The following is a 230,686-nucleotide window of genomic DNA, read 5'->3' as shown; positions in this document are numbered from 1 at the left end:
CATTTCCATGTCGATGCGGCTTGGGGTGGTGCGACTTTGATGTCGAATCAGCATCGTCACCTTTTAAATGGTGTTGAATTAGCCGATTCTGTGACCATCGATGCACATAAACAGCTCTACATCCCAATGGGAGCTGGCATGGTTCTGTTCAAAGATCCTGATGCGATGCGATCTATCGAACACCACGCGCAGTATATTCTGCGTAAAGGTTCTAAAGATTTAGGCAGCCATACCTTAGAGGGATCTCGTTCTGGTATGGCCATGCTTGTGTACGCTGCAATGCACATCATTAGCCGACCAGGCTATCAGCTTTTGATTGACCAAAGTATTGCGAAAGCGCACTACTTTGCTGACTTAATTCAAAAACAAGATGATTTTGAATTGGTTTCAGAACCGGAGCTCTGCTTGCTCACCTATCGCTATCTACCGCCAAACATCCGTGAAGCACTAGAAAAAGCGCAAGGTGAACAGAAAGAGAATCTGAACGAATTGATTAACCAATTAACTCAGTTTATTCAAAAGCGTCAGCGTGAAACAGGTAAGTCCTTTGTTTCTCGCACCACGCTTAATCCAGAGCAATGGCAGCACTTGAGTACCGTTGTCTTTCGAGTGGTACTTGCCAACCCGCTGACCACTACAGATATCTTTGATGCTGTCCTCGATGAGCAGAGAGATATTGCTCAACAAGCACCTAGCTTGAATGCGAAAATTCAAGAGATGGTCACCGAGATTTTGGCATCCTGACGATAAGATCGAGTTACATTAGCTTGAAAATTTATTTCTTTTTAATGTAACTCACTAGTCAATATTGGCTGACTCAAACAACAAATCTGAATTTCCCCATTCATTTCTGTAGTTTTCAGAAAATTTTGTTTGAGGTTTGTCAAATTCTCATTAAATAGTAACCGTAATTGGTTTAGCCGAATTAAAGATCAGGTTTATACTGAATCTATGGCGCTGGTAGCTTTCGTTAACGCTCTTCACTGCCGAGAAACATTTATGTTTCTATCCGTTAACAGAGCCAGCGAGTTGTTCTCTATACCCTCGTGAACACTATGAATACATTAGAAAAAATTCAAAAAAACCTGGAGAATTTCAGTAAGTCAGAGCGCAAAGTTGCAGAAGTAATTATGGCGTCTCCGCAGACTGCAATTCATTCAAGCATTGCAACGTTAGCCAAAATGGCTGACGTAAGTGAGCCTACTGTAAACCGCTTCTGTCGCCGCCTTGATACTAAAGGCTTTCCAGATTTTAAACTTCACTTGGCTCAGAGTCTGGCGAACGGTACACCTTACGTGAACCGTAATGTGGAAGAAGACGATGGTCCCGATGCCTACACGCATAAGATCTTCGAATCTACAATGGCTTGTCTGGATGTAGCGAAAAACAGCCTGGATGCAATGCAAATTAACCGTGCTGTCGATTTGCTAACTCAGGCGAAACGTATTTCATTCTTTGGTCTTGGGGCGTCGTCTGCTGTTGCGCGAGATGCTCAGAACAAGTTTATCCGATTTAATATTCCGATCACTTGTTTTGAAGACATCGTCATGCAGCGTATGAGCTGTATTAATTGTAGCGATAATGACGTTATCGTTCTGATTTCTCATACAGGTCGTACTAAGAGCCAAGTAGAAATTGCAAACCTTGCCCGTGAAAATGGTGCAACCGTTATTGCGATTACAGCAAAAGACTCACCATTAGAAAAAGCAAGTTCATTGGCTATTACGCTTGATATCCCTGAAGATACGGACGTTTACATGCCAATGGCAAGCCGAGTTGTTCAAATGACTGTCATTGATGTGCTGGCTACGGGCTTTACACTTCGCCGTGGTACGGGTTTCCGCGAGAATCTGAAGCGAGTAAAAGACGCGCTTAAAGACAGCCGTTACGACAAACTCAACCAATACTAATCTTCTATAGGGGAGCCAGTAGTCGCTCCCCTCCTTATTTATTGCCTTTGCATCTCGGTCAGTCTTAATCACTAATACTCGACAGATCGGTTCTCGATTCTAAAACCTCTACAGAGTTGACTCTCGGGTTACTTTCAGTTTCACACTCAACGCTGCAATCACATACTTGCTTAAGTATATAAACAAGGCGCTCTTGATTGAGTGGTAGTGGATTTCCCTTAATCGCAACAGATTTAAGCGCATCTTTGGCAACCTGCTCAAAAGAAGTTTGGCACACGCCAAATTTTCCAAGTAACGGTAGCTCCAGTTTATCTAACACCATATTGACCCAAAGCACGCCGTCGTATTCATTGGCATTTGCACGAGCGGTCAAGAGTTGGGCAATCTTCCTGTAACGATTAATTACATCAACCCGACCAGCTTGCTTCGCAGCATTGATATTCTCCTGCATCACATGCGGTGCTAAACGAGCCGTTATAACACTATGCGGAGCATCAAGCTTGCCTCCTAAAGCGGATGCTAGTCCATGAGCAGCTCCTAATTTGGCGTTTGTAATCGCCATACCACCAAGTAATGCGGCAAATGATAAATCAGACCGGGCTTTATGGTTATCGTGCTTACACCCCAAGATCACTGAACGACTTAAACGACGTAGCCCTTCTTCACACACCATATCTGTTAGTGGGTTGGGCTCCCCGCACACATAGGCTTCCATCAAATGCGTAAACGCATCCATTGCACCGCGCCCAGAAGTATATTGGTCAGTACCATAAGTTAAAGTGGGGTCAACAATGGCAACATCTGCCAACATGTCCGGACTTCTAAGGCTAACTTTCACCTTTTCCTGACCAGATTTTAATACTGCATTTCGAGTGACTTCAGAACCAGTACTTGCGGTAGTAGGAATAGCAATAAAACACAGCGGTTTGGTCTTTAACGGGACATTCCTTCCCACAACTTCGACATAGTCATAGACACAGCCTTGGTTGGGAATAATGGCAGCTAGCGCTTTACCCATATCGAGAACACTGCCTCCCCCAATAGCTATGACCATGTCAGGTTGAAATTTACGGCCGATAACCGCCGTTTCTTCGACCATGGTAATGTTTGGCTCTCCACTAATCGCAACATGCTGATAACGCATATTCTGTGCTTTCAAGTAATTAAGGATTGGTATTGCTCTTTGCTTATCTTTGCCTGTAACCAGCAATACGCTGTAGCCGAACTGATTGATGACGGACAACGAAGAATGAAGTGCGCCTTCGCCAAAAATAATTCTAGTTGCAGTCATAAACTGAAACATATACTTTCTCCCCAAGCAACAACTGCTACTAGAGTGCTATGGTTTGCAAAAAAAAAAGTTGACCGATTCCACCTTGCCACCAATATCCATATAAAACATATGCTTTTATGCGTTACTTCACATCGCGAGTTGCAGAGCATTTTTTGCCCGATAGATTTTGCCTATATAACCAAGAGGAAAATGCTACTTTATTTCCGTAGTAGGATCGGGCATAGTTAGCCAGGTAAAAGAGAGCCCAATTAACCGACGCGTTTTTGTCTGCTTTCAAAAAGAATAGATTTAGGAGAATTTAAAATTATGTTCGTTGTTATCTTCGGTCGCCCAGCATGTCCTTACTGTGTTCGTGCAAAAGAGCATGCAGAAACGCTTAAAGCAAAACGTGATGACTTCAACTACCGTTACGTTGATATCCAAGCTGAAGGTATTTCAAAGGCAGATCTAGAGAAAACTGTAGGCAAGCCAGTTGAAACTGTTCCTCAAATCTTCATCGACCAACAACACATCGGTGGCTGTGATGACTTTGAAGCTTACGCAAAAGAGCACCTAGGTCTATTTGACGTAGCGTAATTAAGTACGAGTATTTTTAAAAGCCGCTTTTAAGCGGCTTTTTTGACTGTGTTTCATACAGTTATTCCCTTAACGAAACTAATGGCAAAACAATAAAAAAATCACTTATCTTTTTGCTATATTTCGTTACAATCCCCTGCTACAAATCCTTCTTGGCACACACTTTACCGAGCCACACAGTGAACATAGACGTCGTACTTCTTCTCGAGCAAAACCCTATTCTTCTAATCTTCGTCGTATTAGCCATTGGCCTTGCCTTTGGAAAAATCCGCTTTGGAAAATTACAATTAGGCAACTCTATCGGAGTTCTAATTACTTCTCTCATCATGGGCCATTTGGGCTTCTCATTTAATGCCGAAGCGCTAACTATTGGTTTCATGCTATTTATTTACTGCGTGGGTATTGAAGCTGGTCCTAACTTCTTTGGTATCTTTTTTAGAGATGGTAAGCATTATTTTGTTCTGAGCATGACCGTACTCGTTTCAGCAGTCAGCTTAACTTATGGTCTCAGCCACTACTTTGGTCTCGATTTCGGCTTATCAGCAGGTATGATGGCAGGCGCATTGACTGCAACGCCTGTCTTGGTGGGTGCACAGGACGCGCTTAATTCAGGCCTGGCATCCATACCACGTGAAATGGATTTTTCTTTGGTATTAGAAAATCTATCCGTCGGATATGCAATGGCTTATCTGATCGGTTTGATCAGCATGATCATGTTCGCCAAATTACTGCCAAAACTGCAAAAGCAGAACCTGTCTGATTCAGCACAACAAATTGCTCAGGAGCGTGGCCTTGGCAATTCTGGACAGAGAAAAGTTTACCTTCCGATAATTCGTGCCTATCGAGTAGGCCCGGAGCTAATAGACTGGACAGACGGCAAGAACTTGCGCGAATTGGGCATCTACCGTCAAACAGGTTGCTACATTGAGCGAATTCGCCGTAATGGTATCCTTGCCCACCCTGATGGTGATGCAATCTTGCAAGAAGGCGATGAGATTGCGCTGGTTGGTTTCCCTGATAGCCATGCCCGATTAGACTCTAGCTTCCGCAACGGCAAAGAAGTATTTGATCGCAACTTACTCGATTTACGCATTGTAGAAGAAGAAATCGTGGTGAAAAGTGATGCCATTGCTGGTAAGCGTTTATCCGACCTTAACTTGTCGGAGTTTGGCTGTTTCTTAAACCGAGTCGTTCGCGCCCAGATTGAAATGCCGATGGATCTGGATATCGTTCTTGCCAAGGGTGATGTGCTGCAGGTCAGTGGTGAAAAGAGTCGCGTGCAAGGCCTCGCTGAGAAAATCGGTTTTATCTCGATTCACAGTCAAATGGCGGACTTACTGGCTTTTTGTAGTTTCTTCATTCTAGGCATTATGTTTGGCCTAGTAACAATGACATTCGGCCAAGTGTCATTCAGCTTGGGTAATGCGGTAGGCTTATTACTCTCCGGCATTACCTTAGGCTTCTTACGAGCTAACCACCCTACTTTCGGTTATGTACCGCAAGGGGCTTTGAACATGGTTAAAGACCTTGGCTTGATGTTCTTTATGGTTGGAATAGGATTAAGCGCTGGTGGCAAAATGTTTGAACATTTGACGCAAGTTGGCCCTAAAGTCATCGGTTTAGCATTTATTGTAAGTGTGGTGCCTGTTGTACTTGCGTACTTAGTGGGTGCCTACATTCTTAAAATGAACCGCGCCTTGCTTTTCGGTGCCATTATTGGCGCGCGAACCTGTGCTCCCGCCATGGATGTGGTTAACGATTATGCGAAATCTACCATTCCAGCACTTGGCTATGCGGGCACCTATGCAATAGCAAACATCTTAATGACACTGGCAGGTACGATCCTGATCATATTGAGTTAACTCATTAAATTTAAAGCATTAAAAAAGGCGCTCACTGAGCGCCTTTTTACTTTCTCGAAAACAAAGCTATCTCGACAATAGAGACTAGATTTGAATGAAATCTGCTTCTACTGCTGGGTTCACGTCTGCTTCGTAATCCACACCGTCAACACCGAAACCGAATAGCTTCAAGAACTCTTCTTTGTACTCAACGTAGTCAGTCAGTTCTTTTAGATTTTCAGAAGTAATCTGTGGCCATAGGTCACGACAATGCTGTTGAATGTCGTCACGAAGTTCCCAGTCATCCAGGCGAAGACGGTTCATGTCGTCAACTTCTGCCGCAGTGCCATCTTCTTTGTAAAGACGCTGACTGAACATACGGTAGATTTGTTCCATACAACCTTCGTGTACGCCCTCTTCGCGCATCTTCTTGAACACCATTGCGATGTACAGTGGCATTACAGGAATTGCAGAGCTTGCCTGAGTCACAACAGATTTAAGAACCGCAACGTTCGCGCTGCCGCCAGTTTCTGCTAGCTTCTCGTTAAGTGCTGTTGCAGCGCGGTCTAGGTCCATTTTCGCTTTACCTAGTGCGCCATCCCAGTAGATTGGCCAAGTTAACTCAGTACCGATGTAGCTGTATGCAACTGTCTTACAACCTTCAGCAAGAACACCAGCTTCAGATAGTGCATTGATCCAAAGTTCCCAGTCTTCACCGCCCATAACGGTTACTGTATCTTTGATCTCTTCTTCTGTTGCAGGCTCAACACTTGCTTCGATGATCACATCTTTATTGGTATCAACCGCTGTAGATGTGTAAGTTTCACCGATTGGCTTTAGAGATGAACGAATCAGTTCGCCAGTCTCTGGCATTTTACGTACTGGAGAAGCCAGAGAGTAAACCACCATGTCAATCTGACCCAGGTCTTCTTTGATCAGCTCAATGGTTTTCTCTTTTGCTTCATTTGAGAAAGCATCACCGTTTAGGCTCTTAGCGTATAAACCTTCTTCACGTGCTAGCTTTTCGAATGCAGCAGCGTTGTAGAAACCAGCTGTGCCAGGCTTCTTCTCTGTGCCTTCTTTTTCAAAGAAAACACCAATAGTTGATGCACCGCCACCAAATGCCGCAGCGATACGAGAAGATAGACCGTAGCCACTTGATGCACCCACAACAAGAACGCGTTTTGGCGCGTTTTTAATTGGGCCTTGCGCTTTAGTGTAAGCAATTTGTTCTTTTACGTTAGCTTCACAACCAACAGGGTGCGTTGTAGTACAGATAAATCCACGAATTCTAGGTTTGATGATCATATTCAACTTCCTTTAAAAAACTTTGTAAGGATAAAAGTTTCGCTCCGAGTTCGCATCTAATTTCTGTAAAAATGCTTCGAAAATGCAAGTGGTTGGAGCACTCTGTTGTCAATTTTTGAACGACCTAAACAAAAAAGCACCTCCGAGAGGTGCTTTCATCTAAATGTTTATTCGATTGTTATGCCGCCGAAGTCAGATGTGACTTCTTTGGGGCATTTGTGCGAAGCTCCGAAAAGTCATGACTGAAATGATCAACCTGAATCGCTTTGTAACGTAGTTTGTCCGCTGCCTTAACCTTATCTACTTCTTCTTGCGTTAAAACGCCAGCATCTAATGCTTGCTGCAAGCGGTCATCCAGAAGACCTTTACGCGCGACTTTACCATCTTTGACTGCCTTAACAAGCTTACGCTCTAAAGGTTTGATAGCGTACATCGCCAGGAATGCATTCTCCATCAAACCCACATTGTCATCTTCTGATTTACCGATATAACAAAGGTGGGTCAGACGATCACGCTGTGCTCCAGGAGTCATGATAGCCTCAGCAATATTTGTACTCAGCTCATCACTTGGTTTATTAAAGTGGTTACCGAATGGGAACAGAAGCCCCTTCAACAAACCACCAACGTATTTCACTGGGAAGTTCGTATAAGCTTCGTTCAGAGACTTAGCTGCGTTGTACAAACAGTACTGCACTGCGTAATGAACGAAGTCTAGATCGCCTTGCTGACGGCCTTCGTCTTCGTATTTCTTAAGTGTTGCTGAAGCCATGTACAAGAAACTCAGACCATCTCCAAGGCGTGCGGAGATCATCTCTTTACGTTTCAGATCTCCACCCAATGTCAACATTGCGAAGTCTGCGCTCACAGCAAGAGCTCGGCTTAGACGTGTGATATCTTTGTAGTATTTCTTCGTTGGGCCGCTCATCTCAGCCTTAACAAAGCGAGAACCTGTTAATGCCGCACCAAACGCACCAAATGTATTACTCATCGCATGTTTGATGTGTTTGAACAGCAGCTCATCAAACTCTTTCGCGCCTTGTTCAGTATCTGGGTTCGCTGCCGCTTCCATCTCTTTCAGAACATATGGATGGCAACGAGTCGCACCTTGGCCAAAGATCATCAGGTTACGAGTCAGAATGTTTGCACCTTCTACTGTAATCGCTACTGGAATACCAAGGTAATGCTTAGCCAGATAGTTCATTGGACCATCCTGGATAGCTCGGCCTGCATGAATATCAAATGAATCATTAAGAAGCGTACGAGCAATTTCTGTCATATGGTATTTGGCAATAGCCGTTACGATACCTGGCTTCTCTTTCATATCTAAAGACGTCGTTGTCAGTGTACGTGTTGCTTCAAGCAGGTAAGTTAAACCACCAATTCGACCCATCGCTTCCGCCACACCTTCGAATTTACCGATAGACATGCCGAACTGTTTACGAACGTAAGCATACGCACCCGTCGTTCTTGTTGTCAGATGGCCGATAGCCGCACCTAGAGCTGGCAGTGAGATACCTCGACCAGCCGACAGACATTCAACCAGCATACGCCAGCCTTTACCTGCGTAATCAGCACCACCAATCAACCAATCCATTGGGATGAAGACATCTTCACCGCGCGTCGGACCGTTCATGAATGCTGAACCTAGGGCATCGTGACGCTCACCAATTTCAACGCCTTCATGATCTGCAGGAATCAGAGCACAGGTGATACCAACATCTTTCTTATCACCAAGCAGGCCGTCAGGATCTTGTAGTTTAAATGCAAGGCCAAGAACAGTCGCAACCGGAGCAAGAGTAATGTAACGTTTGTTCCAACTCAGACGGATACCAAGCACTTCTTTACCTTCGTGCATACCGTAGCAAACGACACCTTGGTCTGGAATGCCGCCAGCATCAGAGCCAGCTTCCGGGCCTGTAAGAGCGAAGCACGGAATATCAGTACCGTCAGCCAGACGAGGCAGCCAGTAATCTTTTTGCTCTTGGGTACCGTAATGAGAAAGAAGCTCACCTGGACCAAGCGAGTTTGGCACCATTACTGATACTGCCGCACTGATGCTTCGAGTCGCGATACGCGAAACAATCGTAGAGTTCGCTAACGATGAGAACTGATGACCACCGTAAGCTTTTGAAATAATCAGAGAGAAGAAACGCTTTTTACGCAAGAACTCCCATACTTCAGGGGGTAAGTCTCGATCCTCTTTTACGATCTTTTGGTCGTCAAGCATTTCGAGCAGCGTTTCAAGTTCATTATCCATAAATGCTTGCTCTTCTGCAGTTAGCCTCGGAGTCGGATAATGGTGTAGCGTTTTAAAGTTTGGTTTGCCGGAAAACAGCTCTGCATCCCACCATACACTACCCGCTTCCATTGCTTCTTTTTCCGTGCTGGATAACGGAGGTAGTACTTTTTTAAACATCTTAAATGCTGGGTCACTAATCCATTTTCTTCGTAGAGAGCTCATTGTTCAGATCCTTTTGTTCACGTTACCGTTTACGGCATAATTTTATTATTGGTTTAATTAGCAACTTACTTGAGCGGGCCAGTTACTTCGCTGACATACCTGCTGACAAGTAAGGAATTAACAAATCGACTACAGACTTTATGTCGACTTCTTTTTCGAATTTGCTTTCTGCAAGCTCAGATAAAGCCTGACTGGACGCCATCGTGAAAACGCAAGTTCCAAGCGTGAAATGTAATCGCCAGAACAATAGCTCTTCCGTTAGCTCTGGGTTGGCTTTCATGATAGAGGCAGTAAATAATTTCAATACTTCGTCGTAACGAGTCGTGATGAACCAGCGCAAATGACCTTGCACATCCGTATACCCTCGCCCAACCAACAGCATGAACAACGCAGTGCCATTTGGTCGTACATTATTAAGCGTAGCTAGAGGTAATCGCAGAGACTCGAACACCTCTTCCATTGTGTAGGTATCGCGGGTGTTCAGTTCCATCAGAGAGGTTTTGATACTTGGCATTAATGCTTCTAAATACCTGTCTAATACCGCTCTGACTAAGGTCTTTTTATCGCCAAAGTGGTAATTTACCGATGCAAGGTTTACATTCGCTTTGCCAGTAATGGTTCTCAGTGATGTATCATTGAACCCATGTTCTGCAAACAACCCTTCTGCGACATCGAGTATTTTTTCTTTTGTTGAAGTTCTCGGGGCCATTTTTATTTTAATCACTCGTATTAAACAACTGTTTGAAATATACCCCCGAACAAGAAGATTAACAAATGATTAACATCACATTTTCAAAAATTATTCTTTTACATATGCGCTCAACGTTTTAATGGGACGAAATTCAGATAATTATAGTCAGGCATCGGTAAACGATTTAAACAAGGGATAACTCACTCCTCTGCCACATGCGTGTTTGTTTTGTTTGGCTTAAAAGTTTTCTCTGTTCGATAAACAATGATTGCGATTTACCAATTAAAAACAGGAAAAATATTTTTGAAAAAATGGAACTGATTGAAAAAAGCTCGGTCTGAATAATTGTAACAACTAGGGCATTTTAAGTTTCACTGGCCGTCAAACTTTTCTATCTGATTGTTACGTTGCTGCTTTTTTCTTATTAACTCCTATGTTTGTATCCGCCCAGTCAACTTTTCGACTGGGCTTTTTTTCACCTAAAATTCACGCTTTACCTTGCAGCCAGACATAAAAAAACCTCCCTGCGCGGGAGGTTTTTTGTGTAATCAGCTTATTACGCATGTGCCTTTTTCGGCAAAGAAAGGTGCAATAATATATAGCCAAGTATTGCTGCTGTTGTTGAACCCATCAGGATGCCAAGTCTAGCGTAGGTATCGAACTCTGGACTCACATTTCCGAACGCCAGAGATGAGATAAAAATAGACATAGTAAAGCCAATACCACAAAGCACTGATACCGCGAAGATATGTTTAAAGCTTATACCTTCAGGCAACTTCGCTACACCCAATTTTACTGCCGCCCAACTGAAAGTGAAGATACCTAGAGGCTTACCAATCAACAAGCCAAGAGCAATACCTAGTGGCAGCATTGAAGTTAGGCCTGATAAAGATACACCCTGGAGCGAGATACCTGCATTTGCAAAAGCAAACAAAGGAAGAATACCAAACGCTACATATGGATGAAGTGCGTGTTCCATATGCTTAAGTGGTGAGTGCTCGCCAGACTTGCCTTGAAGTGGTATTGCAAAACCGATTACAACACCAGCCAGTGTCGCATGAACTCCGGATTTCAGCACTGCAAGCCAAAGAATTGCACCTACTATCATGTATGGTGTCAGTTTGGTCACTTTCTTGGCATTTAGCATAAACAGAATGCCTGTCATAACGAAACCAACCAATAATGCCATTGTTGACAGATCACCAGTGTAAAACAGAGCAATGATGACAACGACGCCTAAGTCATCGATGATAGCAAGAGCCAAAAGGAATACTTTTAGACTTACTGGGACGCGCTTACCCAGAAGCGCCATGATACCCAATGCGAAGGCGATGTCGGTTGCTGCTGGAATTGCCCATCCAGAAATAGCCTCTGCGTCACTCGCATTAAATGCAACATAAATAAGCGCGGGTGCCAACATACCGCCCACAGCGGCAATTGCCGGGAAGATTGCGGTTTCTTTTGACTTCAGCGCGCCTTCAAGTAACTCTCGTTTAACTTCAAGGCCAATTAGTAGGAAAAACACAGCCATCAGGCCGTCATTGATCCAGTGAGATACTGACATACCAAAAATATAAGTATGCAGAATAGATTGATAAGTTTCGCCCATAGGAGTGTTTGCAATGGTCATCGCAATCGCTGCAGCAATCACGAGAAGAATGCCTCCTGCGGATTCCATTTTGAAAAAGTCACGAATGGCATCGTTCATACATTAACCCTTATATTTATTATCTTAATAAACGATCAACAAAGAATGATTAGAGTGTATAGCCGTCGAAAACTTTAGAATAATCGCTTGTTCAGAGTATAAACTTCGTTATTTCCGATAATTCATTCGCAACACATCGTATTTTCCATCAATAACTTTATGGTTATTACGACTAATTGCATATCACTTCTTCGCTATTTATTAATAAGTATTACTCACAATTCAGCATAACATGATTAAAATACTTATGATAAACACTGGGAATCATCATATGTATATCAAGCTACAGGTACAAAAAAGCCACCTTAACGGTGGCTGGAAAAATAAAAACGCGTGGCCGCTGATTGAAAGCTAATAGCCTGTCAATTGCATAAATCCCCAAGCTTCGTTAGAGCCGTAAGCAGTCATTGGCCCTTCCCAATAAGGGATGACAAACGGAAGCCACATATTTGAGTTAGCAACACGGGTCGTCAAGTTTATGTTCTGCCCAGGGACATTAATTAGCCACTGCAACGGAAGTCGTTTTCCGTTAGATAAACGGGTCACATGTATTGGTTTAATCGTCATATCTTTATCGGTCAGGCTTATCACTTTGCCAGAACGTGTTGATAAGGTTCCAAAAATATGCGGCACTTGACCTAAATGACGATAGCGACTGACGGTCAGCGCTCTTCCGTCATCTAAATTAAAGATGAACCAATCCCAGCCTTGCTGACCTTCTCCGATTAAACCGCTACCCCACTCTTTTTGAGTCCAAGCCGAACCTGATACGGTAATGCGTTGTCCATCGATATTCAAAGTACCTTTCACATTCAGGAAAGGTGCACTAAAACTAAATGAAGCCACTGATTGCAAAGCGTGTTTGACCTGAAAGCCTCCATCCCCGTTAACAACGAAAGGCCCGCTTGTTTGTGTATTAAGGTCAAGACTGAACGTATCCGTAGCCACATTCAGTTTGCCGGGAAACGGGGTTGTTCCAAGCGATCGCCAGTTCCAATTATCAATCCAAAGGCTAAATGGGCGGTTTTGCATGCCAGCCTGACCAATGCCTCCACGTGCGACACGCTGCTCTTTCCATACATGTGAGCCATGGCTAATAACAATGTGTGATACGTACAACTGCGGATTTTGCCAACCATTCGTTTCACGTTCATCCGTCGCAACTCGGAAGTAACTCCACTGAACGTTATAGGTCTCGCCGCTCTCATCCGTTAACTTAGCGAAGTAGTTCCACCACTCATGTTGATAATTCGGATGAAACTTAAAGTCTGCTGGCAATGATACGTGTTCATTCGGCAAAACTGGCTCGAAGATAGTTTTGTTTTCTCTGGTAAGAATCGAGTTAATTTCACTTTCTTGAGTAGGTGTTTCGTCTGACCAAAACACTGAGTAAACCAACCCCATCAAACCGAAAACAACCACAAGGACCAACACCAACAATAAGAAGCGTTTTTTGGAACTCATTTTTTTCACTACAACGCATCCCTCAATGACTTCATTGGCGTACTTTTGATCATTCTTATTACAGGCAAAGCACCAGCAACCATAATGGCTAACATTGCCCAAGCAATTGTCTTAGCGTATTCCCACGGAATTATTTGCAACTCCAGCGACCAACCAAAAGATTGTCTGATAATGATATCCACAATTAAATGAGCTAACGCGAGGCCTAGCGGTACTGCAACCATTGCCGAAATGGCACCAAACGCAAACAGTTGAAGACCACCGAGCATGACTAACTCTTTCCCAGACACACCCATGCATCTTAGTAATGAGAAGTGACGCTGACGAGAAAGCTCTCCGGCTAATGTCGCAAAGAATAAACCGAAAACAGCAATGATAAGCGTGATGTTACCCAGCGTACCAGCGATGGCAAACGTATGATCAAAGACACGCATCGCCTGGTTATAAATGTTGCTGTTATCAAACACACGATCCTGAGGTAACCGGAATACATTTTCCAATCTGCTCTTTAACCCATCGCTATTCACATTATCAGCGAGCACTACACCTAACCCAACGTTGCCGGTTCCTGCAAAAGCGTACAGCCAATTTCGGTGCGACATCATGACCTGATTATATGGATTACCATAATCATAATAGACACCAGCAACTTGCCACCCTTCTCCAAGAGGTGCTTGAAGATCAATAACATCCCCTGGTCGAATATTGAGCTTTAATGCCATGGACTCACTGACCATCAGGCTTTTTACATTATGTAGTTGATACCAGTAATTAATTACGCCTAACTTCACGGTTAAAGAATCAAGTTCGCCTTCAGAAGCACCAGTACTTACAACTTGCAGAGCGCCCTTATCTGTAGAAATGTCTTTTTCCCATCGCCACCACACTGCCTCTACTTCAGGCTGCTGCTGCAACCAGTTACTCATACGCGCTGCATTGTTGTTGTTCGGATAAATATAGATATCTGCTGCCAAACGTTGGTTAAGCCACTTGTCAGTCGTGTCTCTGAAACTACCCACCATGGTTTCAACACCGATGTTTGCCGCCAGAGCAAGCATAAATGCCATGGTCGCTACTCCACGATAACTCATGCTGGCCGCAGCATCAGCAAAGAACCATCGCACACGAACCCAACGTAACGAATAGGAAAAGCTCTGAAATACATGCCACATAATAAACGGCATCAGTAGTGCGACACTTATCATCATCAGAGCAATAATAGTAAAGCCAATTTCCTGTGTTTTAGGCGCTTGATAAACAGCAATAGCGGCGACACAAAAAGCACAAGCTGCAAGTGCTTGCCAAGAGAACTCACTACCGGCAAAACGCATCAGTGACAAACGGGACGAAAGTCGAATTGGCTGCGACTTGAGCAAGCGGATTAATGGCCATAGACAAGATATCAGAGCGCCCATTGCCGACATAACTAAGCTGTATGCACTCGACTTCCACGACCACCCTATCGATAAACCGACATTTGCATCATATAAATCGCTTAAACTCGATGAAACAGTCGGAATCAACTCATTGGCTAATATAACTCCGAAGAAGTTTCCGCATGCCCATGCAACAAGGACTAGAATAGTTAGCTCAAGTAGAATGGCTTGTGCCAATTGTGTACCGCTTACACCAGCTTGACGCAAAATGCCCACTAGTCGCTGACGCTGAATGAGCGATAACGACATGGCTTGATAGAAAATAAATAAACCGACCAAAAACGACAGCATCCCCATTGCAGTCAAATTCATATGGAATGCTTTTGTCAGCGACTCTAACTCGTTGCGTGTATTGCGAGTCAGCGTCATACCGTTTGGCAATATTTTCTTTAACGCTGACAGTTTCTCTTCAGACATTTCGCCACATAAAATCGAGGATAAGCCAGAGCTGCGCTTTAACATACGCAATAGCGAAATATCAGTGATCATCCTTGTGCCTGAAAGCAGGTTATCCTGATCGACCTGAACTGGCCCCAAACGGCTACCGTCTCTCATTTCGATAAAGTCACCGTCTTGCCATCCCATGTAAGATGCCAAATCTTGGCTCATCAGAATAGGGTATGGTGGCTTCATTAATGATAGAACTGGCATCTCCCCCAACGATTTACCTTGTTGTAAGGGAATCATCGCAACAGGATCAATACCTACTAGCATCAGGTTCATGTCTGTTTTTGTGTCCAGATGAAGCACGTCAAACGGGGCACATTGATTAAAACCAGCACGACGAAGTTGAATATAGAAGCCTTGAGGTACCTTATTGGCAGAATGCTTAGTGCTGATTCGGTATGGCAAAGGGTTAGAGAAAAGTTTCTCACCAGTCGCATAGCTCTGTTTCGCATGCTGGTTAATTGAAGTAACACCAACAAGAAGGGATACGCCTAAGGTTAAACCTAACCAGACGAGAATAATTTGTAGTGGGTAACGACGGTAATGACCGAGTAGTGCCTTAACTACGGGCCATAACATGCAGCTGTCCCCCTTGAAGTCGAATTTTTCCTTCCATGTGATCTGCCACTTTCTCACTGTGCGTGACCAGAAGCAAAGTACAATTCAGTTGGCGTGCCAAAGTAGTTAGCAGACGCATCACGGCTTCCGCGTTACGTTCATCTAGACTTCCGGTAGGTTCATCAGCCAAAAGAATCTGCGGTTCCATATATAGCGCACGAGCGATCGCGGCACGTTGCTGCTGACCACCTGAGACTTCTTCAGGATAGCGACCAAGGAGTGGCATTAAATCTAGAGCGGAAAGGATTTGGCGCCACAAACCTTTATCTTCAGGCAAGCCTTTTAGCTGGCGACAAAAACGAATGTTATCGGCAATGTTCAAAGTAGGAAGGAGGTTAAATTGCTGGAAAATATTACCGATATTATTGCGACGATAGAGTGTCCTTAAATGTTCTGGAGCATCATGCATCGAAAAACCGACAAATTGAATTTCCCCAGAATCAACAGTATCGAGTCCTGCAATCAGGTTAAGCAAGGTACTCTTTCCGGAGCCACTTTCCCCCATCAAAGCGATTTGCTCACCGCGCTGTAATGTTAATTCTGCCCCTTGTAAAACAGGGTGAAACTCTCCCCCATCTACATAGCCTTTACATAGGTCTGACAGTCTTAACATTAATCTAGTCGCTCAACAGGTATTTAAAATTGGGATCAGAATCTACACTAAAATCCGACCAGTAGGAAGTATTTTGAATACTAGATCACATTATCAAACCGCTAATGCAACTCGATTCACTATCTGAATAAGTTTTTGTTGAAATTGAAAGCAATTTCCTATCGAGAATGCTTACTGTCCATCTTAGAAATGTCATCAACTTCCAATCAGGTTTTTCATCCATTTTTTACTTTTCATCCGAGGTAAAGAAATAGCCCATTTCACTACCTCTTCAGTCAAAAATAACAAATACACCCACTGCGGCTCCCAGCCAAGATGAATGGCAGCAAAAGCCGCAAGAGGGATACCAATCACCCACTGAGCAATCACGTCCTGATATAAGCAGAATTTAACATCACCACCAGCGCGCAAAACCCCAACAATGACCATCATCGGAATAGAACGCAACACGACACCGATAGCCAGAATCATCATGAATTGTTCTGACAACTGACGCGTCTCAGGCGTCAACGCACTAAACGCATTAAGAATCCATTGGTTTGAAACCAACAACAGCAAGGCAACCATCAATGCGATCACCACATTCAAAATCACCGTTGCCCACGCCTGATAATAAACTGGCTCAAAATTCTTTGCGCCTAGCTGGTTGCCCACTAAAACTGCCGCAGCATTAGATAATCCGATCATCATTGCCAAAGCTATCGACTCTACTGGCGTCATAACGGAAAGCGCCGCTAGCCCTTGAACGCCCGCCTGTCCCATAATCGCGTGGTATACAAATAGCCCGCCTGCCCATGCCAAAAAGTTAAATGTTGTCGGTAAAGACAGGCTTAGAAATCGTGTTACTTTCTCCAGCATCAGACCGGCGCGGATATCATTCCAGCCGAAAGCGAGGATGTGTTTCTTGTGCCATAAATAACCGAACAAACAGCCGACTTCGATGGCACCACTGATTACTGTCGCAATAGCTGCACCTGTAATTCCAAGCGCGGGAAAGCCTAAGTGACCGAAAATCAGCACCCAGTTTAAGAAGACGTTCGATACAATACCAATACCACTGAAGAAAGTGCTTAAACCTGGCTGATGCATCGCCCGGAGGCCGACCGCCATGCTGGCGACACAGGCAACAGCAAACATACTGGCAGACGACGCAACCAAGTAGTTGGCTCCTAAATCAATCACCTCTTGGGAATCCGTGGTTAAACTCATAATAGGCTGTGGAAAGACCACAAACAAGAAAACGGCCATCGCCGCAAACACCATTGATATCACCCACGTCAAAGATGTGCTTTCCCGTACGCCAGCTTTGTCGCCGGCTCCCCAATATTGAGCAGTTAATAGTGCGCCGCCCGTTGTAACGCCTACTAACATAATTGTCGTGACAAATGTTGCTCGTGCTGCAACACCAACCGCGGCAATTTCGGCTTCACCAAGCTGACCTAACATTAGAACATCGACCAAGCTGCGGCTTGAAAACATTATGCTTTGTAAGGTGATAGGAAGCGCTATAGCAAATAAACGGCGCAAAAATGCTTTATCTGCGTGAATTGAGAGTTGAGAGAGAAAAGTCACAAGCACTCCAACGACAACTTATTGATAGAATGGGGAAAGTGTCTCATGATTATACCCAGTGGCGATGATTCCACCAGTAATAAAAGGACAGAGAATGAAAAAGGTGTTGGTACTTGGCGCGTCTGGCTACATTGGCTCACAACTTCTCCCTTTACTTTTAGATAAAGGTTACAATGTCACGGCCGCTGCAAGACACATTGATTATCTTGAATCGCGAACCCGCCCTCACCCAAACCTGACTCTGACTTATCTTGACTTGGCTGATGCTGAAGCAACCGTATCTGTCGTTAATGATTTCGATTTAGTGTTCTTTCTGGTCCATGGTATGGCTGAAGGGCATGATTTTGTTGAATATGAGTTACACCTTGCCTTGAATTTTAAGAGTGCGTTAGAGAAAAGCCGAGTCAAGCACGTCATCTATCTGAGTGCTATCCAGCCTCAAACGGGGAATTCACGCCATTTAGAAGCTCGAAAAGCGACGGGAAAGCTCATACGTCAGTCAGGCGTGCCTGTAACGGAATTGCGTGCAGGAGTGATTATTGGTCCGGGCTCTGCTGCATTCGAAATAATGCGAGACTTTGTTTACAACCTACCAATACTAGTGACGCCGAAATGGGTCGACTCCAAGGCCAATCCAATCGCTCTGCCTAATCTCAATCACTATTTGCTCAAACTTGCTGCTGATTCGCCACCATCGGAGAGTCAAATTTATGATGTTGGTGGACCCGATACACTCAGTTATCGAGAACAATTCCAGGTTATTTGTAAGGTAGTCAACAAACCTTATCGATTGTGGTCTACCCCATTACTTACACCCCAAATGGCATCTCACTGGCTCGGGATGATTACCTCCGTACCAGCAAACATAGGCAAAGCACTACTTGCTGGTCTTGAACATGACTATATTGCGGACTCCACATCGATAGAAGAACGATTTCCTCAGCAGATGATTAGCTATGAACAGGCTGTGAACGATGCGATCGCGACAGAGGGAACCTTTGTTCGTAGCAATGTCTGGGGCTTTGAGCCAGCAGCACTACAACGTTGGCAACCCGGGTACGGTTATTTCCCCAAACAAGCTGGCGCAAAGATTAGAACTAAAGCATCGGCAGAATCGTTGTGGAAAGTTGCGCAAAAAATTGGCAGTCAGGAGAAAGGCTATTACTTCGCTAATATTTTATGGCGCACGCGCGAGTGGCTTGATATTTTTTTCGGCGGAGGGAAACCAGTCAGAGTATCACCTCCAGGTCCGGAACTTAAAGTTGGTGACTTCATTGACTCATGGAAAGTCATTCGATGTGAAGAAAACCAGTTCCTCTCACTATTTTTCGGAATGAAAGGACCTGGTCTTGGGCGTTTGGAAATTACAATCAAAGATGAAGGTGAAGAAAGAGAACTAGACATCACTGCTTGGTGGCATCCACAGGGATTTTTGGGCCTTCTCTATTGGTTCGCCATGATGCCTGCCCACCTATTTATATTCAACGGAATGGTTAAGGCGATGACAAACCAAGCAGAAAAGAACCAAACTCAGTCTGTGACCCAAACAGCGGAAAACGAAAGTGCCTCAAATTGAGAAAATTCAGTTCAACACTGCAGAAATCTCAACAGGTTCTTCTTCTGCTTTTTCCTCCGGCAACTTATGTGCAATCCCGGCATGGCAATCAATACAAGATTGCCCTCTGGAATCCATCATCTGATGTCGACGAGCGGTTGTCCGACCTTGCGCTTCGAAATCCATTCTATCGACTTGATGGCAGTACTTACACTGCTTAGATTTCTCAGCAACAAACTGCTCAGTGACTATCGCCGCCAGTCTCGGTCTGTGTTCGGACTCAAAGTTTTCCAGCGTAATGTCTCCTTTTAGCTTGTGGAAGATATCGGCAGTCGCGGTTATCTTGACCAGCATTTTAGGAATAAATTCACGTGGAACGTGACAGTCACTACAAGTCGCGGCAATCACGCCTTTTGAGTTATTGAAGTGAATAGATTCTTGATATTCTTCAACAATCGTATCCATACCTATGTGACATCCAAAACAAAAGTCGTTGGTATTTGAAAAGTTCATTACGCCATGAAAAGTACCTAGCGCAGCCACGCCCAAAATAAACGCGACCACGCCACCGAGGGGAATACCGAGCATCCATTTCTTGTTTGGTCGACTCCACCATCCCATATAGTTCGCCTCATTTTGTCAGAGATTGAGTTATTTGAAACTTGCGTAGTATTCAGACAGTGCAACTAAATCATCACCACTCAAACCTTTGATAGCCGCATCCATTTTCTTATCTACAGAACGTGTACCACTATGGAATTGCTTTAACGTCGTTAACAAGTAGCCTTTTTGCTGACCAGCCAAAATAGAAGTTTCATCCATAGGGTCACTGCCGCCTTCCACATGGCAGCTGTCACAGTTTTTCTCATGAATCATCTTCCCTTTGTCAGCAAGGGACTGATCAAAACTTTGCTTAGCACGGACAAATTCAAGCTGTGAGTAGTGGGCTGCCAGTTCCTCAACTTCTTCTTCAGAAAGTCCTTTAACAATGGTCGCCATGTCGCCACTCTTACTGGTGTCGCCGTACACATGCTTAATCGATTCTGCAGGTCTTCCTTCTCCATATTTCAGCATCTGATCAACGAAGTTAAATTCCGGAAGACCAGCGATTGTAGGAATATTCGTATTTTGGGACACACCGCCCGGGCCATGACACGCTTCACATTCTAAACGCTCAATCAGTTCCGGCGCTGAAGCTTGAACAGCTGAAACGAGAAGAAAATTTGTTGTAATCAACGCCAAAGCTTGGGTCATTTTTGTCAAAGAAGAACACATAGGCTGCAATTCCTAAATTTAAAGATCTACAAACCGAGATAAGAGGAAAGCGGTGTTACAAATCAGAAAACTACTGAGCAAAAAGGCCTTAATGTTGCTGTCATCACCCATCAATTAGCAAATAAGGGGCTACCTTTTTATGCGCATTTTCCATAACAACCAGACCAAACCAACATCTCATTCACATACAACTTACATCGTAGACCAAGCTTTTGAAATTTGCAGATATTACAAAAGGGAATATTAACCACTATCATGATAAGTCATTGTTATTTATAAAAAAACAATAAACCCATAACATTCAAAGCTTTGAGCGTTATCACAAGAGCAAAAAAACCCTTCATATAGAAGGGTGAAGCACATTTATTGTGTCTATACTCATATCAACCAGTGGTAGAGTGGGCTGTAACATTTCCTTCATATTCCCCCACTCTTTCAATTGTATAATTTACAAGAAGAATGCAAGTCGTTTTATAACCGTCCTTTATATCCAAGGACAAAACACTCAATAAGTTGTATCTAACCAGTCCCACTTTTATTTATATCTATTAGGTGAAAGCGAGAGGGAAAATGAACAATATAAAATCACTAATCATAACAACCCTTGCCATATTAATGGCTGCATGTGGTCCAAGCGGCAAAAATGATCAAAACACTCCTCCGCCAGATGTGAGTTCATTCAGCGTGGAAGTTGAAACTCCGATGCTAATGGCCTCCGAAAGTGGTACTGAAACAAAGTTGGTGGTTGACTTTAAAGTCTTAGACGGTGCCGGACGCGACTACACGTTCGACACTGATAAAGATTTTCGAATCGCCGTGTTAAAAGCAATGCCAGCTCGCAGCGACGTTGACGATACCAGCGATCCCGCGTACGCCTTCAACGGTCGTAACGGTAATACCTTCTGGAAGAGTTTCCACCACTCTAGTAACGACTCAAGCAACCGTGCTTCAATGGAAAGTGTTTGGGATGGTGATCTAGAGAAGACTGACGACGGCTATCGATATACCTTTGCTATTACTGACATTTTGAAGGTAGCCGATCCTTATCCGGCAGATTCTGCGGATAATGGAGGATACATCAGTTGGGACGAGGATAAGTTACACCGAATCGTTTTCGCTTATGGCGACCAAGAAGTCGGTTTTACGAATGTCTATGAGTGGGTACCTGGAACCAGCTCCGAGGACACCGTTTCGAGAAATGTTATTGAAGACGGGACCTGTGCAAATTGTCATATGAACGAACCACTTCATCACGGTCCGGGTTATCGTTCAATAGATAACAACATTGCAGTATGTACTTCTTGTCACAACGACAGTAACCCTGGCGCTGCACCTGGTCGTCGACCACTTGCTGCTGTCGTACACCAATACCACGGTAATGTGTTCGCACTTGGTAGTGACAGAAACGATCTTACTACCTACAAACAACCAGTTGATGAAAACGGAGCTTTGGTTACCGACATAAATGGTCTGGTTGTAGAAGGCAGTCCTTTCCCACAAGACATTCGTAACTGTACTACATGTCACTCGAGCGATACCACTAAGGCATCGGATGCAAACAACTGGTTTGAACATCCAACCCAAGTCGCTTGTGAAACATGTCACTTGTTCCGTGATCGTGGAGCCCATGCGAACCAAGTGGGTACGGCGTGGATTCGAGACGGTTCTCCTCAAAACACCTGTACTGGCTGCCATCGCCCTTATGAGCGTGACGAAAACGGTGACCCTATTATTGGTGAAGATGCAAGTAGAAGCGCCAAAACGGTTCACATGACACGTCTGGCAAATCTTTCAACCGCAAGAGACACGTTGGATATAGAAATCGTACAGGCTCGATTCGCTGATGACAGCTTCGAAATTCAAGTACGTGTCAAAAAAGACGGTACAGGCGTAAGTACCTTGGATGAAGTCACTCAATATATCAACTCACCTGGGCATATGAACCTCCTTTTAAACTGGGATGATGGCGAAGGTCCAATGCTTGCTAACAACGAGCTTGATATGAGTGAAGATGGTACGGTTGGAGATGGCTGTGTTGCTGAAGGCGATGGCCTGTTTACCTGTCAAAAAGACTTCAGTGCTTCTTCTATTAAACCAGGTTCCACATCCAAACTAACAGTTAACATTGCAGACATGCCACTTTGTGCAGACAGAAAAGAAGCAATGCTAAGTGCGTGTGTCAACTTTACTGGCATTGATTTAATCAAATACCCGTTTGTGGTCGCAGCAAATAATGCGTCTGGTGCGTTTGGTATTGGTGGCGTTGCAGTTTCACACAAACTCCCTGTCGGTGCGGACATCGATAGTTGTAACGACTGTCACAAAGAGTTGACCATACACAAACTTGGCGATCACCCACATGCTGCGACAGACTTCCAGCAATGTAAAAACTGCCACAACTCAGAGCGTTCTGCCTTCTACCCAGGCATGGCTGCAGATCTGAAATACCACGTGCACTCGTATCACGCTTTTGGCCCTGCTCGCAGTGGGGAGTCACCTTTCCCAGGTGCAATCAACAACTGTGAAGCTTGTCATACCAGCTCGCAATTCAACCTGCCGAGCCAGCAAAATACGCGTCCTTCACTTGCTAGCGGTAAGTACTTCAGTCCTACACTGGTCGCTTGTGGGGCATGCCACATCGAATCGTCATTGGCCAATGCAGACCCAGAAACGGTTGCAGGTGATGCAATACTGAGCCACATGCTGAATAACGGCGCGGTCTTTGGTGCTGACACTGCTGAAGAGGCAATGGGTTCTGAGCAATGCTCGACATGTCATGCTATCGGGCAGTCTCAAGGCGTAGATAAGGTTCACAAGGTATATGACTACCGTTGAAAACGTCATTGATCATAAGTAATTGACGATTAAGGATGAAAAAAGGAATTGTTATGAAAGCAATTATTCAGCGGTGGTTGGTGGTTTTAATACTCGGGTTGGGGGTGATTTCTTCGGTATATTCCGAAGACGTTACCGAACCCGAAGCTGAAACTGAAACAGCGACGTTAACGAGAGAAGAGATAGAAACTATTCTGGATACGAAGTTTTCTGAAGGGAAATACTCACGCCGTGGTCCAGATGGTTGTCTTCGATGCCATGATGATACGTCAGACAAACCAGCAACGGGTATCTTCGATAATATCCATGGTAAGTCTGCCAACATTCACGGACCAATGAGTGACAAACAGTGTGAGGCGTGCCACGGCCCTGCGAATAACCATGAACGTAATCCTCGCAAGGGACAAGCTCGTGAACCGATGATCACATTTGGTCCTAACTCTCCTGTTCCGGTAGAGAAGCAAAATAGTGTGTGTTTGTCTTGTCACCAAGATGCGAAACGCTCTACCTGGCACAGCAGTGAGCATGCTTTTGAAGGTCTCTCCTGCACGAGCTGTCACCAGCTGCATCAAAAAGATGACCCTATGATGGTGGCTGAGCTACAAGCGGATAAATGTACGGATTGTCACGTAAAAACTAAATCTGACATTCATAAACGCAGTAGTCATCCGGTACTTGATGGTGTGATGACCTGTTCTAATTGTCATAACCCACATCAGACATTAAATGAGTCCAGCTTAAATTGGTCGTCTATTAATGACACTTGTTTCGAGTGCCATGCTGAAAAACGCGGCCCAAATTTATGGGAACATGAACCCGTTACTGAGGATTGTACAACCTGTCACTCGCCTCATGGCTCGGTCAATAAAGCAATGCTAAATAAACGCTTACCGATGCTTTGTCAGGAGTGTCACCGCGTTCCGCACGCAAACGTTGCGATGCCTGAAAATGATTTGAAGGTTCGTGGCGGAAGCTGTCTGAACTGTCATACTCAAGTACATGGCTCTAATCACCCACGCGGCCAGACATTAAGATATTAAGGAGGGTGGCATGAAACTATCAAAAATCAGTATTGCTGTTTCCCTTGCTTTGTCGTTACAAGTTCAGGCAGATGATTACTCACTCCAACGTGCCCAGGAGGTCGATACGAGCCGTTGGAGCTGTAGCGAATGCAGCAGTGATGGCTTATGGGGTGGCGAAGTTAGCGTGGGTGTCGGTTACCTTGATAATGACGGTTCAACAAGGTTTTACAACTGGAACCCACCGATTCATGGCACAACCTCAGACAACAAACATCTGAATGGCAGCTTAAATGCAGATATTGAGCGCTATGAAGATGAAGGATTCTACAATCGTTTACTTATTGAAGATCTGGGGTTACAGCGCTTCTTGCTTCAATGGGAAATCGGAGAGTTTGACGGTTTTCGCTTAAAAACAAGTTACAGTGAAACGCCATACTACTGGAATCGCTCGTCCTTGAGTGCCTATCACGTTAGTGGTGATACACTCACTAGTGGCGATTTAACGAAATATGAGCACGAAGTGACGCGTGACACCTTCAAGTTTGAGCTCAAGTACACGCCGAAAACACCTTGGCAACCTTACGCATCCATGAAACATGAGCGTAAAGAAGGTACGACGTCACTATACTCGTCAACAATACCAGGTTACGGTAGTGGTCCCGGTTTTATTCCTAAGACAGTGGATCATGAGACACTGAATACCCAAGTGGGTGTTAGTTATATTGAAGATCTCTGGTTAGTCGATGTCGCCTATCGTGGTTCATTCTTCCGCAACGACATGTCTGCGCTCTATTATGGAGATGTTTCCAACCCTTATGCGAACCAACTTTCTTACGAGCCGGACAACGATTTCCATCAATTCGCTGTTTCGGGCAATTATCGATTGAACCAGCATACCTTTAATGGCCGGATTTTGTGGTCACAAGCTACCTCTGAGGGCGGTTTACTGCCATTTTCGTTAGCCCCTTCTAACTCGAACACATTTCACGGTGAGATGAACACTTGGCAAGTCAGCGCGGATTATCATAACAAGATATCGCGCAAAACGGCGTTAAAAGTCTCAGCTGACTACTCGGATAAGGACGATAAATCAGATAGACATGATGTCGTCGGCGCAACTCGGGAGAGCTATGACCGAACCAAAACAAAACTGGAAGCAACGGTAACGCACAACCTCAATCGCGATGTTAAAGTGAATGCCGGATACGACTACACCCACGACGAACGCGATTATGCTGATCGCAAGCGTACCGATGAGCAAAGTTTCTATGTGGGTGCTCGTTATCGTCCGGAAGCACTCTGGCAAGTGGGAGGTAAATTATCTTACTCCTTCCGCGATGGGTCATCCTGGCAGAACTCGAGCAGTGACTCTCCAAACTTACGCCAATACTACTTGGCCGATAAAGATCGTATCGAGTTAAGGGGTGACGGAAGTTACGACATATCTGATAACGTGCAACTTATCGGAGAAATCTGGTACGGCAATGATGATTATGACAAACCTGACATCGGCCTTAGCGAAGGTGAAGACTACGGATATGACCTGAGTGTTAACTTCAATCTGGCCGAGGGACTTAATGGGCATGTGTTCTACAACCAACAAATTATTCGCTCAGAGCAGCAACAAGCTAATTCAGACGTTGTTGGATGGGATCGTTACAAAACGAAACTTAAAGATGACGTAACCACTGTTGGCTTCGGGGTTAGTAAAGATGGACTTCTGGAAGATAAACTGTCACTTTCACTAGACTACAGCTATAGTCAGGCCGACAGTAAGACTTCAACCACATCTAGCGGCTATCAATATCCAGACAACGAATACAAGTCCTCACGCCTTGAAGCGGTGGCGGATTATGAAATTTCAGAGAACCAAAACGTTCAGCTCAATATTCGTTACGAGGATTACTCTGAAGACGATTACCTGTTCGATAACGAAGTTAGCAACATGGGTGATGTCCTACAAGACTATAACGGCATTTACGGCGGCGTTTATTGGAAATATCGTTTCTAGTATCCGCTGTAAATAACCTTACTTAAAAAGCATCAGACCCACATTGTGAATCTGATGCTTTTTCGTTTTTAAATCAATTTATGCTTGAAAGCTTAACGGGATCTCGGCCAATTGATTGCCTTCGTTTGCTGGGAAAATAAGGTACTCACCGTGGTATTTCACCATCGATTTGTAATCCGTCACCTTATGAACCATAAAGCCCGCTTGAGAAGCTTTTTCCACGAACTCAGCATGGTTGCCACGTACGAACCAACTCATTGGTTTAACAAGCAACTCACCATCAAAACAGCTTTCGCATTGTTCTGCGCACAGTGCTAACGAGTTTTGTCCTTCTGTAAATATTTGGACTTTTCCGCAGCCAATAAGTGGTTCAGATGTAGATACTTCCCAGCCAGCTTGCTCCATCACATCCAGAAATGCTTCGACATCAGAGTCTTTAATCACTTTCGCGTCTTCGCCTTCAGGGAAGAACTGAGCGTAATACGCTGAAATGCGTTTAAAAATAAATAGCAGGCCAGAGTCATTACCTTTCGAACGTCCCGCTTTTTGCCAGCGAGTAAGGTCATCCCCTACTACTCGGTCAAATCGTTGAGATTTCAAAGCTTTTGTTACCCAACGAACTAAATAATGGTTATTTGCAACCGGCGCATTGGCCAACTTACCAGAACGATGTTCCTGGTCTAAGTCAGCTAATGCGGAGTTAACCAGGTTTTGAATTTCTTTAGTGTAATTTGACATTACGCCTTTCTTCCTAAAGTCCAATAAAACAGTGCTGAAAGCACCGAACAAGCAAACATAACGATGATCATAGGCCATTCAACACCACTTGGCAGTGAAGCGACGAGAACACCAATCAATGACCCCATACCAAATCTGAGCGTACCAGCTAATGAAGAAGCGGTGCCTGCCATCGATGGATAGCCGCTCAGCAATAGTGCCATGGCATTACTACCGATCGTCGACAAGGTACCAATAAAGAGTACGACAAATGGTACGGTACCCCATAGGCCAAGCTCCATCAGCCAGCTGACAAATAGCCCTATCCCAGCTAATAACTGGATAGAGAGGCCAAAGCGAAGCATTGCATGCGAACCCACTTTTTTCACCACACGCCCGTTAATGCTGGTCATGATGATCATCGCCACAATATTCAATCCAAACAGGTAACCAAAGTAGTCTGGTCTTACACCATATAAATCGATATAGACAAACGACCCCGCAGTTAGGAAAGCAAACATACCTGAAAACGAGAACGCAGCGGAGAACATCAGACCCAGAGCTTTTGAGCTAGTAAATAAACGAGCGTAGTTTCTTAATGTTGTGCGTAAGTGCAGAGGCTGACGGTTTTCCGTTTTTAGCGTTTCAGGAATCTTCCAAAACACCAACATAATAACCACAGCGGCAAATATCGCTAACACCCAAAAGATGGATCGCCAGCCAAACCATATGGCCAAATGACCACCGATCATTGGGGCGACCAACGGTGCAATCGTTATAACCAGTGTGACAAATGACATCGCACGTGCAAAATCTTCCCGGTCAAACATATCGCGAACAACGGCCTGAATGATTACCGCAGCAGCAGCTCCGGCAAAGCCTTGTGCCGTACGAACATAAGTGAGGGCGTCAATACCATTTGTGGTTGCACTCACTACCGCCGCGAGACCAAAGAACAGTACCCCTAAAATGAGCACTGGTCTGCGACCAAAACTGTCTGAAAGCGGTCCGTGTATTAATTGTCCAATCGCAAAGCCCGCTGTATATGCCGTTAATGTAATTTGCACCGCACCAGGATCTACACCGAGATCTTTTGCAATCGCAGGCATCGCTGGTAGGTACATATCAATGGCAAGCGGAGTAAGTGCACCAATCGCCCCTAAAACAAGGAACAATAAAAAGGAGATATGGGATTGCGGCACACTTTGAACTTTTTCTGTCATTCTTTTACCTCTAGTTGTGGTCCTGCCATCGATATCCTGTATTGGGAAAAAGCGATGATTGATGCTTCTCGTATGTTTGAGTATAGAAACAAGGACGATTCCACATTCTCAATTTACAAGGCTCATAAGGACGAATGTATACCAAGACGCCCTAGACGAGCTCGACAAAGAAAAGTGCATAATTAGATTCATTCTCATTTACTGCCGAAGGTATTGGAACGAAAAATGGCGGAGCTTGCTCCACCAGATGTTCACTACAAACGGATGCGTTACGAGAAAAGTACGTGTCTGAGACAGACAAACCTCAGTAATTCACTGGAGGTTTACACACACTGAATTTGTCTAGGCACTAATTCGATTTGGTAGGAAACGCTATTTTGAGCCATTTCCAAGCAAAAGACTAGTTCCCAATAGGAACTAAATAATTTCCCAGAGCGATAATTAATTCCAAACTGAATCAATTTCTTCTTGAGTCAGATAGCGGTAATCACCAGGTTCTAAGGCTTCATCAAGCTCGATGGCACCAATACGCTCACGGTGTAGATACTCTACTTTGTTACCCAGAGCTGCAAACATGCGTTTTACTTGGTGATATTTGCCTTCAACGATGGTCAGCAATACTTCATTTTCCGCTTCGTTTACGATTTCTAAACGTGCCGGTAATGTCGCTTCCTGTTCGTTGCGAAGCATGATGCCTTGTTCAAACTTTTCAGCATAATCAGGCTGAATCGCGTCCACCAGCCAGACACGGTAGGTTTTCTCGCATTTATGTTTTGGCGAAGTAATACGGTGCGACCACTTACCATCGTCTGTGATTAACACCAAGCCAGTCGTATCGACATCTAAACGACCAGCAAAATGTAGATTCTCTATTTTAGGCTCATCAAGCAGTGCAAATGCGGTTTGATTGTAGCCATCTTCATGTGAACACACGAAATCAGCCGGTTTGTACAGCATGATGTAACGAGGACCCGGCGCACCAACAACACGGTCTTCCCACATTACTTCAGCACCTTCCAATACCTTGAATGCCCCACTTTTTTGAATGTCACCATCAACGGTCACTTCGCCACTTTTGATGATTTTTGTTGCCTGCTTGCGTGTCGCACCCAGAGCATCACACAAATATTTATCTAAACGCATGAATACCTCATTGAATTATACCCAAGTAACCTCTCAGTTTCGGTCTAAAGCCATGCACACAGCCTGAATCTTACGGTTTAAGGTCACTTGGGTATAAAAGTCAGGTATTATAACGTCCCTGATTGGAATAGTTGAGCAATTTCACATTTTTTCATGTACACACTTCGTCCCTATCAAGCTGACTCTGTAAAAGCAGTCATTCATTACTTTCGTAAACACTCTACACCAGCCGTTATTGTGCTGCCGACGGGTGCTGGTAAAAGCCTCGTGATTGCCGAACTCGCTCGTCTGGCTAAAGGACGAGTCTTAGTGTTGGCTCACGTGAAAGAACTGGTTGAACAAAACCACGCCAAGTACGAAGGCTATGATCTTAAAGGGTCGATTTTCTCTGCTGGCCTCGGGCGAAAAGAAACCGACCAACAGGTCGTGTTCGCGTCCGTTCAATCCGTAGTACGCAATTTAGATTCGTTTAAAAACCAGTTCTCACTTCTGGTTATCGACGAATGCCACCGAGTGCCAGACGACAAAGACAGCAGTTATCAGAAAGTAATTTCTCACTTAAGGGAGCTTAATCCGGGCATCAAAGTGCTGGGGCTGACAGCGACCCCCTACCGATTAGGCATGGGATGGATTTATCAGTACCATACTCGCGGACAGGTGCGTACAGAGGAACCTCGTTTTTTTCGAGATTGTATTTTTGAATTGCCTATCCGCTATTTGCTTGATGAAAACTTTTTGACCCCGGCACGCATGATGGATGCGCCAGTTTTGTCTTACGACTTCTCGCAACTCAAACCAGCTAATACTGGCCGATATAAAGAAGCAGAAATGGACATGGTCATCGACAAAGCCAAACGTGCCACACCACAAATCGTTGAGCAGATCATTCAATATGCCAAAGAACGGCACGGTGTGATGATTTTTGCCGCTACCGTGCGTCATGCGCAGGAAATTCACGGATTATTGCCAGAAGGCGAAACCGCAATTGTGATTGGTGATACTCCGACACCGGAGCGTGATGCAATCATCCAGGACTTTAAAAATCGCCAGATCAAATATCTGGTTAACGTATCGGTTTTAACTACAGGATTTGACGCTCCACACGTCGATCTGATTGCCATTTTGCGCCCAACAGAATCAGTAAGTCTGTATCAACAGATCGTAGGACGCGGGCTACGTCTATCTGAAGGTAAATCTGAATGTTTGGTGCTCGATTACGCGGGAAACAGTTACGACTTGTATCAACCTGAAGTCGGTGATCCTAAACCCGACTCCACCAGTGAGATTATCACCATTCCGTGCCCTGCTTGCGGTTTTAATAATAACTTCTGGGGCAAATTAGACAGTAACGGCTTTTTGCTAGAACACTTTGGTCGTCGTTGCCAAGGTTACTTCGAAGATGACGATACGGGTGAGCGTGAACACTGTGGCTACCGTTTCAGAGCAAAATATTGTGGTGAATGTGGGGCTGATAACGACATCGCTGCGCGTATCTGTCACGAATGTGACGCCACTTTAGTTGACCCAGACAAGAAGTTAAAAGAAGCGCTGAATCTGAAAGATGCATTGATATTCGAATGTACTGAAATGGATCTCTCGGTGTTTAAAAGCAACGATGGCAAATCTCAGCTAAAGGTCACCTACTCTGGCGAGCCATACCAAGGTGAAGGCCATGCTTTAGTGCATGAGTTTTGGTCACTCAACACCAAAAAGCAAAAGCAGAACTTCAAAGATCAATTTGTTCGTCCTCACCTCGCGGATAAGCATCGACCGTTTGAAGAAGCCTCTCCCACACGTGTTGTCGCCAATCAGCACCGCTTTCGTTTGCCGCAATTTGTGATTGCCAGAAAGTCAGGACGATTTTGGAAACTACGAGACAAAATATTTGATGATGAACTGCAGTGACATTCACTCCGTTCAACGATTCATTTGCATAAAGTGAACTTAGCACCTAAGTGACAGATTCACTTTCTGTTCATATACCGCTGACTATAATTCTGCCAATTCTTGAGAAAAGGTCTTACTATGAACAAACCAACGAGTTCTCAACATCTTGCGTTTATTTTCAGTTTGATTCCGATGCTGCTTTCAGCACCGACATTCGCACAGCAAAATGATATTGTCACATCACAAGATGGTCATGCCATCGTGCAAGATGTTGTAAAACCCGACACCCAAATCGAGTTCGATGAAGATCAGGAAGAGGTCTATCGAGCGGTACAGAATGGTTACATTAGACCGTTTTCAGAGCTCTATGCCACTGTAGAGAAAGACCTGTATGGTCGTATTATTAAAGTAGAGCTAGACGAAGATAATAATGAATGGGTTTATGAACTAAAAATCCTGTTCGACAATAGCGTACTTAAAGTCGAGTACGACGCCGCAACATTAGAAATGCTCGAAGTTAAGGGACGCAACTTTAATAAAGCGTTAAAACCACAGCAACACTAACAACATAATAAGAAACACTGCTATGAAAATACTTGTCGTCGAAGATGACCCTCGTATCGGTGAGCAAATCATTGAAACGTTGGAAAATACTGGCTGGGTACCAGAACTCTCTCAAGATGGGATAGATGCGCTCTATCGGGCTACGTCAGAAGAGTGGGATGCCATCGTTCTGGATCTGGGCCTGCCTAAGCTGGACGGTTTAACCGTGCTGCAAGGCATCCGTGACGAAAATATTAATACGCCCGTTGTCATTCTCAGTGCTCGTGACACCTTAACCGAGCGAGTTGAAGGTCTTAACGCCGGTGCCGACGACTATCTGACCAAGCCATTCGAGATGGTTGAGTTAATTGCACGTATTCGAGCTCAGTTACGAAGAGCATCTGGTAACGCTTCACCAGTCATGCAAATCGGTGATTTAAGTCTGGATACACGCACATCTAAGGTCCTATGGAAAGGTGAAGCAGTAAGTTTGACAGCGCTGGAGTATAAAGTGGTTGCCTACTTTATGCATAACCCAGAGAAGGTGATCTCCCGAACAGAACTCGTCGAGCACATTTACAAACAAGATTTCGACCGGGACTCAAACACGATTGAAGTTTTTATTGGCCGTATCCGAAAAAAGATAGCGCCGAAAATCATCAAAACCGTGCGTGGCTTAGGGTACCGATTAAATGCCGAATAGACACCGACTGCCGCTGTATACCTTGAAACGGCTTAGTATTAAAAGCCGACTCGTATTGGCAGCCGTTGTTTGGTTGACGGCAATGATTCTTGCTGCCGGCGTTAGCATCCCGACTCAGGTTTATAACTACATGGTGGACGATACTCGTTCACAATTGAGTGTCTTCATGGACGAAATCGCCGCTCAGTTAGAAGTTGACCCAAAAGGACACTTATCTCTTGCGGCGCAACTTTCCGATCCCCGATTTAGCCGACCATACAGTGGCTTGTATTGGAGTGCCTCAACAAAGACAAACCTTGAGCGTTCGCGTTCTTTGTGGGACAAAAGAATCGAATACAAAGAGCTCACTAAAGATGCTTATGGGGCGAGAGATGAAAAACTTATTACCATAGATAAAGTATTGTATCTGCCAGATTATGACGGACCAATTCACGTTGTTGTCGGTATTGATGAAGAACCAATCAAAAACACACTTCAGACCTTAATCGGACAATTATGGTTAATCTTAGGTTTACTGTTTGCTGGTGTCCTCACGGTTATTATGGTGCAAATTGCATGGTCTTTGAGTCCTCTGACTAAATTGCAGAAAGAGCTCGCCGAGTTGAAATCAGGAAACAAAAAGCGCTTAGAAGAAACCTATCCCAAAGAGATCTCACCTTTGATTGCCGACCTGAACGCCCTACTCTTTCACTATCAGGAAGTTTTAGAGCGGGCTCGTAATCATGCTGGAAATTTATCACATGCTTTAAAGACCCCGTTGTCCGTACTGAAAAACGAAGTACGGACATTAGAACCAATGGTTCAAACTCGGTTAGATGAGCCGCTTAATCAAATTCAAGATCACATTGATTACCACCTGGGCCGTGCACGAATGGCTGGTTCGATGAATATTCTGTCGGTAAAAGCGAATCCAGCCGAGCGTGTGGATGCCATCTCCATGGCTTTTGACAAGGTGTACTCGCAACGCGATATCACTCTGGTCAATGAGCTCGACTCAGAGTTAAACGTTGCCGTCGAAAAAACCGATCTCGACGAAATGATTGGTAACCTGCTTGAGAATGGATACAAGTGGGCGAAGCGCATGATTCGCGTCTACTCCACTCAGAATAAAGACAACATCCACATTATTATTGAAGACGATGGGCCCGGTATTCCTAAGGAGCAATTAGCCAAGGTTATTCAACGGGGATTCAGACTGGATGAGGCAACCCCCGGTTCAGGACTAGGGTTAAATATTGTCAGTGAAATGGCGCATAGTTACCGTGGTCAACTGACCCTTGAAGAAAGTAAAATGGGCGGTTTGAAAGCGACTCTGGTATTACAGAGAAGCCGCACTTAGTCCTTTTCCTTTAGCGACCGCTTTGCCCTGTTAGCGCCTTTTCAAATATGACAAAACGGTGAAAATAAAGGCAATTGACACATTTATTGTGCTAAATAAGTAAAACGAACCACTTAGGCAACATTTATTACGGCGTTTTTACTGATTTAGATGCGATTTGGGTTGCTGAACTTCAAGCGGAATGATAGTATCCGCGCTCGCTTGAACAGTTCCTGTTTCAAGCCTTACCACAAACAACAAGGTCGCATTGTTGTATGTGAAAATTTTATTTTACTAATTTGAGAGTAAAAAGTATGAAATTCGAAGCAGTAGTACGTACTGAACTAGGTAAAGGTGCGAGCCGCCGCCTACGTCACGCTGGCAAATTCCCTGCAGTTGTATACGGCGGTGAAGAAGCAGCAGTAGCTATCGTTCTTAACCACGACGACATCGTAAACCAAATGGACAAGCCTGAATTCTACGAAGGCATCGTTCTTGTTATCGATGGCAAAGAAGTTAGCGTTAAGCCACAAGACGTTCAACGTCACGCGTTCAAGCCAAAAGTTGAACACATGGACTTCATCCGTATCTAATTCCCTACCAAGGAATTACTCGGATTAAATCCAAACCTTTTGCATAAAAGATAATCGGACTTACCAACCGAGATATCTAAAAAAATTTCAAAACCCCGGAGACTTACCACCTCCGGGGTTTTACTATTTTAGACCCTTGAACCCACCTCAGAAATATCTAACCGCAGCCCTACCACGCATAAGTATCGCTAACTGTCTGTTTCTTGAATGAGAAAATGATAGTGAAAAATAAAATTTCACTCTTTACCTGTTCAACACCTCAAAATATGCATCCCTTCTCACTCAAATAAAGTGCACTTCTATTAACTGCATCACAAAAATGGCCCAAAGCAAACACCAGTTGATCGCTAAAAACCGTTTCTGTTTATTTGTAGACGACGCTTGCAGGCTTGCTAACTCACTGATTTAACACAAGTGTAAATAAGAGCTTGATCACTAAACTTTCACATTAATTCCGTATATTGCACGCCGTAATAATAACAAAATCACAAAGAAAGGATTACCTATGAAATTCTCCAAAACTCTATTGGTACTTTCAGTCGGCGCCGCACTTGCAGGATGTGGCTCAGACAGCGACAACACAGCCGTCAGTTGTGAGACTGCAGACTCATGTACAAAATTCACCGTTCTTCATACCAACGATAACCATGGCCGTTTCTGGAACAACAGCGATGGCGAATACGGCATGGCTGCGCGCCACACTTTAATCCAATCTATTCGCGCAGAAGTAGCAGCAAACGGTGGAGAATCTATCCTTCTTTCTGGCGGTGACATCAACACGGGTGTCCCAGAGTCAGACATGCAAAACGCGGTACCAGATTTTGTAGGCATGAACCTTCTGGGTTACGACGCAATGGCAGTAGGCAACCACGAGTTTGACAATGCTTTAGATATCTTAGATATGCAAGCCGAGCTGGCTGACTTCCCTATGCTGGCGGCAAACATCTACAAGAAAGATTCTGAAGGTAACGTGACCGATGAGCGTTATTTTGCGCCGTACAAAGTTTTCACTATCAATGGCCTAAACGTTGCCGTAGTAGGTCTAACCACTAAGGACACTGCGAAGCTAGTAAACCCAGACAATGTCGCCGACATCTACTTCGAAGATCCTCAAGTTGAAATTCAGAAAGTATTAAAAGAAATTGAAGAGAACGAAAGTGTTGATCTTGTCTTCGCGACGACTCATATGGGGCATTATCAAGACGGAAATCACGGCAGCGAAGCTCCTGGTGATGTTCTGCTAGCACGCTCACTTGAGGAAGGTCAGTTAGATGCCATCATCGGTGGTCACTCGCAAAACCCTGTATGTATGGAGCCAGGCACTAACGAGTACGCTGATTTCAAACCAGGTGATGACTGTACACCAGATCAACAGAACGGCACTTACATCATGCAAGCACATGAATGGGGCAAATATGTTGGCCGTGCGGACTTCGAATATTACGACGGTAAACTTCACCTGGCGAACTATGCACTTATTCCAGTTAACTTGCTTGATGAAAACGACGAAGTGATTGGTGAATACATCCAGCCAGATGCGACGGTGAAAGCACTCCTTCTACCTTACCAGCAACAAGGTCAGGATCTGCTGGATGTTAAAGTGTCAGAAACCGACGGTAAACTGGAAGGTGATCGTAGCGTTGTTCGTTCTCAGCAGACTAATCTGGGTCACCTACTGGGTGAAGCATACCGTACCTACAATTTAGTGAATGCTGACTTTGGCGTTATGAACTCTGGTGGCGTACGCGACTCTATTCAGGCGGGTGACATTACGTACCGTGATGTACTTACAGTGCAACCATTTGGTAACTTCGTCACTAAAGCGACCATGACAGGTCAGGAAGTACAAGACTACCTAGACGTCGTTGCAACTAAGTCCGCTGGTTCTGGTGCTTATGCTCAACTAGATAACATTACTCTGGATGTCGATTGTGATGCTGGCTCGGTATCGATCACTGACATCAATGGCAAAGGCTTTGCCTTAGACGCGACTTACACCTTCTCTGTTATCAGCTTCAGTGCAGCAGGCGGTGATGACTACCCTGTGATTAACGTTGAGTCGACTCAAATGACGGATGCATCCGTGCTACGCGAGTTCTTCGTAAATAACCCACAAATCTCTGCGGCTGATTACGAAAAGGGCTTGGGTAATATCCAATACTTTAGCAACAGTCAGTCTGTGACAGGCTGCCCAGCAACAAGTAGCTAATTATCTAATTTCATAAGGTATTAGTAAGAAACTCGCCGTTATTTGAGGCCATCGTTTCTTGTAAAAAGACCGGAGCTATTTTTGCTTCGGTTTTTTTATTTTCCGTAAATTGCTGAAAATTATCCACCTTCACAAACTGTTCAAAAATTGTTCACTTGTGTTGTTGACGCCCCTGTGCAGGGCTTCTATGTTTGATAAGGTCTTTCGAATATACAGACTCGTTAATTAACTTTTCCGAACATTTTGAACGGTGTTGAGAGCGACTGTGTGAAAGATGCGAATGGCGTCGCAAACACTGCTCTCAAACAATTTGTCTCCGGACTCCAAACTAAGGTGACTCGCCTCAACGCGCGCACCAATGAGCAGCGCTCTGTACGCCAACATTTATCAAATGCTGCCATCAAGTTCTGGAGGTCAAAAATGAAACGAGCAAGCAGTAGCTACAGACTCCAAATGATAAAAGACGTGGTTACACGTAGAGAGCGAGAAGCATGTACTGATCCTATGGCGAAGTACATCCATCAACTCATGGATGAACGCCCAACAAGAAAATTAGATGTTGAACTCAACCATCGATTTTCAGGAAACCACTTCGACGAACAAGCAGGAGGCTGGATTAGCGATACTTGGTCAATGAAATGACGCCAAACGCCTATTCTATCGGATATGAAATGGATAGGAGATTCCCGGCTCACAAGCAGTAACACAGAGCCGGGAAAAATAAAATTACTCAATTTAAAATAAGTCTTGTTGTGGTGAGTTGTCTTCTTCAGGCTGATCTGTTTTCACCTTCCCCGCTAACATTTTTCTTCTATATCTCTGCCGGCAAAGCTTAATCACGTAAAGCTGCTGCGCAGGCGTATATTTTTGCCAGTTAAATCGCTCTTCTCTGTTACGCATACATCCTTTGCAATACCCTTTTTCATCGGCGCTACATATGCCAACGCAAGGACTAGGGACTGTAAAAAACTCCAATTGCTCCATGCTAAAACCGTTCTTTAGTTAGTTTCAAAAGCGACAAGACATCATCGTGACGCAACAACGAAATTTGCGATAAACTTTGTTATGTCATAACCATACGAAACTATTACCGTATGCTGACAAAAACAGTGTTTTATTACTTATACTTATTCTCGTTTTTTATAACGGAGTCTATTCAATGAAGCTTAGTCTAAAAACGTTAGTTGCTGCAATCTCCCTACCTGTTCTCATGACTGCATGTGCAAGCAACGGTGATAATGTGAAAGAAATTACGGCTCAAGACTTACAGCACCACAATTGGGAGCTGGTCCAAATCGATGGCAAAAACATCGAGCTTACCGAACATCAACAAGCGCCTCGCCTGGAAATTGGTGAGAACCTTACCGCAAACGGCAACGCTGGCTGTAACAGTTTTTTTGGTCAAGCTGAACTAAAGGATAACCAATTACGCATTGATAAGATGGGCATGACCATGAGAATGTGTATCGGTGACCTGATGAGCATCGAAAAAGCCATGTCAGCAACACTGACTGAGTGGAGCGACATCACGCTAACGAAAGATGGGCTGGTTCTCAAAAGCGCAGAACACGAGCTGACATTCAAACTACGTGACTGGGTGAATTAATCCATTAATAAGTACGTAGATACGTTCATATTTAGAAAACTCAAAGCAGCCAGTTGGCTGCTTTTTTGTTTATTGTCGCCATTACATGCCTTGTTACAAACTATTCTGTCATTTGGTGGACAAAAATCTTACTACTCTGAAAGAATTCACCTCACCTTCCGGTCAAACCTCACTTGAAGCAATAAAACACAAATAACCAAGTTGTGTACTGCAAAACAAAACGCGCATTGATAGTAATTCTATGAATCAATTAGTAAATCCCAAAAGGTTTCACGTTGATAATAACAATAGATAGCTTACTATCCATGTAACAGATTGAATTTCATCAGCCTTATCGGCCACTCATAGATTGAGAACAAACAGACATAGCGTGGAAAACGTATGAACAAGCTACTTAGCACCATCGGTATTTTAGCCACTACTCTCGCGACCAACACTTTTGCTCAAGACTGGCAATCGATCGAACAACAAGCTGATGGAGAAACCGTCTACTTTCATGCCTGGGGAGGCAGCCAGGAAATCAACCGCTACATTCAGTGGGCAGGTCAAGAGCTTAAAACGCGCTATAACGTGACGCTCAACCACGTCAAAGTCACCGATATTTCTGAAACGACTACTCGCCTCATTGCCGAAAAAGCAGCAGGGAAAAACACCGGAGGTAGTGTCGATATGGTTTGGATCAACGGTGAAAACTTCAAATCGATGAAAGATAACCAGCTTCTGTTTGGTCCGTTTGTCGACGGTTTACCAAATTGGCAATACGTAGATAAAACGCTACCTGTTGATGTGGACTTCTCTGAACCAACTGGCGGGCTTGAAGCACCATGGGGGGTGGGGCAGCTGGTTTTCATCTATGACGAAAAGAACCTCCACAACCCACCTCACTCATTTTCAGAAATGTTTAGCTACGCTAAAGCGTTTCCAAATCGCCTGACTTACCCTCGCCCACCGGAATTTCACGGTACAAGCTTCATCAAAGCCTTATTAATTGAACTTACCGAGAATGACCCTGCCCTTAAGAAAGCGGTAACACCAGAGTCGTTTGAGCGAGTGACACAACCTCTTTGGAATTACTTAGATGAGTTCCATAAAGTCGCATGGCGCGGTGGTAAACAGTTCCCGGCAGGTACCGCAGAAACGCTACAATTGCTTGATGACGGACAAATTGATTTAGCCATAACATTTAACCCCAACGCGGTGTTCTCTGCGCAGTCGAGCGGAACCCTTGCTGAGACCACCAAAGCATACGCTATGGACGCAGGCGCTCTTTCTAATATCCACTTCCTTGCGATTCCCTGGAACGCAAACGCCAGTGCAGGAGCACAAGTTGCTATAAACTTCTTACTAAGCCCAGAGGCACAATCTCGCAAAGGTGATATCAATATCTGGGGGGACCCATCTGTGTTAAGTAGTCAATATCTGACTGGGACGGCAAAGAATACTCAACAGTTTAAGTCTATCGACGAGCCGCACCCAAGCTGGCAAAACGCTCTAGAGAAAGAGTGGTTAAAACGTTACGGGAATTAGTACAAGCAAATGTTAAGAGCGCTGTATTTAGTTACTACCGCAGTTTGTATACTGCCAACCATCCCAGGGTTACTTGGGGTGGTGCTCTCTGCGCTCGGTTATGTACCACCTGTAGGCCTCAACCAGTTCTCGTTGAACGGTTTTTATGCTGTATTGGGCTGGGAAGGGGTGTGGACCTCTATCGGATTGACCGTTTATTCTGCGATTGTTAGTAGCTACTTGGCTTGCCTGTTAACCTTCGCAATCGTGCAATCCGCTTGGCGTACCAAGTTCTGGCGTAAAATTGAAGTTTGTCTTTCCCCTTTACTTGCTATGCCTCATGTCGCCTTTGCCATCGGATTTGCTTTTTTATTTGCTCCTACCGGCATGGGCGTTCGCCTAGCCAGCCAACTTTTTGGTTATGACCCCAGCACACAAACCGTGAATGACTTGGCGCTGCTGATTAAAGACCCAAACGCACTCGGGTTAATCACTTTGCTGGCTATTAAAGAGACCCCTTTCCTACTGCTGATGAGCATTCCGATTTTACAGCAGCTCAAGGTTGGAAAAATTGAAAAGATCAGCCATTCAATGGGGTACAGTTCGGCTCAAACTTGGTGGAAAGTTATATTCCCACAATGGTTGGCGAAACTGCGTTTTCCTATGCTAGCCGTCGTGGCTTATAGCTTATCGGTTGTTGATGTCGCGCTTATCATAGGCCCGACTAACCCACCGACTTTTGCAGTATTGGTATGGCAGTGGTTTAGCGATCCTGACCTCTCGCTATTACCCAGAGCTGCTGCAGGTGCAGTGATACTATTTTTCATTGCTTCTCTATTAATTGGCTTTGCTCGCCTTGTAGAATGGGCGGTTACTAAAGGCTTTAAACGTTGGCAATACTCTGGTCGAAGCGGAATTCCTCTGCCAGGAAAAACCCTCTTCTCCATCATTACATGTCTTGCTCTTTTAATGGTGCCATTAATGGTACTGTGGAGTTTTGCGCAGCGATGGCGATTCCCAGACCTACTACCCAGCCGTTACAGTTTGCGCTTTTGGGAATACGAATGGCACAGCATACTAGGCACTATCGAGCAAAGTACGATGATCGCAATGATTAGTGCCTCCATTGCTCTAATTTTGGCTTTGGTTGCTCACGAATATCGCCTGCGCTATCGCTGGAAAATTCCGAGCTACATCATCGCTGTACCCATGCTGATCCCTCAGTTGTCGATATTATTCGGTATGCAGGTCGTGACCCTTTACCTCAACAGCAACGCATACTTGTTCTGGGTCTGCTGGGCGCACGTATTCTTTGCATTCCCATTTGTTTATTTATCGCTGGACGGTCCTTGGCGCAGCTTCGATAGCGGTTTGACGCGTGTTGCATTGAGCTTAGGAAAATCGCCACTGCAAGCTTGGCTGAAAGTAAAACTGCCGATTCTGTTACCTGCAATTGCATTTGCCTGGGCCGTTGGTATTAGTGTTAGCTTGGCTCAATACCTCCCAACACTTGTCCTTGGTGCAGGCCGTATCAGTACGATAACCACTGAAGCGGTTGCTCTCTCTAGTGGCTTCGATCGCCGCGTTACCGCAATTTACGCGATTTGCCAGGCACTACTGCCTCTCATATTTTTCTCTTTTGCGATCTTACTTAGCCGTATAAACAGCAAGTATCGCAGGCTGTCTATTAAAGGTTTACTAACCAATGAGTCTTTGTCTCAAAAACCTCGCCATCCGTAAGACAAATGGCGACACACTTTTCTCTGCGTTTAATATCAACATAGAGAACGGCGAAATTGTTACTCTCATGGGACCTAGCGGGTGCGGCAAATCGACCTTGTTAGATGCCATTGCCGGACATCTAAACGGTGAATTCAATTATTCAGGCTCCATAACACTAGATGATATAGCTCTGGATAACTTACCTGCACATAAACGTAAGGTCGGGATTCTGTTTCAAGATGATATGCTCTTCCCTCACCTGACGGTTTGGGAAAATCTTGCTTTTGCGTTACCAGATTCTGTTAAAGGTGCCGAGAGGAAAGAACGTGCAATGCTGGCATTGAAAAATATTTCGTTAACCAAAGTGGCGAACTCCTTTCCTGACCAGATTTCGGGAGGCCAGCGCGCCCGTATTGCGCTGACTCGAATGCTGCTTGCCGAGCCCAAAGCCGCACTCTTAGATGAACCCTACAGCAAATTAGATAAATACCTGCGTGTCCAATTTCGAAACTGGGTGGTAGAACAGCTTCAACGGGCAGATATCCCTACTTTAATGGTCACTCATGATAAAGATGACATTCCAGAAGGCAGTCGCTGTATAAACTGGCCGTGGGAGACGGAGCATGCTTGATCGCTTTAGTATCAAAGCCATCCGATGGCCTCTCTCTCAAAGTGCAAAATTCGCCGCGAAACTCGGAATCACAGCGAACCAAACCACATTATTTGGCTTTGTTCTTGGCTGCTGCGCTCTGCCTGCCTTAATCACCGAGCACTATTTTATTGCATTGATACTTATCGTGTTAAATAGATTTTGTGACGGATTAGATGGTGCATTGGCAAGAATTCAGGGCATTACTGATGCAGGCGGCTTCCTCGATATCAGCCTAGATTTCCTTTTTTATTCATTGATTCCATTTGGTTTTGTTCTTGCCAATCCAGAACAAAACGCCGTTGCTGGTGCTTTTTTGATTTTTTCATTTGTTGGAACAGGAAGTAGCTTTTTAGCCTTCGCCATAATGGCCAGCAAACAAGGTATTGAGAATCCCGTGTATCAACACAAATCGCTTTACTATATGAGTGGCTTAACTGAGGGTACCGAAACAATTGGAGCTTTTGTTGCGTTTTGTGTTTTTCCCCAACATTTCGCCACGATAGCTTATGTGTTTGGTGCCGCCTGTTGGTTTACCACCTTCACACGCATCTATTCCGGTTTTCATACTCTCAAAACCAAGTAGATTAGCCTTGAAAAATCAAAGCATTTCTCAGGAAAATTTCGTTAAGTCGCTGTTTTGTAGAATATCTCAGCAGAGACTAAAACGTAGTTCTATACTCTTTGGGTATCGAAACCATTTGGAGGTTATATGAAAAATTATGTCAAGCTAGGCATGTTGCTCGCATTTTCCGTAATCACACTAGGAGGGTGTACTTCTCCTAACCCATACGGCGACGCATACGGCTCCGCAGACACTCGTAAAGTTCAACAGGTTTACTACGGAACCGTGGAAAAAGTTGAGCCAGTTACGATTGATGCCTCCACTCAGGCCAACACTATCGGTACAGTCGCCGGTGCAGCTGTGGGTGGTATATTAGGCTCCAAAGTTGGTGGTGGTTCAGGCTCTACCATAGCGGCAATTGGTGGCGGTCTGTTAGGTGGATATGCGGGTAGTAAAACCGCCGAGGCAACCGCTAAACGAAATGGTGTCAACCTGACAATTCGTCTGGAAGACGGTAAGATCATCTCTATCGTTCAAGAAGCCAACCCGAATATGATTTTCCAACCAGGCCAAGCGGTTCAAATCAACATGTATGGTAGCGAAGCAAGGGTTGTTCCCCGCTAATCTGAGCAAACTTTGGATAGTCGTTTCTTTCGCCTTAACAGCGAGAATTCAAAATCTGCGCAAGTAAAAGCAATTTATCGCGTTTGCTTGCGCGTTTCTTTTGCCATCAAAATTGATCGTAGTCAATGGAACATCAATCTCCCTCCGTTTTCGATGTATAAATGACATCAGATTGCTAACATCGACGAATTCATCATGTTTCTGGGCTTGTTATGTCGCCGACCGTCGATCACGTTTTACTTAATATCGCACTAAACCTCAGCTCTAATCGTTCCCACGAACAGCAGTATCAAAGCCTCATTGACGGATTTGCACAGGTTTTTCCCTGTGATGCGACCTGCTTGTTTATCTTTGACGAAGATGGCTTCCTCACACCCGTAGCCGTGAGAGGACTATCTAACTCGGTGCTGGGGCGTCGCTACTTTCCCAAAGCTCATCCACGGCTGGATGCCATAATTCAAAGCCGGGAGCCAGTTCGATTCGATGCGCACTGTCCACTACCCGATCCTTTTGACGGCACTCTACTAACTGCAGATCAGTGTATTGATGTCCATGATTGTATGGGCTTTAGCTTATATGTCGAAGGGCAGCTTGTTGGTGCCCTAACGATGGATGCGCTCGCAGTGGGAGCGTTTGATCATATAGATCCAGTTGCTATCGAAACTTTTGCTGCACTGACGGCCGCAACGCTACGTAATATCGCTCAGCTCAAAGCACTAAAAGCGCAAAACCAAAAGCAGAAAAGCGTGACTCAAACCCTTATCCAGCAAGCTCGCTCACAACATGGTGAGATGGTTGGATTAAGCCCGCAAATCAATCAGCTACGAAACAACATCGCGACCGTCGCACAATCGGATTATGCCGTATTGATTACGGGTGAAACAGGTACAGGTAAAGAGTTAGTGGCACACGCTGTCCACGCCCAATCGCATCGCAGTGATAAACCGATGATTTACGTCAACTGTGCAGCGCTGCCAGAAGGTCTCGCAGAGAGTGAGCTATTCGGTCACGTAAAAGGCGCCTTTACTGGCGCAAACAGCCACCGCGCTGGTAAGTTTGAACTCGCAGACGGAGGCACAATTTTCCTTGATGAAGTGGGCGAACTGCCATTGATTTTGCAGGCAAAACTGCTTCGTGTTATCCAACAAGGCGAGCTACAACGCGTCGGTAGCGACCAGCATTTAATGGTTAACGTACGCATAATTGCAGCGACTAACCGACAGCTAGAAAAAGAGGTGGAGACGGGAACATTCCGCGCCGATCTCTTCCACCGTTTAAATGTATTCCCAATCCAAGTGCCACCGCTGCGAACCCGTGAGGGTGATATTCCGGTACTCGCTGGTTATTTGCTGGAGAAAGTACGTCAGCAATTCAATGCGCCCAATCTGCACGTTCACCCTAAGGTGTTGGCACAACTTGAATCGTCACCTTGGTACGGAAACGTTCGCGAACTTGAGCACACATTGACCCGCGCCGCTTTACACGCCATCCAGCAGGGGGCAAGCACCATCATGCTGAGTCACTTTGACACTTCTCTCGCCTTAGATGATGTAAAAAACACATCAAACTATCTACCAAAAGAGAGTCAGCCAATGCGTGAGCTGGTTGAAAGCTATCAACGTGATTTAATTGAACATGCACTGAGCCAAACTGGTGGAGTATGGGCAAAAGCGGCGGAGTTTTTACAAATGGATCGCGGAAATTTATATCGGATGGGTAAAAAACTCGGGATCAATAATTAATCAGCCTGAACAATATGATGTAATTAAGACATCACACTCGTTGTCTGAATTACATCATCATCATCAGCAACAAACTAAAAAACCATTTATTTTCAATAAGATAAATATTGGCACGCATTCTGCTCTAGTGGTCAACATCACGACTATTAAAACAATCACTGGAGAACCCAATATGTTCTGTATTCAATGCGAACAGACAATTCAAACCCCTGCCGTTACAGGTTGTTCTTTTTCACAAGGTATGTGTGGCAAAACATCTGAAGTATCTGACCTGCAAGACGTGTTGGTTTATACACTGCAAGGGGTTTCTTTTTGGGCATCAAAAGCACTTGATTTCAACATCATTAACGATGATATCAATCAATGGGCTCCAAAAGCTTTCTTCTCTACCCTGACTAACGTTAACTTCGACCCAGAGCGTATCCTCGAACTCACTTCTCAAGCTGCGGCCTACAAAGCGCTGCTAAAAGAACAAGTGACGACTGCAGCAACATTGTCAGACACCGATGTAACGAATATTCCTGATGTCGCAAACTTTGAGCTGCCAGAAAATGCAGAAGCGATCTTGGCTTTTGCTCCTCAAGTCGCCGTTAACCGCGGTAAAGACCAAGTACATGAAGACGTAATTGGATTGCGTCTGCTTTGTCTTTACGGCCTAAAAGGCGCTGCGGCTTACATGGAACACGCGCGCGTCCTGGAGCAAACCAACAACGACATCTATGCGGAATACCACGAAATCATGGCGTGGTTAGGTACGGATCCAGAAGATCTTGGTGAGCTGCTTGATTGTTCAATGCGCATCGGTCTGATGAACTACAAAGTCATGGAGATGCTGGACCAAGGTGAAACCTCTACATTTGGTCACCCAGAACCAACCACCGTTAACGTTAAGCCAGTAAAAGGCAAATGTATTCTGGTTTCAGGCCACGACTTACATGACCTAGAGAAAATCCTGCAACAAACCGAAGGCAAAGGCATCAACGTATACACCAATGGTGAAATGCTGCCTGCACATGGCTACCCTGAACTGAAGAAATACCCTCACCTGGTGGGCAACTACGGCAGCGCATGGCAAAACCAGCAGAAAGAATTCGCCAACTTCCCAGGCGCGATTGTGATGACATCAAACTGCCTATTGAACCCAAATGTTGGCCAATACGCAGACCGTCTATTCACACGTAGCATCGTTGGCTGGCCGGGCGTAGCTCACCTAGAAGGCGATGACTTCAGCCAAGTAATTGAATGCGCACTGGCGCAAGAAGGTTTCAAACACGATGAAATCGAGCACCACATCACAGTTGGGTTTGGTCGCAACGCATTGATGAACGCAGCACCTGCTGTCATCGACCAAGTGAAGCAAGGCAACATCAAACACTTCTTCCTCGTTGGTGGTTGTGATGGTGACAAGGCTGAGCGTAGCTACTACACCGACTTCACGGCTGAAGCACCAGAAGACACACTCATCCTGACGCTAGCTTGTGGTAAGTTCCGATTTAACAAAAACACCTTCGGCGATATCAACGGCATCCCTCGCCTTTTGGATGTGGGTCAATGTAACGATGCTTACTCTGCTATCCAGCTTGCGCTTGCACTGGCGCAGGAGTTCGACTGCGGCATCAATGAACTGCCACTGACCCTTGTGCTTTCTTGGTTCGAGCAAAAAGCAATCGTAATTTTGCTAACCCTGTTCGCTCTGGGCGTGAAAGGTATCTACACAGGCCCTACTGCGCCTGCATTCCTGACGCCAAACCTGATTGCAATCATCCAAGAAAAATTCGATATGCGCAGCATTGGCAACGTTCAGGATGACCTAAAAGCGATCCTGGCCGCTTAATTCCACGTCTCTCAATCCGCCTCCTTGCTACGGGGGCGATTTCACAATAATCCAAAGAGAATACTATGTTTTTTGAATGGCAAGGCAACCAACCTGTCACGCTCCTCTGTGTCGACAAATACTTTGAAACACCTGATACAGTGAGTCTAAAACTGGCAGATTTATCAGAGTCACTTCTATTCGAATTTAAAGCAGGTCAGTTCATTAACCTTGGTATCGAAATTGATGGAAAGGTGGAGTTTCGTGCGTATTCCCTTAGCTCATTATCAGGCGATGATTGCCTTCAACTCACCATTAAACGTGTTGATAGCGGTAAGGTTTCGAACTTCATTATCGATAAATTATTGATAGGTGATACGGTACAAGCTCTGCCGCCAACAGGTGAGTTTAACTGCATTGACTATCCGCCTGTTGAGCACCAAGGACAAAAGAAAGCGCTCCTCATCAGTGCCGGTTGCGGTATTACGCCGGTATTCGCGATGGCGAAGCATTTGCTGAATGCGGAAGAGAGTGTCGATATTGAGTTCTTGCACATAGCCCGATCTCAACAAGAAACGATCTACCTGGATTTACTGGAAACCTATCAAGCCGTTTATCCCGACTTTCACTTAAAGTTACTATTAAAACATCAAGGCGATAGCTTATATCCAGAAGGTCGTTTAAACGCCGACTGGTTAGAGAAACTCGTCCCGGATTTTAACCAACGCACAGTCTATCTTTGTGGTCCGAATCAGTTTATGCAAGATGTACGAAGCTACTTGATAGAACTTGGATTCGATTTGGCCAACTTCTATCAAGAAAGTTTTACACCTGCAGAAAATCAAACGTTGGAAGTATCTGATGAAACCACCAGCGTCTCCGTTCCAGATTTTGCTCAAACGATTGATGCCAAAAAAGGTCAGGTTTTAGCTGACGTGCTCGAAAGCGCTGGTTTGCCTCTCATAGTGGCATGTCGCAGCGGTATTTGTGGTTCTTGTAAGTGTAAGGTGCGTAAAGGCAATGTGTCGTCTAACAGCCAAGAAACTCTGACCCCTGAAGAAGTGGAACAAGGCTATGTGCTGGCATGCTCTTCCACGATCGACTCCGATCTTGAAGTGCAGATTGGTTAACAATCGTCAGCCCTGCAAATAGTAAAAAGCGCCAATTGAGGGCGCTTTTATATTTGAATCGCAGCTTCATGAAGAAGATTTTCTGCACAATCGCTCTTTCCTTTCAGAAACCTTATTCAGAGCTCAACAAGACTAGCTAAATAACAGCACTTTTAATGCAGCTTCGCTGTCCACATCCGTAAACTCTGGCGGGTTATCCAAACGTTCACGGAAAGTAAGCTCCGACGCTTCTTCTTTCATGCTTTCTATCAGAAAATCACTGGTCACTGATGGAGAGTTCACACATGCCAATACCTGACCACCGTCAGCCAACAAATCTGGTAAGCGACGCAGGATCTTTTTATAGTCTTTGGTCAGAGCAAAGCTGCCTTTCTGGAACGATGGCGGGTCAATGATGATCAAATCGTACTGACCGGACTTCTTAATCTTGCCCCAGGACTTAAAAATGTCGTGCCCCATAAAGCTCACTTGGTTCATGTTGTGTCCATTCAGCTTATGGTTTTCACGTCCTTTCGACAGTGATGCTTTCGCCATATCCACGTTAACAACTTTATCTGCACCGCCAGCAATAGCCGCAACTGAGAATCCACACGTGTAAGCAAACAAGTTAAGTACATTTTTATGCTTAGCATTTTCACGTACCCAGTCACGACCGTAGCGCATGTCCAGGAACAGCCCAAAGTTTTGATTCCGACCAATATCCAACTGGTACTTCAAGCCGCTCTCTTCCACAACCGGACGTGCGTCTAGCTCACCAATTAATACTTCTGAAGGCGCACCATCTGCGTAACGGTGCTGAAGAACCATAGTGCAACCTTGTTTGTCTAACCAACATTGTGATTCGGCCAGCGCTTTCAGACCGTTTTTTAAGTCAGCAAGGAATGCGTCATCCACTTCTTTAAATAAGTTAATGATCAACTGACCTTGTAACCAGTCACATGTGATTTGTTCCAAGCCTTCAAAACGACGACCACGGCCGTGAAACAGTCGACGAATTTCATTTGGAGCTTGTGCGAGCTCGGTTTCTAGATGCTGAAAAAACAGCGGGAGTTGTGATGCTTGCATCGAATTCTCTTATCTATTTTTTAATCTTTTATTTGATGGTTGGCCAGTTTAAATCCCAAGGGCTTAGCCAGGTATCAATACCCTGTGAAACAATTTCAGAATGCCACTTACTGCCGAGTTCTGGGTAGTCACGCGGATCGCAAACGAAACGAAACAGTTCATTTTGATAAGCAAAGCATAGGGAAAACGCGTGCAGATAACCGCGATCGGCATCATTGCCCGAATTGTAAATGGGATCGCCAACAATACCGGAACCAACTGATTTTAACGCCACTCGAATTTGGTGTGTTTTACCAGTATGCGGCTTACATAGAAACAGGCGCTCGCCCGGTTCCGCGGTAAGGGAGAAAAACTGCGTTACAGCCGGGTTTTCTTTGCTGTTAACGAGCTTCCATGAAGAACGACGTGAACGCTCCATATCACCAATGACCAAACCCTGTTTCTTTTTAGGCTTTTTTGAGCCAATAGCCAGATAGAACTTTTCAACCTGGCGATTAGCAAACGCTTGAGACAACGAACTCGCCGCTTTGGCGTTTCGTCCGAGGAGCAGAATACCAGACGTCATTTTATCAAGTCGATGAACAAGATAAAGCTGATCATCCCCACTTACTTTAGCTACTTCTTGCAGCAGCATAGTGTCGCCATCGTCTTTGTGTACAGAGACGTTGGGATGTTTATTGATGACCAAAAAATCTGGATGGGTATGTAGAATATTGAACATAAAAAAACTGGCTCCACGTTTGGAGCCAGAAGTATACCGATTCTGATTGATTAGGCGAGCTTAAACTGACCCGCCAAGGTTGTAATCGTTTATAGCTTCTTCGAGAAGATACCCGCGATCAAAATGGTTGCGATACCAATTAGCATAATCTCACCCTTGCCGCTGTCGAAACCTGATTTGATTCCCATGAAAGCAACAATAGCGATTGCAAAAGGAATAACGTATTTAATCAGGTTGTACCATAGACCAAACATTGGGAAAGACACTGTACCATCGTTGGTGATCTCTTTCTCAAGGTCAGCGCGGTTAAGGCGCCAGCCGGCAAAGATACACAGTAACATACCGCCAACAGCCATGAAGATTTTGTCCGTCAGCAGATCGAAGATATCGAATGCGCCTGTATCAAACAGTGTTGGTCCCATACCGCCTAAAGACAGAGATGCGAATACACACAGTGTTGCCATCGCAGCGCTAGAGGAAAGAACCGCCGTCGAGCGCTTCATGCCTTTTTCGTCGATCAGGTAAGAAACGACCACTTCAAGCAACGATACTGATGAAGTTAACGCTGCTGCAGTCAGACCGACAAAGAACATAAGAGCCAATGCAAAACCAACTAGGCCACCCATTTCAGCAAACAGTTGTGGAACCACAACGAATACCAATCCAGGACCTGCCGCAGGCTCCATACCAAACGCGAACATTGCAGGGAACATCGCGATACCAGCAAGGATAGCCACGCCCGTATCCATCGCGGTAATAATAGCTGTGGTTTGAACAATATTTTCTTTCTTCTTCAGGTAAGAGCCATAGGTGAGCATACAGCCCATACCTAAACTCAATGAGAAGAACGCCTGACCTAGTGCCGCAAGCACAACGCCACTATTAACCTCAGAAAAGTCTGGCATGAACAAGAACTCTAGACCTGCCATTGAGCCCGGGAGCGTCAAACCTTTAACTGAAACGATAATCAAAATAAGGAATAGCAGCGGCATTAGAATTTTACCCGCCTTCTCAATACCACCAGAAATACCCTTCATTACAATGAAGATATTTAGGAATAAGTATGCAGCCATCCAGAACAACGGCTGAATCGGGTCAGAAATGAAGCCCCCAAAGCTATCACCGATTACTTCTGGCGCACTTAACAGTCCCCCACCTACTTTAAAGATGTAGGCCAAAGCCCACCCACCGACGACCGGGTAGAAGCCCATGATCAACAGACCACTTAGCACACCCATTACGCCAGTAAATGTCCAGCGACGATCAGCTGATTTGAAAGCTCCTACCGCTGCACGACCAGTATGACGGCCGACGGCAAACTCAGTAAGCATGACGCTAAAGCCGATAAAAATAACAAAGACAAGGTAGATAGCAACGAACGCGCCACCGCCACCTTCTCCTGCCGTGTAAGGGAATTTCCATATATTACCTAAACCAACAGCGGAACCCGCTGCAGCCATTATGAAGCCCAGTTTAGACCCCCACGTATCACGTGGTGCTGTAGTAGTTGTAGCCACGCTTTTTCTCCAAAAATTAAAGTGTGTTGTGTTTGCATACAAATAGGCGCCCAAAATGTGTGTGTAAATTACGTTATACACTTATAAAATTTTTGTTAGACACTCTATATGTAGCCAGTAAACCAGTTCCTCATTAAAATTAAAACCCTCAAGAAGTATATTTATCGCACAATTTCGACAATCAAAATGTTAAATGCTGACTTTTTGTTCAAAGATTAAAGATTAACCTTGCATTTCTTACAACCATGACAGAATCACCTGTTATGAAATCCATCCCTCATATAAGATCGACCTTAATTCTTAATAGGAAAGCTATTTCCCCAACACACTTTTATGCCTAATATCCTAAATGGGCGTATTACTTTGAGCATATATGGATAAGTTCTATCACTTTCTTACTCTTGCAAGCATCGGACTGTATTGGTTTTTAGTCGCTGGTGTCACAATCCGTGTCGTTTTGCAGCGCCGAGCAGTAAGCGTGTCATTAGCCTGGCTGATGATCATTTATATTCTTCCCGTCGTTGGTGTCGCGTGCTATTTCCTCTTTGGCGAACTTAATCTGGGCAGAAAGCGAGCCGAGCGTGCTAAAGAGATGTTTACCCCCTTTGCTAACTGGTTCAGTCTGCTCAATGACTGTCATGCGCATATGCCTGAAACCATGGGCCGTCACATCTATCGCATTGATGAACTGTGTAACAATCGTCTTGGATTACCAGCGCTAAGCGGCAATACACTTTCATTACAGCAGCTACCAGATGAAATTTTGCATTCGATTATCGAAGACATCGAGAATGCACAAACCAGTATTCGCATGGTGTTCTACATTTGGCACCCGGGCGGCTTGGCAGATTCCGTAGCTTCGGCGCTTATTCGAGCATCTAAACGCGGAGTAAATGTAAAGCTCCTGCTTGACTCCGCTGGCAGCCCTCGCTTCTTCAGAAGTCCTTGGTGCAAAATGATGAAGGACGCTGGAGTCGAGGTGATACAAGCGTTAGAAGTGAAAATGTGGCGTATTTTCTTGCGCCGGTTAGATCTTCGACAACATCGAAAAATCATCGTCATTGATGATGAAATTGCCTATACCGGCTCCATGAACCTTGTCGACCCTGCTTACTTTAAGCAAAGCAGCGGTGTTGGCCAATGGATTGATATTATGGTGCGGATTACCGGACCAACGGTAAATGTATTAAGTGCTATTCACTGCTGGGACTGGGAAGTGGAGACCGGAGAACGTTACCTGCCTAAACTACCAGAATGCAAAATCGATGATGGCGCGTATCAACATCCTATACAGGTAGTTCCATCAGGGCCAGGTATGCCGGAGTACCTTATTTATCAGGTGTTGACTCTGGCTATCAATCAGGCGAATCGGTCCGTCAGAATTACTACCCCGTATTTCGTGCCAAACACTGATTTACTTGAAACATTGAAAATGACAGCTCAACGAGGCATCGACGTGGAGCTTATTATTCCACATAAAAATGACTCAATAATGGTTCAGTGGGCGTCACGTGCCTTTTATAGTGAGCTACTCAATGCTGGCGTGAAGATTTATGAATTCTATGGTGGCCTTTTGCATACCAAATCCGTTGTTATTGATGACCAATTTTGCCTGGTCGGCACGGTAAATATGGACATGCGCAGCTTGTGGCTGAACTTTGAAGTCACGCTCGCGGTTGATGATGAAGACTTCACCAAAGAAATGTCTTCTTTGCAAGATGGCTATATCAAACAGTCTTATCCTGTAGAGCAAAAAGTGTGGGAAGAGAGAAGCCTGTTTTCACGCTTCTTAGAGCGTGTTTTCTATCTGTTTAACCCACTGCTTTAGCGCACGCAGACTTAACGTTAACCACAGCTCCCGCCCCCGAAAATTGGTGCGGGATTTTCATGTATCCAATTCTCATTAAGCGTACATTTTCCAGGCAAACTTAATCTCGGCCCGTTGGGTATTCCCTACTGCTATTAGGTGTTCCAAGAGGTTATTTACCAATAGGTCAGTTTTCCCTTGCAAACACTAGGTAGTCCATGTTTTAAATAATGCAAATCGTTATGTTTAGACAGGGAATTTTTATGTCAGAGGGTAAAAAGACCAAGCTGATCACCGCAGGTCGCAATAAAAAGTGGACAAATGGTGTAGTGAACCCACCCGTTCAACGCGCTTCTACCATCGTATTTGAAACCGTAGCAGAAAAGAACAATGCGGCAATTAACCGTGCAAACAAAACGCTGTTTTACGGGCGTCGTGGTACCAATACACACTTTGCTTTTCAAGACGCCATGGTTGAGGTTGAAGGTGGCGCGGGGTGCGCTCTCTACCCTTGTGGTACCGCTGCGATTGCAAACACCATCCTGTCTTTGGTCGAGACAGGTGACCACATTCTAATGGTTGATACTTGTTACGAGCCAACTCGTGATTTCTGTGACAAAATCATGAAGAAAATGGGTGTAGAGACAACCTACTACGATCCAATTATCGGTGAAAACATCCGTGACTTGATTCAGCCAAATACCAAAGTACTTTTCCTTGAGTCACCGGGTTCTATTACCATGGAAGTGCAAGATGTTCCGACACTGGCGCGCATTGCACATGAACACGACATCATCGTAATTCTCGATAACACTTGGGGTGCAGGTGTTAACTTCTCTCCGTTTGAACACGGGGTCGATATCTCTGTCCAAGCCGCAACCAAATACATCGTGGGCCACTCAGACGTAATGTTGGGCACAGCGGTTGCTTCAGAGAAATACTGGGATCAATTACGCGAGCAAAGCTACCTAATGGGTCAGTGTGTTTCTCCTGACGATGTTTACCTTGCTCTACGCGGCCTTCGTACGTTAGATGTTCGTCTTCGCCAACATGCAGAAAGCAGCTTGAAAGTGGCAAAATGGTTAGAGACTCGACCAGAAGTCGACCATGTACGCCATCCAGCATTAGAAACTTGCCCTGGTCATGAGTTCTTCAAACGTGATTTTACTGGCGGGAATGGTCTGTTCTCTTTCGTGCTAAAAACATCATGTCCAAAAGCGACGACTGCGTTACTTGATGGAATGAAACACTTCAGCATGGGTTACTCTTGGGGTGGTTTTGAAAGTCTGATCCTTGCAAATGAGCCAAAAAGCTTTAATAGCTTGCGCACGGTCTCACATCCACATTTTGAAGGTACTCTGATTCGCCTTCACATTGGCTTGGAAGACGTGGAAGATTTAATCGCAGACTTAGAAGCTGGCTTGGCAAGATACAACGCTCTGGTTCTAGAGGAAGCAGTTTCACTGTAGAAATAGTAATACTCAATAGTTAACGATTCTATAAGTTGAAAGTGAACTATTTTCTCTCACCCGCGTCATTCCAGCGAGCCTTAGCGAGACTAGGAATCTAATATCAACGTGCTGAGAAGCTGCAGAAATTACTCTAGCTGCAATGAACTCGGATAGTAGATTCTGAATCACACTCGTCCCTCGCGGTTCAGAATGACAAGGTGGATTGAATGCGCCGCTCGTGGCGCATTCAACATATTCACTTAACAACTATGATTTAGTCAGCCAGCTCCGTTTTATAAGGACATCCTACTATGTGGTCATCCACCATACCGACCGCTTGCATAAACGCATAACAAATCGTTTCTCCTACAAACTTAAAGCCTTTCTTCTTCAAAAACTTACTCATTGCTTTAGATTGCTCAGTAGAAGCAGGTACTTCGCTCATAGCCTGCCAGTGGTTAATAACAGGTTTCCCATCGACAAACTGCCATAAGGCATCTGACAAACTTCCGTACTCATCAATTAACTGCTTAGCTGCTTTAGCATTGCTGAATACCGAATTGATTTTTCCACGATGTTTTACCACATCGTAATTCTCTACAATATATTCGGTACGTGACTCGTCTCTTTGCATCAGAGCGCCCAAATCATAGTTTTCAAACGCTTCTCTGTACCCTTCACGCTTTTTGAGTATAGTAATCCAGCTCAGCCCTGCCTGTGCACCTTCAAGTGTTAAGAATTCAAATAATATTGTGTCGTCATACACGGGGATGCCCCACTCCGCATCGTGATACTCACGCTCTAAAGGGTGGTTCATCGCCCATGCGCAACTTTTTTGTTCGGTCATTACTAATCCTTATAAAAACGCCCCTGACTCACCAGCCAGAGGCGTTAACGATTTTTGTTAATTCTATTTTGGTACAGCTACTTTGTGGAATAGACGATACAACACTGGCACCACGATCAACGTTAAGACAGTAGCAAAACCCAGACCAAACATAATAGTAACGGCCATCGGTTTGAAGAAAATATCCGGTAGTAACGGAATCAAACCAAGAATAGTAGTGATTGCCGCCATACATACGGGACGTACGCGGCTCACCGCCGCGTCGACAACAGCAACGTAGGGTTCTTTACCTGACTTCATCTCAAGTTCGATTTGATCGAGTAAAACAATACCGTTTTTCAACACCATACCCGACAAACTTAAGAAACCAAGTAATGCCATAAAACCAAATGGTGTGTTCAGTGCCAACAAACCCGTTGTAACCCCGATCAATGCCAAAGGTACGGTGAGCCAAACAATCAATGGTTCTTTAATCGAATTGAACAGGAACACCGTAATCAGGAACATAAACAGGTAGCCCATTGGCATAGTGGTAAACAACGACGCTTGTGCATCGCCGGAAGACTCATATTCACCTCCCCATTCCAACGAATAACCTGATGGCATTTCTATTGCTTCGATTTGTGGCTGCAAACGCTTTTGCAACGTTGATGCGGTTTCTTCACCCAATATATCTGGGTCAGCCATGACAGTTAGTATACGTTTGCGGTTTTTACGCACGATGATCGGGTCTTCCCAACGCATGTCGTAGCCCATTGTAACTTGTTGAAGAGGAATAAATTCGTTTTTAGCCGGGCTCCAAATCTTCATCCCCTCGATGTTGCGAATATCAATACGCTCGTCTTCAGGCAAACGTGCGACAATTGGCATCAAGGTGGTACCATCTCGATAGAGGCCTATCGTCATACCCGAAAATGACATCGATAAGAAGTCATCTACATCTGACTTAGTGATACCGTAACGACGTGCCTGGCTCTCATTAAACTGAGGCTCAAGAACCTGAGTACGTTCCCGCCAGTCATGACGAATGTTCGTCGCTCCTGGGTCTGCGTACATAATATCCATCACTTGAGCTGCTAACGTGCGCAATACGGTCGGGTCAGAGCCAATAAGACGCGCTTCAATCTTCGCACCGCCGCCCGGGCCTAACTCAATCTGTTTCAGCTTATAGTTAATTTCTGGATAATTAGCTTTTAAATGTGCTCGAAAACGTTCCATCAGCGGAGCAAGCGCTTCATAGTTATCCATGCGAGTGATTATCTCACCGTACGCTGCATAACTTTTCTCCGGAGCGTAAGTCAGCATAAAGCGTTGTAAGCCTTTACCCGCTGTCGTGGTGATATGCTCAACGTATTCTTGTTGAGACAACCAGCTCTCCAGTTCATTTAATTTATCGTTTGTTGCCCTAATATCCGTTCCTTCTGGTAACCAAACATCCAACTGGAAAATAGGCGTCGTTGAAGATGGGAAGAACGACTGTTTTACAAACGTAAACCCATAAACACTTGCCGCAAGGCCTACGATCAACACCACTACTGTGAACCATGCCCGGCGCATACAGAAATCAAGAAAATTCTTATAAACGACAAAAACGATTCCGTTATACGGGTCGCTATCTTCCCCTTCGGTTAGTTTAAGCTTTTGACCTTTAAAGAAAATGTCTGCAAAAAATGGCGTCAGTGAGATAGCCGTAAACCAACTCAGCATTAAAGAGATAAGCAGTACGGTAAATAAGGTTCCACAGTATTCCCCCGTCGAGTCTTGCGATAGACCGATTGGCGCAAAAGCCGTCACCGCGATAATAGTAGCACCCAGTAGTGGCCATTTTGTCTGCGTTACAATGTCGGTTGCAGCTTGTAACCGGGTACGTCCTTTTTGAGTCCCTATCAGTATCCCTTCCACGACAACGATAGCATTATCCACCAGCATACCTAAAGCGATGACCAACGCTCCGAGAGAGATTCGCTGTAGATCGATGGCCAGATACTTCATAAAAATAAATGTACCTAACACAGTGAGCAGCAGAATTAAGCCAATCAATAATCCAGAACGAAGCCCCATAAAGAAAAGCAATACGATGATTACGATTCCCACGGCTTGCGCGAGACTGACAACAAAGCCGCTTACTGATTTATCCACCTCTTTTGGTTGGCTATAAATTTCAGATATTTCAATGCCTACCGGTTGTTGGTATTTCAGCTCAGCGAGACGACGATCAAACACTTTTCCTACTTCAACAACATTGACACCTTGCGCAAAGGAAACCCCCAAATTCAACGCTAATCGGCCGTTAAAATTGACAATATTGGTTGGGACTTCTATATAACCACGCTTAATCTCGGCCACATCTTTTAAGAAGATGAGCCCTTGAGCACCTGACTCCGTTAACAATAAATCTCCGAGCTCATCAACATTTTGGAACTGCCCCGTTGGCTGGATTCTGATGTACTCATCACCAATTCGAATTGCACCTGCATCCGAAACAACGTTTTGTGTCGAGAGCAGGTTGAAAACCGTATCTGGCGACAGACCAAGGCTACTCAACTTTTTCATGGAAATTTCGATGAATACCTGCTCTTGTTGCTGACCAGAAACCGATACTTTGCTTACACCATTGACAAGCTCGAGCTCTCGTCTCAGGTAATCAACGTAATCCAATAACTCTTTGTAGCTGTAACCATCCCCGGTTACCGCCAATAGAATGCCGTATACATCCCCGAAGTCATCAATGACTTGTGGCGCATTGACGCCTGGTGGCAACGAGCCTTTTAAGTCATTCACTTTGCGACGAAGTTCATCCCAGATTTGAGGTAAGTCGTTCGGGCCGTAGTTATTCTTCATAGTCACGGTTATTTGAGACAGGCCACGGTTTGAAATGGAGTTGACCTCATCGACATAAGTCAGTTGTTGAATCGCTTTTTCAAGCGGATATGTCACCTCTTCTTCCACTTGCTGCGGTGTAGCACCTGGATACGAGGTAATCACCATGGCATCTTTAATGGTGAATGCAGGATCTTCCAAACGTCCCAATCCAAAAAATGCGCCAATACCACCAATCAGGAAGATCAGTGATACCATCCAGCTGATCACACGATTCTTAATGAAATACGCCGCAATGCCCGTTGTGTCATCATCACTTTGAGGCACTTTGTTTTGCTCACTCATAAACCAGCCTCCTGCTTATTAACCACGTCTACTTTCATGCCATCTCGAAGTCTTGATATCCCAGCGACGACCACTTGGTCATGGAGCTCCAGCCCCTCAAGAACTTGAATAGACGCCTTGGAAGCTTTACCTGTATGAATCTGTCTCCGAGAGACGGTGCTGTCGTCATTGAGTACCCATACAAACTTGTTCTCTCGTCCAAGATCGTCACCGTCGGCATTGAAAATAGCTTCGATAGGTACGTTGATACCGACATTCAAATCTAACCCAACCTTTGTATCTTTCGACGTAACTTCAACCGCCATACCATCAAGGATGTATTCGTCTTTTGGCATCGGTAGTGACAGAGTAACGGTAAATGTGCCTGTGGTCGGATCGGGTTCTGTCGTGAATTCTTTAACGGTTCCCGTGTACTCATTGCCACTTGGTACACGAACCACTGCCTGAATTGAGGTGAGCCTTTCGTCGGTAGGAGGCTCTTTTACATACAAACGATCAGGAAACTGGATCAGTACTTCAAAACGATCCAGACTATGAATATTCACAATATGCTGCCCAACCTGAATATTTTCGAACTGATCGACATTTACCCTTGAGATGATGCCATCGACGGGGGCTTTTAAGGTGGTAAACGACAAGCGCAACTCAGCCAATTTAAGCTCAGCTAATGCAATTTGTCGCTGTGCTGCAATTTCATCAAACTGTGATTTAGCCAGTAGGCCTTTATCAACTAATGGGCGCGAACGACGATATTGACTATCAATCACGGAAAAACGAGCGGTCGCGTTATCCACTTCCAGTTGATAATCCGTAGGGTCTAAGGTTGCAATGATGTCATCTTGTTTCACCTTATCCCCCTCTTTCACCAGTATACGACTGATTTCTCCCGCAACTCTGAAGCTAAGGTGAGAACGATCCGCCGCATTGGCCACCGCTGGAAAATAAAGATTATCGTCAACCTTCTTTCCTTCGAGCGAGATCACTCTGACACGCGGTGTTTCTACGGACTTTTCGGGTCCCTTGTCACCACAGCCAACGAGCAGTAGAGACGAGCATATGGCAGTTAAGGCTATGATTCCTTTCATACTACAATCCTCGCTCTTTAACCCAAGCTCTTACTTTTATGCCCGGTTCAATCACATTTACGCCAGAAATAACAATCTGGTCACCATCATCCAGACCTTGCAGAACTTGGTTCTTTTCATTCATTTTGATAGCGGCTTTTGAAACAATGCCTTGCTGATCCACACGCCAAACGTAGGTTTGCCCGTCTTCCTCGAACAACGCAGTGTCTGGAATAATAGTCGCGCCTCCATTCATGGATATCGCGCGAACATTACCCGACATTCCTGGCAGAATGCCTACTCCTTCGGGTCTTGCCATTACCATGGTCACTTTATAACTGCCCGTTTTAGGGTCCGCTTCGGTGTCTATTTCTTGAAAAGTCAGGTCAAAGGATTGTTCTGGAAAGGCATCGAATTTCATTTTCGCCGAAACGTTATCACCCGCGGCGTAGCGGTTGAACAGATGAGCGGGTAGCTGGAATATCACTTTCATCACTTGATTAGTTTGGATATTCATCACACCTTCTTTAGCGGCTACGAATTCATGATTTTCCGCCGGAAGATAAGAAATCGTGCCATCATAAGGTGCGACGAGCCTGGTGTAGCTTAAATTCGCTTTAGCCTGATCCCACTGCGCCTTTGCAGAGTTGTGATTGGCTTTAGCTTCATCAAAGTCTTGCTCTGACACTACCTGATCTTTACGTAGCTTTTGATAACGCTGGTATTGCACATCTGCGAGCGCAAAGTTTGCTCTCGCTTGTTGTTCGAGAAGTGAATATTCATCTGGGTTTAGCGTAGCCAATACATCGCCTTTATTCACGACCTGTCCTTCGTGGACGTCTATCGATTGTAGTAATCCGGGAACACGAAATGCTAATACGGCTTTATCGCCCGAATCCGTTGTAGCAGGGAAATTACGCTCAAACTGAGCGTTTCCAACAGAGACAGTATAGAGTTTAGCGGGTCTAGATTCTGGTTCAGGTACAGGTGGAAGTTCTTTTCCACAACCCGACAAAGCAGCTGAAATGGCTATCGGAATGAGCAGCTTTTTCATCACATTCATCCATTAGAATTTAGGAACTACATTTAAAATAGATGAACTATGGTGGAGCTGCCATATAAGAAGGGATTAATATTGATTTAAAATTATTGATTTAAAACAAAAAAGCAGGCAACTTGCCCACTTTTTTAGATTTTTTAGATTTTTTAGACTTAGTACTATCAGCCTCAGAGTTTACTGAACTCTCTGTTTACTCTGAAAGTATCGGAAGTCACATAAGCTTCCATATTGCGTATTTTGCCATCAATACGGTCGAAATCGCGCTCAAGTACACTCAAGAATTGCTCAGGACTTTGGCCCTTCTGCCACGGTTTGCTCTTTAGCGTATGATCCTGCTGAGCTTTGATGCTTTCTGAATAGGTTAGCGGTTGTTTTTCCAGCATAAATGCCAAGGCTATATAAGCCAAGAGAACCAGAAACGTCCCGCCGAGCAAGCCTGCAGAAATGACTAAGATACGAATCAACCAGACTTCCATGCCAAAGTAGTTGGCAAATCCGGCACAAACGCCGGCAAGTTTGCCATTTACAGGGTCACGATACAGCTCTCGTTTACTCATACTTGCGTCTCCAGGTTGGTGACTCCGCATCTAAGATGCGCTCCAAGGTTTCCACTCGAGACTGCATCGATTCTGCTTTTTCGGATAGTACCTGAAGGCGCTCTAAATCTTGGCTCGACAGAGAACTATCCGTTTTTCGCTTACTGCGATAGTGTAAGAAGAGCCATAGTGGAGCGACAAAGATCAGGAAGACAATTACTGGTCCAGTAAATAAAAATGTCGACATAAATGGCTCCTCTCTTATTTATCTTGCGATGACATCTGTTCTTTCAGCTTTGCCAACTCTTTTTCAATTTCATCTTGCGCTTGAAGCTCTGCAAACTCCTGCTCTAAAGACTTTGCATGTCCAGTGCTTGAATAGAGATCTGCTTCCGCTTCCAGTTCATCCACTTTACGTGAATATTGCTCAAACTTAGCCATCGCCTCATTAGTTCGGCTAGCATGCAGGTGCTTTTGCACATCACGGCGATTAGAAGCCGTTTGATTACGAATCGCTAGGGCTTGCTGTTTCGCACGCGTTTCAGCAATTTTGTTTTCCAGCTTACCAATTTCACCGGTTAGCTTATTTATGGTTTCTTCAACCAAAGTTTGCTCAGTGTGGAGGCCTTTAATAACCTTCTCTAGCTTTTGCTTCTCTATAAGTGCTGCGCGAGCTAAGTCTTCACGCTCTTTCATTAATGCAAGGCTGGCTTTTTTGCCCCATTCATTAATCTGATCTTCTAGTGCTTCAACTTTACGAGCCAACTCTTTTTTGTCTGCAATCGCTTTAGCCGAGTTAGTACGCACTTCTACAAGTGTATCTTCCATTTCTTGAATGATTAGACGGATCATTTTTTCAGGATCTTCCGCCTTATCCAACAATGCACTGATGTTTGAGTTAACGATATCTGCAAAACGAGAAAAAATACCCATGACGGAACTCCTCTTTTTTCCTATTAAAACTCGACAAGGTGGTGATTTACCTTGTGTCTCCCTAAAGACATAACAAGTAACGTGCCAACTTGTACATTCCTATTAAATCAACACCTTATGCGTTTTGTTGTTGTTATGCACCATTATGCTATGATGTTTTTCACCAACTGTTGGTGAATTTCACCAATACGTAACTTAATCCACTACTAGGCAGCTAAGTAAGAAGGAATCTATGAAGCAAAACCTTATTGGTGAATCGCCTGCTTTTCTCGCTGTATTAGATAAAGTATCACAACTAGCTCCGATTGAGCGTCCGGTTCTTATTATTGGAGAGCGCGGTACAGGTAAAGAGCTTATTGCACAACGATTACATTATTTATCAAGACGTTGGGACAAGCCACTTCTATCGTTAAATTGTGCCACATTAAGCGAAGGATTAATCGATTCTGAGCTGTTTGGCCATGAATCCGGTTCTTTCACGGGGTCAAAAGGCAAACATAAAGGCCGTTTCGAACGTGCCGAGGGCGGAACTCTGTTTTTGGATGAACTGGCAACCGCTCCACTATTAGTTCAGGAAAAGCTGCTACGTGTGATTGAGTATGGAGAATATGAACGTGTGGGTGGACACACCGCTCTGAATGCAGATGTTCGCTTAGTCTGTGCAACTAATGCCAATTTACCGCTCCTCGCCGAACAAGGGGATTTCCGAGCTGATTTACTCGACCGCCTGGCGTTCGATGTCATTATGCTACCACCTCTTCGCGAGAGAAAAGAAGACATACTCTCTTTAGCAGAATACTACGCGATAAAAATGTGTCGAGAGCTGCAGCTTGAGTATTTCGTCGGCTTTACTTCAAATGCAGAGCAAGCACTGCTGGCGTATTCTTGGCCCGGTAACGTACGTGAACTGAAGAATGTCATCGAACGTGCAATCTATCAACATGGTCTTAATGCGGAGCCTATAGAACAGTTAACATTTAATCCTTTCGAAACACTCTGGGACAATGCATTAGGTCACAAATCTGATAAGAATATGCACGATCACAACGAGAAAGAAGAAAATGCACCAATTAAGTTTCCGCTCGACTACAAACAGTGGCAAGAAGAACAGGACATTAACCTGCTCAATCGTGCGTTAGAGGAAGCGAAGTTCAACCAACGTCAGGCGGCAGAACTACTTGGACTGAGTTATCACCAACTGCGTGGAATGGTAAGAAAGTACGGTTTGGTCGGACAAAGTTAACTGAGCGATTTGGCTCACAACCATTGTTCGCAATCAGACGAACTAGCTCAACATGGGCCGTGATTTAGGTCTACAGTGATAATTAAAGTACATATTTTTGTCTAACACTCTGCGAGCAAAAGATTTTGTGTTTGGAGCGAATTCACAAAGGTGTTAAATTAGCGGGATCATGTTCGCTTGTTAACTCGGGATGAGTAACTTCAAATGAAACAAGCACGATCCAATGAACATTTCATATTATGAATGCTTTTATAAGATTATCACTGAGCCTTATCGGGATTAGCTTACTGACCGCCTGTGGCGAAGAGATCGACCATAACGATATTCGCCAAACCGGATTTGTATTTTGTGGTCAAGGTAAGCCAAGCACGTTTAACCCACAGTTGATCGACAGTGGTATTACTGCTGAAGCGCTGAGCCCTCAGTTGTACGACACACTGCTTACACTCGATTCTACATCGCATCAACCTGTAGCCAGTCTCGCAGAGAGTTGGTCTGTCAATGATGATGGAACAGAGTACACATTCAAGCTAAAACAAGGCGTGCAGTTTCAGACAACGCAATGGTTTACTCCCAGCCGCACAATGAATGCCAAAGATGTGGTGTTTAGCTTCAAACGAATCATCGATGACAATCACCCTTTCCATCAAGTTGGTGGTGGTTTGTATCCATGGTTTGCTGGTCTGGATTTCAAGAACCTACTACAAGATGTCGTCGCCTTAGACGATGACACCGTTATGTTTAAGCTTTCAAAACCGAACTTTGCTTTCTTAGCGAACATTGCAACCAGTCATGCGGTCATTCTGTCGGCAGAATACGGACAACTACTTGCAGCTAAAGATCACAAAGAACAGATTGATCAGCTTCCTGTTGGTACCGGGCCATTCCAGTTAAAAGAGTTTCAGGTTAATGATTTAATTCGCTTAGAACGACACGCGAAATACTGGAATTTTCCTGCAAAGATGGAACAAGTGGTCTTTGATATCTCTCACCGAGGTACAGGTACCCTAGCGAAATTGCTGCGTAATGAGTGTGATGTGTTATCGTCACCGATTTCTAGTCAGATTCCAGTCATTCAGAAAAACGAAAATCTTGAGTTAACCGCAACACCAGCAAACAACGTCTCATTCATCGCTATCAACACGGCAAACCAAGCGCTTAGCGACCCTCGAGTACGTCAAGCTCTGAACCTTGCTATTAACCGTCAGAACATTCTGGATTCTGTGTATTACGGCACAGGTACGCAAGCCTACACGTTACTCCCGCCTAACTCTTGGGCATATCAGAAAGACAGCGTTAAAATTCGGTACGACAGAAATTACGCCCTCGCCCTGCTTCGTGAAGCTGGTTATGCAAATAACTTAGAGTTAACCATGTGGGTACCGTTGGAACCGCGTGCTTTCAACCCAAGCCCGAGAAAAACAGCAGAACTGATTCAGGCAAACTTTGCAGATATCGGGGTTAAGTTGAGATTATTGACCGATGATCGATTCGAACGTGTTGATTTAGATAATATTGCCAATCTGGATTTGCTGTTAACTGGCTGGATTGGTGATACAGGCGATCCTGATAACTTTTTCCGACCTCTTTTATCGTGTGAATCTGACCGGGTAGGCCTTAACGTTTCAATGTGGTGTAACGATGACTTCGACTTCTTGCTCGATCTCGCTTTAGAGACACAAGAACAGAGATATCGTCTGAACTTGTACCGTCAGGCACAAAATATATTGAATGAAGAGTTTCCAGTTATTCCATTGGCGCATGGTGTGCAATTCCGTGTTCACGATAAATCGCTGACAGGCTTCAAATCAAGCCCTTTCAACGCACAACCATTTGATAGAGTTGAGAGAATACACTGATGTTTTTGTATACCATTCGACGATTTAACCTATTTATCATTACGTTGATGATTCTCACTTTCGTGGGTTTTTCTCTGCTTCGTCTCGATCCATTTTCGCACTGGGCTCAAGTAGATTTTTGGTCAGGTTGGAGAAGCTATTTAGTCAATTTGTCACATCTCGATTTCGGGGTTAGTAAGTATGGCAATGCTATTTTCGATGAGCTAGCGATCGTATTCCCTGCAACATTAGAGCTGTGTTTTTTTGCGTTTCTCGTTTCACTTTTGATTGGTATTCCGCTTGGCACTGTAGCGGGAATGAAACAAGGTAAATGGCTAGATACTGGCATTTCATTTATATCTATGTCTGGCTATTCTGCGCCGATTTTTTGGGTAGCTTTGCTACTGATCATGGTCTTCTCGCTGGAATACCAATACTTCCCGGTGGCCGGACGATACGACCTGTTGTATGAAATCGACCACATAACTGGTTTTGCGATCATTGATGCCTTTATGGCAAAAGGTGAGTATCGTGCTCATGCGCTGCAAAGTGTTATTGAACATATGGTCTTGCCATGTCTGGTACTGGCACTCGCTCCAACCACTCAAGTTATTGGTTTGATGCGCTCCTCTGTTGCAGAAGTAATGAGTCAAAACTATATCCGGGCAGCAAGAATAAAAGGTCTATCTAATAGTCAGATCGTTACTCAGCATGTATTACGTAATGCCATTCCTCCAATCGTCCCGAAAGTTGGCGTTCAGCTATCGAGTATGATTACGCTGGCCATTATTACTGAATCCGTATTTAACTGGCCTGGCATTGGCCGTTGGTTATTAGACGCGTTGGCAAATCAAGATTACGCATCTATCCAAGCAGGCGTTATGGTACTAGCAACGTTGGTTCTAACTGCGAATATCCTTTCGGATTTGATTGGTGCCATTATTAACCCTCTGGTGAGAAAGGAATGGTATGCTAACAAATAACGTTTATCAGGAAGAACACATCCCAACTCAGTTCGAGCGATTCTGGCGCAGTTACCGTGCTAACGGATTGGCAATGTTTGGTTTGTGGTGCCTACTGTTTATTGTATTAGTCACCATTTTTGCTCCTTTGATTACGCCATTTGATCCCCAGGCTCAATCTGGAGAATTGCTGGTTCCGCCTTCTTGGTCACCATCGGGAACCGTCGATTACTTTTTGGGTACCGATGATTTGGGGCGAGACATTCTGTCACGTCTTATCATGGGTTCTCAGCTCACATTCGGCGCAGCGGTTGGCATTACCGCGATCGCTGCTGTTGTCGGGTGTCTGATCGGTGTACTCGCTGGTATGACTAAAGGTCTGCTTTCCAGTACGTTGAACCACCTACTCGACACAGTAATGTCCATTCCTTCGCTACTATTGGCGATCATATTCGTGGCATTTCTTGGCTTCGGTGAATTTAATATTTTACTCGCAATTTGTTTGGCGTTGATCCCTCGCTTCATTCGATCGGTCTATATTGCTGTGCACACTGAAGTAGAAAAAGATTACATCATGGCCGCTCGTCTCGATGGCGCGAATGATTTCTACTTATTATGGAGTTCAATACTGCCTAACGTTCTGACCGTGATCGCAGCAGAGATAATACTGGCGCTGTCTACCGCGATATTAGATATCACTGCACTTGGCTTCCTGGGATTAGGTGCACAAGCTCCAAGTACCGAATGGGGAGCGATTTTGGGGGACTCCGTGGAGCTTATTTATATTGCACCCTGGACGGTAACCCTACCTGGCCTGACCATCATGTTCACCGTCATTACGCTAAACTTAGTAGGTGAAGGTGTACGACGAGCACTTAGTGCGGGGATCGAATAATGCCATTATTAGACATTCGTCATTTAACCATTGAAATAGAAACACCTCAGGGAATGGTTAGAGCTGTTGATAGAATGAGCCTAACATTAAACGAAGGTGAAATACGTGGCTTGGTAGGAGAGTCAGGCTCGGGGAAAAGTCTTGTCGCAAAAGCTATTGTCGGTGTTAACAAGGATACTTGGCGAATCACTGCTGACCGAATGCGTTTAGGGAACATTGATTTGTTACAACTGACGCCTAAAGAACGTCGTCGGGTGATTGCACGTGATATCGCGATGATATTTCAGGAACCTTCGACTTGTTTGGATCCGTCGGAAGAAGTTGGCCGACAACTAATAGAGTCGATTCCTTCGCGCTCATTTGATGGCAAATGGTGGGAGCGATTCAAATGGCGTAAGAAACAAGCAATAGCCCTACTCCATAAGGTGGGTATCAAAGATCACAAGCGCGTAATGAGCAGCTACCCTTACGAGCTGACTGACGGTGAGTGTCAAAAGGTCATGATTGCTATGGCGATTGCAACCAAGCCTAAATTGCTGATTGCCGACGAGCCAACGAATGACCTCGACCCAATAACTCAGTCACAAATCCTGCGTCTGTTGAGTCGGATGAATCAGCTTAACAATACAACCATTCTGCTTATCGGCCACGATTTAACCACGATTACACAGTGGGCTGGTCGTATTACGGTGATGTATTGTGGTCAGTCTGTAGAGTCTGCAGACACTCACAAGATCATTGCCGAACCTAAGCACCCGTATACGGATGCTCTGCTTAAAGCAATGCCAGACTTCAACGATTGGGTACCACACAAGCAGAAACTACAATCTCTGCCTGGCTCGATCCCACCTTTGCAGCATTTGCCTATTGGTTGTCGATTGGGACCACGTTGTCCATATGCGCAAAAGCAATGTGTTGAAATCCCACATACCAAAACAATCAAAAATCATAAGTTTAACTGTCACTTTCCATTGAACACGGAGAAGAAGTCATGAGTGCGTTACTTGAAGTAGATAACCTGTCGAAACAGTTTGTCACGCGCTCCACGTTATTTAAACGTAAGATTAAAGTTGCTGTAAAACCTGTCAGCTTCTCTCTGGAACCGGGACAAACCATCGGCTTTATCGGGCAGAACGGTTCAGGTAAATCGACGCTCGCACGTATGCTTGCTGGTGTCGTTGAGCCGAGTTCTGGTGAAATCCGGGTAAATGGTGAGCGTTTGGAGCACAAAGACTATGCGACTCGCTGTAAGCTAATTCGTATGATTTTTCAGGATCCAAATACTTCCCTGAATCCTCGTATTCAAATTGGCCGCATTTTGGAAGGTCCACTGAAGCGAAACACGAATATGCCGCCAGATGCGCGAATTAAGCGTGTGAAAGAAACACTTCTTCGCGTAGGTCTGCTTCCTGAACACGCCTATTTTTACCCGCAAATGCTCGCTGCTGGTCAAAAGCAGCGCGTCTGTCTGGCTCGCGCACTGATACTTCAGCCATCCATCATTGTGGCAGATGAAGCGTTAAACGGTTTGGATATGGCAATGCGCTCTCAGATTATAAACTTATTCCTGGAGCTCCAAGAGGAGATGGGACTTTCGTTTGTTTATGTATCTCAGCATATTGGTATCGTAAAACACATCACCGATAAAGTGATGGTCATGCACGAAGGTGAAGTGGTTGAATTTGGTGATACCCAGCAGGTACTGACCCATCCTGAGCATACCATTACTCAGCGCTTGGTAGAGAGCCACTTTTACAAAGCGCCAAACCACTAAACGTCGTGTTAGAAAGTACAAAAAAGCCTGCATCGTTGCAGGCTTTTTAATGGTAATGTCGGTGACGCAGAATTACCGACGTCCTGCGAGCTTACGAATCTCGAAGTCAAATTCATCCGGAAACAGAACAACCCCCTCTTCGTTCTGGTTTGGAAAAACCACGACCGACAATTCATCATCTTCCAATCCAGTGGTCCAGCGGCTATGCCATTTATTCAGTGAAATTGCTTCTGGCTCGCAGTTTTCCCACTCACCTGTTGCCCACTGTTGAGCAAACTCTTCGTTTGGCCATACAGGGACGCAATCGTCATCTTCTGTATTAAGCATCACACAACCGTGTTCATCTTTTAGAATCCATACTTTACGATTCGCGACGATCTCTTTTACGCAGTACTTTAGTCGTTGCTCTTCATTGTAACGATTGATGGTATCCATCTGCTCTTGGGTCAATGCCTCAGACATATTCGTCTCCTGTTTCCCATAGAAAAATGCCCACCTAAAGGCGGGCATTTAAATTATAAACTGGTAATGTGAAAATTACGCTAACTCAGTTTGCAGCCAAGGCCAGCCTTGCTTCTTACGGCTTAGCGTGTTTTCCATCATTAACATGCCGTTGTTTTCGTGCTTAACCAGTTTCTCTGCCCATTCACCTTTGTATAGAAGACGAGTTTGAGCAGTAGTAATGTCTGTTAGCATCACAGCAGCAAATGCTAGATTGTCGTTCGCACAACGATTTTCTAGATCTTGTTCAAGTGCTTCAATCATGCCATCAACTTGCTCTAAAGTTGCAAGCTCAACCTGACCAACTACAACATCACGACCGTTGAATGGGTAACCTTTCAGATCTTTCTCTACTAGTTGAGCCGCAGACAGACCTTCGATGTCTGTTTTCGCAATTAGAAGATCTTTCGTGAATGCGTCAACGTCAGCAACACCTGCAATTTCTGCTAGCTCTGCAACTGCATCTTTGTCTTTTTGCGTACAAGTTGGAGAAGCGAAACCTACAGTGTCAGATAGGATAGCTGACATCATTAGCTTAGCGATTTGTGGATTGATCGCGTGACCTTCAATTTTGAACATGTTGAATAGAACTGTGTTAGTACAACCAACAGGCCAGATCCATGCTTCCATTGGGTTCACTGTCATCACATCACCTAGACGGTGGTGGTCAACGATACCCGCGATTTCAGCTTCAGCGATGTCGTCTGGTGCTTGTGCTAGATCTGAGTAATCTACTAGCCAAACGGTCTCACCCGCTACTGAAGTACGTAATTCTGGAACTTCTGCTCCAGCTACTTCTAGAATGTGCTGAGTTTCACGGTTGATTTCGCCCTGACGAATTGGCATTGCTTCAACGCCACGCGCCTTAAGAAGTTCAGTTGCAACTAGTGCACTACAAATACTGTCACTGTCTGGGTTCTTATGACCTACAACTAGAATCATGTTTCTTCCTATTCAAGTCAATTTGATACACTTCCGAATAATGGTACTGAGTACCGTGGAAGCTGTTTGCTCACAAAGGCCAGTACTTTACCTGATTTGTCGGGCTTTGACACGAAGAAAAGTGCATTACTCTATTGCGAATAAATATCATTTCAATATAATGATAATCATTCCTATTTACATTTGAGTTAACTATGAACGAGACGCGATTTTTGTCTTCTGCTCAGCACCTGTTTCGGACAACTCAGTTCCGGTTAGCTTATAAACGGCTGCTGATTCCTGTCTTCATGCTAGCATTACTTGCCAATGACCATACTCGTGCACTTGCCATTACCACGTTGTCCAATGCTTTTTGGGCTGTCTCGTGTTATGTCTGTGCGACGTTGGCTATTTATCATTACCTTTCTCAATTCATGTCGGAGCCCAATCGCTTTACGGAACTCTACCGCGATTCTCAAAACCATCAGGTATTTTTTTCATCTCTGCTTGGTGCCCTGCCTGGTTGTGGCGGAGCTATTGTTGTCACCACTCAGTTTATTAGTGGACAAGTCCGCTTTGGTGCCATTGTAGCCGTGCTGACATCAACAATGGGTGATGCTGCGTTTTTGCTGCTCGCGGCTAAACCTATGGTTGGAATTGGCGTAATTACGACAGGGATCATCGTCGGAACCATTTCAGGGCTAGTCGTAAATGCTATTCACAAAGAAGATTTTTTACGTCCTGTGCAAAAGAAAGAGTCAACATTAGACCTGCAGCGCCAACGCGAACATTACAGCGCAAGAGAACAGCAAGCGATTAATTTACAAGGTATATTTTGGAAATGGCTGATAGTACCGACAAGTATTGTCGCGCTAACGATGTCGTTCCAAATAGACATGAATAAACTGCTTGGATTAAAGACGAATACGATAGAGTGGATAGGCGCGATTTTTTCCGTTATCACCATGTTCCTTTGGGCAATAACCAAAGAACTAGGCAGTTACCAAGCGACGGTATCTGAAGATGAAAAACTCATCGATTCTCACCCAATCCAAAAAGCAGCACAAGATACCAATTTCATCAGCGCGTGGGTCATTATGGCGTTTATTGCTTTTGAATTTACGACCTATTTATCTGGATTAGATGTGGCAGGTTCACTTTCAAATTGGGGAGTGTGGATGCCACTAGCGGGTTTAGCCGTGGGGATGCTCCCTGGTTGTGGGCCTCAAATTCTGGTGACAAGTTTGTACCTTTCCGGAGCTGCGCCTTTTTCCGCACAAATCTCCAACGCAATATCCAACGATGGTGATGCGCTATTCCCTGCTATAGCAATGGCTCCAAAAGCAGCATTAGTTGCCACCATATACTCTTCTGTCCCCGCGTTTGTCGTCGGTTATGGTTATTACTTTTTATTTGAGATTTAACCGATTCAAAAATGAAAAGTGCCTTAAATCAGGCTCTTTTACATATTACGTGCGGAGTGAACTCCATCACACTAGACTGTGACGATCGCTTTAGCATTCAAACCTTTATCTAAGCTCACTAATAGTATCTGACAAGCTTCCCGGTTTATCTTTTCTCCGGTCCAGAAATCATACCAATCTGTTGGCTTATCCGCAGTCAGCGTAAACTCCGTTGCATCCAGATTTGAATAGTTAAACAGGCAATGGAGATCATTCTTGTTAGTAAGCTTCAAGAATGCATGATTTAAACTTATAGACGAAAAGGTCGACGATTCCTGACTGCGACGCTGGCGCAACATGAGCTTAGCCAACGTTTTGCTCGCAAATGGCGTAATCTCCGGTAAAGGATCACCTGACAGTAATAAGCCCCCACAAGCCAGAAGCACCGTTCGGTGAAATTCGTAATCCTCTCGTGAAGCGGTTTGATTGGGTAACGAAGTAAACGTGGCGCAATCTGGGTCAATTTGCCAGAGCTTTCGATGCTGCCAGCTACGGAAAAATGTTTCTTTCGCGATCTGTTCGAAACGGTGACTGTTACGCTCTACATCATCAGAAACACGCATCGCGTCCACTAACCCCAGAGAAGGCCACATTGGCGCATTACAACCCAACAACCAAGCATCTCCAGCCCCTCTGGAAATTGCTTCCATTCCCATTCGGTACGCTTCTACTCCCGTCACCCCGGACTGACTACGCTTGCCTTTGAGGGTGCCCCAGTAGTTTGCATCCAGCTTAAACAGTTCGATACCCCATTCTTCACGCATGACTGAGACCACATGGGTAAGATGCTCTTGCACTTCTGGGAGTGAAGTATCGAGAATGTACCACGGTGTGCATCGCCATCCTCCGTAGGTGACATCTTCAGCTTTCAACAACGAGCCATCACGGTGACGAACAAACCACTCTGGGTGTAGTCTGAAAACATCTGACTCTGGTTGAGCAATAAAAGGGGCCATCCAAATAGCCGGTTTTTTACCCTTAGCACGAATGTTTTGAATCAGCTCTTTTACACCGCCACAGAACTTATCTGACGGAATCAGCCAGTCCCCCATGAAAGCCTGATAGCCATCATCGAGTAGTACCCACTCCAGATCCGCTAATTTACCTTGCATGCGATCGACGTTTTCAAGAATATTGCGTTCCGTCACATCAGCATAGTAAGCGTACCAAGAGCACCATCCGATGGGTGTACTTTGAGTGACTCCGTTACGCACAGGATGATTTTCAGCAATCAACTTGCTGTATTGTTTGTATAGGGCTGACAGTGACTTTCCGCTTAACACCGTAACAGATTCCAAATTGTTATCTGCCCAGTCAGTAACTTGCGTGTCTTCGCCATCAATAGCGGCAGACAAAATCCAATGCTCATCTCGCTGGTGCACATCAAAATAACCCGCGAATCGACGGCAGCTTGTAAATCCGAATAAGGTATATCCGTCAGAGTCTTCCACAACTAAGTAGTTGTAATAACGCTTAGTTGCATTTTGTGGGTAGATTCGATAACTCAGACTGTTATCGGGGCAGCGACCGATATCAACTGGTTGGCTGATGGTTCCCGAAGTTTGTGCCAACATCTGGAAACCATCACCAATTACATTTGCACCGTGCTCATATAAGAAAGGCATGTCAAAAAGCACTTCGCGATCAGTAAAAGTTTTTCGGTGGATACCAGCAAACGAGAAGTGTGCTTGATTGCCGATTACCTCGACTTGCAGGTCGTTATCAACGACTGTGATTTCGGTACGGTTAGCGAACTGATAGGTTTGAGTCATATTATATCTACTTCGTTATTATTATCTTTGAGGACCCCAATGCTAGTGCATTGAACCGTTTGGGCGCAGCACCATTATCCTTCGGTTAACCATATGAAATCGTTAGTTTCCTCACGAATATGACCTAGTGAAACATATTTATTTAGATAACGCTCACCCGCAATTCAGCTAAAAAAATACCAGCCGAGGGCTGGTATTGCGTTTCATGCTTATTAAGCTACTTCGATTGGACCACCGAATGACGTCACCGGTGGCACTTTGCCTGTGAACTTCTCGAAATTGACGATACACGTATTCGCTGATGTCGCCTGTGCAAGCTCAGAAGAACCGATATCTTGCGTTAGCGTGTTCGGATCACCGTAAGTACAGATAGCACCTTCTTTCTCATTAAGCGGGCCATACCAGGCACCTTCTTCGATACGAATTACGCCTCGTGGGTAGCTGTCAGTCAGAACCGCACCTGCCAGAAGCTGACCACGGCCATTAAATACCCGAACCAAATCACCATCTTTAATGCCTTTCGCTTTTGCATCAACCGGGTTGATGTAAACAGGTTCACGACCTTGTACCGCGTAAGTTGCACGGAACTCTTCTGACTCACACATCTGAGAGTGCAGACGCTTATCCGGGTGACAAGATTGCAACCAGAATGGATATTTATCTGAACCAGGACCACCGTGTGAACGTTCTGATTTTTCAAACCACATTGGGTGCTCTTGGCAGTGTTCATAACCGTAACGGCCGATCTTACGAGAGGTAATCTCAATGAATCCAGATGGAGTACCCAGTGGATTTAGCTCAGGATCTTTACGGAAATCCGCGTGACGAACCCATGGTTTACCTTCACCAAAATCCAGTACACTCTTCTCCCAGAACTCGTAGAATTCTGGCATATCGAACTTTCCGTCATTGGCTTTCTTACAATCGTTGTACAGGCTTTCGATCCATTCCATCTCACTCATACCACGAGTGTACTCTTCACGACGACCAAAGCGCTGAGTCAGTTCACTCATGATCTGGAAGTCAGGTTTAGATTGGAAGAGCGGATCCACCAGACGGTGCATTGCAATCAAACCACGGCTTGAGTAAGAGCCATATACGTCTATATCGTTACGCTCCCACTGAGTACAAGCTGGTAGTACGATATCTGAGAAACGACAGGTTGCTGTCCAGGCAAATTCAATGGTCACAACCGTTTGTAGCTTCTTGAACGCCTTCTTCATGCGGTTGCGATCTTGGTGATGGTGCCATGGGTTACAACCCGAGATAACCATCATTTTGAAATCTGGCAGTTTCACTTTGCCGCCGTTGTAGTTGATCTCTTTACCCGGTTCCAGCAAAGCGTCAATCCAACGAGCTACAGGAATAGTGCGACTGTAGCCATTGAAGTCGTTGTTATCCCACTTCGGTTTCATACCTTGATCAAGGTTACGCGGGAAGCCGCCTGGGCCTGCGAAACCCGTTGAAGGAACACCAATACTTGAGTAGTGGTGACCGTAAGAGATACCACCACCAGCCAGACCAATCTGCCCCACCATCGCGGCAACCACCGCTGCCGCCCAATATGGCTGCTCACCGTGCTCCTGACGCTGAATACACCAGCCCATCAGGATCTGCGTTCGGCCATTGACCAGCATACGTGCGAATTCACGAATCTTATCTGCTTTCACACCACAGATTGATGCTGCCCACTCAGGACTCTTCTCGATATTGTCTTTCGTCTTGCCTTGAACGTATTGGATGAAATCCTCAAAACCAAGACAGTAAGTATCTATGAATTTCTTGTCGTATAACGCTTCGTTGTACAGCACATGCGCGACAGCAAGCATGAACGCCACGTCTGTCATCGGGTTGATGTACAGATGATCATTCTCCAGGTAGCGCTGAGTCTTGTTCTTGACAGGGTCAACAGAAAGAACGTTGATCTCACCTTTCGCCACTTTCTCTTTTAGCTGTGCAAGATACTTGTAAGATTCATGCGTTTCACAGTTCCAACCGACCTGCAGGTTTTTCACAGGGTCGTTTGCCCACAGGATGATGTTGTCTGAGTTTTCTAGAATTTCAGACCAAGACGTACCTTGTGCGTAAACTTCTGTTGAACCAAGTACGTAAGGCATGATGGTTTGGCCCGCACCCGTTGAGTAGTCACCTACTTTCGTGATGAAGTTGCCGTGCATGCCTACAGCGCGTTGCATGTGCGCTGTACAGTTGTTAAACGCACCGGTTTGGTTCCAGCCAGTTTGTCCTGCGTGTAGCGCCCACGGACCGTACTCTTTCTGTACACGCTCTAATTCACGATAGAACAGATCCAGCGCTTCATCCCAGGTCACACGGATAAAACGGTTGTTACCTCGCGTATCTGCACTGTATTTGTGTTTCTTCAGCCAATCCAGACGAACCATCGGGTAACGAACACGTGAAGGGCTGTAAATGATACCCTTGATGCCGTTCAGCATTTCGGTTGGGTTCTTGTCCAGCTCTAATGGCTTGATCTCCTGAACCTTGCCCGCGTAAATGTGAGCACGGAAAGCGCCCCAGTGAGAACCCGTTACTTTCCAGGTACCTGTAGATTCCGCTGCTTTTGCAGAAGCTGACGCCAATAAGCTTGGACCGATCACTGACGCGGCACTGGTGGTTGCCACACCTTTAAGAAAACTTCTTCGTGTAATAGCCATTTAAATTACTCCAATCCGACGCTTATTAGTGATGACCTTCAGCATAATCTGAAGAATGCTTCTGTAGATATTTCAAGATAAGCGCTTCGCTGTCCGTATCTAGGTTGACGAACGCAAGCATGCCGTCGAACATACCTGGCCAGGTGTTCGCGTCGAAGTGCGCTTCAGCAGGTTGTGTGTGACACACAGAACAGTTGGTTTTGTAGGCTTCACGAGATTTTTCCCATACAGGATTGATGTCGTTCAGCATAGATTCTTTCTTGATCCACACTTTCGCGGCGACTTCTTCCCATGGAAGACCGGTCAATTCATCCACACGCTGCTCACCAGTCACCACAATATTGCTGTCTGTTGATGCTTCTTTTAGCAGTGACGCTGTTGCGATGTTCTTACCGAAGTCTTCTTGAATAACTCGGCCAAAGCCTTTTGCTTTACGCCAGCCATCGATTTCGATTTCGATGTATTCACCTTTCTCTTCAAGAACTTTAACTGTCGATGCAGGATTTAGAAGACCTGCTTCTCTCGCACCTAGCTCATCGAAGTAAATCGGCAGATGACGAACACTCACGAGCTGTTGACCCACTGCGTAGTCAGTGCCAGAAGTCATTTGTTCCAGATCACCCACAATGCCGCCGATACTATCCATGCCTGCTGGCAGGTTGTGCGCAATACCTTTGTGGCAGTCCACACAGCTTTGATCTTTTTCCGCGGCTTGCTTCATTTGAATACGAGCCGTAGGAGACATCTGTTCGAAGTCCATTGAGTCGTAGTTATGGCAGTTCTTACACTCAAGAGATTTGTTGGCAGAGAAACGATCCCATTCGTGCTTTGCCAGCTCAATACGACGTTCTTCAAAAACACCTTCTTCGTCGTAGTTACCAAATACTTGTGCAAACACTTCTTTAGAAGCCTGCATCTTTCGAGCGATTTTATCTGTCCAGTTATGTGGCACATGACAGTCAGGACACGTAGCACGAACACCTGAGTGGTTTTTCCAGTGAACCGTGTCTTGAAGTTCAACATATACGTTGTCGCGCATGGTGTGACAGCTGATGCAGAACTCTTCTGTGTTTGTTGCTTCTAACGCTGTGTTGAAGCCACCCCAGAAGATAACGCCAGCAATAAAGCCACCCATAGTCAGCACGCCAAGGCTGATATGCACGGCAGGGCGTGTCATTGTACGCCACAGTTTAATGATCAATGATTTCATTATTTGCTCTCTTAAAATCTTTTCAAAAGTGTGGTTCTGAGCTCAAAGGCTTAAAGACCATGCGCACCAGGTGGTCCAAAAAAGAAAACCTGCAACATCCAAACAATGAATCCATAGCCGCCTACAAAAGCCACACTTAGAATTGGAAAGAGAACAACTGCAATGAAGAAGAATGACTTCCACTCCAGAGAGCGCTTTTCACCACACTCAATTTTATTAACATCACTCATACATTTGCCTACTTTGTATTTAGTGTTATTTAAGAACTAGGGGAACCAAGATTAATTTTTTTACAATCTCTAATAGAAAATGTTAAGCGATACCATCAGTATGGTTCAATCAAATAACACCCTTCAACCCTTGTTATTCAACACTTTTTTGAGCTCATCCAGAGATGTGTGGGATTGATATTATTTATTAAAAAACATGAACAGATATGAAAAAATAAGTCCTTTAAATTAATGTTAAATAGTTAACAAAATATAAATAAACATAACATTCATGCGTTATTTAAATCGGAGTAATTTTGCTTTCATATCGTTAGAAAACAAATTTATGTAAACAAATTGATAAGAAATGATTTATAAAAGAACTAAGGAATTATATTTAAAGTAGCCCCAAAGAAGACGCCATATACATAAAGAAACGAGTGAATTAGCACCCTGCAATAATGACTTGGTTTACAGGCGCAGACACGATATCAACTCTGTATCTTAAAGTTACTTGGGGATAAATCGGGTTAGGAGGACACAAAAGGAGCAATGATGAATGGAGTGGTCGATATAAGCTGGATAAAACTAGCGGTGTTTAGTTTGGTTTTATTAATCCCTTTCGCGATAAATGCTCGCTACAGATTGGAGCTTGCGCAAGATACCGTGATCAGTGTTGTTCGCATGACCTTACAACTTGTACTCATCGGCGTTTACCTTGAGTATTTATTCCACCTCAATAGCTTACTGATCAACATATTGTGGCTAGCTGTTATGCTTGTTGTCGGGGCAAGCACTATTGCAGGTAAAGCTCGCTTACCCAGAAGACCGCTAATGCTGCCTCTCTTAACTGGCCTCGTCTGTGGTCTATTCCCGCTTCTGACTGCGATGACCATTGGACTAGTTCGTCCAACACCTCTTTACAGTGCCCAATACATGATTCCTCTTGCAGGCATGCTGCTGGGTAACAGCTTGAGCAGTAATATTATCGCACTACAAAATCTCTTTACTGCGTTTGAAGAACGAAAGACGGAATACGAAGCAGCTATATCTCTCGGTGCGTCTCCTAAATATGCATCATTTCCGTTTGTACAGGAGGCGCTAAGAAAGTCCATGGCGCCAACATTAGCATCGATGACTACAACTGGGTTAGTGACACTCCCGGGTATGATGACGGGTCAAATTCTTGGTGGTGCAAGCCCTATGGTAGCGATAAAGTACCAATTAGTGATCATGCTGGCGATTTTCGTCATGCTGAGCGTCTCAGTCGCTATCACATTAGAAATGACACTAAGCTGTGTACAAACCAAGGAAGGACGAATCAGAGTAAAAATCAAACAAAAAAATAGTCCAAAATAAGCTCAGAGCACTCGCATATAAGCGCTTAATTTTATAATATTTTCAGTATCCCAATAGATACACACGATCTTTGAGACAGGTTATCCACAGAAAATGTGGATAAGCAGGGAAAACACATACGCAATCATAAACATAAGAGCTTGTCTGGAAAAACTTTTTTCAACACACAACGGTCACATTTTGATCACCTCGTTGACATACTCTAGTTTTACATTGCAGGGAGTAACCTAAAGGAGCAACTAACATGGATGTATTAATGGTCTCTGAAAAGTACGATGAATTACTGTCTGACACGCCGTTAGAGTGGCTTGTTCAAGTGCCAAATGAAATGACTTCCCATTGGATCCCAATCGAGTTCGGAATAAACGAAGAGTTGGTTTGACAGATAAAAGAAAGGCGAGCTATTTAAGCTCGCCTTTTACTATTCTGAATCTGAGATGTGTATCGATTATCTCAGGTGCTTGTCTTCATCGCGCAAGTAAATCATCCAATACCACATACCAACGAATACGCCACCGCCAATGATGTTTCCTAACGTTACAGGGATGAGGTTATTGATGATGAAGCCCATCATGTTCAAGTCGGCATAGTTTGCGATATCTGCTCCAGTCATCTGCCAGAACGCTTCAGGAGCAAAGTATTTAATGCCAATTGCCATTGGGACTTGGAACATGTTCGCGATACAGTGCTCAAAGCCTGCTGATACAAACATGGCAACGGGTAGAATCATAACTGCGATCTTATCTGTTAACGTACGTCCGCTGAATGTCATCCAAACCGCAATACAAACTAAGACGTTACACATAATGCCCAGAGCGACAGCCTGAAAGAAACCGTGGTGTAATTTATGCTGGGAGATCGCCATCGCATTGAGGCCTACCTGCCCACCATCAAACATATATTGCTTACTCACCAACATCAAAGCCACCAGCATGATCGCTCCGGCCATATTACCGAAGTAAACAACAAACCAGTTTTTAACTAAGGCTTTCCAAGTAATCTTGCCACTAGCTCTCGCAACCAGCGTCAATACTGAACTGGTGAAAAGTTCTCCACCCGTGACCACAACAAGAATAAGACCGAGACTAAACGCAAGACCACCGATTAAGCGAGTGATACCCCAGGGTAAATCCCCTGCCCCCGTTGTGACTGTGGTATAGAAAATGAAGGCAATACCAATATGAAGCCCTGCGGAAATAGCCAACAGGAAAGATTTCACAGGCGCTTTAGTCGCTTTGCCTACACCAACTTCGGCAGCGCGTTCAGCAGCTTGCGGCGGCAATAAAGAGTCAAACTGATTGAAATTCATGGCGGCGTAACATTTAGAAACAGTTAAAGAGGCGGCGATAATCGCGCGATTTTCCTACTTTTTCAAGGGGTATTTATGATGTTAACGAAAAATATTGTTAGTGCGATGGCTATCTCTTTAGATTGGCCATAAAAATGACGATTTTTTGCTGTCATTGATATGTGACAAGAATAATTTCTTTCGGCCAAAAATACCGCGCCATATCAGTCTGATAGCAATACAGTTAACACTTCTTATGGTTTTGTGTTGCTCAACTTCTGTTTTAAGACTAGCTTGGATAAAAAAGCGCAAAGGAATTATTTATGAAATATTCAGCTGAACACGTAGCCGAACTGAACCTACTCCTTCAATTCGATTTAAGCAGTGCAGCAACTGGCATTAAAGTTCACAAAGATGCGTCCGAAGAAGCTCAGGCAGCGGTTGCACGTCTTTATGAAAAGAAACTCTGCACACAGCCTGATGGTGGCTACTTAACCGATGAAGGTATCGAAGTTGCTGAGCATGCAGATAAAATATTACGAGTTCTTATCGCGAGCTAATTACTAGCTCTCAAAATGCCACCATCAAAGGTGGCATTTTCATATCTAGCCAATAGGTTTTTACCCAAGCAACTTCAAGATGAAAGATTTGGATCCACTAGACCTTCAAATCGTTGCCGCGTCTGTAAACCAAGTCATTTTCGCTGAACCTAGCATCTCGAGGTTGTTTGGGTATACACTTATCCTATCAACTGTTCTAAACAATCTGAGATTAGGCATTACTAATCAATCAGTTCACTGACCCATACATCTGATACACTGGCACGCCCAAAAGGTGGCATTCCCGACCCTTTCGTTGAAAAGCCAGTATGACGCCAATACTCTTGTTTGAGCGACCATAATTAAGTTAGGAAAACACAAAATGGCAAACACATTGATCGTCGGTGCAGGTTGGCTAGGTACTCCACTTGCACAATCCTTAGTCAACGAGGGACATAATGTTGTTGTAACTCGCCGAAGCCAAGAAAGATTGGATGAATTACCGTCCGAATTAACCAATGCTGAGCTGCTCGATCTTAATCAAGCGAACGCAGAGATAAAACTACCAGAGTTAATCTTGCGCCATAAAATACAACGTATTGTTGGTGCATTTCCTCCAGGTTTCCGTAAAGGGGCTGGAGACGAGTACGCCAAACAGTGGGCAACGCTGGTTAACGTGGCAAAGCAACACAATATAGAAAAGTTAGTGATGATCAGCTCTACCACGGTCTACCCAAACCTTCCATCTGACATGAGAGAAGAGTCTGCCTCTCTCGCGCTAGCGCAAAGCCATCCTAATTTTTCTGATAATGCTCAAATCATGCTTGAAGCAGAGCAATCCGTCATCGATTCTGGGATAAGTTATGCCATATTGCGTTGCAGTGGATTAATAGGCCCAGACCGACACCCAGCTCGCTTTGCAATGCGACTTAAGCAAGTCAGTCGTAAGGCTCCGGCGAATATGCTGCATCAGGCTGACGCTATAGCCGCAGCGAAATTTGCACTCGACAACCTGGATAACCAAATCGTCAATGTGACAACGCCCAATACTGTCAGCAAAGCTGAGTTTTATCAGGCTGCGATAATAAAAAGTGGTGCTGACATCTCTTTGCCGCCAGTTACCGAAGATTCAGATAAACGTATTTTGGCCGACAAACTAATTTCGCTAGGTTATCAATTCCGATTCAATTCGACTCTGGATACACTATGAAGATATACCAACACATTGAAACACTGTGGGATTACATGCAGCTCAAGCATGAACTTAAGCCAGCAGACTGTTTATTAGTCATGTGCAGCAATGACGTTCGCGTTGCAGAACACGCCGCAGCGCTTTATCACCAACAACTTGCGCCGTTTGTTGTGTTTTCTGGTGGTCAGGGCAGGTTCACCGATGGTTTGTTCGAAAAGAGTGAAGCGGAAACATTTGCTGAGATAGCACGTACAGCTGGCGTCCCAAGCGATGCGATATTGTTGGAAACGAATTCGACAAATAGTGGAGAAAACGTCCGTTTTACTGAGCAGTTGCTCAAAGATAAAAATATACAATGCCACTCATTTATATTGGTACAAAAGCCATTTATGGAACGTCGAGCCATCGCTACATTCGAAAAACAATGGCAATCTCCCTATTCACAACTGCAAGTGAGCTCTACCGCTCACCCCTTCTTCGAGTACATTAACGAAGACATGCATCTGATGATGGTATTAGAAGCGCTTTTGGAAGATTTTTCACGCGTCAAATCTTACCCAGAGAAAGGTTTTCAAACCGAACAAGTCATTCCAGAAAACGTCGAGTCCTCTTATCAGACGTTGCTCGAACGATTCGGTTTTGACCTCGTATAATCTCTTACATACGAATAATAAAAGGCCACCGAAGTCGGTGGCTTTTTGCTATCTATTTAGTCGATTAAACTGTTTATTCAATTAAGGAAGCTACTTTCCTAACGCTTCTTTGTAATGCTGACGGCAAACAGAGACGTAACGATCGTTACCACCAATCGCAACTTGGTCACCCTCTTTAATCGCAACACCATGCTCGTCGGTACGAATCACCATGTTTGCCTTACGACCACAGTGACAGATTGTCTTCAGTTCAACCAGCTTGTCAGCCCATGACAGTAAATACTTGCTGCCTTCAAAAAGTTCACCAAGAAAATCAGTACGAAGGCCATAGCAAAGTACAGGGATATGTAACTTATCAACCACTTCAGTTAATTGATACACCTGCTCTTTCGACAAGAACTGACATTCATCAACAAGAATACAGTGAAGTTTCTCTACTTCATTTAGTACCGCAATCTCTTGATATAAGTTGGTATCTTGGCGAAACAAATGCGCATCAGACTGCAAACCAATTCGTGAACTTACTTTGCCCACACCATAGCGGTCATCAAGAGCTGCTGTGAAGATCACGGGATTCATACCGCGTTCTTGGTAGTTAAATGAAGATTGAAGAAGTGTCGTCGACTTACCCGCATTCATTGCGGAGTAATAGAAATACATCTGAGCCACAGAGCATTACCTGAAGTTAAAATTATTAATTTATGGAAATGGAAATGAAAAATAAAAGGGCTGAATTATCAGCCCTTTTTAAATGAAAATTCAATTACTTACGGCGCCAAATCGTACCTTCTGGACCATCTTCTAACACGATGCCCATTTCAGTCAACTTGTCACGTGCCATGTCTGCATTGGCCCAATCTTTGGCTGCACGAGAGTCGTTACGCAGTTTGATCAGCGCTTCGATTTCTGCCACTTCATCATCATTACCTGCATCGCCTTTTAAGAAAGCTTCAGGATCTTGGTAAAGAATACCAATAACGTCTGCTAGCTCGCGCATTAATGCACCAAGCTCACTCGCCTTCTCTAGGCTTTCTGTTTTAAGGCGGTTTACTTCACGCGCCATATCAAACAGTACTGAGTATGCTTCAGGTGTGTTGAAATCGTCGTTCATCGCACTTGTGAAGCGAGAAACGTAATCTTCGCCACCAGCAGGAGCCGCTTTCAAATCAAGACCACGTAGAGACGTGTACAGACGCTCTAGTGATGCGCGTGCTTGGTTTAGGTTTTCTTCGCTGTAGTTAAGTTGGCTACGGTAGTGGCCTGACATCAGGAAGTAGCGTACCGTCTCCGCGTCGTAGTAACCTAATACGTCACGAATAGTGAAGAAGTTACCCAGTGACTTAGACATTTTCTCTTTGTCTACCATCACCATTCCGCTGTGCATCCAAGTATTCACATACTTAGTATCGTGTGCACAGCAAGACTGAGCGATCTCATTCTCGTGGTGAGGGAACTGAAGATCAGAACCGCCGCCATGGATATCAAAGTGATTACCAAGAATTGAAGAGTTCATCGCAGAACATTCGATATGCCAACCTGGACGGCCTGGGCCCCATGGTGATTCCCAAGTAGGCTCACCTGGCTTAGACATTTTCCAAAGAACAAAGTCCAGCGGACTACGTTTTGCTGTTTCGATATCTACGCGAGCACCAGCCTGTAGCTGATCCAAATCTTGCTTCGACAGTTTGCCATACTCGTCAAACTTACCTACTTCAAACATCACGTCGCCATTATCAGCAACGTATGCAAAACCACGCTCAATCAGCTTCTCAACCAATGCTATGATTTCTGCAATGAACTGTGTCGCGCGAGGTTCAACATCTGGGCGCTTCATGTTCAGTGCATCAAAGTCAGTGTACATTTCACCGATCAGACGCTCAGTCAATGAATCACAAGATTCACCGTTTTCTGCTGCACGCTTGATGATTTTATCGTCGATATCCGTGATGTTACGAACAAATGTCAGATCGTAACCCAAGTAACGTAGATAGCGAGACACTACGTCAAAGGAAACAAACGTACGACCGTGGCCGATGTGACAGAGATCGTATATGGTAACCCCACAGACATACATGCCGACTTTGCCAGCTGTAATTGGTTTGAATTCCTCTTTCTGTCTTGTGAGTGTGTTATATATCTTTAACATGATCTCTATCTATGATTGTGAATGAATACAAGAAGGCCGAGTATAACAACTCCGACCTTATTAGGTAATAGCAATTAACGGATAAAACGATAATCGGCTAAACTTCAAGCACAAAACGATTAATTTCTTCTTCCTGAGTTTTTAAAGCGTTGTAACTTAGGCTAGAATCTCGGGCTCAATACAACAAAGTAAAGGACAGTAGCATGATCACCCTTCACACTAATTTTGGTGACATCAAGATTCAACTAAACGAAGAGAAAGCGCCTGAAACAAGCGCAAACTTCCTACAGTACTGCCGCGACGGTTTTTACGACAACACACTTTTCCACCGTGTTATTGATGGTTTCATGATCCAAGGTGGTGGTATGGAGTCAGGTCTACGTGAAAAAGCAACACGTGCACCTATCAAAAACGAAGCAAACAACGGTCTAAGCAACAAAGTGGGCACACTTGCTATGGCACGTACTATGGAGCCGCATTCAGCTAGCTCTCAATTCTTCATCAACGTGAACAACAACACATTCCTGGATTTCCGTAGCGAAAGCCTAGACGGTTGGGGTTACTGTGTATTCGGTGAAGTTGTAGAAGGTATGGACGTAGTGAACCAAATCAAAGGTGTTAGCACTGGTTCTTACGGCATGCACCAAGACGTACCACTAGAAGACGTGGTAATCACTGGTACAACAATCGAAGAGTAATTCTTAAGAATTATTACCTAGACATAATCTAATGGGGAGGCATCGCCTCCCCTTGTTTTCTATGACGACATTATTTATATCAGATCTTCACCTCACGCCGGCTCGCCCTGACATTACAGAATGTTTCGTGACCTTTATGCGTACTGAGGCTAAGAATGCCGATGCGCTTTACGTATTAGGTGATCTTTTCGAGTTTTGGGTTGGTGACGACGACAAAACCCCTTTCGCGAACAAAATTCGGGCTGAATTTAAAAAACTCACTGACCGAGGAGTTCCCGTGTTTTTTATCCAGGGAAACCGTGATTTCCTATTGGGTGAACGTTTTTGTAAACAAACAGGAATCACACTTCTTGATGATGTGTGCACCATAGACCTGTACGGTAAAAAAGCCTTGATACTGCATGGTGACACGCTCTGTACTGACGATATCGATTATCAAAAGTTTCGCAAGACGGTTCATCAACCATGGTTACAATGGGTGTTCAACTGTATCCCTTGGTTCATAAAGAAAAAAATTGTAGCAAGAGTGCAATCGGATATTCGAGACGATAAAAATAGTAAGCCGATGGATATCATGGATGTGAACCAAGTTGAAGTAGAGCATGTGATGTCTCAATTTTGCGTCAATCTGATGATTCATGGTCACACACACCGTCCAAACATACATATTTTTGACGTGAATGGCGTTTCGAAGAAACGTATAGTTTTGGGAGATTGGTATACACAAGGCTCGGTTTTACAAGTAAATTTTGATGGAATTGATCTACAAACAAGACCTTTCAAGTGATAATTTACGCAAAACCCATTGGGTGCTTACAATATTCGGACTTAGGGCATAGATATTTTACGAAAAATCGTTATCATCATATCACTCAGTTAAGCAAAATGAAGTACCTAATTGAAGTATTCTTACGTAGCCCGCCAACCAATTCTTGATAGAGAAAGACGTACCATTGGTTATGAGCTTCTCTTCCGAGACGGTCCAAAAAATACCTTCCCTGAAGTAGAACCCGAGCTGGCTACTAGTCGACTACTATCCGATCATTTTTTGTCGACGCACTACAATACATTAGGTAACAAACTTGGCTTTGTTAATTTTCCGCAGCAAAGCCTGATAAATCTGGTTCCTACCCTGTTTCCAAAAGATTCACTGGTTATCGAGGTTCTTGAGGATTGCGAGCCAACTGAAGAACTATTTGAAGCGATAAAACATCTGCACGAATGTGGTTATCGAATTGCTCTGGATGACTTCGTACCCACTAAAGAATGGAAACGCTTTCTTCCTTACGTAACTATGATTAAGTTTGATATTCGCGTGATTCCTATCGAAAAAGCGGCGATTTTCATTCAATCCCTTAGTCATTATAATATCGACTTTCTTGCCGAAAAAGTTGAAACATACGAGGAGTTTGAACAAACTCTCGAAGCAGGCTTTAACTACTTTCAGGGCTACTTCTTTAGTAAACCTGAAATGATCAAGAAAAAACGCCTCAAACCCTCATTTTTGGCAGTTATCCAATTGTGTAAAGAGATTGCAGATAAACCGATCGACTTTGATGAAGTTGAACGACTACTTTCAATTGATATTACGCTTTCATACAAGTTACTCACCTACGTCAATTCTGGCTATACGCTTACCACGAAAATTAAGTCATTCAGACAGGCACTGATTTACCTTGGTGAAGACCGTTTACGCCGCTTTATATCACTTGTCGCGATAGCTTCTGTACAAGACGATAAGCCAGATTCGCTATACACACTTGCTCTACAGCGAGCCCGCATGTGTGAGCTTCTTCTGAGCCTAATGAAGACTAAATACGATCCCGGGCAAGCCTTCCTGATCGGCATGTTCTCACTATTGGACTCCCTGCTCGATCAGCCTCTCTCCAATGTTATTGATGACATCCCGGTAGACGATGATATCAAACTGGCTTTAACGAGCAGAAAAGGAGTTTTAGGTTATCTGCTCTCTATGACAATTTCTTACGAGCAAGCCGACTGGGAACGGGTTGAGAAGTACTGTGCAGCTCTGAAACTCACAGATAAACAGCTTGCTGAAGCATTCGACCAATCTACAGAATGGGCTCAAGAACTCCTTTCTCAAACAGCTTGAGTCTCCTTATTCGAAGAAGTTAAATGCTGAAGGTTTTGTGACAGTCATTTGAGTATATAATGTCTCCTACCTCACTAACGTGAGTCCATTTATTCATATCGATTAATTCAATTGAGATTTCTTTTTATGGCTTCTTCCTGCCCTTGCGGCTCTAATCTTACTTACAAACAATGTTGTGAGCTTGCCCATACCAATCACGCAGACGTGAAGACACCAGAGCAACTCATGCGTTCACGCTACAGTGCTCATGTTTTAGGCCTAGTGGACTACGTTGTTGCAACTTATCACCCGAGTTGTCATGCAGAAGATCAACGTGAAGGTATTGAACAATCTATTGATAGCGATTGGTGCAAACTTGAAGTGTTGAAAGCAGAGGCTGGTAGTAACGAAAACGAAGGCTTCGTGGAGTTTAATGCCTACTTCAATGAAGACGGCAAACAATACTGCCTGAGTGAGCGTTCGCGCTTTGTGAAAGAAAATGGTCTTTGGTACTACATTGACGGTACATTCCCAGAAGAAGGACCAGAGCAAGACCCTCGTCTGAGCCAACCAGTAAGCAGTCTGAAAGTCGGCCGTAATGACCCATGTATTTGTGGCAGCGGTAAGAAATTTAAAAAGTGTTGTGGGTAGAAGCTAGATCCTAGGTCATAGTCCTTAGGTCCTAGGTCCTAGGAATAGATTACGGATTACGGATTACGGATTACGGATTACGGATTACGGATTACGGATTACGGATTACGGATTACGGATTACGGATTACGGATTATTTCAACCACCTAATCACGATGTCAAACACTTCTGTATTCTGTAATCAGTATTCCAAAGCAACAAACACCGCAGCTTGCGTTTAGCACTGAACTTACCGCAGACACTTCTAGGACCTAGGACCCTAACACCTAGGGCCTTCCTGTAATCCGTATTCCAAGACAACAAACACCAGAACTTACGTTTATCACTGAACTGGCCGCATTCTCCCCTAGAACCTAGGACCTAGGGTCTGATAAACCTAGGCCCTATCTTTAACTACTTATGACGCTCTTTAAGCTTGTTTACCACGTCGTTCATTGACAAACCTTGGTCTTGAAGCAGAACCAACAAGTGATAAATCAAATCAGCCGATTCGCACACTAGTTCCGCCTTGTCACCCGACGTTGCCGCAAGCGCGACTTCAACGCCTTCTTCGCCCACTTTCTGCGAAATACGCTTGGTGCCACGGGCATAAAGACTGGCAGTATAAGAGGACTCTGGGTCGGCGTTCTTGCGGGCAGCCAGTAGCTGCTCAAGTTGATGAAGCCACACCATTTGTGACTCTTCTTGCGGATCGCCATCCCAGCATGTTGTGGTGCCTGTGTGGCACGTTGGCCCAATCGGATTGACCTTTACCAACAAAGTATCATTGTCACAATCCAGTGAGATGTTCACTAGTTGAAGAACGTTGCCAGAGGTTTCTCCTTTGGTCCACAAACGCTCTTTAGTGCGAGAGAAAAACGTGACTTGACCGGTTTCACCTGTTTTCGCCAGTGCATCTTGGTTCATGTAACCCATCATCAAGACTTGGCTAGACTGGAAATCCTGAACGATAGCAGGTACCAGACCATCCACCTTCTCCCAGTTGATTCGCTCTTGTAGCGAACTTACTTCGGCGGCTGCAAAACTCATACTCGTACCTCTATACCTTGCTGTTTTAAATACTTTTTCAACTCGCCAATATTGATGACTTGCTTGTGGAATACTGACGCAGCTAAAGCACCGTCAACATTCGCTTTTTGGTAAGCCTCTGCGAAGTGCTCCATCGCACCCGCACCGCCAGAAGCAATCAGAGGCACCTTACACACTTCGCGTACCATGTTGAGCTGATCAATGTCGTAACCGTTTCGGACGCCATCCTGGTTCATCATGTTCAATACGATTTCACCAGCACCGCGTTTTTGCACTTCTTGTACCCAATCACGAGTTTCCCATTGCGTCGCTTTAGTACGAGCCTCATCACCCGTAAACTGGTAAACCTGATATTTACCTGTGTCCTTGTCATAGTATGAGTCGATACCCACTACGATACATTGAACACCAAACTTATCTGCCAGATCCGTAATTAGTTGGGGATCCGCCAACGCTGGCGAGTTAATAGAAACTTTATCCGCACCGAATTCCAATATACGTGCAGCATCTTCTGCAGATTTAATGCCACCAGCGACACAGAAAGGAATGTCGATGACTTCAGCTACGCGCTTCACCCAGCTTTTATCAACCACACGACCATCGCTGGATGCAGTGATATCGTAAAACACCAGTTCATCTGCGCCTTCTTCCGCGTAACGCTTTGCCAGAGGAACAATGTCACCAATGATTTCATGGTTACGAAACTGAACGCCCTTAACCACCTGACCGTCACGGACATCAAGACATGGAATTATTCGCTTTGCCAACATGCAAATGCCTCCTCTGCTGTGAATTTACCATCTAGCAACGCACGACCTACGATAACGCCGGCTACACCGCTTCCTTTAAGGGCTTCAATATCGGCCAGTGATCCGATGCCACCCGAAGATTGAAATTGAACCTGAGGGTACTGTTTGCAAAGATCCACGTACAACTCAACATTGGAGCCTTCTAGTGTTCCGTCACGGGAAATGTCCGTGCAAAGAACGTGCTTTAGGCCAACCGTAAGATAATCGTCGATCAAAGCTTCAATCGTGACGCCTGAATCTTCCTGCCAACCAGAAATTGCCACTTTACGTGTACCATCCTGATCAATGTTGATATCCAGTGCCAGAACAATTTTCTCTGCGCCGTATTTTTCCATCCAGCCTTTTACTAGCTCTGGTTGTTTAACTGCCGTCGAGCCGACTACGACACGCTGAGCGCCAGCTTCAAGTAAATCTATAACGTCCTGTTCAACACGAACGCCACCGCCAATCTGGATATTAGCTGGCGTACTTGCCAGTAGTTTTGCAATCAGGTCAAGCTGACGAGCTGACGTATCTTTCGCGCCAGTTAAATCCACTAAGTGCAGCCAATCTGCACCTGCCTGATGGTACAAGTTGAACTGCTCTGCCGGGTCAACTTTGTATTCGGTTACTTGTCCGTAATCGCCTTGGTAAAGGCGAACCACCTGTCCTTCAATTAAATCAAGAGCTGGAATAATCACACTAAATCCCTTTTATAATTCTAAGAAGTTTTGAATAAGCTTCGCGCCCGCTTTTGAAGAACGCTCTGGGTGGAACTGTACTCCGTAGTAGTTACCACTCTGGACAGCCGCTGTAAATGGATTACCGTAATCGCACTCTGCAATAGTGTAATCACCCACTGGCATCGCAAAGCTGTGTACAAAGTAGAAATACTCGCCCTCTTCGATGCCTTTAAATAGTGGATGACCCGCTTTTGCTGAAACGGTATTCCACCCCATATGAGGCAGTGGTAAATCGCCGGTTTGAAGCAATTTCACTTCACCGTCACAAAGGCCTAAACACTCGACCAACTCGTCGGCTTTCTGGCCTTTTTCCTGAGAAACTTTACCCAGTAGTTGCATGCCAAGACAGATGCCCAGCAGCGGCTTCTCTACTTGCTTAACCAAACCAATCAGATCACGCTCTTCAAGGTTTTTCATCGCTTCACTTGCCGTGCCCACGCCTGGCAAGAAAAGCTTATCCGCCGATAATACTACTTGAGGGTCTTTTGAAATTGTAACCTTGTAACCAAGACGCTCGATGGCAAATTTCACCGAAGAAACGTTGGCACAGCCAGTATCAATAATCACAACTTTCTGTTCTGTCACTGTACTCTTCTCCTATCTACTTTAAGGAATGACCTTAAAGAACGCCTTTACTACTTGGCAACTCGTTACCTTCAACTTTTATAGCCTGACGTAAAGTACGGCCAAACGCTTTAAACAGGCTTTCAATGATGTGGTGATCGTTATCACCCGCAGAAGAAAGGTGTAGCGTACAAGCCAAAGTATCAGTTAACGAACGGAAGAAGTGTACAACCATCTCAGTCGACAAATCGCCGACTTGATCACGGCTAAATTGCGCGTCGAACTTCAAATATGGGCGGCCAGATAAATCCAGCGCACATTGTGCAAGACACTCATCCATCGGCAAGCTAAAACCAAAGCGACCAATACCGCGTTTATCGCCTAGCGCTTCTTTCAGTGCCTGTCCAAGCGCCAACGCAGTATCTTCGACGGTGTGGTGATCATCAATGTGAAGATCGCCTTCTACCTTACATACAAGCTGGAAACCACCGTGGGTTGCGATTTGATCAAGCATATGATCAAAGAATCCCATCCCTGTCGAGATTTCATTGCCACCTTGCTCATCCAGGTTAACCGCAACCTTGATGTCCGTTTCTTTGGTAGTACGAATGACTTGTGCAACACGGGCCTTCACTGTGAGATCTTTTACGATTTGCTTCCATCCCATGGTCTCTGGATTATATTGAATACCGCGAATCGCCATATTTTCAGCAAGCTGAAGATCCGTTGGACGGTCACCGATCACAACGGAATTCTGGAAGTCCACTTTGCCACCCTGAAGGTACTTTTTCACCATGCCCAGCTTAGGCTTACGGCAAGAACAGTTTTCATCGTCAAAGTGAGGACAAATCAGAACATCATCAAACTTCACACCTTGAGATTCGAAAATCTCCATCATCATGTTGTGTGGCTCGTCAAAGTCTTTTTGCGGGTAACTATCCGTACCCAAACCATCTTGGTTGGTTACCATCACTAAACGGTAACCCGCATCCTGTAGTGTTAATAGACTTGGGATCACGTATGGCTCTAGTTTCAACTTATCTAGACGGTCTACTTGGAAATCAATCGGAGGCTCAACAATCAGTGTGCCGTCACGGTCAATAAAAAGGATTTTTTGTTGTTTGCTCACTAGAACATCCTTATTGCTATCTTGTTTGGCTCCCACTCGATCGTGAGAGCAAGGTAACTTTATGGCTTTACAGCTTTACGAATAGTAGTTTCGAATAAATCCAAGTGTCTTTTCGCATTCTTCGCGATTACCGACACTGATTCGTACACAGTTTTCAATTGGTGAGTTACGTAAAATAATTCCTGTATCCCATGCGCCTTTAAACAGGGCATCACCATCAGGGAACTTAACAAGCAGGTAGTTCCCCCACCCTTCGTTCACCTCAACACCCGGAATCATTGATAATCCAACTTGTAAGTAGGCACGGTTCGCATTGAGGTCAAGCACCTGATACTTTGCACGAGCTAAGCCTGCTTCTGATAATGCTTGAATTGCAATCTCTGCAACTGGCACCGGCACTGGGTATGGTGCGATAACCTTAAGAAGTACATTAATCAGCTCTTCATTCGCAAGCGTAAATCCACAACGCAGACCAGCCAGCGCAAATGCTTTTGATAACGTGCGAAGAATCGCTAAGTTAGGATATTGCTCTAACAGATCAACCGTTGAAGCTTCTGGACAAAAATCAATGTAGGCTTCGTCCATCACGACAATCGCGCGATCTTTAGTCATTTCAAGCAGTGAAAGGATGTCTTCTCGCTTGACCAAGTTACCCGTAGGATTGTTTGGTGAACAAACAAACACAAGTTTTACGTTATCAAGGTTGGCTTCAATTCCAGCGAGATCAAGTTGCCAGTCTGAAGTCAGAGGTACTGTCTTGCGCTCAACACCAAACGTTTCTGCACTGATAGCATACATACCGTAGGTTGGCGGACAGTAAAGAATGGCATCTTTACCCGGTTCGCAGAACGCACGTACGAGTAGCTCAATTCCTTCATCGGCACCACGCGAGGTAAGCGTTTGTTCAGGTTTGACACCAGCATAAGCCGCATAGGCTGCAATTAACTCTTTTGGCTGACACTCACTGTAACGGTTAAGACGAGCGAAATCCGTTTTATATTCATTGTTAAATGGTGATTCATTAGCATTCAGCCATACATCACCTGTACCACCAATACGACGAGCAGATAAATAAGGAGTTAGTTCCTGGACTTGTTTACGCGCTAGCTTTTCCATCTCAATATTTCCTTCTTACTTAGCTGCCAGTTTTTCTACACGGATCGTAACTGCACGTTTGTGCGCGTCTAAACCTTCCGCTTCAGCCATGGTTACAACCGTTGGAGCCAGATTCTTAAGGCCTTCTGCAGACAACTCCTGAACTGTCATTCGTTTAGAGAAGTCGGCCAAGCCAAGGCTTGAATACGTGCGAGTGTATCCGTAAGTCGGAAGCACGTGGTTTGTACCTGAAGCATAGTCACCAGCAGACTCAGGTGACCAGTCACCCAAGAAAATAGAGCCTGCGTTATCAAGAAGTGGTAACAACTCTCGCGGATTCTTTGTTTGCACAATCAAGTGCTCAGGGCCGTAAAAGTTCGAGATTGAAACCGCTTGTGTTAACGATTCAGCGATAATAATCAAACTTGATGCCAGTGCTTTTTCTGCGATGCTTGCGCGAGAAAGCTCCTTCAATTGACGTTGTACCGCGTCCGTCACTTGATCTGCAACGACTGGTGAAGGCGTTACTAGTACCACTTGTGAATCAGGACCGTGTTCCGCTTGGCTAAGTAGATCGGCTGCAATAAAGTCAGGATCAGCGGTTTCATCGGCAAGCACCAGTACTTCAGACGGGCCAGCTGGCATGTCAATCGCTGCACCACGGAAATCATTACTCACTTGACGTTTTGCTTCAGTAACGTACGCATTACCTGGGCCAAAAATCTTATCAACTTTAGAAACCGTCTCTGTACCATAAGCCATCGCAGCAACAGCTTGACCACCACCAACGTTATAAACTTCATCAATACCACAAAGTTTCGCTACGTAGAGGATTTCATCAGCAATCGGCGGTGGAGAACACAATACCACTTTGCGACAACCCGCTATTTTTGCAGGGACACCAAGCATCAGAACAGTCGATGGTAATGGAGCGCTACCACCAGGAATGTATAAGCCCACTTTTTGGATTGGACGTGTGACTTGCTCACACATTACACCTGGCTGCGTCTCGACTTTAATAGGCTGTGGCTTCTGCGCTTTGTGAAACTTAGCGATATTTGCATAAGCTTGCTCAAGCGCGTTTTTCATGTTTTCAGATAGACGTGCTGAAGCTGCATCAATTTCTTTTGCCGAAACTCGAATTGAATCCGGTGTTACTCGGTCAAACTTCTCTGTTAGCTCGATAAGCGCGGCATCACCTTCGCTACGTACTTTCGCGATAACCTCAGCAACGGCAGCGGTTATATTCGCACCTTCAGTGATAGCTGGGCGCTCTAAAATCGAATCTTGTTGATTTTCACTCAGTGATTGCCAAACGACTGTTCTCATCGCTCTTACTCCATCATTTTTTCAATTGGTAGTACTAGAATAGAGCTTGCACCCAGCTCTTTCAGTTGTTCCATTGTTTCCCAGAAAAGGTTTTCAGAACTTACCAAGTGAACAGCCATTTTTGATTTGTCTGCAGATAGTGGTAATACGGTTGGATCTTCTGCACCTGGCAGTAACGATTTAATTTGCTCAAGCTTTTCTGCAGGTGCGTGTAACATGATGTATTTAGACTCTTTTGCTTGCTGCACGCCTTGCATACGAGTAAGTAGTCTTTCAATCAGTGCGGTCTTGTCGGCGTCAAATTCACCAGTGCGTTGAATCAGTGTCGCTTTAGATTGGAAAATAACTTCAGCTTCTTTAAGTCCGTTAGCTTCTAGCGTCGCGCCAGTTGAAACTAAGTCTGCAATCGCATCGGCCAGACCAGCTCGAGGGGCAACTTCTACCGAACCTGTCAGCATACAAGTAGAGAATGGTACGCCGGCAGCGTCCATGTAAGCTTTAAGTAAGTGTGGGTAAGTAGTAGCAATGCGTTTGCCAGCTAAATCTTGTGGGCCTTTGTATTCTGCGTCTTTGTCGATAGCAATAGACAAACGACAACCACCAAAATCTAGACGACGAAGTTGTACAAATGCATATGGTTCGCCTTTAGCTTTACGGTCTAGACGTACTTCTTCCAATTCGTTTTCACCGATAAAGCCAAGATCCACAACACCATCCATAACAAGTCCAGGGATGTCGTCATCACGGACTAGCAGCAAATCGATTGGCATATTTTCAGAGTGAACCACAAGACGCTCACCCATTAGATTAAATTTAACGCCGCATTGTTTAAGTAGAGCCTGGCTCTCTTTGCTAAGACGACCTTTTTTCTGAATTGCGATTCTTAAGCGTTGTGTTTGCATTGCTTTGTCCCTGTACAAGATATTGAAATCTAAATTATTTTTTAAGCCAAAAACGAAAAAACCCTCGGAAGATATTTTCTCCCGAGGGTTTTAAATCTGAAATACTTTGATTTTAACCGCCGGGAGTTTTCTGTCTCCCGGGTATGCGCACATCTCCCGAAAGACTAGACTGGGTGATGGTGATGATGAATGTTCATTACAAAATTGCGCATACTTATTTAAAACTCTATTTCGTTGTTTTGTTGATGACCACACTAACTAAGGATTCTATTTTTTTCAATACTAAATTTAACTAATTATGATTTTTTTTGTTAATCATTTGATTTAAATGTATTTTTATTTTTATCTAGCGCCCACTATTTCAATGAAAAATGTAGCTATACAACAGATCTCTTAGCAAAAATCGTGCACAAATCAAAATTCTTGTTAAACAAATGGTTAGTAAATTTCACTATTCGTAATTAACACCTTTCTCAATAAAAAGACACTCACTCGGCCATGAGCCAACTAATTAAAAACTATTATTTTATTGGGGCAAAAATAGTGAAAAATGATGAAACTGCATAACAGTAGTGCTAAACAAGCTGTGGATCTCAGTAATGCTGACCTATATCCATTGATCGGCAATAGCGCCTGTATCCAAGAGCTTCGTAACGCCATAAAAAAATACGCTCGATGTGATGCGGAAGTGCTCATTCAAGGGGAAACCGGAGTGGGTAAAGGATTGTGCGCGCGACTTATTCATCAATTGTCTAAGCGAAGTCAGTGGCCTTTTGTCGAGGTAAACTGTGGTGCTATTCCTAGCGGACTGATCGCATCTGAATTATTTGGCCATGAGAAAGGGGCATTTACCGGTGCTATTTCTGATCGAATTGGCTTTATTCAAAAAGCTCACAAAGGCACATTGTTTCTGGATGAAATAGGAGACATGCCTCCTGATCTGCAAATCCACCTATTGCACTTCTTAGAAAGTAAGCAGATACACAAAGTCGGTGCCGATAAGTTTATCGATGTAGATTGCCGTGTCATAGCCGCAAGTCACGTAGATTTAAAAAGCGAAGTAGTACAAGGTGAGTTTCGAGAAGACTTATTTTACCGACTTAACATATTACCTCTCACGATCCCTCCATTAAGAAAAAGAGGACAGGATATTCTCATGCTGTCAGAGCATTTCTTGAGAAACCTATCTAGTGGTCAGGTCAATAATATGTCTGAAGAAGTCGAAGAAATGCTCTTAAAACATCGCTGGCCAGGGAACGTCCGTGAATTACGCAATGTCATCCAGCGAGCAATCGTCATGTGCGAAAACAACACATTACTCGTTGATGATCTTGGGCTTGATTGTAACGAAAGGCAGCTACTCCCATCTGCGGATCAAATTGACCTCGACTATCTATTGCAAGCCATTGAAGAAAATAAACATAACATGAGTGCTGCAGCGCGAGACCTTGGTATATCCAGAACGACGCTATATCGCCTGATTAAGAAATACAATTTGAGCGTTTAACACTGTACAGCTGTAACGTAACACTGTGTAACATCAAATTCTAAAAATATCATTTAGTTAAAATTTAAGCCTGATAATTTCAATTTCAGCCCTTTAGAAATCAACAAGTTAAAATAGGCATACTCTTTGCTCCTGTGTTCATTAGTCATTAGCGACAATGACACAGGAGCAGAAAAAATGAATATTCACAGGCTATTATCCAAGATTCGAACAGCTACTCTTGTGATATCTTCACTAGCTTTCATCTTTTCAGTACCTGCGTTAGCAAATCTAAGTGGAGCAATCTTTACGACAGATCCATGGGGCGCAGTCGTTAATGAGAACGTTCGCTACGAATCTAAATTAGAAGTCTTTTTAGATGGAGGTCCTGGGCCGCATGCTCCAAGAACAGCTGCTGCACTACCAGCAGGGCTTTACTACTTCCAAGTCACTGACCCGTCTGGTAAATGTTTGTTATCGAGTATGACAGATAGTGCTGATAACAATGGCAACGCGGACCTTAACGAGCATAAAGAACAGTTAGCGCAGCAACTACTGGCGTTTATCTTTAACACTCGTCATCGTCCAACCGATTCAGGCTTAAGTCCTACAACCACGCTTTGGTATGGTGGTGAATGGGTACCTGTGCAAGAAATTATCGCGAATGCGATTGTTGCATGGCAAGGGTCTGACGAATCTGAGATCGATTATATTAAAACCCTGTTAGATGGTATGAACAATAACGATGAAGTTCAAATCCTACCTTCATCACCTGACGATTGTCCAACACCATATTTCCCACCGAGTGAGCCGGAGGTCTAATTTATTTCATTTAATAGTTAACCCCAAAAAACGCGATTGCCCCCCTCACCTAAATCGCGTTTCAAAAAAAGCTCCGCTATTTCTAGCGGAGCTTCCTCTTTTTTAATTAACTCGATTTCTCTATACGTTTTGGTACGCCGCCATCTTAGATTTAGATAGCCACGAAAGTACCACACATAGAATTACGAAGGTTAATGTTGCCGCTGTGAACGAAATTGCGATAGACGTTGTCAAACCCAGTACGACAAAGCCTACGCAAGAAACTAGTGCCACACATAAAGCATACGGTAACTGAGTTGAAACATGATCAATGTGGTTACAACGTGCGCCAGTCGACGACAAAATAGTGGTATCTGAAATTGGTGAACAGTGGTCGCCAAATACCGCACCTGCCAAAACAGCGCTTAGCATTGGTAGCATAAGTGCTACATCAGTCGCTCCTGCCATATCACCAGCAATTGGCAGCATGATACCGAAAGTACCCCAAGACGTACCTGTTGAGAATGCCATTAAACCAGACAACAAGAACAGAATAACAGGCAGCCAGTGTGGGTCGATATTACCCTGTGCCAACGTTGATAGGTAAGAGCCCGTTTTCATATCACCGATAACAGAGCCAATAGTCCAGGCAAATACAAGGATAAGAATTGCACCGAGCATTGATTTTGCGCCAATCCAAAGTGTACGGATGATCTCGCTCATTGGAATACCCTGCTTAAGCACAGTAAATAAACCAACCGCCAGACCAAGCAAGCTACCGTAAATCAGGGACATACCAACATCGGTATTCTCAAATGCGCCTAGTAGAGCAAACTCTTTACCATCAGCAGCCAAGGCCTGACCACCGGTGTAAAGCATAGAAGCAATAGTTGCCACAATTAGCGTTACGATAGGCAAGATCAAATCAGAAACGTGACCTTTATCGCTCTCGCGGATATCAAGCTCCTCGTTAATTTCATGAGCTTCTGGCGAGTCGTTCTCTTGGTCTTTATCAAACCCTCGACCTTGTGATGCCAAGATCTCGTGTTCACGCATCTTACCGATGTCTAAACCGAACCATGCGACTGCAAATACCATAAGTAGTGCAAATACCGCATAGAAGTTCATAGGAATCAATCGAATGTATGCACCTAGAGCAGAGTACTCGGTAATACCGTGCGAAACTAAAATGCCACCAATAATGGTAATGATGTAAGCACCCCAGCTCGATGCTGGCATAATCACACACATTGGAGCCGCAGTTGAGTCCAGGATGTACGCTAATTTCGCGCGAGATACATAGAATCTATCGGTCACTGGGCGAGAAATCGCGCCAACAGCAAGGCTGTTAAAGTAATCGTCGACAAAAATGAATACACCTAAAAAGGCTGCGAGAAGTTTAGAACCGCGCTTACTTTTAACTCGAGACTGCGCCCATTCTGCGAATGCGCGTGTACCACCAGACAGCGTCAACAATGCGGTTGTCATTCCCAATAAGATAAGGAAGCCAACTATACTCATATTCCAAGTGTTAAGACCGCCATCTTCAACGAAGACAGAAGACACTTGGGTACCAACATAGCTCGCAGTATCAACGACCGACCAGCTATTCAGTAGAACCGCACCCAGTACGATACCTACACCAAGAGAAATTAATACACGTCGTGTCAAAATCGCCAGAGTCAAAGCGACAAGCGGTGGCAACAGTGAAACAGGAGAACTAGAAAAATCTATTAAATTCATGATCTTCAAAAACCAAAGTTTGGCTAGAGATCTACTGCAGATAAGCCACGTCTTTTAAAAAACGAACTCATGTTGAACTTAGCGACAGGGAAGCGAACACTCCACCCAACCCTACAGTAGCGCTCCATAGTTTAATGTAAATATACTATGGCAGTGTTGTTCCTTTCGGATACAACCCCAGCAAGTAATATTGATGGATTACTCGCTTCGGCAATCTTCGCCTTCCACTATTATTCATTGGCATCACCCCAATAATAGCTACTCTTCGAGACTGCGCCTCTACGGCAATAACAAACAATTGACCACTAAATATACATAATGGCAACAATTTATCTGTGATATTGCATCAGGTGGCGCTATTGTACTTATGATGAGAACCAATGCAACACATCAAACTAAATTAAACTTATATTCCACTGTAAAGCGAGCGGTTTAGTTTCACCACTAAATGCCATTAATATGCAACTGCAACCACTATCATTGCACTTTTTATGAAACCTTATTATTACTCGAGCAGTATCATTATTTGACTTCTATTGATAAATAAAACAAATGTGACATCGAAAACTACACACGACTTTATCTCTTTGACCGGATTGAGACGCCCTGTGACTTATAAAAGCGAATTCACAATAAAGGCAATTAAAATATTTTGAGCATGATTGAACTTCCATCTAATAACTTTTATATCTCGATAATATTCCTTTCTTATAAAAAATTAGACAAAATTAATCGAAATCACGATTTAGTATTTGCACATAAGGAAAAGATAAAGTTAAATATAAGGACTTACCGCTTTATTTGTAGAATGGCATTATTTGATCGTAACGATAAGAGGTGCCATACACATTAACCTATTAATAGGAATCGTTATGTCAGAGCTGACTAAAACACTTCTAAATATCCGTAGCCTTCGTGCATTTTCTCGTGAGCTGACTCTAGAACAATTGGAAGAAGCTCTAGATAAACTGACTACTGTAGTGACAGAGCGCAAGGAAACGGAAGAGGCAGAACGCGCAGCACAAGCTGAGCAAGAAGCTAAATTAGCTGAAATCGCAGAAAAAATTGCACAAGACGGTATCGACGTTGAGGCTCTTATTAATGCGCTATCAGGCGAAACTAAGACTAAGGCAAAATCTAAGCGCGCACCTCGCCCTGCTAAATACAAGTACATTGATCCAAATGGTCAAGAAAAAACTTGGACAGGCCAAGGTCGTACGCCTTCTGCTATCCAAGAGCATCTTGATGCAGGTAAATCACTGGATGATTTCCTAATCTAATTTGCGTTCTATAGTAAAAATAAGAGGCTCCCTAGGGAGCCTTTTTGTTTGTATTAAATAAAAAATGGCGCATTTCCTAATGCGCCATTTTTACATTTGTAAAAGAACTGTAAATTTATACTAAATTAGCGTTCCCAATATGCCTCTTCCAGACTATCTTCTCGTTCAGGTAGTCCACGCGACAAACGCGGAGAGTGTTGTACTAGTACTTCGTAACTAGCTCTATTTGCATATTTACAAACTTGCGAGAAAGAAGAGTAAGTTAAATATTCATTACTGTGCTTACTTGAATTAGGCACATTTTCTTTATGGTATTTATTTGCAGCCATATCATGAAGAACAGCAGACAAGGCAGCATCACCCGCACCATTCGTATTCTTAATTTTTTCCGGACCACCCATATATGGTGAAATATGAGAATACACTCTAATAGGTGTTTCACATGCATTTTTTGGTGCTGGTCGGCTAAATTCGTAACGGTTAAATTCTGCAATTGATCCAGGAAGCAATGGCAAAGTCGTTTCACGTTTCGCGCTATCTTCTGTATACCCGGCCATAAATAAGCCCACAGGGCCAGCAGTACAAAGCACTAAATCAGCCCATTCTAGTGTCTTGTCAGACGCAGCTAAAGGATCAGACTCTCCTGTCAGTGCTTCTGCCTCATCTTCATTCATGGCAACAACAGAAACGTGTTCACGAATAAATTCTTGCCAATATTTTGGATCGTCCTTAATTACGAATTTAGTACCTAATGTCAGAACAACTGGCACGTCATACTTTTTCGCGTACTCAATCGCCTTCATCGTTGCAGCAGGCATTGGGTCACCGTCTTTGCATCGTACTAAGTAAGACGTCAGTAATAACGCTGAAGCATTCTTGAAGATTTTTTCTGGAATACTATCTGGATGAAGTTGGTTCATTTGACCTTCGCTGATCGCGAAAGTACGTTCACCTTCTTCGGTTATAAGCGCAAAACAGCGACCAATAGCACCATTAACGCCTTGGAGGTAGTTTAGGTCCATGCGGCTTGATGTGTTACACAAGTAGCGGTAACCGTAACTGCCAATCTTAATTTCCTGGCTCATCACACCAAGCAGTGTTGAACGATCGTCAGCAAGAACGGAGTAGTTATGAAGCGTATTGCCTATCGTACCACCCGCGTACTCATTGGTAATTAGGTTCTCTTCTTTAAGATGCTGGTATAAAGCTTCCGCCGTAACATCATCAATTACCAATGAGTGGCCTTTACTCAAACCGTATTTTTCAATCACATCCGATGTAACTTTTGCTTCAATATCCACTAAAGTTTGGTCAATACCAATGATGTGAGTACGCGTCATCTTCTTGCTTTCTTGTGCTTGACTCACTAATGGGTCACGAGCATGAACAGGAAAATAATGCTTGGATTTGCGTTGTCCAGGAAATTTCATATTGTTAGTCTGAGTAAGGGATGAAAAAGAGAACGGATTCTATACCGCTAATAATCACGCAGCAATAAAGGCAATTATAGCAAACGTTTGCTCTTCTCTTTTTTATTTACTGGGGATCATTCACCTTCCATAAAGCTTAGATCTGGCAACTGATTAAGGTGCTCGCTATAACGCTTAAGATTAAATTCACCCTCATTTTTCATGACGTCGAACACTTCAATCGACATTGCGCAAGCCATCATCGCAACCGCTTCATCACGTGGCGTACCAGTCATCATTAAACGCATGAGTGTTTCTTTAACTTTTAACGGATTCCCGTCTTCCAGTTGATTTTCAACAATCTCAATTAACTCAGCTTCTTGCATGAATTGGTTTTCGTCAGTCATCTTAATATTACCTCTTGGATTTTTGGCAACTATGCCATATATATCCCGTCTATACTTGTGAAATTACGAATTAGTGTTGTTGGTGCAGAAAAATGTAGCAAAAACGAATTGTGATTTCCGTCTCGGATCTGTCACCGGTCAGTGGTTTCTGTTAGAATCTGCGTCCCGTTTATTTAAGTGGTGTTTAGTAATGTCTGATAACAGCCAAAAGAAAGTCATCGTCGGTATGTCCGGCGGCGTTGATTCATCTGTTTCTGCGTATCTTCTGAAACAACAAGGCTACCAAGTAGAAGGCCTGTTCATGAAGAACTGGGAAGAAGATGACAACGAAGAATATTGCACAGCAGCAGAAGATTTAGCCGATGCTCAGGCAGTATGTGACAAGCTTGGCATCCACCTACACACCATAAACTTTGCTGCAGAGTACTGGGACAACGTGTTTGAGTACTTCCTTGCTGAGTACAAGGCAGGTCGTACGCCTAACCCAGACATTCTTTGTAACAAAGAAATTAAGTTTAAAGCGTTTCTTGAATTCGCTGACGAAGTGCTAGATGCAGATTACATCGCGATGGGTCACTACGTGCGTCGTTCTTTTCCTGAAAGCTCTTTACCTGGTGAAAAACAGGAGAAACCGCAGATGCTTCGTGGTCTGGACAGCAACAAAGACCAAAGTTATTTCTTATATACACTTAGCCACGAACAAGTTGCCCGTAGCCTATTCCCGGTAGGTGATTTGGAGAAACCTGAAGTACGCCGTATCGCGGAAGAGCAAGGCTTAATCACAGCGAAGAAGAAAGACTCTACTGGCATCTGCTTTATCGGAGAGCGCAAATTTACTGACTTCCTGGGACGTTACCTGCCAGCTCAGCCTGGCAACATCGAAACACCAGAAGGTGAAGTTATTGGCCAACACCAAGGTCTGATGTATCACACGCTTGGTCAGCGTAAAGGTCTGCATATTGGTGGCCGTAAAGGTGGCGGCGGTAATGAAGATCCATGGTTCGTCGGCGAAAAGGATCTTGAGCGTAACGTATTGATTGCCGTACAAGGTAAAGATCACCCGATGCTGAAATCCGAAGGATTACTTGCATCACAACTTCACTGGGTAGAGCGTGAGCCAATTCGCGATGTTATGAAGTGCACGGTAAAAACTCGTTACCGTCAACAAGATATTCCTTGTACAATCATCCCAATCGATGATGAGAACATTAAAGTTATCTTTGACGAGCCGCAAATTGCAGTGACTCCTGGTCAATCAGCAGTGTTCTATAAAGATGACGTTTGTCTAGGTGGCGGTATCATCGAACAACGCATTAAATATTCTCAAGCTTAGGAGTTGTTACGTGGCGAATACACTTTATGACCGTACTATCGCGTTTGCAGGCATTTGCCAAGCTGTTGCTTTGGTTCAACAAGTTGCGAGAAACGGACATTGTGATCAAGATGCCTTTGAAACATCCATTAACGCTATTTTGAACACGAATCCAGCCAACACCATTGGCGTATTCGGTAGCGAAGCCGACCTAAAACTAGGCCTTGAATGCCTGGTTCAAGGCATTGACAGCACGCCATCGGGCAGTGAGATTACGCGTTATATCATTAGCTTAATGGCATTGGAGCGTAAATTAACCTCTCGCAACGATGCGATGTCGCAACTTGGTGACCGTATCCAGATGGCAAAACGTCAATCTGAACACTTCGAGCTGCTGGAAGAGCAAATGATCAGCAACTTAGCGAGTATTTATCTGGATGTTGTCAGCCCTATCGGGCCTCGTATCCAAGTAACAGGAACACCGGCAGTACTGCAACAGACCTCGACTCAACATAAAGTTAGAGCTCTGCTGTTGTCTGGTATCCGTTGTGCTGTACTTTGGCGTCAGGTAGGTGGTAAACGACGCCACTTAATCTTTGGACGCAAAAAGATGGTCGAACAGGCTCAAATCCTATTAGCTCGCATATAACAGATACCACTACAAGCTCGCGTTTATCGCGAGCTCGTTTTTTTAGATTAAAATAACCCTCGCGCAAACGTTTGCGCAATGTTCGTGACAAATGCCACAGTTATTGGTATAACGCTCACGAAATTTAGAAACCCAATTCAGGAGAACATCATGGAACTGTCAGCATTGACTGCTGTTTCACCAGTAGACGGCCGTTACGGAAGTAAGACGATTGCTTTACGCGAAATTTTCAGTGAATACGGTCTGCTTAAATACCGTACAATCGTTGAAGTCCGCTGGTTACAAAAGCTAGCTGCTACTGCTGAAATCGCAGAAGTGCCAGCGTTCAGCGCAGAAGCTAACCAATTCCTAGACGACCTTGCTGCAAACTTCTCTGAAGAAGACGCGCGCCGAATCAAAGAGATTGAGCGCACAACTAACCACGACGTAAAAGCGGTTGAGTACTTCCTAAAAGAAAAAGTGGCTGATGTTCCTGAACTACACGCAGTAAACGAATTCTTCCACTTTGCATGTACTTCTGAAGACATTAACAACACATCTCACGCTCTAATGCTAAAAGAAGCGCGTGAAACGGTAATTCTTCCAGAAATCCGCAACATTATCGACGCAATCAAAGCGCTTGCTGTTGAGTACCGTGATATTCCACTTCTGTCTCGTACACACGGTCAGCCTGCATCTCCATCAACAATGGGTAAAGAGATGGCTAACGTGGCGTACCGTATGGAACGTCAATACAAGCAGATCGAAAACGTTGAGATCCTAGCGAAAATCAACGGCGCAGTAGGTAACTACAACGCACACCTATCTGCTTACCCAGAACTAGACTGGCACAAGTTCTCTGAAGAATTCATCACTGAATCTCTTGGCGTAACTTGGAACCCATACACAACTCAAATCGAACCACACGATTACATCGCTGAGCTATTCGATGCTGTTGCACGTTTCAACACTATCCTTATCGACTTCGACCGTGACGTTTGGGGCTACATTGCACTAGGCCACTTTAAGCAAAAAACCATTGCTGGCGAGATCGGCTCTTCTACAATGCCACACAAAGTTAACCCAATCGACTTTGAAAACTCTGAAGGTAACCTAGGTCTTGCGAACGCAGTGTTTGGTCACCTAGCACAGAAACTGCCTATCTCTCGTTGGCAGCGTGACCTAACTGATTCAACAGTTCTACGTAACTTAGGTGTTGGTGTTGGCTACGCAATCATCGCTTACACTTCAACGCTTAAAGGCATTAGCAAGCTAGAAGTTAACCGTGAAGCGCTTCTGGCTGAACTTGATAAGAACTGGGAAGTTCTCGCAGAGCCTGTACAAACAGTGATGCGTCGTTACGGTATCGAAAAACCATACGAGAAGCTTAAAGAGCTGACTCGTGGTAAGCGTGTAGATGGTGAAGCAATGCGTAACTTCATCGAAGGTCTTGAGCTTCCTGAGCACGAGAAAGCACGTCTGAAAGAAATGACGCCAGCTAACTACATCGGTCAAGCAATCGAGTTGACTGACAAGCTGTAATCACTGAGTGATTCACCTGAATTTGAAAAGGTTGATGTGAGAGCATCAACCTTTTTATTACCCTCAGCCTTTAAAAAATCATCAAAGACTTCCAAATCTATTGTTTTTGGAAGAATAAGGTAATTGTCCCCACCTCTACACCAAACTTCTTGATTCTAGTCAGGTTAAACACATGCTTTTCGTCTTGGCGATAAAGCCAGTCATCAAATGCAACCGTGACTGTTGAATCATCCATTTTTAACTCAAAGTCATACTGCCACTGCAACGCATTACCTGTCTCCTTTCCGGTTGCTATACCAATAATATCGTCAGCGTTCCCTTGGTAGCGGCTATTTCCTAACTTAGTTATGTTCCAAATACGCTGATCTACCTCGCCGTCGTTAAAAACAAAATCTTCTATCAACGTCAGTTCATTACCTGCAATAGTACCAACAATATCCACTTCGAAGCGTCTGGTTTGCTGTCCAGAGTGGTCTTGCACCATTCCCCAAGCTTTCACGTTCCCGTCAAAATATCCAAACAGGTCAAAATTGGGCGTTGTTGATTGATAGTTGTCGATATCGGCTGAGCAAGAACCAAGAAAAACAGCCATGACGGCTACAGTCAAATGGATTAGTCGCTTTAAAACATTCACTGTGTCACCTGCCCTATTAATTGTTTACGAAGTTTGGGATACGTCGTATTTGGTGACAGCCAGATAGAAAGCAAAGCATCGTTTAAATTTTCATCTTTAACGTAACCAATGGTCTTCAAAGAGGAAGTGCCCGCAGGACGATAAAGCAATTGACCTGATTGACCATCTGTTACATAAGTAAGTTCGTCGCCTTTTTTGATGTTAGGGAACATAGTATTGAGCTGAGATAGCCATTGTTGCCGAAGAGCCTGTTTTACCCCTAGTTTTTGCCACTGCTCATCCGTTACCTCTAGTAACTGCTGTTTTGTTGCATCACGCTGGTAGTAAAGTTCTAAAGCGAAGGGATGAGGCGATACATCATCGTTCACTAAATACTTTCCCTCAGGCGCTCTTAAACGCGACTCATAGATATCAAAGATAAACCAAGTTAATTTCGCCTGACCAACGGTTTTCCATTGTCGCCAATCTTCGGTACTGGATGTCCCCATATCAGTGCCGGCGTTCTGTGCCTTTAAGGGCAACGACACTAATACACCGGCAAGTAGCGCACCGTTAATCAGACTCTTGGCTAAGTTTCCCTGCAAGCTTCTCATTTCCATACACCTTGAGTATCAATACCATCACAGCACACCACTCTATAAATAAAATCACCAAAGAGAGGTTAACGCTGTAACCAAATTCAACGGAATGGAGTTTGTACCCCGCGAAATAGCTGGCTCCTCCCCCCAAGCCGCCTACTATTGATACGAAGATTTTAGGAAAACGATGCAAAACAGATATAAGTTGGCGGGCATACCAGGCAAATACTACCCAAAGGCATAGCAGCCATATTGGCAGCCATACAGTTTGGAAAATAAGAAGAGTAAATTGTTGGTTCAGACTATCAAGGGCCAGCCCAATGGCGGTGACGATAGCGATGCCTTTTAATGAAGTAGCATTGCTTAATATGCAATAGGCGATAGTTAACAAAGTTAAACAAACGGTAAGCCACTGCCATTGATAGGTACCAAGCACAGCTGCAAACCAGCATATTTGAAACCAGGTTGATGCAACCAACACTCTCATATCGGCCTACGGGCGTTGAAAGGTCATGTGTACAGCGCTGATGGTTCTCGCCAGAAAACCACCCTCACAGTAGCTCAAATAGTAACTCCACATACGAATAAATTTGTCGTCATAGCCATACTCGCGAACTTCTGTTTCAGCCTGATTAAATCGGTAATGCCATTCATTGAGTGTCTTTGCGTAATCGAGGCCAATATCGAACAGATCACGGACAACTAAGTCACTATACTTCGTGGCCGCTTGAGTGAGAGACGTTACTGACGGTAGAAATCCTCCAGGGAAAATGTACTTCTGAATGAAATCAACATTGTTGCTGTAGTATTCATAACGCTGATCGGCGATGGTAATTGCCTGAATTGCCATTAAGCCGCCCGGCCTAAGTAGTGATTCGCATTTTTTAATGTAGGATGGCAAAAACTCTTTGCCTACCGCCTCAATCATCTCGATCGACACCAATTTATCGTAACGGCCAACAAGGTTTCGGTAGTCTTCTTTTAGTAAGGTAATTTTGTCTGCCAAGCATCTCTTCTCTATCGCGTGCTGGGCGTAGAGATGCTGCTCTTCAGATATAGTGGTCGTCGTTACCTGACAGCCATATTTCTCCGCCATGTATATCGCCATGGCACCCCAACCCGTTCCAATCTCAATAACATGGTCAGAAGGCTGAAGATCAAGCTGGTGACACAAGCGCGCCATTTTATTAATTTGCGCTTGTTCTAATGACTCACCATCTTGTCGATAGAGAGCGGAAGAATAAAGCATGTTGGTATCAAGAAATGACTCATATAACGCATTTCCCAAATCGTAATGCGCATGAATGTTTTGACGGGACTTATCCTCAGAGTTTCGATTGGCCCAGTGGCTGAATTTATATACGAGTTTGGTCAGCAAACTTCCCTTATCTTCAATCTGGTCTAAAGCACTCATATTCAACGCCATCAACTTCATCAATGCCGTCAGGTCTGGGCTGTCCCACCAGCCATCCATATACGCCTCCCCAGCGGCTATACTGCCGCCGCGCAACACGCGTGCGTATAAACCAGGGTGTTTCACCTCAATTGTCGCCCCTACAGGTTTTCCCTGAAACATTCCAATCGGTGCGGCAAAACGTTCGCTCGTCTCTTTATTTTCCGTTGCATAGGTTTCTATCACGGTTAAATTGCCGACTTCCATGTTTTTCAAACATTGAAAGATCACTCTGCGGGCCGCTTTTTGAGTCGTAGTAAGTTCTCGCGGCAATGTTATAACTCCACTATTCAACATGCAGAATTCTCCTTGTTCTTACTTCCCTTACTTTTCTTTTCTGGCTTCATTTTATTTTCATCCGGCGCTGAATATTTAGGATGGGAATAAAAAGGCGCACCTTTAACCCAAAGTTTTAATCCGTGCCAGTAAATGCCAAAGACCACTTTTATGGTTTGTATAGGAGTGACAACCAAACACTTCAATAGATTTTTGCTCGACATTGCTTTCGATTTCATTGCCATGGTGGCATCAAAATGTTTTTCGCCTTTGTGGCACTCTAAATGGATACTGAGTTTGTCCGTTAGTGGCTTAAGCTTCCATAAATACTGTTGACCCATAGGATTAAACGGAGAAACGTGGAACGCTTTATCTTGCTTCCAACCAACGTGTTCATCTTCTTGATTCGCGGCTACTGCATAGTAATGGCGCTCATTCCATGGCGTATTGCTCACTTCCGCCAGCAAATATTTCCACTCTCCCTGCTCGTTATACACATAGTAGAAATTAACCGGACTAAAATAGAGGCCCAGATAACGCAGATGGCAAACGGCGATAACTTTCCCGTTGCATCGCACACCAGTGAGGTCGGCTAATTTATCTTGTACCGCCGTTTTTAAGTGTCCTTGGCCAACGTAATCGCTTCGTTTAAAACGGGCCCAATGCCACCAGCGGGTACCGAATCCCCACACTTGATTCTCAAGTTGATCAATCTCGTCAACATCAATAGCCGGCATAAACAACGAGTAATTCAGCTCATGTAACACTGGGGTGAAACGGCGGTGCCGAACGTTGCCAATGAATAACCGACTGTTCACCGTACTAGCCATATTACGCTGCACCTTTTTGTAAAGTGACCGCGGAGTGCTGTTGGTATTTGCTTTCCAGCGCTTTCACCACATCTAAAGCGCTGCGTACCCCATCTTCATGGAATCCGTTGAACCAGTAGGCGCCACAAAACCAACTATTTGATACACCCTGAATCTCGCTTTTTCGCTGTTGAGCTGCGATAGATTCAGTCGTAAATACCGGGTGATGATAAGTAAACGTGCGCAGAATTTTGCTCTTGTCTATCTGCTCCGTACTGTTCAAGGTGACACAAAATGTGTGCTTAGATTGCACATGCTGAAGGATGTTCATGTTGTAAGTCAGTGATGGCAAACGATGTTGCTCATCTTCTCTACCTTCGAGCAGATAGTTCCAGGATGCCCAAGCCGCTCTGCGTTTTGGAAGCAGGTTCGTGTCTGTATGCAGCACGACTTCATTTGCTTGATAAGCCATATCACCGAGAATGCTTCGCTCCTCATGGCTAGGATCACCCAGCATTTTTATTACTTGATCGCTGTGGCAGGCAAAGATCACCTCATCAAACCACTCGGTTGTGCCATTGACGTGCAGCAAAACACGTTCTTTGCTACGCGTGACACTCTCAACCGGGCTATTAAGGCGAATATTTTGTTTAAACCCTTTGGTAAGCGGAGAAATGTAAGCGCGAGAGCCTCCTTTAATCACATACCATTGAGGACGGTTTGTCACATCTAACAAGCCGTGATTTAGGAAGAAGCACACGAAGAACATCAACGGAAATTGGCGCATGTCTGCAAGCGTAGAAGACCAAATCGCCGCCCCCATTGGCAGAATGTAGTTATCAGTAAAAAACGTGCTGAAACGGTGCTCATCGAGAAACTCCCCCAGCGTTTGCATATTTGTGATTTCTTTATTGGCGAACGATTTCGCCAATTTATTGAAACGGAGAATCTCAAAGATAAAGCGGTAAAACTTTGGGTTTGCCCAATTGCGCTTTTGCGCGAAAAGTGTCGAAAGCGTATGCCCGTTGTACTCTAATCCATTGCTATTATTACGAACGCTAAAACTCATTTGAGTCGGTACGCCTTCAACACCTATCTCCTCCATCATTTTAATGAAGTTAGGATAAGTACGATCGTTGTAAACGATAAAACCCGTGTCAATTGCATAGTCTTGTCCGTCAATGTTGACATCAACGGTCGCAGTATGCCCACCGATGGAATCATTTGCCTCAAACAAGGTGATGTCATGTTCTTTGTGCAAATAATAACCGCACGTCAGTCCGGATATTCCAGTGCCTACAATTGCGATTTTCATATTTATTCCTCTTTACGACACGAGTTTACGCGTTAAGCGAGCTTGCCAGCTGTACGGAAACAACGAAATGAAGCGAAGAATGCTGGTAAATCCCGCAGGGAAATAGATGTAATTTTTATTGGACGAAAGTTGCTTTCTTATCGATTCTGACGCCTGCTTTGCAGAGATAATCATTGGCATTTCAAACGTATTTCTGTCTGTCAATGGCGTTTCCACGAAACCAGGAAACACTGTCACTACTTTGATGCCTTTCTTTTGAAGATCAATACGAAGTGCTCTCGCGAAATAACTCACTGCCGCTTTCGATGCGCCATATGCTTCCGCTCTTGGTAATGCGACTTCGGACGCAATAGAACCTACAATCACGACTCGGTGTCCGCGCTTGAATCGGGACTGACAAGCTTCAACACAATTCGCTACCCCGATAACATTGACGTTAAGTACGCGCGCCATGAGTTTCGCGTCTACCTCGCCGTTATCCATATACTCACAATCACCCGCATTGAAAATCCAGATGTCTGGTACAACGTTCAGCGATGAAAGAACACGTTTGGTTTCATCATAATCTGTCACGTCAAATCGCAGCGGACTGATAAGTGATGACTGATTGCCGAGTTCCTCCAGCACAGGCTCATTGCGCCCACATGCAATCACGTACCAGCCTGATTCTGCATAATCCAGAGCAAGCTGCTTTCCTATGCCTGAAGTGGCTCCGGTGATCAAAACTGCACTGCTCATTGCCCTAACCTCTGTTTCACAGCTTTTACCAATACTCCAAGCAGAGGTAAGTTTTCATAAAGCATTTCGCCAAGATCAAAATAGTCTCGGTGATAAACGACCTGACCCTGAGAGAATTTGAGATGAGACGCACCGTTAACCAATATCGGTTTGCCGCTCTTAAGCTTGGGATGCAAAAGTTCCATGGTCCACGTGATAAAGCCGTTGTCTCCTACCTGCTGCTGATCATGAATGACAAATTCACACCTGATTACATTGGAGTACAGTGCCTGAAAGTATTCGCTCAGTGCACGCCTGCCTTCTAGTCTATGTGCTGAATCTTCGAATACCACGTCAGGGTGATACACCTCGTTGAGCAGGTGTAAGTTATGTTTGTCGAGCTTATGGTAAAGATCGACAACAGTCCCTATCTCCATTCCTTGGCTCCTACTCTAGTTAAAGTTATACAAAAATATCTTACGTACAACTTAGCCCAATAACACAAAGTTGTACAAAAAATATTTTGTATAACTTTGTTACTTCAGATTGATACGCGATAGAGAAAGGTAACGATCAGACAGACGAAAAAAAGGCTTGGTAAAAACCAAGCCTTTTCAAAAAATTATTCTAAATTCGATTAGTACTGTTGATTGCGTAAAGCGTTAATACGTTTATCTAGTGGTGGGTGGCTCATCAGTAGCTCAGTAAGAGACTGCTTACCGTTGATACCAAATGCCATCATGGTGCCATCTAGCTTCGACTCTTGGCTCATTTTCAAGCGCTCAAGTGCCGCTATCATTTTTTCTTTACCAACTAATTGAGCTGCGCCTGCATCTGCATGAAACTCACGATGACGGCTGTACCACATCGTGATAAAGCTCGCTAAGAAGCCAAACACCAATTCCAATACCATAGACACGCCGAAGTACACCATCATGTTTGAGCCCTCGCCTTCTTCGTCATCGTTTGAAGAAACAATGTTAGCGATAAAACGCGATAAGAAGATAACAAACGTGTTCACGACACCTTGCATCAGCGTCATTGTGACCATGTCACCATTCGCGATATGGCTTACTTCGTGTGCCAAAACCGCTTCGGCTTCATCACGAGTCATGTTGTGTAAAAGACCCGTTGAAACAGCAACCAAAGAATCATCACGCTTTGCTCCTGTCGCGAAAGCGTTAATGTCTGGTGAGTCGTAGATAGCCACTGTCGGCATACCGATACCCGCTTGTTGAGCCTGACGGCCAACCGTCTCTACTAACCAGTGCTCAGTTTCGTTACGTGGACTTTCGATAACCATACCGCCAACAGAACGCAGCGCCATGCCCTTAGACATCATTAACGAAATCAGTGCACCACCAAAGCCGAAGACCGCCGCCATCACCAGTAGACCAGACAGACTTCCAGGCTGCAATCCAGTGGTAGCGTAAACAATATTCAGAACAACACTAAGTACTAGTACTACAGCCAGGTTAGTTGCTAGGAATAACATAATTCGCTTCATTACTTTTCTCCGAGGAAGCTTGTTGTTGTAAAGCCGATCCCACTTGGTTTCGTGCTTCGTTGCGTTATAGATATAGTCTATCTATGTTAAAAACAAGGTTAAGCAATAAATTGCAACATTTGTTTTCTCCGCTGAAATTACTCGCATATTTTTATAGCTTAAAAACAGTATATTAGCTTGAGTTTAGACTTTGGTCTTATTGTACCATTACGTCAGCGTGCTAAATTCATATCAGATAAACGATACAGAGCATACTCCAAGAGCTAAACGGAGCCGAGTAGCTTTAAACTTCCATGTCTTGAGGGAAAAATCATGGTAGAAACTAACGACTATCAAATGGCTATCGATTTACTACGCTGTCACCTAGGTATCTCAGAGGATGAGGCAAAACAACAGCTTGGCATTTCGACAGAAGATCACATGACTAAGCGTATCGCGGAAACGCAACAAGCCCTAATGGGACTTAGTAACGAAAAGTAAACCTAACTCTGGTTGAAGATTAAAACAAAAGGGCTGCATCACGCAGCCCTTTTGGTATCTAACATTCTTGAGATTGGGGAGATTAAATATTTAGCAAAGGTTCGACGTTAATGTACTTACCTAGTTCTTGACGCTTAGCGCTTGGAACGTAAGGAATCTCACCTAATTTGGGTGTATCCAATCGCGCCTCTAACATCTCAATGATGTCAGCGTAGTGCTCAGTACCAGGGTTAATGCGGTTAGCGACCCAACCAACCAGATTTAAACCGTCAGCCCGAATAACCTCTGCAGTTAACAACGCATGGCTTAAACAACCGAGTTTAATACCGACCACTAACACGACTGGAAGCTGCTCTTGTTTCACCCAAGTCGATAGAAAATCTGTATCAGATACAGGGACACGCCAACCACCGGCTCCCTCCACCAATACAACGTCTGCTCGCTCTTTATGCTGGGCCAATTTTTCAGCTAACAAATCGTAATCAATTTCAACATGCTCGTGCTTTGCTGCTATATGTGGTGACGTTGGCAGCTCCAGCGCGTATGGATTGATATCATCATAAGCAACTTCTACCGTCGCTGCTTTTTGTAAATGCAAGGCATCGGAGTTACGCCAACCTTGTTCTGTCTTTTCGCTTCCTGCTGCTACTGGCTTGTAACCAATGGTGTTTAACCCTTTTGCCGCTAACGCTTGCAGAATGGCTTTAGACGCTACCGTTTTTCCTACATCAGTATCCGTACCAGCAATAAAAAAAGCATCAATCATAGATGTATTACTCCAAAACAAACCTGATAAGTTGCAGGTAAAAGACCTTTATTGTTTTTAAAATTTTGGTACTCGCGCTCAACGTGCAATAAAGTGCGGCGACTCGTCAGTGCGGGTGAACGCCCACTAACGTGAGTTGCACCGATACCTTTGAGATCTCGCATTACAGAAAACGCCGAGTCGTACCAAACTGTGATGGAGGTCAAGTCTAGTTGATGGTTTTGGCATTGAGATTGCGCCAACGCAATTTTTACCTGATTGATAGTTATAAAGTCATTGACGTGTTGATATGCATCAATTTTTTTCCACGAATCACGTAGCTCATAAAGTGAGCCATCAATTAAAGTAGAGAAAAAACCAGCCCCACCTTTTTTGAGAACTCGACGTACTTCGCTCAACGGATAGCTTAAATCGCAGCACCACTGAAGCGCCAGGCTTGAAAAGACATAATCAAAGCTTCCACTCTCAAAAGGCAAGTTTTCTGCGTCTGCTAAAACATAGCTCGCCCTGTCATCTCCGCAGCGTTGCTGAGCTTTGTTTAACATCTCTTGTGAGATATCAACACAAACTACGACCGCACCACGTTGTTGCAGTAACGTTGAAAAATATCCCGTCCCACAACCAAGATCTAACACTCGCTGTCCTGATAAATCGACTGGAAGTTTTTCTAATAATCGATGTCCCACATCTCGCTGAAAAGCCGCATGCTTGTCGTAAGTCTCAGCCGCTTTTCCAAAAGACGTCGCGATAGCTTTTTTATCTTGAACTTCAAGATCAGATGCTATTTGTTCAGCATAATCCATTACCGCGCTCCTAATGCTTGTTTAAGTGCGTGAGACAGTGTTTTTATTTGATCTTTGGTGTGGTTAGCCGTCAAAGTAATACGTAAACGAGACGTACCTGCTGGTACAGTAGGCGGTCGAATCGCGGTAACCCAAATGCCATTTTTCCGACAAGATTCTCCTACGCTTATCGCTTGCTCCGACTCACCAATGATAAAAGGTTTAATCGGTGTCAGCGTATCAACAAAACCCTCGATGTCTTGTAAACACTCACGATAGTAATCACTTAACTCGGTCAGCTTTTCACGTCGCCAACCTTGTTGTTGCACGATAGAGACTGCATGCGTTAACGCAAAAGCTTGTGCTGGCGGCATTGCCGTCGAATACACATGATGTCTTGCAAACTGCGTCAGAAAATCACCTGTAACTCGATCACATAAGATGGCAGCACCAGACATACCAAATGCTTTACCAAATGTGACAACCAGGATTTCAGGTTTTACGTTAGCGCGTTCACAGGAACCGCCACCAGTTTCACCGAGAACACCAATGCCGTGAGCATCATCCACAGCCAGCCAGGCGTCATTGGCTTGGGTGAGTTTTGCGATCTCTTCCAGTGGCGAGCAATCACCATCCATACTGAAGACGCCTTCCGTCACCACGAGATGATTACTTCCCCTATCGAGAAGTGAGATAAGGTGATCAAGATCGTTGTGTTTAAAGCGTTTCATTTTGGCCGGAGACAAAGCCCCGGCTTCCATCAAAGACGCGTGATTAAGTCTGTCTTGCAGTAATACATCGGACTTTTCTAGTAAGGTAAACAGCAATGCCTGATTTGCACTGAATCCAGAACCAAACAATATCGCTCGTTCATAACCCAGCCACTCGGTCAGTGCAGCTTCTAAATTACTGTGTGCTGCACTAAAGCCAGTGACCATAGGCGAAGCCCCACTGCCGCTGCCATACACGCTTAGTCCTTGTTGCCAAGCGCGCACCAGTGCTTGATCATTGGCTAAGCCAAGATAATCGTTACTCGAGAAGTTGATATAGCGTTTGCCTTCGTGTTCCAGAATAGATTGGTTACCGGCAAACACTAAGTTCAACGAGCGATTCAGCCCCTGCTCTTTGCGATAAGATATCGCTGATTCGATACGAGCTTTAAACGGTGGCATCGTAGAAAAGATCATCTTTTGCCGGACGAGCTGCGACACGCTCTACCACGCGATCAAGCAATTCGTTCTCTTCAATTTCATCTGGCTTCTGAGAAACTTCCTGGCTGTTTATACCCAGTTTCTTGAAAAGCATCATATCTTTATCTTCAGAAGGGTTTGGTGTTGTCAGTAGCTTACAACCGTAGAAAACCGAGTTCGCACCGGCCATGAAACATAGCGCTTGCATCTGCTCGTTCATATTCTCACGACCAGCCGATAAACGGACTGCCGACTGAGGCATCATGATGCGTGCGATAGCGATAAGACGAATAAAATCAAACGGTTCAACATCTTCAACTTTTTCTAGCGGCGTACCTTTCACTTTAACCAGCATGTTGATTGGCACACTTTCTGGGTGAGTGGGGAGGTTCGCCAGCTCTACTAATAGACCAGCGCGATCATTTGCACTCTCGCCCATGCCAATGATACCGCCAGAGCAGATTTTCATCCCGGCATCACGGACATGAGACAAGGTATCCAATCGATCCTGATAAGTACGAGTCGTGATGATATTGCCGTAAAACTCAGGTGAAGTGTCTAAGTTGTGGTTATAGTAATCCAGACCTGCATCCGCAAGTTGCTTCGCTTGATCGGGAGTCAGCATACCCAGCGTCATACAGGTTTCTAGCCCCATGTCTTTCACGCCTTTGATCATATCCGTCAGATGCGGCATGTCGCGCTCTTTCGGATTCTTCCATGCTGCGCCCATACAGAAACGAGTAGAACCTGCATTCTTTGCTTTTTGTGCGGCGTCGAGTACGCGCTCAACTTCCATCAGACGCTCCTTTTCGATGTCTGTGGTGTATCTGGCACTTTGAGGACAATACTTACAGTCTTCTGGGCATGCGCCCGTCTTGATCGATAGCAGAGTGCTAACTTGAACATGGTTGGTTTGTTGATATTGACGGTGAACAAGCTGAGCTTCGAACAGAAGATCCATGAATGGTTTTTCCATTAGCGCTCGCACTTCAGCATGCGTCCAGTTATGACGAACTTCCACGTGTATTCCTTAGGTCACTTTTTTTGTTGTGTTGACAGTCTACTGAGTCTAGATAAACTGTCAACATAAGCAAAAACAACAAAGTTTACATATGGTTGTTTTTTAATCTTAATTAGAATTGGAACTACACATGGATCTTGCCTTCGACCGCCAGCATATCTGGCATCCCTACACTTCGACACTAACACCTCTGACCTGTTATCCAGTCGCTTCCGCGCAAGGTGTACATATCAATTTAGAAGATGGGACCCAATTAGTTGACGGCATGTCTTCCTGGTGGTCAACGATTCACGGATACAATCACCCGCATTTAAATCAAGCAGCGCACCAGCAAATTGACCAAGTTTCTCATGTCATGTTTGGCGGTATAACTCATCAGCCAGCGATCAATTTGTGTAAAAAGCTTCTTACTCTTGCACCCAAAAATCTTGAGCATGTCTTTTTGGCCGATTCAGGGTCCGTAGCCGTGGAAGTCAGTCTGAAAATGGCCCTCCAATATTGGCATGCGAAAGGCGAACACAGGCCCAAATTTCTTACCCTAAAACACGGTTATCATGGTGATACTTTTGCAGCGATGTCGGTTACCGATCCTGACAATTCAATGCACTCGCTATACAAAGGCTTTTTGCCAGAACATATATTCGCAGACTCTCCGGCCGGTGGTTATTGGGATGAATGGAATCCAGACGACTTGTTCGATTTTGAAGAGAAGATCACTCAACATCACCAAGATCTCGCAGCAGTGATCCTCGAACCAATCGTACAAGGTGCGGGAGGTATGCGTATTTACCACTCCGAGTTTCTTAAAGGTGTCAGAGCACTCTGTGACAAGTATGGTCTGTTATTGATTGCAGATGAAATAGCGACTGGCTTCGGGCGTACTGGAAAGCTATTTGCTTGTGAACATTCATCAATCCAACCTGACATCCTCTGCGTTGGCAAAGCGCTGACTGGCGGCTACATGACGCTATCAGCCACCCTTGCAACCAAGCATGTTGCTGATACCGTTTGTGGTGGTGAAGCTGGCTGCTTTATGCATGGTCCGACATTCATGGGTAACCCTCTCGCTTGTGCTGTAGCAACGGCAAGTTTGGAACTTATTGAGAAAGGAGAATGGGAACAGCAAACCAAGCAAATTGAGACACTATTTTCTGAATTGTTACCCAAGTTGGAGCAATACGATTTGGTAAAAAATACTCGTTGGCTCGGAGCGATAGGCGTTGTAGAAACTCACCGCCCCGTCAACATGGAAGCGATTCAGGCGCTGTTTGTCGAGCTTGGGGTTTGGATTCGTCCATTTGGCAAACTGATTTATATGATGCCGCCGTTTATCAGCGAACCAGAGCACATTGAAAAATTGGTTAATGCGATTGAAGCAGCGCTTCAAAATGAAAACTGCTTTGTATAACCACAACACAGCGGTTTTGGATCACTAAATATTAAAAAACCCAGCTCGAAAGCTGGGTTTTGATGTCTAGTGGCTAATGAATTAACCGATGTGCGTTGCGCCGCCCATGTACTTCTGAAGTACAGCAGGAATTGCAATGCGGCCGTCTGCTTCTTGGTTGTTTTCAAGGATAGCAACCATTGTACGACCTACAGCAAGACCAGAGCCGTTTAGCGTGTGTACAAGCTCAGGTTTCTTCTCAGCTTTACGACGGAAACGCGCTTGCATACGACGAGCCTGGAAGTCCCACATGTTAGAACATGAAGAGATTTCACGGTAAGTTTCTTGAGCAGGAACCCAAACTTCTAGGTCATAAGTCTTACGAGCACCGAAGCCCATATCGCCTGTACATAGAACCACTTTACGGTAAGGAAGCTCCAGAAGTTGAAGAACTTTCTCAGCGTGACCAGTTAGCTCTTCAAGAGCATCCATTGAATCTTCTGGCTTAGTGATTTGTACTAGCTCAACTTTGTCGAACTGGTGCATACGAATCAGACCACGAGTATCACGACCGTAAGAACCCGCTTCTGAACGGAAACATGGCGTGTGCGCTGTCATTTTAAGTGGTAGATCGGCTTCATCAGAAATAGTGTCACGAACAAGGTTCGTTACAGGTACTTCTGCGGTAGGGATCAGAGACAATTTACGTGGCTCTTCATCACTTACTTTTTCAGCTAGTGGTTCAGTATGGAACAGATCTTTACCGAACTTAGGTAGCTGACCCGTACCAAACAGGCTGTCAGCGTTGACTAAGTACGGTACGTACATTTCAGTGTAACCGTGTTCTTCTGTATGAAGATCTAGCATGAACTGAGCAATTGCGCGGTGTAGGCGTGCAAATTGGCCTTTCATGACGATGAAACGAGCACCAGTGATCTTAGTTGCACTCGCGAAATCCAGGCCATCACCCATTTCACCAAGGTCAACGTGGTCTTTTACTTCAAAGTTGTAAGTCTTCGGCTCACCCCAACGAGCAACTTCTACGTTGTCGTTTTCATCTTTACCATCAGGCACATCATCCGCAGGAATGTTAGGAACAGAAAGCGTGATTTCGTCCAATTGAGCCATTACTTGGTCAAGTTCAACTTTTTTAGCATCAAGATCGCTACCTAGAGTACCGATTTGCTTCTTGATCTCTTCTGCGCCTTCTTTGTCGCCAGCCGCCATTTTTTGGCCGATTTGCTTGGAGATGGAGTTACGCGTGGATTGTAAATTTTCAACTTCTACTTGAATGGACTTACGTTGTTCTTCAAGTTTACGAATAGTTTCTACGTCTAGCTTAAAGCCACGACGCGCAAGTTTTGCAGCTGTTTCATCCAGCTCAGTTCGAAGTAATTTAGAATCCAGCATTGTTAATCCTATGCTTTTGTAGTTGTGAAATCGCGTGCCAACATCTTGCTGGTACGCTATAAAAATTTACCGAATAAATGTATCCAAAAACGCCTACTTTTCATAGCGCTTTTGTTGGCTATTTGCGTCTAAAGTAGCCAAGTAATCTAACTTTTCGCCGATTTTGGTTTCGAGACCGCGATTCGTCGGCTGATAGTACTTACGTTCCACCATTTCCGGCGGCAGATACTTTTCGCCAGCGGCGTATGCGCCAGGTTCATCGTGAGCATAGCGATATTCAGCGCCATAACCCATGTCTTTCATCAAACTTGTTGGTGCATTTCGCAAATGATGAGGCACCTCGTATTCTGGCAAGTTATGCGCATCCGATAATGCCTGCTTCCAAGCCACATATACGGCGTTGCTCTTAGGCGCACAGGCTAGGTAAACGATCGCTTGAGCAATCGCCCTCTCCCCTTCTGCAGGACCAACACGAGTAAAACAGTCCCATGCAGATAGCGCCACTTGCATAGCACGAGGGTCCGCATTCCCGACATCTTCCGAAGCTATCGCTAATAATCGTCTCGCAATGTACAGCGGGTCACAGCCTGCTGCGATCATCCGCGCTGCCCAATACAACGCCGCATCCGGGTTGGAACCACGAATCGATTTATGAACCGCAGATATCAAATCGTACCAGATGTCCCCTTTGTTATCGAAGCGAGAAACTTTTTCGCCTGCAACTTCAGCCAACAACTTCAGCGTAATCTCTTTTTCACCCTGAGCATTGTCTTCCGCCATGTCGTAGAGCAGTTCAAGGTAATTGAGCGACATTCTTGCGTCACCATTAACCAACTCAGCAAGCCTTTCAAGAACGTTATCGACAAAATGAGCAGGTGTATCGCCTAACCCTCGTTGCTTGTCACCTATCGCCTGGTTTAACGCGAGTAAGATTTCCCTTTTGTCTAAAGAGGTCAGCTTGTAAACGCGAGCTCGGGATAACAAAGCGTTGTTGAGTTCGAACGAAGGGTTTTCAGTTGTCGCACCAATAAAGGTCACGGTGCCATCTTCGATGTGAGGTAAGAATGCGTCTTGCTGAGACTTGTTGAAACGATGAACCTCGTCCACAAACAAGATAGTGCGGCGACCAGCCATCTTATTCTCGCGTGCTTTTTCAATCGCAGCGCGAATCTCTTTGACGCCCGAAGTAACGGCAGAGACACGCTCTACTTCTGCATTGGCGTAATTGGCTGCAACTTCAGCAAGCGTAGTTTTACCCGTTCCTGGAGGCCCCCACAATATCATGGAGTGGATATGACCCGCCTCCAGCGCACGACGTAATGGCTTACCAGGACCTAAAATGTGCTGCTGCCCGATGTACTGCTCCACGGTTTGCGGCCTCATACGCGCAGCAAGGGGACGAAAATCTTCGTCCCCTGAGAAATCTAATGTGTAATTTGACACTACCAATTAATTCCTTTGGTCATCCACTTCCACACCTTTTGGGATAGTGAATGTAAATCTGTTTGCTTTCGGTTTACCAAGCTTCACATTACTGAACTTGAACAAACCTTTCTGGCCATCTTGCTCAATCACATTGAAGCCTTTCACAATACCTTTTGCATCAATATTGATCTGGAAGCGGCCTTGTGTGGAGTCAACTGCGGTAGGAACCAGAGTGAACTCGTTGCCTTTCTGCGAAACCTGGTAATTTTCCCAATCACTTGCACGATTACGTGTTAACAGCACAAATGGTGTCTGCTCGGCAGCTTGTTCTTGCCAGTAAATGCTGACCTGTTCAATGAATGGGCTGTAGTACCATAATGTTTTACCATCAGAAACCAACAGGTTTTCATCTGGTAATGTAGTGCTCCAGCGGAAAAGACTAGGACGAGCAATTTCAACTGTGCCTTCGCCTTCCATTACCGTTTCACCTTCAGGGCTGATAACTTGCTGAGAGAAAGTAGCACTAAACCCTTCATTCATTGATAAACGCTTACTTAACTCAGCTTTTGGAGACGCTGCATTGGCAGCTGAGAAAAGAGAGAAGCTTAATACAAGCGCAGAGAATAGTTTCGCTGAAAATAGTTTTTTCATTCAAATACCTATCACGGGGTCGAAAGACCTAAAGTTACTCACCTCTTTTGGACTGAGGTGAGTAAGACAAGTTCATTAATCTTTTGGCGGTGCAGGAGCCAGAACTTCACGGTTACCGTTGTGACCTGGTGCACTGACAATGCCTTGGGCTTCCAGTTGCTCAACGATTCGCGCAGCTCGGTTGTAGCCAATCTTAAATCTACGCTGTACACCAGAAACCGAACCACGGCGAGACTGAACCACGTGCTCGACAACTTGGTCGAATAGAGGATCCACTTCTTCATCCGACTCCATTTGCTCACCTGGTAGTAAGCTTTCCGGACTTTGGTCGCCACTGATGATCTCGTCGATATAGTTTGGCTTACCCCGTGCTTTCCAGTTGTTCACTACTGCGTGAACATCATCATCCGAGGCAAATGCTCCGTGTACACGTGTCGTATGGCTCGAGCCCGGAGGCAGGTACAGCATATCACCCATACCCAATAGCGATTCTGCACCGCCTTGGTCCAGGATTGTGCGAGAGTCAGTCTTAGTCGATACGGTAAATGCGACACGTGTTGGAATGTTGGCTTTGATCAGACCAGTAATAACATCAACCGATGGACGCTGAGTTGCAAGAATCAAGTGAATACCCGCCGCACGTGCTTTTTGAGCCAAGCGCGCAATCAGTTCTTCGACTTTCTTACCTACAACCATCATCAGGTCAGCGAATTCGTCTACGACCACAACGATGTATGGTAATTTTTCTAACAACGGCGGCTCAGTATCCATGCTGTCGCCTTCTTGCCAGAATGGATCGTGAATTGGATGCCCCGCTTCTGCGGCCATCTTCAACTTCTCGTTAAAGCCTTTTACGTTCCGCACGCCTAGCGTTGACATCAATTTGTAACGACGTTCCATCTCACCCACACACCAGCGTAGTGCGTTTGAGGCGTCTTTCATGTCGGTTACAACTTCAGACAGAAGATGAGGAATACCTTCGTAAATGGAAAGCTCCAACATTTTCGGGTCAATCATGATAAAGCGCAGATCTTCCGGAGATGCCTTGTAAAGCATACTCAGGATCATGACGTTCACACCGACCGATTTACCAGAGCCCGTAGTACCAGCAACCAGCACGTGTGGCATTTTGGCGATGTCGGCAATTACGGCTTCACCTGCGATGTCCTGACCAAGTACCACCGTCGTCGGCGACTTAGCTTGCTCAAACTGCGGACTGCTGATTACATCTGAGAGATATACCGTCTGGCGACTCATGTTAGGCAACTCCAGACCGACATAAGGCTTGCCTGGAATCACTTCGACAACACGAACCGCCATTGCTGATAGCGCGCGAGCCAAATCCATTGAAAGGCCAGAAATACGGCTGACTTTCACACCCGGAGCCAAATCAAGCTCAAAGCGGGTGATAACTGGACCCGGATAAATGCCCACTACGTCCGCTTTAATTTTGTAATCCGCGAGCTTACTTTCTACCAATCGAGCTACCTGCTCTAAAGCCTCGCGATCAATAAAGTTCTCGCGTTTCTCTGGATGGTAAAGAAGCTCTAATGTTGGCAGTGGTTCTGTCGGAACTGGCAGATTCTCTTCCTGTTTCATCAAAAACGGGTTCTGAGTAGCCGCCACTTTCGCCTGTGCGTTCGATACCAGATTCTGGAACGCGGCAACATCTTCATCGCTTTCGGTGACTTCTTCTACTTCTGCCATCGGCTCTGGCTCAAATGCCGTGGTCTGAACGGCTGGTTGAGCAGCAAACTGTGCATTTTGACTTGTTACTGTCGTTTGTACCGTTTGCACATTCTGCATAGGTTGTGGCGCAACATATTCATCTTCATCGTCGAGGACATCAAAGTCTGAAATCGTAGGCTCAACATGCTGACTAGGTTCTGTTTGATCAGAAATGTTGTCCAAAGCCCAGGTATCAATCGTCGGCTCATCATATGCCATAGTCTCAACTTCAGATTTCTGCTCTTGCTCAGCAGCAAATTGAGCATATTCGGAGTAATCAGGCTCGAAATGAAGTGATTCGTTTTCTGTCTCTTCAACAGAGTTTACTGGCTCTTCATAAGAAAGAGTCTGAGTAAATGGTTGAGCGGGTTGTTCTTCCGTTGCCCAGTCGTCCGCTTGCTGCGCGGCAGCCTCAAGCTCTTCGATAGTCACATTGAGCTGTTTAGTACGATCTACTAATGGATCAACGTTATTCGTGTTGATAGCCTGCTCTTGTGGCTCAGATTTCGCAAAAACAGGAGCAACACGTACCGCAGCGGCTTCAGTAGGAACCGTCGAGTCGACGACTCTTTTTGCCATCGGTTTCTCAGATTGAGTTTGCGGTATATAGATTGGATATTCGTGCGAAGCTTTTTCTTCTTTAGGCTCATCTATATCGTATGCCGTCAAATGAGGAAGCAAATCCTCATCCGACTCATCTTGCGTACGTTTAGTGACGACTTTATCTTCGACAAGCTCATCAAGCTGCGGTTCTAAAATCTCCTGCTTTGAGCCTCGTAGTATATTGGCGATCCCATTGATAACACTTAGCGAACGGTCTCCCAACCACTCAACAATATTTAACCAAGAGATGCCCGTGAACAACGTGAAGCCCGCTCCCCACAAAAACAGCAGAACAAGCGTAGTACCTAAAATATTGAGCGTTGGAAGTGCCAAGCTCGTGAGCACGTCGCCTACGACACCACCAGATGAAAAATACCAGATATCATCAAAGTTAATATCTGCCAGTCCACAACTGGTCATGATGAGAATCGTAAGGCCAAGTAGTCTCGTACCCCACAACATGAGATCAATCGACTCATCTTCGCCGCGTTTGCGACAGATCACCCATGCTCCTGCTGCCAGTAAGAAAGGCACAGGATAGGCAAGTGAGCCAAAAGTAAAAAATAGAGTGTCGGCGAGCCATGCGCCAAACAGGCCACCAGCGTTATCGATCTCTCCCCCCCACGCGGTCTGGGACCAGGAAGGATCGGCCGGACTAAAGGTAAACAACGCTACAGCGAGCAATACCGAGCTAAGAACGCCAACGATAAAGCAGCACTCTTTCAAGCGTTGGAAGCCACTTAAACGTGAAGACTGAGGCTCTTCACTGGTTTTGATGATGGTTTCGACTTTCTTTGCGTTCTCTCTGAACATAAATCAACTTGAATATGGAAATGAAATAGGAATTTGCAAAACATTCCGAGCGGCATCAAGCCGCTCGGTAAATTGATTTAACCATATCAAAGAGAAAAACCCAATGAATCTCTGTCGAAAGCGGAAGCATATACCGCTTTCTTTGCAAAGAATTAACGAGTTTTAATCACAAGCTGGTTAGATTGTTTCACTTCTTCCATAACAACGTATGTACGAGTGTCGTTTACACCTGGTAAACGCAGTAGCGTATCGCCAAGTAGACGACGATAAGCACCCATATCTGATACACGAGTTTTAAGAAGATAGTCAAAGTCACCAGATACTAGATGACACTCTTGGATATCATCCAGTTTTTGAACCGCAGTGTTAAACTGCTCGAACACATCCGGTGCACCGCGGTTTAACGTAATTTCAACGAACACTAATAGTGAAGCATCTAAAAACTGCGGGTTCAGTAACGCAGTATACCCTGTAATGTACCCCTGACGTTCCAATCGACGTACACGCTCCAAACATGGTGTTGGAGATAAACCAACACGTTTTGAAAGTTCTACGTTCGAAATACGACCGTCTTTCTGCAATTCATTAAGAATGTTGCGGTCGATACGGTCTAGATCCTTGGACGGCTTTTTATAGTTGTCTGCCATTTTTTATTCCACCTTATTACTTCCTTGCAAAAAAATATACTACAACTTTTTAATATTTGGTGCCAAATATTACAAACCAATAACTATACTAGTTCTTAATTCGACAATAACACCCTACAAATAGTCAATACAACCATTATAGAAAGAGGATTCAGGATGATCATTGGCGTACCTAAGGAAATCAAAAACCACGAATACCGTGTTGGCATGATCCCAGCTAGCGTGAGAGAGCTAATCTCACATGGTCACCAAGTTTTAGTTGAGACCAATGCAGGTGCCGGCATTGGTTTTTCAGACGATGATTACATCGCTGTCGGCGCATCCATTCTCCCGAGTTCTGCTGACGTTTTCGCGCAAGCAGAAATGATAGTAAAAGTAAAAGAACCCCAAGCAATTGAAAGAGCAATGCTCCGCGAAGGACAAATTTTATTTACCTATTTACACCTAGCACCAGATTTTCCACAAACTGATGAGCTAATCAAGAGCAAAGCTGTCTGTATAGCCTATGAGACTGTAACAGATAATATGGGTCGTTTGCCACTGTTAGCACCAATGTCTGAAGTAGCAGGTCGGATGTCTATCCAAGCTGGTGCGCAAACGTTAGAAAAATCTCAAGGCGGTCGTGGTTTACTGCTTGGTGGAGTACCAGGCGTTGCGCCAGCAAAAGTGGTCATTGTTGGCGGCGGTGTCGTTGGTGCAAACGCAGCTCGTATGGCAATTGGTCTGCGTGCTGACGTAACAATTCTTGACCGTAATGTAGATACTCTGCGTAAACTGGATGAAGAATTCCACGGTCAAGCGAAAGTGATTTATTCTACGGAAGACGCTATCGAGAAGCATGTTCTAGAAGCAGACCTTGTTATTGGTGCGGTTCTAATCCCTGGCGCCGCTGCTCCGAAGTTAGTTAAAAAAGAGCACATTGCAAAGATGAAGCCAGGCTCAGCGGTGGTTGACGTCGCCATCGACCAAGGCGGCTGTTTTGAAACTTCACACGCAACCACTCACGCAGAACCAACTTATATCGTTGATGAAGTCGTACACTACTGTGTGGCAAACATGCCTGGTGCAGTTGCTCGTACTTCAACGTTTGCCCTAAACAACGCAACTTTACCTTACATTCTGAAACTGGCGAACAAAGGTTACAAACAAGCACTTCTAGACGATAAAGGCTTCCTTGAAGGCCTGAACGTGATTCACGGGAAAGTGACATGTAAAGAAGTTGCTGAAGGTTTTGGGCTTGAGTACGTAGAACCAGAGCAGGCGATTGCAATGTTCAATTAATGATAAAATAAATCAATTCTGTCACGTTTTATTTACAAAAGCCCACTACCAAGTGGGCTTTTTCATATAGAGCATTTAGCTATAAATGATAACTATTTTTTATATGCGCAAATTAAAATATTTCGAGGAGTAACAGATTTAGCGCAAAACTCCAACACTCTGGCACGATAACCTTGTTCCTCAAGATAAAGTGCTTTATCTAAAGCCAGCCACAGCTCTAAAGGTCGCTGAAAAACCAATTGAATTAAGCTCATTCTTTCCATCTGCCAAAAACGCACTTCAGCTAGAGCTTCAAACTGATCGAAGTCGATTTCTAGATTCATCTCGATTCCTTTTTGCTCAGCAGCCCAAAGGCAGAAAGCTTCAAAACCTTCACTCAACTGTGATTTACGAATACTTGGAACAGGCTGATACTCCTCAAAACCAAGGACCTGACGAGCAATCAAATCGAAACCCAACCTGAAAACCATCTCTTGTTGGCGATGTCGACGTACCCTCTCACCGCCAGTCACAGTTTGCTGTAGCGGGATCCTAAGTTCCTGTTTGGAGAGCCTCAACTTTGAAGATTGAGCACTTTCAGAGAGTGCCTGATAGGTCTCAGCTTGAATCAAGTGGTAACAACAAGGAGAAATGGTCATTGCTGCGACACCACTTTCACAGCCGTACTGGAGTAAACGAACATGCAAATCACCGCAGGCATGTAAAGCGACAGCATGCTGTGTTGGCTTAAACACCGCTTTCGCTGCGGCGTCAAATGCATCCCCCTGAATGAAGGTCATTTTCCAATGATGCTCATCCGCAACCTGCTGTCCCGAATCGCATAGCTCTTGCTGATATTCAAAGCTAGTAACTGGCTGCTCAGTTTGTGTGGTTAGAATACGCCCGAGATACCCTTTACCCGAACACCACTCAAGCCACTCTATCCCACGATGATGCTGGATCGCCGCCTCGCCCATTGCCGTTATTTGTTCAAGTTTACGACCAGGGACACCATCATCTAACCCTCTTTCGAGCTCTAAACCACTTAGCGATATGGCATCCAGTTGGGTGCAGTCGGCTAGTTTCTGCAGTACTGGTAAATAAAGGATGATTTCAGCCAAAACTTCTTCCGGCTTTGCCTTTAAAAATTCGATGTGTGAAGGGGCAAGCGATGCTAACCAATCACAAAGTTCGGGGTGCTTTTCTTGCCAGGGTAAGGACGAATGAATACTGCTCTTAAATGGGTCGAATCGCCATAACGATTGATTCTCGAACAAGCAGTCATTAATAAATTGAAATTGAGTGTTCATTCATACCAATACCAGTAATTTTAATATCAGAAATTTGCCCAGGAAAACTCGCTTGGAGTAAGGCTAAATTTGCAGTAACTAGTGGTTCTAATGACAAGAATTTTAACGAAGCTGTACGCGGTTTTAATCAGCAAAAATGATGAAATAATTGCTGGAACTGGTATGCCCCCTACTAGCAGGCGCGTATTGTATACCCAAGAGGCGTAAGCGCAAACCTCGATCTTGGGTATACATACAAAGAAGATAAGTTATCTAACTGGCAGATCGATATCTTTAAACATCTCTTCGATTTCGGCATTCGACTTCAAAGAAATAGCACGCTCGACCACAGGGCGAGTTAAGTGCGGTGCAAAGCGCTCCATAAAATCAAACATATAAGAGCGAAGGAAAGTGCCACGACGGAAACCAATACTCGTTGTACTTGCACCAAACAAATGGCTCGCATCGATAGCAACTAAATCACTGTCTTGCTTCTCATCAACTGCCATACTTGCAATCACGCCAACACCAATACCCATTTTTACGTAGGTTTTGATGACATCAGCATCCGTCGCCGTAAACACCACTCGTGGCGTCAACCCTTCGCGGTTGAATGCAGTATCAAGCTCGGAACGGCCAGTAAAACCAAATACGTAAGTCACCAATGGGTAAGTAGCCAAATCATGGATGGTGACATGGGCTTTCTTCGCTAATGGATGATCTTTAGGTACAACAATTGAACGATTCCAGTGGTAACAAGGCAGCATGATAGCGTCTTGATAAAGGTGCAGTGCTTCGGTCGCAATCGCAAAATTTGCGGTTCCTTTAGCAATCGCTTCAGACATCTGCGAAGGCGTACCCTGATGCATGTGCAGAGAAACTTTTGGATATCGAGTCGTAAACCCTTTGATTACGTCAGGTAAAGCATAACGAGCTTGAGTGTGTGTCGTTGAGATATTTAGCGTCCCCATTTCTGGATGGGTATGCTCTCCCGCAACTGCTTTAATGCTCTCTACACGCCCAAGAATCTCCTGAGAAATACGTACAATTTGCTCACCAGCCTGTGTCACCTGGGTTAAGTGTTTACCACTACGTTCAAAGATTTGGATACCCAACTCATCTTCCAGCAGCCTAACCTGTTTACTGATACCCGGTTGGGAGGTATACAAACTCTCTGCTGTAGCAGACACATTCAAATTATGGTTTACAACCTCAACAATATACTTCAGTTGTTGCAGTTTCATCGTAATCCCTTACTCGTTGGCGAGACACTAAATAGGTAATTAAATTGTTCACTCTACTGAGCGATATAATTATTAGTTATAACGCTACAACCGCAAAATGAACAGGAATTTCTAACATATACCTAAATTACTTTAAGTTGCTAGATTTCTTACATTGTCACTAGAGTTACTTCAAGAAAAACATCGGGTGAAATCGCGAACTTCCCCTATCAAGCCAAAGAATCAAAGAATATGCACACGGTTGAATTTTAAATTTTCCTATCTCATGGGAATATTGATAACGATATAAATTAAAACGCGTGTGAGACAAAATAATCCAACAAATAAGGTGCCTTGAAATATGAGATTCATGTATTCTTGACCGCTAGTCGTAGAAAATAACAGCAAATGCATCGATATGAGTATTGGTTTAATAATCGCTTTGGTAGCCGTTTTATTGGTCTTAATCCTTGGCTATAACATCATGTTGCAATACAAGGTCAAAATAGAAACTGCCAGAAGACAGGAATCTTCTCGCTACGTTTCTTTGATCGACAGTACTGAAGATCTCTTAGGTCACGCGCACCATATCCCCTTCAGTTTTGAGCTTCTGCTATGCCTTAACAATCGCATTCTTGATGCTCTGGAAAATATGCAGCAGTTTGATCCAAGAAATAAGCAGTTAGCCCAACGTATCGAGAACCTCAAACAGCAAATTGTGCAGTTAAAAATAAACGAGCACGCTGGTGAGAGCACGACGTTCAAGATGCCAAGCAGTGATAAACAAGCCATTGCAATGCTAAAGTTGGTCAAACGCTTAAGAGAGACCATTCGCAACGAGCATAATAAAGGCCGCTTAGACACTCAAACTTATGTGGCGGAGAACACTCGATTAGAAACGATCCAAATCCGTATCAATATTGAAAACGTGATTAAAAGAGCCAACGACTCGATTGCTCGTGGTCAACCAGGCACCGCGCTACAATTACTGCGTAAAGGTATCGACGTACTTAGTACCAGAAATGACACCTATTCAATTCAGGCAAAGCAAAAGCTTGAGGAGATGCTGGGTGATTTAGATAAGAGACGTCAGGATAAAAGCGACGCTGAAATGCAGCAATTGGCCGATAAAGAACGTGACAATGATATGCAAGTGCTCTTCGGTGAGAAGAAAAAGTGGTAATATCTCCACCAGCTTTCCGCAATATTCGATGAAAGGCTGCGTTTGCAGCCTTTTTTCTATCCAGCCTTCGCATAGATACGCGACTGGAGACCCCAAATTTGAATGTAAAGTACCAAGAATTAAAATGATTAATCTCGACGCTTACCAAGATCTTCTTACTCCTATCAATCAGTTTCTACAATGCAGCACCCCTGATGAGTGGGTTGAAGAAGCGAAGAAACCAGAGAACCTGCAAACCATATTAACAGACCACCTATTGTGCGAACTAAAAGCAGGCCAATCGGCGATGTTTTTGATTCGTAAATATGCTATCGATCAATCCAGTTCACACGCACTACTTGACTGGTTCAAACCATATGAAGACTTTGCGTACCGTAATATAGGCTCACTGGAAACACTTAAAGGTAAGAGCAATATTTCCAAAGCGATCATGGCAAAATCAGACTCTCCTTATAGCCAAGATCTGATTGATAAAATGGTTCTGTTAATCAAAGAAGAATTACACCATTTTTATCAAGTGCTCGAAATCATGGATAGTCGTGGCATCGAATATGTGAATATTCCGGCGAGTCGCTACGCAAAGGGGCTGATTTCACATATGAAAACTCATGAGCCGGAAACTCTTATCGACAAGCTCATTATTGGTGCGTACATCGAAGCGCGCTCATGTGAACGCTTTGCAATGCTAGCTCCTCACATGGAAGAAGATATCGCGAAATTCTATATTTCTCTTTTGCGTTCAGAGGCTAGACACTACCAAGATTACTTAGTATTAGCAGAGCAAATCGCAGGCAAAGGCATTAGTGAACGCATCGCTTACTTTGGACGTGTTGAAGCAGACCTCATCTCAACACCAGACTCTGACTTCAAATTCCACAGTGGCATACCTGTTTAAAAGGCTATTTGCTACATAAAAAACGGAATTGCCGGACCATTCATGTTCGGCATTTTTATTTTGACCGCAGAGTGAGCTTAGCCAGCAATGATTCACGGCGTAGTTCAAGAATTTCATCGATCAATTTCTCTTTCGCATGAATACCAAAGTGCTGAGCGTAATTTTTGACTTTTTCTATTTCACTCGGTTGTAAGCGATAAATGTCACGCTTTAAACGCGCTTCCGCTTCACTTTTGATAAGGCCATGCTGTTGTAGCAATTTAATGATGACTTCGTCGGCCTGATTTACTGCTCTTGCCATGATAATCCAATCTGCAATTTTAGGGGTTAAGCCATCCGGCTTGGTTATTTCAGTCGCAAACCTTAAAGATTGAACATGACAACGTTATTGCAAGGGGAAGTAATTTATGAGCAAGGGGCGAGCAGTATTGCAGGCACATGGAGTTAGATTATTTTTTAAACAGGTCAAACTGAGATAATTGCCTCATCCAGAAATGAAAATTACATCAGAATCATCAGTTAAATAAAATTTCATCACATCCCTATTCTCTACCCCCTAAGTTGTGGCTTAATAGTAGAACAATAAAACTTGTTTTGCTGCGGCTACTTACATGGATTCCGTTTTACACCAGTTGCAATTTTCAATCTCGATAACAGGCCCGATCTGCTTAATGTTAGTGTTGGGCGTAATCTTTAAACGAATTGGCATCATTGATACTCACTTCATCGATGTGGGCTCTAAACTGGTGTTTAAAGTAACCTTACCAGCAATGCTATTTATCAGCATCGTCTCATCTGAACATGACTTTTCTGCTGCCAGTGGCTTTGTCAATTATGGCGTCATTGCAAGTATCGCGTTTTTCATTTTTACTTACGCTTCGGTCAAACTCATTTTCCCATCATCACCCGATCAAGGCGTACTGATACAAGGTGGTTATCGTGCGAATACTGGCATTATAGGTATCGCTTATGTTTCAAGCGCCTATGGCCCACAAGGTGTCGCCTTAGCGGCACTTTACGTTGCAGTGACGACCTTTATCTACAACGTACAAGCCGTGATTTGCTTATCACCTAAAGGGGGGACATCCGTCTCTCAGGCAGCGAAACTAATGGTACGCACGCTGACTAAAAACCCGTTAATAATTTCCATTGTTCTCGGGATGCTTTTTTACATGCTGTCTATCCCGGTTTCCCAAATTGCCATTGATGCAGGGAATTACTTATCAAGAATGACGTTACCGCTGGCGTTGTTATGCACCGGAGGCTCGTTAGATTTCCGATTGATGAGACAAGAGAAAGGGCCATCTTGGTTTGCCAGCAGTTATAAGCTGATAGTCGCACCCATGGTAGTTACATTGGGCGCATATTTGGTCGGGTTCCGTGGAGTTGAGCTTGGTATTTTATTCTTTATGAATGCTTCTCCGGTTGCTGCCGCAAGTTACGTAATGGCTCGGTCCATGGGCGGTAACTCGGTATTAGCGGCAAACATTATTGCTATGACAACGGTACTTTCTACTGTTACCTGTACGCTGGGGATTATTGTGTTGAATTCCTTAGCGCTAATATAACTCTCACACGCTCACGCAATTCTGCGTTTGCCTATGATTAAGGTTAATTGTTGTTCTCTCCCCACTGAGCATGGTTGGCGAGCGTTAACTTTCTCACCAAACGAAAGAACTCTGTCGACTCTGATTGGGATAAACTCGAAAGGAACTCTCGCTGCAGTTCGGTCATGATCTGATGTACCTGCCGCACCGCTGCTTTACCCTCAGGCGTTATGCTTAGCATCTTAAGTCTTCGGTTTGTCTCGCATTTAGAAACTTGGACTAAACCTCGCTTTTCCAAATTATCCACCATGCGTTTAGCGACACTGCGTTCACTGAGCACTGCATTCGCTAGCTCTTGCTGGCACATGGGTTCAAACTCTTCCACTGCCGCTAACGCAGTCGCCATTTCTAAAGTAATTAAATTCTGGCGAGATAACTCTGCCTGAGCGCGATTTCGATAAATTCTCTGCATGACACCACAAACAAACATTGGGCTTTGATCCAGAATAGTGATGGGAGAAATCTTATTGTCTTTCATGGTCGTGTATTCGTTCTGTAGCTTAGGTTCATGCTTTCTGAACATGGCGCTCTTTTTAGAAGCGATTCGTCACTTTAAGGATAGCTAAAGTGAGTTGGTGCTGTGTCGTATTGAGAGCATAAACAAAGAGCGCCGAAGCGCTCTTTTATTACCGTAATTATCGGTAGTATAACTTAGTTAGAACCGTTAAGTCTTACTGTCAGGATTCAGATTCCTTGGCTGCAGTTTCAATTTGTTCAACTTTTTCTTCTTTTTTGGCGCGGCGATCAAATAAACGCTCAACCACGACAAAGAAAATCGGAACAAAGAAAATACCTAGCAAGGTCGCACTGACCATACCGCCAAGTACACCTGTACCTACTGCGTTCTGACCGGCAGAACCTACACCTGTACTGATTGCCAGAGGAACAACACCCAGACCAAACGCCAGTGACGTCATGATGATCGGGCGGAGACGAACTCGAATCGCATGCAACGTCGCTTCAATAAGCCCTGCACCTTTCTCGTAGTACTCTTTGGCAAACTCAACAATCAGAATAGCGTTCTTGGTCGCCAGACCGACGGTGGTCAATAGACTTACCTGGAAGAACACATCGTTATCCAAGCCTCGTCCCATCACCGCAAGTACCGCACCAAGCACACCCAAAGGCACCACTAATACGACCGCAAACGGTACAGACCAACTTTCATAAAGCGCAGCCAACACGAGGAAAACAACGAGAATCGACAACGCGTATAGCATAGGAGCCTGGTTTCCGGATAGTCGCTCTTCATAAGAGATACCCGTCCACTTCACCTGGAAGCCTTCTGGTAATTGTTTTACCAGCGTTTCAATCTCTGCCATCGCATCACCAGTACTCACACCCGGAGCAGCACCACCCTGAATGTTCATGGCAGGCAGACCATCAAAACGTTGCAGCTGAGGAGAACCGTACGTCCACTCACCGTGTGAAAACGCAGAGAATGGCACCATGTCACCGTTGGAGTTACGCACGTACCAAGAATCAAAGTCTTTCGGCTGCATACGGAACTCAGCATCACTCTGTAACATCACCTTTTTAACACGGCCACGGTCAATGTAGTCGTTGATGTAAGCGCCACCCCATGCAGAAGACAAGATTTGGTTAACATCATCAATGCTCACGTTCAGAGCTCGTAACTTAGCGTGGTCAACAAGCACTTGGTACATCGGTGCATCAGACTGACCGTTAGGACGCACACCAACAAGATTCGGATTTTGTGCCGCCATACCAAGCAACTGACCTTGTGCCGCGACCAATGCATCATGCCCTTGGTTCAACGAGTCTTGAAGATAGAAATCAAAACCAGTGGCGTTACCCAACTCTTGAATAGCCGGAGGTGCAAAGGCATAGACCAACGCCTCTTTGATGGTCGAGAAATACCCCATCGCTCGGCCCGTTAATGACGCTGCATCCATTCCAGGCGCTTTACGCTCTGACCAATCCTTCAAGTTAATGAATGCCATCCCCATATTTTGTCCCTGACCAGCGAAACTAAAGCCAGCCACAGTAAATATCGAGTTTACGGCATCTTTTTCTTCTTCAAGGAAGAACTCACGCATCTTGTCGAGCGTTTTCTCAGTTTGCTCCTGCGTCGAGTTCGGTGGCAAAATTGCCATAGAGAAGACAGTGCCTTGGTCTTCGTCAGGTAAGAAAGACGTCGACAGGTTAGTAAAGAACCAACCAGCACCTGCGGCCAACGCAACAAACAAGAGCATCATACGACCCGTGCGTTTTAGCAATCTTGCTACGCCCGATTCGTATCTTGAGGTTAACGACTCAAACTTACGGTTGAACCAACCAAAGAAACCTTTCTTCTCAGACAGCTCCGCATCGCCTTTCTTCAGCAAGGTCGCACACAGTGCTGGCGTAAGAATGATCGCAACCAGTACAGAAAGCGTCATTGCTGCGACGATAGTTATCGAAAACTGACGATAAATAACCCCGGTTGAGCCCGTCATAAATGCCATTGGTACAAATACCGCAGACAAGGTCAAACCGACGCCAACCAATGCGCCAGTGATCTGCCCCATCGACTTCTTGGTCGCCTCTTTAGGTTCAAGCCCATCTTCGTGCATTACACGCTCAACGTTCTCTACAACTACGATGGCATCATCCACCAGCAAACCGATCGCCAGAACCATAGCAAACATGGTTAAGGTGTTCACACTAAAGCCTGTCATATACAAGACAGCAAACGTACCGAGCAAAACAACCGGAACCGCAATGGTCGGGATAAGCGTCGCACGGAAGTTCTGTAAGAACAGGTACATGATCAAGAACACCAAAACAATCGCTTCCAGTAGCGTCTTCACTACTTCATGAATCGATGCTTGAACGAAAGGCGTGGTTTCAAATGGGTAAGCAATCTTTAAACCAGCCGGGAAGTTTTCTTGCAACTGCGCCAATCGCTCTTTTACTGCTGCAGCGGTTTCCAGCGCATTCGCTCCAGTCCCCAGAGAAAGACCCAAACCCGACGCAGGGAAGCCATTGTATTGCCCCCTGATATCGTAACTTTCCGCACCACGTTCAACACGAGCCACGTCTTTCAAATACACGTTTGCGCCGCTGGTATCGGACTTAAGAATGATATTTTCAAACTCTTCAACACTGCTCAAACGACTTGCAGAAGAGATTGTTGCATTCAACAGTTGTCCTTTTTGTGCTGGTGCTGCGCCAAGCTGACCTGACGAAACCTGAGCGTTCTGCTCACTGATCGCACCAGCGACATCAATCGCAGTCAGATTAAACTGTGCCAACTTGAATGGGTCTAACCAAACACGCATCGCATATTGAGCACCAAACGCCTGAACCTTACCTACACCGGATACACGGCTAATTGGATCTTCAATGTTCGATACAACATAGTCCGCGATGTCATTCTGCGTGTAGTCTGGGTCTTCAGAATAGAGTGCAACAACCAACAAGAAAGAGGTATTCGATTTCTCGACAACAATACCTTGGCTTTGTACTTCACTCGGTAGCGAAGTCAGCGCCAACTGTAACTTGTTTTGTACCTGTACTTGAGCAATATCTGGATCAGCTTCGCTATCAAATGTCAGCGTGACCGTCGCATTACCAAACGCATCACTGCTTGATGAAAGGTAACGTAGGTAGTCAAGACCAGTCATGTTTTGCTCAATAACCTGCGTAACGGAATCTTCAACCGTTTTTGCAGACGCCCCCGGGTAACGAGCAGTGATAGTAACCGTCGGCGGTGAAATGGTTGGGTACTGCGATACCGGTAAATTCATCAGGGACATGATCCCCGCCAGCATGGTCAGAATAGCCAGAACCCAAGCAAAGACCGGACGATCGATAAAGAATCGTGCCATGATTACTCCTGTTCACCGGTTTGAATGCTTACAGAACTACCCGACTTTACCTTTTGTAGACCAGCCGTAATGACTTTATCGCCCGCTTTTAGGCCATCGACAATGCGCCATTGATTATCAATCACTTCAGCTGTCGACACAGGAGTCGCGACGACTTCGTTATCATTGTTAACAACCATGACGGTCGCTTGTCCCCTTGCATCACGAGTTACTGTGTTTTGAGGAACAAGAATAGCTTCCGGATCCACGCCCGTAATCACCGTGGCACGAACAAACATACCAGGTAAAAGCAACCCATCCGGGTTAGGGAATTCTGCACGAAGCGTTACACTCCCGGTGCTCTCATCGACATTAACTTCGACAAACTTCATCGTGCCGTTATGGGCATAAGTCGAGCCATCTTCTAATTCTAAAGTCACTTGGGCTGACTCATCCTGTTGGATGTGTCCTTTAGCAAGAGCAGATTTCAGACGCAGCAGCTGAGCAGATGACTGAACGATGTCGATATTAATTGGATCAAGCTGTTGAATCGTCGCTAACGTGTCAGACTGGTTTGCGGTAACCAAAGCACCCGCCGTTACACTCGATTTACCGATAACACCACCGATCGGTGCCTTAACCTGAGTGTATGACAAATTGATTTTCGCAGTGTTGATCGCCGCTTTTGCTACTAACGCTTGAGCTTTTGCTTCTTTGTAAGCCGCTTCCGCTTCATCCAGATCTTGTTGACTGATTGATTTTTTCGAAATGAGGGCACGGTAGCGCTTAACCGTTGCGAAGGTTGATTCTTCAGTCGCATTAGCACGGATCAATTCTGCTTCAGCACTTAATAGAGCCGCTTGATAGGTCGAGTCGTCGATCTGATACAAAGATTGGCCTTGTTGGACAATGCTGCCTTCTACAAAATTACGTTCAGAGACAATACCGCTTACCTGCGGACGGACTTCTGCTTCTTTGAACGCACGGCTACGACCCGGCAACTCTACAGTTAACATTTGACGAACTGGCTCAACAGTCATCACTTCGACTTCTGTTGTTTGAGCGGCACCACCGCTTTGCTTCGTTCCTTCTTGACTTGGTTGGCATCCGGCCATAAACAGGCTCGACGCAATCAACAGCGATAGCGTGGTTTTACGTCTCATTAAACATCTCTCTTCTTACTTTCTCTAAAAACCATTTAGGCACTTTAAAACACCTAAAAAAATGTGGTTATAATTGATGAAGTTATATTCAAAAATTACTTAGGATGATAATTATCCAGTGTTGTACATACAACAACATTTACACTTCTATACGCTCACAGAATACGTTTGTCTGAAAGATGTGCTTTAGATCTCATTAATGGTAATTTTGCGTTGGAAATCACATTTTTTTGTGAACAACAACACCGTTCAAAAAGAACTCAAAATGTACATAAATCCACCAAATCTTTGCGCAAAGTTTTGACCCCAAGTCCACTTTTATTCCATATTTGTATAAAGAATAATTCATAATTGACGTTCTAGAATAATAAAAGTAATCCTAATAAATGCACTCCATATGGCGGTAATTTGTACCCACATTCTTATTTTTAGTACCAGTACCGTTTACCAGATCAATTAACAAGAACGTTTTTTCATCCATGACTACACACTTTGATGCCTCGGTTTACTGGTCACACGCAAATGGATCATTCCGACTAGCAAGCCCCATAAAGTAGCACTCACACCTAAAAAACTGATCCCTGATAGGGTAATTAAAAACGTAAATAGTGCGGATTCCCGGTAGCCCTCGGCGTGAAAAGCCGCTTGTAGACACATCATCAAAGTGCCTAATAACGCAAAACCGGCCAAAATCTTTATCACTCCTTGCGGTAAGGATAAAAATATCGCCACAACAGTCGTTGCGAACACACCTGCAATTAAATAAAACACACCCGCCCATATTACTGCGCGATAACGCTGTTGTTTGTCAGAGTCCACTTCTTGTGTCATGCAAATCGCCGCTGAAATCGCCGCAAGGTTGACACTAAAGCCTCCAAATGGCGCCGCTAAGATATTAGTTAAACCTGTACCAATCAGAATAGGCTTTACTGGTGTGTCATATTGGTAACTTTTCATCATCGCAATACCGGGCAAGTTCTGAGAAAGCATCGTAATGATATAGAGAGGAATGGATAAATTCAGTATTGCGCCAATATCCAATCCCGGTGTTACCCATACGGGTGTCGCGATGGATAAATCCGCAATATCAATCACTGCATCTTCAATGCCGATAGAACAAATAACGCCAATGATAAGAAGTGCAAGCATCGCGTATCTGGGAATCGAACTCTTTGCCACTAAGAAGCCTGCAAACATAAACACAAAGGTAATGGGTGCACTGCTCACCGCTTTAAAACTATCCAGACAGAAAGGCAGCAAAATTGCGCCCAACATCGCTGTACCCAATTGTGGCGGTATTCGCTCAAGTGCTTTGCTTAATGGCGTAATCAATCCCGTTAACAAAATCAGCACGCCCGAAACAACAAACGCACCGACAACAACGGGTAATTCATACTGTTGAGAAGCGATGACTAACATCGCCGCACCAGGTGTTGACCATGCTGTTAAAACCGGTGTCTTATACATCCAGGAGTACGCGATAGAGGTCAAGCCCATTGTGACGCCTAATGCCAGCAACCAACTTTCTATTTGAAGCGGTGTTGCTCCAGCCGAAGTCGCCGCCTGAATGATGATCACTACCGAACTGGTATAGCCGACTAACACAGCCGTAAACCCGGCGGATACGTGGCTTAAATTGAATAGCTTTTTCATCATTCGTTCTTCCCTGCTTTGTGATAAGATTACTTGTGCGCTATAACATACAACAGAAAGATAACATTGTGCGCAATAACGCACAATAAGGTATTTAGTTATGAATGAATCTGCATTTAAATCTGAAATCGCTCACCACCTTAAATCTGAGAGGAAAAAGAGAGGGTTGAGCCTAGATGCGACGTCCAAACTGACCGGCGTTTCAAAAGCAATGTTGGGACAAATAGAAAGAGAAGAATCAAGTCCGACAATTTCAACGCTTTGGAAGATTGCCAGTGGGCTGGAAACTTCGTTCTCTGCGTTCTTTGCCAATGCTCCGGAGTTACGCTCTGGTGAATTTACGTTCCCAGACGACTCCAAAATGAAAGTGAACACACTTTTCCCTTACAAAGCGGACTCTGGTCTGGAAATGTTTGAGATCACGTTGACCAATTTTCACAGGCAAATGTCGTCACCTCACGGTGTCGGTGTGATTGAGCATATTCACGTACTAAGCGGTGAAATGAATGTTTATTTCAACGATCAATGGCATCATCTGACAACCGGAGACAGTATCCGCTTTTTCAGTGATCAGCCACATGGTTACGAAGCCGCAACAGAGACAACCACATTTCAAAATATTGTCTGTTATCCAAGATAATCCCAAATTTGCCACCGCACTTTGCCTCTGATGCTTATATAAAGCAGAGGCTCATTGCTCCTAAATTAGCCCTCCCCCCCTTCAATCCGGCAAACATTTATCTTCTCTACGTGCAATGTCCTTGCCCTATCGCCTTATAAATTCAATTAATAAGAAAAACCTATCCAATAGCTAAGTTTTTAATAATTGTTCGTTTTTTGCCCACATGTTTAACTGAAATTGCTCAAGTAAAGCCCACTAATTTCAAAAGGAAATTGAATATGCGAACACAGCAAAACTCAGTAAAAAAACATGTAAAAACGGCAGCTAAAGTCCTGTCAGTACTTGCGATGTCTAGCCAACTCGCACATGCAGGTAAGCTATCCATCGGAATGACTACGTGGGTCGGTTACGGCACCTTGTATCTCGCTGATGAGCTGGGATATTTCAAAGAAAAAGGATTAGAGGTCGATCTTCAGACGATTGAGCAAGGCTCTACCTATATGGCAGCCGCAGCATCGGGACACCTTGATGGCTCCGCTTCTACGATTGATGCCATTCTCAAGTATCGTCCTAAATTCTGTTTTAAAGCCGTTGCAGCACTGGATGACAGCTTTGGTGGTGATGGCATTTTAGTCCAAAACGGTATCAACTCAATCCAAGATTTAAAAGGTAAAACTGTCGCGGTGAACGAGGGTTCTGTATCTCAGTTCTGGCTATCAAACCTTTTGAAAGAAGCTGGCATGACCATGTCTGATATCAATGTGCAAAACATGACCGCCGACGATGCCGCAAGCGTCTTTATTTCTGGTGGCGTAAAGGCTGCTGTGACTTGGGAACCAAATTTGACTTACGCTCGCACGAACAACGTTGGCAAGGTTCTGGTCGATAGCGCTAGCACTCCGGGTATTATCGTCGATGTTGTAAACCTACGTTGTGATGTCATCGAAAACCAACCTGATGATGTTGCTGCACTCGTAAACGGCTTATACCGCGCCGTTGAGTACACTAAAGAAAACCCAGAAAAAGCGTACGCAATCATGGCGAAAAAGTTAGGTGGTTACCTATCTGACCCAAAAGACCTTGCTGAAGCAGCTGCTACTGTGCGTTTCTACGACCAAGAGATGAACGTCAAACTACTGGGTGAAAATGGTAAAGAAGGTGAACTGGCGCAAGTTATCAAACTTGCGAATGAAACCTGGAGTCAACTTCAGGGAGAAAAGTTTGAAGTCACTTTTGACGATCTCGTCGATAACCGATTTCTTAAGCAATAATCCGGGTAAACTGCTCGCCCAATTTTCACCGTCCATATAGTTCACATAAATGAGTAAGTGAGCCAACGGTAACTGTGTTTTCAGTTGTCGTTGGCTCACTTTTGTTTTCTTAAAACAAGCCTACGTATTGACCGCCCAACCATCATACGAGTTGTTCTTCCAGTATTCATATCAATAAAATCATAAATATAAAGCAGTTTTAAGGTGCATAAATAAAACCTATCCAAAAGCTAAGTTTTTAATAATTGTTCACATTTTTTACTCGTGTTTAACTGAATTTGCTCAATAAAAACCTTTCAGTTCAAAAGGAATTTGAATATGCATAAACAGGATAGTTCGGTAAAAAAACATATCAAAACAGCAGCAAAAGTGCTGTCTGTACTCGCGCTTTCTAGCCAGGTAGCTCAAGCCGGAAAGCTCTCTATCGGGATGACGACCTGGGTCGGTTACGGCACACTTTATCTTGCTGATGAGTTGGGATACTTCAAAGAAAAAGGATTAGAAGTTGATCTTCAGACCATAGAGGAAGCGTCAATGTATATGGCGGCAACGGCATCTGGTCACCTTGATGGTTCCGCTTCGACAATCGACGAAATATTAAAATATCGTCCAAAATTCTGTTTTAAAGCCGTTGCTGTATTGGATGATAGCTACGGTGGTGACGGAATCTTGGTGCAGGACGGTATCAATTCCATTCAAGATTTAAAAGGCAAAACTGTCGCGGTTAACGAAGGCTCAGTATCTCAGTTTTGGTTGTCAAACCTTCTAAAAGAAGCAGGCATGACCATGTCTGACATCACGGTACAAAACATGACAGCGGATGACGCTGCCAGCGCATTTATTTCTGGTCGTGTTCCTGCAGCGGTGACATGGGAGCCGAACCTGTCTTACGCTCGCTCGAAAAATGTCGGACAAATACTCATCGACAGCAGTAAAACGCCGGGCGTTATCGTCGACGTAGTTAACTTGCGTTGTGATGTGATTGAAAACCAACCTGACGACGTGGTTGCGTTGGTCGATGGCTTATATCGAGCAGTTCAGTACACCAAAGACAACCCGGAAAAAGCTTATCAAATCATGGCGAAACAGCTTGGTGGTTACTTATCGGATCCAAAAGATCTTGCAGCAGCAGCGGCGACCGTGCGCTTCTATGACCAAGAGATGAGTACCAAACTCCTTGGTGAATTGGGCAAAGAAGGCGAGATCGCACCTGTGATAAAACTGGCAAATGAAACCTGGAGCCAACTTAAAAAAGAAGACTATCAGGTGACGTTTGAAGAATTAGTCGACAACCGATTCGTTAAGCAATAAGTGGAGGATCTATCGTGGCTAATCAATCATTCTCTTTATATCAGCTAACTGCGCCAAAAGAGGACATACCTAACAAGGTTGTCATCAGCGCTGGCGCTATCAGTTGGATAGTGTTGCTGACCGCTTGGGTACTTCTCTCCTATACCGGTTGGGTACCAAGTATGTTCCTGCCTTCGCCGCTAGAAGTACTTAAAACCGGAATGCGTTTAGCAGAAGATGGCTCTCTGTTTACTCATATCTGGTCCAGTTTAGAAGTTGTCATCATTGGCTTCTGGATATCATCGCTGGTTGCAATCCCACTGGGTCTGCTTATGGGTAGCTTCCGTATCGTACAGGCATTCTTAGATCCGCTTGTTAACTTCATCCGTTATTTACCGGTCACTTCTTTCGTACCTCTCTTTATCCTTTGGATTGGTATCGGTATCGAACAACGCGTGACGGTGATTATCTTCGGTGTTTTCTTCCAGCAAGTGGTCATGATTGCAGACGTCTCTCGCGGTGTATCCAAAGACCTGCTTCACGCGGCATACACACTGGGTACCAGCCGTAAAAAGATACTCACACAAATCATTATGCCAGCGTCAGTACCGGGCGTACTGGATGCACTTCGAGTAACTATCGGTTGGGCGTGGACTTACCTGGTGGTCGCGGAGCTTGTCGCCGCAAACAGTGGTCTAGGCTACATCAGCCTAAAAGCAATGCGAGGATTCCAGGTCGACATTATCTTCCTTGCCATTGTTATCATCGGCCTACTCGGCCTAATCACGGACCAATTTTTTAAAGTTTTACGATTAAGGTTAAGCGCATGGGACAAATAGCAACAAAGGCGACGCCTCTCCATGACACTGAGAGCAGCGATTCGCAATCACTTAGACGTTTAAAATCAGTATCAGATCAACCGACGCAACTGCACATTGACAATATTACGCTGAAATTCCCAAGCAAAGATGGCGGAGAATTCACAGCAATAGAAAACCTGTCATTAGAAGTAAAAAATGAAGAGTTTGTGGTAATTGTTGGACCATCAGGCTGTGGTAAATCGAGCTTACTCTACTTAACTGCCGGATTAAATAATCCGACTGAGGGTGAAATACGCGTTGCTGGAAAAACAGTTGAAGGTCCAAGCGCTGAACGCGGTATGGTGTTCCAAAGCTATACCCTCTTCCCTTGGCTAACCGTTGCACAGAATATTGAATTCGGCCTAAAGCAAAAGAAAATGCCGGCAAGTGAGCGTAAGAAAATCGTTGATGACTACATCAAGCAAGTCGGTTTAGAAAACTTCGCCAACCATTTTCCGAAGCAACTCTCTGGTGGGATGAAGCAACGCGTGGCCATCGCCCGGTCACTGGCTAACGACCCTCAAATCCTGTTGATGGATGAACCATTTGGTGCGCTGGATAGCCAGACACGCTTGCAAATGCAACAACTGCTATTGAAAGTTTGGGAAAAAAGCAGAAAAACCGTTGTGTTCGTTACTCACGATATTGATGAAGCGATCATGCTTGGTGACCGAGTGTTTGTAATGGGTTCGAAGCCTGGCCGTATACAAAAAATTCTGGATGTAAATATCCCCCATCCAAGAACACTTGATATGGCGATGGAACCCGAATTCCTGACATTGAAGAAAGAAATATTGTCACTGCTGCACGACGACTTGCTCGAAGTACATTAATTTTTTCTCTTCAACCCATGATATCCTGCTTGTTGGGTATCATGGGTTTTCGCCTTATACCAATATTCATCACATGGAAGCGAGTTGTATTTTCTATGCCAAATCAAAACACACTGGACATTCTCTCTACCCTTATTAGCTACGATACCACCAGCGCGCATTCCAACATGCCGCTTATCGATTACATTCAAACCTATTTGGGTGACTACGGAATCGAATCAACGTTAGTTTTTAATCACGACAAAACCAAAGCCAACCTATTTGCATCTATCGGTCCCAAAGACAAAGCCGGAATTATGCTATCCGGACATACCGATACCGTGCCAGTGACAGGCCAGCAATGGGATACAAACCCGTTCGAACTAGTCATAGACGGCGAACGCTGCTTTGGCCGTGGTACAACTGACATGAAGTCGTTCCTCGCAGTGGTCTTAGCCGCGATTCCCGAATTTTTAGCTCGCCCCCTCCACTACCCGGTTCATTTTGCTTTTTCTTATGATGAAGAAATTGGCTGTCTGGGCGTACGCGGATTAATTGAACAGCTTCAGCACCTGACCATCAAGCCTGCAGCCTGTATTGTCGGTGAACCAACCTCAATGAAAGTCGCCACTCGCCATAAAGGAAAACTGGCGGCAAAAGTAACAATAACAGGTAAATCTTGCCACTCGGGTATGGCTCCATATGGCGTTAACGCCGTCAACTATGCGGCTCGGCTGGTGAACTGGTTGGAGAATATGGCGCTGACAAAACGCGACCACGGTCCATTTAACTCTGAGTATGAAATCCCATATACCACGATTCACACTGGGACAATCCATGGCGGTCAAGCTCTGAATATCGTCCCAGATCTTTGCCAATTCGATTTTGAAATGCGAAATATCGCCAGCGACGATCCAGTACAAATACTCAGTGAGTTTCAGACGTATGCGCAACAACTGGTCGTAGAAATGCGTAAAGTGAGCGAAGAGTGTGATTTCAGTATCGATATTCTGACCGAATACCCAGGTTTGGACACATCTGAAAATACTCGTCTGATTACTTATGTGCAAAATCTCGCTCAGGACTTTGAAATCAGTCGAGTCAATTTCGGCACTGAGGGTGGTTTATTCTCACAACAGCTTAAAATACCAACATTAGTTTGCGGGCCTGGTAATATGGAGCAAGGTCACAAACCAAATGAATATATTACATATGAACAATTAGAGAAAGCCGAAGCATTTATTCATGCGCTTGCTCACTCTTTATCTAATGATAATTTCATTTAATCATTCAATTAAGTAAAATTAAAAAAGGAAGTACTTTTGAGATGCTTCCTTTTTATTGACTATTACACGTTGAATTAATTTAATTTAATCCACGTTGTTTTTAGTTGAGTGAATTTATCAAACGCATGCAGCGAAAGATCACGCCCAAAACCAGACTGTTTATAACCGCCAAAAGGTGTAGAGAAATCTAACGCATCCATGGTGTTCACTGACACGGTTCCGGCTCTCAACGCTTTTGACACCGAATGCGCTCGCGTTAGATCTTTTGTCCATACCGATGCAGCCAAACCATAAATTGAATTGTTCGCTATCTCAATTGCCTGCTCTTGCGTATCGAACGGAATGATAACCACAACCGGACCAAAGACTTCCTCTCTGGCAATGGTCATCTCTGGCGTAATATTGGTTAGGATAGTCGGCTCAACAAAGTTACTAGTGGCATCCGCTTTCTCAAAACCACAAACCGATGTTGCGCCTGCATCTACCGCTGCTGCAACCATACTACGAACTTTTTGTGCGTGCTCTTTGCTGATCAACGCACCAATCTGGGTTTGCGGATCCAGTGGATCGCCCTGCTTCATCTCTTTAGTATGTTCGATGAATTTCTGCGTAAACGCCTCCTGAATACTGCGTTCGACAAGAATTCTGGAGTTAGCCGAACAAACCTCACCTTGGTTAAAGAAAATACCTGCAGCAGCATGTTGCACTGCCGCATCCAAATCACAATCAGAGAAAATTAAATTTGGGCTCTTACCACCTGTCTCCGGCCATACTGGTTTCATGTTCGATTCAGCAGAGTATGACATCAGACGCTTTGCCGTTGCGGTAGAACCAGTAAACGTTAAGCTGTCGATGTCATTGTGTCGTCCTAACGCTTGACCAACCACTTCACCAGTCCCCGTCACTATGCTAAGTACACCATCTGGCAAACCCGCTTGCTGAGCCAACTCGGCAAGACGTAACACGCTATGCGGCGACTGCTCTGCAGGTTTAAGTACCATGGAGTTACCTGAAATCAAAGCTGGCGCTAATTTCCACGCAGCAATATCTAACGGGAAATTCCACGGAATAATAGCGGCAACGACACCGATGGCTTCGCGTGTGATCATGGCAATATTGTTTCCATCGGTTGGCGCGACTTCACCATAGATTTTGTCCACCGCTTCTGCATACCATTCAAAACAACCTGCCGCGCCGGGGATATCAACATTGAATGCATCCATGATTGGTTTGCCCACGTTAAGTGTTTCCAGCAACGCGAGTTCTTCACGGTTTTCTAATATCAACTCAGCCAGTTTTTTAATGACCTGCTTGCGTTCGCGAGGTGATTTTTTTGACCAGACACCTTGCTCAAATGCCTGGCGTGCTGCTGTGACTGCAGCATCAACATCTTCTGAAGTACACGCCGTCACCTCTGCCAGTATTCGTCCGGTTGCAGGATTAACCACTTCATAAGTGCCACCGTCAGTCGCATCGACAAAGTTTCCGTTAATATAGGCTTTATTTTTTAATTCAATAGTTAATAGCTTATCCATCCAGTAGCTTTTGGTATATTTATCCAAGATATTCTCCTCGTTTATTCCTTTAAAACTGAAATATCAATAGTACTTTCTCCCTTATTATTAATACCGTAAATAGAGTATTAGTTAAACTTAACCGATGACTTTATTGGATAGTATTTTTTTATGTAGAGGTTTAATTAATATTATTTTATCACTCTAAATGACTGCCCTACTATTTCCCCATGGAGAAAGCCTAATAATTAAAGGATTTAATAGTGATATTTGAAAATATAAACGTAGATACGGTGGTCATCGGTGCCGGTCAGGCTGGCATTGCAATGAGTGAACATTTGAGTGCGCTCGATATTTCCCATTTAGTTCTTGAACGAGACAGAATTGCTGAACGCTGGAGAACACAGCGTTGGGACTCTTTGGTTGCAAATGGCCCTGCCTGGCATGACCGTTTTCCAGGCCTTGAGTTTAGTGATGCGGACAAAGACAGCTTTGTTAACAAAGACGCGATTGCAGCTTACTTTGAAAAGTACGCTGCAAAATTTTCGGCACCAGTACACACAGGAGTTGCAGTCACCCAAGTAACCCCGCTGAAAAACTCACCAGGCTTCTTGGTCGAGACATCTCAAGGCAACATCATTGCCCAGCGAGTCGTCTCTGCTACAGGCGCATTTCAGTTGCCATCTATTCCAGCTATTGTGCCGAATGAAGAAGTTGAGCAGATACACTCTTCTCAGTACCGAAACCCAGAACAACTGAATGACGGTGCGGTACTGGTTGTTGGTGCGGGCTCCTCTGGCGTCCAAATCGCCAAAGAGTTACGACAGGCAGGGAAAGACGTGTTCCTTTCTGTTGGCCCTCACGATCGCCCACCGCGTGCGTACAGAGGAAAGGACTTTGTATGGTGGCTTGGCGTACTCGGGAAATGGGATCAAGCAGCCATGAAATCAGGTCTGGAGCACGTAACCATTGCAGTGAGTGGCGCTGAAGGTGGTAAGACGGTTGATTTCCGCGAGCTAGCCCACGACGGTATCACCCTGTTAGGCAGAACCGAATCGTTCGACGATGGCGTACTCACCTTTGCTGGTGACCTAAATCAAAACATCGCTCAAGGTGACGAAAACTACCTGTCGTTGTTGGACGAAGCGGATGCCTACATCGAGCGAAACGGTCTGGACTTTCCACAAGAGCCAGAGGCACGAATTCGTTTAACAAATCCTGAATGCATGACAAACCCTGTTTTGTCGCTCAATTTAAAGCAAAACGGCATTACCAACATCATCTGGGCGACGGGCTTTAACGTCGATTACAGTTGGCTTAAATGCGATGTACTGGACGAACGTGGTTACCCAGTTCATCAGCGCGGTATTTCTCCGGTTAGAGGCGTGTATTTCCTTGGTCTGCCTTGGCTATCTCGCAGAGGTTCAAGCTTTATCTGGGGTGTTTGGCATGATGCAAAATACATTGCCGGTCATATCGACACTCAACGTAATTACGAAGATTACGCATTGTAAATCAACTCGTTAAATAAAATTAAGTCTAATAAGCACCAGAAAGAAAAAGGAATTTATCTATGCCAACGCATACTCGTATTCGCATGTTCAACACCAAAGAGACTTACCCAAATCAATCGCTTGATAACGATTTATGCCAAGCGGTCATTGCTGGCAATACCATTTATGTTCGCGGTCAAGTAGGTACTGATTTCGAAGGTAAGCTCGTCGGACTTGGCGACCCAGAAGCACAAGCGCGACAAGCAATGCATAACGTGGAACAGCTCCTAAAAGAATGTGGATCAGACCTGACCCACATCGTGAAAACCACCACCTACATTACCGACCCTCGATTCCGCGAACCTGTCTATCGCGAAGTCGGTAAATGGTTGAAAGGCGTTTACCCAATTTCTACCGGACTTGTGGTTGCTGGATTAGCGCAACCCGAGTGGCTAATGGAAATTGATGTTATTGCCGTCATTCCAGAATAATGGCACAGGAGAGTTTATGACCATTTCGATAGCAGGTTACTGCGCCAAAACTGGAACATTTGGCTGTGCTATTTCTTCATCGAGCATCAGTGTGGCTAGCCGCTGTGCTTTTGTAAAAGCCAAGACCGGTGTGACATTAACGCAAAATGTCACCAATCCGGCTTTGGGCCCGCTAGGCCTGTTGTTACTGAGCGAGGGAGCGACTGCGTCACAAGCCCTCGAACAACTCAAACTCGTTGATGATCATATTGAGTACCGTCAACTTGGAGTGTTGGATGCGTCCGGAAACGGGGCAACGTTCAGCGGGAAGCAAGCGCTTGGCATTTTTAGTACCAGCCAAGGAAATAACTGCATCGCCATGGGCAATTTGCTGGCAAATGAGCAAGTGCCTCAAGCTATGATTGACGCGTTTGAGTCCAGTGCTGACATGGATCTGGGTTCTCGACTTATCCACGCCCTAAGTGCAGGTGTTAAGCAAGGGGGAGAATTAGGAGAGCTTAAATCTGCCGGACTGATGGTATGTATCGATCACTCGTGGCCGGAAGTTGATTTGAGAGTTGATTGGAACGAATCTCCCATTCAGGCACTTAAAGAAGCCTGGAAAATATATAAGCCTCAGATTAAAGACTACATTTTACGAGCCGATGCCCCAGACAGTGCACCCAATTATGGAGTGCCTGGCAACGAATAGTTGGGCTTTATTTCTTCCTGTGTTTAGCCAGAGTGTGGATCCTCTGGCTTTTTTTTAACTAAATTTACCTACCTAAAAGGGCCCATCAGGTTAACTCGCCCTTTTTACCCATTCCAGAGTATTGTCCAAATTAGTACTGTCTAAGCTGATGCATTGAGTCTGGTTCATTGATGACTGGCAAAGTGACGTGAGAACCGCCCCCGGAGAACATTCCATTGCTAATTTCACGCCACGCTGTCCCATCATGGATAAGGTATCCCACAAGTTAACGGTTTGACTCATATTGAATGCTAAGTCATGGCGTATGCTCTCTACATCATTCATCACCCGAGCACGATTCGCACTGACATAGACACACTTAGGTCGGTTAAAGGTCACCTTTTGCATGGCTTCATACAAAACGTCTGCCTGAGAGGCGAGTAACTCGCAATGAGAAGGTACCGACACATTGAGTCGTCGCGCACTGTGAGCCTGTATTTTTATCGCTTGTTGGCATACATATTCCAGCGCATCTATCTTGCCCGAAACAATGGTTTTATTCTCTGAATTGATGTTAGCAACGTAAACACGGTATCCCTGCTCTCTCGCATGTAATACCAGTTCGTTAACCTGATTTAGTGACAGGCCAATTATCGCTGCCATGCCATAGCCGTGTGGATAAGCCTGAGCCATCAGTTCGCCTCTGAGAGCGACAATATTCAGCCCTTGCTCTAAATCTAAAATGCCGCTACAAATCGCCGCCGTAAAACCACCAATTGACAGCCCCATCATATAGTTAGGCGTCACACCATGCGCTCTGAGGTAGCGATACTGCACATATCCAGCAATAGTAAGTGCTAACTGAACATCTCTGTTAGAACTATTCTCATCAAGATCATCGAATTTAGTAGGAGAGTAACCCAATATCGCCTCAATCTGCTGCAAAGCAGACTCTACTTCGGAGTGACTAGGTAACTGAGATATCATGTTTGGACGTTGTGTTCCCTGCCCGGGAAAAGTCATTAGAATACTCATAATCATGTTTTCTCTGTTACTAGTGAAAGCCCAGCCAAGCAGACTTAGCTGGGCGATAGGAGGATGAAATTAAGGACTACATGCCCAAGGATTACCGGTAAGTTGTGGACCGGTGTCCGTTTTTATCAATACTTTAGACTGCCCACGACGCGAGACCCATTCTCTTAGCGCTACAGCGCCTGATGGCGTTTCTATCTGCGTATCGACCCTACAAGGTAAATCATCTAATTGATGGTTTAGGGACTCTAACACTCTAATTGGCAACGGCTCCGGCAAGTAAACGGTAATGTCGATATCACTGTCCTGATGAGCACATTCCATTCCCGTCGCCAGTTCATAACCCAGGCTTCCTGTCACGCCCCACTCAATACCGTGCGTCTGACATATCGCATCGACATCCGTAAGAGTTTGAAATGACACTAAATCACTCGACTGCCAATAGGCCCGGGAATGCTTGGACTGAGCCAGTTGTCTTGGCGTCACAGACCTCACAACCGATGATTTACATACCCAGGCAGCCAAACGCTCGCTGCGGGTTCTGCCTCTCACACCAACAGGAATTAGGGTGTGACGGTTAGCCCGACGGACAACAACAGGCAGTGAATTATTGTGGCGTGCGTACCAGCTTGGAGAATCATTCCCTTCCAGGGTTATTTCATCGACCCACAGTAAATCATGAGCGTTATAGGACATAAACAGACTCCTTGTTATCCAGTTGCAGAAAGTGAAGCTTTAAGGCTATTTCAGTCAGCAATAGCCAGTTCACTTTAGGACAACAGAATCGAAGGTTCTACTTCATGCCACTGCGTTTTATTCTGATACGCGTAAGCCAATTTCAGCACTGAAAGGTCTTGCTGATACGCTCCCATGATCTGTAACCCCATCGGCAAGTCACTATTGCTAAATCCAACCGGTACATTCATGACAGGTAAACCCGCCAATGTCCCCATGATGCTGATCTCCATCCAGCGGTGATAAGTATCCATTGGTTTGCCATTAATGCTTTGCGGCCAGTGGCAATTCGAGTCAAAAGGAAAGACCTGAGCACTTGGCAGCAGCAGGTAATCATACTGCTCATAGAGAGACGATACGTAGGCATACCATTTGGAGCGAATCACCGATGCCTGATACACATCCATCGCCGATAATTTCAGGCCGCTTTCAATTTCCCAGACCGCTTCTTTCTTCAGTAACTCACGTTGAATCGGGTCATGGTAAAAAGGCGCGAGCAAACCAGCGACATTAAAGTTGCGCAAATGCACCCAACTTTGCCACAGTTCATTCAAATCAAAATCAACGTCAACCGCTTCAACCTGGCATCCTAGTTTTTTGAACACCTCAAGCGATTCTTCACAAAGATCCAAAACGCCATCTTCCATTTCTATTCGGTTGTTGAAGTTACCCAGCCAGCCAACTTTCACTCCTTTAAAATCAGCAGCCAGATCCTGCCTAAACTGCTCTCCGGTTTCTTTAATAGATAACGGAGCACGGGCATCATAGCCAGCCTGAATAGACAATAACATTGCGATGTCTTTAACGTTGCGCCCGATAGTCCCTTCAATACCAAGCTGTGAATAGTAGACTTCGCCTGCGGGGCCAAAAGGAATTCTCCCCTGCGAAGGTCTGAAACCGTACACATTATTGTAGGCAGGAGGATTTCTTAACGAACCCATCATGTCGGAACCACAAGCGACCGGCACTAACTTAGCCGCTACCGCAGCAGCCGCGCCGCCTGAACTGCCGCCTGCAGTTTTCGAGGTGTCATACGCCGACTTGGTTGTGCCGTAAACCTGATTATAACTTTGTGACCCCAGACCAAACTCAGAGACATTGGTTTTACCAATGAAGATTGCTCCTGCCTCTCTCATTCGCTCTACATGTATCTGATCATGTTCCGGAACCCAGTCTGCAAATATTGGCGATCCCATTGAAGTTCGCATCCCTTTTACTGACGCAAGATCTTTGACCGCCGTGGGAAATCCATGCAGAAAGCCTTGGTCGACGCCTTGCGCTAACAATTCATCTTTCTCTTTTGCTTCCTGCAGCAGAGACGCTTCATCACGCATCCCAACAATGGCATTAACCTTCGGATTAATATGCTTGATGTGAGATAAATACGCGTTCATTACCTCAACACAGCTTAATGACCCATTGTGAATCTGTTCAGACAGTTCGGTGGCGTTAAGCTTTACGATTGAATTCAATTTCTTATCCATAAGTCCTAATAAATCCATTCTTTTTGCATCTGAGCGCGAATATCACGTGTCGCACGTCGATTCTCGCCTTGCAAACGATGTGACCATTCATTCCCTTTGATATTGATGTCTTCCAATGCAGCAGAAAAGAGAGAGCGGATTCGGTCAATATCCTGATTGGTAGGCTGGTCGGCATTCTCCACTGTGACCATTTCCCAAAGTAGGCCCAGTGTATTGTAATTGTTGATGTCGTACGCCATCGGTGGATGTTCGGCTGCCAGTGACTCTAACTGATCTATTGTTCGTAGTGTCACTTTCGCTGCAGAGGCTTTACCCATCGCATGCACGCTGCACTGCTCATCGTCCAGTGCAATCAGTCGAGAAGCCTGATAACCATGTGCAAGAAATCCTCCTGACATCGCTTTGCCAACAATCAAGCCTAAAACAGGGTGCCCAGCGTTACGCGCCTGAGCATACGCATTAGCTGCTGCCGCCAACGATAAATGAATACCATAAGCTTCCTCACGACGACCATACGCTTGTGAAGGAACATCGATAATCGCCACGATAACAGACTTTGAGTGGCTGTCTTTATCGCGTTCGACGACCTCATTCACCGCCTTCGCGATGTTCCACCCTTCCAGTAACCCGACTTCACCATTTCTCGCTCTAGGGAAAGCATTGTTGCTATCTTGAGTCACATTAATATAACGAACCGGAAGACCATTGAATTGACCGTCAATGACTTGTACTGATGGCGTAAATCCAGCAACAACCTGACCATCATAAGCCAGCGTTTTCATCCAAATATCACCTCGTTTACTCATCAGCCTTTCCTCCTGCTAAATCTAAACATACCTGTGTAGGCGTTGCCTGAACCGAGGTATCCACCTGATTCAAAATCGATAAATAATGCTCAACTTGCTCACTTCTGGTGATTTCTGGCCTACCTGACTGAAGAGCGTCAACAAGCTGAGATTTGATCGAACTTGCACCATCTTCGACTAAATGGTCCACCAGCTTGCTACGATATCTCTGCTCTCCGCCCGTGATTCCCCAGATAAAAGGTCGGTCAGACGAATCGTATTCTGCAATGCCCGCTTCTTGTTCAATAACAGCGGGGCCATTCAGGCCTAATCTCGCTTCACGGGTGACAATAAGCTTGCTGCAAAGACCTGCGGCTATCGACATGCCGCCAAAACAGCCAACGGCTCCGGCAACAATACCGACCACTGGGACATACTCGTTGAGTGAAATAATGGCAGAGTGAATGTCCGCAATGGCAGCAAGTCCAAGGTTAGCTTCCTGTAATCGAACGCCACCAGTTTCCAGCACTAAGATAACTTGCGTGTTAATTCCGCGCTGATTGTCTTGAAGAGCCAGATCGAGCGCTGCAGCCATTTTCGCGCCAGAAACTTCACCGATTGCGCCGCCCTGGAAACCACCTTCGATACCAAGAACAACGGCGCGCTGACCATCGATCTTTCCAATCATCACAATACCGCCATCATCGCTTTGAGCGACGATACCCTGCTTAGGTAACCATGGTGAAGTGAGCTGAGCTTCACAACCGAGTAGCTCACGCGCAGAACCTTCATCAAACAGGAACTGACAGCGCTGACGAACCGACATTTCCACGAATGAGCGACCAAAAGGTGTGATCTCTCCAGCAGCAAGACTCTGCTGTTCCTCTAACTGTTCTAACGCTTGTGCCAATCTGAGGTTAATCACTCCTGGTGTCGCACCAAAATCATTGATGGTGACACTCATTGCTTCACCTACCTCATCAAACGCACGAGATAAGATCACCTGCCATACCTCATGGCGATGGTTAATTGAGGTTGAAATATTCACTTCAATTTGTGGGTTTGAGTTTGGTTGTAGCAAAACTTCTAAGTCACCAGACCCCACATTACCCACCCGCACGTTTTTCGAAATTGAGTGCTGGCCAGGATAAGTAAATTGCAGTTGTTCCATTGCCAATAATCTCCTTTATACATCAATGAAATGAATCATTGATCAACCAAAATGATGCTACGATTTGCTACTGCGTCGACAAAGAGTGTCGCCGCTAACAGATCTGCTGCGCCTCCCGGTGAAGCATTGATAGCAACCATGCTTTTGTTTAGTTCGATAAGCTTGCTGAAACCGACTTCCGTTGCGGCACCTCCGGCCTGAATGATGTCACTAGCGCCTTGTTGCATGAGCGTTAACCCCGCCATACCTGCTCGGGATAACACGCACGTATCGGTCAGATTTGCCATCAGTGCCACTAGCGAATTCAACTGAGCATGGGATTCAGAGTGATCCTTCTGTCTGCTTGTGAGGAGAGCAGGAAGCGCGATGTCGACGATAGCAGGAAACCCGTTCTGAGCTTGCTCTCGAGCGCCATTGACTTGGTATTGGCGAGTCGCCTTAAGTCCTTTACTCCACATCTGTTTGACGAATTGATCTGGCAAACAAGCCATGCGTCCAGCTACCGCACACAGATCATTTGAAGTCGCGTTTTCGCCCAGCATCCCAGCGGATGTAGCAAGCAAACCAAGAGCCCAAATCGCACCACGATGCGTATTCACACCATCTGTCACCTTCATCATTTGGGACTCTGCTTCCCGGCCAATACGACCGATTTGCTCTCTCAGAGGAAGCAATGAATCCACTGACTGACTCGATTGATATCGTTGCCCCTCAGCCGCCATTTGCACAAAATAAGGAGCCAGACAGTTGGCCGAACGCACCATCAACTCGACAGTCAGGTCGCTATGTGACCCTGTATTCCACTGATCAACTAAGCCGGGTTTTGGCGAAAGCACGACTTCTGCGACCAGTGCATCACGGGCCAATAAACCAATCTGATTAGCCAATCGGGAAAGTGGTGAGTACTCTTCCCAATTTGGGCGGACTTGCTGAGCGATGTGCGACATTGAAATACCCTCTTCCTAATTACCCGCTATAATTACCCGCTACGGAGCAACCTATTAATGCTGAGCTTTCGATAAACTGCTTGTCATTCAATAAACCAAGTTGCCTACCAACTGCGGAATTTCGCAGGCGGCTCATACAAGCCTTCAGACCACTGGACAAGTTCATTCATGTTTTTCGCAGCTAATAAATCTCGAGTGGCTTCAGAGCGTTTGATCCCTAAGTCCTGAGGTGTGGCGACCTTGCCTTCGGCTCGAAGTTTGTCAATCTGACTTTTAGTTACGGTTTGTCCCAAGTGGGTAACACCAGCAACCGCTGCAATCATCTGTTTACGCTCTTCCAGATCTTTAGCCATGAATAAGTAAGCAATACCTTCTTCGGTCAATACGTGAGTAACGTCATCGCCATAAATCATGACAGGGGCAATTGGCATATTGCTGTGCTGACCAACGTCAACGGCATCAAGCTTATCGACAAAGGTTGGTTTTTCACCGCTTTGGAATGTCTCGACCATTTGCACCACAAGCTTTTTACCTTTGAGGATGTCTTTGTCGTGATCGGTAATGAGATCCAGCCATGCATCACTGGCGTGTCGACGTCCGCGGGGATCGTGCCCCATATTTGGCGCGCCACCGAAGCCTGACAGACGACCATGAGTCACGGTAGAGGAGTTACCTTCCGCATCCATTTGCAGCGTTGCACCAATAAACATATCTGCTGCAAACTGGCCAGCCATCTGACACATGGTACGATTCGAACGCATCGAGCCATCAGACCCGGTAAAGAACACGTCTGGTCGATGACGAGCGTATTCTTCCATACCCAATTCGCCACCAAACGAGTGCACACTTTCAACCCAGCCAGATTCTATGGCCGGAATAAGTGTCGGGTGAGGGTTCAATGTCCAGTGCTTACAAATTTTGCCTTTCAGCCCCAGCTTTTCGCCGTAGGTAGGCAATAGCAATTCGATAGCTGCAGTGTTGAAACCAATACCGTGGTTTAACGTTTGGACTTTATGTTTGGCATAAATCCCTTTAATCGCCATCATCGCCATCAAAATATGCGTATCTTTAATCAGGCGCGGATCGCGAGTGAATAAAGGTTCGATAAAGAAATCTTTGTCGGCTTCGACGACAAAGTCGATCCAATCTCCGGGAATATCGACACGAGGAAGATCATCAACACTGTCCACAATCTTGTTAACTTGAGCGATGACGATACCATCTTTAAAGGCTGGCGCTTCCACCAGCGCAGGCGTATCTTCCGTTGATGCTCCAGTATATAAGTTGCCTTTTCTGTCTGCCGTATAACCTGCAACGAGCGCAACATTCGGAATCAAGTCGCAATAGAGACGCGAATAGAGCTCGATATAGGTATGCACTGCTCCGACTTCTAGTATCCCATCAGCGAGCATCTGAGAAATACGCACACTTTGTTTACCGGCATATGCGAAATCGAGCTTTTTGGCTATTCCCGTTTCAAAAATATTCATATGCTCTGGCAAGCTCACGCTCGGCATAATCATATGGAGATTATTGACAACATCTGGGTTCACTTTTTCCAAACTACGGGCTAAGAAGTCAGCCTGCTTTTGGTTATTACCTTCGAGAATAACTCGATCACCCGGTCGGATTATCTTTTCCATCACTTCAACAATATTTGAAGTTGGAATCACTTTACCTTCCGTTATTGAGTTAACTGAATTAATTCGCTCCTTCTTTAAGGTGCGCTTAATATCCCACTTCTTTTTTTCGGTCATAAAAGTGCCTCACGATATATTTCAATCACGCTGTTATTTTTACGATTTAAAAATAACCTGCTATTCCATGGCATTGCTTTCCTTGAACTAATGTCAGTGACAACGCTCTGAAATGCTCCATACCTTCAAACTACTCGCGAATGAGATCACATTCAATTAACTGACCAGTCACACTATTAACCTAAAGTTAACAATGATAAGGTTGCTCTATTATTGAAACGGATTCGAATAAACATGATTAACGACGGTGTCACTTTAAAGAAAATTACTATTTTTCATGAATTTATGAAAAACAGCAGTATGAAAGATGCTGCGCAGAAATTAGATATCAGTGTCGTTAGTGTGCATAAAGCTTTGCATTCGCTGGAAGAAGCCATTGAGTGCCCACTTTTTGAAACTCAAGGCCGAACGCTCCGTCCGCTGAAAAGCGCGGAAACTTTTTACGCGTATTCAGCAAAACTATTGGCCGAGCTGGATTCCGCCATCAAAGAAGCCAAAGACCAGTTGGGGATTCAGTCCGATAAGCTGGCACTGGGTAGCTTATACTCTTTGACTTACGACCTTGTTCCGACTGTCGTTTCAGGGCTGCAGAAGCGACGACCTGAGCTTCAGGTTTCTATCACTCAAGGTTCGAATCAAACCCTGTTGCAACGTTTAGACAAAATGGAAATAGACGTTGCACTGATTGCACAACCCCATCCTGCGGCAAGTAGCACTTATACCGTCATGCCGATATATCAAGATCACATGATGATTGCGATATGTAACTCTTCCCCTTTCGCAAGCAAACCTAAGATAGCACTGGAAGAATTAGCCAATGAAAAGCTCATCACCCTATCTCCCGGCTTTGCAACCTATGAGCAATGTTTAAAATGCTTTCAAAGGGACAACCTTAAGCCTGTCATCGGAATGCAGGTGGAAGACATTTTTACGCTGATGAACTTAATCCAATCCGGCGTAGGCTATTCCATCGTACCCGCACGCTTGAAAGAGAGATATCAGCCACACGTTGCGTTCGTTGAAATCGATACCGTTCATCCCAATCCCGAGCCTCAAACGGTCTCGCTGGTTTGCCTAAAAACAAAAGAGCGTGAAATTGGGATTTTGAGTTGCATCGCAGAGTGCCGCTTGTATGCACTCAGTCATAAGTCTTAGAATCCAAAAGCCAAAAGCGCACCATCAAAAAGAGGTGCGCTTGTTGTTACCAACACTATCTAAACTGCGACCAATTTCGCTAATTGCGCAAGAACTTGGTTGAGTTCCGATACCAACCAATCGATCTCTTCACGCTTCATGATCAATGGTGGCGACATTTGGATTAATGGCGTTCCTCGCTGGTCGATCGCAACGCGGAACAGCAGGCCTTTATCGTACAACGCAGGCTCCAGATATTCGGCGACAAAGTCAGCTACCGTCAATGATCCTTCCCAACTGCACTTCTGCTGGTTAGTCACAAGCTCGACTGAGTAGTGGTAGCCATCACCACGTACATCGCCAACCAGCTCTATATTGCGTAAGCTCTGCAGTGACGCTTTAAAGTACTCGCAGTTTTCCTTAACGTTGCCAATGATGTTTTCTCGCTCGATTATTTCTATATTCGCCAGCGCTGCGGCACAAGCAACAGGGTGACCACCATAGGTTAACCCATGCAGGAACATCTGCGCGCCGTTCTCAAGGATCGGTGTCATCACTTTATTCGAAGTAATCACGCCCCCTAGAGGGATATGACCAGAAGCGACGCCTTTTGCAAAAGTAATCACATCTGGTTCTAAACCGTAACGACTAGAACCAAACCATTCACCCAGGCGACCGAAGCCACAGATGACTTCATCGGCAATCAGCAACACACCATATTTGTCACAGATTTCACGTAATCCCTTGGTGTATCCCGCAGGAGGAGTGAAGCTGCCGCCCGCGTTTTGTAGCGGTTCAATAAAAATGCCCGCTACCGTACTCGGACCTTCCTGAATGATTAGAGACTCGATTTCTTCTAAAAGAAATGCAGTAAATTGTGCCTCAGTTTCACCTTCAGGACGACGATAGCGGTTGGTATTAGACACATGGCGAACCCCGGACATCAAAGGTTCGAAGTCTTTACGCAGATCAGTCATACCATTCAGAGACAGAGCACCGTAGCTGGTGCCATGATATGCCACTCGTCGGGCGATAAACTTTCTTCTTGAAGGTTCACCCTTCGCCTGATGATACTGGCGTACGAGTTTGATAGCCGCTTCATTCGATTCTGAACCGCTGGAAGTAAAGAACACGCGATTTAAATCACCGGGAGCGAGAGAAGCAATTTTTGCTGCCAGACGGATGGAAGGCTCATGGGCTACGCTCCAGTTAGTAAAGTAAGGCAATTCACTCATCTGACGTTTAACGGCTTCACCAATCTCTTCGCCATGGCTATAACCAACTTGCACGCAGAACAACCCGCCTAACGCATCAAAAAATTTCTTACCGTTTGTATCCCATATCCAGCAGCCTTCACCTTTATCCATCACGGTTAATGCTTTTTCATGGTAGTACTTACGCGGCGTAAAGTGCATCAACAGGTGCTCTTTAGCCAGACGCTGCAGCTCTTCGTTGTTTTTTTGCATAGACTGCATATCAATATCCATATCAATTTCTCCTAGCTTTCATGTTCTGTTTCCGGTCAAGGGGTAATTTCAGCCACCGACCTAAATTAACGACCCAACCCCCCCACAATACTTGCGTTAGCGCTCATCTCGTCATACAAAACAAGGACAAAAATGGGATAATTTCGGACAATATGCGATATTGACAAAATACACAGGGACTCAAAGGAATTGGCTCCCGAATAATTGAAATCAACGTGATAAAAGGAATCGTCACCATCAACGATTACAAGGAATCTCCAGACTCAGCACCGCTAACGCAGAGCAATGTTCATACGGAGAAAAATGTACTAATCAACAAAACAGACCCGCGACATATACCTGCGACATCTCATGTCATTGCTATCGCCATCGAACTTGCGAGACAAAATGGGATAAGCACTCAAGATGTATTAACCAGTGCGGGTCTAACCAGCGAATCACTTTATTTGCCAGAAACTGAATTCAATCGTTTTCAGGAGATATCGACGTTTGAAAGTCTGTTGGATATTACCCAGAGTGAGATTCTGGGCTTGCAAATAGGAAGGTCGATTAAAGTATCCTGTCTTGGCCTGCCCGGTTACGCCATGTTGGTCAGTGAGAATGTAGCTCAGGCGATATCCTGTTTGATCGCTTTCCCACTATTACTTGGATGGTACTTCAACATTGAGCTGGAACCAGATGAGAGAACCGTAACGCTTAAAATCAGTGACTACTGTTATTCAGATAAATTGAAACAGTTTAGCATCGAGATGGCGCTCTCTTCTGTGCTGACATTAATTGAAGATTTACTCGGTCACGCCGTGAAGCCTGTGGCTGTTAAACTCACCGGCTCCTCAATACCGCATCTTCAAAAAGTTGCGACCTTTCTAGGCTGTAATGTAGAGCCCTGCGAATACGATGGGATTACGTTTGAACTGAGCACTTTCTTAAGTCTCTGCCCGCTTGCGAATAAAGTGAGTTTCGAAGATCTGTACAGACAATGTGAGATAAAAGAGAGCGAATGGCACGCCAGAACTTCTCAGGATTTGGCGTCAAAAATCAAGTATCTCGTTTCGCAGGAGCCCGCATCTTACTCTATGACCAACGTAGCCAGAGAGCTTTGGATGACTGAAAGAACGCTAAGGAGACGCTTAAAAGAACAAGGCATCAGCTTCCAAAAACTGGTTAATCAAGTACGTTACCAGAAAGCAGTAACACTGTTGGAAACCACCGATACCCACATCGCAGATATCGCAGAGCAACTAGGCTACAGCGATACCGCCAGTTTTCGTCATGCGTTTAAACGTTGGTCGAGGCTAGCCCCGACCGAGTTCAGAAAGCTCAAACAGAGGGAGTTATGAAGCAAGTGACGTTATAACGGAAAATGGCGTTTGCTTTTGAATGGTAGAGTTAAAGTCCTTTAAGACTTCCACAAATGCATTTCCTACCGGGGATAAGCGAGATTGCTTCAGTTTCGCAATTCCCATGGTCAAAGGCAGTAAGTTTCCTTTAAGAGGAATAGAAACAAGCTTACTGTTCACTCCATCTTCACCACGCATCGGTGTATTAAGAAGAGAGTACCCTAACCCATTTTCTACCAACCCCTGCGCCATACCCAATGAGTGAGCTTTGAAAGCCACTTTTGGTTCGATGCCATGACTATAAAACAAAGAGCAAAAATACTCTTTACTCATCGGCCAATCGAGCATCACCATAGGGTACTCAACCAACTCTTCTATCGATAAACATGAGCGACTTGCTAACGTGTGGTGTTTACTGACCACTACGTAAGGTGGCATCACCATCAATGGTATGAATTCGATGCTCTCAGGTAACTGCATATCATAAGTGATAGCAAGTTCATATTTGCAGTTACTTAATCCCTGAATAATATCTTGTTGATGCATCTCGTCACACTGAACATCGACTGCGGGATATTTTTCCACAAAACGCTTGATCATTGACGGCATCATCAATGACGTGAACGTCGGAAACCCAACGACATTGAGTACACCTGAAATCTCTGTTCCCAGAGTTTCCGCAAAACGAGACAAATCATCAGCATCACTGAGCAGTGACTTGGCTTTGTTGAAAAACCGATAGCCCTGAGGCGTAAGCGATAGCCCCTGAGCATGATGACGGACAAACAATTGTAGCCCAGTAACATGTTCAAGATGTTGAATCGCAGAAGAGATTGAAGGCTGAGAAACAAACATTAACGCTGCTGCTTTGGTCACACTCTGATGTTCCCCGGCAACAACAAAATACCTCAGTTGTTTTAAGGTAAATTTAGTGGTCATTTATTATTTTCCTTGATGAGCTTTACTTCAGTCCGTTAAACGATACATTAATATTTTATTAACAAATAAGCAAAATCCCTGCCACACAATTGAATAGCCGATGGCTATGCAATTGCTCATCTTTATCAGAAAACCTTTCGCATATTGCACCAATTCAATGCATTTATGCTGCAATATGTCCCGATATAGTGACCAACTATAAAAGACATTCATCTATCGTCATTTTCAGGAATCTAAATTTGAGTTCGTCCCAAACATCTCTAACTTGCTGGGAAAAACGAAAAACCCCAAGCATCTGGCTTGGGGTTCTCAGTAGAGGGAAGCTACGTAACGGTATCGGCTAAATTGGTAAGCCATCCACGATGGTTCCATTTTTCCCTTCACGTTTAACTCGATACATCATCTGATCGCCTCGAATGAGTAGCCTCTCAACATCGTAACCGGTGTGGAGAGACGTACTCACTCCGATGCTGGCACCGACAGAAACGGACAGGTCGTCATTAATCTCAATACTTTGAGTAAAAGCGTTTTCCATATCACTTAGAATATTGGGTAATATAGACAGGTCATTCAATTTAATCGCAACCACAAACTCATCGCCTCCCCAGCGAGCAATAATGTCGTTTGGACGCGAGATACTTCTTAAACGAGAGCTGAGCTCCTTCAACACGATATCGCCGGCTTCATACCCGTACTCATCATTTACGAGCTTAAAGTCATTTAAATCCAGCCAAATCATCACTAGATGAGATCCCCGTTCTTGAGCAATTGCGCTCAACTCTTTAAAACGAATATCTCCTCCTCGACGGTTATAAATTCCGGTCAGAGCATCGTGAGTGGCATTATAAACAAACGTTTTTTCTTTATGTGCCCGGTCTGAAATATCGTACGCCACCAGCTCAACAAAGCGTTCTAACTCTCGGTTATGCCGATGGGCTACCCGAGAACATATCACCCTTAACCAAACATCTTCCTTGTTGTTTAAACGGAAATCTTTAAACGAACTGGTGTTTTGTTCACGCACTTCTTTCAGGAGTAACTCAAACTCTTCTTTATCGTCAAAAAACTCTGGCAGAGCGACTAGATCCTGCATTGATTAGTCATAGTGAAAAGTAGATTTAAATGACTGATTTGCCAAATAGATCTGATTGTTGTCATCAATGAGAGCAATACTCGCATGCGAGTGTTCAAATATGATCCTAAACTGACGCTCCAGCTGAATGATTTGCTTATTTTTATCTGCTTCGCTGCGATAAAAATCTGCGATTCTGTTCATCAGACTATCGGTGGTCTCACCCAATCGTAGGCATAGCTGATATTACCTACGTCACCGATCAGGGTTAAATCACTACCAATTCTTCCAGCTCGTACATTCCAGGCGTTATTGAAGTCGTAACTGACGTATGCCCAGATTAGGGCTTCATCCAAGCTGTTGTTTACTCTGTCTTTACCTACAATTTGTACTGATGCTTTTAACGCATCTGTGAACTGAGTGTCCGTCTGTAATCCGATGAGGGAATCTTGGCTTAAGCTCAGCTCCCGAGTCTTACCTTCTTGTGTAATATCGCGACGAAAACCTAACGTTGCCGAATCTGAATAAGCCGCACTTAGCGATCCAAAACCTCGAAACTCCACCATATCAGTACCGGAATAGCTTATAGACGGAACAATCAATGCTCCAAGTAGCACTCCCCGTAGCGGTAACGTAATGGTTACTCCCTTACCCCATAAAAACCAAACTCAAACCTCCGAATAGGTCAGACATACTATTCAATAAGTCACGGTTATAAAAAAACCTGAATAGTACATTAGTTGGTTAAAATTTGAAGCGCTTCCACTTGATATAGAGTGAAAATTTGTATGAGTATATAAACGACGGTTAGATTCGGTCTCGAGGTAACGCCTCAAATAAGAAAACCCCAGCAACTCTACTGGGGTTATCTACGTTAGCTTGATGAACTCTAAAAAGAAAAGAGTGTATCTATTATGGGAAAGTAACGACGACTACACTCGAACAGTTATCCATTCCACCAGCTTCACATACCTCATAAAAATATTCAGCGCTGCCTTTGCCTACTCTGGCATCGGTGTAGGTTCCTCCAGACACACTGGTAGCTATCGAGTTTCCACCACGGTAAACATCCACACTCATTGTCGCATCGTTCCAACTCAGGACCACATCGTGCCAACCTGATTTTGCGGTGCTAGGCTCAGCAGTTAACCCAAAGGAGTCCACAGGGATAGGATCAGGTTCAGAAGGTGGCGAGGCCCCAACGTCAGTTACGATAACAAGTTGATCAACAAAGATTTCGTCTAGCTCAGTATTACCAGCAGCGCGATCTTTATCTGTTACCCGAATATAAACCGTACCGTCGGTTCCCGCTGGCAGACTAGCGCTGTAGGTGCTCGTTGGACCACTAACAGATACGTCAGGTAAGTCTGAATAGGTTGACCCATTAACAGAGTAGCTGAATTGGAATGCTTCCCCGTCTGAAGAAATAGTGGAACCAGCCTTAACATTTAGTGTGGAAGTGCCTGAGGGAACGCCTGTAAATACCCACGTATGTTGTAGGTAGCTATAACGATTGGCTGGTTTTCCTCCGGATAAACGCTCGATAATCGTTTGATCGTTGCCATCCGCCGCAGCGAGATCTGAATAAGTGCCCGTTACCGTGCCTGCACCAGGAATTTCACTGCTGACTAAGGTAGTTTGAACGGTATCAGAAGGCGTAGCCTCCGTGGTCGCTGAAGCCACATTTGTATAAGGGGAATCACCCACTACGTTATAGGCAAGAACTCGATAGTAATAAGTGCTGTCAGCCGTTAGACCCGTATCACTGTAGGCGGTGACATTTGCTCCAACGCTAACGGGATCTTCCCAGCCAGAGCCACTATCGCGTTCTATACGGAAACCTTGCTCATTGTTGGATTCATCTGTCCATTGAAGGGCTATTTCTGTATCCGAAGTTGCTGTTGCGATTAATGCTGTCGGTGCGCTAGGTTCAGCGGTTGGTGCTTGTTCCTGAACAGCATTAAAAGCGTTAAGAAGACCTCCAGTCACCGTTTTCCCTTCTAGAGACGTCAGTGGTCGTACTGTACTCAAGATACGGTTCTTAATCTCTGCGTAACCCCACTCAGGGTGCATACTTGCGACTAAGACTGCGACACCAGTAACATGAGGAGCTGCCGTTGAAGTGCCGAAAAGTAGTTCATAGTCCCCCTCTATCGTATATGTGCTAGTGATCCACTCACCAGGAGCACCTATATCCACGCTATTGACGCCAAAATTAGAGAAAGTAGACAACGCATCTAAGGTGTCTGTCGATGCAACCGAAATGATGTTATCTAAGTCAAAGGAAGAAGGGTAATCTGGTGTCAAATCGTTATTATCCCCCACTCCATCACTACCTCCATTACCAGCAGCCGCTATAAATAGGTGGTCACTAGTTGCAGCACTCTGTATTGCATCGTAAAGAGCAACTGAATAGGGCTCGTCTCCCCAACTGTTGTTTGATATTTTTGCGCCATTTGCTACAGCGTATTCAATCGCGCTAATCGCATCACTCACCACACCCGAACCATCCGCCCCAAGAATACGCAGTGCCATGATTTGGCATTGCCACGCGACGCCCGCGACACCTACTTTATTATTCCCTTGGGCACATATTGTTCCAGATACGTGCGTTCCGTGCCCATTCTCGTCCATAGGATCGTTATCCTTGTTAAAAAAGTCATAACCATGAACACCCTCGGTACTGCCCGTGTTTACCCACATATTGCCGGCGAGATCTTCGTGGTTATAATCCACTCCGGTATCGATAACTGCAACAATGACGTCTGGGCTACCCGTGGTTATATCCCAGGCAAGATTGGCATCAATATCTGCGTCTTCCTTTCCAGCAAGCAAACCCAACAAAGGGTAGCCGTTATTGTTGAGCGCCCACTGAAAATCTATTGTGTAGTAGTAATCATCGGGTTCCATATAAGTACGAATAACATAATCAGGCTCGACAAAATCCACAAACGGTAAGCTCTGCAACGTTTCAATCGCCTTTTCTACGCTGCGCCCGGGACCTAACTTCACATGTTCGAGTGCATTAACAATGGCATATTGGCGCATCGTTGTACCATTCACCAATTGCCTCGCTTGTAGCTTGGCAGCAGAACTCGTATTTGGTTTAAAACGTATCAGAACCGAATCCGATGCATATTCTAAGGAAGGATTATTTTCCAATTCAGCACGAACCGCAGGAGAAGCCGCCTGAACGGAAATAGAGATAAGAGCGAGAGACAGAACACACCACAGCTTTTTAGTCAGCACGCTGATAGCTTTAGGGCAGGAAATAGTAAACATAGTAGTTCTCTTCTTATTGAGTATTTACATAGTTCACTAGTCAGTCTAGGACACTTTTTGCTTATAGCATCCTTTAGAAGTGTTTTGATTTTTATTTGTAACGGTTTATTAAAACTGATATCAGTCACCATCTAACCTAGAAACCTTTAAACAACTCCGTGCGATGATAACTTAAATACGATTTGTGCTCCCTGCTAACATGAAAAAACATATCTTCTCTAAGACCAAGAACTGCAGGTTCTTCTAAATAGTTAGAAATCATAACTTTTCCATTATCATCGAAGGAAATAAAGCCAATATCAAAAGCTTTATCTAAATTAGCCAGTAATAGCAGTCCATTAAATTTATCCAGACGTTCTTCATTACTTGAATCACGCCAAGGCTTGATATGAGAGGCTAGCAGCATTTGTGTATTTCTGTATCCGGTAACAGCACACCCGCCCCACATTTGAATTAACTTTGACCTAAACTGTCCTTGACCCATTCTAGTATTTACTAGAATTGTTTTTTCTGTTTCCGATAATGTCTTATCCGACATGACTTGCTTAATATCAGCATTAATATCGATTTGAGATAAGTCAGCGAGAAACTTGTGGTAATGAGAGAGGGCTGCACTGTACATTCCTTTCCCTTTTGCGTCACGAACTTGAAATTCCTCTAACCTCCTTACCTTTTCTTCGTAATCAAGAAATTTTCGGTATGAATTAATATTGGTTAGTGGTTCATCAATTTCTCCCGCATCTATCAACCAATTAGACATTGAGCCACGAATAGCTCCAAGGTAGTTAACCGCAGTCTTCTCCGATTTGCCGATATCTACTAACCATTGGCGAAAGAGCGCTGCTAAATCTGAAAGGTTTGAAACCAGTGCTTGTTTAAGCTCGTTAGAAACAATATAGCTTTTCATGTAAGTAAACAGCTCTTCATCAATAGATGCATACGCTACAGCCTTAGATGAGTAACGGCTTGTGGTCGTTTCGTCATATCCTTCGTTGTAAGAAAGGTGCCAAAAACCTTCACTTCTCAAATGGAAATAAGGATTTTCCGGTGTATTTTTATCCGTATCTTGTGCAAAAGTGTTGAAGTGGCGAGTAAATTGGTCTTTAAGTATTTTATTGAATTTAATCTTATTAGAAGCAATATGCCCCGCTTGGATAAGATCCATTACGGCTAACAACATGCACACTTTATGAGGGCTCTTTTTACCACCAGCACTATTCATTTTTAAATTTTGGAATCGTTCTAAATAATACTCAAGCGCCATCGTTTACCTTCCAACGTTAATAACTTTACTGCTTTCTAGAATAACGGTTTGCCACATAATCTCTGCTCTCATTAAAGAGTCTTCACCGTCAACAACATGACAAACAGAGAGCCCTAGGTATCGACCTATCTCTTCTATCTCAGTCACTGATACACCGTATGTCTCGCGTCCATCAACGAAACTCCCATGACGTAAAGTAATCACCAATTTTCCTTTCTCAGATAAAAGAAGTGATAAAACCTTCATCGACTCGGTTCTCTGCTTAGTCGTTAAATGCATCCATACCGCAGATAACAAAATGAGGTCGTACTGGCGGGATAATTCATTAACACTTGCCAAAGCAGGCAGTGAGTCTTCCACCCATAAAATTTGTGCCGAAGAATTTGAGATAGCCAATCGACGAAGAGCACTGGCGGGCTCAACAGCAACAACAGAACAGTCTTGTTGAGAAAACCACTGAGCATCTCGCCCAGAACCAGCGCCAACATCCAGAACATTTGCACCTTTTTCTGGCCAATACTGTTTCCATGAACTGTGCACAGACTCAAATGAAAGAGAGTTGTATTGCTTCGCTAACTCAACAGCATTTTTATTGTAATAAGAGATATTTACAGACATAAATCAAGCCATCGTCCACCACTCAATGATGATAAATAGCTTGGTTGCATAAGGCGATTAAGTATTAATAAATGATGATTTATTGTGACATTAGTCACAACAAGATATCGAAAAAGACAACAGTACATATTGGCGTGCTGATTTTCAGACACAAAAAAAGACGTCCAAGGACGTCTTTTTTAGGGAATGTGGCGGTGAGTGAGAACGTCAAACGACATAAGTAATACTTTGAATTTAAAAGGGAATATATCAATTTTTCAATTTTCTTACACGCCATTTTATACAATTTCATTTCTGTTATGACGTTCACATTTATCGTTAAATAACCTATCGAGACCACTATCTTCTCTGCTTTTACGTTCGACTTATCTCTGAACTTGTAGGACAGTTTGCAAGTGCTAATTATAACTATAAGATATTTGTTCCGTAGAATTCTTTATCCCTTGGTTTTACCTTTTGAGGCTCAGGTTCTTGCGATTCCGCCAGCGTTTTCAAACGACCAACTTCCTCATTAATACTCTGAGTAAACGCGTCGAGCTTGATGCTGATTTTTAGCAATTCAATGTAAGTCTTTTTGTTGTTCATATTAGATCCCTTTATGGTTTGTTATCAAATATCTCCCTCCCAATGAAGGTGACAACTGTATTAGGACCAAACCACTGAACAAGCAAACGTGTAACGCTTTATTTTGGCTTTGACATGGTTTTGGGTCGAGCTAGTTGGTGTCATTAGCAAAACCTATGCTGACTCATCAGTGCCCCACGGCAATCATTTTCTATCAAAAGTAAACTGTCAAATAGGTTGTGTCTCGGCCTTTAACCCAAATGCATTCACCAACCCTCGCATTTTATTTTAATAATTTATAAATACAAAACAGATACTTACTATGAAGTTACATTTTTAATGTAATTTAAATTTGCATTATATTGAAAATGTAACCTATTATAAGATTACATTCCTAATGTAACCATTTATTAGAGGTTAGCATGGCTTTCAAAATACACGTTAATGAAATCACCGAGAACCCAGCATTCAAAGAAGAAGACATCGCCGAAATGGCATTCTATGTGAAGCAGACGCTGCATCGCTATCTTGAGGTAGTCAATAATGGCTACCTGCATGCAGAGTCTTTATTCAAAGACCCAGAAAGCGGCTCAGATATGGATGTGGCACCATTTCAGCCTGAAAATACCAAACACATTCAATATGCTGACTGCTCACTCCATTCAAGACTTCTACAAATGTATGAATTCTGTTTTATTGCAGAGGACAAAAAGAGCTACTTGGAGAAGTCAACCATTCCGCAAGGAGTACTTGGCGGACTAAATGACTTTATTGCAGACACAATACCAGCATGCCTGTGCTATCAATCCCTTCTCCAAAACGGGATCATGGAAGATTACTATGATGACAATAAAATCCACCGCCTGCTGATCGCGTTCTTTGCGAACTTAAAGCTTATTTATGGCTCAATAGATTACGGCATAAATGGTCATTTTCCTGAAACGTTTTTTCATTGTGAACACGTAGAAAGCTTAGGTCTCGATACTGAATTATTTAGCTTTCGTGAACTAACGCTATTGAGCGGCTACCAGACCGAGCGTGCAGTCAGAAACCTCGCCTCGCCTTCAACCCCAGAGCATCGAAAACTTGCCGTCGTAAAGAAAGAAAAAGGCCGGTCAACGTTCGTAACGCGTGAAGAAACAATTCGTTGGCTAAACAGCTTAAACCGCAAGTAATCCTGATTATGACAGGAACCACTTATGGCTAATTCAAAACAACAAACGTCAAGCAAACAAGTCTCAAAAGACGCCGCACTTATCTTAAGAGCCCTAGGACTAAAATAGGAGAACCAAGATGCGTACAACTAAGCACGGAAGCATTAGAGCCAACCAGCGCGGTTTTAGTGAAGATGAACTTAATGTTTTGTCTTCCATAGGCCAGGATTTCTATCAAAAAGGAGGTACAGGTCTTTGCACCATCTCCCAGAAAGAAAAAAGCCGGTGGTTGAACGCACTCAAGGAAGCTCTTAACTACCTGCGGAGTTCAAACGAAATCCCATCAAGAGTTAAAAAACGCAAACAGAAAGCAATTAGACACCTAATCGATAAGCTCAGCGCAAAGCATCCTCCTTATCTAATCATCTGCGAAGAAGATAATTCAATGATTACATGCGGCTATTACTTTAGCGGCAAAATTAAACGAAACTAAGTAGGACATTATGAAAAATCAATTTGAAGCATACAAACCGTACTTATTGAATTACAGCAAAAATTACCCCTTCGCTCCTGAATTAAAAATGATGAGTGACGGACCGATCGAGGTTTACTACTCTCCCTTTGATGCGGTAAACCCAAGAGCTAAGATATGCATCGTTGGGATATCGCCTGGGAAAACGCAAGCTGATAATGCGAATGCGTGCGCGTGCGAGTGGCTAAATCGTCGAGCGTCAACCTCAACGATCCTAGAGAATGCCAAAAATACCGCTAGCTTTTCAGGTACGCTTCGTAACAACCTGGTTGCGCTTTTAGACTACATTGGACTGAGCAAACATTGGGGCTTAACATCCGCAAGCCAGTTATTTACAACAGACCAACATCTACTGCATAGCACCTCCGTTTTTCGCTACCCAGTATTGATGAATGGCGAGCCTATCAGCTCAGCGCAACAAGGGCTTAAACAAGCAACCTTAAAATTCATGGTCGACACCTATCTGACGAGTGAATGCCAGATCTTATCCTCCGATGTCTTGTATATTCCGCTTGGTAAAGGAACGGCAGAGATCCTTGGTTATCTAGCCGAACAGGGCCACATTGGACACGAGCAGATCTTAACTGGCATTCCACACCCATCAGGCGCCAACGCTGAAAGGATAGCCTACTACATGGGCAGAAAAGACAAACAAAACCTGTCTAACCAAACCAATAGCAATACATTGGATGAGATGAAAGCGGCATTATTCCAGCAACTAACAGATCTTGGAGTTAAAGTACCTCGCTTTGAATGTACAGGTAACTCGATTTCCAAACTTAGCCAAGAAGAACCGTACAAACAAATTAATTTAATTCCTACAGAAGGTATAAAAACCATGAACACTTCAACCTGCGATAAACAAATGAGCGATCTACGTTCTCCAAATGATAGATTTATGCGCGACGATGTAGAAAAGCAATTGAGGGCGTCATTGTCTGAGCTAGGTTTAACCACTAACCCTATCAAGTCACGGCAGTCGAAAGAACTTGCCGTAACGTCAGGTGGCTCTGTTATAGCCTACATTAGTAGGGTCACTGGACTCAAAGACGCCAAACTAACCATCTGTCTACATCCAAAATATAAAAGCCAGATGGATAGCCGCGTACAGCAATTAGATAATGTGGCCATTAAGGTTGGTAGAGAGTCTCGTTATATATCAAGCTCAAACTATCGAGACTTCAATAGCAAAGGGTTCTCTACTGAAATTAAGACTAATGAGCATATTGCCATCGCTTATATTGTTGACGTGTCTGCTGGTTACCATCCGTTAACTTCGTTTTTTAAACAGTATCTTGAAGGTCAGTAAGAAAAGCATTCGACTGAGCGCTGACTCTATCTTGAATTGTTCATTGCTGTTCAAAAATAAGGCGATTCAAGATAGCAGAATGTGGACGCGGAATGCTTTTGTCCAAAAGTGAGTAGCCTCTAGGATGATACTTTTGTGAACAGAGACATTATTACTCTCCTAAATTTATATGCGACCTGGATTTATACGCCCCATGGAAAATCAATTGGAAATATCATTACTTAATTGGCATAGAAAGCGTCACCCTAATTTCTCGGGTGAAAACCTAGCAAACTCGAAATCGACTCAGCAGCTTCAATACCTAACGGAAAATATATTAGTTCCCCTGCAGGAAAAATTCGGGTCCTTACATATTACATACGGCTTCACCGGACATTCTCTGCTTCGTTATATCCTAAAAAACAGTCCTGGTGATATGGCTCCGGACATCGATCAACACGCTTCGATGGAGCTAAACAGCAAAGACAACCGCATTTGCAAACGTGATGGTGCCGCCTGCGACTTTTTCGTCGACGGCTTCGAAGATCGAATGGATGAAGTTGCACACTATATCTGTGAGCAACTGGAGTTCGATCGTCTCTACTTTTATGGTAAAGACAGACCGATTCACATCAGCGTTGGGCCTGATAACTCGCATTATGCGCTGATTCGTACAACTCGCAGTGATGGACTTCGTGTTAATACGAAAAGTGCAAAAGGAACCGCCACACGGGACTTGTTTAATAACTTATAATCCTTAGAAACATCATAGGAGCACATTGAGGGTAAGGGATGAACGAAGAGCTATTTGCAAAACTTGTGTCGGACATAAAAGTAGGAAAACAACTACCGGATGCAGTTTACCTTCATAGAGATGCGTTCTCTGCTTTGCCTACTGTAATGGCACAGTTCATTCCCGCAGTCGCAAAGGCTGTAAGCTTAGAAGAAGACCATTGGAACCTAGTAAAACTGTTTAAAAAAGAGTTCCGTTTATCATTACTGCATTACCCTGATTTCTACACACACTCCTACCCTGCTCTTCGACAAAGCTTGAACGTCGACCTCTCAAAACTGAGCCATAAAATCACAAGTTATGAGGATTCTGACAATCCACCCATTTTGCACCGAAAAGAAACGATGATTTTGCCGGAGAGTGAACATTACGAGCACTTTATCACCCTCACACAAGAAGGCGAAAACGCGGGCTTATATGAAAACAGCCGCCTAATCGGTTTTAAGCGATCATGGATAAACCTCGTTGCTCGTCACGGTTATGAACTTGTCGACGGAAGATTGTTTCGAAGTTCCGCTGTAGTTCAAATAGAAGAGTCTGGTATTGACCGACACAAAACCGCTTTGGTGAGACATGAGCTTTCTGCTCCAATGAAAACACTAGTAAAGCATGGTTATCTTGAAGGTTCCTACTCCATTTTTGATTATGGTTGTGGTCGAGGCGATGATTTACGAGAGCTAGAAGCACATGGCCTAGACGCTTTAGGTTGGGACCCTAATTTCCAACCAGACAACGACAAAGTTTCATCAGACATAGTAAATATAGGCTTTGTACTTAATGTCATTGAAGACCAAGACGAACGTTTAGAAGCACTGTTAGGCGCGTGGGAGCTGGCAGATAAATTCCTTGTTGTTTCAGTAATGCTCGCTAATGAAAGCTATATCTCCCAATTTAAACCTTATAAAGATGGTGTAATCACCTCTCGCAACACCTTTCAAAAATATTACGCACAGTCTGAAATAAAAGCCTACATAGAAAGGAGTTTGCAAGAAGATGCCATCACTGTTGCGCCCGGCATTTTTTACGTTTTCAAAGACAAACTAGAAGAACAACAGTATCTACAAAGCAAGTACAAACGCCATCATCAATGGCAGCAACTTACCTCACCAGAACCTGTAGAATCTAAAGACAAAGCCAAGCTGTTGATTACCCAAAATCAGGAACTATTCAACGCCTTCTGGCATACATGTTTGGAACTAGGTCGTATACCGGCCAATGATGAATTTGAGCAATCTGACAAAGCCCGAGAACTGATTGGCTCACACAAAAAAGTGTTCAGTTTGCTGCAAGAGATGTTTGATACCAAAGAGTTTGAACAAGCAGAGAAAAGCCGTAAAGAAGACCTATTGCTTTACTTTGCTGTTGGGCTATTTGAGAAAAGAAAGCCATACACACAACAGCCAGAATCCCTCAAGAGAGATATAAAAGCGCTATTCGACGATTACAAAACCGCTATAAATCTCGCGACAGAACTTTTATTCGCCATTGCTGATACCGAACTGATAAATGAGCAATGTGCAAAAGCGCATACACAGCTATCCGCAAGTTTGATGAATGAAGGGCATTCGCTCATCTTTCATCGCGATTATATAGACGATTTGCCGTTACTTCTTCGCGTATACGTTACCGCAGGCTTACAAATGTATGGAGAGCTTGATGAAGAAATTGACCTTATCAAAATCCATATCACTTCAGGAAAGCTCACCTTAACCGCTTATGATGACTTCGAAAAATCGGTCCCGTTCTTGGTTGAACGAATCAAAATCAAAATGGCCGATCAGGATATCGATTTCTTTGATTATGTGGATGAAGAACGTAGACCACCTTTACTGAATAAGCACCTACTTCTTCCGACTAAGGATCAAAACTACGAAAAACAAAAAAGCTTTGACAGAAGGCTATCAAAGCTTTTAGGTTTAAGTAGCGACGAAGAAGTAATAATTCATAGACAACAGTTTAAAGAACAGCTTTCTGTTGCGGGTAAAAGGGTCTCCTCATACCGATTAGCTAACCTTTGAAATGATATGGTGGAAGACTTATACGATATGTTCTACGAGCCGACTCTTCACTCATACCAATTGCTAAGAGTACATGCGATGCAACATTTGAGAGTGCATTACAAGCCGAGCCCTGTGAAATTAACCACGACTGCTCCTTAAGAAAGCGTTTTGCTTCATCGTCATCTCTAAATGTAATATTCCATGTCGTTGTTACAAGGTTATTCCCGCCATTACGTGAGTATTGATAGCTGCTAATGGTTTTCTCAAACTCATCTTGCTGCGCGCTTATTTCTGTAGGGAAATGCTCTACAGCCGCTCCTAAACCAACAATTAAAGGAGTAGGAGAAGTACCACCGCGTATTCCTAATTCCTGACCACCACCATGGATCAACGGAACCAAATCAGCATCTCGAGCATCACGAACGTACAAAGCACCAATACCTTTAGGCCCATAGATTTTGTGGCCAGATAGCGACAACATATCGATATTCATGTCATCGACATCAATATCCAATTTACAGAAACTTTGTGCCGCATCTGTATGGAAAGGAATGTTGTTATCAAACGCAACTTCGCCAATGTCTGCGATAGGCTGCACACAGCCCAACTCATTATTCACATGATGAATAGAGATTAATAGTGTATTTGACTGAATTGCATTCGCAACAGATTCAGCTGAAATGATACCGTCTCTATTTGGCTGCAGATAAGTAACTTCGAAACCAATGTCTTCCAAAAAACCGCAAGTGTTTAAGATACATTTATGCTCAATAGCAGAGGTAATGAGGTGGCCTTTATCTTCTAGGTGCTTAAACGCTATCCCTTTAATCGCCAGATTGTTTGACTCGCTTGCACCACTAGTGAAAATAATTTCACTAGGCATAGCTCCAACTTTGTCCGCAATAGTCTCCCTTGCTTGTTGAATCGCTTTAGTGGCTTTTTCTGCCTCATTATGAGCTGCAGAGGGGTTGGCATAGCTTTCACTTTGCCACGGATACATCGCTTCTAAAACAGAAGAAGATACTGGTGTTGATGCTGCGTAATCGAAGTAGTTATTCATTGTCTATCAAAAAATCTAGCGTTTCTTTAAACAAGGTCTCTTCTAAAACTGGTTCAGATATGTTGTTCAGAACCCAATTATCGATGTGTATTAACCCTGCATTACAATATCCTTCGAAAATACCAATAGCATCTCTTAGGTTTTGATCCTTGAGTATATCTAATGTTGGTTCTTTAGCTAAAGCTATAAGATATATATATGAATCATGTTTCGTCGTAGCGTAAGTATCTAATGCTATGGAAGTTGTATTGGATCTCGAAGCTAAAGGTTTATATTGATTTAACTGAAATCCAACTAAAGCAGCAAATACCATGAACTCTTTGACAGTATTAAATACAAAATCTTTGTCAGCCCCACCTTTCGTCGAGCAAAGTTTGTCTACCAATTGTTCAAATCTATCATCTCTATGGACACGTAACTTACGCCATTCAAATATTTCAACCATTCAGCACAATCTCCTCAATAGTAACCTTGTCAAACTCACTACCAAAGCGAACGACATCAAACTCTTTGCCTTGAATTGACAAACGAGTAGGGTATTGACCTTTAAATTCTGCCTCACTCAGGACCGTATGTTGAACAAGATTATATTCTTTCCCAATTTTATCCCGAATACCTTGATCAATATGTGTTTCGGTCCATTGCGCTTGAGAAAACATAAAAATAGATTGTTCAACAGATTCAGCTATGTAACGGACTAACTCACGACCATTATCCGGGCCTATAAATGCCAGAATTGAGTCCGCGATAAATGGGGCAATAGTTCCTGGAGTTAAAAGGTGCTGTTTGTTACTTGCTCGTTCACTGGAGAATTGTATTAGCGCAATTATGAAAGAAATAGCAAGCATTGCCTGATAACCATTACCAGCAGCAACCCTAGTTCCAGCCTTATCGACAATAGCCCAAGTAAAACTGTCGTTATTGCCGCCATTCGAGACTTTCTTCACTGTATAGCCATTAAAAGCTACTCGGCTAAACAAGTTTTGCATTTTGTGTAACAAAATCAGATCGACACCTTTCTTTGAAGAATCAATAGCTTCTTGATAAAGATCCACTATTTTGTTAGCCGCGGCAATCAAATCTCTGATTCTTTTTGCTTTAGGTTGGGTTGCTGATAATTTATTAACCTTTATATCTATATCTTTCAAATCAATTTGTGTCTTAGATATTTCCCTCTCCAAATTTGGAATTTCACGATTTAATTGATCACACTTTGACTTTACAGCGTTTTTTTTCTGCTCAATAAGCTTAATATCATCGATATCCGCCTCAAAAATCGTATGGCTTATTTCTTCTATGTTTTTTTCAACCTCATGAATTTTATCTGAATAGTCATCGATATCATTTAGAACTTTAATCATTTCATGTTTGGGAGAGGAGTAGCTTGCTAACCTAGAATGTAGAGAAACAGCGCTATTCCAACGATATTTAAGTTCAGGATCAACTGCAGATTTTTCTAGTTCCGAAATAATTTTTGCTGCAGAACTGTTTTCCTCTATAGTGCAGCCGCAGATACACTCGTTATTTTCCAAAATATCTTTGATTAGTTGCTTATCAACCGAATATCGATGAGTAGTATTTAGCTCTTGTGTATCAACCACAGACAAATCAACCGAACCTAGCTTTCTTCCATAGGACTGGTGTATCCAGCTAGAAACGCTTTTTAATTTTTTATTAACTAAATTGTGATGCTCTCTTTGGTATGAAGTGAGTAACCCTTCATTATGACTACGCAGTTTTAATTTACTCTCGATAGCCGATTTATCAAAACGAGCAAGCTGTGCTATCTGTTCTTCATGCTCTTTTTCTGCAGTAGCCAAATCGACCTTCTTCTGCTCTAAAGATACGGTATCACGTGACAGTTTAGCTTCAAGAATTGCTTTATTAGCTAACAGCTGCTCAATTTCATTACCTGTATCATATTGAGTTAGTTCCTTTTGGTAGTCACTTTTTACTCTATTCAGATGCGTTAGTGTCTTTTCCGCAACAGTTAGCCCTAAGACCTTACTGATCGCACCTTTAATATGTGAAAAATCATTCTGACTATTTAATGTTCCGGTCCCCTCCCCCTGATAGAAAAAGTACTGTGCCATTTCTTTTGGTAAAATCGTGTTAATGAATATATTCGGCTGATTTTCTGTTTTTTCTGAATAACACCCGTCAATAATTTTAAAAACTTTAAGGTTGTTAGTTCTTGTAGAATGTGAGCCAACACGCCTAATTTCAAATAATTGGTTATCGTGTTCTACTTGAACATTCACACTAAAAGAATTTTTACCGCTATTAAGAGCGTGCTTATTCAGTAATTTATCTGGTTCCTGTAGATTATCGGTCGTTTCGTCATATAGACACCATCTAAGGGCATTCAACAGAGCAGTCTTACCTCCATTATTCTCACCATGGATAAGTGTAACTCCACAATCATCATCGAAAGAGAAATCAACAACTTGCTTACCGTAGAATTGGCGGAAGTCATTAATTTCTAACCTAATCAGTTTCATTTGCAATATCTTCCGCGTTTATATCAATAATTTCTTTTATCTTTTTAATGTGGTGCCCTGTTGAGGCATCACCGTAATGCAGCTCTTTCTCAAACTGCATGATCTGCAAAGCAGCTTTATGGACAGCTGATTTTTGAGCATAGTTTTCATGAGCCATCTCAGTTTCTTTGTTAGCTTGTTCAAGCACTGCCTTCAAATCGTCAAAGTTCATTAATATATCCCCAACTCAATAATTCTTTTCTCAACCTCTTTGGGGTTAAGAGACGTCAATTTAAAATCTTCTATTCGACCTAACTCAGCTCTACGTAGATTTTGACTTATATTATTAGTAATACCGGGCTGAGGAAGGACGACAAAATCAACAATTAATGCTTCTCTCTTTCCTTCAGATTTTCTTAACACGCGTCCCCTACGTTGGACATACTGCCGAGGATTTCGTGTACTTGCTAATATGAAGGCAGTCTTACACACAGGTACATCAATGCCTTCATCGAGAACTTTCATTGCAACCAAAGAATCAATCGTTTCATCTTTAAAATTACACATTATTTTATGACGTTCCTGATTACTTTCTTGTGACGTAAACTTAGCAACGCGAACACCATTTGCATGCAGTCGATTTGTGACCCGAGTAATATAAGAAACATCATCGTCCATCGCATGACCTTCTCCTACATATATTAAAGAATGCGTTAGCGGTATCTGAGGGTGTTCATTAATATAGTTAAGTAAAGCACCAAGCTTATCCTTACACGTTGCCAGCAATCTTGAACGAGCACCACATAAGCTCGTTAACATCGATTTTTCATCAGAAGTTAAGCCACTATTTTTAGCTTTTAAGATCATTTTCTGAATTTTAGAAGACTGCTCCTCGTACAGCGCCTGTTCCTCTTCATCAAGATAAACAGGAACAATGTCATAGCGGTAAGGTGAAAGAATTTTATCTGAAATAGCATCGCTCAGAGTATATTCACTAACAATCCCTTTAAAGTAAGTTAATAAATTATACTTAACGACATCTGGGAAAGGGGAGCCTTCAAGCTCATCTTCATCACTTCTAAATGGTGTCGCTGATAACCCTATTCGGAACTTACATTGCGGAAGTGAATTAAATAAACCTTCTCCACCAAGATGATGGCATTCATCACCAATAACCAACATGTTATCAAGAGGAATTTGCTTTAACTTTGATTGGAATGTATCAGATGACAAAGTTCGGTTAACAACCACAACACAAACAAAGTCTATTCCGCCATTACAAAAACGAAGTATTTTTGTGTCTAATATACCTCCCCATTTCTGCGAACTTTCATAGCACTGAATAGGATCTATATTAAATGGTGCTAGCTCTTTGACCCATTGATTAGCTAGCTCTATATAAGGGACACTAATGACAACAAAAAGCGGTAAGTTTTTTTTATGTCGCTCTTCATACAATTCAACTAACGCAGAAATCGAAGTAAAGGTTTTTCCTGACCCAGTAGCAAGCTTAAATAGACCTTGGTAATCAGATTTAACCCAACTCTCGATAGCATCCGTTTGATGCTGAAATAGCTGAAATGGTTTATCTTTAATTACCAAAGGCTTGATTGGTAATTTAGCCTCAACGACTGGCTTGAATTTTGTTTGTTCAGACCTTGGAAAACTGTATGTAAAAAATGGCTTGGGTTTCGAAGAGGGGTCACAATCTCCTAATATTTGTTTTCTCAACTGACTTAAATTAGTTCCAGATTGTATTTGTTTATAGGCATCAGAATCTAAATCAAGGACTTTCGTTCTTTTTCTGTTGTTTTCCCAAAGAGAGTTGAAGTGCTCAATCTCATCCTGACCGTACTCAGAAAAAGAAGATCGCCAGTTAAAGAATACCTTTATCTCTTCTGAGTTGTATTTCGACAAACCAGCTAGAGTCTCATTGGCTGACCCACTGAAAACAACGACCTCTTCATCTTGATAGAAAATACCTACTTTCTTATGAAACATACCTTGGTGAGTGAAAGCAAACTTAATCTCTAACTGCCCATTAGCAATTAAATAAGTAAGTAGTTGTAAATTTGAATCATTGGTATTGAGTAATAGATCACTTAATTCAATAGATCGCCGTATTATTGGGTTAGAGAGCCCTTCCATAACAGCTTCGTATTCACTGTCAGATAAAGGGTCTCCGATAATCAACCTCATTTTCCCATCAGATAATACAAATTTCTCTAGTCCTTCAGCCGCTGCAGCTAAAACGTCGGATGAAAAATAACCGACGGCTCGATCATAACGTTTCGCATTTGCAAATAATGGCATATGAAAACTATGCAAAATATCGTCTTCATCTGAATCATATTTCGTTTTTAACTGGAGCGATGAAAAAAGCATTATCTGTACCTAGTTCAACCACTGATGTAAGTTTTCCCAAGCATTAGACAAAAGTAGTTGGGTTCTCTCGTCTATTGCTGATTTATTCCAGTCTTCCGCATACGTGATTTCTGCATACTTACTTTCTAACAAAAGGACAGACATATTCCGTTTGACTTCATCAGATAGTCCGGCCTGAGATTCTAGTATAGTATTAATCTCTTCCAAAGAATCGTTGGAAAGAGCTTCGAGCATCGCCTGTTTTATAGTGTACCAAGATTGTCCTGAACCATTAGCAATGTTGTCACGAGCATCGACTAATACATTACCTAATTTATTGAATTCTTCCGGATTTTGAATACCAGTGTCAGGCCAACCGACTGAGGTGTTACCGTTATACACTCTTTTAATTCGATCTTTATTTGATATGAGCTCCCACATGGTCGTTGTTAAAAACGTCGTTGTGGGTTCCTCAGAACGAATAAATTGAGTGTCTTCCAGCTTTACCCCATGAAAACTAGCCAATAAAAGCAGTTTAATACTTTTTGACTTAGTTAGGATAGGTTGCTTAGAACATACATCTAACCACTGCTCGTACATTCCGTCTTTAGGAGAGCCTTTACTATTAATTTTGTTTTCTAATTCATGACGGAAGAAGGTTTTAATCGCTTCGACATTAAACTCTTCAGAACTTAACGAACTGTCTTTGAGGGCATATGGTTTCGAGTGGACACCTGAAACTTCAAAACCTCTCTCATGAAGCTTTTTATACACACCATCAATACCATCAGCGCCGCCACTCATTGCTCGCCATAAAACACTAAATGCTGTTACAGCTTTGAGTATTTTGATAAAGCTGGAATGCTCAGTTCCCACATAGTCATACTTTTCGTCTTGAAGAAGGAATTGAATCAACAACGATTGAACAATATCATGATTTATATCAATGAGATAACGTAAACAAACGTTAGCGGTTTCAGTATCATTACAAGGTACAAGCCCGTTTACTTCAGGTACACGTGCCTGCCAATAGTCAAATAAAAAGTCTGCGGCTTTTGCAAGTTGTGCAAGGTATTCATCTTTATCAACATACGAACATTGCTCATAACTTTTTAACATTGCGTCACGCTGATCACGAAGACTAGTAACTTTTACTTTACCTTCATACGCTCGTACAAAAGCCAAAATAAGAGCTTTCGTCTTGTCGTTTTTCTCTTTACTTTTGATAATATTCTCAAAACGATCAGTTATAGAGTTGAGTAACAGCATTGCTTCATCAACACTAGAGTCTTCATCTTTTTGTTTAGCACTAATATGTTCAATAACTTTAGGTACGAATGTTTCTATTGCTGTTAAAGGCTCACCAGTCGTATTTAGAGCTTCAAACATATCAAAGGCATAGGATTCGTTATTTACCTCAACATACGTGAGGCAGACTCGATGAAGCAAGAATTTAGCAAAAGCAGTAATGAAAATAATTTCCGCTACCTTGCCATTTTCTGAAGCTTTCAATAAGTTTTCATCGACAGGAAAATCTAGACAAGCATCTAGTGTACTAACGTTAACTAAATCTGAAACTTGAATAGCTTCATCTTCATCTGAATTATTAAACTGAAAACCTTTTTGTACACAGTTAAGTTGTTTTCTTATTTCTTTAACGTTTGCTACAACTCGCTTAGATGACTCATTTAATTGAGAGAGATCGAATTCAGAAAAAACAGGAGAACCTTGAGATTCAACAATATGTCTTTGATAGTTAATCAACAACTCAGAAAGCGGACTTTCATAGACAGCTTTTTGTTCATCTTTCCCCCAACAGTCCACTTGAGAACGTACAATTTTAGGCAAAAACTTATAAAGAGAATGCTCTGCAGTTGTTTCTATAACAAAATTTGATGTATCCAGTATAATCTGCGAGACAATTTCTCGAAGACCTTCTAAAGTATCGATTGTGATTTCATCTTTTTCATTATCTATTTGCTTCTTTAACCGAGGAAGAAGCATCCGTAGCCTTTCATTAAGACACATGATGATTAACGTCAACGTTGATAACCGCTGTTGTCCATCAACAATTAACTTCACATGCCTAGGTGTAGAAGACTTTATAATAGGGAAAACAGTTTGTTTCTGACTATCATCCACACTAAGAATAGAACCTAAAAATATAATTGCATCTGAAGAATTTAAAAGATTTCTAAAGACATTTTCACAGTCAGAAAACAAATCCCTAATATGCATTTCTTCCCATGCATAAGGGCGTTGATATGCAGGCATGTAAAATCCTGTACTATTGCTATCACAAATAACATCAAATACTGATTGCGGTTCCGCCTTGAATATATCTAAGGACTTCTGCATAGAAAATGTTTCCTGAATTTCGCTATGAAAGACCACACTTATATCATGATTTAGTATTACTTGCTATTCTACGACTTACATATGCGCTCAATTTTGTAGGTTACCCCTATCTTGAACCCTTCCTTCCTGTTACAATCGCGACGTCTTTGGATAAAATCTCCAATTCAGCAAACAAGGTAAGCACATTGAGCATTGAGTCGAGTAACCTGAAATTTTCAGGGCATCAAACTTTCCCTATTCGATACGGTTGGATTTACAAAATAATTCAAGAAGTTATCAAAGGTCATTCCCTATCAAGCAAAGAAAACATCGAAGATCAGATGATCTCTATGGGGATGGGTAAAAATATGGTGCTGTCGGTAAGGCACTGGATCAGAACGCTCAACTTGGTTACCTGTACTGACAAAAAAACTCAGCAATACGAACTGACGGATTTAGCTAAAAAGCTATTCGTTGGTGACGATGCTTACGATGAGTATTTGGATAAAGTTGGTACGGTTTGGCTCCTTCACTGGCTGACTCAATCGATTAATTCTCAAAATGCTGAACTCAACACTGCTCGTTGGTTCTTTAACTACTTTAACGGTGTACGCATCGATAAAGTTAATCTCTCAAAACAGATTATGATGTCTTTAGCTAATCATGAAAAAGAGCTCACGGAAGCAACACTAAAAAAAGACATTGACTGTCTATTTCAAATGTATGCAGTGAAGACAGCATCAGCATCAGCATCGAAAGTGAACGAAGATAGTTTTACCTCTCCGTTTACTGAGTTGGGGCTCATTTATCAAGACTCCGCAAAAGATTATCGTTCTGAATTGAAAACGCAAAAGTCCTTACCTGTAGAAGTGTTTGCTTATGCGGTTATGGACTATATGGCAAGAGCTCAGCTCGATAGCAATGGAGAAAAAATAAATAATAACAATACTTTATCGTTTGACACCTTGCTAGATGAGGTTGGTTCTCCAGGTAGAGTATTCCGCCTGACAGCCAATGGCTTAACTGAACAGCTCGATGAACTAGAAGTATTAAGTGAAGGCAAAATTGCTTGGACTGATACTCAAGGCTTACGACAAATTCAACATAACTACGATGATTTACAAGCTGTAGATCCTGGTATGTTTTTGCAGAAGTACTACCAGGGAGAACAAAAGTGACACTAATAAACCAATACTCCATCGCTACACGCCAACAGCGCTCAACACGTATTGATAGTGACCTTAATCCAGACTTTTTCAAAGGTTTGGTCTATCACGGTACCGCTCAGTCTGCGTTAGAGACTTTGTTCAGACAATATTCTCAAGTTGGCCAAAGAGCTTACACATTAACGGGTCCATATGGCTCAGGTAAATCAACCATCGCGTTATTGCTCACTGGTTTACTGCATCATAGCAATGCTATGCGTCATGCGGCGCTAGAAGTCATTAATGAAGAATCAACAGACTTATTAGAAGAAAGCATTCCTTACTGTTCTGGATGGCTACAAATACGCTCAGTGGGTGGTGTCAACAATCCTGTTGATACCTTCTGGAACGCGACGTTAGAAGCACTACAGTCACACCCGAACACCACGAAAGTTTATAAAAAGTACGCCAAAGTAGAGATCAAAACTGAATCTGCATTAATTGATACTTGGGAAAAGCTTTTCAAAGAAGTTAGTGACCTGGTCGACGGTGTATTGCTGCTTGCTGATGAAATGGGTAAGAGCCTTGAGTTTATTAATAAAAACCGTGGTGAACTGCACCTTTTCCAAGACTTGGCGGAAGTATTAGGTCGCATAAAAACACCCGTTATTTTCCTTGGTTTACTTCACCAAGCTTTTGGCGAATATGCCAAAGACAGAGGCACAAAACTCCAGGAAGAGTGGGGCAAAATTCAAGGCCGTTACAACGATATTCTCTATAACGTATCGACCGATGAAACAGTCGCACTGATTGCTAAATCTATCGTGAACATAGAGTCAGTAGATAACCGTGACGATGAGCGTGTGACTAAAGTACTCAACGCACTAACTGGTAAATCTGAGAGAAAGAAACAGCTCAAACAACGTTTAGAGCAAAGTGTACCTCTACACCCATTAACCGCATTACTACTTGGCCCAATTTCAAAGCGTCGTTTTAGTCAAAACGAACGCAGTACATTCAGTTTCTTAAACTCGCATGAGCAGCACAGCTTTCAAATGTTCCTCAAGCAAAATGCAAACAAGAATGCGCGTTATACGTTGGAAAATTTGTGGGATTACCTGGAAACAAACTTAGAGCATGCAATTTTAGGTTCTCCAGATGGTCACGCTTGGGCGGCGGCGACTGAATCCATTCGCCAAGCCACTAAGAAACAAACGCCAGAAAAAGCGATTGAAATACTTAAATCCATTGCGCTACTCACTTTATTTGGACGGCCTGCGGCCCTATCAGCGACAGAAGACATGCTGTTAGCTGCTAACGATATTGATGATAAAAAAGAGCTTGATGAGTACTTAAAAACACTCAAAGAAGCCTCTTGCATCATCTATCGAAAACACCTGTCATCTTGGGTTGTTTTTGAAGGTTCAGACCTTGATATTCCAAGCTTGATAGAAGAGAAAATTGAGCAACTAGGTAGCAGTGACGAAGCTATCAATCATATTGTATTTTCTAAACAGATCATCGCTAAAGGTTACTATCATAAAGTCGGTACTCTTCGCTGGGCTGAACAGTCACTAATACAACGTTTCGATCAAGAGCAATGCACTAAGACTCTTGCGAACCGTAAAGAAGAATTTGCGAACATGTTACTTCTGTTGGAAGCTCAAGACAAAGCTACTTTACGCGAACATACCAAAAAGAATTCAACACTGATTTTAGCAAATGCAAACAACTCTGAAGATATTATTGCTCTGGCAAAAGAAGTGTATGCCTTAGAGCTTATCAAAGCAGATAAAGAAATCGGTCGAATTTTACAGCACGACAATGTCGCGCAAAAAGAGTATCAAGGCCGTTACATCAATGCGGAAATAGCACTTAAAAATGCTATTGATGAAGGCTTTAACACTGCGACTTGGTTCTATTGTGGTAAACATTCTACAACCGAAACACTTAGTGAGATTGTCAGTCAAACAGCAAGCAAGATTTTCAATAAAACACCGGTGATAATGAATGAACTGGTTAACCGCAATAAGTTATCAGGTACAGCCGTTTCTGCATTGAAAAAGCTGCTTGAAGCAATGCTAGATTACGAAGATGAAGAAAACTTAGGTATTACAGGCTTTCCGCCAGAGATGTCTATGTATATCAGCTGTCTTAAAAACACAGCTGTTCATACATACGAACTCGAGCAAGATTCGCACTGGCACAAGGATCACCTTACCCCTGAGTTAGTGGACATTTTTGAAGTAGCAAACACACTGCTTCAAGATAAAGCTGGCCAAACTGTTCTATTATCAGAAATCGCAGAGTTGTGGAGTAAGAAGCCATTTGGTTTAACTCAAGGTGTAATACCAATATACTTGCTAGCATTTTTGAAAACGCTTGGACAAGACATTGCTTTTTATGAAAAAGACCTCGGCGGCGAATATGCATTTATCGCAGAGCCAGATGTAGATTACGTACACAAGCTAATTCGCTCTCAACATGAGCTAGCAGTAAAGTACATAGTACTCGACCAATCTGAGCAAGAGTGGTTACAAAAACTGTCTGTATTTGCAGCGACCGAAACAAGCCGAGATGTTGCGAACAATGTGCTAGCTGTTGCAACACCGTTGGTAACGACGATGCATAATTTGCCTCATTGGGTAAAAAACGCACATAACTTTATTGAAGACGATTTGGCAGCCAACAAGCAAGTGATCGCGATTCGTGACCTGTTCTTACAAGCTAACGACCCACACGCGCTTTTAATTAAAGACCTGCCGAAGTTATTAAACTCGGAAGACAGCCCAAGCTATTCACAGCAAATCGATGTTTTAGAAAATTGCTTTAAGATTCTGCGTGGTAAGCATGAACAAATGCTTCGACAAATCAAAGACAAAGTTAAAATCATCTTCCCTGAAACTGGTAAAGAACTTGCTTCAATGTGTAAGCTTGTTGAAGACAGAACCGGTGATTTACGCCTAAAAGCATTTGCTCGAGAATTAGGAAAGAGCGAAGATGGCTTAATGCAATGGCTAGAAAGCATGATTCAGATTGTCATCGGCCGTGGTAAGCAGAGTTGGAACGAAGGTCTTTTATTAACCGCTTCCGCTAAAATCAGTGATTTTTCGCAAGACTTTTTAAGCATTGTTAAATCGAGCTATCAAAGTGATGTATCAGCCGATGCAAAACCAGAAGCAACAAAAACTAAGCTTGTTTCTCTGGTTTTAGAAGACGATGATGGCCAACTAAAATCCTATAAAAAAGAAGTCCGTGTGACAGATAGTTCAAATTCAGACATCAAAGTACAAGACGTGAGCCGGACACTAAACGCGCTGAATCTGAATGAGTTTGAACGTATTCACGTACTCCAAACACTATTAAAAGAAGCACTGGAAGCTCAAGGTTAAAAATGGGTATTAATCATGAGTGAAGAACGCAAAGTAAAACATGTACTTGGCTTATCAGGCGGCAAAGACAGCGCAGCCTTAGCTATTTATATGGCACGTAACTATCCTGAGATCGATATTGATTATTTCTTTACCGATACAGGTAAAGAGTTGCCTGAAGTTTACGAATATTTGGAACAGCTTGAGATTGTTCTCGGTAAGCCAATTTCTCACATTAACGACAAAAAAGGCTTCGACTATTGGCTTGAACAGCACAATAACTTTCTTCCTGCGGGGCAGCAGCGCTGGTGCACAATTCGTATGAAGCTTGAGCCATTTGAAAAGTGGATCAAACCCTATCTTGATGAAGGCTACGAAGTTGTATCTTACGTGGGTATCCGAGCGGATGAGCCATGGCGTGACGGTTACCGCCCTAACGAAAGCCAAAAATACTTGAAGATTAAAATGCCGTTTGCTGAAGATGGCATTAAGAAACAGGGTGTTTTAGATATTCTCGACAGCGCTGGCCTAGGTCTACCTAAATACTATGACTGGCGCTCTCGCTCTGGCTGTACATTCTGCTTTTTCCAAAGAAAAATAGAGTGGGTGCGCCTAAAAGAGATTCATCCGGAAGCGTTTGAAGAAGCGAAAGCTTATGAGAAACGAGCGGATACCAGCGCTAACGGTGAAACCTTCTTCTGGATGGGCCCTAATGAGCCTTTAGCGACTCTAGAAAACCCTGAACGTATTGCAGAGATCAAAGCAAACCACGAAAAGGTTAAGCAACGTTTCGAGAAGAAAAAAGCACGTGAACGCAAACGCCGCTTAGGTATGCATGCCATGGTTGATGAAAGTATGCTTATCGATACTTTAGACATGGACGCGATGTATGACCTTGAAGAAGGTGGCGGTGCTTGTGTGACTTGTTATAAGTAGTTTAAAAATAAAAAAGGAGTGACAATGTCACTCCTTTTTTATTTTATGGTCGGTTATCTAACCATGAAGTAACTCAGCTATTTGCGAGGTTAACTCCTTCTTTCTTTCAGTAAAGAACATTTCAGTTGGAACACCATCAACAGAATAGGCAGAATATTTTGCATCTAAAGCTCGATATAGCCAATTATTGCCGATATCACTACTTGCATAATAATCATTAGCAACAGAAGCAGGAGAATCACTTTTTCTTTGGTTATCGACCTGAGTTAACAGCATCATATTACCGAGGGAGTTAACTAAATCGTCTCGACTTTCTGACTGGAAGTAAGCACTTGGATTTGAAGCAGGCAAAGACTTAGGCTCAAAGTGGTCAAGGTGGCAACTTGCAGCATTAACAAACCCAGAAAAGAACTGAGGTTTTTTATCACTAAGCTTAACGCCTTTACTAGGGTCTCGACTCATTAGGTTAATTAACAAAACTTTAATTTCAAATTGGTTAGATGATTTATACTTCCAATCACTCAACCAACTTACTAACTCTTGTCTAGCATTAGGACTTCTCACAAAAGGGCCTGCATTACTGTTATGTGACCTTGTCGCATTAACCTTATTGTAAGCAGAAATTAGTTGTTTGGAGAGATTTCTAGGTAAAGTATAATCTTTTGATGAAAGAGAAGACACCCATACCTCTAAACATTGCTTATTAACATCATCACAAGAAGAGGTTAATATATCATCAAGCATAGAGTTCAAGCTATCAATATTTATCCTATTAACAGCACCTTGCTGAGTAATAGCCTTCCATAGAATAAAGTTAATTACTCCAGAAAGAATCCCCTCTTGTTTTTTAGCAATAAGTAGTTTCACTACTCGTTCAAAAATAGATTTATGTTCAGCCTCTGCAGTTAGAGAAACATCTAATACTTTTTGATACTTAACACCAACTCTCTGGAGAATAACCTTAATGGCATGGAAAACACTAATATCAAAGTTAAGGTCCTCTACAGAGTACTTACTTTGATTTTTTAAATATTCTGATATAGCAGTTCTGGTTTCTTTACCATTACTACTAAAATTCGTATTAGTACTTCCACTTAAAAAACAAGCACCTAAATATGAAACAAGAGCTGCATCAGATAAACTTGCATTAAAAATGTCATCTACCCATAATTCATCAACTTCATCGATGTGCTCATCAACCTGCTCATCGGATAATAAATTATTTTTATCGTTATAGATAACAACTCGTTTATAGAACTCATTTTTAATCAGAGATAGCTGACTTAGTTCTTTACTTCTGTCATTCAAAACATCAAAAAGAACTGTTGCATCACTCTGGTTACCTGTTTGAACTACACAGATATCAAGACTTTCTAGTATATTGGTTAAAATTTTTAACGTCTGTACTGCATTATCTAAAGGATGGCTATCTGCAACACGGAGACTAACCTCTTCAAATATTGCTTTTATGGCGCTCTTATATGTTGTTTCAACCTTTGGATCAGAATCAAACAAATCCAAGCAACTTTGGCTTGATAATATGAAATCAATAGAAAGTAACGAACTCTTTATTAGTTCGACGTGCTTTCTTCTAGAATAAGTAATCCTGAACTTAGAGTTTTCAAAGAAGTAATCCAATAATTTTTTATTTTCTTCAAAATAATCACTATCACTCTGATTCAATGAACTTAAAACACCTAAAGAGTTGTACTTATCCAAAACATCGTCACACTCACTCTTTGTTGTAGAATTACCTTTCTCTTTTATATCAACTAGTAGTTTTTGGTAACCATTATCAAAAACAGACTTAAAGAAAGGCTCTACTGCATTACCATCATTTTCTTTTAAAGATTTAATTTGTTTTTTTATATTAGCTATCTTTTCGTAATCGGGATCATCTAACTGAATTTGCTTTTCTATTTCTTTATTCAGTTCACTTATTTCATTCTTGCTATTACTACAATCCTTCTTAAGTATAAATACATACTCCATTGATTTTTTTAATGTCTCTGCTAACGAATTAGCGTGCACAAAAGCACCACATAAAAGAGCCTCACGGAGAGCAACTCTAGAAATAAGAAAAACACAATAATTAATCAAGAAAAGTGTAGTATAACGCTGCTGCCCATCAACAAGCTCATGGCAGTACTCATTATGAATAGAGCTTACAGATGCACCAGAGAAGTACTTACCGTCAGTATTGTTTAAAGTATCATTAACCAACAAGGAAACGTTATCCTTAGTCCACTCATAGGGTCTTTGATAATGAGGTATTTTAACCTGCACTTCGTGTGGACTTAAATGATTATCACCTTCGTTTTTATTAGTAAAATCATAAAAGTTTTTCAGTTTAGCGCCTACTAGATGCACAGTTGCTCCTAATAACTTAATAAATACTGCGTCCCATATTACTGTTAAGGATTTGAATATTCAACAAATTTCATTGACTAAGACCTCATTTCTAACCAGATACTCTAGAGAATACACGGAAGCTAAAACGCCCACGCTGCGCCTAACCCCATCTTTTTAAGGCCGCATTTACTGTCTCGCTGTGCACTGGCTTTCTTAGAGAGTTTCTTGAAGGAAACACGTACTCGCTGCCGCGACATAAACGCTTTACAGCTTTCAGAATAGCGATAACCTCGGGAGTAAGAGGAACTTTATGTATTAACCTCTTTTTCGCACGCTTCGCTGGCAACTACCATATTTACTCCTCACCCCAACGAGTACCGGTTGTTTCTTTAGAACGAAAGAGCGTGAGCAATTGGAACTCGAAAAGCAACTTATTGGCGGGTCTCATCGTCGACTGTACGACCATGGTCAATAAATCGGGCAATTCACTGATATCAACACAAACGAAATTACCCCGCTTGGGCTTCTGAAATACATCAACAATGCTACCTATAGGGTCGTTAATGTATTCATTATTGACTTCATAGTTCATGAGCCGACGAGACAGCGCGATAGTATAAGTTACGGCCTATAATTCCCTTTCTTTTCCAGCGGTCGCGTTGCATCAATCAGCATCGCTACCTTAATTTCGGACACCGGGATAGAGCCTAACTTAGGGTAAATATGTTTATTGAGTTTTTGCCAGTGCCCCTGAGCAGTTTTGTGGACAACGCGTGTATCTGCCTTTTCTAGCCACATACCACCGATTTGCTTAACCGTATTGATTCCGCGGCGCTTAAGTTGCTTTTAACTACACACGAATCCAAACCTTGAGCTCTCAGTTTTCTGATTTCTGGATATCGCCCTGAACCAAGACTTGAGCCATGCCCATCTGATGTACTGGATAAAGCGATTCAAGCAGTGCTGGATGAGCAATGATACTGTAGTTATTCGTATTCCGCACACGATGAAGCCGCCAACAATGGCGGCTTCATCATATGAGTTGATATCAATAACGCCTTTCGCTTTATCAAATCACTCTGCAAATAAATTTATTTCTAAAAGTACTTTTTGGGCTCCCGCCCCCCTGTGTAATTCAATGTTGAACCAGTCATAGTTATTCCCATCAGGTAATACCGCCTGATATGGAATCAAGGACTAGTAAAATGTCAGGATTTAAAAGCGGCTATGAGCCAACTCAGGATGATCTGGATAACCATTCAGATCAGTTGAACCCAAACAATGATGCCTACTGGCAGTCCAGAGGCGAAGATGAACGGCCTGAAGACTGGGAGGATATGGAATGAGTAAAAAACAAACTCCACCAAACGGACCAAGTAAAACTGGTAACCCTTCGGGTAAAGACCGGGGCAATAACCCTCCGCGCAAATAGTACAAAGGCAGCCGTTTAATAGGCTGCCTTACTCTTATGATATTGGTAGTATTTTTTATATACGTCTGGGTTTACCAGCTCATTCCAAGTAATGCCTTTAACTGCATTATACAACCTGTCCAACATCTCACAGAGGAAACCGATAACAGCAAAATCAAACCCATTACGACTAAAAGCTTCATAGATAAAATTTTCGATCCTATCAAAGCTAGGCTTCGTTTCCCCTCTTCTCCACTCTTTTAACCGATGAGAACGAGCCATATCTAACGTAACGCCTTCTCCAGAATCCTGCCTATCAATGTCAATAAACTTAGCTAAGGCCCCTACCTCAACATCGAGTAACTTAGCGATATAGCAAAGAAAACAATCAAAATGACACTTACCCTCAAAACTGAAAATCTCATAAAAAATGCCATATTTTGGCCATTTTGAAGCGTCTTCCATATCAGCTTCGGTATAACCGCCTTCTATAAGCATTTTGTTTAAAATCGTGACATCAAATGAAGCCAAAAGAGACAAGTAGAAATCAAGCTTGTATCGCATAATCACTTGGATATCATCAGTACTCATAGATGGAATGCCGTTCATCCCCAACACACGCTCTTGTGCTTGCAAGAATGCTTGTGTTTCCAAATCAGACAGTAAAGAGTTATCGAGACCTACTTTGAAATAATTGGATGCCCTTATTTTTTGTTCCTGACCGCCTTGGGCCCAGGCTTCCAAAGCCTGTTGTTCAGTACCAATTCGCTCTTTTAAATATGTAATGTAATAGGCCTTGTCGTAAATTTTATCGTTACGTAATTCAACGCCTTTAATCAGCCCCATCCATTCATACGTAGTATCAAACTTAGCAACGGGTTCCGGAGGCACCATATGAAGTAAGTCTGATTCACAAATACCCAACTCATCAAACATAAATGAAAGTACTTTCTTCGCTGACTTGGGAGATATTCCGGTTGTATGGATGTTATCCAGAGTACTATCACTTACAGGGATTTTGCCTCCACTAACCTTTGATATATGTTTCATCAGATTACGATATGATGACCCGAGGCCAAGATAAGTAAAAACCTCTTCAGTACTGGGCAAGAATACATATTTTTCCTCTCGTTTCGGTACTAGAAATTTTTTATCTTCATCTAAAATTCGAAACAAGTTGGCTTTAATATCCATCATTAATTCAAATTCCTCGAGCATCAAGCTGTTTGCGACATTCGTCAGCTAGGTATGGGTAGGTTTGAATAATTTTCCGCATAATGATTTCAAAACTTCGGTCATGCGCTTCGTTTTTGTCATATGTGGGAGACCAAGAAAGCATGTATCCAACTGAGTTGTGGCGGATTGAGTTTACTATTCGTCTTTTCTGGCTTTCATTGGTTAAATTATTCCAGTCAGAACCTTGGTTAAGCCTTTCATACTGACCTTTAGCTATATTTCTCCATGTTGAGACGGGGAATGGTGGGATGGGCTCGTTAGGTAATGCTTTAAGTTCTTTTTCAAAAATTTCAGCATCTTGTTCGTTATTTAGAGAGTTTAACTTGGAACAGTGTGGCCAAGAACACTTTATACCGTCGGTCAGAGGAAGAATATTTATTAATCTAAAGAACGGTTCTTTTATTGGTCTTGGTTTTATCATTTTAAGTGGCATGACATTACTGGTTATATCCGACTCCTGAAGGTTCTTGAAGAGAGCCTTAGCGTCAAACTCAGTGTATTTGAAATGCTTTACTAGGTTTTTGGGTGAGAAAGCTATGATGTCAGCCTCATCAACTATGCATGTTGCCTCTAGCTTTTCCCCTACATTTTGCACATCGGTAATGTCAGCAATAAAACCAGGGTGTCTATAAGGATGAATAATGACAGGAAGTATTAGCTTTTTATTCACACCTTTGAATACATCACAGTATAAATCGCGAATAACTTCACGTACGTAGTCATTGTCTACACCGTTATTATTACCGATGTTCGATATTTCATAATCCTCCATGCTATCGACCCAGCCATACCATAGATTTAACATGTCCTGTATTGTTTTGCCTATTTGGGGTAATGGCTCCCCATTCATAGCTATTGCAAAAACAGGGTTCCATAGATACTGAAAAATCTCTATATCGAGTCCATACCTATCGTAATACTCTCGCTCCGTCATCTCGGTAGTAAGTCGTTCAAATAACCTTTTTGTCATTGTCACTCCATTGAATTTTGTGTGATACGTCCCAAACAGGTACTGCGTTACTACCAACACTTAGGTTTTCGAGCACTACTAAATCATCACAGACATTGTTCAGAGAGGTTGGTGCGCCATTACCTTGTATGAATAGCCAACAACTTGATAGGCCACTTATTTTATATTAGGAACATTAACTCAATTAGGTCAAAGAGTACTTCATCGATATGTTAAGAAGGATGAATCTAACGAGATTTCGAGTGGTAACGTTTCAGAATAATTTGTCACGCAAGCACTAGTCACCAAAGATTATGACGGTAATCATTTAACGAGCTATACAGAACATACTTATTTTGGGGGAAAACGATAGTGGATTTAAGCACTTAATCGGGGTTATTGACACTATCACAACAGATGATTTAACGCCTGTACGAAGTATTATTGATACCGATTTCTATAGTGAAGAAGGTCATGGGGCTAAATATTGGAGTCGAACAAAAAATGAGTTCGGAACAAAACCAACCCAAGTAATGACAACGCATACCAGCGATGGAAGATGGAGTCGCTACACGGCTTATGAAAACGGAACTCACACATCAGAGTGCGGAACCTCGGAGTCAAATTTATCTGAGATAAACTGCTCTGACCATAATTAGTGATAAGATATGTAAAATCAACAAGATAAAATTATCTTATTAAACCTCTCTTACCCATATATTGTAAAGGAAATACGGATGTTAAAACCGCTAGGAATCGCCATTGCCGCCTCCACTCTTATGTTTTCAACTCTCACGACTGCCAGTGAGTCAGTTTTTGCACAAGCCTCGAGAGGGAGTTTCAACGATGCTGCTATTACAAAGCTTTTTGAACAGCAACCATCGCTGAGTGCCTCTGTGACGTTTGCAGGTACGCCAAGCAATACTTTTCAACAATCGATCGACAACAGTGCCCTAGCGTTCAGTGCAGTTGAAAATAGCACTATTGACGGTCGTCTGGTACAAGCCACGGTGGAAGCATTTCAGCAATACCGCCTACTCAGCGTCAAGGCATTCATAGAAACGCCGATAGAAATGTGCGTACTGATGAACCAACAAGACGTTGCTAATGATACGGCCATTACTATGATAGCGTCCCACCCTGCCGCTCTGAAACAGATTAACGCCTGGAAAGCTGGCATCCAACCGAAGGAACTAGAAATCCCTGAGGGAACCGCAGCAGCAGCAAAACTAGTAGCAGACCGCGAACTACCGACTGGAACGGCAGCTATCGGTGCTTGTGTACTCGATACCGTCTATAGCAATCTGAAAGTGGTTGAGAAAGGTGTTCAGGATAATAAGAACAACAAAACCTCATTTCTACTAATGAAAGTTGAGCCGCGCGAACAAACAATCAGCGAAGCTGAGGCACGAAAAGAGCTCACTGCGGCGATTGAGATTGGCAAGAAGTTAGCTAAAGTTAGTCAGTAAGATGCAGGCACCTAGCCAACTAACATTGTTAGTGAATTGAATTATCATAATGCAGCCAGACGTACTCTAATTGCGTCTGGTTTTTATTCCCTCATATTGAGAGACAGCTACTTCATCAGTGCTTTCGCCCGCAGTGAACTTCACCACACTGTTCAGCTAGATATTAACTCAGCATTTACTTCATTTTTTCTTAGTGAACAAAATAACCATATCTATAATTGTTACTGTAAATAATAAAAGCCACCCCACACCAATATCATCACGTAAAAGAGATAAAGGTGAGATGAGAAGTAGTGTATTTGCCAAAGCTCCCATGACCCAAAGGTCATTTTTAAACGAATAAATAACTTTACGGTGACTCAATATGTGAAAAATCCCGACAAGAATCAAAGGTGGGTAGTAAATCCAAAACATTACTAGTAACCCTTGTCCTCAGTGTCCTATAAACGTTTTACTTGTTGAGCCAATAAAAGTAAGAATGACAGTAACAACTGCTAAAGTTAATCCAATATTCATCTTCTTCATTGCTTAGTTTCACCACGTTGTTTGTGACTAACCTAACTTCAAATTTAGCAAAGGAATTATGGAGTCACTGAGAGGTGATTCCGATAGGATTCCCCAATGAGTTTTTTAGGTTGCGTTGTGGGGACTTTGGAAATAAAAAAGACATGCTAGCTTGGGTGTTCGATTAACTTAAGTTAGGGGTTCACTATGAAGAAAGTCTTCTGGAAAATTGTTTTCTCATTAATGTCGTTAGGCAGCGTAGCCGCAGTTATTGCCCCAAATGTACCTAAGGTTTTTTACTGGCTTGGATGGCTCTATATTATCCTAATGTTAGGTGTTGGTGTTTTGACCTTCTATGCTGCGAGAATTATAGCTTGGTGCGATAAAAAGTTGGAAATCAATAAGGATGAGTAAATGCGGTGTAGCACTTGCCCTAAAGCAGTACCTAATGTACGGATCGTGCCTTACGTACTGAGAAGCTTATGCCCCAAAACGTGTTTGAGCTAGCTCAGATAGCAACGAGGACTGGTAGTATTTCCCTATTTCTGCTTATACCATAAGTGTGTTTAGGGAATCGTGGGGCATACCGGTTCCTCTTCATTGTGCAATGGTTTAGGTTAGTGAAATGGCGTAACACTATATAGTGAATGGAATCCCTGATGTTAGATTGTGAACTTAATTACTTTGATAAACTTTTCTTAGATTTAAAGGAGAGAGAGCATAGTTATTGTCCATACAAGCTTGTGATCGAGGCATATCTTTACAGAAATCCTTCAAAGAAAAGGAAAACAAAACCCCAACTAAACCGAGATGAATCCTTTTGGAACTCAAAGTTTGTTTTTGACATTCCACTATCAACATATAAAACTGATATTTTCATCCTCGCGTTAACACGCTACTTCACACAGGATATCGCCAAAAATTTCAACTTAATGACTAAGATTTACGCAGAGTCTCCAGTGACTATTCGCACTGCAATTCGTCGTTCTCAATTGGTTTTAAAGAAAGAGCATGCAAAGTGGAACGAGATTAGAACACTAGCCAATCAAAACCCACATGAACTAGTAGAACTCATCACTACATGCGAAGCATTCCAATCAGCACATAAAGACAGGCTAAATTTAGTAAAGGAATTCAGCGAACCGTTACAGCCTTTAACTTTGTTTGAGTTGATGTCATTATCTGCTGCTTACTCATTTAAACACTTAAAGGAACAGGCTGTTTCGTTTGACGGTGGGCTCATAAGTGCAGATTCACAGTTAAGAGCGTTAACAGAGTTAATGCAATGGAAGCTGAGACATGTATCAAATGAAAGTTTTACCTTAAACGATATTAAGATTTCACAGTCTTTAAAGAAATATCATGCTCCTCTAATTTTTCCTTCAAATGAAGATAATTCTAGAGCAGAGGCTTTTTTAGAAATTTTCAGCCAATTAGTGCAAGCTCAAGTGGAACTCGATGAGTTTATATCTCAGAGTGTTTATCCATTCTGTTTTGATGATTCGCTTCTTTTTTCGGTCAAAAATGAACGTTTAACATTGACGCATCTAGATAGTGGTTTAGACGATACATGGGAGCGGAATGGAAATCGACAAAAAATGCTTAAGGGTTATTGGTTTAACTTAGCAGTAAATGAGTTCATAAGTTCTGGTATGGTATCCAAACAAATTGGAACAAGTGAGAACCATGAAAGTAACCAATTAGCTTACGTCAAAGCAATAGCAAGTTTACTCGAACTTCAAAAGGTGTATGGATTTACATCATCCGTGACCATTAGTTCAGGATTCAACGTCAATCTGTTCCAGGCACTATTAGCTCAAGAGCTAATGATATCTTTTTATTTCAAGGAGTATATCGAAGCATTTGATCGAGAGTATGCAGAGGTAGGTGATTGGAAGAAAGCCATTGGATTAGTTGCCATACAAGGACTAGCGACAGGACAAAATCGATTCCCCATCACATGGTCGCTTTGGAAAGATAAGGTCAATAATATTGTCGGCTGGACGGTATCGGATGATTTCCCTAATGGCAATATCAATGCAGCTAAAGCAATTTTAGATTTCTGGTGCCTTGATTTGAAAAAACGCAGTGCGCTTTTGAAAGCCTCACCGACCAGTGAACTTCAACAACTAACCGAAAAACCTGTCTTTAAAATCGGTAGTTATTGTGTTCAACTCCCTTGGCTAATGTCAGCTCAAATAAGTTCAGTTAATGCTGTAAATAATCTACGCCGATTTGCAAATCAACGTAGCTCATTGAGGGATGAGACAACAAGAATCGAAAACCAGCTGGGTGATGAATTTAAGCTCAGAGGGTTCTCAGTGTTAAAAAACTTTACCGCTAAAAGCTGTGGGGGTTCAGAAGCTGGGGAAATAGATTTAATTTGTGTAATAGATAACATCGTGATTGTTATCGAAGTTAAATCTACGTATTGCAGAACGACCAAGTCTGAAATCTTTTATCATCGAGATAAAACTTTACGCAAAGCAGGTATGCAAGTGAGGAAGAAAGTTGATGCAATAATAAGGGAGATTCAAGTAGATGATCAGCTTAGGAAAACTTTAAAGTTAACTACCGATACTCCCAACGTAGTTGGGTTGATTGCCGATACATCCATTGAATTTGACCATGAGTATTTTTCAGGTTTTATGAAGGTAACAATAGAAGAGCTTCTTATTGCATTAGCCGACAATGCCCACTTCTTATGTAACCAAGAACAAAAATTCTCGTCATCACTAGCGTCAGGTGAACAGGTGAACCTTGTTTCCGAAGCGCACTCATTGTACGAAAATGGGTTTAGTGGCAAAGAATTTCTAGAAGTTATAGAGCATTCTAGAGTCTGGGAAAGTGCAGACCATTTTAATTGTGGTAAGTCCTGAGAAACCAAGATAATTTCTAGGTTCTCCATTTACGGTTCACCTGTAACTCACTTTTGTCCAATTCTGAGTTACGACACTTTACAGAAGCGTGTGATCACCAAGCGATTCTGTCGTTTATCTCGGATTTACGACAGCAACTCCCCTATCCCAAGTACGCGTTGGTGATACTCACTCGATGATGGCCAAGTAGTTTGGAGATCTTTAGACGAACTTCATAATCATGTTGTTTCGCTTCTGCTTCGCTGATGTTAAGCGTACTCGCAATGTACTGATGATGCTTTTTTCCATGTGCCGCCTTGGACTGAACCGGACAACGGACACCCATGAGCTGATTGTACATTTCACAAGCAAAGTGTTTGCGTTCGCCGTGGCTCAGGTAAGAGGTATCTGCATGTTTGGTTTGTCGCCACGCGTCGCTCTGAAAAGCTTTAAATGACAGGTGAGAAGGGATAAGTGAATCCTGCCCAAGGGACTGCTGAAATGCCGCCACTCTCACCAGCAACCGGTACTTTTCTTCCGAATCCACAGGCAACGGCCTTGGCTGACCACCTTTCGTGCCACGTAACAACATCGGTATCCGTCCTCTGTGTAGCTCTTCTAAAACCCTCGACGCTTCTAAAAGCGCACCTTCCCTGAACCTGACACCAAAGGCACGCTGCAATTGCATCACAAAGCCGACTTCAGAGGTGACATGTGTCAGCACTTTTTCATGAAGTGCCTCTTTGACTGAGCCATCGAAGGTGGCAATGCCAGATTTTGGAGTAAAACCTAAATCACGTGTCGCGTTCACAACACACGCTTCATCCCCTCTTGCTTGTGCAAGCGCTCGATTGACATGTGAAAGATAATCGCGGGCGGTTGCTGGAGATAACAATTCTTCGTCGGCGTTGTTTTTCAGGAACTCACCAAAGCTAACGACGTGCTGCTTTTCTATCTCGTTTAACCGTTTGACATACGTATTGGTTTTGATGAAAGAGATAAAGTGCTTCAAAGCCGGCAACCTGGCTCTGTGAGTGTTAGTGACCATGCCGCCCTGATTTTCAAAACTGGCATTAATGAGCGCTTTAACCATGTCTCTCGACCCCAAATTGAAATTCGGCTTATTAAAGTCTCTTGGGGCCTTTGCCAGATGACCAACGTAGTTGCTCTTTTTCATGACTTACTCCTTTTTCGAGAAGGAAGTAAGACAAACGACACAACGAACAATTGTGTTCAGTCACTATTTAGGAGCAACATGAGCGCAGGCATCACCTCTCAGAACGAGGATATCGTATCGCCTGAGATGAATTTTGATTAATAGCGATCGATATGAAGTTGGATTTCAGCTTCCTCCGTTTCATATAAAAATGGTTGGGACAGATACTGGAAATAATCCTCAAGCAGAGCCCTAAGACCGAGATATTGCTGGTCTAAATTCGCTTCATTTTGACACCCAATATCAAAAACCGTGTCGGTGTGCTACGTATACAGACAATCAATTTGGTCGGTATTATCGTTCCATCAATAGACTTTCGACGCTGAACCAATTGAAGCATAAATAATCGCTTTTTATGTGCTCAACTTTACAACCAAACAGTATTAACACTATCAGGCCCAGATAGACGCTGCGATTTAAAGTTACACCTTGTCCCATTTGCTATCCTTATCGACACGTTGGTCGCGCTCATCGTTTGTCGAGTAGCCTCTTTTCCAGGCAGAAAACACGAGGCTTCTCTTATCGCCCACGTCTTTAACCTGAAAGAATTGGGTTGATCAGCAGGTAGAACACCAGTATTCCCAAAATGATGCCTTTACAGAGCGTGGCCAAAATCACATCAAGCGTCTCGTTAAAAAAGCAGTGCCACCATGGTGCTCGGTTAAGTAGCGCATCGAGTTTTCTTTCCTGTGATTCTATACGTTGACCTATAGCCTTGTTTTGCTCGTTAATGAGTTTCTTCACTTCAGCTTTCTCTTCTTCTGTCATGTGAACTCCCTTTCTTTCGTGTTTAACCTTCGTTCATGTCCGCCCGAACACCCTGCTAATGCGCACTGCAATCTTTTTTGTATTGCTGGAAATTGGTTTGGATTAAATGAAGTTCATCCTCACCGGCCATCGTTTGTTTCATCGACTTTTCAATCCGCTCTTCATAACCCCGGCAGCGAGCCTGAAAGGTTGGTTCAGATATGTGGTTCGCTAACAGGAAAATTACCGTAAGTATCGTGAGTATCGTAATCGCCATTATTTCGATGCCGGGTTTGATTGGTTGCACTTCTACCTCTTTTCTGTCCGTAGTCATATTCTGTCTCTCTTGTTAAAAACCGAACGGCTTAAACCAGCCAGCGTTTGTTTCGTTTCGGTTGCTTCTGTTCAAACCTAAAACCGCCAATATGGAATAAAACAATGACGACGTAAGAGACCACCGCACTCAGCCAGGCTTGTGTGGCTGCCCCGAGGTATTCACCGCACGCCACAACGGCAAACGCCAACGTCACCGACACACCCTGTAAGAAGTACCAGTTAAACGTTGGCGGGCGGGAAAACAGCACCCGCCACTCTTCCAGCAAAATGGTTAAGACCAGGAACAATCCAACCCAAACGAAAAAGGTATCGTAGGCCCGGGCAGCGGCCCAATAACCCGGAAAATCTGGACGATGAAGCCCCTTTAACAGAGGTTGGTTGAGTTCGACTAAGAGTGTCAGTTGCCCATAAACAAACGTTGCGATGACAAATACACTGATGCCAGTCAGCACAAGCCGACTGCAAGTCAGTTGCCGGAGAGTTCGCCAAAATGACAGCTTAAAACTGGGCACAATGATGAAAAGCGAAATCAGCACCGTCAGCACGCCACTGAGTGAGATGGCCAACCATTCCGACACGCTGCCCACGGTAAGAAAACAATAGAGAGTCAACCCTATACGGAGTACCAAAAGCATGATGCCCTCCTGTTTTTTAAGACGCTAACGAGTGCGAGGGAGAACGGCCCACGCACTCGAGTTCAGAAACTATTCAGGCATTCATGCCTGTGGGGCCGCAGGGTCTTTAAGGTGAAGATGAGGGCCACCCTTTGTACGGTTTCGATAGACGTACGCAATGTCTAAAGCAGCGGTAATTTCTGGCAGGAAGAAAAGCAGGTAGTTAGCCCCTTCTGGCGCATTCGAAGTACTCAAAGCAGTCAGTGAATAACACATCATCACTAACATCATGATACTCATCGGCAGCGGCGGTATCGCCAACGAGGAATACGTGTCTTTATTGTGTTCGTCAAAGACTTCACCGATAGCGTTTGTCCTGCCCATTCCAAGACAACGGAACAGTGTTATCGCTCTTAACGGCATATAGACACCCGTCAGCAAAATCACAGCACCGACTGTGACCAGTAACTGTTCGAGCAGAGGCATGGGTTGTTCTACAGCTGAAATATCAGCCACGCTGTTTAACTCTCCCATTGAAAGATAACTACTCACGGCGCACACAATGACAACGCCCCAACGCAGCGATGAGGATTGATTTTTCCACATTTTGGTCTGATAAAAACGTTTGGGCGCAAGCAAAAAACCGGCGAGATAAAAGCCGAGGAACGGCAGAGTACCAACCAAAATCCCAAACGCCAGCCATCCCCACTGGCCAGAAGCAGAAACCAGGTATGTACTTAGGGTTAACAGGCAAGCGCCTAAAACAAACAAGAGCAATACCAGCCCCAGACGTTTCATTAAATTAAAGAAGTTGATGGTACGTGATATAAACATGGTCATAGCAATATCCTTATATGAATTACTCACTAACCATTAAATCAGACTTGCCTTCTCCCACAAGTTAATACAAAACTATATATTTCAGTTATTTATAAAACATTAAGAACACTGTTTAATGATAAAAATGACACGCCAGGAAAAACCAGCCGATAATAGTGTCATTGCGACAATTATCGCTGTGTTGTCCAAGTTGAAGAGAGTCCTTATCCACTCAACATCCCAAACCCATCATTTGGGTCTGGGAACACGCCCGGTTAACTGCGCCGTTTCGAAAAACAATTTTAAAATGGCGTACTTCTCTGCCCTCACTTGCGCGGTTTCACAGCGAGTACGCTGCCAATATCCAATGATTTGACGCTTGCCGACTTTCTGTAGTCGTTCGCCGAGATACGGCTCATGTATAAAGATGTCATCGAGTATCGCAATCAAGCGCTTAATTTGTTTGCGCCTAAACGGGATCCCTCGTTTGTGATAAGGCGCCATTACAGTCAAAATTTGCTTTTTAGTGTCGCGGTTCATGGTCACCCCAAAGAATTTGACTAAAAACTCGCCTGCTCTTTTGGGCACTGTCTGACTCTTTTCTTTTTGTTACCATCATAATTCCTATATTCACACTACATGACGATCACGTCCGTCAACGAAGTAGTGCAAAGCGCGGAATTAAGACAAAGTGTTAATGTTTATTTTTAATTAAACTTGTAACCAATTGAAATAAAGTCACAAAGTCATTGATTAATAGATTGGTACATAGCAATTGCGCAGCACACAGGCTGTTTCGATAAATGATGACGTCGTGGGAGTCAAGGTGTTCCCTCTTCCAGAGGTCAACATGGGCTTATTGCATCCTCACCTTCACTTATAGAACGCTTTCCACCTTTTGTGGATCAGTTGGGCGTGTTGCATCCTCGTTCTGACTGGTGGCGCAGTCGACAGCTGCATTTGGGCTTATTGCATCCTCCACCAGGGGGCTATGTGTTTTTTTGTGCGTAGTGACGTTATGTATTGAGTGGGCATTGGGATAACAGCGCCGGACTAATGTCGCCTGCCATCGTTCTCAATCACCGAATAACGCCTGAACTTCCATTCACTTCTTTAGATTTTGTTCCGCACCCCTTACCAGTCCTGGATTGGGTTAAAGTTTGCGGCTTCGTCTAATTTCTTAACTTAAATTAGACGAAGCGGTGATGCACCTTTGTGCATCGGTTAATCGCTGTTTCCTCTTTCTCGAACTAGGGTTCTCGGAAAGCCCCTCTAATAGAGCCCAACCAAGAAGTAGGAACATCGAGCATTGAGGTAAGCGATAATTGTATTTTCATGTGAGTTATCCTTTATATGCAGTTATGCGACAGAACATAAACGCCATTGCGTTTGCATCTGGGGTAAGACAACGATGAGCAGAATTGGAATATGTTGAACCAAGAAAAATGAGCGACAACGAGAGGGTTGAATATAGGCTCAGAGGGGACGGTAGCCTAAGAATAGACGCTAATACAGACGTAATCGGCGTAGAAGCCTTATATAAAAATCGGTGGGTCTAACTCTAGAAATTAAACCCACCGATACTGATGTGAGTTGCTCGTGTTTACATTGAGTACCTGTACCAATGAGAAAGGAGCAAACTCTATTTCATACTCCTTATTGACCATTAGGACGGAAAAACGCCTCGTCTTGAGGCATAAATTGTTACGCCTAACTATTTTCATCGAAATCCTGTTGTGGTTTTTATTTGAACTGTCTGCGCTTGTGGGCGGTTGCGAATGACGGATAAACGTACTTAGATTGAACGTATTTCGTATAGACACTTTAGCCGTCTATATTTCTATCTCCGGTTTTTAACGTTTTTCATCACCTACCTGAAGGCTTTTTATTCCTGCAATTAACATTATTTCGTAATCACAAAAGTGAATATCAATCTCATTGTCCATTTAACTTAGGAGATTTTGAACAAGTTTAAAGAGGTAAAAACGTGAGAGGCGAGTCACAGAGTCGGTGGGTATAGTCTCTTAGTGATCACAAGCTAGCAATATTCCCTCGCTAACGCGTTTCTGGATAAATGTGTCAGTGGGATTACAAAATCAAAGGTGAAAGTATCAGTTCATAAATTGATGATTCAGATGAATTTGTGCTTTGTCGCAAACACTATTCAATAATATGCTTATATAATTAAAAGCTGTTATCGCTATCCGAGTAAGTGCATGCATAGTTTCAAAGAGTTAAAGCAACGCCAAAGGGCTGAACGGAATAGTTACCCTCAAAATCTTAGCCTTCGAATTCATCGCGCACTAAGTTGGCTGAATAAATCTGAACTTTGCGACGATGATGACTCTCAATTCATCTTCCTGTGGATCGCCTTCAACTCCGCCTATGCACAAGAGTTTGAACAAAGACAACAATTTGGCGAGCAAGGGCTCTATGGGAAGTTTTTGGAAAAGCTAATCACTTGTGATCAGCGTGAACAGTTACACAATTTAGTGTGGGATGAGTACTCCAACACTATTCGAGTGATCTTAGACAATGAGTTTATTCTGCAGGCATATTGGGACTTTCATGCTGGTAGAATTACAGAAGAAAGCTGGAAAAACGAGCGTAGTAAAGCTAAAGCTGCAGCTAACAAAGCGCTAAGCCAAAACGATACTGCAAAGGTTCTATCTATATTGTTTTCTCGCCTTTACACCCTGCGTAACCAGCTTATCCACGGCGGCGCGACTTATTTGAGCTCAGCAAATAGACAGCAGCTCAGAGACTGCTCCGGTATTCTAAAAAAACTGGTACCCAGTATTATTGAAATCATGATGGACTCCGCAGACAAAGTTTGGGGAGAAGCTGTTTATCCGCTTATCAACCAAAAATAGTTCAACGACAAACTAATGGGCCGCCACCGCTCTCCTAGGCAAATGGCGTCCATTGAAACTAAAACAATAATCGAGAACAATTACTATCTATGGTCTCATGCGAGCCTTTGGACTTAGCCACCAGCGCTTTTTGAGAAAGCTATCAAGCTTAGACACATACATACCTGTAGCCCGCGGATGCCATGATGGGTCTTCTTCCTGCCTTTCTTTCAGCCAATTAAGTAAAACAATGACTTCTTCATCAGACAATTCAGCGTTATTCCAAGCACTTTCCGCATCTAATACATCCATCCTCCTATGTTTAGGATAAGTTGAATAGAATCGTAAAAACTCCTCGTTCACAACAGGCTCTGCTTTCACCGAAGCGTCATCTGTTAATGGTTCAGCAATGCCATATGGCCTTTGCTCTGCTTGTTGTGTGGCATTGACCAAGCCTTGTTGGTCTTTTGAGTCTTTTTCCATGATCTTCTCCTTCAAGATTTAAAATTCATGTTTCGTCACATCGCGCGATGTGCGTCGTTGGACTCTTGTAATAAGTCGATATGAATAGTTTTTAAAATCTGTTGAAACACAAAAAAAGACGATCATCACACCGGGCCAATTGCACTGGGTTGTATATCTGTTTATATCTAACAATAAGCATTAGCTCTGTTCATGCGGCCTTCACCAGACCTAAACACATCCGTCCAGTCAAGCTCTCAAAACACTATTTTCTCGAGAAATTACGCAAAAATATGACCCCGATAAGTTCCCGAATCTCTTTACGTGTACATATGTCAACGATCAAAACACGAAAAAAAGGTAACTACATGGCGAAAAAGAATTTGCTTACTGCTATCACTGTTAAAAATTCATCATGTACCCCTGGGGGCAAATCACTACGGTTATACGATGGGGGCGGTCTAGCTCTGATTGTGTACCCATCGGGACATAAAGCATGGCACATGAGAATTAAAGGCTTGAACAGTAAAGAAACCCTTCTCACGTTGGGTTCGCTTGATTCTGTCAGTCTGAAAGAAGCCAGAAAACTACGTGAGACACTGACTGAAAAAAGACAACAAGGCAAAGAACCCAAGTATGTTCTAAATAAGATCCTTGGCAAAAGTTCGACAACTGTCGCTGAATTAATCGCTGAGTACCTGGAAGAAAAGCGTCCGACTTGGAAAGAAAATACTTACAAAAGTGAGCTTAACCGCGCTAAAAAATACCTCTTGAATTCATCTATCGGAGCGATACCTATTCCATCCTTTACTGCAGAGCATGCATACGACTTTGCAAGAGCCATGGATCGCCAAGGATATAAATCCCAACATCGAAAAGTAATTTCACTACTCAGTCGTGCTTTTTATATTGGAAAGTTGCGCTATGGAATCGATGAGATTGATTTCAGCGAAATTGGACACTTTCTCATCAGACATAAAACTAAAGCACATGCATCTGTGGAGTTTGAAGAGCTCTCTGCTATTAACACACTTATAGCTAACTCAGATTGCTCATTACAAATAAAATTGATTTGGGATTATCTATTTTTAACATCACAGCGTGTTCAAGAAGCAACACAAAATACGTGGGACAACGTCAACTTTGATGATATGACTATTACAATCCCAGCTGAACTTGCAAAAAATGGGCTTGAGAACATTATCCCTATCTCGCAACAAGCTCACCGAGTATTGAAATTGGCTAAAGTAGTATCAAATGGTAGTCCCTATATTTTTCCCTCTCCGCGAGCGAGTCTTAATCAGCCAGTTAGCAAAGAAACTATGGGAAGATTGCTCAGAAGTCTGGGCCTTAAAGGAAAAATGTCAGCGCACGGTATTCGTTCTATTTTTAGTAGCGAAATGCACGAAGAGCTCGACATCACTGAATCATTGATCATAGAAATGATACTGTCTCATACAGATAAAGATCACATTCGAGAAATCTACAATCGCAATAAATTCATAGGCAAGCGCCGGGATGTCCTTGGCCTATGGGGAAACATGTACGAAGAAATCACAAAAGACTGCAGCTGCACTGATGTTGTTGAGAATGAACTAATTCGACTCAAACTTTTACCACCTAAAGAGAAGTAACTCAAATTCTGCAGGCTCATACTTTTCGTTGAGAGTTAGAACAATCTTTTAAATCTAACTCTCATCTTTTTACATATTCCCCATTAAAAAAATTGGAATTTAAAAATATGTTCACAAGGCATCAAATTAGCGAAATATTGTCTGTTTCAGAGGGAACGATAGCCAAGTTACCGAATTTTCCCGCGAAAATTGACAGTCCATATCTAAGTAATCTGGTGCTCTACAAAAAAGACGACGTATTCACTTGGCTTTGTAACGTTATAAATACAAGAGAGGGTTGCAAACACTATCAAGGTGAAATTGAGAAAGAGCGAGTGATCAGACTCTCAGAGCTGACCAGTATCTTAAATGTCTCTAAATCACATATTTACGCCCAAGTAGATAAGGGCAATTTGCCCCGCCCCATCAAACTGGGCAAAAGGGCTTCTGGCTGGCTGTTAAGTGAAATTAACGACATTCTTTTGCAAAGTGGCTTAGACGAGATAGCTTAATAAAAGACCAAGGGCACTATAGCTGTAGTGCCCTTTACTTCATTTTGTTACAACTCGATCGTTGAGTAACTTGTTAATCCATGCGTCAAACCGACAACATGCTTGCTCCACCACTCTAACGCCCTCTTTCTTTTCTGGAAAAACTTATTGCGGTTATAGGCATCCCGAATACCATCTCTGTCGGTATGAGAAAGCAGCGCTTCTATAACTACCGACTCAAAGTCAGTGCGTTCATAGAGTGTTGTACTGCCTAACGAACGCGTACCGTGGGATGTCATCTTCCCTCCCAGTCCCATCCTTTTAAAGGCCGCATTTACCGTCTCACTATGCACGGGCTTTCTTAAAGAGTTTCTTGAAGGAAACACGTACTCGCTGCCGCGACATAGATACTTAGCAGCTTTCAGAATAGAGATAACCTCGGGTGTAAGAGGAATTTTATGCATTAACCTATTTTTCGCACGCTCCGCTGGCAAGTACCATATTTGCTCCTCAAAGGAGATTTCTTCCCAACGAGTGCCGGTAGCTTCTTTAGAGCGAGTGAGCGTGTGCAATTGGAACTCGAAAAGCAACTTATTGGCGGGTCGCATCGTCGACTGTACGACCATGGTCAATAAGTCAGGTAATTCACTGATATCAATACAAGCAAAATTACCCCGCTTGGGCTTCTCAAATACGTCAGCCATGCTACCTATCGGATTATGGTCAATGTATTCATTATTAACGGCATAGTTCATGAGTCGACGAAACAGCGCGATAGTACGAGTCACTGTCTCCAACTTTCCTTTCTTTTCCAGCGGTCGCATCGCATCAATCAGCATCGCAGCCTTGATTTCGGAAACCGGGATAGAGCCTAATTTAGGGTAAATATGTTTATTGAGCTTTTGCCGATAACCCTCTGCGGTCTTGTGCACAACGCGTGTAGCCGCTTTTTCTAGCCACATCTCACCTATTTGTTTAACCGTATTACTGGCGCTACGTTTTAATTCTATTTTTCGATTGCGCTGCACCACACTTGGATCTAAGCCTTGTGCTCTGAGTTTTCTAAATTCCGCTACGGTTTTGCGTGCATCCAACAACGTGATCTCTGGGTACCGCCCTAGCCCTAGATTTGCATCCCGCCCGTCGGGCTTAACAAACCGAAATTGCCACGTTTTGGTTCCCGAGGCCCTCACAACCAGAGTCAGTCCATCACCGTCGCTGAATCTTTGAAAATCTTTGCCGTTTGTGACCTTGGCATTTTCAACAAATTTACTTGTTAACTTTCGCTTCATAGCCGCCTCATTTCTATCAAAAATGTATAACTTTTTCTGACTTCATTGAGCTCAATTTTCGTTATACGTTTTTTCGAAGAAACGAGATGTAAACCAAAAAGTTACCGTATTCTAACTCGCCCTATCGGAGTATACGTTTGGTATAAGATTTCTCGCAAAAAAATGTATAACGCTGTCGACAAGGAAAGTAAACTATACATTGTCTTATACATCAAATGCGTGGATTTTAGTGAGGCGCGTGGACGTTAATGAGAGGTAATTTCTTGATTTATAAACCAAAAAAGACGTCCTAAGACGTCTTTTTCAGCTAATGTGGCGGTGAGTGAGAGATTCGAACTCTCGATACGTTGCCGTATACACACTTTCCAGGCGTGCTCCTTCAGCCACTCGGACAACTCACCGAATCTGATTGTGGTTAGCATCGTTGGCTAACGAGGCGCTAATTTAATGATTATGTGTGCTATGGTCAAGGCTAAACATGAAAAAAAGCCCCATTTTTCTGTTGTTTGCTCACTAAGTAACTAAATTGAACAAAACAGTGTCAACTAAACGCCTTGGTAGTAGCCAGGAACTCGGAACCAACGGCGGCACATGTCTAAGAAGTGGCCATACAGAATACCCATACCACAAGATACAACAGCGTTACTCGCAACCGCAGTGATGATCTGATCAGTAGATGCGCCTACAGCAAGTAGAATGCCCGCGTATACCGGTGATTGAAACAGCACATACGCGACTAAGTCAGATACATTTTTCATAAATGAAGAGGGCGAAACTTTATGACCCTGGCGTAACACCCAATCACGAAAAACACCATACGGCCAAGCGATAGCAATGTTTACGGGGATGGATAACGTACGTGATGCCAGTGACTGTTCAAATGTCATCCCTGAAATCAAAATCTCGATAATCATCCCTGTGACAAAGCAAAAAACCACCATAGCAAAAGTATCCGCTGCGGCATTACGAATACAAAATGGTCCGCGAGACTTCATTTAGCAACCTCTAAAATCAAACACTACAATAAGTTAACAATTAAAAATGATTAACTACATATTAGCCAATCATCCAGATAATGGCGCTATTAGAACACAACATATGTAGTTTATGGTTCTGTTTTTAAAATACAGTGGTAAATTAATAACCAAAATTTGAAATAAAAGTAGTTTATTTCACCTGTCCGGCCAAAATTCGGCATTTTTGGGTAAAAAATGGTGTAAAAAGCCAGAAACTTTCTACATTTAAAGGAGTTGGAGTATGAATAATGGTAAATTATCAGAATTAAATATGGGATAGAAACATCCAGATAGAGCGCTTCTGCTACCAACTGGCAAAAATTCAGAGCTAACCTGAACTTAGCGCTCTTTCACAGCTAAGAGTTAGAGTCCATTTACTCGCAAAGTAACTTGGTGTAGAAGCCAAGAAACAGAGAATCCATGTTTAGGTTATGGATAGAGTTATTTTGTTGTTTTGCCGCTATTGGTACTGATAGAGCAAGTCGGTGTGTTGGTTCAAGGCATCATCAAGTTCGGATTCTACAACAGGCTTGGCAATAATGTGGTTCACTCCCACTTCCACCATAAGGTCTTGTGTTTCTTTAAACACATCTGCGGTACAACCAAAGATAAGTACGGACTTAGCAGAAGAATCCATCGCTCTAATGGCAGATGTGGCTCCAATGCCGTCTAAAACTGGCATATGGTTGTCCATCATAATCAAATCAAACTGTTGAGCACTTACTTGCTCGACCGCTAACTGACCATTTTCAACTTTTGTACATTCAAAGCCTTTTGCTGTTAAAAAGGCTTCCATGATCATGGCATTCGTAGTGTTATCTTCAGCAATCAGAGCCTTTAATCCACGGCAATCCAATTTATGTCTGTGGGGTGATTCCACTTTGCCAGGCTCACATGGGGTCAGTTCAATATCTACGGTGAAAGTGGTACCAATGTTTTGACGGCTTTCAACCCAAACACTGCCCCCCATATGTTCGGCAATCTCTTTTACAATAGCCAATCCGAGCCCCGTTCCGCCGTATCTTCTGGTCGTCGATGATTCTGCTTGCTCAAATGGTTGGAAAATTCGCTTCTGCGCCTCTTGAGGAATTCCAATACCAGTATCTTTAACTGCAATGTTCAGTCTTGTTGCGTTTTGGCTGACACGCTCGCTTAACGTTACCTCTATTTCACCTTGGTCTGTAAACTTGACCGCATTATTAAGCAGATTGAAAAGGATTTGGCGTAATCTCGATTTATCGTTGTTATACCAGCGACCTGAAGGCACAAGTGAAACAACGCGTAACTGCAACCCTTTCTCTGCACATAATGTATGGTAAACACTCTTAATACTGCCAATGATGGTTTCTATAGGGAATGGTGAGTTAGAAAACTCCACATGACCGTGCTCGATTTTGGAGTAATCTAAAATCTCATTGAGCAATGTCATCATATGATCTCCAGATTCATACAGCGTACTGAGCTGCTTTCTTTGCTCATCAGTTAACTCGGTTTTAAGTAAAATTTGTGCGGTACCTAAAACCCCGTTCATTGGCGTGCGGATTTCATGAGACAATGTAGCCAGAAACGCTGATTTCGCTTTGGTGGAGGCCAAAGCTTTCACTTTTTCTTCTTCCAGATAAATCGTCTTCTCATTAAATTTATTGATGAGGTACCCGATTTCATCGTCACTATCATAATCTATGTCTATGATCCCACCCGTTTTTGAGTCGTCAACCTTGGCAGAGATCCTCACTATTGGATCAACAATATATCGGTTAAGTAAGTAGTAGCCGACCAGTACACACAGTAGCAAAAACGGAATGATGCCGCTCTCGACACTCATCACCTGAGAGAAAACCTGATCAGCAACACGCTCTTTCGCGTTCACCACTTCCATTTTCCAGTTGAACTCTCCAAAGAGAAATTCACTGATATGCATATTTTTCCTCAGTTGGAAATTGTGCTCGATTATCAGGTTTAAATTAGCATCGCGAATAGTCACGCCCAATGAGTACTGGCTAGTATGCTCACGAATAAACTGAAATAACGCTTCTAAGGAGAGATCGACGGTTGCTACACCCGCAAACTCACCTTCTCGATAGTAAGGTGCAGAAGCAGTGATCATCTGAACTTGAGTAAAGGTATCAATATAGACGGAAGACCAATGAATAGAACCCGATGGTGCGTCGGCAGCAGCGACGTACCAGTATTCCTTGTCGTACCCGTCAGATTCAGGGTTATTGTAAGAATGAATTTGATCGATGACGCCTTCCTGATTCTTGTTAAAAAACAGGCTGGAATACTTCCAATTATCCGCTTGCTGCTGAGGCTTAGGCCACAGGCCGCCGCTGACAATCATGTCATCGCTTAAACGCAATATCTGCGGAATGATCGTACTGAAAGAGTCACTTTGGTTGGGGCTCTGAGCCAACCCCACTAGGCTGTTGAGGACACTGGTTGACGTAAGTAACGGTTCTTTGATTTGGGAGGCTAAAAGCTGCGTTCTTAACTCTAGGTTTCTTTCTAACTTTACACGGACAGGTGGTTCAAGCACTAAGTACACCACAGAGCCAACCGTTGCTATAAAGAAGCACAGATAAAGCGTGAGCGCGAGAATACTTTTTCTTCTGAGTGATGAGCGAATTTCCATAAACGTTAACAAAGCTTCCCTGTTATCGATTTATCACTAATTGATTGGTAAGATGGCCGCAACAAACCAGCCCATGAACAAATGGTATTCTATTTTGAAACTACACGACATTCTTTCTCTTCCAGAACTTGATGGAAAACTACTAAATCTAGCGAAAACTCAAGGCTTTGTAACAGCAATGGCATCAGCACCAAATGTTTTGATGCCGCAAGAGTGGCTCCCATTCCTTTGGGGTGGTGAAGAAACAGCACCTTTCAGTGATGGCGAACAGCTAGAGCAGTACATTGATGAGATAGTACAACTGTGGAATCAAACTCGCCCTGCACTGCTAGAAGGTAACTGGGAGTGGCCTGCTGGCTGCGCACTGGATGAACAAGATATCGTGACGACCACCACTCGTGATTTCTGTGAAGGTGTATTACAGGGTTGGCAGTTGGCGCGTGACGATTGGGAAACCTTGATGCCAGAAGAGAGTGAAGACAACGCACTACTTGGTGGCGTGCTGCTTTCTCTGACTATGCTTTATGATCCAGAAACCACCATCGATACATTAGCTGAACAAGGCATGGTAGGGTTAGAACAGTTTGAAGAGATCTTCAACGCGATGCCATTAATGCTCTGCGGCCTAACTCAGCGTGGTGTCACGCTCGCTGAAGAGCAGTAATCGTTTCTCTCTAAGCCGCTGCCCATCAGCGGCTTTTTTACATCCCACTTCCCCAACTTTCGAAATACTATTCACCGCATCGACATTTATTTCAGTAAATGATTCATCCCAATTACACATGTCACTATTTTGTAAAAACAATATTACAATTCCTTACTTTCTTTGTTAGTATCTGCGCCCAATTTTGGTTAATTGAATGTTGTGATGCAAATAGCGACAAATCGGCAAATAAAACAAAAAGTAATGGCGTTATACGTCATTGCTGCTTTGCTGTTTCAGATTTATTTGCTGGCGACAATGGCACTCAATCCATCACAAGTTCATAACAAGAACTGGCTCTCTGAAGCGCAAGGAGAAAAGATCCTTCTCTGTACTGCAGAAGGTTTTAAGTGGGTGGACATCAAAGAGCTGATTGAAGATAACACCATCAGTTCATCTTCTAACTCTGAATTTCATGATCCGCTTAAATTCAGCTGTCCGCTGTTAGACGTATGTCAGTTTTCAATCTCTCTACTTGCGATTGTTATTGCTGCTATATCTCTATGGCTATGCCGAGTAACGGCGCCCTTTGCCGACTACTCGCATATTCAGTGCCAGCGAAAAATTTACCTCTCATTAGCACCTAAACAGTCACCACCTCAGGCTTTCCTTGCCTAGTCCGGCTTTCATGCCGCACGCCTAATTTATCCAAAAAAATAATCGCACCCGCCTTTGCTTAAAAAGCTGCGGGAGGCATTCGTACGTCTGATTAAACATCGACGTCGACTGAAAATAATTAGAAAGGAAAGTCCATGTTCAACAAAACACAAACTACAAAAGCACTCATTACTGCACTTAGCTTTGGTTTACTCTCCGCTTGTAACGGCGGTTCTGATTCAAGTTCGCCTGCAAAAGCAGAGCCTGCCATTCAAAATGTTACCCTCGAATTTGCAGCACGTGTTGGCGAGCAAGATATTCAATGTCAGTTAATGGACACTGCAATCGCAGGAGTCAACAACACTCAGCCTGAATTTACAGATGTGCGTATGTATGTCTCTGAAATTGAGCTGATAGATGATACTGGCACAGCTACTCCACTCGAACTTACCCAAGATGGTAAGTGGCAATACCAGAATGTCGCGCTGTTGGATTTTGAGACTGGCACGGATAGCTGTGCAAATGGTAACGAGGCACTGAATCATCAGATCACAGGGCAAGTACCTCAAGGCAACTACACAGGTGTTCGCTTTACTCTCGGTGTTCCTGCTGAGTTGAACCACGTTGGTATAGACGGTGATGACGCAATCTCTCCGCTCGATGTGATGGGCATGAACTGGAGTTGGCAGAACGGACATAAACACCTGCGCATGGATGTAACTGGCTGGAATATCCACCTGGGAACAACGGGTTGTGAAGTGATTGACGCCAACACCGAAACCGTTGATTGCGATTCATCGCGCCCAAATCGCCCTAGCTACCAGTTCGATGATTTCAACCCATCAACCAACGTCATTGTGTTTGATTACCAACGCCTAGTCGCGAATAGTGATATCACATTTAACACCGCTGACACTCCGCTCGGCTGTATGTCATCCAGTGTCGATCCGGAATGTAAGGAAGTGTTCGCAAACCTCGGACTTGATGTAGTCACCGGTGAATGTACTGCGGGTAATTGCAGTAGTTCTCAATCCTGGGTATCGGTGGAGTAAGTCTTATGTCAGCAAACCACAAGTTCGGTTTGCTGGCATCGCTCACGATATTCACGATCGTAGGCTGTGACAGCGAATCGAGTTATGACGCTACACCATCAAGCTCAGTGAATGAATCTGGTTTTGACTTTCAAACTGGCTCTCTTCCTCAACCCAAAGAACCGGCAGATAACCCGGCAACTGAGGAAAAGTTTCAACTTGGCAGACATCTGTTTTACGACACCAAACTTTCTGGCAATCAGACAATGTCGTGCGAGTCCTGCCACCAGCAGGCACTGGCGTTTTCCGATGGGGTAAAACTACCAACCGGTTCAACGGGTGAAGTGCTGCATAGAAACTCTCAAACATTAACCAACGTTGCCTATAACGCGTCTTATACCTGGGCAAACCCAGTCTTAAAAGAGATTGAGCAGCAGTTGGTCATTCCACTTTTTGGAGAGTTCCCTGTCGAACTGGGTATTAACGACTCAAATCGAACAGAGATTCTGGAACGCTTTGCGACTGATGTCAGGTATCAAAATTTGTTTAATGCCGCGTTTCCCGACCAACAGGATACGGTGACCTTCCCTAACATCATCAAAGCACTTGGTGTGTTTACTCGCGCATTGATTTCAAAAGACTCTGATTATGATCGCGGTACGATGAGTAGTGCCGCCATGCGTGGGCAAGATCTCTTCAACAGCGAGAAAACAGAGTGTTTCCATTGCCACAGCGGGTTTAATTTCAGTGATTCAACTCTGCACGATGACTCTGTATTTGTATCGCGGCCATTCTTCAACACGGGGTTATATAACATTGACTCGGAAGGAAGTTATCCCATTGAAGACAATGGCCTGTTCACCGTAACGCAAGATCCAAAAGACAAAGGTAAGTTCCGTCCGCCAACGCTGCGAAATGTCGCGTACACCGCGCCATATATGCACGATGGAAGCATCGCGACCCTTGGTGAAGTACTGGATTTTTACGCCAATGGGGGGAGAAACATCACCTCAGGCGAATATCAGGGAGACGGGCGCAATAACCCGAATAAAAGTGAATTTGTTAAAGGCTTCACGTTAAGCCAAGAGGAAAAACAAGACATGCTGGCGTTTTTAAATGCGTTAAGCGATGAGGTGTTCATCTCCAATCCCCGCTATGCCAACCCATTCGTTGAGGAGAATGCACAATGACTCGTTCACTCATTTTGCTCGCCTTATTGTTTATCGCGAATCCTCTACGAGCGGAACTCAAGGCTGAACCAGCCTTACTAGACAAAGTGAATTTCCAGACAAATATCTTTGCTCAGTTTGGTTACTACCAAACGGACAGAGAATCCGTCTATATGATTCCCGGCGTAATAACGGACAATAGTGCTTTCCACTATGAAGAAGGCTTGCAGTTTATGCATGGTGAACTCGGCTTTTTAGCCAGTATGGATAACATTCTGGCGACAAAACTGATCATAGGCAGTCATCACGGTGAATCTATCGAGTTAGAGGAGCTATGGCTTCAGCCTTATCTTCATCAGGATTGGACGTTACGCGTCGGTCGTCAACTCAGTCAAATTGGTCTGTATAACAGTACTCATGAGCATGATTGGCGATTTTTAGATACTTCATTGACTCAGCAGGCTTTTCTGGGTAGCCAATACACCGATGACAGCGTGCAAATAACTTATGCTCAGAATAGTTACGATCTCACCTTCTGGGTTGGACGGGGAAACAACTTCCCTGCTCAATTTGATGAAAATTCCGCGTCATCTTCCGCTTACGGGTTTCATTATCAATGGTTCCGCTTTCGCAATGATTACCAACTGAAAGTCGTCTCAAGTGTCGCCTACTTTGAAGCGACGCAGAGAAGCCAGCAAGACACCGACGGGCATTCACACTCTCTTCAGGCGTCTGACTTGCTTATTTTTGATGGTGATACCACGTTGGTAAGTATTGGTGGCAGCCTAGAGTGGAATGACTTTAATTGGGAGCTTGAATGGATGGGACAATCTATTGATTCCACGCTAATGGACTCGCAACAAATCAAAACGGAACTCGATGCATTTCAACATGGCATCACTACCCAATTAAGTTGGCAATACAACAACCTGGAACTTGGCGTTCGCTATGACTGGCTTCTGACCGATAACGATATCACCAATACAAGTGAGGAGTTTGAAACCGCATTAGATGCATTAGGCCATACTCCCCTGCGCTTTAGCGTTGTCGCTAACTGGCGGTTTGCTCCATATCAACTGTTGCGATTACAAAGCAACTACGAATCCGTTTCACAAACCGAACAAACCGCTTTTTGGCTTGTATATCAAGGCGGCCTGACATGGTCAGCTCAATAAATACAAAAGAGATCGTTATGAAAAAGTACCTAATCCGCTTCATGTTATCTATCGCAGCACTGCTCACTACCGCAGTCAGTGGCCATGAATACACTGCAAAAAACATTCAAATTGACCACCCTTGGAGCAGGGAAGCTCCACCCAATGCAACCGTTATCGCTGGTTTCTTTCAGCTAAAGAACCTGTCAACCAGAGATGATTTTTTGATTAGCGTAACAACACCAATTGCCGAGCGAGTGGAAATTCATAAGCATGAAATGAGTGATGGCATAATGAAAATGAAGAAAATCGATAATGTCCGTGTAAGTACAATGAAAAGTGTGATGTTTGAGCCGGGCGGCTATCACTTGATGATCTTCAATCCCGAGCAATCATTCAAACAGGGCGAGCGTTTTCCTATGACGCTTGAATTTAAATACGCAGGAAAAGTAGAAATAGAACTCGCTGTCGAAGCAAATAATCATATTCATTAACATTAAAGGAGCCTCTCGATTGGGGAGGCTCCTTATCTTCAACTTCGCGAATCCGCCTATTGCGACCCGGAGAAAGAGTCCAGAGCTACAAAATAACGTGGGGAATATAACGGGCCATATCCTGAGTCACCAAATGGCTATCCTCACGAATCGAAATACCTGCCGCTCTGTCATTAACCAGCCAGCTTCCGATTAACGTGTGACTTTGTCCGAACTTTGGCAACGGATGATACTGCTGAACAATGCTTTTGGTTGATGCATAGGGCCCCGGTGTTTTCACCACGCATTGACCATTTTTGACGATCTCAATGTTCGCCCCTTCACGGGAAAACAGCGGCTTAATCACATAGTCTTTTAAACTGGACGCTTTAGGATCATCGGCAAAATACGCAGGCAGCAAATTGGGATGATAAGGGAAGCGTTGCCAAAGTAACGGCAGCAGAGCTTTATTCGAAAGAATGGATTTCCACATCGGCTCCAGCCAATTGACGTTCGCGGTTGCCAGATAATGACTGAATTCGTCCTCAAACATAAACTCCCATGGATAGAGTTTGAACATCCAGCGAATGGCCCGGTCATCAGCGTCGACAAATAATCCCTCTTCCGTTACACCAATATCTTCAATATAAACAAAAGCGGTCGACAGGCCTGCTTCTCGCGCGCAATCCTCTAAATATTGCACGGTGCCTTTGTCTTCTTCCGTATATTTGCAGCAGCTAAAGTGTAGCGTTTGCCCCAGTTGAAACTTACCGATTTCCGCAAATCGCTCGATAAGAAAGTCTTGCAGTATATTGAATTGATCCGCGCTTTGGTGAATGCGTCCTTTGTTGACGACATCTTCTAACCACACCCATTGCCAGAATCCGGTTTCAAACAATGACGTCGGCGTATCCGCATTGTTCTCCAGCAATTTAGCTGGCTCAGATCCGTTGTAGGCAAAATCCATGCGTGAATAGAGCGACGGCTCTTTACGTCGCCATGAAGAGGCCACTTGTGACCACATTGCTTCGGGAATTGCACACTGAGTCAGTAACTGCTCGCTACGTACTACCTCATCAACGATTTCAAGGCACATCTGATGCAACTCTTCTGTCGGGGCTTCAAGATCCTGTTCGATTTGCTCAAGGGTAAACTGATAGTAAGCCGACTCATCCCAGTAAGGCTGGTCGTACATAGAATGAAACCCAAAACCAAACTGACGTGCTAATTCACGCCAGTTTTCTCGTTCTTGTATTTCTCGTCGAAACATAATGTCTGTTAACCACCATGACTGACTGAAACGGCTTTGCCGAAACCACCACGAGACATGGCACGCCCAATCGTACCGCCACCACTTTTGTTTAATCTACTAGTCGCGACTTTGGTGGACTGATTTCGATATGAGCCATAAAACTGCCCCGCTCCATTGTAGTATTTCGACTTGTAACGATACATTGGCTCTGAGTAGTAACTCTTGTTATAGCCTTTCAGGTTACTAAGAGCACGGCTGAAAAAGAAACCACTGACGAAAGGAACATAGGAGTGATAGCTCGAACTGTAGTAACAGTCGTCTTGGTAGAAATCATTCTTACACTCGTATTCACTGGTATAACGTGGCGCGTTTTGTTCTGCCCGCGCCATTGCTTCCTGATACGCGATGTCACACTGCTCGCTGAATCCGGGCTCAGAGGATTGACACTCGCTGGCATCAAGGTAAATCGCACCTTCGGTTGTCGATTCCTGAGTAGCAAGGTAAAAAATCCCCCCAAATGCAGCAAATGGGATGATCCGAGCAATTTTAAAGCTTTTATCCATAGAAGAACGTTTAACGTTAGAGCTGCGTTTCATCGTTCCTCCTAGTAGGTCATGCATGCGGCATTAAGCAGACCGACGGACACCGATACTGCGGCAAGCACGATACCTGCGGGTAATTCATTGTTCTCAATTTGTTCGGAGACTTTTGGCATCAGAATGAAGCGGACAATACCGAACGCGATGAGCTGTGCGAGCAGCGCAACCACTCCCCACACCATAAAATCGATAATGCTGACGGAATTTTTCGCCGTACCCGAAATTGCCAGACAGTAACCAAGAAAAGCACCACTTAACGCCACGGCTGCCGCTGTATTCTGCTCTTCTTTGATCAGGTGCCATTCGTCATAAGGCGTTAACTTGATATAGACAAATTTGAATGCCAGAACAAAGACAATCGACACTGAAAAATAGAGTAAGAAATTGGGAAAACCCGCCAACAGGTCTGCGATAATATGCATTACTTGTCCTTATTCATTTCATTCCATGCAAAGTTTCCAATTCGCTCGTCTGCGATATAGAACAGCTTGGTATTCGGTGGTACATCGGTAGTCAAATCAGGGTTAAGCTGTATACCATTACCGGAGTCCAAAGCGATGAGCGTTGCATGATGGCGCTTTTTAATAAAACTAAAGATGTTTTCAATCTTCGTCATTGGTTGGTGTTCTGGATAAATCACCGAGTATTGAGTCATGCCGCGAGTTGAGGCAAGTAATTCCTGATGTAACGCACTCGAACCAGGATCCACAGCAGCCTTAGCCAACATCTCTGCTCCCACAGCCGGAATACACTCAGCTTTAGGGCAATGCTGACTCAGCAAACGACCTAGAGCCTCGTCCTTAAAATAGGCGAGTAAATGTGCATCAGGATTTACTGAGGCACAATAAAGCGCCGCAGAGAGAGTGATGTCATCAGAAAGATTATCAACAATGATACAGCTTGCCTCTGTGATGTTGGCATTGGTCATCTCCTGTGAATCGGTATAACTGGTCACTTTGATAAAGTGAATCTCACCCGGTAGCGGGTTTTCAATATCCGAACGACTACACAGAACAATTGGACGTTTACCTGCCTCTTCGTGCTGTAACATGCGGATAAGGTGCATTGTTCTTGAACCGTTCCAGCCTAACAAAACAATATGGTTTTCCACTCTCACTCTCCGTTTACCGATAATACCCGCTCGCCAATAATCCACCGCCGCCCCAGCTACGCGTCCTAAAAGCGCTGCAAACAGGCTTAAGCCTCCGGGAATAACGAACAATACAACAACCCATTTACCCAAGTCTGTCACCGGAGAATGGTCGCCGTAACCAACCGTACTCGCCGTTACCATCAGATAGTAAATAAAGCTGGAAAAGTTCTCGGTGAGTTCTTTCTCGCCTGCCAGAACCAATAACACCCAAGAGAGGCCGATATAGAGCAGGCTAAGAACGAGGAGATTGCGGGTGCTTAACTTAAAAACGTGCGAAGTTAGCCACTTTTTAACGACCAGCCACACTGCCATAAGTATTCAGTTCCTAAATGCATTACGTTGTTTAATAGTAACCGATTGATTGTAAGACACAAAAAAACCAGCCATATTCGGCTGGTTTTTGAGATTCGTCTTAGATAATGCGAAATATTACGCGTTACCTTTTACCTTCATGTTCAATTGCTCAGCGAAATCTAACATGCGGTTCAGTGGGATAAGAGACTTAACACGCAGCTCTTCATCAACGAAGATCTCATGCTGTTCTCCACCTTCACGCAGTGCTTGTTCAATCGCTTTCAAACCGTTCATCGCCATCCAAGGACAGTGTGCACAGCTGCGACATGTTGCGCCCGCGCCCGCAGTAGGTGCTTCGATAAGTTCTTTCTCAGGAACAAGCTGCTGCATCTTAAAGAAGATACCTTTATCAGTCGCAACAATCATTTGCTTATGAGGAAGCTCTTTTGCCGCCTTGATCAGCTGACTCGTTGAACCAACGGCATCTGCCAGTTCTACAACGCTCGCTGGAGATTCAGGGTGAACAAGAATCGCGGCATCAGGATATACGCTCTTCATCTTACGCAGTGCGTCAGCAGAAAACTCATCGTGAACCACACACTCACCCTGCCATAGCAGCATGTCTGCGCCCGTTTTGTTCGCAATGTACGAGCCAAGGTGACGGTCAGGCCCCCAGATAATTGGCTTATCTTCTGCATCCAGATGTTCGACAATTTCAAGCGCAATACTTGATGTCACCACCCAGTCTGCACGAGCTTTAACCGCAGCCGAAGTATTTGCGTAAACCACAACCGTATGGTCAGGGTGAGCATCACAGAACGCGCTAAATTTATCAGCAGGACAACCAAGATCGAGTGAACACTCAGCCTCTAGAGTTGGCATCAGAATGCGTTTCTCTGGCGTTAGGATCTTAGCTGATTCACCCATAAAGCGAACACCACCGATGATCAGTGTACTTGCCGGGTGACGGTTACCAAACTTCGCCATTTCTAGCGAGTCACCAACAAAACCGCCAGTCTCTTCCGCCAACGCCTGAATTTCAGGGTCAGTGTAATAATGCGCGATCAGTACGGCGTCTTTTTCCTTAAGCAGCTTTTTGATGCGCTCGATGTAAGACGCTTTTTCTTCAGCGCTCAACGGAACTGGTTTTGGAGGGAATGGGTAAACAGTGTCTATTTTATCTAGTATATGGCTCATTGCTCTTGCTCTACGCAACTTCCTTTAATCCGCGTATTGTAACCTCGTTAATTTTCAAAAACCAACCCATAGCGAGGATTTATAGAGCTCTAGCCGTATATCTTTGTTCCAATTAACACTTATTAACTGAACACACCAGCCAATAAAAGAAAAAGGAGCCGCGAAGCTCCTTTTTATAAACCCAAGATGTCTATTTCAGCTTAGGGGCCGCTATTTTCGCAGAGGCACTACCTGGGTACTCATCAACGACTTGCTGATAGAATTTCTTCGCTTGCTCTGCATTGTTGTTACGCTCAGCGATATCGCCCAACTTAACCAATGCGTCCGCGCGTTTGTTGGAATCTTTGTAAGAAACCACTGCGACAAAACTTTGAGCCGCTTCTTTATCCTGCTTCTTAGCAAAATACAATTGGCCTAACCAATAGTGTGTATTTGCTGAGTAAGTGGAGTCAGGATAATCCTTCTGGAATTGCTGGAATGCAGCAATAGCGCCTGCGTAGTCACGCTTCTTGAGGATAAGGTCTACGGCGTTTTGATAGGCCGTTTGTTCATCCGCATTAGGTGTGTACTGACCGCCGATTTCTGCTGGCTCAGAGTCTTGTTGAGATACTGGTGCAGACTTCATATCACCACGCATACGGTCAAGCTCAACGAACAACTCTCGTTGACGCTGTAACATTTGCTGCATTTCGTGGTTATTTCGCTCCAACTGACCTCTTAGATCACTGATCTCTCGTGACATTTGGTCAATTTGCTCTTGCATTTGGAACTGAAGACGGTTTCGGCTTTGTAGCAGACGCTCTAGACGCTCGACATCCGTTTCGGATGAACGACTTTTAGAGACTGAAGATGTGCTGTTGAGATCGGATACTGGAGCTGGTGCAGCGAACGCTAAGTTCGCTGCACTTGCCAGTAACGTAAGCGCAACAGCGCGCTTAGTGTTACTGAACAACATGAGGATTTCCTCGAATTAGTATACTAGAACCGCACGACGGTTTTTAGCGTACACATCGTCTGATTGACCCAGAAGAAGTGGCTTCTCTTCACCGTAGCTAACGATTGAGATTTGGCCTGCTTGAACACCTAGTGCTTGTAGGTAGTTAGCAACCGCTTGTGCACGACGCTCGCCTAGAGCGATGTTGTACTCAGGAGTACCACGCTCGTCCGCGTGACCTTCGATAGTAACTCGTAGAGCAGGGTTCTTGCTTAGGTAAGCAGCGTGAGCAGCTAGCATCTCTTCGTAATCACCAGCAATAGTAGAGTTATCAAATGCGAAGTAAATAGTTTGAGTTTCGCGAAGTGCTTGCTCTTTTAGCTCTTGCTCAGTTAGCTGGCCAGCTTGGTCGATAGGTGAAACTACTGTAGATTCCACTACACCACTACCGTTGGTTGCCGCGCCTGTGTTAGAAGCAGCGTCGTCACTTGAACTACACGCTGTCATAGCCATTACAGGAAGAGCGATTAGTAGCCCTTTTAGAACCTTGTTAAGTTGCATCTTATTTTCCTTTATTAATCAATCTTATTATTACAAAAACGGTGACCATGCAGGCGCTCGAACACGCCCGTTTGTCGCTGGCAATCGAGCTTTGAATCGGCCGTCAATTGACACCATCGATAGAACGTTTTGTTTATTGTAAATCGAGCTATACACAACCATGCCACCATTAGGGGCGATACTTGGAGACTCATCAAGCAACGTCTTAGTTAGTACTTGAAGAGCACCTGTTTCTAAATCTTGTTTTGCCAAGTTGAAACCTGAATCACTTCGATTCACCATCACTAGGAATCGACCATCAGGAGTGATTTGACCACTCAGATTCTGGCTACCTTGCCAAGTTAATCGATCAGTTGTACCGCTGCCCAAATCTACTTTATAAATCTGAGGTTTACCACCCCTATCCGATGTGAAAATTAGCGATTTTCCATCCGGGTACCAGAACGGTTCTGTATTATTTGATCTGCCACTCGTAATTTCTGTGAGCTGACGAGATTTCAAATCAAATGTGTATACCTGCAGTGAGCCAGTCTTAGACAGAACTAGCGCCAGTTTACTACCATCTGGCGAGAATTTTGGCGCACCATTATGGCGAGGATATGACGTAATCTTTTCACGCTCACCCGTGTAGATGTTCATGATGTAAATCTCAGATTGGCCATTCTGGAAGCTAACATAAGCCAGCTTCTGACCATCTGGAGACCACGATGGTGACATTAACGGCTGCTTAGAACGAAGCACTAAACGCTCATTGAAACCATCATAATCAGCAACACGCAGTTGGTAAGGGAATCGCTCAGTGTCGTTAACCACTATATAAGCAATACGCGTCATGAACGCGCCTCGGTCACCCGTAAGTTGCTCGTAAACCAAATCAGAAATTCGGTGAGCATACTCACGCATACGCGATGCTTCGACTGTTGCTACTTTATTAAACAAGACATGGTCTTTTGATAGCACTAATTCGCCATCACTTCCTAATGCCTGTCCTTTACCACCAGTCAACTGACCACGAACAACATCAACAAGCTGGTAGTTAACGACGTAGTTACCTTGCTCGTTCTGTGTGATGGAACCCGTCAGTAGTGCGTCCACGCCAAGATTGGTCCATGAATCAAAGTTAATTTCTGACTCATTAAAAGGCGTTTGCGGCATCTTGTTGGTTGGTACCGGACTGAATTTTCCACTGCGTTGCAAGTCAGAGGCAATCACAGCCGAAATGTCCGTAGGAAGAGCCTTGGCACCTTCCCATTTAAATGGAACTACAGCTATTGGTCGTGCTGAATCAATACCATCAGTAATAACCAGCTCCAATGCAGCATGCGCTACATTCGTCATACTGCTTAGCAGTACAAACATTCCTAGTAAAAGGCGTTTAATCACGTCTTATTCCTTTTAGTCCAAAGCAACCGTTAAGTTGATGTCTTTCAGTTTTTCATTGACCGCAGCTTCTGACGATTTAGGGAACGTCCCAACTTGTGCAATCGCTCTTTTGGCTGCTGCACAAACTCGCGTATCGCCACCTAGTACGGTAACACCAGCAACCATCATATCCGATCCAGTAGGAATCAGTTTGATGTTTACCCTACACTCCTTTCCCAGCAAATAGTCATCTTTAATCAACTTTTGCTGAATGCTCTGAGTATAAATGGATGACATACGAGAAAGCTCGTCGTTAATAAATTGGTTGCGTGCCGCACTGTTTTTGCTTGCTTCATTTTCCAAACCAGCAAAAATGTCATCCAATGCCGCTTCTTGTTGTTTACGTTCGCGTTCAGCTTTTTCTGCGGCTTCTTTTGCTTTACGTTCTCGCTCAGCTGCCTCTTTGGCCGCTTTTTCTTTGGCTATGCGATCTTGCTCTGCTTTTTGCGCTGCTTCACGTTCACGTTTTGCCTTTTGTTCAGCTTCTTGCGCAGCTTTTTCACGCGCTAAACGTTCCTGTTCTGCTTTTGCAATCGCCGCTTCTTTCGCTACACGCTCCTGCTCCGCTTTACGTACCGCCTCTTCTTTGACTTTACGTTCTTCTTCAAGCTTAGCAGCTCGCTCTTTTTCTTTGCGAACACGCTCTTCTTCAGCTTTGCGCTCCTGCTCTTTTTTCTTGCGATCCGCTTCTGCTTCACGTGCCGCTTGAGCATCTTTCGCTTGCTGCTCTTTTAGCTTACGAATTTGCTCTTCTTCCGCTTTGCGATTTTTCTCTAGCTGCTCGGCTTCACGTCTTAACTTATCAAGACGCTCTTGCTCTTTTTTGGCTGCTTTTTCGCGCTGCTGACGAATCTCTTTCGCTTGCTGTTGTACAGCTTTAGGATCAATAACAACGGCCTGAACCATCTGTCCCGTTGGTTCAGGTTTTGACATTGTTAAATCAGTACCCCAAAGCAAAGCGACTACCAAGAGGGCATGCAAACCCACCGATATCGCTATCGGCTTGGTGTACTCTTTCGTCTGATTCTTTTTTTCTTTCATGAATGGTTGGCGTCTATTCCCGGATATCGGTCAGGAGCCCTACTTTAGGGATACCAGCACGACTCAATTCATCAAGTAAAAGGACTACATCCGCATAAGGAGTAGCTGCATCACCGCCTACCGCAACAGGCGAATCAGGTTTAAGTGAACGTTCTGCTTTAACACGTACAATAACATCTTGCAGCGTTAAACCACGCTGAACTTCTTCATCGTTGACACTCAAACCTAAGTTACCATCGCGATCAATTTCGATAATGATAAAACTGCTGTCAGTATCGCCCGCTAGTTCCTGTGCTGGTGTTGCGTTCGACGTTTTTGGCAGTTCTACGTCAACACCTTGAGTCACAAATGGAGCGGTGGCCATAAAAATGATCAGCAGTACGAGCATTACGTCGATATAAGGAACAACGTTAATCTCTGCCGTCATTTTTCGCTTTTTAGGTTGGTAACCCGCCATGCTCTATTCCTTATCTACGCTGTCTCTGCCAGCCATCGCCTGACGATGAAGGATGCTGTGGAATTCTTCTGAGAAAGTCGCGTAAGTGTGTTCAAGCTTACTTACTTTGTTGCTTAGTCGGTTGTAGGCCATTACCGCAGGGATTGCAGCAAACAGACCCATTGCCGTTGCGATTAGCGCTTCGGCGATACCTGGTGCAACCATTGAAAGCGTTGCCTGTTTTACTTCACCCAGCGCGACAAACGAGTGCATGATGCCCCATACTGTACCGAACAGGCCGATGTATGGACTGATAGAACCGACCGTTGCCAAGAAAGGTAAGCTGGTCTCTAACTCGTCCACTTCACGAGCAACTGCAACACGCATTGCTCGGCCTGTGCCTTCCATAATGTAAGCTGGAGAGTTTGCGTTGCTCTTACGCAGACGAGCAAACTCGGTAAAACCGGCATAGAAGATCTCTTCTGTACCGATGATTTCTTCTTTGCGGCCTTTCACATTTTGGTATAGCTGAGAAAGGTCGGTGCCTGACCAGAACTTGTCTTCAAATGATTCTGCATCTTTGGTTGCGTGCGAAAGCACTTTGCTGCGCTTGATGATCATCGCCCATGAGGCAATCGACATACCAAGCAGTGTCAGCATCACAAGTTTTACTAACAGACTCGCCTGAAGAAAGAGGTCTAAAATGGAAATATCAGCAGTCACTATTTGTTAGCTCCGAATTAATAAATGCTGGAATAGCTATTGGTTTCATTTTTTTATTATCGATACATGCTACCTTAACAAGGGCCTTGCACAATATGCGCCCATGATCATTGACCAACTCTTGACAGAATTGTAAAGACGCACGTTTTATTTCTGACACTCGGGTTACAACTGTCAGATGTTCGTCCAGTCTTGCCCCTTGCTTGAAATCGATATCCATGTGTCGGACAACGAAACCAATATTTTGTTCCAGCAGCACTTGTTGAGAAATGCCTTTCGCGCGCAACATTTCTGTCCGGGCACGCTCAAAGAATTTGAGATAGTTTGAATGATATACAACGCCACCCGCATCTGTGTCTTCATAGTACACAGTGATCGGCCAGCAAAACGCGTTAGATGTGCCTTGCAAGAGAGTACCAATATATTCATTCTTTAAAGTAGTTACTATAACTGAAGCAAAAGTAATTGATACTGAGTCAGCGGAAAATTTTTTGATTTTTGTTGAAAAAATAAAAGCCAGGCAACTTGCCCTGTCTCTTGATCACAAGTCCTGTTCAAGAGACAGAGCGAGTTCGTAGCCTTCAAGGATGGCTTGTAGTTTTAGCCATCCTTCCCAGAGCGTTTTAACTGACGCTCTTCCATTTCTTTTACTGTCTT

At 43.9% G+C, this 230,686-nt stretch carries 205 protein-coding genes, 1 tRNA gene, 1 pseudogene, 1 riboswitch and 1 other annotated feature (1 of these 209 cut by a window edge); of the genes and pseudogenes, 86 read left to right on the top strand and 121 right to left on the bottom strand.

Features of this window, described 5'->3' with window-relative positions:
- Both panP and WJM94_RS01030 read left to right on the top strand, forming a co-directional pair.
- Positions 1 to 744, top strand: partial view of a pyridoxal-dependent aspartate 1-decarboxylase PanP gene (gene panP, locus WJM94_RS01035; RefSeq protein WP_444492385.1) — the 3' portion only. It extends 903 nt beyond the left edge of the window; the window shows 744 of its 1,647 coding nt (coding positions 904-1,647); the start codon falls outside the window, past its left edge; the stop codon is at positions 742 to 744.
- A 311-nt stretch (positions 745 to 1,055) separates the two neighbouring features.
- Positions 1,056 to 1,910 (top strand): MurR/RpiR family transcriptional regulator, encoded by an 855-nt coding sequence (locus tag WJM94_RS01030; RefSeq protein WP_444492384.1) that lies wholly within the window; start codon positions 1,056 to 1,058, stop codon positions 1,908 to 1,910.
- A gap of 64 nt (positions 1,911 to 1,974) precedes the next feature.
- On the opposite strand, the gene WJM94_RS01025 is transcribed toward WJM94_RS01030, so the two are convergent.
- Entirely contained in the window at positions 1,975 to 3,213 is a 1,239-nt protein-coding gene (locus tag WJM94_RS01025; protein WP_444492383.1) for an iron-containing alcohol dehydrogenase, read from the bottom strand.
- Between the two features lie 297 nt (positions 3,214 to 3,510).
- Between WJM94_RS01025 and WJM94_RS01020 the strand changes: the two genes are divergently transcribed.
- Both WJM94_RS01020 and WJM94_RS01015 read left to right on the top strand, forming a co-directional pair.
- Positions 3,511 to 3,780: a GrxA family glutaredoxin gene (locus WJM94_RS01020; protein WP_444492382.1), complete on the top strand. Its 270-nt coding sequence runs from the start codon at positions 3,511 to 3,513 to the stop codon at positions 3,778 to 3,780.
- Positions 3,781 to 3,959: 179 nt separating this feature from the next.
- Complete coding sequence (locus tag WJM94_RS01015) at positions 3,960 to 5,642, top strand: aspartate:alanine antiporter (RefSeq protein WP_444492381.1); 1,683 nt, start codon at positions 3,960 to 3,962, stop codon at positions 5,640 to 5,642.
- 84 nt (positions 5,643 to 5,726) lie between these two features.
- Here the strand turns inward: WJM94_RS01015 and fabV are convergent, their stop codons facing one another.
- The 8 genes from fabV to WJM94_RS00975 all read right to left on the bottom strand — a co-directional run bounded on the left by fabV (position 5,727) and on the right by WJM94_RS00975 (position 17,939).
- A complete protein-coding gene (fabV, locus tag WJM94_RS01010; protein ID WP_444492380.1) occupies positions 5,727 to 6,929 on the bottom strand; it encodes an enoyl-ACP reductase FabV in 1,203 nt (400 codons plus the stop codon).
- Positions 6,930 to 7,107: 178 nt separating this feature from the next.
- Positions 7,108 to 9,390: an acyl-CoA dehydrogenase gene (locus WJM94_RS01005; protein ID WP_444492379.1), complete on the bottom strand. Its 2,283-nt coding sequence runs from the start codon at positions 9,388 to 9,390 to the stop codon at positions 7,108 to 7,110.
- An 82-nt stretch (positions 9,391 to 9,472) separates the two neighbouring features.
- A complete protein-coding gene (locus WJM94_RS01000; protein WP_444492378.1) occupies positions 9,473 to 10,099 on the bottom strand; it encodes a TetR/AcrR family transcriptional regulator in 627 nt (208 codons plus the stop codon).
- A gap of 538 nt (positions 10,100 to 10,637) precedes the next feature.
- On the bottom strand, positions 10,638 to 11,789 hold the full coding sequence (gene nhaA, locus WJM94_RS00995) for a Na+/H+ antiporter NhaA (RefSeq protein ID WP_444492377.1): 1,152 nt from the start codon (positions 11,787 to 11,789) through the stop codon (positions 10,638 to 10,640).
- A gap of 351 nt (positions 11,790 to 12,140) precedes the next feature.
- A complete protein-coding gene (locus tag WJM94_RS00990) occupies positions 12,141 to 13,262 on the bottom strand; it encodes a lipocalin-like domain-containing protein (RefSeq protein ID WP_444492376.1) in 1,122 nt (373 codons plus the stop codon).
- On the bottom strand, positions 13,262 to 15,715 hold the full coding sequence (locus WJM94_RS00985) for an FtsX-like permease family protein (RefSeq protein WP_444492375.1): 2,454 nt from the start codon (positions 15,713 to 15,715) through the stop codon (positions 13,262 to 13,264). The genes WJM94_RS00990 and WJM94_RS00985 overlap by 1 nt, the downstream gene beginning before the upstream one ends.
- Positions 15,696 to 16,367 (bottom strand): ABC transporter ATP-binding protein, encoded by a 672-nt coding sequence (locus WJM94_RS00980; RefSeq protein ID WP_444492374.1) that lies wholly within the window; start codon positions 16,365 to 16,367, stop codon positions 15,696 to 15,698. Before WJM94_RS00980 ends, WJM94_RS00985 begins: the two co-directional genes overlap by 20 nt.
- 195 nt (positions 16,368 to 16,562) lie before the next feature.
- On the bottom strand, positions 16,563 to 17,939 hold the full coding sequence (locus WJM94_RS00975) for an MATE family efflux transporter (RefSeq protein WP_444492373.1): 1,377 nt from the start codon (positions 17,937 to 17,939) through the stop codon (positions 16,563 to 16,565).
- Positions 17,940 to 18,033: 94 nt separating this feature from the next.
- Between WJM94_RS00975 and WJM94_RS00970 the strand changes: the two genes are divergently transcribed.
- Entirely contained in the window at positions 18,034 to 19,515 is a 1,482-nt protein-coding gene (locus tag WJM94_RS00970; RefSeq protein WP_444492372.1) for a DUF2867 domain-containing protein, read from the top strand.
- Positions 19,516 to 19,521: 6 nt separating this feature from the next.
- Here WJM94_RS00970 and WJM94_RS00965 read toward each other — a convergent pair whose 3' ends face one another.
- Together WJM94_RS00965 and WJM94_RS00960 are read right to left on the bottom strand one after the other, a co-directional pair.
- A complete protein-coding gene (locus WJM94_RS00965) occupies positions 19,522 to 20,115 on the bottom strand; it encodes a NapC/NirT family cytochrome c (protein WP_444492371.1) in 594 nt (197 codons plus the stop codon).
- Positions 20,116 to 20,145: 30 nt separating this feature from the next.
- On the bottom strand, positions 20,146 to 20,769 hold the full coding sequence (locus tag WJM94_RS00960) for a c-type cytochrome (RefSeq protein WP_444492370.1): 624 nt from the start codon (positions 20,767 to 20,769) through the stop codon (positions 20,146 to 20,148).
- Between the two features lie 570 nt (positions 20,770 to 21,339).
- On the opposite strand from WJM94_RS00960, the gene WJM94_RS00955 reads away from it, so the two are divergent.
- The 3 genes from WJM94_RS00955 to WJM94_RS00945 are packed head-to-tail and all read left to right on the top strand — an operon-like array spanning position 21,340 to position 26,637.
- Entirely contained in the window at positions 21,340 to 23,604 is a 2,265-nt protein-coding gene (locus WJM94_RS00955) for an OmcA/MtrC family decaheme c-type cytochrome (RefSeq protein WP_444492369.1), read from the top strand.
- 53 nt (positions 23,605 to 23,657) lie between these two features.
- Positions 23,658 to 24,644, top strand: a complete 987-nt coding sequence (locus WJM94_RS00950) for a DmsE family decaheme c-type cytochrome (RefSeq protein ID WP_444492368.1) — start codon at positions 23,658 to 23,660, stop codon at positions 24,642 to 24,644.
- 10 nt (positions 24,645 to 24,654) lie between these two features.
- Positions 24,655 to 26,637 carry an MtrB/PioB family decaheme-associated outer membrane protein gene (locus tag WJM94_RS00945; protein ID WP_444492367.1) on the top strand — a complete coding sequence of 661 codons (1,983 nt, stop codon included), beginning with the start codon at positions 24,655 to 24,657 and terminating at the stop codon, positions 26,635 to 26,637.
- Between the two features lie 78 nt (positions 26,638 to 26,715).
- On the opposite strand, the gene WJM94_RS00940 is transcribed toward WJM94_RS00945, so the two are convergent.
- The 3 genes from WJM94_RS00940 to rsuA all read right to left on the bottom strand — a co-directional run bounded on the left by WJM94_RS00940 (position 26,716) and on the right by rsuA (position 29,720).
- A complete protein-coding gene (locus WJM94_RS00940; RefSeq protein WP_444492366.1) occupies positions 26,716 to 27,375 on the bottom strand; it encodes a DUF2913 family protein in 660 nt (219 codons plus the stop codon).
- On the bottom strand, positions 27,375 to 28,577 hold the full coding sequence (locus WJM94_RS00935; RefSeq protein ID WP_444492365.1) for a Bcr/CflA family multidrug efflux MFS transporter: 1,203 nt from the start codon (positions 28,575 to 28,577) through the stop codon (positions 27,375 to 27,377). Before WJM94_RS00935 ends, WJM94_RS00940 begins: the two co-directional genes overlap by 1 nt.
- 441 nt (positions 28,578 to 29,018) lie before the next feature.
- A complete protein-coding gene (gene rsuA, locus WJM94_RS00930; protein ID WP_444492364.1) occupies positions 29,019 to 29,720 on the bottom strand; it encodes a 16S rRNA pseudouridine(516) synthase RsuA in 702 nt (233 codons plus the stop codon).
- A gap of 153 nt (positions 29,721 to 29,873) precedes the next feature.
- On the opposite strand from rsuA, the gene WJM94_RS00925 reads away from it, so the two are divergent.
- The 7 genes from WJM94_RS00925 to WJM94_RS00895 all read left to right on the top strand — a co-directional run bounded on the left by WJM94_RS00925 (position 29,874) and on the right by WJM94_RS00895 (position 37,615).
- The gene (locus WJM94_RS00925) at positions 29,874 to 31,625 is read left to right on the top strand and encodes a DEAD/DEAH box helicase (RefSeq protein ID WP_444492363.1); all 1,752 of its coding nucleotides are present in this window, start codon (positions 29,874 to 29,876) and stop codon (positions 31,623 to 31,625) included.
- Positions 31,626 to 31,745: 120 nt separating this feature from the next.
- On the top strand, positions 31,746 to 32,171 hold the full coding sequence (locus WJM94_RS00920) for a PepSY domain-containing protein (protein WP_444492362.1): 426 nt from the start codon (positions 31,746 to 31,748) through the stop codon (positions 32,169 to 32,171).
- Between the two features lie 22 nt (positions 32,172 to 32,193).
- Positions 32,194 to 32,853, top strand: coding sequence for a response regulator transcription factor (locus WJM94_RS00915; protein ID WP_444492361.1), 660 nt, complete (start codon positions 32,194 to 32,196; stop codon positions 32,851 to 32,853).
- Entirely contained in the window at positions 32,843 to 34,192 is a 1,350-nt protein-coding gene (locus tag WJM94_RS00910; RefSeq protein WP_444492360.1) for an ATP-binding protein, read from the top strand. The genes WJM94_RS00915 and WJM94_RS00910 overlap by 11 nt, the downstream gene beginning before the upstream one ends.
- A gap of 293 nt (positions 34,193 to 34,485) precedes the next feature.
- Positions 34,486 to 34,764, top strand: a complete 279-nt coding sequence (rplY, locus tag WJM94_RS00905) for a 50S ribosomal protein L25 (RefSeq protein WP_014231543.1) — start codon at positions 34,486 to 34,488, stop codon at positions 34,762 to 34,764.
- A gap of 505 nt (positions 34,765 to 35,269) precedes the next feature.
- Positions 35,270 to 36,973 carry a bifunctional UDP-sugar hydrolase/5'-nucleotidase UshA gene (gene ushA, locus WJM94_RS00900; RefSeq protein WP_444492359.1) on the top strand — a complete coding sequence of 568 codons (1,704 nt, stop codon included), beginning with the start codon at positions 35,270 to 35,272 and terminating at the stop codon, positions 36,971 to 36,973.
- A gap of 420 nt (positions 36,974 to 37,393) precedes the next feature.
- A complete protein-coding gene (locus WJM94_RS00895) occupies positions 37,394 to 37,615 on the top strand; it encodes a hypothetical protein (RefSeq protein WP_444492988.1) in 222 nt (73 codons plus the stop codon).
- Between the two features lie 93 nt (positions 37,616 to 37,708).
- Here WJM94_RS00895 and WJM94_RS00890 read toward each other — a convergent pair whose 3' ends face one another.
- The gene (locus tag WJM94_RS00890) at positions 37,709 to 37,957 is read right to left on the bottom strand and encodes a DUF1289 domain-containing protein (RefSeq protein WP_444492358.1); all 249 of its coding nucleotides are present in this window, start codon (positions 37,955 to 37,957) and stop codon (positions 37,709 to 37,711) included.
- A 175-nt stretch (positions 37,958 to 38,132) separates the two neighbouring features.
- Between WJM94_RS00890 and WJM94_RS00885 the strand changes: the two genes are divergently transcribed.
- The 9 genes from WJM94_RS00885 (at position 38,133) to WJM94_RS00845 (ending at position 48,330) form a co-directional block, all read left to right on the top strand.
- Positions 38,133 to 38,579, top strand: a complete 447-nt coding sequence (locus WJM94_RS00885) for an META domain-containing protein (RefSeq protein ID WP_444492357.1) — start codon at positions 38,133 to 38,135, stop codon at positions 38,577 to 38,579.
- Between the two features lie 381 nt (positions 38,580 to 38,960).
- The gene (locus WJM94_RS00880) at positions 38,961 to 40,106 is read left to right on the top strand and encodes an ABC transporter substrate-binding protein (protein WP_444492356.1); all 1,146 of its coding nucleotides are present in this window, start codon (positions 38,961 to 38,963) and stop codon (positions 40,104 to 40,106) included.
- Between the two features lie 9 nt (positions 40,107 to 40,115).
- Positions 40,116 to 41,825, top strand: coding sequence for an ABC transporter permease (locus WJM94_RS00875; RefSeq protein ID WP_444492355.1), 1,710 nt, complete (start codon positions 40,116 to 40,118; stop codon positions 41,823 to 41,825).
- Entirely contained in the window at positions 41,791 to 42,438 is a 648-nt protein-coding gene (locus WJM94_RS00870; protein WP_444492354.1) for an ATP-binding cassette domain-containing protein, read from the top strand. The genes WJM94_RS00875 and WJM94_RS00870 overlap by 35 nt, the downstream gene beginning before the upstream one ends.
- Positions 42,431 to 43,042 (top strand): CDP-alcohol phosphatidyltransferase family protein, encoded by a 612-nt coding sequence (locus tag WJM94_RS00865; RefSeq protein ID WP_444492353.1) that lies wholly within the window; start codon positions 42,431 to 42,433, stop codon positions 43,040 to 43,042. The genes WJM94_RS00870 and WJM94_RS00865 overlap by 8 nt, the downstream gene beginning before the upstream one ends.
- Before the next feature lie 126 nt (positions 43,043 to 43,168).
- Positions 43,169 to 43,645: a glycine zipper 2TM domain-containing protein gene (locus tag WJM94_RS00860; RefSeq protein ID WP_444492352.1), complete on the top strand. Its 477-nt coding sequence runs from the start codon at positions 43,169 to 43,171 to the stop codon at positions 43,643 to 43,645.
- Positions 43,646 to 43,857: 212 nt separating this feature from the next.
- Positions 43,858 to 45,387: a nitric oxide reductase transcriptional regulator NorR gene (norR, locus tag WJM94_RS00855; RefSeq protein WP_444492351.1), complete on the top strand. Its 1,530-nt coding sequence runs from the start codon at positions 43,858 to 43,860 to the stop codon at positions 45,385 to 45,387.
- 172 nt (positions 45,388 to 45,559) lie between these two features.
- Entirely contained in the window at positions 45,560 to 47,221 is a 1,662-nt protein-coding gene (gene hcp, locus WJM94_RS00850) for a hydroxylamine reductase (RefSeq protein WP_444492350.1), read from the top strand.
- A gap of 65 nt (positions 47,222 to 47,286) precedes the next feature.
- Entirely contained in the window at positions 47,287 to 48,330 is a 1,044-nt protein-coding gene (locus WJM94_RS00845) for a 2Fe-2S iron-sulfur cluster-binding protein (protein ID WP_444492349.1), read from the top strand.
- Positions 48,331 to 48,462: 132 nt separating this feature from the next.
- On the opposite strand, the gene WJM94_RS00840 is transcribed toward WJM94_RS00845, so the two are convergent.
- The 3 genes from WJM94_RS00840 to WJM94_RS00830 form a co-directional block, all read right to left on the bottom strand.
- Entirely contained in the window at positions 48,463 to 49,395 is a 933-nt protein-coding gene (locus tag WJM94_RS00840; protein ID WP_444492348.1) for a class I SAM-dependent methyltransferase, read from the bottom strand.
- A 28-nt stretch (positions 49,396 to 49,423) separates the two neighbouring features.
- Positions 49,424 to 50,116, bottom strand: a complete 693-nt coding sequence (locus WJM94_RS00835) for a TIGR01621 family pseudouridine synthase (protein ID WP_444492347.1) — start codon at positions 50,114 to 50,116, stop codon at positions 49,424 to 49,426.
- 89 nt (positions 50,117 to 50,205) lie between these two features.
- Complete coding sequence (locus WJM94_RS00830; RefSeq protein WP_444492987.1) at positions 50,206 to 51,576, bottom strand: sodium-dependent transporter; 1,371 nt, start codon at positions 51,574 to 51,576, stop codon at positions 50,206 to 50,208.
- A gap of 430 nt (positions 51,577 to 52,006) precedes the next feature.
- Here WJM94_RS00830 and cls point away from each other — a divergent pair, with 430 nt between their 5' ends.
- The gene (cls, locus tag WJM94_RS00825) at positions 52,007 to 53,461 is read left to right on the top strand and encodes a cardiolipin synthase (protein WP_444492346.1); all 1,455 of its coding nucleotides are present in this window, start codon (positions 52,007 to 52,009) and stop codon (positions 53,459 to 53,461) included.
- A gap of 242 nt (positions 53,462 to 53,703) precedes the next feature.
- On the top strand, positions 53,704 to 54,909 hold the full coding sequence (locus tag WJM94_RS00820; protein WP_444492345.1) for a cystathionine beta-lyase: 1,206 nt from the start codon (positions 53,704 to 53,706) through the stop codon (positions 54,907 to 54,909).
- A gap of 256 nt (positions 54,910 to 55,165) precedes the next feature.
- On the opposite strand, the gene WJM94_RS00815 is transcribed toward WJM94_RS00820, so the two are convergent.
- The 7 genes from WJM94_RS00815 to pspA form a co-directional block, all read right to left on the bottom strand.
- Positions 55,166 to 55,738, bottom strand: a complete 573-nt coding sequence (locus WJM94_RS00815; protein WP_444492344.1) for a DNA-3-methyladenine glycosylase I — start codon at positions 55,736 to 55,738, stop codon at positions 55,166 to 55,168.
- A gap of 63 nt (positions 55,739 to 55,801) precedes the next feature.
- The gene (gene vmeI / locus WJM94_RS00810; RefSeq protein ID WP_444492343.1) at positions 55,802 to 58,903 is read right to left on the bottom strand and encodes an efflux RND transporter permease subunit VmeI; all 3,102 of its coding nucleotides are present in this window, start codon (positions 58,901 to 58,903) and stop codon (positions 55,802 to 55,804) included.
- Positions 58,900 to 59,988, bottom strand: a complete 1,089-nt coding sequence (locus WJM94_RS00805; RefSeq protein WP_444492342.1) for an efflux RND transporter periplasmic adaptor subunit — start codon at positions 59,986 to 59,988, stop codon at positions 58,900 to 58,902. Before WJM94_RS00805 ends, vmeI begins: the two co-directional genes overlap by 4 nt.
- A gap of 1 nt (position 59,989) precedes the next feature.
- Positions 59,990 to 61,021, bottom strand: coding sequence for an efflux RND transporter periplasmic adaptor subunit (locus tag WJM94_RS00800; protein ID WP_444492341.1), 1,032 nt, complete (start codon positions 61,019 to 61,021; stop codon positions 59,990 to 59,992).
- A 173-nt stretch (positions 61,022 to 61,194) separates the two neighbouring features.
- Complete coding sequence (gene pspC / locus WJM94_RS00795; RefSeq protein ID WP_444492340.1) at positions 61,195 to 61,584, bottom strand: envelope stress response membrane protein PspC; 390 nt, start codon at positions 61,582 to 61,584, stop codon at positions 61,195 to 61,197.
- Positions 61,577 to 61,810 (bottom strand): envelope stress response membrane protein PspB, encoded by a 234-nt coding sequence (gene pspB / locus WJM94_RS00790; RefSeq protein WP_444492339.1) that lies wholly within the window; start codon positions 61,808 to 61,810, stop codon positions 61,577 to 61,579. Before pspB ends, pspC begins: the two co-directional genes overlap by 8 nt.
- Positions 61,811 to 61,824: 14 nt before the next feature.
- Complete coding sequence (pspA, locus tag WJM94_RS00785; protein WP_444492338.1) at positions 61,825 to 62,496, bottom strand: phage shock protein PspA; 672 nt, start codon at positions 62,494 to 62,496, stop codon at positions 61,825 to 61,827.
- A 232-nt stretch (positions 62,497 to 62,728) separates the two neighbouring features.
- On the opposite strand from pspA, the gene pspF reads away from it, so the two are divergent.
- From pspF to WJM94_RS00755, 6 genes are all read left to right on the top strand, one after another.
- Positions 62,729 to 63,739, top strand: a complete 1,011-nt coding sequence (pspF, locus tag WJM94_RS00780; RefSeq protein ID WP_444492337.1) for a phage shock protein operon transcriptional activator — start codon at positions 62,729 to 62,731, stop codon at positions 63,737 to 63,739.
- 239 nt (positions 63,740 to 63,978) lie between these two features.
- Positions 63,979 to 65,598, top strand: a complete 1,620-nt coding sequence (gene sapA / locus WJM94_RS00775; protein WP_444492336.1) for an ABC transporter substrate-binding protein SapA — start codon at positions 63,979 to 63,981, stop codon at positions 65,596 to 65,598.
- Positions 65,598 to 66,560 (top strand): ABC transporter permease, encoded by a 963-nt coding sequence (locus tag WJM94_RS00770; RefSeq protein WP_444492335.1) that lies wholly within the window; start codon positions 65,598 to 65,600, stop codon positions 66,558 to 66,560. The genes sapA and WJM94_RS00770 overlap by 1 nt, the downstream gene beginning before the upstream one ends.
- On the top strand, positions 66,547 to 67,434 hold the full coding sequence (locus tag WJM94_RS00765; protein WP_444492334.1) for an ABC transporter permease subunit: 888 nt from the start codon (positions 66,547 to 66,549) through the stop codon (positions 67,432 to 67,434). The genes WJM94_RS00770 and WJM94_RS00765 overlap by 14 nt, the downstream gene beginning before the upstream one ends.
- A complete protein-coding gene (locus tag WJM94_RS00760) occupies positions 67,434 to 68,429 on the top strand; it encodes a peptide ABC transporter ATP-binding protein (RefSeq protein ID WP_444492333.1) in 996 nt (331 codons plus the stop codon). The genes WJM94_RS00765 and WJM94_RS00760 overlap by 1 nt, the downstream gene beginning before the upstream one ends.
- Entirely contained in the window at positions 68,426 to 69,208 is a 783-nt protein-coding gene (locus tag WJM94_RS00755; protein ID WP_444492332.1) for a peptide ABC transporter ATP-binding protein, read from the top strand. Before WJM94_RS00760 ends, WJM94_RS00755 begins: the two co-directional genes overlap by 4 nt.
- Positions 69,209 to 69,280: 72 nt before the next feature.
- On the opposite strand, the gene WJM94_RS00750 is transcribed toward WJM94_RS00755, so the two are convergent.
- Both WJM94_RS00750 and WJM94_RS00745 read right to left on the bottom strand, forming a co-directional pair.
- On the bottom strand, positions 69,281 to 69,670 hold the full coding sequence (locus tag WJM94_RS00750) for a DUF2750 domain-containing protein (RefSeq protein WP_444492331.1): 390 nt from the start codon (positions 69,668 to 69,670) through the stop codon (positions 69,281 to 69,283).
- A 75-nt stretch (positions 69,671 to 69,745) separates the two neighbouring features.
- Positions 69,746 to 70,651, bottom strand: a complete 906-nt coding sequence (locus WJM94_RS00745) for a manganese-dependent inorganic pyrophosphatase (RefSeq protein WP_444492330.1) — start codon at positions 70,649 to 70,651, stop codon at positions 69,746 to 69,748.
- 194 nt (positions 70,652 to 70,845) lie between these two features.
- Here WJM94_RS00745 and WJM94_RS00740 point away from each other — a divergent pair, with 194 nt between their 5' ends.
- Positions 70,846 to 72,054, top strand: coding sequence for a putative manganese transporter (locus WJM94_RS00740; RefSeq protein WP_444492329.1), 1,209 nt, complete (start codon positions 70,846 to 70,848; stop codon positions 72,052 to 72,054).
- 71 nt (positions 72,055 to 72,125) lie between these two features.
- Here the strand turns inward: WJM94_RS00740 and WJM94_RS00735 are convergent, their stop codons facing one another.
- The 4 genes from WJM94_RS00735 to torE form a co-directional block, all read right to left on the bottom strand.
- A complete protein-coding gene (locus tag WJM94_RS00735) occupies positions 72,126 to 73,865 on the bottom strand; it encodes a glycoside hydrolase family 36 protein (protein WP_444492328.1) in 1,740 nt (579 codons plus the stop codon).
- Between the two features lie 212 nt (positions 73,866 to 74,077).
- Positions 74,078 to 76,540, bottom strand: coding sequence for a trimethylamine-N-oxide reductase TorA (gene torA, locus WJM94_RS00730; RefSeq protein ID WP_444492327.1), 2,463 nt, complete (start codon positions 76,538 to 76,540; stop codon positions 74,078 to 74,080).
- 25 nt (positions 76,541 to 76,565) lie between these two features.
- Positions 76,566 to 77,750: a pentaheme c-type cytochrome TorC gene (gene torC, locus WJM94_RS00725; protein WP_444492326.1), complete on the bottom strand. Its 1,185-nt coding sequence runs from the start codon at positions 77,748 to 77,750 to the stop codon at positions 76,566 to 76,568.
- Positions 77,751 to 77,800: 50 nt separating this feature from the next.
- Positions 77,801 to 77,980: a trimethylamine N-oxide reductase system protein TorE gene (torE, locus tag WJM94_RS00720; RefSeq protein ID WP_444492325.1), complete on the bottom strand. Its 180-nt coding sequence runs from the start codon at positions 77,978 to 77,980 to the stop codon at positions 77,801 to 77,803.
- A gap of 534 nt (positions 77,981 to 78,514) precedes the next feature.
- Here torE and WJM94_RS00715 point away from each other — a divergent pair.
- On the top strand, positions 78,515 to 79,318 hold the full coding sequence (locus WJM94_RS00715; protein ID WP_444492986.1) for an ABC transporter permease: 804 nt from the start codon (positions 78,515 to 78,517) through the stop codon (positions 79,316 to 79,318).
- Positions 79,319 to 79,562: 244 nt separating this feature from the next.
- Complete coding sequence (locus WJM94_RS00710; RefSeq protein ID WP_444492324.1) at positions 79,563 to 79,700, top strand: hypothetical protein; 138 nt, start codon at positions 79,563 to 79,565, stop codon at positions 79,698 to 79,700.
- 66 nt (positions 79,701 to 79,766) lie between these two features.
- Here WJM94_RS00710 and focA read toward each other — a convergent pair whose 3' ends face one another.
- Entirely contained in the window at positions 79,767 to 80,627 is an 861-nt protein-coding gene (gene focA, locus WJM94_RS00705; protein WP_444492323.1) for a formate transporter FocA, read from the bottom strand.
- A 302-nt stretch (positions 80,628 to 80,929) separates the two neighbouring features.
- Here focA and WJM94_RS00700 point away from each other — a divergent pair, with 302 nt between their 5' ends.
- The 3 genes from WJM94_RS00700 (at position 80,930) to WJM94_RS00690 (ending at position 82,990) form a co-directional block, all read left to right on the top strand.
- A complete protein-coding gene (locus WJM94_RS00700) occupies positions 80,930 to 81,166 on the top strand; it encodes a TIGR02647 family protein (protein ID WP_444492322.1) in 237 nt (78 codons plus the stop codon).
- A gap of 340 nt (positions 81,167 to 81,506) precedes the next feature.
- Positions 81,507 to 82,355 (top strand): NAD(P)H-binding protein, encoded by an 849-nt coding sequence (locus tag WJM94_RS00695; RefSeq protein ID WP_444492985.1) that lies wholly within the window; start codon positions 81,507 to 81,509, stop codon positions 82,353 to 82,355.
- Complete coding sequence (locus WJM94_RS00690; protein ID WP_444492321.1) at positions 82,352 to 82,990, top strand: YdcF family protein; 639 nt, start codon at positions 82,352 to 82,354, stop codon at positions 82,988 to 82,990. The genes WJM94_RS00695 and WJM94_RS00690 overlap by 4 nt, the downstream gene beginning before the upstream one ends.
- 90 nt (positions 82,991 to 83,080) lie before the next feature.
- On the opposite strand, the gene WJM94_RS00685 is transcribed toward WJM94_RS00690, so the two are convergent.
- Both WJM94_RS00685 and cysS read right to left on the bottom strand, forming a co-directional pair.
- Complete coding sequence (locus tag WJM94_RS00685; protein WP_444492320.1) at positions 83,081 to 83,659, bottom strand: thymidine kinase; 579 nt, start codon at positions 83,657 to 83,659, stop codon at positions 83,081 to 83,083.
- A 94-nt stretch (positions 83,660 to 83,753) separates the two neighbouring features.
- The gene (gene cysS / locus WJM94_RS00680) at positions 83,754 to 85,136 is read right to left on the bottom strand and encodes a cysteine--tRNA ligase (RefSeq protein ID WP_444492319.1); all 1,383 of its coding nucleotides are present in this window, start codon (positions 85,134 to 85,136) and stop codon (positions 83,754 to 83,756) included.
- 203 nt (positions 85,137 to 85,339) lie between these two features.
- On the opposite strand from cysS, the gene WJM94_RS00675 reads away from it, so the two are divergent.
- The 4 genes from WJM94_RS00675 to WJM94_RS00660 all read left to right on the top strand — a co-directional run bounded on the left by WJM94_RS00675 (position 85,340) and on the right by WJM94_RS00660 (position 88,577).
- The gene (locus tag WJM94_RS00675; RefSeq protein WP_444492318.1) at positions 85,340 to 85,834 is read left to right on the top strand and encodes a peptidylprolyl isomerase; all 495 of its coding nucleotides are present in this window, start codon (positions 85,340 to 85,342) and stop codon (positions 85,832 to 85,834) included.
- A 61-nt stretch (positions 85,835 to 85,895) separates the two neighbouring features.
- On the top strand, positions 85,896 to 86,621 hold the full coding sequence (gene lpxH, locus WJM94_RS00670; protein WP_444492984.1) for a UDP-2,3-diacylglucosamine diphosphatase: 726 nt from the start codon (positions 85,896 to 85,898) through the stop codon (positions 86,619 to 86,621).
- A 111-nt stretch (positions 86,622 to 86,732) separates the two neighbouring features.
- Positions 86,733 to 87,947, top strand: a complete 1,215-nt coding sequence (locus WJM94_RS00665) for an EAL and HDOD domain-containing protein (RefSeq protein WP_444492317.1) — start codon at positions 86,733 to 86,735, stop codon at positions 87,945 to 87,947.
- Positions 87,948 to 88,073: 126 nt separating this feature from the next.
- Positions 88,074 to 88,577, top strand: coding sequence for a YchJ family protein (locus WJM94_RS00660; protein ID WP_444492316.1), 504 nt, complete (start codon positions 88,074 to 88,076; stop codon positions 88,575 to 88,577).
- Between the two features lie 393 nt (positions 88,578 to 88,970).
- Here the strand turns inward: WJM94_RS00660 and hisIE are convergent, their stop codons facing one another.
- The 8 genes from hisIE to hisG form a co-directional block, all read right to left on the bottom strand.
- Positions 88,971 to 89,606, bottom strand: a complete 636-nt coding sequence (hisIE, locus tag WJM94_RS00655; protein ID WP_444492315.1) for a bifunctional phosphoribosyl-AMP cyclohydrolase/phosphoribosyl-ATP diphosphatase HisIE — start codon at positions 89,604 to 89,606, stop codon at positions 88,971 to 88,973.
- On the bottom strand, positions 89,603 to 90,376 hold the full coding sequence (gene hisF / locus WJM94_RS00650) for an imidazole glycerol phosphate synthase subunit HisF (protein ID WP_444492314.1): 774 nt from the start codon (positions 90,374 to 90,376) through the stop codon (positions 89,603 to 89,605). The genes hisIE and hisF overlap by 4 nt, the downstream gene beginning before the upstream one ends.
- Positions 90,358 to 91,095 (bottom strand): 1-(5-phosphoribosyl)-5-[(5-phosphoribosylamino)methylideneamino]imidazole-4-carboxamide isomerase, encoded by a 738-nt coding sequence (gene hisA / locus WJM94_RS00645; RefSeq protein ID WP_444492313.1) that lies wholly within the window; start codon positions 91,093 to 91,095, stop codon positions 90,358 to 90,360. Before hisA ends, hisF begins: the two co-directional genes overlap by 19 nt.
- Positions 91,096 to 91,107: 12 nt before the next feature.
- Positions 91,108 to 91,722: an imidazole glycerol phosphate synthase subunit HisH gene (gene hisH / locus WJM94_RS00640; RefSeq protein WP_444492312.1), complete on the bottom strand. Its 615-nt coding sequence runs from the start codon at positions 91,720 to 91,722 to the stop codon at positions 91,108 to 91,110.
- Positions 91,723 to 91,756: 34 nt separating this feature from the next.
- Positions 91,757 to 92,830 carry a bifunctional histidinol-phosphatase/imidazoleglycerol-phosphate dehydratase HisB gene (hisB, locus tag WJM94_RS00635; RefSeq protein WP_444492311.1) on the bottom strand — a complete coding sequence of 358 codons (1,074 nt, stop codon included), beginning with the start codon at positions 92,828 to 92,830 and terminating at the stop codon, positions 91,757 to 91,759.
- Between the two features lie 75 nt (positions 92,831 to 92,905).
- On the bottom strand, positions 92,906 to 93,946 hold the full coding sequence (hisC, locus tag WJM94_RS00630) for a histidinol-phosphate transaminase (RefSeq protein WP_444492310.1): 1,041 nt from the start codon (positions 93,944 to 93,946) through the stop codon (positions 92,906 to 92,908).
- A gap of 15 nt (positions 93,947 to 93,961) precedes the next feature.
- Positions 93,962 to 95,254, bottom strand: coding sequence for a histidinol dehydrogenase (gene hisD / locus WJM94_RS00625; protein ID WP_444492309.1), 1,293 nt, complete (start codon positions 95,252 to 95,254; stop codon positions 93,962 to 93,964).
- Between the two features lie 5 nt (positions 95,255 to 95,259).
- Positions 95,260 to 96,156 (bottom strand): ATP phosphoribosyltransferase, encoded by an 897-nt coding sequence (hisG, locus tag WJM94_RS00620; protein ID WP_444492308.1) that lies wholly within the window; start codon positions 96,154 to 96,156, stop codon positions 95,260 to 95,262.
- Between the two features lie 52 nt (positions 96,157 to 96,208).
- Positions 96,209 to 96,345 (bottom strand) — a sequence feature (His leader region).
- 364 nt (positions 96,346 to 96,709) lie between these two features.
- On the opposite strand from hisG, the gene WJM94_RS00615 reads away from it, so the two are divergent.
- Positions 96,710 to 97,663, top strand: coding sequence for a sigma-54 interaction domain-containing protein (locus WJM94_RS00615; protein WP_444492983.1), 954 nt, complete (start codon positions 96,710 to 96,712; stop codon positions 97,661 to 97,663).
- 177 nt (positions 97,664 to 97,840) lie between these two features.
- Positions 97,841 to 98,464, top strand: coding sequence for a hypothetical protein (locus WJM94_RS00610; protein ID WP_444492307.1), 624 nt, complete (start codon positions 97,841 to 97,843; stop codon positions 98,462 to 98,464).
- Positions 98,465 to 98,584: 120 nt separating this feature from the next.
- On the opposite strand, the gene tet(35) is transcribed toward WJM94_RS00610, so the two are convergent.
- Positions 98,585 to 100,186, bottom strand: a complete 1,602-nt coding sequence (gene tet(35) / locus WJM94_RS00605) for a tetracycline efflux Na+/H+ antiporter family transporter Tet(35) (protein WP_444492306.1) — start codon at positions 100,184 to 100,186, stop codon at positions 98,585 to 98,587.
- Between the two features lie 109 nt (positions 100,187 to 100,295).
- A riboswitch (Lysine riboswitch) is annotated at positions 100,296 to 100,476 on the bottom strand.
- A 582-nt stretch (positions 100,477 to 101,058) separates the two neighbouring features.
- Here tet(35) and WJM94_RS00600 point away from each other — a divergent pair.
- Positions 101,059 to 101,466, top strand: a complete 408-nt coding sequence (locus tag WJM94_RS00600) for an H-NS family histone-like protein (protein ID WP_444492305.1) — start codon at positions 101,059 to 101,061, stop codon at positions 101,464 to 101,466.
- A gap of 125 nt (positions 101,467 to 101,591) precedes the next feature.
- Here WJM94_RS00600 and WJM94_RS00595 read toward each other — a convergent pair whose 3' ends face one another.
- Both WJM94_RS00595 and WJM94_RS00590 read right to left on the bottom strand, forming a co-directional pair.
- Entirely contained in the window at positions 101,592 to 102,896 is a 1,305-nt protein-coding gene (locus tag WJM94_RS00595; RefSeq protein WP_444492304.1) for an inosine/guanosine kinase, read from the bottom strand.
- A gap of 116 nt (positions 102,897 to 103,012) precedes the next feature.
- Positions 103,013 to 103,282, bottom strand: a complete 270-nt coding sequence (locus WJM94_RS00590; RefSeq protein WP_444492303.1) for a hypothetical protein — start codon at positions 103,280 to 103,282, stop codon at positions 103,013 to 103,015.
- A 190-nt stretch (positions 103,283 to 103,472) separates the two neighbouring features.
- On the opposite strand from WJM94_RS00590, the gene mnmA reads away from it, so the two are divergent.
- The 3 genes from mnmA to purB all read left to right on the top strand — a co-directional run bounded on the left by mnmA (position 103,473) and on the right by purB (position 106,764).
- Entirely contained in the window at positions 103,473 to 104,615 is a 1,143-nt protein-coding gene (gene mnmA, locus WJM94_RS00585) for a tRNA 2-thiouridine(34) synthase MnmA (RefSeq protein WP_444492302.1), read from the top strand.
- Positions 104,616 to 104,625: 10 nt separating this feature from the next.
- On the top strand, positions 104,626 to 105,243 hold the full coding sequence (hflD, locus tag WJM94_RS00580; RefSeq protein ID WP_444492301.1) for a high frequency lysogenization protein HflD: 618 nt from the start codon (positions 104,626 to 104,628) through the stop codon (positions 105,241 to 105,243).
- 150 nt (positions 105,244 to 105,393) lie between these two features.
- On the top strand, positions 105,394 to 106,764 hold the full coding sequence (gene purB, locus WJM94_RS00575; RefSeq protein WP_444492300.1) for an adenylosuccinate lyase: 1,371 nt from the start codon (positions 105,394 to 105,396) through the stop codon (positions 106,762 to 106,764).
- Between the two features lie 97 nt (positions 106,765 to 106,861).
- Here purB and WJM94_RS00570 read toward each other — a convergent pair whose 3' ends face one another.
- The 9 genes from WJM94_RS00570 to htpX all read right to left on the bottom strand — a co-directional run bounded on the left by WJM94_RS00570 (position 106,862) and on the right by htpX (position 114,053).
- Positions 106,862 to 107,356 carry a DUF3833 domain-containing protein gene (locus WJM94_RS00570; RefSeq protein WP_444492982.1) on the bottom strand — a complete coding sequence of 165 codons (495 nt, stop codon included), beginning with the start codon at positions 107,354 to 107,356 and terminating at the stop codon, positions 106,862 to 106,864.
- A gap of 38 nt (positions 107,357 to 107,394) precedes the next feature.
- Complete coding sequence (locus WJM94_RS00565) at positions 107,395 to 107,991, bottom strand: chalcone isomerase family protein (RefSeq protein ID WP_444492299.1); 597 nt, start codon at positions 107,989 to 107,991, stop codon at positions 107,395 to 107,397.
- Positions 107,951 to 108,463, bottom strand: coding sequence for a DUF2878 domain-containing protein (locus tag WJM94_RS00560; RefSeq protein ID WP_444492298.1), 513 nt, complete (start codon positions 108,461 to 108,463; stop codon positions 107,951 to 107,953). The genes WJM94_RS00565 and WJM94_RS00560 overlap by 41 nt, the downstream gene beginning before the upstream one ends.
- Before the next feature lie 6 nt (positions 108,464 to 108,469).
- Positions 108,470 to 109,726, bottom strand: a complete 1,257-nt coding sequence (locus tag WJM94_RS00555) for a class I SAM-dependent methyltransferase (protein WP_444492297.1) — start codon at positions 109,724 to 109,726, stop codon at positions 108,470 to 108,472.
- A complete protein-coding gene (locus tag WJM94_RS00550) occupies positions 109,720 to 110,535 on the bottom strand; it encodes a DUF1365 domain-containing protein (RefSeq protein ID WP_444492296.1) in 816 nt (271 codons plus the stop codon). The genes WJM94_RS00555 and WJM94_RS00550 overlap by 7 nt, the downstream gene beginning before the upstream one ends.
- A 1-nt stretch (position 110,536) precedes the next feature.
- A complete protein-coding gene (locus WJM94_RS00545; protein WP_444492295.1) occupies positions 110,537 to 111,829 on the bottom strand; it encodes an NAD(P)/FAD-dependent oxidoreductase in 1,293 nt (430 codons plus the stop codon).
- A 12-nt stretch (positions 111,830 to 111,841) separates the two neighbouring features.
- The gene (locus tag WJM94_RS00540; protein WP_444492294.1) at positions 111,842 to 112,567 is read right to left on the bottom strand and encodes an SDR family oxidoreductase; all 726 of its coding nucleotides are present in this window, start codon (positions 112,565 to 112,567) and stop codon (positions 111,842 to 111,844) included.
- On the bottom strand, positions 112,564 to 112,983 hold the full coding sequence (locus tag WJM94_RS00535; protein WP_444492293.1) for a nuclear transport factor 2 family protein: 420 nt from the start codon (positions 112,981 to 112,983) through the stop codon (positions 112,564 to 112,566). The genes WJM94_RS00540 and WJM94_RS00535 overlap by 4 nt, the downstream gene beginning before the upstream one ends.
- Before the next feature lie 200 nt (positions 112,984 to 113,183).
- The gene (gene htpX, locus WJM94_RS00530) at positions 113,184 to 114,053 is read right to left on the bottom strand and encodes a protease HtpX (protein ID WP_444492292.1); all 870 of its coding nucleotides are present in this window, start codon (positions 114,051 to 114,053) and stop codon (positions 113,184 to 113,186) included.
- Between the two features lie 312 nt (positions 114,054 to 114,365).
- Between htpX and WJM94_RS00525 the strand changes: the two genes are divergently transcribed.
- On the top strand, positions 114,366 to 114,533 hold the full coding sequence (locus WJM94_RS00525; protein ID WP_444492291.1) for a hypothetical protein: 168 nt from the start codon (positions 114,366 to 114,368) through the stop codon (positions 114,531 to 114,533).
- A gap of 82 nt (positions 114,534 to 114,615) precedes the next feature.
- On the opposite strand, the gene bioD is transcribed toward WJM94_RS00525, so the two are convergent.
- The 4 genes from bioD to bioB are packed head-to-tail and all read right to left on the bottom strand — an operon-like array spanning position 114,616 to position 118,292.
- Positions 114,616 to 115,299 carry a dethiobiotin synthase gene (gene bioD, locus WJM94_RS00520; RefSeq protein WP_444492290.1) on the bottom strand — a complete coding sequence of 228 codons (684 nt, stop codon included), beginning with the start codon at positions 115,297 to 115,299 and terminating at the stop codon, positions 114,616 to 114,618.
- The gene (bioC, locus tag WJM94_RS00515) at positions 115,296 to 116,102 is read right to left on the bottom strand and encodes a malonyl-ACP O-methyltransferase BioC (protein ID WP_444492289.1); all 807 of its coding nucleotides are present in this window, start codon (positions 116,100 to 116,102) and stop codon (positions 115,296 to 115,298) included. Before bioC ends, bioD begins: the two co-directional genes overlap by 4 nt.
- The gene (gene bioF, locus WJM94_RS00510) at positions 116,102 to 117,253 is read right to left on the bottom strand and encodes an 8-amino-7-oxononanoate synthase (protein WP_444492981.1); all 1,152 of its coding nucleotides are present in this window, start codon (positions 117,251 to 117,253) and stop codon (positions 116,102 to 116,104) included. The genes bioC and bioF overlap by 1 nt, the downstream gene beginning before the upstream one ends.
- Positions 117,240 to 118,292, bottom strand: coding sequence for a biotin synthase BioB (bioB, locus tag WJM94_RS00505; RefSeq protein ID WP_444492288.1), 1,053 nt, complete (start codon positions 118,290 to 118,292; stop codon positions 117,240 to 117,242). The genes bioF and bioB overlap by 14 nt, the downstream gene beginning before the upstream one ends.
- Positions 118,293 to 118,422: 130 nt before the next feature.
- Here bioB and bioA point away from each other — a divergent pair, with 130 nt between their 5' ends.
- On the top strand, positions 118,423 to 119,700 hold the full coding sequence (gene bioA, locus WJM94_RS00500; RefSeq protein ID WP_444492287.1) for an adenosylmethionine--8-amino-7-oxononanoate transaminase: 1,278 nt from the start codon (positions 118,423 to 118,425) through the stop codon (positions 119,698 to 119,700).
- A gap of 81 nt (positions 119,701 to 119,781) precedes the next feature.
- Here the strand turns inward: bioA and serS are convergent, their stop codons facing one another.
- The 5 genes from serS to lrp all read right to left on the bottom strand — a co-directional run bounded on the left by serS (position 119,782) and on the right by lrp (position 126,956).
- Positions 119,782 to 121,089, bottom strand: a complete 1,308-nt coding sequence (gene serS / locus WJM94_RS00495; RefSeq protein ID WP_444492286.1) for a serine--tRNA ligase — start codon at positions 121,087 to 121,089, stop codon at positions 119,782 to 119,784.
- Positions 121,090 to 121,182: 93 nt separating this feature from the next.
- Positions 121,183 to 122,538, bottom strand: a complete 1,356-nt coding sequence (locus WJM94_RS00490; RefSeq protein ID WP_444492285.1) for a replication-associated recombination protein A — start codon at positions 122,536 to 122,538, stop codon at positions 121,183 to 121,185.
- Positions 122,539 to 123,165 carry an outer membrane lipoprotein chaperone LolA gene (lolA, locus tag WJM94_RS00485; protein WP_444492284.1) on the bottom strand — a complete coding sequence of 209 codons (627 nt, stop codon included), beginning with the start codon at positions 123,163 to 123,165 and terminating at the stop codon, positions 122,539 to 122,541.
- Positions 123,166 to 123,240: 75 nt separating this feature from the next.
- Positions 123,241 to 126,309, bottom strand: coding sequence for a DNA translocase FtsK 4TM domain-containing protein (locus WJM94_RS00480; protein WP_444492283.1), 3,069 nt, complete (start codon positions 126,307 to 126,309; stop codon positions 123,241 to 123,243).
- 152 nt (positions 126,310 to 126,461) lie between these two features.
- On the bottom strand, positions 126,462 to 126,956 hold the full coding sequence (lrp, locus tag WJM94_RS00475) for a leucine-responsive transcriptional regulator Lrp (protein WP_444492282.1): 495 nt from the start codon (positions 126,954 to 126,956) through the stop codon (positions 126,462 to 126,464).
- Positions 126,957 to 127,112: 156 nt separating this feature from the next.
- Here lrp and ald point away from each other — a divergent pair, with 156 nt between their 5' ends.
- Positions 127,113 to 128,237 carry an alanine dehydrogenase gene (gene ald, locus WJM94_RS00470; protein ID WP_444492281.1) on the top strand — a complete coding sequence of 375 codons (1,125 nt, stop codon included), beginning with the start codon at positions 127,113 to 127,115 and terminating at the stop codon, positions 128,235 to 128,237.
- Positions 128,238 to 128,329: 92 nt separating this feature from the next.
- Here ald and WJM94_RS00465 read toward each other — a convergent pair whose 3' ends face one another.
- Positions 128,330 to 129,526: a methyltransferase gene (locus WJM94_RS00465; protein ID WP_444492280.1), complete on the bottom strand. Its 1,197-nt coding sequence runs from the start codon at positions 129,524 to 129,526 to the stop codon at positions 128,330 to 128,332.
- 248 nt (positions 129,527 to 129,774) lie between these two features.
- Positions 129,775 to 130,749, bottom strand: a complete 975-nt coding sequence (gene cysB / locus WJM94_RS00460; RefSeq protein ID WP_444492279.1) for an HTH-type transcriptional regulator CysB — start codon at positions 130,747 to 130,749, stop codon at positions 129,775 to 129,777.
- Positions 130,750 to 131,146: 397 nt separating this feature from the next.
- Between cysB and WJM94_RS00455 the strand changes: the two genes are divergently transcribed.
- Complete coding sequence (locus WJM94_RS00455; protein ID WP_444492278.1) at positions 131,147 to 131,911, top strand: DNA repair protein; 765 nt, start codon at positions 131,147 to 131,149, stop codon at positions 131,909 to 131,911.
- Between the two features lie 124 nt (positions 131,912 to 132,035).
- On the top strand, positions 132,036 to 132,806 hold the full coding sequence (gene miaE / locus WJM94_RS00450) for a tRNA isopentenyl-2-thiomethyl-A-37 hydroxylase MiaE (protein ID WP_444492277.1): 771 nt from the start codon (positions 132,036 to 132,038) through the stop codon (positions 132,804 to 132,806).
- 55 nt (positions 132,807 to 132,861) lie between these two features.
- On the opposite strand, the gene WJM94_RS00445 is transcribed toward miaE, so the two are convergent.
- Entirely contained in the window at positions 132,862 to 133,107 is a 246-nt protein-coding gene (locus tag WJM94_RS00445; RefSeq protein ID WP_444492276.1) for a hypothetical protein, read from the bottom strand.
- A gap of 310 nt (positions 133,108 to 133,417) precedes the next feature.
- Here WJM94_RS00445 and WJM94_RS00440 point away from each other — a divergent pair, with 310 nt between their 5' ends.
- Positions 133,418 to 134,374, top strand: coding sequence for an AEC family transporter (locus tag WJM94_RS00440; protein ID WP_444492275.1), 957 nt, complete (start codon positions 133,418 to 133,420; stop codon positions 134,372 to 134,374).
- A 43-nt stretch (positions 134,375 to 134,417) separates the two neighbouring features.
- Here WJM94_RS00440 and WJM94_RS00435 read toward each other — a convergent pair whose 3' ends face one another.
- The 4 genes from WJM94_RS00435 to WJM94_RS00420 form a co-directional block, all read right to left on the bottom strand.
- On the bottom strand, positions 134,418 to 134,891 hold the full coding sequence (locus WJM94_RS00435; protein WP_444492980.1) for a MarR family winged helix-turn-helix transcriptional regulator: 474 nt from the start codon (positions 134,889 to 134,891) through the stop codon (positions 134,418 to 134,420).
- 199 nt (positions 134,892 to 135,090) lie between these two features.
- Entirely contained in the window at positions 135,091 to 138,246 is a 3,156-nt protein-coding gene (locus tag WJM94_RS00430; RefSeq protein WP_444492274.1) for an efflux RND transporter permease subunit, read from the bottom strand.
- 2 nt (positions 138,247 to 138,248) lie between these two features.
- Positions 138,249 to 139,388, bottom strand: a complete 1,140-nt coding sequence (locus WJM94_RS00425) for an efflux RND transporter periplasmic adaptor subunit (protein ID WP_444492273.1) — start codon at positions 139,386 to 139,388, stop codon at positions 138,249 to 138,251.
- A gap of 483 nt (positions 139,389 to 139,871) precedes the next feature.
- Complete coding sequence (locus WJM94_RS00420; RefSeq protein WP_444492979.1) at positions 139,872 to 141,041, bottom strand: benzoate/H(+) symporter BenE family transporter; 1,170 nt, start codon at positions 141,039 to 141,041, stop codon at positions 139,872 to 139,874.
- A gap of 100 nt (positions 141,042 to 141,141) precedes the next feature.
- On the opposite strand from WJM94_RS00420, the gene WJM94_RS00415 reads away from it, so the two are divergent.
- From WJM94_RS00415 to argE, 6 genes are all read left to right on the top strand, one after another.
- Positions 141,142 to 141,681, top strand: coding sequence for a helix-turn-helix domain-containing protein (locus WJM94_RS00415; protein WP_444492272.1), 540 nt, complete (start codon positions 141,142 to 141,144; stop codon positions 141,679 to 141,681).
- 260 nt (positions 141,682 to 141,941) lie between these two features.
- Positions 141,942 to 142,934, top strand: coding sequence for an ABC transporter substrate-binding protein (locus WJM94_RS00410; protein WP_444492271.1), 993 nt, complete (start codon positions 141,942 to 141,944; stop codon positions 142,932 to 142,934).
- A 318-nt stretch (positions 142,935 to 143,252) separates the two neighbouring features.
- Positions 143,253 to 144,245: an ABC transporter substrate-binding protein gene (locus WJM94_RS00405; RefSeq protein WP_444492270.1), complete on the top strand. Its 993-nt coding sequence runs from the start codon at positions 143,253 to 143,255 to the stop codon at positions 144,243 to 144,245.
- 14 nt (positions 144,246 to 144,259) lie between these two features.
- On the top strand, positions 144,260 to 145,063 hold the full coding sequence (locus WJM94_RS00400; RefSeq protein ID WP_444492269.1) for an ABC transporter permease: 804 nt from the start codon (positions 144,260 to 144,262) through the stop codon (positions 145,061 to 145,063).
- Positions 145,051 to 145,917 (top strand): ABC transporter ATP-binding protein, encoded by an 867-nt coding sequence (locus WJM94_RS00395; protein ID WP_444492268.1) that lies wholly within the window; start codon positions 145,051 to 145,053, stop codon positions 145,915 to 145,917. The genes WJM94_RS00400 and WJM94_RS00395 overlap by 13 nt, the downstream gene beginning before the upstream one ends.
- A 95-nt stretch (positions 145,918 to 146,012) precedes the next feature.
- Positions 146,013 to 147,182, top strand: a complete 1,170-nt coding sequence (argE, locus tag WJM94_RS00390) for an acetylornithine deacetylase (protein ID WP_444492267.1) — start codon at positions 146,013 to 146,015, stop codon at positions 147,180 to 147,182.
- Positions 147,183 to 147,256: 74 nt separating this feature from the next.
- Here the strand turns inward: argE and WJM94_RS00385 are convergent, their stop codons facing one another.
- Complete coding sequence (locus tag WJM94_RS00385; protein WP_444492978.1) at positions 147,257 to 148,717, bottom strand: aldehyde dehydrogenase; 1,461 nt, start codon at positions 148,715 to 148,717, stop codon at positions 147,257 to 147,259.
- A gap of 242 nt (positions 148,718 to 148,959) precedes the next feature.
- Here WJM94_RS00385 and WJM94_RS00380 point away from each other — a divergent pair, with 242 nt between their 5' ends.
- From WJM94_RS00380 to WJM94_RS00370, 3 genes are read left to right on the top strand one after another with little or no spacing between them, the layout of a single operon-like run.
- Positions 148,960 to 150,210, top strand: coding sequence for a flavin-containing monooxygenase (locus tag WJM94_RS00380; protein WP_444492266.1), 1,251 nt, complete (start codon positions 148,960 to 148,962; stop codon positions 150,208 to 150,210).
- 59 nt (positions 150,211 to 150,269) lie between these two features.
- A complete protein-coding gene (locus WJM94_RS00375) occupies positions 150,270 to 150,680 on the top strand; it encodes a RidA family protein (RefSeq protein ID WP_444492265.1) in 411 nt (136 codons plus the stop codon).
- A gap of 16 nt (positions 150,681 to 150,696) precedes the next feature.
- Positions 150,697 to 151,371: a DUF1028 domain-containing protein gene (locus WJM94_RS00370; protein ID WP_444492264.1), complete on the top strand. Its 675-nt coding sequence runs from the start codon at positions 150,697 to 150,699 to the stop codon at positions 151,369 to 151,371.
- 90 nt (positions 151,372 to 151,461) lie between these two features.
- Here the strand turns inward: WJM94_RS00370 and WJM94_RS00365 are convergent, their stop codons facing one another.
- The 7 genes from WJM94_RS00365 to mdcA form a co-directional block, all read right to left on the bottom strand.
- Positions 151,462 to 152,391 carry an ACP S-malonyltransferase gene (locus WJM94_RS00365; RefSeq protein WP_444492263.1) on the bottom strand — a complete coding sequence of 310 codons (930 nt, stop codon included), beginning with the start codon at positions 152,389 to 152,391 and terminating at the stop codon, positions 151,462 to 151,464.
- A gap of 63 nt (positions 152,392 to 152,454) precedes the next feature.
- A complete protein-coding gene (locus tag WJM94_RS00360) occupies positions 152,455 to 153,078 on the bottom strand; it encodes a malonate decarboxylase holo-ACP synthase (RefSeq protein WP_444492262.1) in 624 nt (207 codons plus the stop codon).
- A gap of 74 nt (positions 153,079 to 153,152) precedes the next feature.
- Positions 153,153 to 154,589 (bottom strand): amidase, encoded by a 1,437-nt coding sequence (locus WJM94_RS00355; protein WP_444492261.1) that lies wholly within the window; start codon positions 154,587 to 154,589, stop codon positions 153,153 to 153,155.
- 17 nt (positions 154,590 to 154,606) lie between these two features.
- Complete coding sequence (mdcE, locus tag WJM94_RS00350) at positions 154,607 to 155,407, bottom strand: biotin-independent malonate decarboxylase subunit gamma (RefSeq protein ID WP_444492260.1); 801 nt, start codon at positions 155,405 to 155,407, stop codon at positions 154,607 to 154,609.
- Positions 155,400 to 156,557: a biotin-independent malonate decarboxylase subunit beta gene (locus tag WJM94_RS00345; protein ID WP_444492259.1), complete on the bottom strand. Its 1,158-nt coding sequence runs from the start codon at positions 156,555 to 156,557 to the stop codon at positions 155,400 to 155,402. The genes mdcE and WJM94_RS00345 overlap by 8 nt, the downstream gene beginning before the upstream one ends.
- 35 nt (positions 156,558 to 156,592) lie before the next feature.
- A complete protein-coding gene (locus WJM94_RS00340) occupies positions 156,593 to 157,504 on the bottom strand; it encodes a triphosphoribosyl-dephospho-CoA synthase (protein WP_444492258.1) in 912 nt (303 codons plus the stop codon).
- A gap of 104 nt (positions 157,505 to 157,608) precedes the next feature.
- Positions 157,609 to 159,261 (bottom strand): malonate decarboxylase subunit alpha, encoded by a 1,653-nt coding sequence (gene mdcA / locus WJM94_RS00335; RefSeq protein ID WP_444492257.1) that lies wholly within the window; start codon positions 159,259 to 159,261, stop codon positions 157,609 to 157,611.
- 234 nt (positions 159,262 to 159,495) lie between these two features.
- Between mdcA and WJM94_RS00330 the strand changes: the two genes are divergently transcribed.
- Complete coding sequence (locus WJM94_RS00330; protein ID WP_444492256.1) at positions 159,496 to 160,416, top strand: LysR substrate-binding domain-containing protein; 921 nt, start codon at positions 159,496 to 159,498, stop codon at positions 160,414 to 160,416.
- A 59-nt stretch (positions 160,417 to 160,475) separates the two neighbouring features.
- On the opposite strand, the gene WJM94_RS00325 is transcribed toward WJM94_RS00330, so the two are convergent.
- Entirely contained in the window at positions 160,476 to 161,882 is a 1,407-nt protein-coding gene (locus WJM94_RS00325) for an aspartate aminotransferase family protein (RefSeq protein WP_444492255.1), read from the bottom strand.
- Positions 161,883 to 162,097: 215 nt separating this feature from the next.
- Here WJM94_RS00325 and WJM94_RS00320 point away from each other — a divergent pair, with 215 nt between their 5' ends.
- Positions 162,098 to 163,222: an AraC family transcriptional regulator ligand-binding domain-containing protein gene (locus tag WJM94_RS00320; RefSeq protein ID WP_444492254.1), complete on the top strand. Its 1,125-nt coding sequence runs from the start codon at positions 162,098 to 162,100 to the stop codon at positions 163,220 to 163,222.
- On the opposite strand, the gene WJM94_RS00315 is transcribed toward WJM94_RS00320, so the two are convergent.
- The 8 genes from WJM94_RS00315 to WJM94_RS00280 all read right to left on the bottom strand — a co-directional run bounded on the left by WJM94_RS00315 (position 163,217) and on the right by WJM94_RS00280 (position 170,982).
- Positions 163,217 to 164,161 (bottom strand): LysR family transcriptional regulator, encoded by a 945-nt coding sequence (locus WJM94_RS00315; RefSeq protein ID WP_444492253.1) that lies wholly within the window; start codon positions 164,159 to 164,161, stop codon positions 163,217 to 163,219. The genes WJM94_RS00320 and WJM94_RS00315 overlap by 6 nt on opposite strands.
- Before the next feature lie 340 nt (positions 164,162 to 164,501).
- On the bottom strand, positions 164,502 to 165,254 hold the full coding sequence (locus WJM94_RS00310) for a GGDEF domain-containing protein (RefSeq protein ID WP_444492252.1): 753 nt from the start codon (positions 165,252 to 165,254) through the stop codon (positions 164,502 to 164,504).
- Between the two features lie 3 nt (positions 165,255 to 165,257).
- On the bottom strand, positions 165,258 to 165,437 hold the full coding sequence (locus WJM94_RS00305; RefSeq protein ID WP_444492251.1) for a PAS domain S-box protein: 180 nt from the start codon (positions 165,435 to 165,437) through the stop codon (positions 165,258 to 165,260).
- Positions 165,437 to 165,799: a hypothetical protein gene (locus WJM94_RS00300; RefSeq protein ID WP_444492250.1), complete on the bottom strand. Its 363-nt coding sequence runs from the start codon at positions 165,797 to 165,799 to the stop codon at positions 165,437 to 165,439. Before WJM94_RS00300 ends, WJM94_RS00305 begins: the two co-directional genes overlap by 1 nt.
- Before the next feature lie 346 nt (positions 165,800 to 166,145).
- Positions 166,146 to 168,515, bottom strand: coding sequence for a S8 family serine peptidase (locus tag WJM94_RS00295; protein ID WP_444492249.1), 2,370 nt, complete (start codon positions 168,513 to 168,515; stop codon positions 166,146 to 166,148).
- A 136-nt stretch (positions 168,516 to 168,651) separates the two neighbouring features.
- On the bottom strand, positions 168,652 to 169,779 hold the full coding sequence (locus tag WJM94_RS00290; RefSeq protein WP_444492248.1) for an HNH endonuclease: 1,128 nt from the start codon (positions 169,777 to 169,779) through the stop codon (positions 168,652 to 168,654).
- 3 nt (positions 169,780 to 169,782) lie between these two features.
- Positions 169,783 to 170,397 carry a class I SAM-dependent methyltransferase gene (locus tag WJM94_RS00285; protein ID WP_444492247.1) on the bottom strand — a complete coding sequence of 205 codons (615 nt, stop codon included), beginning with the start codon at positions 170,395 to 170,397 and terminating at the stop codon, positions 169,783 to 169,785.
- A 408-nt stretch (positions 170,398 to 170,805) separates the two neighbouring features.
- Positions 170,806 to 170,982 (bottom strand): hypothetical protein, encoded by a 177-nt coding sequence (locus WJM94_RS00280; protein ID WP_154217806.1) that lies wholly within the window; start codon positions 170,980 to 170,982, stop codon positions 170,806 to 170,808.
- 401 nt (positions 170,983 to 171,383) lie between these two features.
- On the opposite strand from WJM94_RS00280, the gene WJM94_RS00275 reads away from it, so the two are divergent.
- The 5 genes from WJM94_RS00275 to WJM94_RS00255 all read left to right on the top strand — a co-directional run bounded on the left by WJM94_RS00275 (position 171,384) and on the right by WJM94_RS00255 (position 176,746).
- Complete coding sequence (locus tag WJM94_RS00275; RefSeq protein WP_444492246.1) at positions 171,384 to 172,136, top strand: hypothetical protein; 753 nt, start codon at positions 171,384 to 171,386, stop codon at positions 172,134 to 172,136.
- A gap of 118 nt (positions 172,137 to 172,254) precedes the next feature.
- Entirely contained in the window at positions 172,255 to 172,608 is a 354-nt protein-coding gene (locus WJM94_RS00270) for a hypothetical protein (RefSeq protein ID WP_444492245.1), read from the top strand.
- 10 nt (positions 172,609 to 172,618) lie between these two features.
- Positions 172,619 to 173,956, top strand: a complete 1,338-nt coding sequence (locus tag WJM94_RS00265; RefSeq protein ID WP_444492244.1) for a hypothetical protein — start codon at positions 172,619 to 172,621, stop codon at positions 173,954 to 173,956.
- 193 nt (positions 173,957 to 174,149) lie between these two features.
- Positions 174,150 to 174,689, top strand: a complete 540-nt coding sequence (locus WJM94_RS00260) for a hypothetical protein (RefSeq protein ID WP_444492243.1) — start codon at positions 174,150 to 174,152, stop codon at positions 174,687 to 174,689.
- Between the two features lie 38 nt (positions 174,690 to 174,727).
- Entirely contained in the window at positions 174,728 to 176,746 is a 2,019-nt protein-coding gene (locus tag WJM94_RS00255) for a DNA phosphorothioation-associated putative methyltransferase (protein WP_444492242.1), read from the top strand.
- Here the strand turns inward: WJM94_RS00255 and WJM94_RS00250 are convergent.
- The 6 genes from WJM94_RS00250 to WJM94_RS00225 are packed head-to-tail and all read right to left on the bottom strand — an operon-like array spanning position 176,736 to position 184,990.
- A complete protein-coding gene (locus WJM94_RS00250) occupies positions 176,736 to 177,788 on the bottom strand; it encodes a cysteine desulfurase family protein (protein ID WP_444492241.1) in 1,053 nt (350 codons plus the stop codon). The two genes, WJM94_RS00255 and WJM94_RS00250, sit on opposite strands and share 11 nt — an antisense overlap.
- Positions 177,781 to 178,233 carry a hypothetical protein gene (locus WJM94_RS00245; RefSeq protein WP_444492240.1) on the bottom strand — a complete coding sequence of 151 codons (453 nt, stop codon included), beginning with the start codon at positions 178,231 to 178,233 and terminating at the stop codon, positions 177,781 to 177,783. Before WJM94_RS00245 ends, WJM94_RS00250 begins: the two co-directional genes overlap by 8 nt.
- Complete coding sequence (locus WJM94_RS00240) at positions 178,226 to 180,289, bottom strand: AAA family ATPase (RefSeq protein WP_444492239.1); 2,064 nt, start codon at positions 180,287 to 180,289, stop codon at positions 178,226 to 178,228. Before WJM94_RS00240 ends, WJM94_RS00245 begins: the two co-directional genes overlap by 8 nt.
- Entirely contained in the window at positions 180,276 to 180,500 is a 225-nt protein-coding gene (locus WJM94_RS00235; RefSeq protein WP_014231414.1) for a CxC ATPase DNA modification system associated small protein, read from the bottom strand. The genes WJM94_RS00240 and WJM94_RS00235 overlap by 14 nt, the downstream gene beginning before the upstream one ends.
- Positions 180,500 to 182,653 carry a DEAD/DEAH box helicase family protein gene (locus WJM94_RS00230; RefSeq protein ID WP_444492238.1) on the bottom strand — a complete coding sequence of 718 codons (2,154 nt, stop codon included), beginning with the start codon at positions 182,651 to 182,653 and terminating at the stop codon, positions 180,500 to 180,502. The genes WJM94_RS00235 and WJM94_RS00230 overlap by 1 nt, the downstream gene beginning before the upstream one ends.
- 9 nt (positions 182,654 to 182,662) lie before the next feature.
- The gene (locus WJM94_RS00225; RefSeq protein WP_444492237.1) at positions 182,663 to 184,990 is read right to left on the bottom strand and encodes a DUF262 domain-containing protein; all 2,328 of its coding nucleotides are present in this window, start codon (positions 184,988 to 184,990) and stop codon (positions 182,663 to 182,665) included.
- A gap of 5 nt (positions 184,991 to 184,995) precedes the next feature.
- Here WJM94_RS00225 and WJM94_RS00220 point away from each other — a divergent pair, with 5 nt between their 5' ends.
- Genes WJM94_RS00220 through WJM94_RS00210 form a run of 3 tightly spaced genes read left to right on the top strand, consistent with a single transcriptional unit; the run spans position 184,996 to position 190,421 of the window.
- The gene (locus WJM94_RS00220) at positions 184,996 to 186,147 is read left to right on the top strand and encodes a DUF4007 family protein (protein ID WP_444492236.1); all 1,152 of its coding nucleotides are present in this window, start codon (positions 184,996 to 184,998) and stop codon (positions 186,145 to 186,147) included.
- A complete protein-coding gene (locus WJM94_RS00215) occupies positions 186,144 to 189,506 on the top strand; it encodes a hypothetical protein (protein WP_444492235.1) in 3,363 nt (1,120 codons plus the stop codon). Before WJM94_RS00220 ends, WJM94_RS00215 begins: the two co-directional genes overlap by 4 nt.
- A gap of 15 nt (positions 189,507 to 189,521) precedes the next feature.
- The gene (locus tag WJM94_RS00210) at positions 189,522 to 190,421 is read left to right on the top strand and encodes a phosphoadenosine phosphosulfate reductase domain-containing protein (RefSeq protein ID WP_444492234.1); all 900 of its coding nucleotides are present in this window, start codon (positions 189,522 to 189,524) and stop codon (positions 190,419 to 190,421) included.
- 57 nt (positions 190,422 to 190,478) lie between these two features.
- On the opposite strand, the gene WJM94_RS00205 is transcribed toward WJM94_RS00210, so the two are convergent.
- The 3 genes from WJM94_RS00205 to WJM94_RS00195 form a co-directional block, all read right to left on the bottom strand.
- Positions 190,479 to 192,791 carry a GmrSD restriction endonuclease domain-containing protein gene (locus WJM94_RS00205; RefSeq protein ID WP_444492233.1) on the bottom strand — a complete coding sequence of 771 codons (2,313 nt, stop codon included), beginning with the start codon at positions 192,789 to 192,791 and terminating at the stop codon, positions 190,479 to 190,481.
- A 603-nt stretch (positions 192,792 to 193,394) separates the two neighbouring features.
- On the bottom strand, positions 193,395 to 193,571 hold the full coding sequence (locus tag WJM94_RS00200; RefSeq protein WP_444492232.1) for a phage integrase central domain-containing protein: 177 nt from the start codon (positions 193,569 to 193,571) through the stop codon (positions 193,395 to 193,397).
- 79 nt (positions 193,572 to 193,650) lie between these two features.
- Entirely contained in the window at positions 193,651 to 193,776 is a 126-nt protein-coding gene (locus WJM94_RS00195; protein ID WP_444492231.1) for a hypothetical protein, read from the bottom strand.
- A 202-nt stretch (positions 193,777 to 193,978) separates the two neighbouring features.
- Between WJM94_RS00195 and WJM94_RS00190 the strand changes: the two genes are divergently transcribed.
- Complete coding sequence (locus tag WJM94_RS00190) at positions 193,979 to 194,119, top strand: hypothetical protein (RefSeq protein ID WP_444492230.1); 141 nt, start codon at positions 193,979 to 193,981, stop codon at positions 194,117 to 194,119.
- Positions 194,120 to 194,220: 101 nt separating this feature from the next.
- Here WJM94_RS00190 and WJM94_RS00185 read toward each other — a convergent pair whose 3' ends face one another.
- Positions 194,221 to 195,381 carry a hypothetical protein gene (locus tag WJM94_RS00185; RefSeq protein WP_444492229.1) on the bottom strand — a complete coding sequence of 387 codons (1,161 nt, stop codon included), beginning with the start codon at positions 195,379 to 195,381 and terminating at the stop codon, positions 194,221 to 194,223.
- 4 nt (positions 195,382 to 195,385) lie between these two features.
- Positions 195,386 to 196,390, bottom strand: coding sequence for a hypothetical protein (locus tag WJM94_RS00180; RefSeq protein ID WP_444492228.1), 1,005 nt, complete (start codon positions 196,388 to 196,390; stop codon positions 195,386 to 195,388).
- Positions 196,391 to 197,106: 716 nt separating this feature from the next.
- Here WJM94_RS00180 and WJM94_RS00175 point away from each other — a divergent pair.
- The 3 genes from WJM94_RS00175 (at position 197,107) to WJM94_RS00165 (ending at position 201,221) form a co-directional block, all read left to right on the top strand.
- Positions 197,107 to 197,838, top strand: coding sequence for a prephenate dehydratase domain-containing protein (locus WJM94_RS00175; protein WP_444492227.1), 732 nt, complete (start codon positions 197,107 to 197,109; stop codon positions 197,836 to 197,838).
- Positions 197,839 to 198,549: 711 nt separating this feature from the next.
- Complete coding sequence (locus WJM94_RS00170) at positions 198,550 to 198,756, top strand: hypothetical protein (protein ID WP_243976583.1); 207 nt, start codon at positions 198,550 to 198,552, stop codon at positions 198,754 to 198,756.
- A 245-nt stretch (positions 198,757 to 199,001) separates the two neighbouring features.
- Complete coding sequence (locus tag WJM94_RS00165) at positions 199,002 to 201,221, top strand: NERD domain-containing protein (protein WP_444492226.1); 2,220 nt, start codon at positions 199,002 to 199,004, stop codon at positions 201,219 to 201,221.
- Between the two features lie 142 nt (positions 201,222 to 201,363).
- Here the strand turns inward: WJM94_RS00165 and WJM94_RS00160 are convergent, their stop codons facing one another.
- From WJM94_RS00160 to WJM94_RS00135, 6 genes are all read right to left on the bottom strand, one after another.
- Positions 201,364 to 202,377 carry an integrase domain-containing protein gene (locus tag WJM94_RS00160; protein ID WP_444492225.1) on the bottom strand — a complete coding sequence of 338 codons (1,014 nt, stop codon included), beginning with the start codon at positions 202,375 to 202,377 and terminating at the stop codon, positions 201,364 to 201,366.
- Between the two features lie 573 nt (positions 202,378 to 202,950).
- Positions 202,951 to 203,184 (bottom strand): hypothetical protein, encoded by a 234-nt coding sequence (locus WJM94_RS00155; RefSeq protein ID WP_014231388.1) that lies wholly within the window; start codon positions 203,182 to 203,184, stop codon positions 202,951 to 202,953.
- Between the two features lie 55 nt (positions 203,185 to 203,239).
- Complete coding sequence (locus WJM94_RS00150; protein ID WP_014231387.1) at positions 203,240 to 203,497, bottom strand: hypothetical protein; 258 nt, start codon at positions 203,495 to 203,497, stop codon at positions 203,240 to 203,242.
- A gap of 31 nt (positions 203,498 to 203,528) precedes the next feature.
- A complete protein-coding gene (locus tag WJM94_RS00145; RefSeq protein ID WP_444492224.1) occupies positions 203,529 to 204,134 on the bottom strand; it encodes a hypothetical protein in 606 nt (201 codons plus the stop codon).
- A gap of 81 nt (positions 204,135 to 204,215) precedes the next feature.
- Positions 204,216 to 204,953, bottom strand: a complete 738-nt coding sequence (locus tag WJM94_RS00140; RefSeq protein ID WP_444492223.1) for a hypothetical protein — start codon at positions 204,951 to 204,953, stop codon at positions 204,216 to 204,218.
- A 228-nt stretch (positions 204,954 to 205,181) separates the two neighbouring features.
- On the bottom strand, positions 205,182 to 205,472 hold the full coding sequence (locus WJM94_RS00135) for a hypothetical protein (protein ID WP_041170311.1): 291 nt from the start codon (positions 205,470 to 205,472) through the stop codon (positions 205,182 to 205,184).
- Positions 205,473 to 207,148: 1,676 nt separating this feature from the next.
- Here WJM94_RS00135 and WJM94_RS00130 point away from each other — a divergent pair.
- Entirely contained in the window at positions 207,149 to 207,805 is a 657-nt protein-coding gene (locus tag WJM94_RS00130) for a hypothetical protein (protein ID WP_444492222.1), read from the top strand.
- 87 nt (positions 207,806 to 207,892) lie between these two features.
- Here the strand turns inward: WJM94_RS00130 and WJM94_RS00125 are convergent, their stop codons facing one another.
- The gene (locus WJM94_RS00125) at positions 207,893 to 208,267 is read right to left on the bottom strand and encodes a hypothetical protein (RefSeq protein WP_444492221.1); all 375 of its coding nucleotides are present in this window, start codon (positions 208,265 to 208,267) and stop codon (positions 207,893 to 207,895) included.
- Positions 208,268 to 208,614: 347 nt separating this feature from the next.
- On the opposite strand from WJM94_RS00125, the gene WJM94_RS00120 reads away from it, so the two are divergent.
- Both WJM94_RS00120 and WJM94_RS00115 read left to right on the top strand, forming a co-directional pair.
- Entirely contained in the window at positions 208,615 to 209,880 is a 1,266-nt protein-coding gene (locus WJM94_RS00120) for a tyrosine-type recombinase/integrase (RefSeq protein WP_243976492.1), read from the top strand.
- Between the two features lie 107 nt (positions 209,881 to 209,987).
- Complete coding sequence (locus WJM94_RS00115; protein ID WP_444492220.1) at positions 209,988 to 210,371, top strand: helix-turn-helix transcriptional regulator; 384 nt, start codon at positions 209,988 to 209,990, stop codon at positions 210,369 to 210,371.
- Between the two features lie 47 nt (positions 210,372 to 210,418).
- Here WJM94_RS00115 and WJM94_RS00110 read toward each other — a convergent pair whose 3' ends face one another.
- The 4 genes and pseudogenes from WJM94_RS00110 to WJM94_RS00095 all read right to left on the bottom strand — a co-directional run.
- Positions 210,419 to 211,642, bottom strand: coding sequence for a tyrosine-type recombinase/integrase (locus WJM94_RS00110; protein WP_444492219.1), 1,224 nt, complete (start codon positions 211,640 to 211,642; stop codon positions 210,419 to 210,421).
- Between the two features lie 313 nt (positions 211,643 to 211,955).
- Positions 211,956 to 212,043, bottom strand: a tRNA-Ser gene (locus WJM94_RS00105).
- Positions 212,044 to 212,187: 144 nt separating this feature from the next.
- Positions 212,188 to 212,637 carry an L-alanine exporter AlaE gene (locus tag WJM94_RS00100; RefSeq protein WP_444492218.1) on the bottom strand — a complete coding sequence of 150 codons (450 nt, stop codon included), beginning with the start codon at positions 212,635 to 212,637 and terminating at the stop codon, positions 212,188 to 212,190.
- A gap of 407 nt (positions 212,638 to 213,044) precedes the next feature.
- Positions 213,045 to 215,290 (bottom strand): annotated as a pseudogene (locus WJM94_RS00095) (ATP-binding protein); the annotation flags it as partial.
- A 52-nt stretch (positions 215,291 to 215,342) separates the two neighbouring features.
- Between WJM94_RS00095 and WJM94_RS00090 the strand changes: the two are divergent.
- From WJM94_RS00090 to WJM94_RS00065, 6 genes are all read left to right on the top strand, one after another.
- A complete protein-coding gene (locus WJM94_RS00090; protein ID WP_444492217.1) occupies positions 215,343 to 215,954 on the top strand; it encodes a YecA/YgfB family protein in 612 nt (203 codons plus the stop codon).
- Between the two features lie 243 nt (positions 215,955 to 216,197).
- Entirely contained in the window at positions 216,198 to 216,611 is a 414-nt protein-coding gene (locus WJM94_RS00085; protein ID WP_444492977.1) for a hypothetical protein, read from the top strand.
- 134 nt (positions 216,612 to 216,745) lie between these two features.
- The gene (locus tag WJM94_RS00080) at positions 216,746 to 217,642 is read left to right on the top strand and encodes an MbnP family copper-binding protein (RefSeq protein ID WP_444492216.1); all 897 of its coding nucleotides are present in this window, start codon (positions 216,746 to 216,748) and stop codon (positions 217,640 to 217,642) included.
- Positions 217,643 to 217,647: 5 nt separating this feature from the next.
- Positions 217,648 to 218,811 carry an MbnH family di-heme enzyme gene (locus WJM94_RS00075; protein ID WP_444492215.1) on the top strand — a complete coding sequence of 388 codons (1,164 nt, stop codon included), beginning with the start codon at positions 217,648 to 217,650 and terminating at the stop codon, positions 218,809 to 218,811.
- The gene (locus WJM94_RS00070; protein ID WP_444492214.1) at positions 218,808 to 219,965 is read left to right on the top strand and encodes a hypothetical protein; all 1,158 of its coding nucleotides are present in this window, start codon (positions 218,808 to 218,810) and stop codon (positions 219,963 to 219,965) included. Before WJM94_RS00075 ends, WJM94_RS00070 begins: the two co-directional genes overlap by 4 nt.
- A gap of 17 nt (positions 219,966 to 219,982) precedes the next feature.
- On the top strand, positions 219,983 to 220,438 hold the full coding sequence (locus tag WJM94_RS00065) for a copper chaperone PCu(A)C (protein ID WP_444492213.1): 456 nt from the start codon (positions 219,983 to 219,985) through the stop codon (positions 220,436 to 220,438).
- 85 nt (positions 220,439 to 220,523) lie between these two features.
- On the opposite strand, the gene WJM94_RS00060 is transcribed toward WJM94_RS00065, so the two are convergent.
- The 12 genes from WJM94_RS00060 to ybgC all read right to left on the bottom strand — a co-directional run bounded on the left by WJM94_RS00060 (position 220,524) and on the right by ybgC (position 230,438).
- Entirely contained in the window at positions 220,524 to 221,687 is a 1,164-nt protein-coding gene (locus tag WJM94_RS00060) for a glutathionylspermidine synthase family protein (protein ID WP_444492212.1), read from the bottom strand.
- Between the two features lie 8 nt (positions 221,688 to 221,695).
- A complete protein-coding gene (locus WJM94_RS00055; RefSeq protein ID WP_444492211.1) occupies positions 221,696 to 222,265 on the bottom strand; it encodes a DUF1190 domain-containing protein in 570 nt (189 codons plus the stop codon).
- A gap of 8 nt (positions 222,266 to 222,273) precedes the next feature.
- The gene (locus tag WJM94_RS00050) at positions 222,274 to 222,690 is read right to left on the bottom strand and encodes a DUF350 domain-containing protein (RefSeq protein WP_444492210.1); all 417 of its coding nucleotides are present in this window, start codon (positions 222,688 to 222,690) and stop codon (positions 222,274 to 222,276) included.
- Positions 222,690 to 223,733, bottom strand: a complete 1,044-nt coding sequence (locus WJM94_RS00045) for a potassium channel family protein (RefSeq protein WP_444492209.1) — start codon at positions 223,731 to 223,733, stop codon at positions 222,690 to 222,692. Before WJM94_RS00045 ends, WJM94_RS00050 begins: the two co-directional genes overlap by 1 nt.
- A gap of 117 nt (positions 223,734 to 223,850) precedes the next feature.
- A complete protein-coding gene (gene nadA / locus WJM94_RS00040; protein WP_444492208.1) occupies positions 223,851 to 224,912 on the bottom strand; it encodes a quinolinate synthase NadA in 1,062 nt (353 codons plus the stop codon).
- A gap of 190 nt (positions 224,913 to 225,102) precedes the next feature.
- Positions 225,103 to 225,864 carry a tol-pal system protein YbgF gene (ybgF, locus tag WJM94_RS00035; protein WP_444492976.1) on the bottom strand — a complete coding sequence of 254 codons (762 nt, stop codon included), beginning with the start codon at positions 225,862 to 225,864 and terminating at the stop codon, positions 225,103 to 225,105.
- An 18-nt stretch (positions 225,865 to 225,882) separates the two neighbouring features.
- Entirely contained in the window at positions 225,883 to 226,407 is a 525-nt protein-coding gene (pal, locus tag WJM94_RS00030; RefSeq protein WP_444492207.1) for a peptidoglycan-associated lipoprotein Pal, read from the bottom strand.
- Between the two features lie 30 nt (positions 226,408 to 226,437).
- The gene (gene tolB / locus WJM94_RS00025; protein WP_444492206.1) at positions 226,438 to 227,790 is read right to left on the bottom strand and encodes a Tol-Pal system beta propeller repeat protein TolB; all 1,353 of its coding nucleotides are present in this window, start codon (positions 227,788 to 227,790) and stop codon (positions 226,438 to 226,440) included.
- A 12-nt stretch (positions 227,791 to 227,802) separates the two neighbouring features.
- Complete coding sequence (gene tolA / locus WJM94_RS00020) at positions 227,803 to 228,870, bottom strand: cell envelope integrity protein TolA (protein WP_444492205.1); 1,068 nt, start codon at positions 228,868 to 228,870, stop codon at positions 227,803 to 227,805.
- Between the two features lie 13 nt (positions 228,871 to 228,883).
- Positions 228,884 to 229,327 carry an ExbD/TolR family protein gene (locus tag WJM94_RS00015; RefSeq protein ID WP_444492204.1) on the bottom strand — a complete coding sequence of 148 codons (444 nt, stop codon included), beginning with the start codon at positions 229,325 to 229,327 and terminating at the stop codon, positions 228,884 to 228,886.
- A gap of 3 nt (positions 229,328 to 229,330) precedes the next feature.
- On the bottom strand, positions 229,331 to 230,029 hold the full coding sequence (gene tolQ, locus WJM94_RS00010; RefSeq protein WP_444492203.1) for a protein TolQ: 699 nt from the start codon (positions 230,027 to 230,029) through the stop codon (positions 229,331 to 229,333).
- Positions 230,019 to 230,438, bottom strand: coding sequence for a tol-pal system-associated acyl-CoA thioesterase (gene ybgC, locus WJM94_RS00005; protein ID WP_444492202.1), 420 nt, complete (start codon positions 230,436 to 230,438; stop codon positions 230,019 to 230,021). Before ybgC ends, tolQ begins: the two co-directional genes overlap by 11 nt.
- Positions 230,439 to 230,686 lie beyond the last annotated feature (248 nt).

It is taken from the genome of Vibrio sp. YIC-376 (assembly GCF_052353105.1).
GTDB lineage: Bacteria > Pseudomonadota > Gammaproteobacteria > Enterobacterales > Vibrionaceae > Vibrio.
Note: the sequence above shows the minus strand (reverse complement) of the source record. Positions and strands in the feature narration are given on the sequence as shown.

Coding starts and splice junctions, on each gene's coding strand:
- WJM94_RS01030 (WP_444492384.1), top strand. CDS start 1,056: ATGAATACATTAGAAAAAATTCAAAAAAACCTGGAGAATTTCAGTAAG.
- WJM94_RS01025 (WP_444492383.1), bottom strand. CDS start 3,213: ATGTTTCAGTTTATGACTGCAACTAGAATTATTTTTGGCGAAGGCGCA.
- WJM94_RS01020 (WP_444492382.1), top strand. CDS start 3,511: ATGTTCGTTGTTATCTTCGGTCGCCCAGCATGTCCTTACTGTGTTCGT.
- fabV (WP_444492380.1), bottom strand. CDS start 6,929: ATGATCATCAAACCTAGAATTCGTGGATTTATCTGTACTACAACGCAC.
- WJM94_RS01005 (WP_444492379.1), bottom strand. CDS start 9,390: ATGAGCTCTCTACGAAGAAAATGGATTAGTGACCCAGCATTTAAGATG.
- WJM94_RS01000 (WP_444492378.1), bottom strand. CDS start 10,099: ATGGCCCCGAGAACTTCAACAAAAGAAAAAATACTCGATGTCGCAGAA.
- nhaA (WP_444492377.1), bottom strand. CDS start 11,789: ATGAACGATGCCATTCGTGACTTTTTCAAAATGGAATCCGCAGGAGGC.
- WJM94_RS00985 (WP_444492375.1), bottom strand. CDS start 15,715: ATGTTATGGCCCGTAGTTAAGGCACTACTCGGTCATTACCGTCGTTAC.
- WJM94_RS00980 (WP_444492374.1), bottom strand. CDS start 16,367: ATGTTAAGACTGTCAGACCTATGTAAAGGCTATGTAGATGGGGGAGAG.
- WJM94_RS00970 (WP_444492372.1), top strand. CDS start 18,034: ATGAAAAAGGTGTTGGTACTTGGCGCGTCTGGCTACATTGGCTCACAA.
- WJM94_RS00965 (WP_444492371.1), bottom strand. CDS start 20,115: ATGGGATGGTGGAGTCGACCAAACAAGAAATGGATGCTCGGTATTCCC.
- WJM94_RS00960 (WP_444492370.1), bottom strand. CDS start 20,769: ATGTGTTCTTCTTTGACAAAAATGACCCAAGCTTTGGCGTTGATTACA.
- WJM94_RS00955 (WP_444492369.1), top strand. CDS start 21,340: ATGAACAATATAAAATCACTAATCATAACAACCCTTGCCATATTAATG.
- WJM94_RS00950 (WP_444492368.1), top strand. CDS start 23,658: ATGAAAGCAATTATTCAGCGGTGGTTGGTGGTTTTAATACTCGGGTTG.
- WJM94_RS00945 (WP_444492367.1), top strand. CDS start 24,655: ATGAAACTATCAAAAATCAGTATTGCTGTTTCCCTTGCTTTGTCGTTA.
- WJM94_RS00940 (WP_444492366.1), bottom strand. CDS start 27,375: ATGTCAAATTACACTAAAGAAATTCAAAACCTGGTTAACTCCGCATTA.
- WJM94_RS00935 (WP_444492365.1), bottom strand. CDS start 28,577: ATGACAGAAAAAGTTCAAAGTGTGCCGCAATCCCATATCTCCTTTTTA.
- rsuA (WP_444492364.1), bottom strand. CDS start 29,720: ATGCGTTTAGATAAATATTTGTGTGATGCTCTGGGTGCGACACGCAAG.
- WJM94_RS00925 (WP_444492363.1), top strand. CDS start 29,874: ATGTACACACTTCGTCCCTATCAAGCTGACTCTGTAAAAGCAGTCATT.
- WJM94_RS00920 (WP_444492362.1), top strand. CDS start 31,746: ATGAACAAACCAACGAGTTCTCAACATCTTGCGTTTATTTTCAGTTTG.
- WJM94_RS00915 (WP_444492361.1), top strand. CDS start 32,194: ATGAAAATACTTGTCGTCGAAGATGACCCTCGTATCGGTGAGCAAATC.
- WJM94_RS00910 (WP_444492360.1), top strand. CDS start 32,843: ATGCCGAATAGACACCGACTGCCGCTGTATACCTTGAAACGGCTTAGT.
- rplY (WP_014231543.1), top strand. CDS start 34,486: ATGAAATTCGAAGCAGTAGTACGTACTGAACTAGGTAAAGGTGCGAGC.
- ushA (WP_444492359.1), top strand. CDS start 35,270: ATGAAATTCTCCAAAACTCTATTGGTACTTTCAGTCGGCGCCGCACTT.
- WJM94_RS00895 (WP_444492988.1), top strand. CDS start 37,394: ATGAAACGAGCAAGCAGTAGCTACAGACTCCAAATGATAAAAGACGTG.
- WJM94_RS00890 (WP_444492358.1), bottom strand. CDS start 37,957: ATGGAGCAATTGGAGTTTTTTACAGTCCCTAGTCCTTGCGTTGGCATA.
- WJM94_RS00885 (WP_444492357.1), top strand. CDS start 38,133: ATGAAGCTTAGTCTAAAAACGTTAGTTGCTGCAATCTCCCTACCTGTT.
- WJM94_RS00880 (WP_444492356.1), top strand. CDS start 38,961: ATGAACAAGCTACTTAGCACCATCGGTATTTTAGCCACTACTCTCGCG.
- WJM94_RS00875 (WP_444492355.1), top strand. CDS start 40,116: ATGTTAAGAGCGCTGTATTTAGTTACTACCGCAGTTTGTATACTGCCA.
- WJM94_RS00870 (WP_444492354.1), top strand. CDS start 41,791: ATGAGTCTTTGTCTCAAAAACCTCGCCATCCGTAAGACAAATGGCGAC.
- WJM94_RS00865 (WP_444492353.1), top strand. CDS start 42,431: ATGCTTGATCGCTTTAGTATCAAAGCCATCCGATGGCCTCTCTCTCAA.
- WJM94_RS00860 (WP_444492352.1), top strand. CDS start 43,169: ATGAAAAATTATGTCAAGCTAGGCATGTTGCTCGCATTTTCCGTAATC.
- norR (WP_444492351.1), top strand. CDS start 43,858: ATGTCGCCGACCGTCGATCACGTTTTACTTAATATCGCACTAAACCTC.
- hcp (WP_444492350.1), top strand. CDS start 45,560: ATGTTCTGTATTCAATGCGAACAGACAATTCAAACCCCTGCCGTTACA.
- WJM94_RS00845 (WP_444492349.1), top strand. CDS start 47,287: ATGTTTTTTGAATGGCAAGGCAACCAACCTGTCACGCTCCTCTGTGTC.
- WJM94_RS00840 (WP_444492348.1), bottom strand. CDS start 49,395: ATGCAAGCATCACAACTCCCGCTGTTTTTTCAGCATCTAGAAACCGAG.
- WJM94_RS00835 (WP_444492347.1), bottom strand. CDS start 50,116: ATGTTCAATATTCTACATACCCATCCAGATTTTTTGGTCATCAATAAA.
- WJM94_RS00830 (WP_444492987.1), bottom strand. CDS start 51,576: ATGGCTGCAGCGGGTTCCGCTGTTGGTTTAGGTAATATATGGAAATTC.
- cls (WP_444492346.1), top strand. CDS start 52,007: ATGGATAAGTTCTATCACTTTCTTACTCTTGCAAGCATCGGACTGTAT.
- WJM94_RS00820 (WP_444492345.1), top strand. CDS start 53,704: ATGTCAGAGGGTAAAAAGACCAAGCTGATCACCGCAGGTCGCAATAAA.
- WJM94_RS00815 (WP_444492344.1), bottom strand. CDS start 55,738: ATGACCGAACAAAAAAGTTGCGCATGGGCGATGAACCACCCTTTAGAG.
- vmeI (WP_444492343.1), bottom strand. CDS start 58,903: ATGAGTGAGCAAAACAAAGTGCCTCAAAGTGATGATGACACAACGGGC.
- WJM94_RS00805 (WP_444492342.1), bottom strand. CDS start 59,988: ATGAAAGGAATCATAGCCTTAACTGCCATATGCTCGTCTCTACTGCTC.
- WJM94_RS00800 (WP_444492341.1), bottom strand. CDS start 61,021: ATGAAAAAGCTGCTCATTCCGATAGCCATTTCAGCTGCTTTGTCGGGT.
- pspC (WP_444492340.1), bottom strand. CDS start 61,584: ATGAGTAAACGAGAGCTGTATCGTGACCCTGTAAATGGCAAACTTGCC.
- pspB (WP_444492339.1), bottom strand. CDS start 61,810: ATGTCGACATTTTTATTTACTGGACCAGTAATTGTCTTCCTGATCTTT.
- pspA (WP_444492338.1), bottom strand. CDS start 62,496: ATGGGTATTTTTTCTCGTTTTGCAGATATCGTTAACTCAAACATCAGT.
- pspF (WP_444492337.1), top strand. CDS start 62,729: ATGAAGCAAAACCTTATTGGTGAATCGCCTGCTTTTCTCGCTGTATTA.
- sapA (WP_444492336.1), top strand. CDS start 63,979: ATGAATGCTTTTATAAGATTATCACTGAGCCTTATCGGGATTAGCTTA.
- WJM94_RS00770 (WP_444492335.1), top strand. CDS start 65,598: ATGTTTTTGTATACCATTCGACGATTTAACCTATTTATCATTACGTTG.
- WJM94_RS00765 (WP_444492334.1), top strand. CDS start 66,547: ATGCTAACAAATAACGTTTATCAGGAAGAACACATCCCAACTCAGTTC.
- WJM94_RS00760 (WP_444492333.1), top strand. CDS start 67,434: ATGCCATTATTAGACATTCGTCATTTAACCATTGAAATAGAAACACCT.
- WJM94_RS00755 (WP_444492332.1), top strand. CDS start 68,426: ATGAGTGCGTTACTTGAAGTAGATAACCTGTCGAAACAGTTTGTCACG.
- WJM94_RS00750 (WP_444492331.1), bottom strand. CDS start 69,670: ATGTCTGAGGCATTGACCCAAGAGCAGATGGATACCATCAATCGTTAC.
- WJM94_RS00745 (WP_444492330.1), bottom strand. CDS start 70,651: ATGATTCTAGTTGTAGGTCATAAGAACCCAGACAGTGACAGTATTTGT.
- WJM94_RS00740 (WP_444492329.1), top strand. CDS start 70,846: ATGAACGAGACGCGATTTTTGTCTTCTGCTCAGCACCTGTTTCGGACA.
- WJM94_RS00735 (WP_444492328.1), bottom strand. CDS start 73,865: ATGACTCAAACCTATCAGTTCGCTAACCGTACCGAAATCACAGTCGTT.
- torA (WP_444492327.1), bottom strand. CDS start 76,540: ATGGCTATTACACGAAGAAGTTTTCTTAAAGGTGTGGCAACCACCAGT.
- torC (WP_444492326.1), bottom strand. CDS start 77,750: ATGAAATCATTGATCATTAAACTGTGGCGTACAATGACACGCCCTGCC.
- torE (WP_444492325.1), bottom strand. CDS start 77,980: ATGAGTGATGTTAATAAAATTGAGTGTGGTGAAAAGCGCTCTCTGGAG.
- WJM94_RS00715 (WP_444492986.1), top strand. CDS start 78,515: ATGAATGGAGTGGTCGATATAAGCTGGATAAAACTAGCGGTGTTTAGT.
- WJM94_RS00710 (WP_444492324.1), top strand. CDS start 79,563: ATGGATGTATTAATGGTCTCTGAAAAGTACGATGAATTACTGTCTGAC.
- focA (WP_444492323.1), bottom strand. CDS start 80,627: ATGAATTTCAATCAGTTTGACTCTTTATTGCCGCCGCAAGCTGCTGAA.
- WJM94_RS00700 (WP_444492322.1), top strand. CDS start 80,930: ATGAAATATTCAGCTGAACACGTAGCCGAACTGAACCTACTCCTTCAA.
- WJM94_RS00690 (WP_444492321.1), top strand. CDS start 82,352: ATGAAGATATACCAACACATTGAAACACTGTGGGATTACATGCAGCTC.
- cysS (WP_444492319.1), bottom strand. CDS start 85,136: ATGTTAAAGATATATAACACACTCACAAGACAGAAAGAGGAATTCAAA.
- WJM94_RS00675 (WP_444492318.1), top strand. CDS start 85,340: ATGATCACCCTTCACACTAATTTTGGTGACATCAAGATTCAACTAAAC.
- lpxH (WP_444492984.1), top strand. CDS start 85,896: ATGACGACATTATTTATATCAGATCTTCACCTCACGCCGGCTCGCCCT.
- WJM94_RS00660 (WP_444492316.1), top strand. CDS start 88,074: ATGGCTTCTTCCTGCCCTTGCGGCTCTAATCTTACTTACAAACAATGT.
- hisIE (WP_444492315.1), bottom strand. CDS start 89,606: ATGAGTTTTGCAGCCGCCGAAGTAAGTTCGCTACAAGAGCGAATCAAC.
- hisF (WP_444492314.1), bottom strand. CDS start 90,376: ATGTTGGCAAAGCGAATAATTCCATGTCTTGATGTCCGTGACGGTCAG.
- hisC (WP_444492310.1), bottom strand. CDS start 93,946: ATGGAAAAGCTAGCGCGTAAACAAGTCCAGGAACTAACTCCTTATTTA.
- hisD (WP_444492309.1), bottom strand. CDS start 95,254: ATGAGAACAGTCGTTTGGCAATCACTGAGTGAAAATCAACAAGATTCG.
- hisG (WP_444492308.1), bottom strand. CDS start 96,156: ATGCAAACACAACGCTTAAGAATCGCAATTCAGAAAAAAGGTCGTCTT.
- WJM94_RS00615 (WP_444492983.1), top strand. CDS start 96,710: ATGAAACTGCATAACAGTAGTGCTAAACAAGCTGTGGATCTCAGTAAT.
- WJM94_RS00610 (WP_444492307.1), top strand. CDS start 97,841: ATGAATATTCACAGGCTATTATCCAAGATTCGAACAGCTACTCTTGTG.
- WJM94_RS00600 (WP_444492305.1), top strand. CDS start 101,059: ATGTCAGAGCTGACTAAAACACTTCTAAATATCCGTAGCCTTCGTGCA.
- WJM94_RS00595 (WP_444492304.1), bottom strand. CDS start 102,896: ATGAAATTTCCTGGACAACGCAAATCCAAGCATTATTTTCCTGTTCAT.
- WJM94_RS00590 (WP_444492303.1), bottom strand. CDS start 103,282: ATGACTGACGAAAACCAATTCATGCAAGAAGCTGAGTTAATTGAGATT.
- mnmA (WP_444492302.1), top strand. CDS start 103,473: ATGTCTGATAACAGCCAAAAGAAAGTCATCGTCGGTATGTCCGGCGGC.
- purB (WP_444492300.1), top strand. CDS start 105,394: ATGGAACTGTCAGCATTGACTGCTGTTTCACCAGTAGACGGCCGTTAC.
- WJM94_RS00570 (WP_444492982.1), bottom strand. CDS start 107,356: ATGGCTGTTTTTCTTGGTTCTTGCTCAGCCGATATCGACAACTATCAA.
- WJM94_RS00565 (WP_444492299.1), bottom strand. CDS start 107,991: ATGAGAAGCTTGCAGGGAAACTTAGCCAAGAGTCTGATTAACGGTGCG.
- WJM94_RS00560 (WP_444492298.1), bottom strand. CDS start 108,463: ATGAGAGTGTTGGTTGCATCAACCTGGTTTCAAATATGCTGGTTTGCA.
- WJM94_RS00555 (WP_444492297.1), bottom strand. CDS start 109,726: ATGTTGAATAGTGGAGTTATAACATTGCCGCGAGAACTTACTACGACT.
- WJM94_RS00550 (WP_444492296.1), bottom strand. CDS start 110,535: ATGGCTAGTACGGTGAACAGTCGGTTATTCATTGGCAACGTTCGGCAC.
- WJM94_RS00545 (WP_444492295.1), bottom strand. CDS start 111,829: ATGAAAATCGCAATTGTAGGCACTGGAATATCCGGACTGACGTGCGGT.
- WJM94_RS00540 (WP_444492294.1), bottom strand. CDS start 112,567: ATGAGCAGTGCAGTTTTGATCACCGGAGCCACTTCAGGCATAGGAAAG.
- WJM94_RS00535 (WP_444492293.1), bottom strand. CDS start 112,983: ATGGAGATAGGGACTGTTGTCGATCTTTACCATAAGCTCGACAAACAT.
- htpX (WP_444492292.1), bottom strand. CDS start 114,053: ATGAAGCGAATTATGTTATTCCTAGCAACTAACCTGGCTGTAGTACTA.
- WJM94_RS00525 (WP_444492291.1), top strand. CDS start 114,366: ATGGTAGAAACTAACGACTATCAAATGGCTATCGATTTACTACGCTGT.
- bioD (WP_444492290.1), bottom strand. CDS start 115,299: ATGATTGATGCTTTTTTTATTGCTGGTACGGATACTGATGTAGGAAAA.
- bioC (WP_444492289.1), bottom strand. CDS start 116,102: ATGGATTATGCTGAACAAATAGCATCTGATCTTGAAGTTCAAGATAAA.
- bioF (WP_444492981.1), bottom strand. CDS start 117,253: ATGCCACCGTTTAAAGCTCGTATCGAATCAGCGATATCTTATCGCAAA.
- bioA (WP_444492287.1), top strand. CDS start 118,423: ATGGATCTTGCCTTCGACCGCCAGCATATCTGGCATCCCTACACTTCG.
- serS (WP_444492286.1), bottom strand. CDS start 121,089: ATGCTGGATTCTAAATTACTTCGAACTGAGCTGGATGAAACAGCTGCA.
- lolA (WP_444492284.1), bottom strand. CDS start 123,165: ATGAAAAAACTATTTTCAGCGAAACTATTCTCTGCGCTTGTATTAAGC.
- WJM94_RS00480 (WP_444492283.1), bottom strand. CDS start 126,309: ATGTTCAGAGAGAACGCAAAGAAAGTCGAAACCATCATCAAAACCAGT.
- lrp (WP_444492282.1), bottom strand. CDS start 126,956: ATGGCAGACAACTATAAAAAGCCGTCCAAGGATCTAGACCGTATCGAC.
- ald (WP_444492281.1), top strand. CDS start 127,113: ATGATCATTGGCGTACCTAAGGAAATCAAAAACCACGAATACCGTGTT.
- WJM94_RS00465 (WP_444492280.1), bottom strand. CDS start 129,526: ATGAACACTCAATTTCAATTTATTAATGACTGCTTGTTCGAGAATCAA.
- cysB (WP_444492279.1), bottom strand. CDS start 130,749: ATGAAACTGCAACAACTGAAGTATATTGTTGAGGTTGTAAACCATAAT.
- WJM94_RS00455 (WP_444492278.1), top strand. CDS start 131,147: ATGAGTATTGGTTTAATAATCGCTTTGGTAGCCGTTTTATTGGTCTTA.
- miaE (WP_444492277.1), top strand. CDS start 132,036: ATGATTAATCTCGACGCTTACCAAGATCTTCTTACTCCTATCAATCAG.
- WJM94_RS00445 (WP_444492276.1), bottom strand. CDS start 133,107: ATGGCAAGAGCAGTAAATCAGGCCGACGAAGTCATCATTAAATTGCTA.
- WJM94_RS00440 (WP_444492275.1), top strand. CDS start 133,418: ATGGATTCCGTTTTACACCAGTTGCAATTTTCAATCTCGATAACAGGC.
- WJM94_RS00435 (WP_444492980.1), bottom strand. CDS start 134,891: ATGAAAGACAATAAGATTTCTCCCATCACTATTCTGGATCAAAGCCCA.
- WJM94_RS00430 (WP_444492274.1), bottom strand. CDS start 138,246: ATGGCACGATTCTTTATCGATCGTCCGGTCTTTGCTTGGGTTCTGGCT.
- WJM94_RS00425 (WP_444492273.1), bottom strand. CDS start 139,388: ATGAGACGTAAAACCACGCTATCGCTGTTGATTGCGTCGAGCCTGTTT.
- WJM94_RS00420 (WP_444492979.1), bottom strand. CDS start 141,041: ATGAAAAAGCTATTCAATTTAAGCCACGTATCCGCCGGGTTTACGGCT.
- WJM94_RS00415 (WP_444492272.1), top strand. CDS start 141,142: ATGAATGAATCTGCATTTAAATCTGAAATCGCTCACCACCTTAAATCT.
- WJM94_RS00410 (WP_444492271.1), top strand. CDS start 141,942: ATGCGAACACAGCAAAACTCAGTAAAAAAACATGTAAAAACGGCAGCT.
- WJM94_RS00405 (WP_444492270.1), top strand. CDS start 143,253: ATGCATAAACAGGATAGTTCGGTAAAAAAACATATCAAAACAGCAGCA.
- WJM94_RS00395 (WP_444492268.1), top strand. CDS start 145,051: ATGGGACAAATAGCAACAAAGGCGACGCCTCTCCATGACACTGAGAGC.
- argE (WP_444492267.1), top strand. CDS start 146,013: ATGCCAAATCAAAACACACTGGACATTCTCTCTACCCTTATTAGCTAC.
- WJM94_RS00385 (WP_444492978.1), bottom strand. CDS start 148,717: ATGGATAAGCTATTAACTATTGAATTAAAAAATAAAGCCTATATTAAC.
- WJM94_RS00375 (WP_444492265.1), top strand. CDS start 150,270: ATGCCAACGCATACTCGTATTCGCATGTTCAACACCAAAGAGACTTAC.
- WJM94_RS00370 (WP_444492264.1), top strand. CDS start 150,697: ATGACCATTTCGATAGCAGGTTACTGCGCCAAAACTGGAACATTTGGC.
- WJM94_RS00365 (WP_444492263.1), bottom strand. CDS start 152,391: ATGATTATGAGTATTCTAATGACTTTTCCCGGGCAGGGAACACAACGT.
- WJM94_RS00360 (WP_444492262.1), bottom strand. CDS start 153,078: ATGTCCTATAACGCTCATGATTTACTGTGGGTCGATGAAATAACCCTG.
- mdcE (WP_444492260.1), bottom strand. CDS start 155,407: ATGAGTAAACGAGGTGATATTTGGATGAAAACGCTGGCTTATGATGGT.
- WJM94_RS00345 (WP_444492259.1), bottom strand. CDS start 156,557: ATGGAACAACTGCAATTTACTTATCCTGGCCAGCACTCAATTTCGAAA.
- WJM94_RS00340 (WP_444492258.1), bottom strand. CDS start 157,504: ATGTCGCACATCGCTCAGCAAGTCCGCCCAAATTGGGAAGAGTACTCA.
- mdcA (WP_444492257.1), bottom strand. CDS start 159,261: ATGACCGAAAAAAAGAAGTGGGATATTAAGCGCACCTTAAAGAAGGAG.
- WJM94_RS00330 (WP_444492256.1), top strand. CDS start 159,496: ATGATTAACGACGGTGTCACTTTAAAGAAAATTACTATTTTTCATGAA.
- WJM94_RS00325 (WP_444492255.1), bottom strand. CDS start 161,882: ATGGATATTGATATGCAGTCTATGCAAAAAAACAACGAAGAGCTGCAG.
- WJM94_RS00315 (WP_444492253.1), bottom strand. CDS start 164,161: ATGACCACTAAATTTACCTTAAAACAACTGAGGTATTTTGTTGTTGCC.
- WJM94_RS00310 (WP_444492252.1), bottom strand. CDS start 165,254: ATGCAGGATCTAGTCGCTCTGCCAGAGTTTTTTGACGATAAAGAAGAG.
- WJM94_RS00305 (WP_444492251.1), bottom strand. CDS start 165,437: ATGAACAGAATCGCAGATTTTTATCGCAGCGAAGCAGATAAAAATAAG.
- WJM94_RS00300 (WP_444492250.1), bottom strand. CDS start 165,799: ATGGTGGAGTTTCGAGGTTTTGGATCGCTAAGTGCGGCTTATTCAGAT.
- WJM94_RS00295 (WP_444492249.1), bottom strand. CDS start 168,515: ATGTTTACTATTTCCTGCCCTAAAGCTATCAGCGTGCTGACTAAAAAG.
- WJM94_RS00290 (WP_444492248.1), bottom strand. CDS start 169,779: ATGGCGCTTGAGTATTATTTAGAACGATTCCAAAATTTAAAAATGAAT.
- WJM94_RS00285 (WP_444492247.1), bottom strand. CDS start 170,397: ATGTCTGTAAATATCTCTTATTACAATAAAAATGCTGTTGAGTTAGCG.
- WJM94_RS00280 (WP_154217806.1), bottom strand. CDS start 170,982: ATGAACAACAAAAAGACTTACATTGAATTGCTAAAAATCAGCATCAAG.
- WJM94_RS00275 (WP_444492246.1), top strand. CDS start 171,384: ATGGCTTTCAAAATACACGTTAATGAAATCACCGAGAACCCAGCATTC.
- WJM94_RS00270 (WP_444492245.1), top strand. CDS start 172,255: ATGCGTACAACTAAGCACGGAAGCATTAGAGCCAACCAGCGCGGTTTT.
- WJM94_RS00265 (WP_444492244.1), top strand. CDS start 172,619: ATGAAAAATCAATTTGAAGCATACAAACCGTACTTATTGAATTACAGC.
- WJM94_RS00260 (WP_444492243.1), top strand. CDS start 174,150: ATGGAAAATCAATTGGAAATATCATTACTTAATTGGCATAGAAAGCGT.
- WJM94_RS00255 (WP_444492242.1), top strand. CDS start 174,728: ATGAACGAAGAGCTATTTGCAAAACTTGTGTCGGACATAAAAGTAGGA.
- WJM94_RS00250 (WP_444492241.1), bottom strand. CDS start 177,788: ATGAATAACTACTTCGATTACGCAGCATCAACACCAGTATCTTCTTCT.
- WJM94_RS00245 (WP_444492240.1), bottom strand. CDS start 178,233: ATGGTTGAAATATTTGAATGGCGTAAGTTACGTGTCCATAGAGATGAT.
- WJM94_RS00240 (WP_444492239.1), bottom strand. CDS start 180,289: ATGAAACTGATTAGGTTAGAAATTAATGACTTCCGCCAATTCTACGGT.
- WJM94_RS00235 (WP_014231414.1), bottom strand. CDS start 180,500: ATGAACTTTGACGATTTGAAGGCAGTGCTTGAACAAGCTAACAAAGAA.
- WJM94_RS00230 (WP_444492238.1), bottom strand. CDS start 182,653: ATGCTTTTTTCATCGCTCCAGTTAAAAACGAAATATGATTCAGATGAA.
- WJM94_RS00225 (WP_444492237.1), bottom strand. CDS start 184,990: ATGCAGAAGTCCTTAGATATATTCAAGGCGGAACCGCAATCAGTATTT.
- WJM94_RS00220 (WP_444492236.1), top strand. CDS start 184,996: ATGTTTCCTGAATTTCGCTATGAAAGACCACACTTATATCATGATTTA.
- WJM94_RS00210 (WP_444492234.1), top strand. CDS start 189,522: ATGAGTGAAGAACGCAAAGTAAAACATGTACTTGGCTTATCAGGCGGC.
- WJM94_RS00200 (WP_444492232.1), bottom strand. CDS start 193,571: ATGTGGCTAGAAAAGGCAGATACACGCGTTGTCCACAAAACTGCTCAG.
- WJM94_RS00190 (WP_444492230.1), top strand. CDS start 193,979: ATGTCAGGATTTAAAAGCGGCTATGAGCCAACTCAGGATGATCTGGAT.
- WJM94_RS00185 (WP_444492229.1), bottom strand. CDS start 195,381: ATGATGGATATTAAAGCCAACTTGTTTCGAATTTTAGATGAAGATAAA.
- WJM94_RS00180 (WP_444492228.1), bottom strand. CDS start 196,390: ATGACAAAAAGGTTATTTGAACGACTTACTACCGAGATGACGGAGCGA.
- WJM94_RS00175 (WP_444492227.1), top strand. CDS start 197,107: ATGTTAAAACCGCTAGGAATCGCCATTGCCGCCTCCACTCTTATGTTT.
- WJM94_RS00170 (WP_243976583.1), top strand. CDS start 198,550: ATGAAGAAAGTCTTCTGGAAAATTGTTTTCTCATTAATGTCGTTAGGC.
- WJM94_RS00165 (WP_444492226.1), top strand. CDS start 199,002: ATGTTAGATTGTGAACTTAATTACTTTGATAAACTTTTCTTAGATTTA.
- WJM94_RS00160 (WP_444492225.1), bottom strand. CDS start 202,377: ATGAAAAAGAGCAACTACGTTGGTCATCTGGCAAAGGCCCCAAGAGAC.
- WJM94_RS00155 (WP_014231388.1), bottom strand. CDS start 203,184: ATGACAGAAGAAGAGAAAGCTGAAGTGAAGAAACTCATTAACGAGCAA.
- WJM94_RS00150 (WP_014231387.1), bottom strand. CDS start 203,497: ATGACTACGGACAGAAAAGAGGTAGAAGTGCAACCAATCAAACCCGGC.
- WJM94_RS00145 (WP_444492224.1), bottom strand. CDS start 204,134: ATGCTTTTGGTACTCCGTATAGGGTTGACTCTCTATTGTTTTCTTACC.
- WJM94_RS00140 (WP_444492223.1), bottom strand. CDS start 204,953: ATGACCATGTTTATATCACGTACCATCAACTTCTTTAATTTAATGAAA.
- WJM94_RS00135 (WP_041170311.1), bottom strand. CDS start 205,472: ATGAACCGCGACACTAAAAAGCAAATTTTGACTGTAATGGCGCCTTAT.
- WJM94_RS00130 (WP_444492222.1), top strand. CDS start 207,149: ATGCATAGTTTCAAAGAGTTAAAGCAACGCCAAAGGGCTGAACGGAAT.
- WJM94_RS00125 (WP_444492221.1), bottom strand. CDS start 208,267: ATGGAAAAAGACTCAAAAGACCAACAAGGCTTGGTCAATGCCACACAA.
- WJM94_RS00120 (WP_243976492.1), top strand. CDS start 208,615: ATGGCGAAAAAGAATTTGCTTACTGCTATCACTGTTAAAAATTCATCA.
- WJM94_RS00115 (WP_444492220.1), top strand. CDS start 209,988: ATGTTCACAAGGCATCAAATTAGCGAAATATTGTCTGTTTCAGAGGGA.
- WJM94_RS00110 (WP_444492219.1), bottom strand. CDS start 211,642: ATGAAGCGAAAGTTAACAAGTAAATTTGTTGAAAATGCCAAGGTCACA.
- WJM94_RS00100 (WP_444492218.1), bottom strand. CDS start 212,637: ATGAAGTCTCGCGGACCATTTTGTATTCGTAATGCCGCAGCGGATACT.
- WJM94_RS00090 (WP_444492217.1), top strand. CDS start 215,343: ATGGCCGCAACAAACCAGCCCATGAACAAATGGTATTCTATTTTGAAA.
- WJM94_RS00085 (WP_444492977.1), top strand. CDS start 216,198: ATGGCGTTATACGTCATTGCTGCTTTGCTGTTTCAGATTTATTTGCTG.
- WJM94_RS00080 (WP_444492216.1), top strand. CDS start 216,746: ATGTTCAACAAAACACAAACTACAAAAGCACTCATTACTGCACTTAGC.
- WJM94_RS00075 (WP_444492215.1), top strand. CDS start 217,648: ATGTCAGCAAACCACAAGTTCGGTTTGCTGGCATCGCTCACGATATTC.
- WJM94_RS00070 (WP_444492214.1), top strand. CDS start 218,808: ATGACTCGTTCACTCATTTTGCTCGCCTTATTGTTTATCGCGAATCCT.
- WJM94_RS00065 (WP_444492213.1), top strand. CDS start 219,983: ATGAAAAAGTACCTAATCCGCTTCATGTTATCTATCGCAGCACTGCTC.
- WJM94_RS00060 (WP_444492212.1), bottom strand. CDS start 221,687: ATGTTTCGACGAGAAATACAAGAACGAGAAAACTGGCGTGAATTAGCA.
- WJM94_RS00055 (WP_444492211.1), bottom strand. CDS start 222,265: ATGAAACGCAGCTCTAACGTTAAACGTTCTTCTATGGATAAAAGCTTT.
- WJM94_RS00050 (WP_444492210.1), bottom strand. CDS start 222,690: ATGCATATTATCGCAGACCTGTTGGCGGGTTTTCCCAATTTCTTACTC.
- WJM94_RS00045 (WP_444492209.1), bottom strand. CDS start 223,733: ATGGCAGTGTGGCTGGTCGTTAAAAAGTGGCTAACTTCGCACGTTTTT.
- nadA (WP_444492208.1), bottom strand. CDS start 224,912: ATGAGCCATATACTAGATAAAATAGACACTGTTTACCCATTCCCTCCA.
- pal (WP_444492207.1), bottom strand. CDS start 226,407: ATGCAACTTAACAAGGTTCTAAAAGGGCTACTAATCGCTCTTCCTGTA.
- tolA (WP_444492205.1), bottom strand. CDS start 228,870: ATGAAAGAAAAAAAGAATCAGACGAAAGAGTACACCAAGCCGATAGCG.
- WJM94_RS00015 (WP_444492204.1), bottom strand. CDS start 229,327: ATGGCGGGTTACCAACCTAAAAAGCGAAAAATGACGGCAGAGATTAAC.